Source organism: Jeongeupia sp. HS-3 (assembly GCF_015140455.1).
Taxonomy (GTDB): Bacteria; Pseudomonadota; Gammaproteobacteria; order Burkholderiales; family Chitinibacteraceae; genus Jeongeupia.
Window position 1 is genome coordinate 2045122 of record NZ_AP024094.1, and the last position, 226986, is coordinate 2272107.

The following is a 226986-nucleotide window of genomic DNA, read 5'->3' on the forward strand; positions in this document are numbered from 1 at the left end:
AAACCAGCACATTGGCGAGCACGCCCTTCATAAAGGTCATCATGAATGGATGCGAGGTTTTGCCCTGCGCGATACCGATCAGGTAAGCGGTCGCCGGATCGCCGGGCGTGATCAGATGGGTCAGGTAGACCAGGAAGTACGCCGCGCCGACCGCACCGATAAAGTTGCCGAAATATGAAATCCCCCAGAAGCGCAGCATTTCACCGACACCGAGTTCGCCCCGCAATACGGCCGAGGCGCCGAGAGCGCAATTGGAGGTAAACAGGTCGGCGCCGGTCAGCGTGACCGCGATAAAGCCGAGCGGGAACAGCGCGCCGAAGATGAACTTCACCAGGCCCGGGTTGCTGACCGCCAGACCGGTACAACCGCCGGCGACGATCACAGCCAGAATGGTACCGATGCCGATGAACATGCCGCCAAGCACAGCGATGCCGAGCAATCGCCCGGGATGCAATCGGGCCTTCTCGGCACCGGCATGGGCAATGTAGCCGACGATTTCGGCAGGGGAACGAAGTGTGGAGGACGAAGGAGAGGAAGACATGGCGCGCCTGTAGCAATAAAACATGACGTCTAGTTATACGCCGCGCACATCATGTAGTTTTGGTACAAGTTCCGAACAAAGCAGACAACAATCGGCGAAGCTGATCCAGATCAAACGGCGCACTCCCGACTACGCCTTTGGGACTAATTTACGTGTTTATTGCAATTATTTTATGTCGTATGCGCAGGCATCAGAAGCGATAGCTCAGCGAGGTCATCAGCTTGGATGTCACGCCCATCAGCGCCTTCAGCGGCAACGGCAGTTCGGCGGCGCCAAGCTCGACCGCGATATCGGCATGCCCCATCTCGTCACGGTACATCTGCTCGACAATGGCGCGGCTCTTGGCATCCTGCACCGGCAGGGTCTGCAGATGTGATTGCAGGTGCGCGCCGACCTGACGCTCGGTTTCTGCCAGGAAGCCCAGATTCCATTTGTCGCCGATCACGCCGGCGGTCACGCCGATCGCCAGGCTGCCCGCATACAAAAGCGGGTTGAGCACGCTCTTGTGGCTACCGAGTTCCTCGATCCGACGCTCGGTCCACGCCAGATGTTCGACCTCTTCCTGTGCGGCGTGACGCAGCGCCTCACGGTTGGCCGGGTCGCGCGCCGTCAGCGCCTGTCCCTGGTACAGCGCCTGGGCGCAGATCTCGCCGCTATGGTTCACGCGCATCAAGCCGGCGGCATGGCGCTTTTCGGCCTCGTCAAAATCGGTATCGTCGATATGCGCATCGGGATGTGCACGCGCACTAGTTGCCGGCGCCGCGAGCGTACGCAGCACGGTGTCGAATTCGGCAACCAGGGTATCGAGCTTGGGCAGCCCTGGCAGGGCGGGCAGTTTGAGCATGGCGTTCTCCTTGGCGTCGATTTTACTATTTATCGGCGTGCTATGATTCGGCGGATTTTCACCGCTATCGATACGGATCAGAACACGATGAAAAAATTCTTTGCCGCCGCGGCGCTGAGCGTTGCCACGATGTCCGCCTGGGCCGCCAACCCGCAGGTCGAGCTGGTGACCAACAAGGGCAAGATCGTCCTTGAGCTGTACCCGGAAAAGGCGCCGGCCACGGTTGCCAACTTTCTGCAGTACGTGAAAGACAAGCACTACGACAGCACGATTTTTCACCGTGTCGTCGCCGGCTTCGTCGTCCAGGGCGGCGGTTTCGACGCCAAGATGAACCAGAAAGCGACACGCGCGCCGGTGAAGAATGAAGCGCAGGCCGCCTTCAAGGCCGGGCTGAAGAACGATCGCGGCACCGTCGCCATGGCACGAACCAACGACCCGAACTCGGCGTCCAGCCAGTTCTACGTCAACCTGAAGAACAACGATTTTCTGAACTGGCCGGGCAGCGACGGCTTCGGCTACGCGGTATTCGGCAAGGTCGTGGCCGGGCTCGACGTGGTCGACAAGATCGCCGCGGTCAAGACCATGCCGGGCGATGCGCCGCTGGAACCGGTGGTGCTGCAATCGGCGCGTGAACTCCCCGCTGCCGCAGCGGCCAAATAAACACATTCAATTCAACAAGCAAGGATCAATCATGACCCAAGTAAAACTGAGCACCAGCGCCGGCGATATCGTTCTTGAACTCGATGAAGTCAAGGCGCCGATCACCGTCGCCAACTTCGTCCAATATGTGAAAGATGGCCACTACGACAACACCGTGTTCCACCGCGTGATCGATGGCTTCATGGTTCAGGGCGGCGGTTTCGCACCGGGCATGAAAGAGAAGAAGTCCCGCGATAACATCAAGAACGAAGCCGACAACGGCCTGAAGAACGACGCCTACACCGTGGCGATGGCGCGTACGCCCGAGCCGCACTCGGCCTCGGCACAGTTCTTTATCAACGTCGCCAACAACGACTTCCTCAACTTCCGTGCCGCAACGCCGCAAGGCTACGGCTATGCCGTGTTCGGCAAGGTTGTCGAAGGCAAGGAGGTCGTCGACGCGATCAAGGGTGTGAAGACCGGCAACAGCGGCTTCCATCAGGATGTGCCGAAGGAAGACGTGCTGATCGTCAAGGCCGAAGTCCTCGGCTGATCGATCGCTGATCGTGCCAACGCCGCCCGCCCGGGCGGCGTTGTCGTATCCGGATCGCTGAACCATGCCCTCGCCCTGGCTCTGGCACGCCCCCAGCTTCGCACTGTTTACCGGCGGAGCGCTGATGCTGCTGCTCGCGGCCTGGGTGGCCGCGCGCCCCGCTTTCGCCGGCCGCGCCGCCTTTATCGGCATGCAGTTGACGCTGGCATGGTGGTGCAGCATGGCCGGGCTCGAATATGCCAGCACCGAGGCCGCGCTCAAGGTCGATCTGGCACGCTGGACCTGGCCGGCGATCATGCTCGGGCCGACGTTCTGGCTGCTGTTCGCGCTGCGCTACCTGTACGGCTATCGCGCGCCGCTGGGGCTGCGCGGCCACGCGCTGGCGTGGAGCGGCCCCTTGCTGGTTGGCTTGCTTGCCGTCAGCGACGGCCAGCATCACGGCCTGTACCGCGCCTATCTGCCCATCCGCGCCGAGCTCGGCAGCCAGCTGCACTATTTCGCCGGCCCGGTGTTCTATTTCGCCGCGCTCTATCTGTACCTGTTGATGCTCGGCGCGATGGCGCTGATGCTGTTGAGCCTGAGCCGCTGCGCCCAGGCCTACCGCAAGCAGTACCTCGGCTTTGTACTGGCGTCGCTGCCGCCGTGGATCGCCAATGTCGGCTACATCACCCGGACATGGACGCTATTCGATTTCGATCCGACCCCGTTCGCGCTGGCGCTGACCTGCGTGATCTTTGCCTGGCTGATCCGCCACGGCCAGCTGTTCGACCTGATCCCGGTCGCGCGCACGCTGCTGCTCGACGCACTGCCCGATCCGGTGCTGCTGATCGACCGGCGTGGCCGCGTCATCGAGGCCAATCCGGCCGCGCGCTACTGGCTCGGCGATGAACCGGTCGGCCGGCCGCTGGCCGACTGGCCCTGGCTGGCGCAAGGCTTGACGCTGTCGAACCAGGAGCTGCTGAGCCACGCCGGCCACGATTTCGAAATCAACCGCCGCCTGCTCGGCACGCCGGCGCAGCCGGCCGGCGAGTTGCTGCTGCTGCGCGACATCAGCCACCGCACCCGGGTCGAGCACGAGCTGTCGAGCGCGCTCGCGGTGCTCGAAGCGCAGCTCGACGCCAACCAGACGCTGCAACGGCAATTGCGCGAAGCCTCGATCCGCGACCCGCTCACCGGCTGCTACAACCGGCGTTTTCTGGCCGAAGTCGGCCCGCGCGAGCTGCTGCACGCCGAGCGCACCCGCCGGTCGATGGCGCTGGTGCTGATCGACTTCGACCATTTCAAGGTACTGAACGATAGCGACGGTCACGCCGCCGGCGATGCCGCGCTCGTGGCGTTTGCCGGATGCTGGCAACAACACGGCCGACAGGACGACTATTGCTTCCGTTACGGCGGCGAAGAGTGGCTGTTGCTGTTGCCCGGTTGCAATGCGGCGCAGGCGACCGAGCGCGTCGATGCCTTGCGGCTGGCCTTTGCCGGTTTGTGCATCGGCCCACGCCAGCGCAGCCTCACCTTCTCGGCCGGCGTCGCCGCATTTCCAATGGATGCCGGCGACCTGGCCGCACTCACCGCCCTGGCCGACGCCGCGCTCTATCAGGCCAAGGCGGCGGGCAGAAATCGCGTCATCAGCATCACCCCGCCCGAGACTACTTTCAGCGAAACCGATGTCTAAGCCTGTTTTATTGATCTCCGACCTGCACCTGTCGCCCGCCGATCCGGCCACCGCCGAGGCCTTCGGCCGCTTTCTCGCCGGCACCGCACGCGATGCCCGGGCGCTGTATATCCTCGGCGATCTGTTCGACGTGTGGATCGGCGACGACCAGCTAAACGACCCGTTCTACGCCGAACTCGCCGCACGGTTACGCGCCCTGGCCGCCAGCGGCGTGCCGGTGTCGTTCATGGCCGGTAATCGCGATTTCCTGTGCGGGGCGCGCTTTGCCCGCGAGGCCGGGCTGACACTGATCGCCGATCCAACGCCGATTGCACCGTTCGGCACGCCGGTGCTGCTGGCGCACGGCGATGCCTATTGCACCGACGACGCCGATTATCAGCGCTTTCGGCGCATCGTCCGCTCACCGCTGGTGCAGTGGCTGTGGCGGCGCCTGCCCTATCGCTGGCGCAACCGCGAGGCAGCCAAGCTGCGCGAGAAATCGACGGCGATGAACCAGCGCAAGACCGCCGACATCATGGACGTCAATCGCAACGCCATCGAGGCCGCAATGCGCAATGCCAAGGTAGCCACGCTGATCCACGGCCATACGCACCGGCCGGCACGGCACGTTGAAGCCGCCGGCGTGCGCTGGGTGCTGGCGGACTGGCACGCCGGCAGCGGCGGCTATCTGAGCCTCGACGAGCGCGGCGTCAGCATGTACGCGCTCGACGGCACGCCGTTTCCGTTCGCCCGTTAAGCCCCGTTAAGCTTCCGGCATCAGTTCGCGTCGACGCGTACCCACACCGTGTACACCGTCGCCGCTTGCACGCGCGAACCGATGCCTGAGCCGCGGGCCTGCTGCGTCGACTCGCCGACCGGCAGCCACTCGCCCAGCGCGCCGGCAACTTCGCTATACACCGCGCGCTGATCGATGCTGCCGTTGCCGTTGAAGCGGCTGCTTTGCGGATACAGCCGCAGCTGCACCCGCTCACCGACGACTTGCGGCTCGACCCAGAAACCGCTGCCGACCGACTGCCATTGCCCGCCCTGGGTGACGATGCTGTAGCCGGGCCGGAACACCCACGACAGCGTCGGCACGAAACGCGATTCGCCGAGCGAAATCATCGCCCGGCCACCGTCGATCGTCGTCACCCTTTGCACCGCCGCCTGCCGCGTGTCCCGGGAGCGCTGCGCGTCGATCGCGACGACGGCGCCGCTGCCACGGTTGGAAATCACCACCGAACCATCGGCATCGAGCCCCGAACGCGAACCGGATTCGCGCTGCTCGACGCTCACGGTCAGGCGCCGCGTCGGCGTATCGAGTCGACTGACCAGCGCAGAGATGCGGGCAAAGGTCGCCTCGTCCGGCGCGCGCACGACGAGCTGATCGTAAAAACCCTGAATCGCCGCGTCGGGAAAGGCCTGCTGCAGCAGCGGCGCCAGCTCGGACGCCGTTTTGTGCCGCAGTTGCACCGTATCGACAACGTCGGCCAGTGCGGCACCGGCCAACAATAGGCTCCCGAACATCAGTGCGCGCATGGCGATCTCCTTGAAACTAACGCCCCCAAGGCCCGGACACGGTCGAGCGCCGTTCCAGCAGGCAGATCGCCTGCGCCTCGACCGCTTCGGACGCGCCGACCGGGCCGAGCTTCTCGTAGGTCTTGGCCTTGACGTTGACGTCGGTGGTTTCAATACCGAGATCGGCGGCGATATTGGCGACCATCTGCGGAATATGCGGCGCCATTTTCGGCCGCTGGATCAGGATGCTGGCGTCGATATTGCTCACCCGCCAGCCCGCCTCGGCCACGCGCCGTACCGCCTCGCGCAACAACACACGGCTGTCGGCACCCTTGAATTCCTCAGCGGTATCGGGGAAATGCCGGCCGATATCACCCAAGCCTGCGGCGCCAAGCACGGCGTCGGTAATCGCGTGCAACAGTGCATCGGCATCCGAATGGCCGAGCAGGCCCTTTTCGAACGGAATCGTCACGCCGCCCAGAATCAGCGGCCGACCTTCGACCAGCCGGTGTACATCCCATCCTTGGCCGATTCTCATTTGTTCTCTCCTGCCTGACTCACGACCAGCGCGGCAATCGCCTCAAGCTCGCAAGCATCCACATCATCAAAATCGCCCAGCCGTTCGCTATCGACATCAAGCACGCCGATCACCCCGCCCTGCGCATTGCGCAGCGGCACGACGACTTCCGAGCGCGATGCCGACGAGCAGGCGATATGACCGGGAAAAGCATCGACATCGGCAACCAGCTGCGTTTCGTTGCGCGCCCACGCGGTTCCGCAAACACCGCGACCGTGGCGGATACGGAAACACGCCACCGGCCCCTGGAACGGCCCGAGCACCAGCTCGTCGCCGTCAACCAGATAGAAGCCGACCCAGAGCCAGTCGAAGGACTGTTTCAGCGCCGCGGCGGTATTGGCCAGCCTGGCGGTGAGATTGGTTTCACCATCGAGCAAGGCCGCCAGTTGCGGCAGCAAGGAGGCGTAGCGGGCAGCCTTGTCGCCGCCGGCAATGATCAGGTTTTCGGCCATTCTGTTCCGTTCCTCGCTGCCAGAATCAGACTGGCAAGCTGCAAATCGTGCGGGTAGGTCACCTTGAGGTTCCACGGGCTGCCCATCAGCAGCCGTGGCGATTCGCCCTGTTTCTCCAGCGCGCTGGCCTCGTCGGTAATGTCCGGGCCCATGCCGGTTTCGAGTGCACCGGCGAGCACCGCAAGACGGAACATCTGTGGCGTTTGCGCCTGCCACAGCCCGGCGCGCGAGGTGGTTGCGGCGATCCGGTCGCCCGCGGTCGCACGCTTGAGGGTATCGGCGACCGGCAGCGCCAGAATGCCGCCGACCGGGTCATCACGTAATGCATCGATCATGCCGGCGACTTGCGCCGGATCGACGCACGGCCGCGCCGCGTCGTGCACCAGTACCCAGGTATCCGAGGCGGTAAACAACGACAAGGCCTGCAAGCCGCTGAGTACCGACTCGGCGCGGCTGTCGCCGCCGCAGCGCATGACCACCAGCCGTTCAAAGCCTTGCCAGTCGTACGCGTCCCACCACTCATCCTCGGGCGAGACCACCACAAAAATGCGTCCCAGCGCCGCCACCGCGTGCAGCGCGGTCAGCGTGTGCCAGATCAGCGGCTTGCCCAGTAGATCGAGGTATTGTTTCGGCGTTTCGCTCGCCATGCGGCTGCCGCTACCGGCGGCCGGCACCAGCGCGATGGCGCTCGTCATTGCGTTCCGGCCTGCGGCACGGTCAGTTCGCGCCACAAGCACGTGCCCTTGACCGATTTATCCAGCACATCGAGGTAGGCTTCGTGCAACGCCAGATCCTCGCTCGGCACGCTGGCGACGATCAAGGGCTTGCGCGGCCGGCCCTGGCTGAACGAGGCGGCGTCGGCCGCGGCATCGCCGGAGGCGAAGTCGATCAAGAGGCTGTCCTGACCACGGGTCAGCGCCAGATAAACTTCGGAGAGCAGTTCGCAGTCGATCAGCGCGCCGTGCAGGGTACGGCCGCTGCGGTCGATCTCGAAGCGGTCGCACAGGGCATCGAGGTTGTTGCGCTTGCCCGGGAAGGTGTCCTTGGCCATCTTCAGCGTGTCGATTACGCCCGACACGTAATCGGTGATCGGCCCGCGACCGAGCTTGCCGAGCTCCATGTTCAGGTAGCCGACGTCGAACGGCGCGTTATGGATGATCAGCTCGGCGCCGTCGACAAAACGCAGGAAGTCGTCGGCAATATCGGCGAACTTGGGCTTGTCGGCCAGGAACGCCGTCGTCAGGCCGTGCACGTTGAGCGCGCCCTCTTCCGAATCGCGGCCCGGATTGATGTAGCAATGCAGGTGACGGTCGGCCGACAGCTTGCGATCGACCATTTCGACCGCGGCGATTTCAAGGATGCGGTTGCCGTCTTCGACACGAAGGCCGGTGGTTTCGGTATCCAGAATGATTTGCCGCATCAGGCTCTCCCCAGCGCCACGTCGACGCCGCGATTGGCGAGCTCATCGGCGCGCTCGTTCAGTTCGTGCCCGGCATGGCCCTTGACCCAGTGCCAGCTGACCGCGTGGCGGGCGACTTCACCGTCCAGCCGCTGCCACAGGTCGGCATTCTTCACCGGTTTCTTGTCGGCGGTTTTCCAGCCGTTTTTTTTCCAGTTGTGAATCCAGGTTTCAATGCCGTTCTTCACGTACTGCGAGTCGGTCCACAAGGCCACCGCGCACGGCCGCTTGAGCATCGCCAGCGCCTCGATCACCGCGGTCAGCTCCATGCGGTTGTTGGTGGTATCGCGCTCGCCGCCAAACAGCTCTTTTTCCTGCTCGCCATATTGCAGCAGCGCGCCCCAGCCACCGGGGCCGGGGTTGCCTTTGCAGGCGCCATCGGTGTAAATCGTAACTGTAGTCATAATCTGCGAAGGCCCGACATGCGCGCCCTCTTGTTCCTTTTGTGCGCCACCGCGACTCAGGCGGCGACGTTTTGTCCTTACAAACTGCCCGGCAACGACAAGAGCGAGCGCTGGGTCAACCTGACCGTGGTGCAATACGTCGAACTATCCGATACCGAAGCCCACCTGATTTTCGGTGGCGGCAATCTCGGCAGCGGTCACGATGTAAAAATCCCGCTCAAAAGTCGCGATGATGGCCAGAAGCTGCTGCGCGATCTGGTCGAAACCTCGCGCCGCTGCGATCCGGCCTGAGCCGTGACTCACTTGCATTTATCTTTGGCCGCCTGCTGGCGCAAGCGCTCGATCCGCACCGCCTGATCAATCACGGTGGCCGGTTTACCCTGCGGCAACCGCGCCGCATTACGCCAAGCCGGGCCGATCAGGCGCATGCCGCGCACGCGCTTGACCACGTCGAGGCAATAAATCCCGCCCGCCGCCGGCCACCAGCGATCGCCGGCGTTTTCAAGAAAACGTCCCTTCTCGATCCAGTTTTCCCGTTGTACCGGTGGGCCGTAACATAAAAATTCACCACGCACGGTTTCCAGCCCCAGCAGCGATAGCCAGTCCTTGAGCCGCGGCAGCGCTACGAAATGGCCGGACCACGGCACATCGCCCCGATTGCGCCACTTTCTCAGCCCCCACAAACTCCACGGATTGAAGCCGGTCACCAGCATGCGCCCTTCCGGCAGCAGCACCCGTTCGGCCTCGCGCAGTACCGCATGCGGATCGGCGCAGAAATCGAGCACATGCGGCAGCACCAGCAGATCGAGTGACTGGCTGGCGAAGGGCAGTTGTTCCGGCCGGCAATGCAAAGCGCAGCCATCGCCACGCCCAACGATCGTGCGCCATGGCATCCGGTTGGTCGCCAGGGTATCGAGTTGCGGCAATCCAAGCTGTACCGCCTTGTAGCCAAACAGGTCTGCGGCGATACGCGCGTACCAGTCCGTCTCCTGCTGGGCGACGTAACGCCCTAGCGGCGTCGCCAGCCAGGCGGCAAAATGATCGAACGATGTCAAGCAGTCCACGGGACCTGTCATGCTGGAACTCACCCCGCTACCAATATTCGACGACAATTATATCTGGGTTTTGCACGACCACCGCCGCGCGCTGGCCGTCGATCCGGGTTTGGCCGCACCGCTCGAACGCTTTCTGGCCGGACGCGGCCTGCAGCTTGATGCGCTGCTCGTCACCCACCATCACCACGATCACACCGGCGGTCTGGCCGAGCTGGTCGCCGCGCACCCCGGCATACCGGTCTATGGCCCGGCGCGGATTCCCGAGGTCAACCGGGTGCTGGCCGGCGGCGAAACCATCAACGTGCTCGATCTAAGCGTCGACGTCCTCGCCGTACCTGGGCACACGCTCGATCATCTCGCCTATTACGGCGCGCCTTGGCTGTTTTGCGGCGATACCTTGTTTGGCGCCGGCTGCGGCCGGCTGTTCGAGGGCTCACCGGCGCAAATGTACGCATCGCTCTCCAAACTTGCCGCGCTTCCGCCTGAAACACTGGTGTGCTGTACACACGAATACACGCTGTCTAATCTGAAGTTTGCCAGAGCCGTCGAACCGGACAACATCGCAACGCAAGACCGTGACGACGCCGATCGCGCCAAGCGCGCACAAGGGCAGCCAACGCTGCCGAGTACCATCGCACTGGAACGAGCGACCAACCCTTTTTTGCGCTGCTCGGAAGCGACGGTGATCGCGGCGGCCAGCGCACGGCATGCCAACGGCGCCGATCCGGTCAGCGTCCTTGCCGCCATCCGTAGCTGGAAAGATCATTTTTAGCCGCCCGGCGCCAGATCGAACGCTTGCGTTGACAGCCTTGGCGGGGGTCGGCACCATCGCGCAACTGATTAAAAGATGAGCATAGCAACATGCGTTTCCCCTCACTGCTCGGGCTGCTTGCCGGTCTCAGTGTCGCCAGCGCGGTGGCCGCACCGCAGCCGCGACTGAACGCCGACGGCCAACTGAACAATCCCCAGTTTTTCATTGCCGACGATACCAACCGTACCGTCGACATTCTTTTTGGCGAGGTCGCCCGCCTGCAGTCCTACGACGATCTGTGGGCGCGGGTACGCGCCGGTTTTGCGATGCCCGAACTCGACGACCCGCTGGTCGAGAAATGGGAAAACTATTACGCCAGCCGTCCCGAATACCTGAACCGCATTATCGAGCGTGGTGGCCGCTATCTGTATTTCGTCGTCGATGACGTCGAGCGCCGCGGCATGCCGATGGAGTTGGCGCTGCTGCCGATGATCGAATCGGCCTACAACCCGAAAGCCGAGTCATCGGCCAAGGCCGCCGGCATGTGGCAATTCATGCCGGCCACCGGTAAACAATACGGACTGGAACGCACCTGGTGGTACGACGGCCGCCGTGACGTGGTCGCCGCGACCGACGCCGCACTCGATTACCTCGACAAGCTGCACGGCCAGTTCAACGACTGGCAACTGGCACTGGCTTCGTACAACTGGGGTGAAAACGCGGTCGCCCGCGCACAGACGAAAAGTGCCGCCGCAGGCCTGGGCATGACGTACAGCGATCTGCGCATGCCGAACGAGACGCGCAATTACGTACCCAAGCTGATGGCGGTGCGCAACATCATCGCCAATCCGGCCGCATTTGGCGTCACGCTTGCCAGCGTACCGAACAAACCTTATTTCGCAGCCGTCAGCACCGGCCGGCATATGGACGTACAAGTGGCGGCCGATTTGTCCGAAACCCCGGTGCAGGAGCTGCTGAAGCTCAATCCGGGCTTCATTCGCCCGGTGATTGCCTACAAGGATGATCGCAAGCTGGTGATCCCGGCCGACAAGGTCGCTGCCTTCCAGCGCAATCTCGCCAATTACGACAAGCCACTACTCAACTGGCAGCCTTACGTCACCAAGCGCGGCGAATCGTTCGCCCAGCTCGCGTCGCAGTTCGGTATCGACGTGAGCGAGCTCAAGGATATCAACGATATCGGCAGCGACGGCGCCGCGCGTGGTCAGACCATTCTGGTGCCGAACGTGCCGGGACTGGATGTTTCCAACCGGCAGACGCTGGTCGCGCTGCATGAGAACCGTACGGCCGATCCGATCGACACCGGCGCCAGCGATGCCCCGCTTGCCGTCATCAAATACCGCGTAGCCCGCGGCGACACGCTCTTCAACATTGCCAGCCGCTACGGGATGAACGTGGCCGATTTGCGCAAGCTGAACCAGCTCAAGGCCGACGATGTCCGCCTTGGCAGTACGCTCAAAGTGGCCAGCGTCACCCGCACCGCCAGCGGCAAGAAGGCCCCCATCCAGCGTGAATACGTGGTCAAGAATGGTGACACGCTGGCATCGATCGCCAGAAAACACCGGGTTGACGCCGACGATCTGAAACGCTGGAATCCGCAGAAACTCTCACCGGGCATCCGTCTGGTCATCTACCAGCCGCCGGCTTGAGCCTTTCTCCGGGAACAATCAAAAAGCCCGTCATCACGACGGGCTTTTTGATTGTCTGCCAGCAGTATCAAACCGACTTCAATCGGGCGTGTAGTCGGCCGTATAAGCCAGCAATGCCTCGACACGGCCCCGCATGCCGTCGTAACGGCAGTACAGCAACTGACGCTCGGTCGAGCCTTTTTTCAGCCCGTTGAAAAACCAGCTGACGCCGCCGCTGCTGGCCTGATACGGGCTGGGATACTTGAACTGCTTGTATCCCGCCGCACGCGCAGCGCTGGCGCAGGCGTCACGTGCAACGCCGGCGGTCGCTTTCCATGCGTCGTTATTGCCTGCCTGCACTTGGCCGGCAAGCAGCGCCAAAGCAATGCCTGCCATTGCACGCGTCAAACTCATTGCGCTGCGTCACCGATTTGTTTGCCCTCGGCCAGCCACTTGGCATGGTGTTCGCGCATCAGTTGCACCGCATCCTCGATCGTATCGACCACGACCGGAATCTGCATGTCCACGCCACTGGCCAGCCCGGCGCCGTTGTCGACCATATAGCGCTTGGCCCAGTCGACCAGCTCGTGCCACATGTCGCCGACCAGAATCAGCGGCGTGCCATAGAGCTTACGCACCTGCAGGAGCTGCCAGACCATCGCCAGCTCCAGCAGCGTACCGACGCCGCCCGGGGTCACGATAAAGGCGTTCGACCGCAGAACGAAGTGGTGCAGCCGGGAGAAAAAGGTCTTGTGTTCGAACAGGCGACCGACAAAATCATTGGCACTCTGTTCGAAATCGAGATCAATGCGGATGCCGACCGATGCCTCGGGCGAATCCGGTGCGCCTTCACGCGCGCCCTCGTTGGCCGCCTGCATCAGGCCCGGACCGCCGCCGGTGACGATGCGGCAGCCCATGGCGGCGAGTTCGGCCGCCAGCTGCTTGACCGCCTCGTAGGCCGGCGTGGCTTCTTCGATGCGTGCCGAACCGAAGATCGTCACGTGATAGTGCGGGGTATGCTGCGGCCGCAGCTTGGACAGATCGTCGACAACGTCCCACAACTTCAGGACAGCGCCGGTTACCAAACGCAGCGTCGCTTCACTATCGGCTGCCGGAAGATCGGGATTTACGCTTTGATCCATATCGCTCTGAAGTACGTCCAAAAGATGAACTTAAACGCTCACCCCTGCTGCTGCAAAGGGAACGCCCGGCCAAAATCGCAGCCCCCGGAGGAGCGCACGCTGAAACCGAAAGTGGGTCGCTATGGTAGCAGATCATGCGCTGCACCATGCACCGCCTCGCGCAGGCTATTTGGCGCAGGCATTCGCATTCGCTTGTGCGTTACCAGCGAGTCCACCGCCACAGGTCTCTGTGGCGGTGTCAGTTCCGAGGTCTTTGAATGGGCTGCGGTGCGAAGCTGGTATTTGACTACTGAAGCCGGATCAGTCCAACAGCCACAGGCCAGCATCACCACTGGCCTGGCCATCTCGCCGAAGAAATCCTCGCCGGTGCATTGCGCGACCAAGGCGGCATTACGTTCGTGCAGTACATCGTTACGCCATCGTTGGGCGAGCACTGGCCCCACGTCCGGCAGCTGGAAGCCCAGCCGTCGCGGGTCGAAACCCGCATGCCTAGGGGCAGAATGCCCCCGAGGCAGCGGTCACCGCGATCATGCGCGGCATCGAATGCAACGCGCAGGCGCGTTACATCGGCACATCACAGTGATCGCGGGTCATCCACCGGCTGCAGGGCCTCGCCGAACGCATCCTGCGCAACTGGTGAGCCGGTTCAGCGACGTGCGGTGATCTTGCCTTTGCCGGCAGCCTGCAGCGTCAGCGTGCCGTCGGCGGCGATCGCGTAGCGCTGAACCTGGTTGAGGAGCTTCAGGAAAGCGGTCTCCTGCTTCATCGCCGCCGGGGCGCATGCCATCCGCGTGGTCGCGACCTTGCCGATCGTGAGCGCGTCGCCGTTCAAGGTGTACTGGCCGGAATAGCGGTTGCAGCCTGCGCTGCCCGAGATGCGGCCATCCGCACCGAAATTCAGCCTCGCCGGGTGGCTGGCCTTGCTCACGGTTCGCCACTCGGCGCCCTGCAGCGCCGCGGCGGGCGTCGCCGTCACCGGCACGCATTCGGGATAACTCTTGCCCTTGATCTGTAACATGCCGCCCTGCCCCTTGGACCAGAACCAGGTCTGCGGGTCTTTATTGTCCACATACTTGGCGCCGGACGCGGCCGGCACCTGGGTCAACGCGAAGCTGCTCCGCCCGGCGACCAGGGTCATCGCCTCGCCACTGAAGTCCACGCTGATCTGCCGATCGCCGCATGGCAAGGTGCGGGCCTGGGACTGCGCCTGATGCTGCTGCGCCAGCAGCAAGGTACCCAATTCGGTCGTGCCGGAACTCCGCGTCAGCGCGACCGGCTTGCTCACCCATGCCAACTTGCCCTGCTGTTCGATGCTGCCACGAACCACGTATTTTCCGTCGGCCGCCAACATATTCCGGTTGACCGCCAGTTCAAAGGGCACCGGCACCTGCTTGCCCTGCAGCGCAATGCGCGTGTCCTTCACGACCTTGTCGGTCACCGTATCGCGGATTTCGACGACCGCGACGGCATCCGGCGGCAAGGCGATACGCTCACGGTAAGCCAGCTCGCCTTTCACGGTTTGCAACTGCACCAGCTCGCTGACGCTGGACGGAACACCGGCACAACCGGTCAACGCGGAACCGGCACCCAGTACCATCACCGCGGCTGCAATCGAACGAATCATCGAAGTTCTCCTGTGTTTGGACACGCTGAAGTCTAGTCCCCGTCATCCGGCAAGGCTTGGGCAATAATTGCTGGCTTTTCTTGACGCAGAGATGTCTCGAACATAATTGTTGCTTACATCAACAAAATAAAGAGCCCTCCAGCACGGTCCCGAAACAAAAACGGCGCACCCAAGGTGCGCCGTTTCGTTCGCCAATCAGCGGTTCAGAACGGCACGCCCAGCATCAGCCGCACCGCCTGGGTGTAGCCCGAACTGTTGTTGAGCGTGCTGCTGTAGTCGAGCGAGAACGTCATCTCGCCGCGCAGCGCGATTTTTCCGCCAGCCTCGATAATCCACTGGTTCCGCTGTGTCGGTGCCAGGTGGGCGACGTAGCCCAAGCCGTAGGCGGCCAGATCGGCGTAGGCCAGATAGGCATCGTCGCTCCCCTCGAACTGATGCTGGTATTCGACCCGCATCCGCGGCGTGAGCCTGCCGAAGTCCAGGTCGAAACTGGTTTCCCCGCGTACGCCGAGCTTGCCGCTGCTCATGCGGACGTCCTGACCCGCATAGGTCAGTGCACTGACGCCCGGTGCCGACTCGGTGTAGCCGTCAAGCGTGGCCGACATCATGTCGAGACGACCGTAAGGAGAAACCAGCCAGCTCCCGTTGCGATACTCGTAGCCGGCCGCGAGCAGACCGAACAGCTGCCGGCCGTTGCGCGAACCGGACGCGTTTGCGCCGGAATCGGTAATGTAACGATCCAGATCGAAGTTCAGCCAGCCATACCCCAGCACGCCATCGACGAACAGGGTTTCTGTCGGACGCAGGCTGGCATACAGCGCGACGGTGCCGGAGCGGCCTTCGCTCTTCGAGCCGTTGCTGCCGACATCGCTGACGTCGCGGCTGAAGCCGCCACCGACGCCGACCGACAGCAGGTCGTTGACCCGATAATCGCTGCCGACGCTGATCCCGTCCGTGCTGAAGCGGAACTTGTCCTGCCCGGTCACCGCGTCCCGGCGACCAAAGTCGAGCCCACCGCCGATCCAGAATGCCAGCTCGTTCCGTGCCGCATGGTTGGCTTCGCCTGATGCTTCGCTTGCGCCGGCATCGACCTTGGATTTGCTACGTCCCGATGCGTCGGCGAGCCGGTTTGAACGTCCCCGTTTCGACAGCTCCGGATCGGCGTCCCGGTCGGCATGCAAGCCGAAGTTGCTGGCGCTCAGGCCGAAGTCCGAGTCGCCCCAGCCCTTGCCGTGCAGGCTTTCCAGCCGGCGGTTGAAGTTGTCGAGCTGCGCCCGGGCAAAGCGCTTGGTCGCGTCGGTCTGCGCCGCCAGCAATCCGGTCACTTCCGGATCCTTGGACGGATCGGGCCGTGCATTGACGGTCACCGTCGCCGTGCCGCGGGTCGTTCCCCAGGCATTGCTCAGCGCGTAGCCGATCGTCACCACGCCGGCGAACGCCGGCGGCGGCGTATAGACGATGGTGAGCCCGCGCACTTCGGCCGTTCCATTGGCCGGCGGCGTAACCAGCGCCAGCCCGGTGAACGGGCCGCCGCTTGCACCGGCGGTCACGTCCAGCGTCACCGGCGCGCCGGACACCGTCGTCGCGCTCACCGGTGCCAGCACCGGCGGCGGCGGCGTCACCTGCAGCGTCACGGTTGCCGCGGCCGAGGTCCCGGCTGCGTTGCTGGCGGTGTAGCTGAAGCTGTCGGTGCCGACAAAGCCCGGGTTCGGCGTATAGCTCACCGACGGTGCACCGCTGCCAGCATCGGTGACGCTGGCAAGCACCTTTCGGTTCGCGCCCAGGCCCGTGACGTTCAGCGTGCCGTGACGCGGCGGGCTGACCACCGTCACGCTGACGACCGGGCCACCGTCGATCAGCAGCGGAATCACCGTGCTGCCGCTGTTGGACGCGATCGTGGTGGTTGCCGGCTGCGGCGCCGGCAGCGCCGGGTTGACGGTGATGTCGACCGTTGCCGGCGCAGACTGGCCGCTGGCATTGGTTGCGGTATAGCTAAAGCGGTCGGTGCCGGAATAGCCGGCAGTCGGCGTATAGCTGATCGTCGTACCGCTGACCGAAGCCGTGCCGTGGCTCGGCGCGGTTGCGACCGCAACGCTGACCGCGACGCCACCGGCGAGCTTGAGGGCGATCGGATTGTTGCTGCTGTTGAATGCCACCGTGGCGGTCACCGCGCCGGCGATCGTCGCCTGCGGATTGACGATGAGGCTGACCGTGGCGACGGATGTACCACTGACATTGGTCGCGGTGTAGCTGAAGCTGTCCGTGCCCGAGTAGCCCGCTGTCGGCGTGTAGGTGACGACCGCAGCGCTGACAGTGGTCGTGCCGTGGCCCGGCGCGGTGCTGACGGTCACGCCACTGGCCGCGCCGCCGCTGATCGACGCAGCAAGGTCGATCGGTATCGCCGTGTTGTAGGGAACCGTCAGGCTCAGGGCGCCGGCCACCGGCGCCAGCGGGTTGATGGTGACCGTATACGCCTTGCTGCCGCTGAACGGCGCGCCACCACCGGTACTGTCGGTCGCCTGGACGGTGAAGTTGAACGTGCCGACGGCGGTCGGCGTGCCGGTGATCGCGCCCGAGGACGGATCAAGGCTCAAGCCGGTCGGCAGGCTGCCGGCCGAAATGCCGAACACGTACGGCGCAGTACCACCGCTGGCGCTGGCCGTTTGACTGTAGGCACTTCCTACCTGCCCTGCTGGCAGGCTGGCCGGCGCGACGGCAATGCTCGGTGCAGCCACGGTGACGGAATAGCCCTGGCCCTTGGTAAAGCCGTTGGCGTCGGTCGCGGTCACGGTGAAGCTGAAGCTGCCTGCGGCCGTCGGTGTACCGGTGATCGCACCACTGCCAGCATTCAGGTTCATACCGCTCGGCAGGCTGCCGTTGCTCACCGCGTAGGCATACGCTGCCACGCCACCGCTGGCGGACACGGTCTGGCTGTAGGCGGTGCCGACTGCCGGATTAGGCAGCGTGCTTGGCGAGACGGTGATGGTCGGCGCGGCGATGGTCAGCGTGTAGGTGCCGGTCAGCGAATGCGGCCCGGCGCCGGTGGAGCTGTCGGTGGCTTTTACCTTGAAGGTCACGGTGCCGGCACTGGTCGGCGTGCCGGACAGCGTACCGGTGGCGGTATTGAACGACAGCCCGGTCGGCATGGCGCCGGAATCCACGGAGAGCGGGTCGAGACGGTGTGGCGCGGTGCCGCCGCTGGCGGCGAAGGACTGGCTGTAGGCCGTGCCGGCGGCGCCGTTGAGGGCGCTGCCGCTTGCCGGGCTCATGATCAGCGTCGGCGCGTTGATGGTCAGCGTATAGGCACTGCTGCCGGTGTACTGCGTGCCGCCGCTGCTGTCGGTCGCGGTGATGGTGAAGTTGGTAGGCCCGCTCTGCGTAGGCGTACCGGATAACACGCCGGAGCCACTCAAGGTCATCCCGTGCGGAACTGCGCCGGCGGTGACGGCAAAGGTGTAGGGGGCGGTACCGCCGGCGGCCGTGATCGTCTGGTTGTAGGACGAGGCAACGTTCGCGCTTGGCAGACTGGCAGGGCTGACGACAATGCTCGGCGCGCCCACGGTGACGGAATAACCCTGGCCCTTGGTAAAGCCGTTGGCATCGGTCGCGGTCACCGTGAAGCTAAAGCTGCCGGCGGCCGTCGGCATACCGGTGATCGCACCGCTGCTGCTGTTCAAGGTGAGTCCTGCCGGCAGGCTGCCGCTGGTCACTGCGTAGGTATACGGCGTGACGCCACCGCTGGCGGAGACGGTCTGGCTGTAGGCGGTGCCGACTGCCGGGTTCGGCAGCGTGCTCGGCGAGACGGTGATGGTCGGTGCGGCGATGGTCAGCGTGTAGGTGCCGGTCAGCGAATGCGGCCCGGCGCCGGTGGAGCTGTCGGTGGCTTTTACCTTGAAGGTCACGGTGCCGGCACTGGTCGGCGTGCCGGACAGCGTGCCGGTGGCGGTATTGAATGACAGCCCGGTCGGCATGGTGCCGGAATCCACGGAGAGCGGGTCGAGGCGGTGTGGCGCGGTGCCGCCGCTGGCGGTGAAGGACTGGCTGTAGGCCGTGCCGGCGGCGCCGTTGAGGGCGCTGCCGCTTGCCGGACTAATGATCAGCGTCGGCGCGCCGACCGTGATCGTCACCGTCGCCGGCGCCGAGGTGCCGCCAGCGTTGGTCGCGCGATAGGTAAAGCTGTCGGCACCGGTATATCCCGCCGCCGGGGTATAGGTGATCGTGGTGCCGCTGGCGGTTGCGGTACCGTGGGCGGCCGGCGTGCCGACGGCAACACTGGTTGCGGCCCCACCGGACAGGTTCAAGGTAATCGGGTTGCTGCTGCTGCCATAGCCAACGCTGGCGCTGACCGCGCCGGCGGTGGGCGGCGGCGCGCCGACCGTGATCGTCACCGTCGCCGGCGCCGGGGTATAGGTGAGGTGCCGCCAGCGTTGGTCGCGCGATAGGTAAAGCTGTCGGCACCGGTATATCCCGCCGCCGGGGTATAGGTGATCGTGCCGTGCCGCTGGCGGTTGCGGTACCGTGGGCGGCCGGCGTGCCGACGGCAACACTGGTTGCGGCCCCACCGGACAGGTTCAAGGTAATCGGGTTGCTGCTGCTGCCATAGCCAACGCTGGCGCTGACCGCGCCGGCGGTGGGCGGCGGCGGCGCGCCGACCGTGATCGTCACCGTCGCCGGCGCCGAGGTGCCGCCAGCGTTGGTCGCGCGATAGGTAAAGCTGTCGGCACCGGTATATCCCGCCGCCGGGGTATAGGTGATCGTGGTGCCGCTGGCGGTTGCGGTGCCGTGGGCCGCCGGCGCGGCGACGGCGACGCTGGTTGCCGTGCCACCGGACAGGCTCAAGGTAATCGGGTTGCTGCTGCTGCCATAGGCAACGCTGGCGCTGACCGCGCCGGCGGTGGGCGGCGGCGGCGCGCCGACCGTGATCGTCACCGTCGCCGGCGCCGAGGTGCCGCCAGCGTTGGTCGCGCGATAGGTAAAGCTGTCGGCACCGGTATATCCCGCCGCCGGGGTATAGGTGATCGTGGTGCCGCTGGCGGTTGCGGTACCGTGGGCGGCCGGCGTGCCGACGGCAACACTGGTTGCGGCCCCACCGGACAGGTTCAAGGTAATCGGGTTGCTGCTGCTGCCATAGCCAACGCTGGCGCTGACCGCGCCGGCGGTGGGCGGCGGCGGCGCGCCGACCGTGATCGTCACCGTCGCCGGCGCCGAGGTGCCGCCAGCGTTGGTCGCGCGATAGGTAAAGCTGTCGGCACCGGTATATCCCGCCGCCGGGGTATAGGTGATCGTGGTGCCGCTGGCGGTTGCGGTGCCGTGGGCCGCCGGCGTGCCGACGGCAACACTGGTTGCGGCCCCACCGGACAGGTTCAAGGTAATCGGGTTGCTGCTGCTGCCATAGCCAACGCTGGCGCTGACCGCGCCGGCGGTGGGCGGCGGCGGCGCGCCGACCGTGATCGTCACCGTCGCCGGCGCCGAGGTGCCGCCAGCGTTGGTCGCGCGATAGGTAAAGCTGTCGGCACCGGTATATCCCGCCGCCGGGGTATAGGTGATCGTGGTGCCGCTGGCGGTTGCGGTGCCGTGGGCCGCCGGCGCGGCGACGGCGACGCTGGTTGCCGTGCCACCGGACAGGCTCAAGGTAATCGGGTTGCTGCTGCTGCCATAGGCAACGCTGGCGCTGACCGCGCCGGCGCCGGCGTGCCGACGGCGACGCTGGTTGCCGTGCCACCGGACAGGTTCAAGGTAATCGGGTTGCTGCTGCTGCCATAGCCAACGCTGGCGCTGACCGCGCCGGCGGTGGGCGGCGGCGGCGCGCCGACCGTGATCGTCACCGTCGCCGGCGCCGAGGTGCCGCCAGCGTTGGTCGCGCGATAGGTAAAGCTGTCGGCACCGGTATATCCCGCCGCCGGGGTATAGGTGATCGTGGTGCCGCTGGCGGTTGCGGTACCGTGGGCGGCCGGCGTGCCGACGGCAACACTGGTTGCGGCCCCACCGGACAGGTTCAAGGTAATCGGGTTGCTGCTGCTGCCATAGCCAACGCTGGCGCTGACCGCGCCGGCGGTGGGCGGCGGCGGCGCGCCGACCGTGATCGTCACCGTCGCCGGCGCCGAGGTGCCGCCAGCGTTGGTCGCGCGATAGGTAAAGCTGTCGGCACCGGTATATCCCGCCGCCGGGGCCGACGGCAACACTGGTTGCGGCCCCACCGGACAGGTTCAAGGTAATCGGTGCTGCTGCCATAGCCAACGCTGGCGCTTGCGGTCGTCACCGTCGCCGGCGCCGAGGTGCCGCCAGCGTTGGTCGCGCGATAGGTAAAGCTGTCGGCACCGGTATATCCCGCCGCCGGGGTATAGGTGATCGTGGTGCCGCTGGCTGGGCGGCCGGCGTGCCGACGGCAACACTGGTTGCGGCCCCACCGGACAGGTTCAAGGTAATCGGGTTGCTGCTGCTGCCATAGCCAACGCTGGCGCTGACCGCGCCGGCGGTGGGCGGCGGCGGCGCGCCGACCGTGATCGTCACCGTCGCCGGCGCCGAGGTGCCGCCAGCGTTGGTCGCGCGATAGGTAAAGCTGTCGGCACCGGTATATCCCGCCGCCGGGGTATAGGTGATCGTGGTGCCGCTGGCGGTTGCGGTGCCGTGGGCGGCCGGCGCGGCGACGGCAACACTGGTTGCGGCCCCACCGGACAGGTTCAAGGTAATCGGATTGCTGCTGCGTGCCAACGCTGGCGCTGACCGCGCCGGCGGTTCACCGTCGCCGGCGCCGAGGTGCCGCCAGCGTTGGTCGCGCGATAGGTAAAGCTGTCGGCACCGGTATATCCCGCCGCCGGGGTATAGGTGATCGTGGTGCCGCTGGCGGTTGCGGTGCCCGCGCCGGCGCGGCGACGGCGGCTGGTTGCGGCCCCACCGGACAGGTTCAAGGTAATCGGGTTGCTGCTGCTGCCATAGCCAACGCTGGCGCTGACCGCGCCGGCGGTGGGCGGCGTGGCGGCGGCGCGCCGACCGTGATCGTCACCGTCGCCGGCGCCGAGGTGCCGCCAGCGTTGGTCGCGCGATAGGTAAAGCTGTCGGCACCGGTATATCCCGCCGCCGGGGTATAGGTGATCGTGGTGCCGCTGGCGGTTGCGGTGCCGTGGGCCGCCGGCGCGGCGACGGCGACGCTGGTTGCCGTGCCACCGGACAGGTTCAAGGTAATCGGGTTGCTGCTGCTGCCATAGCCAACGCTGGCGCTGACCGCGCCGGCGGTGGGCGTGATCGTCACCGTCGCCGGCGCCGACTGTCGGCACCGGTATATCCCGCCGCCGTCACCGTCGCCGGCGCCGAGGTGCCGCCAGCGTTGGTCGCGCGATAGGTAAAGCTGTCGGCACCGGTATATCCCGCCGCCGGGGTATAGGTGATCGTGGTGCCGCTGGCGGTTGCGGTGCCGTGGGCCGCCGGCGCGGCGACGGCGACGCTGCTTGCGGCCCCACCGGACAGGTTCAAGGTAATCGGGTTGCTGCTGCTGCCATAGCCAACGCTGGCGCTGACCGCGCCGGCGGTGGGTGGCGGCGGCGCGCCGACCGTGATCGTCACCGTCGCCGGCGCCGAGGTGCCGCCAGCGTTGGTCGCGCGATAGGTAAAGCTGTCGGCACCGGTATATCCCGCCGTCGGGGTATAGGTGATCGTGGTGCCGCTGGCAGTTGCGGTGCCATGCGCGGCCGGCGCGGCGACGGCAACACTGGTTGCGGCCCCACCGGACAGGTTCAAGGTAATCGGGTTGCTGCTGCTGCCATAGCCAACGCTGGCGCTGACCGCGCCGGCGGTGGGTGGCGGCGGCGCGCCGACCGTGATCGTCACCGTCGCCGGCGCCGAGGTGCCGCCAGCGTTGGTCGCGCGATAGGTAAAGCTGTCGGCACCGGTATATCCCGCCGCCGGGGTATAGGTGATCGTGGTGCCGCTGGCGGTTGCGGTGCCGTGGGCCGCCGGCGCGGCGACGGCGACGCTGCTTGCGGCCCCACCGGACAGGTTCAAGGTAATCGGGTTGCTGCTGCTGCCATAGCCAACGCTGGCGCTGACCGCGCCGGCGGCGGTGGGTGGCGGCGCGCCGACCGTGATCGTCACCGTCGCCGGCACCGAGGTGCCGCCAGCGTTGGTCGCGCGATAGGTAAAGCTGTCGGCACCGGTATATCCCGCCGCCGGGGTATAGGTGATCGTGGTGCCGCTGGCGGTTGCGGTGCCGTGGGCCGCCGGCGCGGCGACGGCGACGCTGCTTGCGGCCCCACCGGACAGGTTCAAGGTAATCGGGTTGCTGCTGCTGCCATAGCCAACGCTGGCGCTGACCGCGCCGGCGGTGGGTGGCGGCGGCGCGCCGACCGTGATCGTCACCGTCGCCGGCGCCGAGGTGCCGCCAGCGTTGGTCGCGCGATAGGTAAAGCTGTCGGCACCGGTATATCCCGCCGTCGGGGTATAGGTGATCGTGGTGCCGCTGGCAGTTGCGGTGCCATGCGCGGCCGGCGCGGCGACGGCAACACTGGTTGCGGCCCCACCGGACAGGTTCAAGGTAATCGGATTGCTGCTGCTGCCATAGCCAACGCTGGCGCTGACCGCGCCGGCGGTGGGCGGCGGCGGCGCGCCGACTGTGATCGTCACCGTCGCCGGCGCCGACGTGCCGCCTGCGTTGGCCGCGCTATAGGTAAAGCTGTCGGCACCGGTATATCCCGCCGTCGGGGTATAGGTGATCGTGGTGCCGCTGGCAGTTGCGGTGCCATGCGCGGCCGGCGCGGCGACGGCAACACTGGTTGCGGCCCCACCGGACAGGTTCAAGGTAATCGGATTGCTGCTGCTGCCATAGCCAACGCTGGCGCTGACCGCGCCGGCGGTGGGCGGCGGCGGCGCGCCGACTGTGATCGTCACCGTCGCCGGCGCCGACGTGCCGCCTGCGTTGGCCGCGCTATAGGTAAAGCTGTCGGCACCGGTATATCCCGCCGCCGGGGTATAGGTGATCGTGGTGCCGCTGGCGGTTGCGGTGCCGTGGGCCGCCGGCGTGCCAACGGTAACACTGCTTGCGGCCCCACCGGACAGGTTCAAGGTGACCGGGTTGCTGCTACTGCCATAGGCAACCGTCAGACTCGACGGGCCGGCTACCGGTGGCGCATTGGCATAGGTGAACTGATCCGCTGCATTGGTCGTGCTGGTACCGCCCGCAGTCGTCACCGTGACGTCGACGGTACCGGCCGAATGGGCTGGCGACATTGCGGTAATCGAGCTTGCGCTGTTGACAGTGAACGAGCTGGCATTGGTCCCGCCGAACCTGACCGACGTCGCCCCGGCAAAGCCGGTGCCGGTAATGATCACGCTGGTCCCGCCGGCGGTCGACCCCGAATTTGGCGAAACGCCGCTGACGGCCGGCACCGCAATGTAGGTGTACTGGTCCGATGCACCGGTCGCGCTGATCCCGCCCGCGGTCGTGACGGTGATGTCGACGGTACCGGCCGAACCGGCCGGAGACGTCGCGGTAATCGAACTTGCGCTGTTGACCGTGTAAGAGGCAGCGTTGGTCCCGCCGAAGCGGACAGCCGTTGCACCGGTGAAGTTGCTGCCCGAGATGGTGACGCTGGTACCGCCGGCAGTCGGGCCGGAACCGGGGGAAACACCGGAAACGGCCGGTGCGAGCACGGCGTAGGTGAACGCCCCCGTTAAAGTGGCGGTGCCACCAGATGTGGTCACGGTGATATCGACGGCGCCAGAGCCCGCAGGCGAGGTCGCGGTAATCGAGGTCGCACTGTTGACGATGACAGAGCCAGCATTGGTCGCGCCGAACTTGACCGCAGTCGCACCGTTGATAAAGCCGGTGCCGGTGATCGTCACGCTGGTACCGCCCGCACTCGGGCCGGATGTTGGCGCAACCGACGTCACGGTCGGCACAGGCGCGTTGTAGGTGAACGCCCCCGTCAACGTGGCGGTGCCACCGGGCGTGCTCACGGAGATATTAACGGTGCCTGAACCCGCCGGCGACGTTGCGGTAATCGAAGTATCACTGTTGACGATGACGGAGCCGGCATTGGTCGCGCCAAACTTGACTGCCGTCGCACCAGTGAAGTTGGTGCCGTTAATCGTCACGCTGGTGCCGCCAGCTGTCGAGCCAGAACCAGGAGCGATACCGGAAACGGTGGGCACAGGAGTGGTAGAGGTAACGTTGATCGTCAACGCCCCGGTAGAAGTCCAGGTGCCACCATTACCCGTGATATAGAACGTTGCGGTGTCGGTACCCGTGAATGAGGCACTTGGCGGCGTATAGACAAAATAGTTAGAGCCGCCCCAAAAGCCGTAGATTTTGAGCGTACCGCCGTTCGCAGTTGGCGTTACGATGTTATTAGCGCTGTAATCGTCCTCCCCCGCCGGAACATTTGAGATGCCCATGTTCAACGGATCACACTTGGCGTTGTCGCTACCTGCAGGATATGAACTACCGCTCCAGGCCCCCGACAGCGTGTAGGTCTTTGTCGTGTTTTGCGGTAAAGAAAACGAGACCGAACACGAAATCGCGAGGGCCGCCTGCGACACCAGCAGCACCGAACATGCCGCAATGGTGGCAATCGCGTAGCGACGGGCAAGGCGGCCCGCTCCTCCACGCAATCCTGAAATCCCTGCCATCAGGACAAACCAGACCCAGCTTGCAATCCACGCCTGCCGTTGCAGCGTGGATTGATTCATTTCCGTCGCATCTCGCATTGCTTCCTCACCAGGCCTGCCGCAGCGGGCTTTTTTTCTGAATGCATCGGCCAACTCGCCGATCAGGCATCGACGCAAACGTTAGCGCAGCGTCGCCAGAGCACATCTCCCGTGCATGCAGTCGGGTGTGTGCCCGCCTTACCGGCAACGGACGAAAACGCCCGCATCGATAAAGCTAACGTCCAAAAATCTTCAATACCAAACGCATAAATCAGCGCAATAATACCAACTGCCTTTCCGGATGTGCTTACAACCGGATGAATTGCATAAAAGTTGTTCACGAAAGAAAACAAATGGAAAGGACTGCATCCACTTCTCGCCATACTGGTCGGCAACGGCCTCTCCCGTCAGGCAGAGAGAAGCAGGACGGCCGAGGCGGCTGTACACCTCGCGTCGAGCGCCCCCCCATGCCCCGATACGCGGGTCGGCGATTATCCGTTTGCCTTGCCGACCCGTTCCCGTGCTTGCCGGATTGGCAGGCGTTTTACCAAGGCAAACTGGCAATAAACAGGAGGATGTTGTGGATCCCTACATCGGAGAAATAAAGCTTTGCGCCTTTCCGATCGCCCCGAGAGGCTGGGCGTTCTGTAATGGCGCATTGCTCCCGATCAATCAGAATCAAGCCTTGTTTTCACTTCTGGGCACGCAGTACGGCGGCAACGGCACCACCAACTTTGCCTTGCCTGACCTGCGCGGCCGCACGCCGGTGCATCGCAACCCGGCCGACAACAACTACCAGCTAGGCAAGAGTGCAGGCCAGGAAACGGTGACGCTAACGACGGCGAACCTGCCGCCGCACACCCATACCTTCGCGGCATCCGGGCAGCCAGCCACGGCAGCGAACGCGGGCACGAGCGGCGATAGGCTGCTCGCGACCAGCAATCTGCACAGCGACACTGACCCCTCGGTCTCCGGCGCCGGCCCCAATCTGTACGCCAGCGCGGCCAATCTGACGGCACTGCAGGATGAAGCCTGCGGTGCAACCGGAACTGGCGAAGCCCGCAACAACATGCAGCCCTCACTGGTGATGAATTACATCATCTGCCTGAGCGGTATTTACCCGACCAGATCCTGAGGAGGCACCATGGCAGAACCATTTGTGGGTGAGGTACGGCTATTCGCTGGCAACTACGCGCCGGCGGGCTGGGTCTTTTGTCAGGGCCAGACACTTACGATCAATGAAAACGAGGTGCTGTTCACACTGATCGGCACTACCTATGGTGGCGACGGCGTCACCACCTTCTGCGTACCGAACCTGACCGGACAATTGCCGATCGGCCAGGGCCAAGGGCCGCAAACCAGCAACCGCGTCATCGGCCAGAAGCCGGGCGCCGAAAACGTGACCTTGACGCTGGCGCAACTGCCGGCACACAAGCACGTGCTGCAGGCCAGCAGTGACCCGGCCACCAGCGCCGGTGCCGATAACGGCTTCGCGCTGGCGACCGGTCCTGCCGCCTTCTACAACAGCGGCCTTGCCAATTTGCCGACCAAACAGTCGCTGGCACCGCAGGCGCTGAGCAGCACTGGCGGCAGTCAGCCGATCCCGAACCTGATGCCGACGCTGTCGATCAACTACATCATCGCTACGACGGGTTACTACCCGATGCAAGGCTGAGCGCGAGGAGCCAGAGACATGTCAGATCAGTACATCGGAGAAATCCGCATTTTTGGCTGTAATTACGCGCCGGCAGGCTGGGCGTTCTGCGACGGTCAGATTCTGCCGATTTCGCAGAACACTGCGCTGTTCACGCTCCTCGGGGCCACCTATGGCGGCGACGGCAAGACGACGTTCGCCTTGCCCGACCTCCGTGGCCTGGCGGTCACCGGCACGGTCGACAACCAGTCCGGTAAGCGCCGGGGCAGTGCGAGTGTCACGCTCACCGAGGCGAACATGCCGAATCACAGCCACACCGCGTATGTGGATATCGCCAGGCCGGCGTCGACGACGGCAGCGGGGCGTATGCCCGGCCGGTACTTTACCCCGAATAACGACACCTACATCGCGTCCGACAAGGCGGCGCCACTGACCGCGCTGGCACCGCAAGTCGTACAGGCCGTCGGCGGCGGCACGCCACACGAAAACCGCCAGCCCTATCAGGTGGTCAATTTCTGCATCGCCCTGCAAGGCGACTTCCCGCCCCGGCCGTAGCCGGATCACGGCCGGCAGCAACCGCTACCGGCCGCCCCTCTCCTGAGCATGGATCGTATGAACGCCTCGCTGGCCGCTCCCGCCCTGACGCTGGTGCATCCGCACTTGCGCTTGCGTGCGGTGACCGACGACGATCAGGCCTTCCTGCAACAGCTTTACGCGTCGACGCGCGTCGACGAGCTGAATGCGCTGGACTGGCAAGGCGCGCAGCGAGATGCCTTCGTGCAGATGCAGTTCTTCGCCCAGCAACGGGCGTACTTTGCCTACCCGGACGCGGCGTTCTGGCTGGTCCTGCATGACGAAACACCCATCGGCCGGCTTTACCTCCAGCACACCGACACCGCCTTGCGCATCATCGACTTGAGCTTGCTGCCCGAATGCCGCAACCGTGGTCTGGGGAGTGCGTTGCTCACCACCTGCTTCGCACACAACAAGCCAGTGCAATTGCACGTCGACAAACTGAACCCTGCATTTCAGCTCTACACCCGGCTCGGCTTCGTAACCATCGAGGACAAGGGCATCTACTTGCAACTGGAACGGCGTCCCGCCCCGTATTAGCACGGGCGAAAACAAAAAACCCCGCGGGATGGCGGGGCTTTTTGTGTCGGCACGGCTCAGAACGGAATATCGTCCTCGAAATCGTCGAAGCTGCGCTTCGGTGCCGGCGCGGCTTGCGGGCGCGCTGCCGGCGCAGCGGCCGGAGCCGGGGCGTAGCTCTGGTTGAAGTCGTCGTAACCACCGCCACCGCCTTGATCTGCTGGCGAGCCGCCGCCGCTGCCGGGACGGCCGCTGAGCATCTGCATCTGGTCGGCGATGATTTCGGTGGTGTAACGGTCGGCACCGGTCTGCTTGTCTTGCCACTTGCGCGTCTGCAGCTTGCCTTCGATGTAGACCGAGCTGCCTTTCTTCAGGTACTGGCTGGCGATTTCAGCCAGGCGGCGGTACATGGTGATGTTGTGCCACTCGGTTTTTTCCTGCTTCTGGCCGGACTTGTCCTTCCAGTTTTCGGTGGTGGCGATGCTGAAATTGCACACCGCGTCACCGTTGGGCAGGTAACGAACTTCCGGGTCGCGCCCGAGGTTGCCGATGATCAGCACCTTGTTCAAAGAAGCCATCAATGCGTCTCCATAATCAATTGTTTAGCCGCGCCTTCATCCCAGCCGTCCTGCATCACCTTGAGCAGGGCAACCCGCTCGTCCAGCAGCACGACGGCTTCGGAAACGCCGGCAATTCGTGAAAGTTTATCAGACAGCGCGGCCGGATCACCCTGCCATGCTTCGCCAATGTGAAAGAGTTGGGTCTTGACCGGTTTGGGCGCGCGCATCCGCCACGCCACCACCAGCCAGATGCCGACCAGCAGCGCCGACAGCGCGAACACCGGCGCCGGCGAATCGAACAACTGGTACAACCAGCCCGCCAAGGCCGAGCCAAGGAACATCGCGGCAGCCTGGCAGGTGTTATAGACCCCCATCGCCGTGCCCTTGGCATCGGCCGGGGCGATCTTGGAGATCAGGCTGGGCTGAATCGCTTCGAGCACGTTGAAGGCGATGAAGTACAGCCCCAGCCAGACCACGATCATCGTCAGGCTGGGCATATAGACCGTCATGCCCAGCTGCGCGCCGAACATCAGCGCAATCGCCCACAGGAATACCCGCTTGAGCTGGCGTTTCTTCTCGCCGTAGATCACCGCCGGCACCATCAGCACGAAGCTGAGCAGCACCACCGGCAGATACACCCACCAGTGCTGCGCCAGTGTCAGCCCGCCAATCTTGGTGAGCAGCAGCGGCAGCACGGTAAACATCGCCATCTGCGCCGCGTGCAGCGCGAACACGCCGTAATTCAGCCGCAACAATTGCGGGTCGCGCAGCACCGCCGGCAGACGGCTGGCCTTGGTCTCGGCGTCCGAATGAAAGCGCGATATCGTCGGCGTTGGAATCACCTTGGCCACACCGACGATCGCGGTGATCGCCAGCGCCGCCGTCAGCAAAAAAATCCCCGGCAGGCCGATCCACGCCGCCAGCTTCGGTGCGATCACCAGCGACACGGCGAAGGTGCCGGCGATGCTGGCACCGATCATCGCCATCGCCTTGGTACGATGCTCTTCCCGCGTCAGATCGGCCAGCAGCGCGGTAATCGCCGCCGAGATCGCCCCGGCGCCCTGCACCGCGCGGCCGACGATCAGCCAGCCGATGTGATCGGCCATCGCGCACATGATGCTGCCGAGTGCGAACAGCGCCAGGCCGATATAGATCACCTTTTTGCGGCCGACGTGGTCGCTCCACATCCCGAACGGCAGTTGCAGCAACGCCTGCGTCAGGCCATAGGCGCCGAAAGCCAGCCCGACCAGGGCATGATTCTCACCACCGGGCATGTGGCCGGCATAGACGGCGAACACCGGCAGGACCAGAAACATCCCCAGCATACGCAGGGCATACAGACCGGCCAGCCCGGAGGCGGCACGAAGTTCAAGCGGGGACATGGGCAGCAAGACAAAGCGAAAGAAGCGATTCTAACAAAGCTGACGGTCTCTCCGCTGTCGATGCACGATTGATCAGTTGTCGATATCACCGTACGCGCCGCCAAATGAACTCCGGTAAACTCAATGGTTGCCCTTCCCTTTCCACGAGCACGCCATGAGCTACCGCCCCGCTGACGCAGATACGCCGATGATCCGCATTCGCGGCGCGCGAACGCACAATCTCAAGAATGTCAGCCTGGATATTCCACGCGGCAAGCTCGTGGTGATCACCGGGCTCTCGGGCTCGGGCAAATCGTCGCTTGCCTTCGATACGCTCTATGCCGAAGGCCAGCGCCGCTACGTCGAATCGCTGTCGGCGTATGCGCGGCAGTTTCTGCAGCTGATGGAAAAGCCCGATGTCGATCTGATCGAGGGCCTGAGCCCGGCGATCTCGATCGAGCAAAAAGCCACCAGTCACAACCCGCGCTCGACCGTCGGCACCGTCACCGAAATTCACGACTACCTGCGGCTGCTGTTCGCCCGCGTCGGTACGCCGTATTGCCCCGATCACCAGTTGCCGTTGCAATCGCAAACGGTCAGCCAGATGGTCGACCACGTGCTGGCGCTGCCGGAAGACACCAAGCTGATGGTGCTGGCGCCGGTGATCGTCGGCAAGAAGGGCGAGAACCTCGACCTGTTCGACGAGCTGCGCGCGCAGGGTTTCGTGCGCGTGCGCGTCGACGGCGAAGTGTTCGAGATGGATGCAATCCCCAAGCTCGACAAGAACAAGAAGCACACCATTGAAGTCGTGATCGACCGGCTCAAGGTACGTGCCGATCTGAAGCAACGGCTGGCCGAGTCATTCGAGACCGCGCTGCGTCACGCCGACGGCCGCGCGATCGCGCTGGAGATGGATAGCGGCCAGGAACACTGGTTCTCGGCCAAGTTCGCCTGCCCGGTGTGTGCCTACAGCCTGCCCGAACTCGAACCGCGCTTGTTCTCGTTCAACAACCCGATGGGCGCGTGCCCCAAGTGCGACGGTCTCGGCCAGATCACCTACTTCGACCCGAAGCGCGTCGTCGCCCATCCGGAGCTGAGCCTTGCCGCCGGCGCGATCAAGGGCTGGGACAAGCGCAACCAGTTCTACTTCCAGATGCTCCTGAGTCTGGCCACGCATTACCAGTTCGACGTCAACACCCCGTGGGACGAACTCGGCGAAGCGGTACAGCAGGTGGTGCTGCACGGCTCGGGCCGTGACGAGATCGCCTTCACCTATATGAACGAGCGCGGCAGCAAGTTCGAACGCGTGCACGCCTTCGAGGGCATCATCCCCAATCTGGAGCGCCGCTATCGCGAAACCGATTCGTCGGCGGTGCGCGAAGAATTGGCCAAGTACCAAAATAACCAGTCGTGCCCCAGTTGCGGCGGCTCGCGGCTGCGGCGCGAAGCACGCCATGTGAAGGTCGGCACCGAGAACCTGCACACCATCGCCCAGATGGCGCTGCGCGATACCGCCGCTTATTTCAACGGCCTGCAACTTGAAGGCGCCAAGGGGCAGATCGCCGAAAAAATCGTCAAGGAAATCCGCGAACGGCTGGGTTTTCTGGTCAACGTCGGCCTCGATTACCTGAGCCTGGAGCGCAGCGCCGATACGCTCTCGGGAGGTGAAGCACAGCGGATTCGCCTCGCCAGCCAGATCGGCTCCGGCCTGACCGGGGTGATGTATGTGCTCGACGAACCATCGATCGGCCTGCACCAGCGCGACAACGACCGGCTGCTTGGCACGCTGCGGCGACTGCGCGATCTCGACAACAGCGTGATCGTGGTCGAGCACGACGAAGACGCGATCCGTGCCGCCGACTTCCTTATCGACATCGGCCCCGGCGCCGGCGTGCACGGCGGCGAAGTGATCGCCGCCGGCCATCCCGACGACATCATGAACGAACCGCGCTCGATCACCGGCCAGTTCCTCTCCGGTGCGCGCAAGATTGCCATGCCGGAGAAGCGCCGTGTTCCCGAACCGGATCGCTGGCTGACGCTGAAGGGCGCGCACGGCAACAACCTCAAGTACGTGAATCTGGCCTTGCCGGTCGGCTTGTTCGTTGCCATCACCGGCGTCTCGGGATCGGGAAAATCGACGCTGATCAACGACACGCTGTACGCGCTGGCAGCCAAGGAACTGAACGGCGCTTCGAGCGAGCCGGCACCATTCCACGAAGTCAACGGCCTTGATCACTTCGACAAGGTCATCAGCGTCGACCAGAGCCCGATCGGCCGCACCCCGCGCTCGAACCCGGCGACCTATACCGGGCTGTTCACGCCGATCCGCGAGCTGTTTGCCGGCGTGCCTTCGAGCCGCGAACGCGGTTACGGCCCGGGACGGTTCTCGTTCAACGTCAAGGGCGGCCGCTGCGAGGCCTGCCAGGGCGACGGCGTGCTCAAGGTCGAAATGCACTTCCTGCCCGACGTTTACGTGCCGTGCGATGTCTGCCACGGCAAGCGCTACAACCGCGAAACGCTTGAGGTTCAGTACAAGGGCAAGAACATCACCGAAGTGCTGGAGATGACCGTCGAGCAGGCGCTGGCGTTCTTCGAGGCGGTGCCGACGGTGGCGCGCAAGCTCAAGACGCTGATGGAAGTCGGCCTCGGTTATATCCGTCTCGGCCAGTCCGCGACCACGCTGTCCGGTGGCGAGGCGCAGCGGGTGAAGCTGGCGCTGGAGCTCTCCAAGCGCGATACCGGCCGCACGCTGTACATCCTCGATGAGCCGACCACCGGTCTGCACTTCCACGACATCGACCTGCTGCTGACCGTCTTGCAGCGGCTGTCGGCACACGGCAATACCGTGGTGGTGATCGAGCACAATCTGGATGTCATCAAAACCGCCGACTGGGTGATCGACCTCGGCCCCGAAGGCGGCGCCGGCGGCGGCCAGATCCTCGCCTGCGGCACGCCCGAAACCATCGCAGCCAATCCGGACAGCCATACCGGCCACTACCTGGCGAGGATGCTCAAACCCTGAGCCCGGCCTGGAGCCGCCAGCAGCCAATAACAAAGCCGCCCAAGGGCGGCTTTGTTATTGGCGAGCACACAATCAGCGCCCGCGTACCGGTGCCAGCTTATCCAGCCATTTCATCGCCGTCAGCCGCTGCTCCATATTGTTGCCATGCAGTAGCGCCTGTTCCAGCGCGCGATAGGCCGTATCCAGATCGCCTTGCGCCAGATAGCGCGCCACTTGCTGCAACTGCGGATCGTTACTGACGAAATCAGCCGGATCGACCTGATACTGCGCGGCGCTGGATCGCACCGGCCGCGGGTTGATCGGCGGGGTCATTGGCGCTTGCAGCTCGGACAAAGGCCCCAGCTGGAAATCGAGTTCGTCGATCGACGGCAAGGTCGGCACATCGTCATCATCGACCCGCGGCAGTTCTTCAACGACAGCGACCGACGCCGGCGGCGCCAGACCTGCGCCATGATGCATCGCCGCGGCAAAATCGAATGCGTCCATTGCATCGGTCGCCTCGGTCGCAACGATCGGCGCGGCCGCCGCATCCAGATCAAGCTGGTGATCAATGCTGTCATCCAGCGAGCGGTACAGCGGATTTTCGGCATCGACACGCTGACCGATCGCCTGCACCTGCTGCCACAGTGCATCACTGGCAAATTGCAGCCGGAATGCAACCGCCCTTTCCTGAAAAGGCTGCTTCATATCGTTCTGGCGATAGACATCGAACAGCTTCATCCACAAGGCCAGCGCCGTCGGATGTTGCTCTATTTCGTGGTTAAGCAGATTGATCGCCTGCTGGATCAGCCCATGATCGATCAGCAGTTGCGCTTCTTCGGACACATTGCCCGGCAACACCACATCGACTTCGTCGTTATGAAACTCGTTGGCGATCTGGCCGATATTCTGCATCAGCGTCGTCGCCCCCAACGAGGTACGGACTCGCTCGGGCTGTGGCGCCGTTATCGGGCGCATCAAGGTCTGGCCACCGCTATCGCGCGGGTGCGCCAGTGAAAACGCATCGCCGTAGTCCTGCTGGCGATTGCGCCAGCGCCAGGCCAGGAAGCCCAGAGGAATCACCAACAACGTCAGCAACCACCACGGCGAGACACCGCCACCGCTATCGCTGCTGCGGCGCGGCGTGGCCTCGCTGGCCCGCATGGACGGGTCGCCCTGGCGTACCGCGGTCAGTTGCTTCTCCAGCTGCGCCACCTGATATTTGAGCGCCATCAGCTGCGAGGTCTGATCGTCCGACGTCAGTACCAGCAAGCGCTCACGCAGCTTCAGGCGCTCCTCCGGAGACAGCTCGGATTCGCGCCCAAGATCAAGCACCGGCGCCGAAAGCTGCAATTTGAACTCGCCCCCGGCCGGTGACTGCGGCAAGGCAGGCACTGGCGCCAGCGGTTCCGGCACCGAAACACTCAGCGTATCGGTGACCGGCGCGATCGCCGGCAACTGCGTTGCGGCAGCCAGCTGGACAGGCACAACCGGTCTGGGCGTAACGACGGCATCGCTACGTGCCGGCAAGGCCAGCCGGGCATCCTCGGGCAGAGGCGCATCGAGCCCCTGCGGTAAATCCGGGTTGAGCTGATAAAGCGCGTCGACAAATCGTGCCCGCGCGGCACGATCGGCCGGAAAATAATGCCGGGCCAGACGCGCAACGGTGTCGCCATCGACCGCACGCCAGCTGCTGCCGAGCGGCGGATAACGCCGGGCGTCGCGCGCACTCGCGGATCGCTTCGCAACGGTCGGCGCAGCAGAATAATCGCGTGGGTCGATCAGTACGTTATAGCTGCGCTGAAATTGTGGTTGCTCGTCGTCACGGCATTGCAGACGCACGACCAATTGCAATACCGGCTCCTGCAAGGGCTCGGTACCGAGGATCAGCAACTCGCCGCGGCCACCCTCGCCCTGATAACGCAGACGCGCATTCACCAACGCGCTCATTTCGCCCGATGCGGAATCCGAAATCAGCCGGAAACAGCCCGTCCCCAGGTTCTCGCCCGCGTTCAGACGAACCGGAACGACACCTTCAAACCGCTCACCCAGCGCCGAGCGCACCTGCAAATCGCCCAAAGAGGCGGCCTGCACGCCCAGCGCCGGCAAGGCCAGCAAAAACGCGATCAAGTGCAAACGACAGTTAAACAATACTGAAACCATAGGGGTGATGATACTGGCAAGGGGCGTCGCTGCCCGCCTCAAACGATATCCAGGTGGTCGAATCCGCTCAGCACGTCTTTCTGCTTCGCGTCACTCCCGTTGAGCTTGATCTGCAAGCGCAGGTCATTGACCGAATCGGCATTGCGCAGTGCATCCTCGTAACTGATTTTGCCCGCCTCATGGAGATCGAACAGGCTCTGGTCGAAGGTCTGCATGCCGAGCTCGCGCGAGCGCTTCATGATTTCCTTGATCTCGTGCACGTCGCCCTTGAACACCAGCTCGGAAATCAGCGGGCTGTTGAGCATCACCTCAACCGCAGCCACACGGCCCTTGCCCGCACGATGCGGCACCAGACGCTGCGACACGAAAGCCTTGAGATTCAGCGACAAATCCATCAGCAACTGTGCCTTACGTTCTTCCGGGAAAAAGTTGATGATCCGATCCAACGCCTGATTGGCCGAGTTGGCATGCAGCGTCGCCATGCACAGATGGCCGGTTTCGGCGAAGGCGATCGCGTAGTCCATGGTTTCACGATCGCGGATTTCGCCGATCAGGATCACGTCCGGCGCCTGGCGCAACGTATTCTTCAGCGCAGCCATCCATGAATCGGTATCCACGCCGACTTCGCGCTGGGTGATGATCGAGCGCTTGTGCTCGTGCACATACTCGATCGGGTCTTCAATCGTGATGATGTGATCGTAGGCCGTCTCGTTGCGATGCCCGATCATTGCCGCCAGCGAGGTCGACTTGCCGCTGCCGGTACCGCCGACAAAGATCACCAGCCCGCGCTTGGTCATGGCGATGTCTTTCAATACCGACGGCAGGCCCAGCTCTTCGAGTTTGGGGATTTCGGAATTGATCGTCCGCAGCACCATGCCGACACGGCCTTGCTGCATGAAGGCATTGACGCGAAAACGCCCCAGGTTGCCCGGGCTGATGGCGAAATTGCACTCCTTGCTGCCTTCGAACTCCTCGGCCTGCCGATCATTCATGATCGCGCGCGCCAGCTCCTTGGTGTGCTGGGCCGAGAGCATCTGGTTCGACACCGGCGTGACCCGGCCATCGATCTTCATCGCCGGCGGAAAATCGGCGGTAATGAAAAGATCGGACGCATCCTTGGTTCGCATGTGCCGCAGCAAGTCATGCATGAATTTCGCGGACTGTTCTTTCTCCATGATCCTGCTCTTTTACGGCGATGAATTCCGCCTTGTGATGGTAGAGAAAAGGCCACCGCAGCGGCGGTGCCTCAGCCCTTGAAGTGATCCGGGCTGGCGGCCTTGGTTCGTGCTTCGGCCATCGACACGATATTACGCTGAACCAGACCCTGCAGACATTGATCCAGCGTCTGCATACCGTACTGCTGGCCGGTCTGAATCGACGAATACATCTGCGCGATCTTGTTCTCGCGGATCAGGTTACGAATCGCCGGAATGCCGATCATGATTTCGTGCGCCGCCACCCGGCCCTGGCCGTCCTTGGTTTTCAGCAGCGTCTGCGAAATCACCGCGCGCAGCGACTCGGACAGCATCGACCGGACCATCTCCTTTTCGGCAGCCGGAAACACATCGACAATCCGGTCGATGGTCTTGGCCGCGGTACTGGTGTGCAGCGTACCGAAGACCAGGTGGCCGGTTTCAGCCGCGGTCAGCGCCAGCCGGATCGTTTCCAGATCACGCATTTCGCCGATGAGGATGACATCCGGATCTTCCCGCAATGCACTGCGCAGCGCAGCGGAAAAGCTCATCGTATGCGGGCCGACTTCACGCTGGTTGATCAGGCACTTTTTCGATTGGTGTACGAACTCGATCGGATCTTCAACGGTCAGGATATGGCCGTATTCGTTCTCGTTGACGTAATTGAGAATCGCCGCCAGCGTCGTCGACTTGCCCGAGCCGGTCGGCCCGGTCACCAGCACCAGGCCGCGCGGGTTCTGGGCGATTTCGGTAAAGATCTTCGGTGCGTTAAGCTCTTCGAGCGTCAGCACCTTGGACGGAATGGTCCGGAAGACCGCACCGGCACCGCGCTGCTGCACGAAGGCGTTGACCCGGAAACGCGCCAGATTGGGGATCTCGAACGAGAAATCGCACTCGAGCGTGTCTTCATAGACCTTGCGCTGACCGTCGTTCATGATGTCATAGATCATGTCATGAACATCTTTGTGATCCATCGGCGGCAGGTTGATGCGCCGCACGTCGCCATGCACGCGAATCATCGGCGGCAGGCCGGACGACAGGTGCAAGTCGGATGCCTTGTTCTTGACGGCAAAGGCCAAGAGTTCAGAAATTTCCATTTATAATTTTGTCCTTCTGCTCTGGCAGATCCGAACGCTAGAAAAAGGCCGCAGAAAGAGGGCCAGATCAAGGCAAATCCATTATGGCAATGATGTTTGAAGCGTGGCAAGACGTGCTCCGGCGCATCGACGAAGAGGTTGTAAGCATCCAACGCCCGCGTGGTTCGGTCACACTGCTCGCGGTGAGCAAAACCTTTCCGGCCGACGCGGTTCGCACGCTCTATAACCATGGCCAGCGCGCCTTTGGCGAGAACTACGTGCAGGAGTTCGCCGACAAACGCGCGCAACTCGTCGATCTCGCCGATCTGGAGTGGCATTTCATCGGGCCACTGCAAAGCAACAAGACACGCAGCATCGCCGAAGGCGCCGATTGGGTCCATACCATAGACCGGCTCAAAATTGCCGAGCGTCTCTCGGCACAAAGACCGGATGCGCGAGGCGAACTCCAGGTCTGCATTCAGGTCAATGTGTCGGGCGAGGCCAGCAAATCCGGCGTGGCACCGGCCGATACCATCGCGCTGGCCGATGCACTGGTGAAATTGCCGCGGCTGAAACTGCGGGGGCTGATGTGTATCCCCGAGCCGACCGAAGACCGGGCGCGCTTGGCTGCGCAGTTTGCCGAGCTCCGGAGCTTGCAACAGGCGCTGAAGGCACGCGGTCACGCGCTGGATACGCTGTCGATGGGCATGTCGGCCGATCTGGAAACCGCCATTCGCGAAGGATCAACCATGGTTCGGGTCGGCAGCGCCATTTTTGGCCGCCGCGACGCGAAGCATTGAATCAACCCCAACAATAAACAGCCATTGCCGCAGGTCGGCGATGCAGACAAGGAGGATAGCAATGCGAATTACCTTTATCGGCGGTGGCAATATGGCGACCGCAATGATAGGCGGCATGGTTGCGCGCGGCTTTGCCGGCAGCGAAGTACACGTGGTCGAACCCGACGCCGACAAGCGCGCGCAGATGGCGGCCGAGTTCGGCGTCACCACCTCGGCGCCGGATGAAGCGCTGCCGGGCAGCGACGCTGTCGTGTTCGCGATCAAGCCGCAGCAGTTCCATGCCGTTGCCACCGCACTGGCGCCGCAACTGGGCGATGCACTGGTGGTCTCGATTGCCGCTGGCATCCGCTGCGATGCGATCAGCCGCTGGCTGGGGGGGACCGAACGCATTGTCCGGGTCATGCCAAATACACCGGCGCTGGTGCAAGCCGGCATTGCCGGCGCCTATGCCGCCCAAGCCGCCGGCGAAGCCGACCGGGCATTGGCGACACGCATTCTCGAATCAACCGGCGAGATGGTCTGGGTCGACCATGAAGCCGATCTTGACGGTATCACCGCCATTTCGGGCTCCGGCCCGGCCTATGTGTTCTTCTTTATCGAATCGCTGCAAGCGGCCGCACAGGCACAGGGCTTCGATGCCGAGACCGCGCGACGCCTCGCCTATCAGACCTTCGCCGGCGCCGTAAAACTGGCGCAGCAGAGCGATGACGACGTCGCGACCCTGAGGCAGAAGGTCACCAGCAAGGGCGGCACCACCGAGCGGGCGATCAATGCGCTGGAAGACAGCCAGGTGCGCAACGCCATCATCGCCGCAGCCGCTGCCGCTGCCGCCCGTTCAAAAGCGCTCGGCGACGAGCTCGGCCACGATAGCGAATAAGGGTTCCGCATGCTGACCAATACGCTCGCCTTCCTGATCCGCAATCTGGCGGAATTCTTCATCCTCTTGCTGCTGACACGTTTTTTCCTGCAAGCCGCCCGGGTTTCGTTCTCGCATCCACTGGGCCAGTTTGTACTCGTGTTGACGAGCTGGGCCGTGCTGCCGGTGCGCCGCTGGATCAAACCGGTCCGCGGCTACGACACCGCCAGCCTGCTGCTGGCATGGTTGACCGCGCTGCTGATGCACGGCCTGCTACTGGCGATCACGCCGTGGCCTTTCGTCTTCGGCACGCTGACCACTGCGCTGGCGCTGGCGCTGGTTGCCGTGGTCGAGCTCGTCAAGCTGTCCTTGTATCTCTTGTTTGCCGCGGTCATCGGCCAGGCACTGATGTCGTGGATTGCACCGCATAACCCCTTGATGCCGATCCTGAACGGGCTGACCAGCCCGTTCCTGAAGCCGCTGCGCCGGATCATTCCGCCGATCGGCGGTGTCGACATCACCCCGCTGATCCTGATTCTGGCGATCCAGCTGCTGTTGTCGGTATTCGTCGCCCAGATGGAGCCGGCGATTCTGCAGCACGTCAGCGTCGCCGCCTGAACGGGATGAACTGGTTCGAGCTTGGCGCCGGAACCGTGCTGCTGCGGCTGCATGTACAACCCGGCGCCAAGCGCACCGAAGTCGTTGGTCTGCACGGCGAGGCGCTCAAACTGCGCCTGGCCGCCCCGCCGATCGACGGCAAGGCCAATGCCCGCCTGATTGCCTGGCTGGCCGATGAATTCGCGGTGCCGCAGCGACAGGTCACACTCAAATCCGGCGCATCATCACGACAGAAAGTGCTCGTGATCCAAGACAGTGATCGCGACCCCGCCAGCCTGCTGGATGCCACGCCCAGCCGAGGATGACGGGAACCGCGACCGGGCGATCAGCGCCCGTCGATCCGGTGGTTCGGATTGGCGCGCGGATCAACCCGGCGATATTCGCCTTCGAGGATGTCGGGGGCAGCAGACGAAGGAACCTTTGCCTCGCCACGCCGTCCCCAAGGCAGCAACATCAAAACGGCGGCAATATCGCCAATGAAACCAGGCACGATGAACAGCACCGCGGCGATATAGTAGCGGGCGACCCAAAACAGGCTTTGCGGTGACAAGCGGCCACTTTTCAGATCGCTGACCAGCGACCACGCAACGGCGATACGATGATGGCGAAACATGCCGATGCCGATGAGCGCCGAGGCAATCAGCGCAATAAACGTCCAGCCGGCGCCGATCCAGTCGGCCATCATCACCAGCGAGGCGATCTCGGCCAGCGGATAAACAATAAAGGCGAGAAACAGGTAAGGCATGAATACTCCTGATAAAACGGCCACGTCGCACAGCGCCGTGGTTGTGATCTGTAATTGCCCCGATGAGGCGGTGGCCGAGCGGCTGGCCACGGGCTTGATCGAAGCGCGGTTGGCAGCCTGCGTCAACCGGCTGGCGCCGGTACGCTCGACCTACCGCTGGGAAGGCAGAATCGAAACCACCGAAGAAGTTCCGCTGTTGGCAAAAACCACGCTCGCCGCCTATCCGGCGCTGCAAGCCTGGTTAACCGAACAGCACCCCTACGAGGTGCCGGAAATCATCGCCTTGCCGCTGGTTGCCGGCTTGCCCGCTTATATGGCATGGCTAGCCGCGGAGGTTCATCCTTGATGTTACGCCTCTTGCTATTGGCCGGCACCCTGCTGGCAATGCTCACCTCCTTCGCCCGTGCCGAGACGCCGTCGCTGCTGTCGCCGGATCAGGCGTTTCGCGCGCAGCTGGTGGTCACCGCCGACGGCAGCTATGCCGTGCACTTCAACGTCGAACCCGGTTACTACCTTTACCGCGACCGCTTCGCCTTCACGTCCGAGCCGGCCACGCCACTCCAGCCGGTCTTCCCCAAGGGCGAACTCAAGGACGATCCGAGCTTCGGCCGGGTCGAGGTATTCAAACACAACGTCACGGTGACGCTGCAGGGCAAGCCACCGGCCGGGACGGCGATCAAGGCACGCTTTCAGGGCTGCGCCGACGTCGGCGTCTGTTACCCGCCGCAAACCGTGTTGCTACGGCCCGGCGAAAATCGTGACGGCGGTGTCGATGCGCTGTTCGGCGCCAGCAGCGATAGCTCCGGAGGCGGTACATCCGGAGGGTCGGCCGGATGGGGCGACGCCGGCTACTTCAGCGGCAGCAAGATCACCACCATCGCGCTGTTTTTCATTGCCGGCGTCGGCCTGGCGCTCACCGCGTGCATGTACCCGCTACTGCCCATCCTTTCCAGCATCGTGCTCGGGCCGGGGAGTTCGGGACGCGGGCGGGCGCTGTGGCTATCGGCGGTTTATGTTCAGGGGCTGGCACTGACCTATACGCTGGTCGGCGTTGCGGCGGCGCTAACCGGTACGCTGTTGACGGTCTGGCTGCAGCAACCGTGGGTCATCGGCGCCTTTGCGTTGTTCTTCGTCGCCATGGCGACGGCGATGTTCGGCGGCTATCAGCTACAACTGCCGGGCAGCTGGCAAAGCCGGCTCAGCCATCTGGCCAGCCGCCTGCCCGGTGGCCACACTGGCCCGGTTTTTGTCATGGGCGCGCTGTCGGCGCTGATCGTCGGCCCTTGCGTTGCACCGCCACTCGCCGCCGCGCTCGCCTATCTCGGCCAGCGGGGTGATGTCGTACTGGGCGGAGGCGCGCTGTATGCGCTGGCGCTCGGCATCGGCACACCGCTGCTGATCGTCGGCGCAGCCGGTAGCGCCGTGCTGCCGCGCCTGTCCGGCAAAACCATGCAGCGGATGAAAATGGTCTTCGGCGTCGTGATGCTCGGCATGGCGATCTGGATTGCCCGCCCACTGTGGCAAAGCTGGCTGCCGGGCGAGCATGCCATTGCGTTCGAGCCGGTGCGCAGCGTTGCCGAGCTGCAGGACAAAGTGGCCGCCGCGCGTGGCAAACCGGTGATCGTCGATTTTTATGCCGACTGGTGCATCAGCTGTATCGAGTTCGAACGGGAAACCCTGTCCGATCCACGCGTCCAGACGGCGCTCGACGGCTTCGTGCGACTACGCGCCGATGTCACCCAGAACACCGCAGCAGATGCAGCATTACTGAAGCATTTCGGTCTGTACGGCCCGCCGGCGCTGCTTTTCTATAATGCGGAAGGCCAATTGTTACGCCAACGCGTGATCGGCTTCCAGAATGCTGACGCTTTCCTCGCCACGCTGAACACCGTTCAAGGAACACCATGACGCTACGCCCCGCCCTGTTCGCTCTGGCTTCGCTGACTTTCATCGCATTGACGCCGCTCGCGCACGCCGGCGGCGGTTTTTTCGACGCCGAGCTCAAAGACCTGAACGGCAAGCCGCAAAAGCTGACCACACTGCGCGGCACCCCGCTGGTGGTCAACTACTGGGCCACGTGGTGCTCGCCGTGCCGTGAAGAAATTCCGGAGTTTGTCGCCCTGTCGAAAAAATACGCCGGCAAGGTACGTTTTGTCGGCATTGCCATTGACGACGCCAAGGCGGTGAGCGATTTCGTCAAGCAATACAAGGTTGGCTATCCCACACTGGTGGGCGAAGCCGATGCGATGGCATTGATGAAGACAGAGGGCAATACCATCGGCGCGCTGCCCTACACGGTGATCTACGACAGTCAGGGCAAGCGGGTCTCGACGACGACCGGCCGTCTCAGCGGCGACAAGCTTGAGGCGATGCTGAAAAAGCTGCGCTAAAAAACGTCGGATTTATTTGGAGAAGCCGCAGAACACATCACGCAGCAGCTCGACCAGCTCGAGCGTGCGGATGTCGCCGACGCGATAAAACACGCGGTTGGCGTCCTTGCGGGTGCGCAGCACGCCCTTTTCGCGCATCAGTGCCAGATGCTGCGAAATATTCGACTGCGTTGTTCCCACCGCATCGACGATGTCTTGCACGCTGACTTCATTTTCGCCGAGCACGCAGAGAATCTTCAGGCGCAGAGGATGTGACATCGCCTTCATGGCACGCGACGCTTGCTGGATATGCTCGTCGCTCATTGATTCTGGATGATGGAGCATGGCGGTAGGCTGTGTTCTAGGCGGATCGGCGCGGCCGAAGGCAGGAATTGTGACGACGGCAAAACGAAGCCATTGCGGTAGAATAGTACCGATATTTGGAACCCAACCGCAACGTTAGCTTACAGCTTCGTCGCGGTTTTGCCTAAAGGTACTACCAAGATGACGCAAGCGAACGCTACCGCATCGGTCAAACCGGTCCTGCTGCTGATCCTCGATGGCTACGGTTACCGTGAAGAAATCCAGGACAACGCCATCGCGGCGGCCAAGAAGCCCAACCTCGATCGTCTCTTCGCGCAGTACCCGTGGACAACGATCAATGCCTCCGAGCAGTTTGTCGGCTTGCCCGACGGCCAGTTCGGCAATTCCGAAGTCGGCCATCTGAATATCGGCGCCGGACGCGTACTGCTGCAAGACATCAGCCGTATCGACGTCGATGTCGCCGCCGGCACGCTGGGCCAGACCCCGGTGTTCGCCGAGGCCATTGAAAAAGCCAAGACCACCGGCAAAACCCTGCACATCATGGGACTGGTTTCCGACGGCGGCGTACATGCGCACGAAGCGCACATCCACGCGCTGATCAAGGATGCCGCTGCCGCCGGCGTCAAACAGATTGATGTGCACGCCTTCCTTGATGGCCGTGATACCCCGCCGCGCAGCGCCGAGTCCTACCTGGAAAAGCTGCAGCGCGTCTGTGACGACGCCAAGGTCGCACGCATTGTCGGCATCGTCGGTCGTTACTGGGTGATGGATCGCGACAAGCGCTGGGAACGCGTCGAACCGGCGTATAACCTCCTCGTTGACGGCAAGGGCCTGCATCATGCCGACAGCGCGCTCGACGGCCTCAATGCCGCGTATGCACGCAACGAGAACGACGAGTTCGTCGGCGCCACCAGCATCGGCGCGCCGGCGCGAATGGAAGATGGCGATATCGTCATCTTCATGAATTTCCGTGCCGACCGCGCCCGCCAGATCGCCGTCGCCCTCACCGACGCGGCATTCGACGGCTTTGCCCGTTCCCGCGTCGTCCAGTTCGGCCTCTTCTGTACCGCGACACGCTACGCCGAAAGCTACCCCTTCCCGGCCGCGTACGAGAAAGAGAAGGTCAAGAACAGCTTTGGCGAATACGTCGGTTCGCTTGGGCTGAAACAGCTGCGTATCGCCGAAACCGAGAAATACCCGCACGTCACCTACTTTTTCTCGGGCGGTGAAGAGAACGAATTCCCGGGCGAAGATCGCATCCTGGTGCCGAGTCCCAAGGTCGCCACTTACGATCTGCAGCCGGAAATGAGCGCGCTCGAAGTGGCCGACAAGATCGTCGCCGCGATCGAATCGCAACAGTACGCAGCGATCATCTGCAACCTCGCCAATGGCGATATGGTGGGTCACACCGGCATTTTCGATGCCGCGGTCAAGGCGGTAGAAACGCTCGATGTCTGCGTCGGCAAGTGCGTTGAAGCCATGCAGAAAATCGGTGGCGAAGTGCTGATCACCGCCGACCACGGCAACTGCGAACTGATGTACGACAAGGATGCGCACCAGCCGCACACCCAGCACACCACCGACGTCGTGCCTTTCGTCTACGTCGGCCGCAAGGCCACGATGGCGCCACGCGGTAGCGGTGCCTTGCGCGATATCGCCCCGACGATGCTCGCGCTGATGGGTTTGCCGCAACCGGTGGAAATGACAGGTCATTCACTCGTCGAGCTCGCCTGATCGCATGCTGCGCCGCGCGCTTACCCTGACCCTGCTGCTTTCGACCGGCGCTTTTGCGGCGCCGGCCGAGCCTGTTTCCCGCCAGCAAAGCACCGAAAAGCAGCAGGAGCTCAAGGCACTGCGCGGCCAGATCAATACGCTCAAGAAAGAACTGGCCGGTACCGAGTCGGACCGGCGTGAAGCCAGTGATGCGCTCAAGGACTCGGAGTCGGCGATCTCGGATGCCAACCGCATTCTCAATGATCTGGGCACTCAACGCTCGCTGACCAGTAGCGAACTGGCCAAGCTCGAGAGCGATATCGCCACCATTCGCAGCCGCATCGGTCAGAGCCAGCAACGGCTGGCACGGCTGATCAAGACCCGCTACAAAAGCGGCGAACTTGAAGCCTGGCGCCTGCTGCTGAACCAGCAGGATCCCAACCAGGTTAACCGCACGCTTGGCTACTACCGCTACCTGGTCGCTGCGCAGCAAGCCCTGGCGTATCAGCTGGAAGCCCAGCTGGCCGAACTGGACCAGCTCGCCGGCGAGATTCGCGACAAACAGGCCGAGCTGGCCACGATGAGTCTGGAAAAGCAGAAACAGAAATCGCGACTGCAATCCGAGCAAAGCAACCGCAAGGCGCTGGTTGAACAGCTCTCGACCGAGATCGGCAATCAACGCGGTCAGATCCAGAAACTCAGCGCCGACGAAACACGCATCACCGGCCTGATCGATCGCCTCAATGCGCTGATCAAGAAACAGGAAGCCGAACGCGCCCGACAACAAGCGAAGAAACGCGCCGATGCCATCGCGCGCGCCAAGGCCGTTCGCGAGGCCAACGCCCGCGCGGCCACGCAAGCCAAGAACGAGGGCAAACCAGCGCCCAAGCCAACGCCGGAACCCAAGGCCGAGATCAACGACGACGTGCCGGATGCCAGCTTTTCGGGCAAGGCGTTTGCTTCGCTCAAGGGCAAGCTGAAACTGCCGGCCAAGGGTGAAATCATCGGCCGCTACGGCGCGCAGCGCTCTGAAGGCACCAACTGGAAGGGCGTGATGATCAAGGCCACGCCGGGCCAAGCGGTGCACGCCGTCGCCAGCGGCCGCGTGGTCTTTGCCGACTGGTTGCGCGGCTTTGGCAACCTTGTCATCGTCGAGCACGGCGGCGGTTATATGAGCCTCTATGCCGGCAACGAAGCCTTGCTCAAGCGCGTCGGCGACAGCGTCAATGCCGGGGACAATATCGCCACCAGTGGCAACACCGGTGGCATGGCGGATTCCGGTGTATATTTTGAACTCAGACAGAATGGCCGCCCGCTCGACCCGCTGAGCTGGGTAGGCTAACCCCTCTCTCCCGGATAAAAAAAGCCCCCTCACGATGAAGCAAAAACTGCAGAAACTGGGTCTCCTTTGCGTCGGTGCCAGCCTCGGTGTCGCCGTTTCGCTCTCGTTCAACGCCGTCGCCGACAAGGATGCCAACACCAATCCCTTGCCGATTGACGAGCTGCGGGCATTCTCGACCGTGTTCGGTCTGATCAAGCAGAACTACGTCGAACCGGTTGAAGACAAGAAACTGATTTCCGAAGCAATCAAGGGCATGGTCTCGGGGCTCGACCCGCACTCGACCTACCTTGACGCCAAAGACTTCAAGGACCTGCAGGAAACCACCCAGGGTGAGTTCGGCGGTCTCGGCCTTGAAGTGAACATGGAAGACGGCCTGGTCCGCATCGTTTCGCCGATCGAGGACTCGCCGGCCGACAAGGCGGGCATCAAGGCCGGCGATTTCATCGTCAAGATCGATGACACCCAAGTACAAGGGATCTCGCTCACCGACGCCGTTAGCAAAATGCGCGGCAAGGCCGGCAGCAGCGTGACGCTGACCATCTTGCGCAAGGGCGCAGCCAAGCCGCTGGTACTGACGCTCAAACGCGCAGTTATTCAGGTGCAGAGCGTCAAGTTCAAGCTGGCCGAACCGGACTACGGTTATATCCGTGTCACCCAGTTTCAGGAGCGCACGACCGAAACCCTCGCCAAGGCGATCGAGACGCTCTACAAGGACAACAAGACGCCGCTGAAGGGCATCGTGCTCGACCTGCGCAACGATCCGGGTGGCCTGCTGAACAGCGCCGTCGGCGTCTCTGCCGCCTTCCTGCCCAAGGGTGCGCTGGTTGTTTACACCGAAGGCCGCAGCGCCGACGCCAAGATCCGCCTGACCGCGGAACGCGAAAACTATCTGCGTCCCGGCAACAAGGGCGACTATCTGACCGGCCTGCCCAAGGACATCAAGAACGTTCCGCTGGTGGTACTGGTGAACGGTGGCTCGGCATCGGCATCGGAAATCGTCGCCGGCGCATTGCAGGATCACAAACGAGCGCTGGTCGTCGGCACGCAATCGTTCGGCAAAGGCTCGGTGCAAACCATTCTGCCGATCGACGCCAAGTCTGCGGTCAAGCTCACCACCGCGCGCTATTACACGCCGAATGGTCGCTCCATCCAGGCCAAGGGCATCACGCCGGACATCGAGATCGAAGAAGCCACGCTCAACGGCCGCGAAGACAACGGCCTGCGCATTCGCGAAAGCGATCTTGAGCACCATCTGGACAATCCAAGCGACAAGGGCGGCAAGAGTGATGCATCCAAGCCCAAGGCCGTGATCCGGCCGAAGGCGACGCTGCCGAAGCTTGAAGCCAGCGAAGCGGAAGCCGACAGCCCGCGCGAACTGGTATCCAAGAAGGATTACCAGCTGCAACAGGCATTCAACGTGCTCAAGGTGCAGCAGTTGCTGCAGCAGAAGGATCAGCCCAAAGCAGATACCGCGGCCAAACCCAAGGCTGCGAACGGCAAGTAAGCCGCTCCAGAAACCCCGCCACCGGCGGGGTTTTTTCTTGCCCCGCACGCCGCCGCGTGCAATTGCCGGCCCTCACGCCTAAAGTAGGATCGAGTGGGAGGAGATCGCCATGCCCGACAGTATCTTCAAGCATCACGACATTGTTTTCAGCGCCGAGCCTGCCGATCAGCCGGAGCATGCTGCGGTCGCGCTCTCACATCTTGCGAGCGTGAGCGCGCAGGCCAGCAATAGCGGGCACCGCGTCAAGGTCGTTTACCCGATTACCGATTACACGCTGGCCGGCTTGGAAACATATTTGCAAGCCGGCGGCTTTGTGCTTGATTCAAGCGCCCTGCAACGCCTCAGGCGAACGCTGGCTCATTACGCCGACGACGTCGAACGCGATAATCTCAGCATCCCCGAGTACAACGTCAAAACGCGCGAAATGTATGTGCGCATGTGGGCGCATCACCTGCACGGCGATCAGGACGATACGCCGGAAGAACTGCGCCATTACTTCTAACAGTCGGAGCCGACATCGCCTGCATTGCTGCGTTGGCGCAAGCGGCAGCCCAGCCGGGCGCGGTTATACTGGCCACTCCGCATTTTTTGCCCGCAACGTCATGAGCCATTGCCCAACCCGCAACGCCGAACTCGACGACAGCGCCTTGCTGCGCTACAGCCGCCACATCCTGCTTGATGAAATCGGTGTCGAAGGTCAGCAAGCGCTCTCCAGCAGCCATGCACTGGTGATCGGTGCCGGCGGGCTCGGTTCACCGGCGCTGCTTTACCTCGCCAGTGCCGGCGTCGGCAGCATCACCATCGTCGATGATGACGCAGTTGACCTGACCAATCTGCAACGGCAAATCGCCCATACCGAGTCGCGTATCGGCGTTAACAAGGCCAAGTCGGCGGCCGAAGCGATGCGCGCGCTCAATCCACAGATCGGCGTCCATGCCGTATCCGAGCGTGCCGATGCTGCCCGCTTGGCCGAACTCGTCGCGAACGCCGATGTCGTGCTCGACTGTTGCGACAATTTCGCCACCCGCCATGCCGTCAACCGCGCCTGCGTCGCCGCACGCGTGCCGCTGGTGTCGGGCGCGGCGGTTCGCTTCGACGGCCAACTGACGACCTTCGACGCGCGCGAACCGGGCAATCCCTGCTATCACTGCCTGTTTGGAGAGGAAGGCGATGCTTCGGATGGCCCGTGTGCCACTTTCGGTGTTTTCGCGCCGCTGACCGGCATCATCGGTGCGGCGCAGGCGGCCGAGGCGCTCAAGCTGCTGATCGGCCTGCCCACGCTGATCGGCCGATTGCAGTTATTCGATGCCCGCAGCATGCAATGGCGCGAGATGAAATACCGCCAAGATCCGGCCTGCCCGGTCTGCGGCGCGACGCATTGATGTACGAATACGGGTTTTCCCGCATTTCAAGCCAGCGTCATCCGCGTAGAGTGGCCCTCATGAACTCCAAGTCCCTGCCCCTTTCCCGCCAGAATTATTGGTACCGCCCGTATATCTAGCTGGCGGCATAGGACTATTGAAAGAACACATGCCGCCGACCAGGCGGCATTGTTGTTTCTAGCATCTCTAGATTCCCTCCCTGGTCGGTGGTCCACACAAAGGACGAACGCCATGACCGAACCCCGCAATCCCGTCACCATCCTGCTCGGCAATCCGGCGCAACACGCGATCACGGTCGGCAATACACTGGCCACGCTGAATCGCCGCCTGCCCTTTCTGGAACGCCACCGCCCCTTCCTGATGCTGGACGACGGTGCACCACTGGACACGGTAATCGACCATCTGGCGGTCGGTATCGACGCCGAGCAATGCACGATCTTCGTCGCCTCGCAGGTGCCCGAACTCGCCGAGATCGGCCGCTGCGTTGCGCCTTTGCTGCCGGCCAGCCAAACCGCGACGGCCATGACCGCGATCCGCCCGGCACTGGCCGCGCTGCCGCAATCGGCACATCTGGGCGAAGCCAACCGCATCGCCCGGCATTGCAACAGCCTCGCCGGGCGTGAGCTCTTTCCTGAAGCGCTGGCGCTGCCGGAAACGCGCCGGACGCTGCTGCCGCTGGGACATGAAGTCCGACTCACATCAAGCCCCGCCGAGTTACGTGCAGCGGTACTGACGATGGCGTTGCCGACGCAAAAGCTCGCTGTCGAACATCACCCGCTCTTTGCCTACCTTGATGCGTTTGAATCGGACATCTACTTTCTGGATGACCTGAAAGCCAAGTTCCGCCGTGGCGGCCTCGCTGACGACGTGCTGCAACTGCATCTGGCCCATTGCCTCGAAGCCTTTGTCGCACCGCTGCGCCAACGTCGCGCCGAACTGGCGCAGCAAAGCGACAGCATCGCCAAGCAATTGCAGCAAGGCATAGCGCACACCCGTGCGATTGCGGCGCAAACACTGCTCGACGTTCGACATGCATTGGCATGAACGCCACACGGAGCAATAAAAAAGCGAGGCCCAATGCCTCACTTTTTTATTGGCGAAACGATATTTAGAAGTAATTCAGTCCCAGTGCCGCTTTTACTTCGGCCAAGGTCTGCGCCGCCACGGCACGCGCCTTATCGGTGCCTTGCGCCAGCATCCGCATCACTTCGGCCGGATCGGCGGCAAACTCGGCCCGGCGGGCGCGAATCGGCTCCAGCAAGGCTTGCAGACGTTGTTCCAGCTGGCGCTTGATCACCATATCGCCAAGACCACCACGACGGTAGTGTGCCTTCAGGTCCTCGACCAATGCGGTGTCCGGCTCGAAGGCATCAAGGTAGGTGAACACCACATTACCTTCGACCTGACCCGGATCAGCCACGCGCAGGTGGTTCGCGTCGGTGTACATCATTTTCACGGCCTTGCTGACTTCGTCGGCACTGGCCGACAGCGCCAGCGCGTTGCCGAGCGATTTGCTCATCTTGGCCTTGCCGTCGATGCCCGGCAGACGGCCCATCACCGGAATCACCGCCGTCGCTTCAACCAGAATGTCCTGCCCGACGTTGGCATTAAAGCGGCGGACGATCTCGTTCGACTGCTCGATCATCGGCGCCTGATCGGCCCCCACCGGCACCAGCGTCGCCTTGAAGGCGGTGATGTCGGCGGTCTGGCTCACCGGGTAGGTGAGAAAACCGGCCGGGATATCACGCTGGAACTGACGCAGGCGGATTTCCTCTTTCACCGTCGGATTGCGTTCCAGCCGCGCCACGGTGACAAGGTTCAGATAGTAGAAAGTCAGCTCCGTCAGCTCGGGCAACTGCGACTGGATGAAGATGGTGCTCTTGGCCGGATCAATACCCACCGCCAGGTAGTCCAGCGCCACCTCGAGCACATTGCGCCGCACCTTGTCGCGATCGCCCATATTGTCGGTCAGCGCCTGCGCATCGGCGAGCATCAGGAACTGGGTGTGCTGATCCTGAAAAACCACGCGGTTTTGCAGCGAGCCGACGTAGTGGCCCAGATGCAGCGGCCCGGTCGGGCGGTCGCCGGTCAGAATGATCTGGTTCGGGGGGATGGCGTTGGCGGTCATTGGCGGGCGTCCTGATTCGGATAATCTAGCGCCGCTGGACCGGTACCGCAGAAATGCACATGCCGCCCGGTCCGGCGGCATGGTTCACGCAAACATCGTGGCCAGCCGCTTAAGCGCGGCGCCACCAGCGGCACGGGGCCATATGGATGAATGCGAGTGTTGAATACATGGCGTCAATTCTGTCCGTGATCACCCATCGTGTCCAGCCTCAGTTGCCCGAGCGGGCCGAGCACGGCTTGCGCATTCGCCGCCGTCGCCGCGATGACGACATCAACGCTCACGCCGCGCAGCTCGGCCAATACCGCGGCAATGCGCGGCAACTGATCGGGGGCGTTGCGCCCCGGCGGCGGCCCGGCCAGCCACGCCGGCGCCATGTCGGGCGCATCGGTTTCCAGCACGATGGCCTCAAGCGGCAGTTCGGCGGCAAGCCGGCGGATTCGCTGCGAGCCGCTATAGGTCATCGCGCCGCCAAAACCGAGCTTGAATCCAAGTTTGAGAAATTCGTCGGCCTGCTGGCGGCTGCCGTTGAAAGCGTGCGCAATGCCACCCCTCACCTTCCATTTGCGCAGATATTTGAGCACCTGATCCTGACTGCGGCGGATATGCACGATCACCGGCAGATCAACGTCGCGCGCCAGCTTCAGTTGCGCCTCGAACACCGCGTTCTGACGAGCGGTATCCAGCCCCGGCACATAAAAATCCAGGCCGATCTCGCCAACCGCGACAGCCTCTTCGTTCGCAAGAAAATCGCCAAGCTGGCGCAGGTGCTCGTCACGATGCTCGGCGGTATACAGCGGGTGCAGACCGTAGGCGACGGCGCAGCCATAACGCGTGCGCATGGCCCGCGCCATATCGAAAGTCGCCGCGCTCACCGCCGGGACGACCAGCTGCGAAACGCCGGCCCGGCATGCGGCAGCCACGACCGCATCGCGATCGGCATCAAATTCGGGCGCATCAAGATGGCAATGACTATCGATCAGCACGGAACTCTCTGCAGCATTTACTATCTGTGTCTAACTGGATGCTGCCGAGGGCAGCAGCTACATACTAATGATGCCATGACGGCTGGGGATATTATGGGCAGTGAATTGTGGATTTGGGGCGTGTTTCTCGGCGTGGTGCTCGCGCTGCTTGCCTTTGACCTTGGTTTTTTAAACAAAAAAGACAGTGAAATCAGCATCAGGAAAAGCCTGAAGCTGTCGGCGTTCTATATCAGCGCAGGCTTGTTGTTCGGGGTCTGGATCTGGTCGTTCAAGGGCCCGCAGGCCGGGATGGACTACTTCACCGGTTTTCTGGTCGAGAAATCGCTGTCGATGGACAACGTGTTCATCATCTCGCTGATATTCACCAGTCTGGCGATACCGCGTGCGTTGCAACACCGCGTGCTGTTCTGGGGCATTCTCGGCGCCATCATCATGCGGGCGGTGATGATCGGCCTCGGCGCTGCGCTGGTACACCAGTTCAGCTGGATTCTGCTGGTATTCGGCGCCTTCCTGATCATCACCGGCATCAAGATGCTGGTCGCCAATGACGAAGATCCGGACATCGAGAACAACCGGATGTTCAAGTTCTTCAAGCGCCACCTGCGCATGGTGCCGACGCTGCAGGGCAACCACTTCTTCGTTCGCGGTGAAACGCTCGGTCGCAAGGCCGGCTGGTGGGCGACGCCGCTGTTCCTGGCGCTGGTGATGGTCGAAGCGGCCGACCTGGTGTTCGCGGTCGACAGCATCCCGGCGATCTTTGCGATCACGCAGGATCCGTTCATCGTCTATACGTCGAACATCTTCGCGATCCTCGGCCTGCGCGCGCTGTACTTCGCGCTAGCGGCGATGGTGCACCGCTTCCACTACCTGAAATACGCACTGGCGGTGGTGCTGGTGTTCATCGGCTGCAAGATCGGCCTCGTCTACATGAACGTGAAGATCCCGTCGGTGCTGTCGCTGACGGTGACCTTCGGCCTGCTGCTTGCCGGCGTGCTGTACTCGCTGTACAAGACCCGCGGCGAGCCACTGCCAGAAAACTAGGCAATCCAGCCTTAGCAAAACGGCCCGATGAATCGGGCCGTTTTTTTGGGGGGTTACTTGCGGTCGACCTCACCCCGGTTCAGCCACCACGAATGCAGCGCGGCGGCGATGATCAGCAGCGCGGCAATGCCACCAACCAGCGCTTCGGGCACATGAACCAGGGGTGCGATCAACATCACCGCAGCCAGCGAGCCGATGGCCCAGAACGCACCGTGTTCAAGATAGCGCAAGGTCGACAGCGTGCCCTTTTCGACCAGCGCCAATGTAAAACTGCGGACGAACATCGCACCGACACCGAGGCCGATGGCGATCAGGAAGATGTTCTTTGTCAGCGCAAAAGCCCCGAGCACGCCGTCGAACGAGAACGAGGCGTCCAGCAACTCCAGATAGATGAAACCACCCCAACCGGTCTTGGCGGCGGCACCGTCATCGCCGAACAGCGCGCCAAGGCTTTCAACGATGGCGTAGATCACCACGCCCCACAGCCCGGCAGACAGGAAGCGGTAGGCTTCATGCTCGGGTAGCTCGCTGGCCAACGCCAGCAGCACCGCCAGCGACAGGATCGCCGCGGCCATATTGAGCCGGCCGATATGCACCAGCCCGGCTTCGAGTGGCTTGATCCAGTGGTCGTGCTTGTCGCTGTTGAGGAAGAAGGTCCAGAACACCATCATCAGAAAGGCGCCGCCAAAGGCGGTGACTTCGATATGCGCCGACGTCAGCGTCGCGGCGTAGTGTTCGGGGCGCATGATCGCCATCGTGAGCACGTCGCTGGCCGGCCAATGGCCGTTCATCGCCCATTCATACAGCGACACCGGCCCCGGCAGCGGCGACGCCTGCGCAATCACGCCGACGATCACCAGCGGAAACAACAGCCGCATGCCAAACACGGCGATCAGCATCCCCCAGACGAGGAAGCGCCGGCGCCATTTTTCGTCCCAGTGCTTCAGGATCGACGCATTGACCACCGCATTGTCGAACGACAAGCTGGTTTCCAGCAGCGCCAGGTTGAAGGTGACCCAGAGTCCGACCCAACCACCGATCAGCCACGCCAAAGCGAGGCCAATGGCGGTGACGATGAATGAGGAATAGAAATAGCGCAGCATGGCAGCCAACGGTATCGCAAACCTCCATTATGCCCGCGAATCTCACGCTTACTCGCCAGCTTGCGGCGCCGGTCACTGATCCAGCACAAACGCACGCCGCCAAGGCATGGTTCGCGTCAGGCAAACCGCTTATACTTTTGTCTTTGCACAATAAGCTGTTTCCCCCGAACGGAGCCCCGCATGAGTCACGCTTATCTCGACCTGGTTCAAGCGCACGATGCGCTGTTGCAGAAACAAGATGCCCCGCTGTACAGCTCGCTGGACGGCCTGAATCTGCCCGCCCGCCAGGCGCCGGCAGCCGACGCGCCAGTCGTGATGATCTTCGCCCCGCACCCGGATGACGAGTGCATCATCGGTGCGCTGCCGCTGCGCCTCGGCCGCGAAGCGGGTTTCCGTGTCGTCAACGTAGCGGTGACCCAGGGCTCGAACCTCAAGCGCCAGCCGGAGCGCTGGGTCGAAGTGTCGAATGCCTGCGAACTGCTCGGCTGGGAACTGCAGGAAACCATCCCGGGCGGGCTGATGGGCGTATCGCCGAAGACCCGCAGCGAAGACCCGGTGGCCTGGGCCGAGAAGGTCAACGTGCTCGCCGCGCTGATCGAGAAGTACAAGCCGGCCGTCTGTGTGTGCCCGCACGACAACGACTACCACTCGGCGCATATCGGCACCCACTATCTGGTCGTCGATGCGCTGAAGCAAGCCGGTCATGCCTGCACGGTGGCGCAGAGTGAATTCTGGCGCCAGATGGACGCGCCAAACGCGCTGATCGCCACCAATACTGCCGATACCGCCGACCTGATCGCCGCACTGGCGTGCCACGTCGAAGAAGTGCGCCGCAACCCCTACCACCTGCGCCTGCCGGGCTGGATGGCCGACAACGTCCGCCGCGGCGCCGAAGTCTGTGGCGGCCAGGGCGCGGCGGCGCCGACGTTCTCGTTCGGGACGATCTACAAGGTCAGCAAGTTCGACGGCGGCAAGCTGCTCGAGAATCCGACCAAGTACACGCTGGCCGAAGGTGACGACATCCGCGCACTGTTCGGCTGAGCCGGGCTCGTCTCGCTGCAAAACGGCTGCTTCGGCAGCCGTTGTTGTTTCGCCGTAACAGCGCGGCCGCTGTGCCTGTCAGTTCGCCGCGCAATCGGCGATGCTGGGGCGGTTCAATCACCGGGGTGCGCCATGAAAACCATCGGCCTGATCGGCGGCATGAGCTGGGAATCGACCGTCGTCTACTACCAGGAAATCAATCGCCGTATCACCCAACGCCTCGGCGGCGTGCACAGCGCGCGCATCGTCGTCGACTCGATCGACTTTGCCGAACTGGTGCCGCTGCAAGAGCGCGGCGACTGGGCCGCGGCGGGTGAGCTGCTCGCCGACTCGGCGCGGCGGCTGAAGGCGGCGGGCGCCGGCATCGTGCTGATCGGCGCCAACACCATGCACAAGGTCGCCGCCAACGTCGAGGCAGTGCTGCCGCTGCTGCATATTGCCGATGCAACCGCGGCGCAGCTTCTGGCAGGGGGTCACAACAAGGTCGGCCTGTTCGGCACCCGTTACACCATGGAGCAGGATTTCTACACCGGCCGGCTGGCCGAGCACGGCATCGCCACGCGGGTTCCCGATAGCAATGGCCGCGACCGCATCCACCGCGTGATCTACGACGAGCTGTGCAAGGGGATCTTCACCGAAGCCAGCCGCGCTGTGTATCGCGATGAAATGGCCAGGCTGGCGACGCGCGGCGTCAGCGCGATCGTGCTCGGCTGCACCGAAATCGGCCTGCTCGTGAGCGGCGACGATTGCGCACTGCCGCTGTTCGATACCGCGCTGATCCATGCCCACGCCGCAGCCGACTGGGCGCTGGCGCCCTAAGCGATCAGAAGCGTAGCACCTGGCCGGCGCGGCGCTTCAGTTCGAATTGGATCAGCTTGTACGCATCGAAATCGAAATCCGCCCCGGCCTGCAGCGTATCCAGCTCGGCGGGATCGTGGATCGTGCCGAGATAACACCAGCGGTCGATCACGTGGATCAGCGGCGACCACTCGGGCCCTTCGACCAGACCGACCGGCCCCTGATGCGGCCACGGCGCGAAGCGGTGTTTTTCCAGCAGCGACAAGAGCCGCGCGTGGTGCGTCGCCGACGACTCGCGGCCAATGCAGGCGCCGCGACACTTACCCAGCGGCTGGGCGCTGCACGCCGTGCCGGTCCGCGGCTCGAGGCCGAGCCCCTCTATGCCAAGCAGCTTCCGGCACAGACCGGTGCCGTCGGCGAGCTTCTCGAGTAGCCGCTGCGCATCGCGGCGAGCCCGGAACGGCCCGAACACCAAGTGCGGGTCGACGTCGCCCAGTTCGGCCAGAGCGACGATGTCCGGCACCAGCATATCGCCCTGCCCGATCAGCCGCAGCACACACACGCCGACGCTTTTCTTCGGCTTCGGATTGTAGGTTGGCTTGAGCGACCGGATCAGCCTTGCCTCGTTCAGCAGCGCGCCAAACTCACCTGCCTCTTGCCAGTCGATTCGCGCCAGCCGCGCCAGCATCTCCAGTTCGCGCGGTTTACGCGCGTCGGCGGCGAAATGCTGCAGCACGCGCTTGCGGATATTGGGGCTTCGCCCGACCAGCAAGGCGGCACCGTCGGCGGCGTAGAACGTATAGCAACCGCTGGTCTCGGGCAGCTCGTCGATCACTGCGGGGTCGAGACCGGCCGGAATCCGCGGCTTGCGCAGCAGCTCGGCGATCGCCTGCTGCACCGTTTCAAATGGATGCTCGCGCAAGGCGACGTCGAGGAACGCCGGCAGCAATACGGCATCGCTCAACGCCCGGTGCCGGTCGCCATCGATCACCAGCGCATGCCGGGTGACCAGCGCATCGAGGCTGTGCTTGAACTCGTGCGGATACAGCTTGCGCGACAATTTGACCGTGCACAGCACCCGCGCCGAGAAGCGGATGCCCAGACGCTTGAATTCATTTTTGAGAAAGCCGTAATCGAAGCGGGCATTGTGGGCGACAAACACACGCCCCTCCAGCATCGGCAGCAAGGTGTCGGCCAGCTCGGCGAAGGTCGGCGCAGTCGCAACCATCGCATCGTCGATGCCGGTCAACTGCTGGATGAACGGCGGAATCGCCTGCTGCGGATTAACCAGGCTGGACCAGCGCCGTGTGCCGTGCTCGTCGACCTGCACCAGGCCGACCTCGGTGATCCGGTCGCTGGCCGGAGTCGCACCGGTGGTCTCCAGATCGACGAAGACCAGCGGCTCGCTGTAATAGGGATTCATCGTTTCGCGCGAACTCATCACTTCACGAAACGGAAGCACTGATGGATTTTCTTGTTGCGGAAATCCTCGGGCACCGACTCCGCCGAGAGGTTCTCGCACATCGGGATCAAGGCTTCGTCGAGCTTGAAGCGCCGGAAATTGGTCGAGAAATACAGCACGCCACCCGGGTTGAGCAGGTCTAGCGCGGTTTCGATCAGGTAGCGATGATCACGCTGCACATCGAGAATGCCGATCATTTTTTTCGAATTCGAGAACGAGGGCGGATCGCAGACGATCAGATCGAATCTTTCGCCGGACCGATCGGCCTCGGCCAGCCATTGCAGCACGTCGGCGCGCACCTGAGTATGCGCCGGCGTATCCAGGCCGTTCTCGGCCAGGTTGCGCTTGGCCCAGGCCAGATACGTGTTCGACAAGTCAACCGACACCGTCTCGCTCGCACCGCCGGCTGCGGCATGCACCGAGAACGCCCCGGTGTAGCAAAACAGATTGAGCATGCGCTTGCCGGCCGCTTCGCCACGCACGCGCTTGCGGGTGTTGCGGTGGTCGAGAAACAGTCCGGTATCCAGATAGGCATCCAGATTGACGATGAACTTGAGCCCGTCTTCCTCGACGATGAATTCATCACCCTCGGCACCGGTTTTCTCATACTGCGCTTCGCCCTTCTGGCGCCGGCGCAGCTTGACCGAGATCTCGTCCTCGGGAATCCCCAATGCCTCACCAGTGGCGTACCAGACCTCGGCAAGCCAGGCCTCGTGGTCTTCATCGGTCTGGATCCAGCCGGTTGCCACTTCGGCCAGATGTACCTTGCCGGCATACCAGTCGATCACCACCGGGAATTCCGGTACGTCACGGTCGTAAATGCGATAACACTGAATCCCCTGACGACGGGCCCATTTGCCCCAATGCTTGGCATTTTTGGCAAGACGGTTCTTGTAGCTGGAAAGATCGCTCATCGGGACGGCAACGCGGTTAGGTAAAGCTGCATTCTACCGGATGGCTCCGGATCACCGGACGTGCAAAAGGCGACCAATGGGCCGCCTTGCCGAAGTTAGCTACCAAGATAGGCTCGACGCTTACATCCCGCCACCACCGTGCCCACCGCCGAATCCACCGCCGCTGCCGCCGGAATTGCTCCCCGGCCCGGCTTGTTTGTGCAGCCAGTTGATCTGATCCAGACCAGTACCATGATCGCTGGTCGGGACATCGTTCGGTGCAGGTATAACGGCAAACGCCACTGCAGAAAACAACATGGCCACAACAAAAGAAATAGCTTTCCAAAGGGTGCGCATTTTTACAGACCTCCGTCCTCTCGGTTGAGGTTCTGCTATGACCACGGCATCCCGCAAAGAGTGCCGTTAAATAATACAGGTTCGGATATTCGGTCGATTCTGGCGTCAAAAACAGAAATGGCGACCAAAGGTCGCCATCACGCACCGGCTTGACCAACGCTCAGCCTTGGGACTGCCAGCGCAACAGGCGCTCGAACACCGCGCCCGGCACATACTGGCGCACGATCCCCTCCCAGCCTTGCGGCCCGACCAGTCCCTTGACCATGGTCGAGCTGATTTCGGCGATTTCGCGCGGTGGCATCAGAAAGACCGTATCAATATGCGGTGCCAGATCGGCGTTCACGTAGCGCATCTTGCGTTCAAACTCGTAATCGGCCACTTCGCGGATACCGCGCAGGATGAAATGCGCACCTTCTTCGCGGGCATAGTCGACCAGAAAGCGGTTCTCGAAGGTTTCCACCCGCAGATTGGACAAGTGCGCGGTGGTTTCGCGCAACATTTCCAGCCGCTCGTCCTGCGAAAAGGTATAGCGTTTGTCCGGGTTTTCACCGATCGCGATGATCATTTCGTCGAACAACTGCACGCCGTGTTCGATCATCCACAAATGACCGTTGGTAACCGGATCAAAACTGCCTGCGTAAACGCCTCGCCGCATGGGCGTCATCCCATTCCGGGTTATCGATGGCGTCACTATAACATCGCATTTGGCCCACTATGTTGCGCCGTGTCGCTGCCCGCGTGTCCCGGTTTGTCTGCCGACACGCGCTAATTTAAGATGGCCCGATATCTAAAAAGGGGATTGCCATGTTGCGCAAGTTTCTGCTGGGAGCCGCACTGGCGCTGTCTCCCCTCGCCCACGCCGATATCGTGATCGGCCAATCGGTTCCGATCACCGGGCTTGTCGGCAGTACCGGCAAGGCGCTGGCACTGGGTGCTTCGCTGTACTTCTCCCGCGTCAATGCCAATGGCGGCATCAACGGCGAGCCCATCAACCACGTGGTTCGCGATGATGGCTACGATCCCAAACGAACCGTCGCCAATACCCGCGAGCTAATCGACAAGGAAGGTGCGCTGGCGCTGGTGTCGTACTACGGCACGGCAACGACCGTTGAACTGGAAAAATCCAAACTGCTCGACAACGCCGGCATTCCGCTTGTGGGCGTGCACTCGGGCGCCGATGCACTGCGCAGTCCGGGCAGCAGCCTCTTTGTCTTTCATACCCGCGCCAGCTATCGCCAGGAAATCGGCCATATCGTCAATCTGCTCGCCGGCAACCTTGGTGTGACCCGCATTGCCGTGATCGCCCAGCAGGATGGCTTCGGCCAAGCCGGCTATGGCGCACTGAAGGACGCGCTGGCCAAACGCAACCTCACCCTCGCCGGCGAAGCGTGGTACGACCGCAAGAGCGGCGATACCACCAAGGCCGCTGCCGAGCTCGCCAAGGCCAATCCGGAAGCCGTGGTGCTGATCACCGTATCCAAGCCCGCCGCCAGCTTCGTCAAACAGTTTCGTGCCGCTGGCGGTACCGCACAGCTGTATGGCTTGTCGCCGATCCAGTTCGAGGAAGTGATCCAGACCGTCGGCAAGAAGGAAGCCCACGGCCTGGGCATCTCCGAAGTCCTGCCGTATCCGCGCAACGAGCAGCTGCGCTTCGTGCGCGAGTTCCAGCAGGACGCCGCAGCCGTACTCAGGGATGGCACCACGCCGTCGTATGCGGTGATGGAAGGCTATCTGTCGGCAAGGCTGGTGGTAGAAGCGCTCAAGCGCGCCGGCAAGAATCCGACCCGCTCGGCGGTATACAACGCCCTGAGTTCGCTCAAGCGCTACGATCTTGGCGGCTTCATCGTCGACTTTGGCGACAAGAAGCGCACCGGCAGCAACTTTGTCGAGCTGACGATGATCTCGCCGACCGGTACACTGACGCGCTGATTTGCATAAAAACGCGTTAGACGATGCCCCGCTCGCGGGGCATCGTCATTTCAACAATCACAAGGAGACCGCCATGACCGACTTTCCCCGCCCCATCGCGCCCGCCGACAAAAACAGCCAGACCTTCGCCGTGTTGGTGTGGATCGGCACGATTTTCTTCAGTTTCATCCCGGCGCTGATTGTCTATCTGCTGAAGAAGGATGACGCCTTCTTGCAGGAGCATGCCAAGGAGGCGCTGAACTGGGCGATCACCATGCTGCTGCTGACGCTGATCGGCCAGGTACTGGCGATCGTGCTGATCGGCTTTTTGCTGATGGGCATCATGTTCATCGCCCAACTGATTTTCTGCATCATCGGCGCAGTCAAGGCCAGCAACGGTCAGCCGTGCACGCTGCCGTTCAACATCCGCCTGATCAAATAAGTCGTAGTTTCAGTGCGTAAAAAAGGCTGCCCGAAGGCAGCCTTTTTTACGTGCGCAATCACTTCCGGCAAGTATTCACCTCGCCGGCGCGAAGCCAGCGGCGACGTGTACATGGGTAAGTACACGAGCCGCGCAGCGACAATGCCAGCGAGGTGAAGACGCCGCCGGAAACCTCAGGAGAAGAAGTCCTTGACCTTATCCATGAAGGATTTGGCACGCGGATTGTGCTTGCCCGGCTCACCCTGGCTGATTTCCTCGAACTCCTTCAAGAGCTCCTTCTGCCGGCTGGTCAGGCTCACCGGTGTTTCAAGCACCACATGGCACATCAAATCGCCAGTGATCGCGCTGCGTACCCCCTTGATGCCCTTGCCGCGCAGCCGGAACACTTGCCCCGTTTGCGTACCAGCCGGAATCGAAATCCGCGCCTTGTTGTCGAGTGTCGGAATCTCGATTTCGCCACCCAGTGCGGCAGCCGTAATGCTGATCGGCATTTCACAATGCAGATCATTGCCTTCGCGCTCGAACACCGAGTGAGCTTTCAGATGCACCACGACATACAGATCACCCGCCGGGCCACCATTGACGCCAGCCTCACCTTCGCCAGAAAGACGGATGCGATCACCCTCGTCGACCCCCGCCGGAATCTTCACCGCCAGCGTCTTGGCCGTCTGTACCCGGCCGGTGCCGTGGCAATTACGGCAAGGATCGGGGATGTATTTACCGCTACCGTGGCAGGTCGGGCAGGTTTGCTGAATGCTGAAGAAACCTTGTGACACGCGCACCTGGCCAACGCCGCCGCAGGTGTGGCAGGTCTTGGCTTCGGTACCCGGCTTTGCGCCGCTGCCGTGGCACAGCTCGCACTCGTCGTGCGACGGAATCTTGATCTGCTTCTCGACGCCGCGTGCGGCCTCTTCAAGCGAGATTTCCATGTTGTAGCGCAGATCGGCGCCACGGTAGACGTTGGAACGCCCACCGCCGCCACGCTGACCGCCGCCGAAGATATCGCCAAAGATGTCGGAGAACGCATCCGCAAAACCGCCCGTACCACCGCCGCCGAAACCGCCGCCCATCCCGGCTTGTGGATCGACCCCGGCATGACCGTACTGATCGTAGGCAGCTCGCTTTTGCGGCTCGGACAAGATCTCGTAGGCCTCCTTGGCCTCCTTGAACTTCTCCTCGGCATCCTTGCTGTCCGGATTGCGGTCAGGATGAAATTTCATCGCCATCTTGCGATAGGCTTTCTTGATCTCGTCGTCGGACGCGTCGCGATTGACGCCGAGTACGTCGTAAAAATCTTTTTTGGACATGTGGATATCACCTAAACAAAAAGGCACAACGACCCGCCCAGAGCGCGCCGAAGTGCCTTTTTAAAGCTTTAGCTACGAATTACTTGTTGTCTTTGCCGTCTTTGACTTCGGTGAACTCAGCATCGACCACGTTGTCGTCGTCCTTCTTGTCGCCAGCAGCCTGCTCGCCAGCCGCGTCACCGCCTTGCTGAGCATACATCTGCTCGGCGAGCTTGTGGCTGGCCTGCATCAGCGCGTTGGTCTTGGCTTCGATGACTTCCTTGTCGTCGCCCTGAACCACCTCTTCGAGTTCCTTGATCGCGGCTTCGATCGCGGCTTTCTCGTCAGCGGCCACCTTGTCACCGAACTCGACCAGCGATTTCTTCACCGAATGGATCATCGCGTCGCCCTGATTGCGCGCACCGACGAGTTCGGCCAGTTTCTTGTCTTCTTCCGCGTTCAGTTCGGCATCCTTGACCATGCGGTTGATCTCGTCTTCCGACAGACCCGAGCTTGCCTGGATCTTGATCTTGTTCTCCTTGCCGGTCGCCTTGTCCTTGGCCGACACGTGCAGGATGCCGTTGGCGTCGATATCGAAAGTCACTTCGATCTGCGGCGTGCCACGCGGCGCCGGCGGGATATCCGACAGGTTGAACTGGCCGAGACTCTTGTTCGCCGCGGCTTTTTCACGCTCGCCTTGCAGCACGTGGATGGTCACGGCGTTCTGGTTGTCGTCGGCGGTCGAGAACACCTGCGATGCCTTGGTCGGAATCGTGGTGTTCTTCTGGATCAGCTTGGTCAGGATGCCGCCCAGCGTTTCGATACCCAGCGACAGCGGCGTCACGTCCAACAGCAGCACGTCCTTGCGATCGCCCGAGAGCACCGAGCCCTGGATCGCCGCACCGACGGCAACGGCTTCGTCCGGGTTCACGTCGCGGCGCGCTTCCTTGCCGAAGAACTCCTTCACCTTTTCCATCACCAACGGCATGCGGGTCTGGCCACCGACGAGGATAACGTCATGAATGTCCGAGACCTTCAGGCCGGCATCCTTGAGCGCAACGCGGCAAGGCTCGATCGAACGCTGGATCAAATCGTCAACCAGCGATTCGAACTTGGCGCGGGTGATCTTCAGCACCAGGTGCTTCGGACCGGTTGCATCCATCGTGATGTACGGCAGGTTGATTTCGGTTTGCACCGCCGACGACAGCTCGATCTTGGCCTTTTCGGCGGCTTCCTTCAGCCGTTGCAGCGCCATCACATCGTTCTTCAGATTGATGCCCTGCTCTTTCTGGAACTCGCCAATGATGTAATCGATGATGCGCTGGTCGAAGTCTTCGCCACCCAGGAAGGTATCGCCGTTGGTCGCGAGCACTTCAAACTGCTTGTCGCCATCAACATCGGCGATTTCGATGATCGAGATGTCGAAGGTACCGCCACCGAGGTCATACACGGCGATCTTGGAGTCGCCACCTTCGTGCTTGTCCATACCGAACGCCAGTGCTGCGGCGGTCGGCTCGTTGATGATGCGCTTCACGTCCAGACCGGCGATGCGGCCTGCATCCTTGGTGGCCTGGCGCTGGCTGTCGTTGAAATAGGCCGGTACCGTGATCACGGCTTCGGTCACTTCTTCGCCGAGGTAATCTTCGGCGGTCTTCTTCATCTTGCGCAGCACTTCAGCCGAGATTTGCGGCGGCGCCATTTGCTTGTCGCGCACCGACACCCAAGCATCGCCGTTGTCGGCCTTGGTGATGGTGAACGGCATCAGATCGATGTCTTTCTGTACTTCCTTGTCGGTGAACTTGCGGCCGATCAGACGCTTGATCGCGTACAGCGTGTTCTTTGGGTTGGTGACAGCCTGGCGCTTGGCCGGCGCACCCACAAGGATCTCGCCATCGTCCTGATACGCGATGATCGACGGCGTAGTACGTGCGCCTTCGGCGTTTTCGATGACTTTCGACTGACCGTTTTCAAACACCGCAACGCAGGAGTTCGTGGTGCCCAAGTCAATACCAATGATTTTTGCCATTTCTCTGTTTCCTTCCAATTAAGCAGGTCACGCCTTGGCGTGACCGTCGATATCAATAACCTTGTTAGCCAAGTGGGGATGCCAGACAGGTTTTCAAGAGCTGATCTTGCCGCGGGTCGCCGCAACGGCAAGCGCTACTCCTGCTGGCCGCTCGTTCGCCCGAACGTGAAAGCACGGCATAGCAAAAACGGCTCACGATGGCATGCAAGGCAAACCGCACTGCTGAAAACACCATTTCCATACACATGGGTCTGGAACAACACGAGTTCAAGCACCCGAAGCGTATCGATCCCGGCTGCCACGGCGCAGCATCTGACCGCACCACGACGACAGCCGGGATAGAGGCCTGTTACGGCGCAGCGGCGACAATCACCATGGCCGGGCGCAGCACACGGCCGGCGAGGCTGTAGCCTTTCTGCAGCACGCGCACAACGGTGTTCGGCTCTTGCTGCGCCGGCTCGGTCGAAATCGCCTGATGCAGATTCGGATCGAGCTTGTCGCCAACGGCGGGCGCGATATCGACGAGTTCAAACTTCTCGAATGCCGACACCAGCGCTTTTTGCGTTAGATCGACGCCCATCTTCAGCGCCTCGAAATTGCCGGATTGATCCAGCAGCGCCATTTCCATCGCGTCCTTCACCGGCAGCAGCTCGCGCGCGAATTTCTCGACCGCAAATTTGCGCGCCTTGTCGTTGTCCTCGGCGGCACGGCGGCGCACGTTATCCATCTCGGCCTTGGCGTACAGCACGTCCTGACGAGCGCGATCCAGATCGGCGACTGCAGCGGTGAGCTGCGCGTCCAGATCCAGACCCTGTACGACCTCGGCCGACGATGCCGCGCCGTTTTCGTCCATCAACTGTTGTTCCAAAGGCTGTTTTTCGTTTTCTTGCGACATCGGCTCTCTACTCCTGAACATCATTAAGACTGCCTCGCTATATAAGGCCAAGCGGGCATATTTCAAGCTTTTCCCCGTTCATCACACGGCCAAACGGCAAGACGATCACCTTGATACAGGCAAGCCCCAATATGTAGTGAAAATTATATGACTACACTTTATTGGTGCAGCGCAAAATCATGTTGCACTGCAGAAAATTTGTGCTTGAATTTCTTTTGTTTTAAGGCAGAAATGCCAGTCACCACGCGGGAGAGAGAGATGACCACACGGGAACAACGCATTGCACAATTAACACAAGATTGGCAGGAAAATCCGCGCTGGAAGGGTATCACGCGCACTTACAGCGCCGCAGATGTTGAAAAACTGCGCGGCTCACTACAGATTGAACACACCCTGGCCCGTCGCGGCTCGGAAACCCTCTGGAAGCTCTTGAACGAAACGCCGTACGTGCACGCCCTTGGCGCGCTGACCGGCAATCAGGCGATGCAGCAGGTCAAGGCCGGCCTCAAGGCGATCTATCTGTCGGGCTGGCAAGTCGCCGCCGATGCGAATATTTCCGGAGAAATGTATCCGGATCAGTCGCTGTATCCGGCCAACTCGGTCCCGGCGGTCGTGCGCCGCATCAACAACACCTTCCAGCGCGCCGACCAGATCAGCCACGCCGAAGGCGATGACAGCATTGATTACTACGCACCGATCGTGGCCGATGCCGAAGCCGGTTTTGGCGGCGTGCTGAACGCGTTCGAACTGATGAAGGGCATGATCGAAGCCGGCGCCGCCGGCGTGCACTTCGAAGACCAGCTTGCCTCGGTGAAGAAATGCGGCCACATGGGCGGCAAGGTGCTGGTGCCGACGCGCGAAGCCGTCGAAAAACTCGCCGCCGCGCGTCTGGCTGCCGACGTCATGGGCGTGCCGACCATTCTGGTTGCGCGTACCGACGCCGAAGCCGCCGATCTGCTGACCAGCGATGTCGACGACAACGACAAGCCGTTCTGCACCGGTGAACGCACCCCGGAAGGCTTCTACCGCACCAAGCCGGGTCTGGAACAGGCGATTTCGCGTGGCCTCGCCTACGCGCCGTACGCCGACCTGATCTGGTGCGAAACCGGCAAGCCGGATCTGGAATACGCCCGCAAGTTCGCCGCCGCGATCCATGCCAAGTTCCCGGGCAAGATGCTGGCGTACAACTGTTCGCCGAGCTTCAATTGGAAGAAAAACCTCGATGACGCGACCATCGCCAAATTCCAGCAGGAACTCGGTGCGATGGGCTACAAGTTCCAGTTCATCACGCTCGCCGGCTTCCATGCGCTGAACTACGGCATGTTCAATCTGGCGCACGGCTATGCCCGTACCGGCATGAGCGCCTTCGTCGAGCTGCAACAGGCCGAGTTCGCCGCTGCCGATCGTGGCTTCACTGCGGTCAAGCACCAGCGCGAAGTCGGTACCGGTTACTTCGACTCGGTGACCCAGGTGATCCAGCAAGGCCAGTCCAGCACCACGGCGCTGACCGGCTCGACCGAGGAAGAACAGTTCCACTGAGTGCCGAAATGCAAGGCTAGACCGTACCCGACATGATCAAGGGGCACGGTTGGCGACCGGAACGGTGCCTACTCCTCCCACACCGTCCACCGGCCTGCCGATGGCAGCCATAAAAAAACCCGCACGCTACCCGCCGTGCGGTTTTTTTATGCCTCGACAGAACTCAAGCCGGCAGCACTTGCTTGGCGTAGCAGTCGCGATCCATATCGCGCACGTCAACGGTCAGTTGCACCGGCCCATGACCGGCCGGCAGCGTCGCTTGCAGCGCGGCAATGAGCTGCGCCCCCAGCCGTTTTTTCTGCTCGTCGCTGCGGCCGCTCAGTAGCGACACTTGTACGTGCGCAAACGCGGTGTCGGTATCGGTCGTGCCGATCAGATAAGTCGCCAGGCACTGCGCCCGGCTCTTGATATCCGATTCGCCAAACAGGCCCGAATCGAACATGGCCTGCCCCAGCCCCCGCAACGCTTTGGCCGCGTCAAAACCGTTCAGGTTTTGCGTGTACTCCAGACTCAGATGCGGCATTGCTTTCCTCTTGAAGTAGTGATCGGCGTGCGCCCCCGGCTAGCCAGGCGACATCGCAACACATAGACATAAAATGACAAATGGGCCCCCGGCAGTTTTGCCAGTAAAGTGATTCGCTGGCTTGGCAAAGTTGCCCGGCAGACATCAGCCTTACCCACTCGGGATACCAAAAACATATGAATACACCCGCAAACAGCAAGATTCCAGCCCAAGCACTCATGGCGTGGCTGGCTTGCTCGATTTTTTACGCCTATCTATACGCAATGCGTACGCTGCCGGGCATGTATGTGGGCGGTATTTCCGCATCGATGGGCATCGAAATCGGCACCGCAGCCGGCCTGATCGGCAGCTACATGCTGACCTACGGGCTCGGCAATCTGGTCACCGGCGGCCTGATGGACAAGTACGGCGCCAAATGGGTGATTCCGGCCGGGCCGATCTTCGTCGGCGTCGGTGTACTGATGTTCGCCAGCGGGCATTACGGTCTGGCCTATGCTGGCCGGCTGGTGATGGGCTTCGGTTGCGCCTTCGGCTTCGTCGGTTGCGGCTACCTGGTTGGCTCGCTGATGCCGCCCACGGTGCTGGCGCTGTTCATCGGCCTGTCGCAGGCCTTCGGCATGGGCGGTGGTGCGCTGGGCGCCCAGCCGCTGGCCAGCCTGCTCGAGGCATTCGGCCTGAACTGGCAATCGGGCATGGTCGCCTGCGGCCTGTTCGGGCTGGTACTGGCGGTGCTGATGCTGGTGGCGATGCCTGCCAAGCGCAAGGACGATGCCAAGACCGCTAGCGTGCCCTTCGGCGCCGCACTGTGGGCCGTATTGAAGAACCCGCAGGCGATCCGGCTCGGCTTTATCGGCGCATTCATGTTCACCGGCACGACGGTGGCCGCATCGGTGCTTGGCATGCCCTTCCTCGTCAACCTCAGCCATCTGGATACGCCGACCGCCAAAACCGCTGTGACCCTGGTCAGCGCCGGCTGGGTGATCGGTGCCCCACTCGCCGGCTATGTATCCGACCGCATCCATGCGCGCAAACCGCTGTTGTTCATTGCCATCGCCGGCATGGCGGCGATCAGCATCTTTGTACGCATCAGCGACGTCGCCACCATGGCCACCGAGCTGCTGTTCGCCCTCGGGCTGCTGTTCGGCATCCTCTCCGGCTCGGCGATGCTGACCTACACGATGGCCAAGGAATCGGCCGACAATGCACTCAGCGGCACCGCATCCGGGGTGCAAAATGCATGGGTGTTCGGCATCGGTTTTCTGATTTCGACCGGCGTCGCCGAACTGGTCAAGGATGTCGCCACCGATCCGGCCACGCACAAGCTCATCAGCGTGCATCAGTTCCAGCAGGCCACGCTGCCCATCCTGCTCGGACTCGGCGTTGCCGCGCTGCTGCTGTCCTTCACCAAGGAGACGGCCTCGAAGTAAGGCCCGCTGCGTCGACTCATACGCCCCATCATCCGGTTCGCCGGGTCATGGGGCGTTTTACTGGGCAGCCGATTCTGCGCGGTGCCGGATCAGCATCAGCGGCCTGCCGGCGAGCAGCAGCCACGCCGGCAGAATGACGATGCACAGCACCGGCAACAAGCGCAGATCGGGCACGACCGCGGCGGCCATGAACAGGCTGAGCCAACCATCGCGCGTCACCACCAGCACCAGACCCAGAATCGCGCAGGCCACCGCCAGCGACGCCGGCACCATCGGCAGCAGCGCGTGCATCAGCAAACCGAGCGCGACGCCGATGAACACCGCCGGAAAAATGCGTCCGCCGCGAAAGCCGCAGGCGGCGGCGATCAGCAGCGCGGCGAGCTTGCACAGCAGTGCCAGCATCAGCCCCGGAACACCACGATCGGCGGCCGTGAGCGTCAGATATTTCATCTCGGCCAGGCCCTTGAACAGCGTGACCTCACCGCCAAGCACACCCAGCAGGCCGAGCAGGAATCCGCCGCATCCGAGCATCAATACCGGATGTTTGAGCGTTTGAAACCCGCGATGCAAACGCGGGAAGAGCCAGACCGCCGCGAGGCCAAGCAGCACGGCGACCACCACCACCACGCTGCCGCTAAGCAGATCGAGCAATTGCGCGCCGCGATAAGCCGGCAGTGGCACCGAGAAATCGGGCTGCACCATCAGCGCCGTCGTCATCGCCCCGGCGCCGGCGGCGACCAGCGGCGCGAACAGTCGATCCCACAGCGGCCGCTCGGCATCGCTGCCGACGGTCTGCGACAGGATCAGCGCCGCCGCCACCGGCGTGCCGAACAGCGCGCCTATGGTGCCGGCCGCGGCCAGGGTCACCCACTCGGCGACGGCAATACCAGGCAGCAGCAGCCGCCCCAAGGCGACGGCAAGGGCGATATTGATCGCGGTGATCGGGTTTTCCGGGCCCAGCGATACGCCGCCGGCCAGCCCGAGCACCAAGGCGGCCAGCAGGCCCGGCAGCACGGCCGGCGCCAGCGGCGGGCCGATCAGCCCTTCGGTCGCCGGATCGGGGCCGGCGTGGCCCGGTGCGTAGCGAACGATCGCCCCGACGGCGACACCGGTCAGCGTCAGCATCGCCATCGTCCACCACGGCGTATTGGGTGTAATGCCCAGCCCGTGCGGCAAGACCACCCACGCCAGCCGCTGCAACTGCGCCGCGAGACCGACCACGACGACCAGCACCACACTGGAGGCAATACCGATCAGCAGCGCCGGCAAGGCCAGCCTGAGCATCGAACGCGCGCGCGGATCCAAGATAAATCTCTCTTCTATATATTGATGTTGAATGCCGCCCAAGTCTGCCACAGGCGCCGGCCGCCTTCAGTCCCAGTAGCCCGGCGCCGCGTACACCGCCTTGAGATGGTCGACAAAGCGCCTTACCCGTTGCGGCAGGTGCTTGCGCTGCGGCATCACCGCGTACACCGGGTAATCGGGCGACGAGTAGGCGTCGAGCACCGTCGCCAGGCGGCCATCGGAGAGATCGTCCTTGACCTCCCACAACGAGCGCCACGCCAGCCCGTACCCCTTCAATGCCCACTCGTGCAACACCGCGCCGTCGTTGCATTCGAGCAGCCCCTGTACCCGCCAGTTGACCAAGCGGCCATCGACGCGAAACGTCCAGCCGCGGCTCTGGCTGGCGCCGAGCGACAGGCAATCGAAACGGGCCAGATCATCCGGGACTTTGGGAATGCCGCGCTCGGCCAGATAGCTTGGCGCGGCGACGACGACGCGGCGGTTCTCGGCGAGGCGCACCGCCACCAGGCTGGAATCGGCCAGCTCGCTGATGCGGATCGCGCAATCGACGCGCTCGCCGAGCAGATCGACCAGCCGGTCGGATAAATCCAGCGTCACCTTCAGCTCGGGATGGGCGCGCTGGAAGGTCGCAATATGCGGCGCCACATGCCGGCGGCCGAAGCCCGCCGGCGCGCTCACGCGCAGATGCCCGCGCACGCGGGCGCTGCCCGAACCCACCGCCGCTTCGGCTTCTTCGAGCTCGGCGACGATGCGCTGGCCATCTTCAAAAAAAATGCTGCCTTCCTGCGTCAGCGTGATCCGCCGCGTCGTGCGCACCAAGAGCTTCGCCCCCAGCCGCTCCTCCAGCGCATCCAGACGTCGGCCGATCACCGCCGGCACCACGCCCTCGTCGCGGGCCGCCGCCGACAGGCTGCCGTGATTGACGACTGCAATGAAGGTTTGTAGCTGTTTGAGTGCGTCCACTATGTACTCAAAAGTAAAAGAAGCTATCGCATTCTAGGGCTTTTTTATCGCGGGAGCGCCGACTAGACTGGGTGCACTGCAACATCCACTACAAAACCCGCAGCCAGGAGCACGCAATGAGCCAGTTTCCGCAAGGCGTCGAAATCCACGCCCCGATTTCCCCTGAATTCGCCGCCATTCTGACGCCCGAAGCGCTGGCCTTCGTCGCCAAGCTGCACCGCGCTTTTGAAGGCCGCCGCCAGGAGCTGCTGGCCCGCCGCGTGCTGCGCCAGCAGGAGCTCGATGCCGGCAAGCGCCCCGATTTTCTGGCCGAGACCGCGCACATCCGCACCGGCGACTGGCAGATCGCCCCGATCCCGGCCGACATCGCGCTGCGCCGCGTTGAAATCACCGGCCCGGTCGAGAAGAAGATGATCATCAACGCGCTCAACTCGGGCGCGGACAGTTATATGACCGACTTCGAGGACTCGAACACGCCGAACTGGGCCAACCAGATTCAGGGCCAGATCAACCTCAAGGAAGCAGTGCGCCGCAGCATCAGTTTCCGCAACGACGCCGGCAAGGAATACAAGCTCAACGCCAAGATCGCCACGCTGATCGTCCGCCCGCGCGGCTGGCACTTGGGCGAGAAGCACGTCACCGTCGATGGTCAGCGCGTTTCGGGCGGCCTGTTCGACTTCGCGCTGTTCCTGTTCCATAACGCCAAGGAGCAAATCGAGCGCGGCACTGCGCCGTATTTCTACCTGCCAAAAATGGAGTCGCACCTTGAAGCGCGGCTGTGGAACGACGCCTTCGTGCTGGCGCAGGACGAACTCGGTATCCCACAAGGCACGATCAAGGCGACCGTGCTGATCGAAACCATTCTCGCCGCGTTCGAGATGGAAGAAATCCTCTACGAGCTGCGCAATCACTCGGCCGGGCTCAACGCCGGGCGCTGGGACTACATCTTCAGCTGCATCAAGAAGTTCAAGGCCGACCGCGACTTCTGTCTCGCCAACCGCGCGCAGATCACCATGACGGTGCCGTTCATGCGCGCTTACGCACTCAATCTGGTCAAGACCTGCCACAAGCGCGGTGCCCCGGCGATCGGCGGCATGAGCGCGCTGATTCCGATCAAGAACGACCCGGAAGCCAACGACAAGGCGATGGCCGCGGTACGCGCCGACAAAACGCGCGACGCCGGCGACGGCTTCGACGGCGGCTGGGTCGCCCATCCGGGGCTGGTGCCGATCGCGATGGAAGAATGGGTCAAGGTGCTTGGCGACAAGCCCAACCAGTTCCACAAGCAGCGCCCCGATGTCGCCGTCACCGCCGCCGATCTACTCAATTTCCAGCCGGAAGCGCCGATCACCGAGGCCGGTTTGCGGATGAACATCGACGTCGGTATCCAGTATCTGGGCTCCTGGCTCGCCGGCAATGGCTGCGTGCCGATCCACAACCTGATGGAAGACGCCGCGACCGCCGAAATCAGCCGCTCACAGGTATGGCAATGGATTCGTACCCCGAAGGGCGTGCTTGAAGACGGCCGCAAGGTCACCGCCGACATGGTGCGCGGCATGATCCCGGAAGTGCTCGAGGCGATCCGCGCCGAACACGGCGACGCCACCTTCGGCACCATGCCGTACACCCAAGCGGCGCAGATCTTCGAAACCATGAGCACCAGCGACGATTTCGCCGAGTTCCTGACCCTGCCGCTGTACGAAAAGCTCTAAGAGACAGGTTCCACGCACGAGCGCTCAAAGACAAAACGGCACCCTCGGGTGCCGTTTTGCTATTCAGGAATGCGACTAATACACCGAGGCCTCGCCGGCTGGCCGATGCTTGAAGCGCTTGTGCACCCAGTAGTATTGCGCCGGCAAACGCCGCACCTGCGTTTCCAGAAAAGCATTCATCTGCCGTGCATCGGCGGCGTCGTCGCCGCTCGGATAATCGGGCAAGCGCTCGAAAATGGTCAGCTTGTAGCCACGGTAATCGGGCAGTACTTCGGTCACAAAGGGCACGACACGGGCGCCGCTGATTTTCGCCAGCCGCGACACCGAGGTCAGCGTGCACGCCTGGACGCCGAAAAACGGCACGAAGGCAGAGTTGAGCACGCCAAAATCCATATCGGCCGCGAGCATCACCGGCACGCCGCGGCGCAGGCATTCGAGCGAAGCGCGAGCGCTGTCGGCGCGGGAAATCATTTCAGCACCGAAACGACCGCGTTGCGTCTTGGCCAGCGCATTAAAGAACGGGTTCGACATCGGCGTGTACAACGATGCGACCGGCCACTGTGATGAATAACGCATCGACCCGGCTTCGATCGCGACAAAGTGAAAGCCGAGGAAAATCGTCGGTGGTGCGTTGGGGTCGTGCAGATCAATGGCGCTATCGAGCGCAATCAGTTGCTGCATTTTTTTGGCGTTGCCGAACCACTGGAAACCGCGCTCCAGATAACTGCGAACCACATGGCGGATATGTTCGCGCGCCAGCGCTTCGCGCGCTTCGGCATCCATTTCCGGAAAACACAGGCGCACATTGGTATGCACCACGCGCTTGCGCGAGAACGGCAAGCAGTACAGCAGCACACCCAGCCCGTCGCCCAAACGCGCCACAAGGCCGTAGGGCAAACAGCCCATCAGACGCAGCAAACCCAGACTCAGATAAAAACCAATTTTGCGTATCACGCAGTCCATTTCCCAAGGCGGCTACATCGGAACCGCCAAGCCAGGACGGAGCGCGGCCAGCATACGCACTATCGGCTTGCGATAGCGGACTAAATGGTCTAAACCCGCCAGCCGGTTCGCTTCACATCCCCCCGCTCGACGCCAAAATCGCCGATCATGCTCACACGCCCCCCGAGCCAGAACCGCGAAATGACCGATTCCCGCCGCATCACGCCACTTCTTGCCCTAATGCCCTTCCTGCGCCCCTACCTTGGCCGCTGGCTGCTGGCATTCGCCACGCTCACGGTCGCCGCTGCGGCGACGCTGACGCTGCCGGTGGCGTTCCGTTACCTGATCGACCTTGGCTTCTCGGCCGGGCACCGTGGTCAGATCGACCGTTATTTTCTCGCGCTGTTCGCCGTATCGCTGGTGCTGGCGGCGGCGACGTCGCTGCGTTTTTATCTGGTGTCATGGCTGGGCGAGCGCGTCACCGCCGATTTACGCCGCGCGGTGTACGAACACGTGCTCGGGATGAGTCCGCAATTTTTCGAGACCACGCAGACCGGCGAGGTGCTCTCGCGGCTGACCACCGATACCACGCTGATCCAGACCGTCGTCGGCACCAGCCTGTCGATGGGGCTGCGCAACTTCTTCCTGCTCAGCGGTGGCATGGCGATGCTGATCGTCACCAGCCCGGTGCTGTCGGGCTATATCCTCGCCACGCTGGTGGTGGTGATCGTGCCGATCATGGTGTTCGGGCGGTGCGTGCGCAAACTCTCCAAGGCCAGCCAGGATCGCGTCGCCGACGCCAGCGCGCTGGCCGGCGAGGTACTCAACGCCATGCCGACGGTGCAGTCGTTCACGCAGGAACCGTACGAGGCGCGCCGCTTTATCGGCGCAGTCGAAAACGCTTTCGGCACCGCGCTGGCCCGTATTCGCGCCCGCGCCTGGCTCACCGCGATGGTCATCGTGCTGATGTTCGCCGCCGTGGTGTTCGTGCTCTGGCTCGGCGCCCAAGCGGTGCTCGCCGGGACGATGAGCGCTGGCGAGCTGTCGCAGTTCATTCTCTACGCGGTGGTTACCGCCGGCGCGGTCGGCGCGATTGCCGAAGTCTGGGGCGATCTGCAACGCGCGGCCGGGGCGACCGAACGATTGCTGCAGCTCTTGGGTTCACGCTCGCCGGTGCACGAGGCCGCGGCGCCCGTGGCGCTGCCGGACAACGACCTCGGCATCCAGTTCGACGCGATCGACTTTGCCTACCCCTCGCGCCCCGAGACGCCGGCACTGGCCGGGCTGGCGCTGCAGATTCGCCCCGGCGAGCACATCGCGCTGGTCGGCCCGTCTGGCGCCGGCAAGACCACGCTGTTTCAGCTCTTGCTGCGCTTTTACGATCCGCAGCAGGGCCAGGTGCGACTGAACGGCGTCGATACCCGGCAACTCTCGCTGGCAACGCTGCGCGAGCACATCGGCGTGGTACTGCAGGAATCGGTGATTTTCGCCGGCAGCGTGGCCGACAATATCCGCTACGGCCGGCTGGACGCGAGCCTGGATGAGGTCAAACGTGCCGCCGAGATGGCCGCGGCGGCCGACTTTATCGCCGAACTGCCGCAGGGCTACGACACCTTCCTGGGCGAGCGCGGCGTGCGGCTCTCGGGCGGCCAGCGCCAGCGCATCGCGATTGCCCGCGCCATCCTCAAGAATCCGCCGGTGTTGCTGCTCGACGAGGCCACCAGCGCGCTCGACGCCGCCAGCGAGCGCCTGGTGCAACAGGCGCTCGACAACGCCGCGCACAACCGCACCACCCTGGTGATCGCGCACCGGCTGGCGACGGTACTGGAAGCCGACCGGATCATCGTGCTCGAACACGGCCGCATCGTCGCGCAGGGCCGGCATGCCGATCTGCTACACAGCTCGCCCTTGTATGCCCAGCTCGCCGCGCTGCAATTCGCCGACGCCGCGCGGGTGTCCGACGCCGCCGTAAGCTGACTCGAATATACGCAATACTGATGTGTTGCTTGCAAACAACCCTAATGGCCGAAGTGCTTCCGGCCGATTAGAATCAGCTCGCCTTCCTTCTTGCGTGTCTCATCCATGAAACTGATCAGCCCGCTCACCAGCCCGTTCGGCCGCAAGGTTCGCGTGGTTCTGGCCGAAAAGCACATCGACTATCAGTTGGTCGAAGACTCGCCGCTCAACCCGGACAACCAGATCGCGACGCTCAACCCGCTCGGCAAGGTGCCGGTGCTGCTGCTCGACGATGGCAGGCCGCTGTACGATTCGAGCGTCATCGTCGACTACCTCGACCAGATTTCGCCGGTCAGCAAGCTGATTCCGGCCGAGCACCGCCAAGCGATCAACGTCAAGCGCTGGGAAGCGCTCGCCGACGGCATTGCCGATGCGGCGGTGCTGATCGTGATGGAAAAACGCCGCCCGGTCGAGCAGCAGAGCGCCGACTGGATCGCCAGGCAGCAGGCCAAGATCGATCGCGGCCTCGAGTGCGTCGCCACCGACCTTGCCGACCGCAAATGGTGTGTTGGCGATGCATTCACACTGGCCGACGTCGCCGTCGGCTGCATGCTCGGCTACCTCGATTTGCGCTTCTCCGAGCTCGATTGGGCCAGCCGGCACCCGAATCTGGCCGAGTTGCGCACGCGCCTCGACGTCCGCGCGTCCTTCGGCGACACCAGGCCGCCACTACCGGTCTGATCGCAGCGGCACGTAAAAAAGGGCGCCACTGGCGCCCTTTTTTATGGTCAAGACCCCGTCACGCAGCGACGGACTTGCGCCCGCGCGTCTTGCCCGAGTTGAGGAAGCTGGCGATATAGTCTTGCGAGACTTCGCCGTTGTAGCGGCCGTCGGCATCCAGCACCGGCATCCACGTCAGGTTGTGCTCGTACAGTTTCGACAGCACCACGCGCAGGTTTTCATCGGGCGCAGAGGTGATCGTGATCGGCGTCAAGCGGTCGCCGCAGACGCCGTCCATCCCCTTGGCTTCCTTGCGCTTCACATAACCGAGCGGCTTGCCGTCGGTATCGACCACGGTCAGATAACGCAGATCGTTGTCGTCCATCACGCCGAAGGCGGTGGTCAGCGGGGTATCCAGCGTCGCGGTCTGGGTTTCCTGGCCGTCGGCGACGTCCCCAGCCTGCACCAGCAGCAGGCGCTTCAGCGTGCGGTCGTGGCCGACAAAGGACGCGACGAAATCATCGGCGGGTTTGGCGAGGATCTCGTCAGCCGTGGCGCACTGGACGATCTTGCCCTGACGGAACACGGCGATCCGGTCACCGAGCTTGATCGCCTCGTCGATATCGTGGCTGACCAGCATCACCGTCTTGCCGAGCTGGCGCTGCATCAGCAGGAATTCGTTCTGGATCTGCTCGCGGTTGATCGGGTCGACCGCGCCGAACGGTTCATCCATCAAGAGCACCGGCGCATCGGCCGCCAGCGCGCGGATCACGCCGATCCGTTGCTGCTGGCCGCCGGACATTTCCTTCGGGTAGCGGTGCAAAAAGCGGTCGGGGTCGAGCGCGACCATGCTCATCAGCTCGCGCGCACGTTCGCGACAGCGCTTTTTGTTCCAGCCGAGCATGCGCGGCACCACGGTGATGTTGTCCTCGATCGTCATGTTCGGGAACAGGCCGATCTGCTGGATCACATAGCCGATATTCCGCCGCAAGGTCACGGTATCGATGCCGGCGGTGTCTTCGCCATTGATCAGCACTTGGCCCGAGGTCGGCTCGATCAGCCGGTTGATCATCTTCATCGTCGTGGTCTTGCCGCAGCCCGACGGGCCGAGTAGCACGCAGATTTCGCCCTCAGGCACCACGAGATTGACGTTGTCGACCGCATTGAACGGCTTACCGTTCTTTTGTACGAATTGTTTGCAGAGGTTTTTCAGTTCAATCATCAGCGAATTCCTTTCGGGGTCAGTACACGCTGCAAACGAAGCAGCACCTGGTCCATCACGACGGCGAGCACGCTCACGATCACCGCGCCGGCGATCAGCTTGCGGATATCGCTCTGGCTGATGCCGTGCAAGATCAGCGTGCCCAGCCCGCCGGCGCCGACGATGGCGGCAATCGCCATCACGCCGATATTGAGGACGACGGCGGTACGGATGCCGCCGAAGATCAGCGGCACCGCCAGCGGCAGTTCGACCCAGCGCAACCGTTGCCAGAAGGTCAGGCCAAGCCCGCGACCGGCTTCGCGCACCCCGGCGTCAAGGTGGGTCAGCGCGGTATGCGTATTGCGCACGATAGGCAGCAGCGAATACAGAAAGGCCGCGGTGATCGCCGGTACCGCGCCGATGCCCTGGCCGATCAGCGAAAACACCGGAATCATCAGCCCGAACAGCGCAATCGCCGGGATCGTCAGCACGATGGTTGCCAGGCTCAGGACCACGCTGGCGAGCGACTTGAAGCGCACGATCAGCACGCCCAGCGGCACGCCAACCAAGACCGCCAGACCGACAGCGATGCCGACCAGGGTCAGATGCTGGCGGGTCAGCCCGAGGATGACGGGCAGGTTCTGCCAGATATAGGCCAGTGTTTGATTCAATATATCCATGCCGCCTCCCTTAGATCAGGCCGTGCTGGCGCAGGAATTCGGCGGCGACTTCGGCGACCGGCCGATGATCGATATCGACCGCGGCATTCAGCGCCGACATGGTGTCGTTGTCGATCAGCGCCGAGAGCGCATTCAGGTCATCGGCAAGGCCCGGATTTTTCGCCAGCACCTCGGCACGCACCACCGGCGTTGCCGCATAGCTCGGGAAGTAACCCAGATCATCGTCGAGCACCAGCAGATCGAAACCCTTGACCCGTCCATCGGTGGTGTACACCAGACCGGCATCGACAAAGCCGTCACGGATCGCGTTGTAGACGAGACCCGGATCCATCTGGCGGATCTGTGGCCGCGTCAGCTCAAGCTTGTAGAGCGCCTGCATCGGCTTGAGGCCGTCCGGACGTCCGGCAAACTCCATGTCGAAACCCAGTTGCCACGGCTTGGCGGCCTTGGCGGCATCCATCTTCGCGACCAGATCGGACACCGAGCGGATACCCTCGGCCTCGGCACGTTCGCGCTTCATCGCCAGCGCATAGGTATTGTTCAGCGGTGCCGGGTTGAGCCAGACCAGACCTTTGGCGGCGTCAATGCGTTTGACGGTCGCGTAGGCGTCGGCATCGCTCATGCGTTCGTTGATATGGTTGTAAATGATCAGCGCGGTACCGGTGTAATCCCACACCAGATCGAGCTGTTTATTCTCCAGCGCGTTGCGCATGATGATGGTCGCCAGATCACCCTTCTGCTCGACCTTGTAGCCCTTGGCACCAAGGTATTGCGCGGTCAACGAGGACAACATGTGCTGCTCGGTGAAGTTCTTGCTGCCCAGCACCAGATTGGTGGCCATGGCCGGCACGGTGATCAGCAGCAGTGTGGCGGCCAATACATGCTGTAGTCGTTTGGAAAGTGACGAAAGAATCGTCATAAAGCGTCCTCCTTGTTGTGGCCCGCTTGAAACCACAGCGGGTGACAGGGGATTACACGGGCATCAGGCGACGCCGCGCGGGCTCATGAGCTTGCCCAGGCTTGCAACCAGCAGATCGAGCACCAGCGCGATCAGCGCCGTACCCAATGCGCCCAGCAGCAGGGCAACGTGGTTATTGAGGTAGATGCCCGGGAAGATCAGCTCGCCGTAACTGCTGGCGCCGATCAGGAAGGCCAGCGGTACCGTCCCGACATTGATCGCCAGCGCGATGCGCACGCCGGACAAGATCACCGGCAAGGCATTGGGCAACTCGACCCGCCACAACCGTTGCATTGGGGTCATGCCCAGCGCATTGGCCGCTTCGATCAGCGCCGGAGACAGCCCGGACAGGCCAACAAACGTATTGCGAACAATGGGCAGCAGCGATGCGAGAAACAGCGCGACGATGGCTGGCTTGTCACCGATGCCGACGACGACCATCGCCAGTGCCAATACCGCCATCGGCGGCAGCGTGTTACCGATGTTGAACACCTGCATGCCGTGTTCGGCGTAGCGCTTGACCGATGAACGACTCAGAAAAATGCCGCTGGGCAAGCCGACCGCCAGCGCCAGCGCCATCGAGACGCCCACGAGGTAAAGATGTTGCTGCCCGAGGTAAACGAGATCTTCCCGGTATTCCGAGAGCACGGCCGGGCCGATGCCGTAGACCAGTGCGGCCAAAGCCGCCGTGGTCAATACGAGCCCGATACTGATGCGCTTGAATAACGCTCTTTTGTGCATGCGTCCTCCTTGGCGAAAAACATGCCGGCACAAGACCGACAGCGATTCGCTGTAATGATCGCGACAACTAGAGAGCTGCCTTACGAAGGTGTTCGACATGGCGTCGAACCCGGTGCGCCCAAGAGCCCGGCGGCGGCCGGGGACGCGAATAGCGGCCGCGAAACGGCCGCCAGATTGAGTGGCGCGAAGGCGCCGTCTGACTGAGGCTTATACTTATAACACTTTGTTACCGGGCATTACAAACCAAATACTTTTGCTTCTATGCCCGGTAAAAAGCCGGTTGTGACCGCCGGAATCAGCGGTCGTTCTCGTCGATACGACGGATGATCCGGGCCGGATTGCCGCCGACGATGGTATCGGGCGGCACGTCCTTGAGCACCACCGCACCGGCGCCGACGATGGAACGCGCGCCGATGGTCACCCCCTGACAAATGACGGCATTGCCGCCGATCCACACGTCATCATCGATGAAAATCGGCTTCCAGCGCGCTGTCCAGTCGCGTCGTGCAAGGTGGTCGATCGGGTGACTCGCACCATAGAACTGCACGTTCGGGCCGACCAGCACGTTGTCGCCAATGGTGATCGCCGTGCCGTCGAGGAAGGTGACGCCAGCGTTGAGGAAGGTATGGCTGCCGATACGGATCGTCTTGCCATACTCGCAGAACAACGGTGCTCGCACCCAGCTGTCCTCGCCCAGCGCACCGAAGAGTTCACGCATCAGCGGTGCCTGCTGCTCCGAATCGGTGTTGGCGATCTGCCGAAGCAGACGCTCGGTGTTCTTGCGCATCGCGACCATCTCGGGCGCAAAGAAATCGAACGGTTCCCCGGCCAGCAGTTTATCGAGTTCGGTCATCGGCACGGCTCCGCACATTGAGAAGCAGACAGCTTACCGCGCAGCCGGCCGTGCGCCAGCCGATTCTTGCTCAGCCGCCGAGCTTGGCCAGCATGCCGGCCATCCCGGCCAGCATCGCCCGGCCTTCCTGCTTACTGATCGCGCCCTCGGCCTTGTCGCCGGCGAGCCGGCCCGAGAAACGCACGTCGTCGGCGGGCAGCTCGCGCAGGAAACGGCTCGGCTGGGTGATCTGCCATTCGCCTGCGCGGCGGCGCTTGCCGCAATAGCTGATCGTCAGGCTGCGCTGGGCGCGCGTGATGCCGACATACATCAGCCGCCGCTCTTCCTCGACCATATTGGTTTCGATCGAGTTCTGGTGCGGCAGGATGTCTTCCTCGCAACCGATCAGGAACACGTGCGGGTATTCGAGACCCTTGCTCGCGTGCAAGGTCGACATCTTCACCGCGTCGACCTCGTCCTCGTCGCGCCCCTGCAGCATCGTGATCAGCGCGATCGTCTGGCTGATTTCGATCAGGTTCTTGCCGTTGTTCTCGCCCTGCTTCGCGACCCAGTCAACGAGTTCGAGCACGGTTTTCCACTTGGTTTCGGCGGGCTTGGGTTCGTCGCTGTCATAGAGCCAGGTTTCGAAGTCGATCGCATCGAGCAGCTGTTTCAGCAGCTCACCCGCCGGCGCGCGCGGCGCCTCAAACTGCATGCGGCCGATGAAATCGCAGAATTGCTTCAGCGGCTCGTACTGCGTTGCTTGAACCTGCCAGACAAAGCCTTCCTCGTACACGGCGGCAAACAGCGACACCTGCCGCTCGGCCGCGTAGGCACCGAGCTTTTCCAGCGTGACATTGCCGACACCGCGCTTCGGGGTCGTTACCGCGCGGATGAAGGCCGGGTCGTCGTTCTCGTTGGCAATCAGCCGCAGGTAGGACAGCACGTCCTTGATCTCGGCCTTGTCGAAAAACGATTGCCCGCCCGAAATCGTGTACGGAATCTTGTGCATGCGCAGCTGGGTTTCGACGATCCGCGCCTGATGGTTGCCGCGATAGAGGATGGTGTAATCCTTGAAACTGGTGCCCGCTTCGAACTTGTGCGCCAACAGCTTCATCGCCACCAGTTCGGCCTCGTGCTCGTCGTTCTTGGCCTCGATCACCTGCACCGGATCGCCGACGCCCAAGTCCGACCACAAGGTTTTTTCAAACAGCTTGGGGTTGTTGGCGATCACCGCGTTGGCGCAGCGCAGGATGCGCGCCACCGAGCGGTAGTTCTGTTCGAGCTTGATCACCTTGAGCTTGGGGAAGTCGGTGCTCAGCAGCCGCAGGTTTTCCATATTGGCGCCGCGCCAAGCGTAGATCGACTGGTCATCGTCGCCGACGGCGGTGAACTGGCCGGTGATGCCGGTCAGCTGTTTGACCATGTCGTACTGGGTGGTATTGGTGTCCTGGCATTCGTCGACCAGCAGATAGCGCAGCCGCTGCTGCCACTTCTTCACCACCTCTTCGTTCTGCTCGAACAGGTCGACCGGCAGCCGGATCAGGTCATCGAAATCGACCGCCTGATACGCTTGCAGCGTGTCCTGATAGGCGCGATAGACCTTGGCCAGATGCATTTCCCCGTCGGATGCGGCGCGCAGCAGCGCGGCATCGGGCGAAATCCGGTCATTTTTCAGCAAGGAAATCTGGCTCACGGTCGAGCGGATCAGCTGCTTGTCGGTGGTGGTGACGATGTCGGCGATGATCTTGCTGGCGTCGGCCGAATCCAGAATCGAAAACTGCGGCTTGTAGCCAAGGTGTTTGGCTTCTTCGCGCAGGATGCGCATCCCCAGGCTGTGGAAAGTCGAGACCGTCAGCCCCTTCAGCCGCGACGCCGGCATCAGTGCGCCGACACGTTCCTGCATTTCGCGTGCGGCCTTGTTGGTGAAGGTGATCGCGGCGATATTGCGCGGGTCCATCCCCGCCTTGTCGATCAGATAGGCAATCTTCTGCGTAATCACCCGCGTTTTGCCCGATCCGGCACCGGCAAGCACGAGGCACGGCCCGCCGAGGTATTTGACGGCTTCGCGTTGCGGGTCATTGAGCTTGTCGAGCATAAAGCGGTTTTCCTTCAAGGGTTTGCGATTCTAACACGCCCCCACAACCGCCTTGCCCGCGCTCGACTTGTGGTAAGCCGTGCCTCCGCTGTGGCGCTCATGACACCCGAAACTGCGCCACCGCCTCATCCAGCCGCCCGGCCATCGCCGCCAGACGTTGCGAGGCGGCGGCAATGTCACCGATTGCCCGAGTGTTCTGATGACCCGTTTGCGAAATCGCTTCGACATTGCGAGCGATATCCTGACTCGCCCGCGATTGCTCGCCCGAGGTATGCGCGATATCGCCGAGGATGTTCGAGACCTCCTGTGTGCGCTCATCCAGCCCCGCCACCGTCGCTCCCGCCTCACCGACCAGCGCGACCCCTTTCAGCGCCAGATCGCTGACGCCCTGTATCCCTTGCACCGCCTCGCCGGTGTCGTGGGCAATGGCGTCGGTCATCCTGGTGATTTGCTGCGTAGCCTCGCCGGTGCGTTCGGCCAGCTTGCGCACCTCGTCCGCCACCACCGCAAAACCCCGGCCGGATTCACCGGCACGCGCGGCTTCGATGGCGGCATTCAGCGCCAGCAGATTGGTCTGGTCGGCGATGTCGCGAATCGTCGAAACAAGGGAAGAAATCTGCTTGGAGCGCTCGCCCAGCGCCTGCACCCGTTGGGTTGATTCGTTGACCGATGCGGCGATGTGCTTCATTTCATCGGTCGCACGATCGACGGCCGAACGCCCTGCCTGGGTCAATTGATGGGCCTGTTCCGACAAGAGCGTGACGTCACTCAAATGCGTGCTGACCTGGGTGATGCTGGCGCTGATCTGCTCCACCGTTGCGGCGGTGGCCATCGCCGATTGATTCTGCGTGGCCGAACTGTTCTCGATCACCTGCATATTGCGCGCCAGATCGACGATCTCACCCGAGACCTCGCCCGTGCCCTGCCTCACCTCTTGCAAGATGTTGCGAAAGCGATCGATCAATGAAAAAAACGCGGCACCGATCTGGCCGGCCTCGCCGCCGCTTTGCGGGCGGTTGTCGGCTGTCAGATTGCCGGTGTCGGCGATGGCGCGCATATGGTCGCGCAAGCGCTCCAGCGGGCGGGTAATGCTGTGCGCGATCCACCACGACGCCAGTGCCAGCAGCAGCATACCCGCGCCGATGCCGCTCCCCAGCAACCACACTTGGCGCTGGAATTGCGCGTCGACATCATCGACATAAATACCGGTCGCGAGTACCCAGCCCCAAGGCGCATACAGCCGGCTGGTGCTCACCTTGGCCACCGGCGCGTCATGGCCGGGCTTGGCCCAGTGGTAGTCGACGAACTCGCCCTGGTTACGCTTGGCGGCATCGACCAGCTCGACCACCATGTGTACCCCCTTGGGATCCTTGAGCTGGCTTTGGTCCTTGCCGTTCAGCTCCGGCTTGATCGGGTGCCGCAGCATCGTGTAACGCGTGTCGTACAGCGCGAAGTAGTTGCCGCCTTCGTAGCGCAGCCCGGCAATCGCATCCGCCGCCGCGCTCTTGGCCGCATCGAGCGGCATCTTGCCGTCCTGGGCCAGCTGGCCGTAATGCGCCAGCACCGAATAGCCGACGGCGACCAGATCACGCGTGGTCGCGCGCCGGGCATCAAGCAGACCCTTGCGTTCGTTGAACAACACCCAGCTCGCCACCGCAGAGATCACGACGAAAACCAGCAGTGTCAGCAGCCACAATTTGTGGCGAATCGTTGCTTGCGAAAGCATTTTTTCCTCCTCCGGATTTGTTTGCATCGGGATGCTCGCCACCATTGCAAGCCACAAATAATACAAACAAGAAATAGAAGAGTCAGTTTAGATTAAGAATTCAGCAGGCGGGGACGAACAAAATGAAGCCGTTTGACGACCGGCATGTTGGCAAGCGCCTCGGTAAAAAAGCGCTTTCTCTTCAGTCACTTGCACCACACGCCTTTGCGCTGCCGCCGTATAGCCACGCCAGTTTGCGGCAAATCAAGATTGGTATCATTCACGATGGCCGTGCACTACGTCGTTTTGCTACATTCAAGACTGCAAGCTTCCCCCGTGTTCGGATGAAGGTCGCAGGAGAGTGCCCACCAAGGCAGGCCGCAAGGCGTGTCGGGCCGCCGAAGAAGTGAATCTTTCAGGCGCCGGGTCAGCCCGGCAGGGACTGCGACTGGACGAGCCTCTGGAGAGCCCCGGCGTGCGTTGATCGAACGCACCGGCCGGGCACCGAAGGCGCAAGGCGATTCGCCAGAATCGTTGAAACGCTCAGGTAAAAGGACAGAGGAAGGACGGCGGGCCGACGTGCGTCCCCGATCCGGAGGCTGCGCGGCGGCACGCCATCCCCTTCTGTCAGATCGATGTTTGATACTGACGGAGATTTTCAACGCATGCCCCCCATCCAAGATGTACTGCAAACGATAGACAACCTCGTCTGGGGTCCCCCGCTGCTGATCCTGCTGGTCGGCACCGGGCTCTATCTCACCGCCCGGCTCGGCCTGTTGCAGGTGTTCAAGCTTCCGCTAGCGCTCAAGCTCGTGTTCCGCGCCGACAAGAACCCGCACCTGCCCGGCGATGTATCGAGCTTTGCCGCACTGTGCACCGCGCTGTCGGCCACCGTCGGCACCGGCAACATCGTCGGCGTGGCCACCGCGATCAAGCTCGGCGGCCCCGGCGCGCTGTTCTGGATGTGGATGGCGGCGTTCTTCGGCATGGCGACCAAGTACGCCGAGTGCCTCTTGGCGGTGAAGTACCGCACCGTTGACGACAAGGGCCAGATGGCCGGCGGGCCGATGTATTACCTCACCCACGGCCTCGGCCTGCCGTGGCTGGGCAAGCTGTTCGCGCTGTTCGGCGTCGGCGTCGCGCTGTTCGGCATCGGCACGTTTGCGCAGGTCAACGCGATTTCCGATGCGGTGCACGCCACCTTCGACATCCCGGTGCTGTGGACCTGTTTGACGCTGGCGGTGCTGGTGGCGATGATCACGCTCGGCGGCATCAAGTCGATCTCGCGCGTGGCCGAAGCCATCGTGCCGTTCATGATGGTGTTCTACGTCACCGCCAGCGTGGCGCTGCTGGCGATGAACGCCAGCGCCGTGCCCGATGCGATCGTGCTGGTGGTGCAATCGGCGTTCACCGGCCATGCCGCCGTCGGCGGCTTCTTCGGCGCGACGATGATGCTGGCGATCCAGAGCGGCGTCGCCCGCGGGGTGTTCTCGAACGAATCGGGCCTCGGCAGCGCGCCGATCGCCGCCGCCGCCGCGCGCAGCAAATCGTGCGTCGAGCAGGGGCTGATCTCGATGACAGGCACCTTCTTCGACACCATCATCATCTGCACCATGACCGGCCTCGTGCTGATCGTCACCGGCGTCTGGTCGGGCGACGCCAGCGGCGCGCGGATGACCAACCTCGCGTTCCAGAACGGCCTGTCGCAGGACTGGGGCAATCTGGTCGTCACCGTCGGCCTGTTGTTCTTCGCCTTCACCACCATCATCGGCTGGAACTACTATGGCGAGCGCTGCATGCAGTACCTCGCCGGCCGGCGCGGCATCCTGCCGTTCAAGCTGGTGTTCATCGCCTGCATCGTCGGTAGCGCCTTCCTGCATCTGGATCTGATCTGGATCCTCGCCGACATCGTCAACGGCCTGATGGCGATCCCGAACCTGATCGGCCTGATCGGCCTGCGCCATGTGGTGGCGATGGAAACGAAACGCTATTTCGCCGGCCAGCCCGATGACGACGATGTGCTGCAGCCGGCACTGGCGCAGCGCTGAGCGCGCCTCGCAATGAAAAAAGCCCCGGCCAGGACCGGGGCTTTTCGTTCAGCCAGCGATTACTGGCCGAACACCGACAGCGGCCCTGCCTGCGGATCGGCGTCGACGCGGAACTTGCCGTTGCCAAGTGCCTTCACCGCCAGCGCAGCCGCGCCCTGCTTGACGTAGATCACCCCCGCGCTGGCGCTCAGCTCCAGCGTTAGCGGTGTCGCGTACTTCACGCAATCGGCGTTGCCGGTATTGAACAGCACCTGATTGCCGTTCGGCGTCGGCGCGCACGCTTCGCGGGCGTAGCGGTAGCGGATCACGTTCGACGGCGTCGCGACCCACAGCAGCCCGGCCTCGACCTTGGCCTTCACGTAATCCAGATGGCCAAGGTAGCGCGCCACCGGCACCGGCTCGTAACCATCGTAGGCATTGTCGCTGACGCCATGCATCGTCCGCGTCGCCCAGCCGCCCTGATTGATCGCCGCATCGACGTGCAGGTTGAGGATCTCGCTGCCCATCGGATACAGCGACCATTGGCCGGAAGCGGTGAACACATCCCACTTCACCATGTACGGATCGCTGAAATTGGCCGCGTTCACCCCTGCCGGACGACCGACGTACTCGATGTTGCCGCCACCCAGATCGCGGTTGCTGCCACGCCCGCCCAGGTAGCCCGGCTGGGTGCGCAGGTAGGCAAGCGCCGCATCGGTCGCGGTGTCGTACGGCCAGATGAAGTAGCTCATCTGATAACCGTTCAGATTCGTCTTCACGTCCTGAACCGAATCGCCGATTTCAACGCTGTTGATCCAGTTGGCATCACTGCTGCCGCCGGGCAGGTGGTTGCGCGAGTGGTTGGCGATTTCATGACCGTGTGCCACGAAGGTCTGCGCTGCGGCCCAGTGAGCGGGCTGGCATTCAGCCGTGATGGCGCCAAATGCAGCGACCAGACCACGTGTGGTCAGTGCCGGCTCGGCAATTGTTGTATGGCTCTGGCTGACGCTGCTGTTGCAGAAATCGTCGTGCACCATCGAATACGCGCCCTTGGCGCCGCCGCGCCAGATCGTCACCTCGGCCGCGCTGATCTGGACCGGGATTGGCGTTGGGGATGGCGTCGGCGTCGGGCACGGTCGCGGCATCAGCGCCGCCACCGACCAGAGGCTGGCATCGAACGACACACTGTCTTGGCCGAGCACCTTCGGCTCGTTTGCAGCCGAAGCGACGTGCGCCTGCTTGGTGACGAAAATGCCCGGCACAAAGCTGCCGTTGTAGTGAGCGCGGAACGAACCGCCGGCCGGTTTGACGACCGTGTCGGCAGCATAGCTGGCGCCGGCGCTCCAGGTCGGATGCGGTGTCTCGCCCGGGCAGCGATCGCCAACCATCCGTGATGCAAACACCGGCGTCGGTGTCGGCGTATATACATCGCCCAGATACTCCCACGGCCCCCAAGGATCGGCACCCGGCTCGCTCCCCTGAGTCCACCATTTGGCGCGGTACTTCTTGCCCTTGTAGATCACGCATTGATCGCTGGTGTAGACCGGCGTCGTCAACCAGTCGGTGCAGCTGCCCGGGGTCGGGGTCGGGGTCGGGGTCGGGGTCGGGGTCGGGGTCGGGGTCGGGGTCGGGGTCGGGGTCGGGGTCGGCGTCGGGGTCGGGGTCGGGGTCGGCGTCGGGGTCGGCGTCGGCGTCGGCGTCGGCGTCGAATTGGTACTGCACGTACCCAAGCTGGTCCAGGGCATGCCGCTGCCGATCGGGCCGGCGTTGGTCGCCGGGCTATTGCCTTGCGTCCACCAGTTGGCTTGGTAGGTGTTGCCATTGAGGCTCACCTTATCGCCGCCGTTGTAGGCGGTAGTGGCATTCCATGCGGCCACGCACAGCGGCGCCGGGGTGGCGTACACAGGCGCGGCCAGCATTGCGGCCGGAATGGCGGCCATTGCAAAGTAATTGAAGCGGTTCATCGGTCTCCGTCTCCTTCCAGTGTTGTCGGTATCACGCGGTCGCTTTGCCGCGCGAGGCACTGTGTCAGGTGCGATGAACCTCAACCAGTCGCGATGGAGGCCGGATTCATGAATGGCAGCGGGTGCAAAATAAAAACGATATAAATCATCACCTTGCATTTTCTTCACCGCATTCCGGCTTCACGAACGGCGTTGCAAACGCATCCGGCCAAGGCCGCTTCAGCCGCTTGCCCGACGCCGGATGACATACGATGCTGCCAGCATCCATCCTCCGTCCGCCCCCATGACCAATCCCCATCTCGCCGAATACAGCCGCCGGATGAACCGGGTGCTCGATCACATCGACCGGCACCTCGACGCCCCGCTCGACCTCGCCACGCTGGCCGGGGTGGCGAACTTTTCGCCTTTCCATTTCCACCGGGTGTTCCAGGCCTGGCTCGGCGAAACGCTGGGCGACTACCTGCGCCGGCGACGACTGGAGGTCGCCGCATCGACGCTCGCCATTCACCCCGACGAACCGGTGCTGAACGTTGCGCTAGGGGTCGGTTTCGGTTCGGGCGAAGCGTTCGCGCGCGCGTTCAAGAGCCGCTTCGGCGTCACGCCGAGCGAATGGCGGCGGCAAACGCCGGCGCGCTGGCAGGCCGAACTCGATGCCATCCGCGCGCGACGGATGCAGAACCGCAATCCGGATCAGCCGGATCGCAAGCACGATCAGGCCGGCGCCGGTGCGGCCGGGCACGATGAAGGCTCGTCACCCGACACGGAGATCAGCATGAACGTCACGATCCAGACCCTGCCGCCGGCGCGCGTCGCCTACCTGCGCCACATCGGCCCCTACGGCCCGGCACTCGGCCAGTTCTGGCGCGGCCACTTCGCACCGTGGGCGCGCACCCACGGCCTGTCCGGCAATACCAGCTACGGCATCGGCTACGACGACCCGAGCGTCACCCCGCCGGAAAAATGCCGCTACGACGCAGCGGTCGAAGTCCCGGCCGATTTCGTCGCCACCGGCGAAGCCGGCATCGCCGACCTGCCCGGCGGCCGCTACGCCGTCGCCCGCTTCAGCGGTGACGTGCGCACCATCGGCGACGCGTGGATGACACTGACCCGCGACTGGCTGCCGAGCAGCGGCTACCAGTTCGACAACCGGCCGTGCTTCGAGCGTTACACCGGCGCGCCGGACGAAGACACCAGCCGCGAGGATTTCAGTTGCGAGCTGTGTATTCCGGTGCGGCCGCTTTGATTGGCAAATTGGAAATAAAAAAAGGCGCGAATTCGCGCCTTTTTTCGCCCCGACAGAACTTGGAGCAATCCAAATTGTAGGTTGGGCTGAGCTTGTGAAGCCCAACGGTTTAATTGTGCTGATAATCCATAAATACCGAAACCGGCTGCATTTCATATGGATTGAATTCTAGGCAGTTGGGCTTCACTACGTTCAACCCAACCTACGAGCTGGATTATCTACGGAACACTATACGTTTTCGCTATCGAAATATCCAAGATATTGGAAAATTCTTCGATAAATTTCATGCACAACATTCTTTTTATTTTCGTGGTATTTTTCAATATCTACATTACATCCTTCAACGGCCTCCAATTTTGCATTGGCATATATCTGACAGTCCTCCTCTGACTGGCGGAGCCAGTCCCTGAAAAGCAAGTGTCGGATTGTTTCCGGACAGTCAGGGCCAAATACATGTAAATTAACTCTGGGTTTTGCAAGATGAAAAAGACGATGTTCATGAAAGCGGGGTTCACGAACAATCAGTTGAAATCCCAGATTTTCGAGTGCGGATACATAACTTTCTTCATCAGCTGGGTCGGCCACCGTCAGATCGATATCAATTACAGGCTTAGCTGCAATACCAGGTATAGCAGTAGAACCAATATGATCTATTTTCAGCACGCTCGAACCTAATTCATTCTCAATGGAAAGCGCCACTTTTGCATATATTTTTGGCCAAGATAAATTATAAGCAACAACCTCAACAGTCTCTATCGGCGGAGTGCCATGGACAAAATAGCTATCCTGAGGGTCGACAATATAATGCGCCATTATTTCTTTTTGATTGATCATGAACTAATCCTTTTTTTGAATTAATTATATTTGTTAGAGCTGAGCCAACGATTTTTCACCGCCTCCAGGCCTGTTAACACAACGAGCCCGTAGGTTGGGCTGAATGAAATGAAGCCCAACACCGCTCAAGCGCAACTCGGGTTCGCTCACCTCCTCTTCGGCGGCGTCATTTCCTTCTGCTTGTAATCGCACAAATCGGCAACCACACAGCGCCAGCATTCCGGCCGCCGCGCCTTGCACACATAGCGGCCGTGCAGGATCAGCCAGTGATGCGCGTGCAGCATGTATTCCTTGGGGATGACCTTGAGGAGCTTGAGTTCGACCGCGAGCACGTCCTTGCCCGGAGCCAGACCCGTGCGATTGCCGAGGCGGAAGATGTGCGTGTCCACCGCCATGGTCGGCTCGCCGAAGGCGACGTTGCGCACCACATTGGCGGTCTTGCGGCCGACGCCGGGCAGCGATTCGAGTGCGGCCTGGTCGTTCGGTACTTCGCCGCCGTAGCGCTCAAGCAAGATGGCACAGGTCTGCAGCAGGTGCTTGGCCTTGCTGCGATACAGGCCGATCGTCGCGATATACGACTCCAGCCCTTCCTGCCCCAGCGCGAGGATCGCTGCCGGCGTGTTCGCCACCGGAAACAGCCGCTTGGTCGCCTTGTTGACACCGACGTCGGTCGCCTGTGCCGACAGCAGCACGGCGGTCAGCAGCTCGAACGGGGTGCTGTATTCGAGTTCGGTCTTCGGCTCCGGATCAAGCTCGGCGAGGCGGCGGAAAAACTCGCGGCGGGTGTCCTTGTTCATCATCACTCCATACAGAAACGCCCCGCGCTTGGCGGGGCGTTGATTCTAACCGTTCAAACCGATTCAAGCCGAAGCGGCCTCCGGATTGCGGGCAGCAATCGCCTTGGCCCGCGCGTCGGCACGCCGGTCGAGCGCCATCTTGCCCGCGACAAGGAAGCCCAGGCCGATGAACGCCCCCGGCGGCAGCATCGCCAGCAGGAACTGGTAATTGGCCTCCGCCGGGATCACATGGATCACCCATGCCTTGGCATGCACTCCGAACAAGAGGTCGATACCGGACAGCAGCGTGCCCTGCCCGACCAGCTCGCGCATCGCGCCGAGCACCGCCAGCACGCCGGTCAGCCCCAGCCCCATGAACAAGCCGTCGACGCCCGACTGCCAGACACCGTTCTTGCTCGCAAACGCCTCGGCCCGCGCCAGCACGATGCAATTGGTAGTGATCAGCGGGATGAAAATCCCCAGCACCACGTACAGTCCGTGCACATAGGCGTTCATCGCCAGATCGACCATCGTCACCAGCGCGGCGATGATCAGGATGAAGATCGGCGTGCGCAGCTCGTTCGGCACAAAGGCGCGGATCGCCGCGACCGCCATGCCCGAAATCAGCATCACCAGACTCGTCGCCAGCCCGAGGCTGACACCGTTGATGATGTTGTTCGACATCACCAGCACCGGGCACATGCCCAGAATCTGCACCACGCCGGCGTTCTGTTTCCACAGGCCGTTGTGGGCGATGGCTTTCGCTTCCGCGATCATGCTTTGTCTCCAAAGAGCCGGGCGCGGTGCGCCGCCACATAGGCCAGCGTGTTGTGAATGGCCTTGACCACCGCGCGCGGGCTGATGGTCGCGCCGGCGTGCGTGTCGAACGCGCCGCCATCCTTCTTCACCTTCCACAGCGTATCGCCGGGATTGGCGATGCTCTTGCCGCTGAACTGGGCGATCCAGTCCGATTTGGCCGCATCGATATAGTCGCCCAGCCCCGGGGTTTCCTTGTGCGCAACCACCCGAACGCCGAGCACGGTGCCGTTGGTATCGACGCCGATCAGCAAGCGGATCTTGCCGGCATAGCCGTCGGGCGCCGTCGCTTCGGTTACCGCGCCGACGGTCTGGCCGGCTTTTCTGGCGATATAGATGCGGCTTTCGCCATCGTTGCCGAGCTGCGCGGCCTCGGTCTTGGGAACAATGATCGCGTCGTCAAGCAAGGCGTTGTCGTAGCTGCCGGCCGGGAGCACCTGCGCCAGCAGCGCAACCTTGGCATCAAGCTCGTTCTTTTTCACCGTGTCGCGGGTCAGCGCGTAAGTGCCGGCCATCAAGGCGGTGAACACCAGCGCGAACAGCGCCAGCGTCGCCGCGCCGCGCACGCCGGATTTCATCATCCGTTTCATGCGGCCTTCCCCTTGCGGCCGAAGACCTTCGGCTGTGTGTACTGGTCGATGAACGGCGCGGCCAGATTCATGATCAGCACCGCGAACGCCACGCCGTCGGGATAGCCGCCGAACACACGGATCAGATACGTCAGCAGACCGATCAGCGCGCCATAGATCAGCCGGCCGCGCTTGGTGGTCGGCCCCGAGACCGGATCGGTGATGATGAAGAATGCACCGAGCATCGCCGCGCCGGAGAACAGATGAAACAGCGGCGAGGTAAAGCGCGCCGGGTCAACAAGGTGCAACACACCGGAAATCGCCGTTAACGAAGCGATAAAGGCCACCGGCGTGTGCCATGGAATGATCTTGCTGACATACAGATACAGCCCACCAAGCAAATACGCTGCGGCAATCCAGCCCATCATGCTCGGCAGCATGCCGGCATGAAACAGCGGCGCGGCGAACAGATCGCCGATGCCGCCGTGCTGCAGGATCGTCGTCTTCACCGTGTCGAGCGGCGTCGCCGAGGCAATGGCATCAAAGCTCAGTGCGTCGGGCAAGCGCCCGGTGAAGATGTAGGAGAACTGCGCGGCGGCGTCGAGGCTGGCGCTTTGCAAAGCTTGCGGCGAAGCCCAGCGCGACATCTGCGCCGGGAACGACACCATCATCACGGCAAAACCGACCATCGCCGGATTGAAGGTGTTCTGCCCCAAGCCGCCGTACAGATGCTTGGCGAGCCCGATCGCGATGGCCGTGGCGACGACAATCATCCACCACGGCGCCAGCGGCGGCAGCGACAGCGCCAAGAGCCAGGCGGTGACGATGGCCGAACCGTCGGTGATGAACGGTTTGACCGGAAAGTTACGCAGCTTCAGGCACGCGGCCTCGGTAGCGAGCGCGGTCAGCGTGGCGAGCAGCAACTGCGCCAGTATCCCGGCGCCGAACACGTAGACGTAGACGGCGATGCCCGGCAGCAGCGCCGCGGCGACCTTGAACATCACGACCTGCAACGGCGTCGGCTTGGTGAAGAACGGCGAAGTGGTCATTTCAGTCCAGGTTCGGAACCAGCAGCAACAGATCGGTCGCGCCCACGTCGATGCCGGCTTGCGACAGCAGGGTCGTCGCCTGACCGCGGTGGTGCGTCTGGTGATTGAAGAAATGCAGCAACACGTCACCAAGATGCTTGCGCCCCGGCCCGCTCGTCATTGATGTGTAGTGAAACACCTCGGCCAGTTCACGCGAAGTCAGCACGGCCGCCCAGGCGGAGATTGCCTCGTCGAGCAGCTGCCGCCGGAGCGCGAGCGTGGCAAAGTCGGCGCAGACGATCTCGGCCAGCGAGGCAGGCTTGGGCAGAGCAAGCACCGGCGCCAGCGCGGCGGCATGGGCGCCGGGATGGCTGGCAAAGCGCTGCAGCCACAGCGTATCGCCGACGATCAGGTGATTCAGCGTCCCGAGCAGCGAGCCGAAAAATGCGCCGCGATCACGCGCCAGCTCGTCGGCCGATAACTGCGCGGCGGCTGAATAAAGTTTGGCGTTCATTTGCGCGTTGTAGCGGGCGAACAGCGCCACTTGCGCCACACCGAGCAGCCCATCCGGCCGGCCGGTTTGATTCAGCATCTGCCAACCCTCGGCCCAGTCGCCCAGGTCGCTGTCGGCATTCAGATGGCCGCGTTCGCCGGCATCGACCAGCTTCGCGCCCCAATCGGTAGCGATGCGTTCGCTGAACGGCCACGCGGCATACGGATCATCGCGGCTGGCGACGACGGTCGCGGCAAACGGCAAGCGTCCGCTCGGGGCCGGGCCGAAGCCGGCCGCGGCGGCAGGAAACTCGCTACCCGCCGGATCGGGAACGGCCACCAGCAGTGCGCCGGCGATAGCCCGTGGCGAGCGTACCGCCCAGTGCGCGACCAGCAGGCAGCCGAGGCTGTGCGCAGCGATCAGCGTATCCGGGCCGGCAGCGGCCACGGCGGCGTCGAGCCGGGCGATCCAGTCTTCCAGATCGGGCGCATCCCAATCCGCCTGCTCGACACGGATGCAGTCCGGATGCAGCGCCTGCCAGCGGCTCTGCCAATGTTCAGGACCGGAACCACCGTAACCGGGAACGATCAATACCTTCATGCTTCGCCCTCCTTCTTCGCCGCGGCACGCGCCTTGGCGGCGTCGATCCGCGCCTGTTTGTCGGAAGCTAGCGCGGCGCGCTCTTCCGGGCTCATCGCGGCCAGCCGGGCTTTTTCTTCATCGCGCTTTTGCATCGCGGCACGAATGCGCTCGGCTTTTTCCGGATCGAGCGCCGGAGCGGCCGGGGCTGCGGCTGGTGATTCGAGCACCGCCTGCGCCGCGTCACGCGCGGCCTTTCGTGCTGCAGCGGCAGCCATCGCGGCGCGGATTTTCTCGGCCTTGGCTTCGTCATCGGCCGCCGGCTCAACGCCACTGCCGGCGTGCGCAGCGTCACGCTTGGCCTTGGTGGCCGCGGCACGCGCCATCGCGGCTTCGATCCGGGCTTTTTTCTCGGCGTCCAGCGCATCCGGATCCAGCTGTGCCGCGTCGGCGGCCTTTTTCTCCGCCGCGCGCGCCATCGCCGCACGGATTTTCGCCGCCTTGTCGTCGTCGCCGGCCGGCGTCACCGCAGTATCGGCAACCGGCACCGCAGCCTTGGCCGCCGCCTGCTTGGCGGCGAGGCGTTCGGCTTTTTCGCGCTTCTCGCGCTCTTCGCGGAACTGCTTGAATTCGTGCCGCTCGCGCGCCTTGTCGGCGGACTTTTTGCTCGCTTCGGCCGCCCAGATTTCCGATTTGGCATAGCGGTAGTAATCGACGAGCCGGATGCTCGACGGGCACACATAGGCGCAAGCACCGCACTCGATGCAGTCGAACAGATTGCGTTCCTGCGCGCGGCCGAATTCGCGGCTGCGCGCAAACCAGTACAGATCCATCGGCTGCAAATCGGCCGGACACGCCTCGGCACATTCGCCGCAGCGGATGCACGGCATTTCGCGGCCTTTGTCCGGGAAGGTGGCCTTGGTCGTGGCGATGATGCAGTTGCCGGCCTTGCTCAGCCCGAGTTCGGTCGTCGGCAAGGCAAAGCCCATCATCGGCCCGCCGTAGATATGGTCGCTGGAGCCGGGCAGCTCGCCGGCAAAGGCCAGCAGATCGGCAATCGGCGTGCCGATCAGCGCCTCGACATTGCCGGGGCGCGCCACATTGCCGGTCAGTGTGACGATGCGGCTGATCACCGGTTCGGCGTGTTCGAGCGCGCGGTAGATCGTGTAAATGGTCGCGACGTTGAAACACTGCACACCTAGATCGGTCGAGCGCACGCCGCTCGGTACTTCGATCCCGGTCAGCAGTTTGATCAGCTGCTTGGCGCCGCCGGACGGATACAGCGTCGGCACCACGGCGACCGCTATGCCCGCTTCGCCGTTCGCGGCACCGGCTTGGGCAATGGCCTCCCGCATCGCGGCAATCGCTTCGGGCTTGTTGTCCTCGATGCCGATCAGCACTTCACGCGCGTTCAAGAGCTGGCGAACGATGGCGATGCCGGCGACGATCTGCCCGGCGCGCTCGCGCATCAGCCGGTCGTCGCAGGTGATGTAGGGTTCGCACTCGGCACCGTTGATGATCAGCGTTTGCAGCGCCTCGCGCCCGGCCAGCTTCAAATGCGACGGAAACACCGCGCCACCAAGGCCGACGACGCCCATGTCGCGCAAATAGTCGCGGATTTCTGCGCCGTTACCGGCGTCAAACGCGCCACGCCAGTCGAAAACGCTGCGCTCGATCCACTCGTCCAGGCCATCGCTGGCGATGCTGATGCACAGCTCGGCCAGGCCGGATGGATGCGCAACGATTTGATCGTCGATCGCGACCACGGCGCCCGAGGTCGGCGCATGCAGCGCCGCCGAGACACTGCCATCGGCGGCGGCGATCTGCTGGCCCTTGCGCACGCGTTCGCCGACCTGCACCAGCGGCAGCGCCGCGTTGCCGATGCTTTGGCGCAAAGGCAGCACCAGCCGCGCGGGCAGCGGGCCGGCGACGATGGCGCTGCCCGCCGACTCGGTCTTGTGCTCGGGCGGATGGACGCCGCCGTTGAATCTGAACAGCTTGCGTTCGCTCATGCGGCCGCCTTGACGACTTTCAGCGGAATCACCGGATAGCGCCAACGCCACGTCGCCGCGGCCTCGCCGACGTCTTGCATGCTGATGCAATCGACCGGGCACGGCGCAATGCACAGCTCGCAGCCGGTGCATTCGGATTCGATCACCGTGTGCAACTGCTTGGCCGCGCCGACGATCGCGTCGACCGGACAGGCCTGAATGCACAAGGTACAGCCGATGCAGATGTCCTCGTCGATCACCGCCAGCGATTTGGCTTTTTCGGCGCCGTTCTCGGCATTCAGCGGCTTGAATTCCTTGCCCAGCAATTCGGCCAGCTTGCGGATGCCATCCTCGCCACCGGGCGGACACTGGTTGATCTCGGCCTCGTCGTTGGCGATTGCCGTCGCGTACGGTTTGCAACCGGGAAAGCCGCACTGGCCGCATTGCGTCTGCGGCAGGATGGCGTCGATCTTGTCGACCAGCGGGTCTTCATCGACCTTGAACTTGATCGCTGCGACGCCAAGGATGGCGCCAAGTACGACCGCGAGCGCGATCATCATCGCGAGAGCCAGCCAGAAACTCATTGCCGCCCCCTTATTTCACAAGGCCGGAGAACCCCATGAACGCAAGGCTCATGAGTCCGGCGGTAATAAACGCAATCGGCGTGCCCTTGAACGGCGCCGGAATGTCGGCACCCTCCAGCCGCTCGCGGATCGCGGCGAACAGGATTAGGATCAGCGAGAACCCCAGCGCACTGCCGAAGCCGAACACCAGCGACTCAAGGAAACCGTTTTTCGCTTGCGAGTTGATCAGCGGCACACCAAGCACGGCGCAATTGGTGGTGATCAGCGGCAGATAGATGCCCAGCGTCTGGTACAGCGCCGGGCTGCTTTTGTGGATGAACATCTCGGTGAACTGCACGATCGCGGCGATGATGACGATGAACGCCAGCGTGCGCAGGTATTCAAGGTGCCAGGCGATCAGCAACTGATCGGTGAGCCACGAGGTGCCACAGGCGAGCGTCAGCACGAAGGCCGTCGCCAAGCCCATGCCGATCGACGCTTCCAGCTTGCGGGAGACGCCCATGAACGGGCACAGGCCGAGAATGCGCACCAGCACCACATTGTTGACGAGCACCGCGCCGACCAGCACCAGAAGGTAATGGCTCAGTTCCATCCGCTCAGTTCCATCCGCTCACACCGCCGTCGAAAAAATCCGGAAGAATCCGGGATCAAACCCGGGATTATCCGGTTTGCCGTTATGACAACAAGCCGGTTTGATCAACAACCATCGTAGTCCCGCGTGGCAAAAACAACGGGGCGGTCGCCTGCGCCACCGCCCCGCGTATCGATGTCGGCCGCGCTCAGTCGCGCAGCGCGGCCACCGCTTCGACGCATTCGGCAACCAGTTGCGGGCCGCGATAGATCAGCCCGCTGTACAGCTGCACCAGGCTGGCGCCGGCGCGGATTTTCTCGACCGCGTGCTCGCCGGCCAGGATGCCGCCGGCGCCGATGATCGGCAGCTTGCCGTGTAGCGCATCGGTCAGATCGCGGATCACGTGCGTCGACTTGGAGCGCACCGGTGCCCCCGACAGCCCGCCCGCTTCCTTGCCGTGCTTGAGGTGCTCGACCCCGGTACGCGCCAGCGTCGTGTTGGTGGCGATCACTGCATCGATACCGCTATTGATCAGCCGTTCGGCAATATCGTCGACCTGATGCGCATCGAGGTCCGGCGCAATCTTCAACGCCAGCGGCACATAGCGGCCATGACGGTTGGCCATGGCAATCTGCTTGGCCTTGAGCGCATCGAGCAATTGCGCCAGCTCGTCGGCCTGCTGCAACTGGCGCAGGTTCTTGGTGTTCGGCGAGCTGATATTCACCGTTACATAGCTGGCGTATTCGTAAACCTTTTCCAGCCCGATCAGGTAATCGTCGGTGGCGTTCTCGATCGGCGTATCGGCGTTCTTGCCGATATTGATGCCGAGCACGCCCTTGTACTGCGCGCGCTGGACGTTCTCGATCAGCGCATCGACGCCGCCGTTATTGAAGCCCATGCGGTTGATGATGCCCTCGGCCTCCGGCAGCCGGAACAAGCGCGGCTTCGGATTGCCCGGCTGCGGGCGCGGCGTGACCGTGCCGATTTCGAGAAAGCCGAAACCCAGCTCGGCCAGCGCATCGATATGCTCGCCATTCTTGTCGAGCCCGGCGGCCAGTCCGACCGGATTGGGAAACTCGATCCCCATCACCGTGACCGGCGACGGCTCGGGCTGCGAGGTGAAGGCGCGCAGGAAGCCGAAGCTGTGCAGGGTATCTAGCATGCTGAATGTCAGCCCGTGCGCACGTTCGGCGTCGAGCATGAACAGCAGCGGGCGTAACAATGCGTAGCTCAACTCAGGCGCCCCGTTTTTCGCACGCATCGAGCGTGTTCTGCATCAAGGTAGCCACCGTCATCAGACCGACACCACCCGGCACCGGCGTGATCCAGCTGGCTTTTTCGCGGGCGATATCAAACTCGACGTCGCCGCAAAGCTTGCCGCTTTCCAGCCGGTTGATACCGACGTCGATGACGATCGCGCCGTCCTTGATCCACTCGCCCTTGACAAAGTTGGGGATACCGACGCCGGCGACGACGATATCGGCACCACGCACCTTGTCGGCCAGATCCTTGGTTTTGCTGTGGCAGACGGTCACCGTCGCGCGCGCCAGCAACAATTCGAGCGCCTGCGGCCGGCCGACGATATTGGAGGCGCCGACAATCACCGCATCCTTGCCGACGATGTCGATGCCGGTTTTTTCCAGCAGCGTCATCACGCCGCGCGGCGTGCACGGACGCAGCAGCGGCATTTTCAGCGCCAGACGGCCGATGTTGTACGGATGGAAACCGTCGACATCCTTGGCCGGATCGATCAGCTCGATGATCTTTTCGGCGTTCAGATGTTTGGGCAGTGGCAATTGCACCAGGATGCCGTCGACCGCGTCGTCCTTGTTCAGCGTTTCGACCAAGGCCAGCAGCTCGGCCTCGCCGGTATCGGCCGGCAGGTCGTAGGCCAGCGACGTAATACCGGCGTTTTCGCACTGCCGCTTCTTGTTGCCGACATAAACCTGGCTGGCCGGATCGCTGCCGACCAGCACCACCGCCAGCGCCGGCGCGCGCTTGCCGCTAGCAACGCGCGCATCAACACGCGCACGCACGTCGCGGATGAGTTCTTGAGAAATGGTTTTCCCGTCTAGGATCTGGGCAGACATCGGCAACTCCGGAGCAAAACTGGCTATTCAATCGGCGCATTCTCTCACTGATGCACGATTGCGCTCAATCTCCGGTCAACAGGGGGTTGACGATGCGATCAATGCCGATTATATTCTCGCTTCTGTTCGGGGCGTAGCGCAGCCTGGTAGCGCACCTGGTTTGGGACCAGGTGGTCGTGAGTTCGAATCCCACCGCCCCGACCAGACTCAACACTGTGGTATATTTCGAGTGTTGGTGGTAGTTAAAAAGCAGATCAAGCTGAAACACGGCGCCCGTAGCTCAACCGGATAGAGCAACGGCCTTCTAAGCCGTAGGTTACAGGTTCGATTCCTGTCGGGTGCGCCAAATATCCCGGCAGACGCAGTATCAGTTTCAGTGGTGGTTGTAGCTCAGTTGGTAGAGTCCAGGATTGTGATTCCTGTTGTCGTGGGTTCGAGCCCCATCAGCCACCCCAAGTTAAAAAGCCCTTGAGAAATCAAGGGCTTTTTGCTTTTCTGCGTTTGAAACATTTTGAAGCCCGATTGTGGAGCACCTCATGTTTACCTGTCTGAATACGCAGTCTTGCGACGCACAATGGAAGCCGGAAGAAGTAACAATCAAAAATGAAGGGCAAGGTGAGCTGTTTCGCTGCCCGCTGTGTGGCGCCAGAAACCCGGTGATCCGCAATGTAAAGCCCGATGGCCGCGTAATTTACAAGCAGGTGCGCCCCAGTCATTGAGCTGAATCGTGTTTGATGGTTTTACGAGCGGTGACACGGGCTGAAAACGAGGGCGATTTACGCGCTTTTCAGACCTGACCGTGTCATCGTAAAAGGCGCTCTGCGGAGCGCTTTTTTTACGTTATCGCGACCGATTTAGCGCCGCCCTGCCCCGTACTCCGCTTGATGCCTTGATCGAAAAAGTGCGGCAAGCCGTGCCCTGATGGTATGAATCGTCATGATCCGGCAGATGTTCTACGAGCCAGCCTGGTGCAAGCCATTATCATGTCGGGCACATCGGGCATTTGTGAGCTGAATTCATCGTGATTGCATTGCTGGAAGCCCAACGCGCCGGTTTGCTACGGCGGCAACACTGGTTGCCGAACATCGTTTCGGGCGCCATTGTCGGGGTCGTCGCGTTGCCGCTGGCGATGGCGTTTGCGATCGCATCGGGGGCCAAGCCGGAACATGGGCTCTACACCGCCATCGTGGCAGGGCTGCTGGTGTCCGCGTTTGGCGGCAGCCGCGTGCAGGTGGCCGGGCCCACCGGTGCTTTTATCGTCATTCTGGCCGGCATTACCGCCAAGTATGGCCTTGATGGCCTGCAGATCGCCACGCTGATGGCCGGGGTGATCCTGCTGCTGCTCGGGATGGCGCGACTGGGATCGATCATCAAGTTTATTCCAGCGCCGGTGATCGTCGGCTTTACCGCAGGGATAGGGGTGATCATCTGGGTAGGTCAGTGGAAGGATTTCTTCGGGCTCCCTGCCATTGCCGATGGGCACTTCCATCAGAAGCTGTGGTCGCTTGTCCAAGCGTTACCCCAACTGCATCCGGCCACAACCGCGCTGGCGCTGCTGTCACTCCTGCTGGTGGTGTTTTCATCCCGCATCCCGAAGCTCGAACGCATTCCCGGCCCACTGGTGGCGCTATTCGTCGCTACCCTGTTGCAGGCTTTGGTGCAATTCGATGGCGTGACCACGATAGGCAGTGCGTTTGGCGGGATTCCACAGCAGTTGCCGACACCACGCCTGCCCGATGTGAGCGTAGCCCGCGTGATCGAGCTGATCGGCCCGGCGTTCACCATTGCGATGCTGGGCGCGATCGAATCACTGCTGTCCGCGGTGGTCGCCGATGGCATGGCCGGTACGCGGCATGATTCGAATCAGGAACTGATCGGCCAGGGCATTGCCAATATCGCAGCACCGCTGTTTGGCGGCTTTGCGGCGACCGGCGCGATTGCCCGCACGGCCACGAACATCCGCAACGGCGGCACCAGCCCGATTTCGGGCATCGTGCACGCCATCACGCTGATCCTCATCATCGTGCTGCTGGCCCCCCTCGCCGTGCATGTTCCGCTGGCGGCGCTGGCGGCGATCCTGTTCGTGGTGGCGTGGAACATGAGCGAGGCTCGCCACTTTGCCAGGATGGTCCGGCGCGCACCGCGTGCGGATGTCGCCATCCTGCTGGTGACGTTTTGCCTGACCGTATTTGCCGATCTGGTCGTGGCCGTGAATATCGGGGTCATCCTCGCCACTTTGCATTTCCTGCGCCGCATGGCCAGCAGTGTTGAAGTGCGTGCCAACACCGAACAAGAGCTTCGCCAGGAACTCGCCGCCCAAGGCCTGAGCCGGCTACCGCCCGGCGTGCTGGTCTACGCGGTGGAAGGACCGTTCTTTTTTGGCGCGGTGGAAAACTTCGAGCAGGTGCTGGCCAGTACCCATACCGATCCGGGCATCCTGATCATCCGGCTGCGCTGGGTGCCTTATATCGACATCACCGGCCTGCAAATGCTGGAAGAAGTGGCCGAGGACCTGCACAAACGCGGCGTGCGCGTGATGATGTCCGGTGCGAACGAGCGTGTGCACGCCATGCTGGAAAAAGCCGGACTCATCTTGCTGATTGGCCAGAGCAATTATTTCAAAACGTTTGAAGAAGCGTTAAAACGCTGCAGCGAGCTGACCGATCAAGCCGCCGAGCGCGGGCAATGAGCGCCCATCCGCACAAATGCAAACCGAATCAGGCAATACAGTGACCGATACATCCATGGATTTTTCAGCATTACTGGCCGCCGGCGACGACAAGCAAGCCGTCATCATGCGCGGCGGCGCATTTCAGAGCCTGCATTTCGATTTGACGGCGGTGCAAAGCAAAATGGCCGTCAAAGACCCCTACCATCTGGTGCTCGGCTACACCCGAACCATGCTGTCTTTCCGGCTGTTCGTGCCCAAGCCGCGACGCATTGTCATGGTCGGGCTGGGTGGCGGCTCACTGGCAAAGTACTGCTATCGCAACTTTCCGCTCGCCCAGATGGCCGTTTGCGAGATTGATCCGCAGGTGATCGCCCTGCGGGATGACTTCCTGATTCCGCCCGATGACGCCCGTTTTCAGGTGATTTGCGGCGATGGTGCGGCCTATGTCAAAAGCTGCGCGGGGAACATCAATCTGCTGCTGATCGATGGCTTTGACGACCGGGGCATTCCCACCGCGCTGTGCAGCCAGTCTTTCTATGACAATTGCGCCGCCTCGCTGGCGCCCGAGGGCATTGCCGCTTTCAATTTGCAGGCGCAGGATACCCGCAACCCGGTACATCTGGAGCGGATATGCCGCGCCTTCGGTCAGCATGTGGTCGCGATCAAGGCGGACGACGGCGCAAATTACATCGTGCTCGCCAGCCGCAACGCATCGCTGATGAACACGCCCAAGGCCGTCCTGCTTCAGCGGGCTGCCGAGCTTGAAGCCGAATCGGATTACAAACTCGTATCGTTTGCCCGGCGCGTGATCACAAGCCGCGCTTATGCCAAGCCCGGGGATGTCTTTACCGTCGATGCCTTGTCCCGCACGCCCCCAAGGCCATAGCCGGTTTGGATTCAGCCCGCAGGGGCGCGGTATCATTCGCCCCAACGAGGAGTAAACGAATGGCGAACGAAAAACCGGCACAGCGCGCAGCAGCGACCAAACGCGTTCAACTTTATCTGGCCGTGCCCTTTGCAGAAAAGGACGCGGCCAAGGCTTTGGGCGCCCGCTGGGATGCCGAACGCAAGAAATGGTATGTGCCGCATGGCGTGGACATCGCCCCGTTCAAGCAATGGCTGGCCGCAGATGAAACCGCATCACTCGATGCCCTCTCCCCTGCGCCCACCGCCGCGCCCAAACCAAAGAAAGCAGCACCCACACCCCGCGCCCCCACCATTCCCGCCGGCTTTGTCGCCTACTCGGGTGAAACGCCGCCCTGGGAATAGGCCGGAACGCACCGGCTGTCGCAGCCAGCCACGATAGCCCATCATATTGAATACGCCCCCACCGCGAGTTGCACCGCTATGAGCACGAGTTTCTTCTGGCACGACTACGAAACCTTCGGCGTCGTCCCGCGCCGCGATCGCCCGGCGCAGTTCGCCGGCATCCGCACCGATCTGGAACTGAACGAGATCGGCGAGCCGGTCGAGCTGTTTTGCCAGCCAACGCCCGACTGGCTGCCCGATCCGCAATCGTGTCTGCTGACCGGCATCACCCCGCAGCATTGCCTGGAGCGCGGCGTGGTCGAGCGTGAGTTCGCCGCCGGCATCGAGGCCGAGCTGGCGCAGCCGGGCACCATCGGCGTCGGCTACAACACCATCCGTTTCGACGACGAAGTCACCCGCTTCCTGTTCTGGCGCAACCTGTACGAGCCGTACGCACGCGAATGGCAGAACGATTGCGGCCGCTGGGATTTGCTCGATACCGTGCGCACCACCTGGGCGCTGCGGCCCGAAGGCATCCACTGGCCGAGCCACGACGACGGCAAACCCAGTTTCAAGCTTGAAGACCTGAGCCGCGCCAACGGCCTGCTGCACGAGGCCGCGCACGATGCGGTCTCCGACGTGCGCGCGACCATTGCGCTGGCGCGGCTGATCCGCGACCGCCAGCCCAAGCTGTTCGACTTCTGCCTGAGCCTGCGCAGGAAAGACGCGGTGCTGGCGCAGATCGGCTCGACGCCGAAGCCCTTCCTGCATGTGTCGGGCATGTTCGGTACCGAGCGCGGCTGTATCGCCGCTGTCTGGCCGCTCGCCTGGCATCCGAGCAACAAGAACGAGCTGATCGTCTGGGATCTGGCGTTCGATCCGCGCGAGCTGTTCGCGCTTGACGCCGAAACGATCCGCACGCGGATGTTCAGTCGCGCCGATGCGCTGCCCGAAGGCGTGAGCCGGCTGCCGATCAAGACCATCCACATCAACAAATCGCCTATCGTCATCGGCAATCTGAAAACGCTGCAGCCGGCGCAAGCGACACGCTGGGGCATCGATTTCGCCGTGGTCGAGCAACACGCCGCGCTGCTGCAGGATGCACCGGCGCTGCCGTGGAAAGCCGTGTTCCAGCGTGATCTGGCGCCGATCGGTGACGTCGATCAGGATCTGTACGGCGGCTTTTTGTCCAACAACGACCGGCAGCGGCTGGAAGAGCTGCGCTCGCTCGACGCCAACGCCCTCGCCAGCGAGCGCCCGCGCTTTGACGATCGCCGCCTCGACGAGCTGCTGTTCCGCTACCGTGCGCGCAATTTTCCGGCGTCCTTGAATGATGCCGAGGCCGCACGCTGGCAGCGGTTGCGCTGCGAGCGCCTGTTCGAAGGCCGCGATGGCTATCGCACGCTCGAGGACTACTGCGCGCAGATCGACACGCTGGCCGAAGACGCCGACGAGCGCGGTGAAGCCATCCTTGCGGCGCTGTACGACTACGCCGAAGCCATCGCGCCCGAGGATGGCGCGTGAGGTATACGCTCAGGCAACTGGAAGTCTTCGTCGCGGTCGGCCGTTTCGAGAGCGTCTCGCGCGCGACCGAGGCGCTGAACCTGTCGCAATCGGCCACCAGCACCGCGCTGGCCGAGCTGGAAAAACAATTCGACGTGCGCCTGTTCGATCGTCACGGCAAACGCTTGCAACTGAACGAATCGGGCCGCGCACTGCTGCCACGGGCGATCGAGCTGCTCGACCGCGCCGGCGAAATCGAAAGCCTGCTCGCCGGCAAGGCCGGGCTGAACGGCTTTCGCTTCGGCGCCACGCTGACCATCGGCAACTATCTGGCTACCCTGCTGGTCGGCGAATTCATGCGCCGCCATCCGGGCTGCCGGGTGCAACTGGATGTGCACAACACCTCGACCATCTTGCGGCAGGTGGCGCATTTCGAGCTCGATTTCGGCCTGATCGAGGGCGACAACCCGAATCCGGATCTGTGCGCCGAACCGTGGGTGGCCGATGAGCTGGTGGTGTTCGCCGCGCCCGATCATCCGCTCACGCGCGAAGCGCACGTCACGGTCGAGATGCTCGCCAAACAACCGTGGATCGTCCGTGAACCGGGCTCGGGCACGCGGCAGGCGTTTGAAAGCGCCTTCCACTCGGTGCGCGCACAGATGGATGTGCGGCTGGAGCTGGAACACACCGAGGCGATCAAGCGCGCGGTCGAGGCCGGCATGGGGCTGTCGTGCATTTCACGGCTGGCGCTGAAGGAGGCGTTCCGCCGCGGCAGCCTGGTGCCGATCGAGGTCGACGATCTCAACCTCGAACGGCAGTTCCACATCGTCTGGCACAAGCAGAAATTCCACACCCCGGGCATGCAGGCGTTCATCGCGCTGTGCCGCGAGGTCAGCGCCGGCGCCACGCGCGCCGACGAGATCATCATGCGCGATGCCAACGGCCGGGAAATCGAGTACCGCTAGCCCGGCCCTTCCATCGAGCACGCGATCAGTCGAACAGCTCTTCCCAGATCGACTTGCGCTTCTTGTACGGCTTTTGATCGTAATGCTGTGGCCTGTTGTCGTAGCGGACTTCCTGCGGCCGGGGCTCGCTGTGCGGAACCTCGCGGGCGGGTACGGCATCCTGGATCTGGGCGCGTTCGATGATCTTGTCGAGCTCGCCGCGGTCGAGCCAGACACCGCGGCAGCGCGGGCAATAATCGATCTCGACGCCTTGGCGTTCGGACATTACCAGACGTTCGTCAACACAAGTCGGGCATTGCATGGTCAGACTCCTTGATCACTGCATTGAATAAGAAAGGGCAGTCGGCACCAACCGGTGCCGGCTCAGCGGCGCAACAGGCGCAAGCCGTTACCGACCACCAGCAGGCTGGCACCGACATCGGCAAACACCGCCATCCACATCGTGCCGAGGCCGGCCAGCGTCAGCGCCAGAAACACCGCCTTGATGCCGAGCGCCAGCACGATGTTCTGCACCAGGATGGCATGCGTTGCCCTGGAGAGCCGGACAAAGGCCGGCAGCTTGCGCAGATCGTCGTCCATCAGCGCCACGTCGGCGGTTTCGATCGCGGTATCGGTACCCATCGCACCCATGGCAAAGCCGATATCGGCGCGCGCCAGTGCCGGTGCATCGTTGATGCCGTCGCCAACCATCCCTACGACGCCGTTGCGGCCCAATTGTTCCACCACCGCGAGCTTATCTTCGGGCAACTGATCGCCACGCGCCTCGTCGATGCCGACCTGCGCGGCGATCGCTTCGGCGGTATGCGGATTGTCGCCGGTCAGCATCACCGTTTTCACGCCAAGCGCGTGCAGCTCGGCCACCGCCAGGCGGCTGCTTTCCTTGACGGTATCGGCGACGGCGAACAGCGCGTGCACACGCTCGTCGTCGATCAGCATCACCACGGTTTTGCCCTGGCGTTCGAGCACATCGAGTCGCGCTTCAAGCTCGGGCGAGCACCGACCCAGCTCGTGCACCAGGCGGTGGTTGCCAAGCGAATACGCCTTGCCATCAATCACACCGCGCACGCCGCGTCCCAAAATCGCCTCGAATTCGTCGACGGTATCGAGGGCAAGGCCGCTCGCGGCACGGGCCACCGCTTGCGAGACAGGGTGATCCGAACGCGCAGCCAGACTCGCGGCAATCCGCGTCGCCGACGCCAGCGCGGCGTCATTCGGCGCAATATCGGCATCGCCCCAAGGCGCCGAGTCGGTCAGTTCGGGCTTGCCGTGGGTGAGCGTGCCGGTCTTGTCGAGCGCCAGCCAAGCGAGCTTGCGGCCTTCCTCCAGATACACGCCGCCCTTGATCAGGATGCCGCGCCGCGCCGCTGCGGCAAGGCCGCTGACAATGGTCACCGGCGTCGAAATCACCAGCGCGCACGGGCAAGCGATCACCAGCAGCACCAGCGCCTTGTAGATCCACGCCAGCCATGCGCCACCCAACAGCAGCGGCGGCACGACCGCGACCAGCAATGCAATCGCGAACACAATCGGCGTGTAGACGCGGGCAAACTGGTCGACGAAACGCTGCGTCGGCGCCTTGGCGCCCTGCGCCTCCTCGACCGCGTGGATGATCCGCGCCAGCGTGGTATTCGCTGCCGCGGCGGTGACGCGGTATTCGAACGAACCGGCTTCGTTGATCGTGCCGGCGAACACCGGGTCACCCTCGCCCTTCTCGACCGGCAGGCTTTCACCGGTGATCGGCGCCTGGTTGATCGTCGACGCGCCGGCGGTAATCTCGCCGTCGAGCCCAATGCGCTCGCCCGGCTTCACCCGCACCACATCGCCGACGATCACCGCCTTCGCGGCGACATCCAGCCAGCTGCCATCGGCCTGCCTTACCGTCGCCATCTCGGGCGCCAGATCCATCAGGCCGGCGATGGCGTTGCGGGCGCGGTCGAGTGATTTGGCTTCGATCAGCTCGGCCACGGTGAACAGCACCATGACCATCGCCGCCTCGGGCCACTGACCGATCGCCAGCGCGCCGGTCACGGCGATACTCATCAGCGCATTGATATTGAGGTTGCCGTTGCGAATCGCAATCCAGCCCTTCTTGTAGGTGGTCAGCCCGCACGCCAGCACCGCGGCAATCGCCAGAGCCGCGGCCATCCACGTCGGCAAGCCGGCCCATTCGATCGCCTCGGCGCCGATCGCCAGCACGCCGGCCAGCGCCAGCGGCCACCACGGTTTTTTTACCGCCGGCGCCGGTGCGACACCGGCCTCGGGCAGTTCGGGCGTGAAGCCGAGCGAGCGGATCGCGTTCAGCACCGCTGCTAGCGCATCCGGCGCGTGAACGACGGTGAGCACGCGCTGCATCAGGTTGAACTCAAGACCGTGCACCGCCTTCATGCCGCCGAGCTTCTTGCGGATCAGCGCTTCTTCGGTCGGGCAATCCATCTCGCCGATGCGGATGTACGTGGTCACGCCGTCGGCACCGGCGACGCTCGCCGGCAGCGGCTGCAGCACGGCAGCCGGCGCGCAGCACGATGCCCCGTGGTCGTGGTCGTGGTCGTGGTCGTGGTCGTGGTCGTGGCGATGCTCGGCCACCTTGCGGTAGCGGCTCGCCGGTTTCGATGCGCCGTCTGTTGCACCGGCCGTCGGCTTTTGGTCGTGATCGTGGTCGCAGCAGCTGGACATGGTGGACTCCGTTTGCGGTATAAACGTAGTACACACCCTGAAGCCACTACAAGGTCAAGCGATGAAAATCGGCGAACTGGCGCAAGCGGCGCAATGCAGCGTCGAGACCGTGCGCTACTACGAAAAGGAAGGCCTGCTGCCGGCGGCCGAACGCACCGCAAGTAACTACCGCAGCTACGGCCCAGCACACGCCGAGCGGCTGCGCTTTATCCGCAACTGCCGTGCGCTGGATATGACGCAGGACGAAATCCGCACCCTGCTCGGCTTCGTCGACGACCCGGCGGCCGGCTGCGGCGCGGTCAACGACCTGGTCGACGAACACCTCGGCCATGTGCAGGCCCGAATCGCCGAGCTGATGGAGCTGGAAAAACAACTGACCACGCTGCGGCACCGCTGCAACGGCGAGTTTCCGGTCGATGCCTGCGGGATTGTGCAGGGCTTGAGCGAGATGGAGACCGAGGCTAAGCCGGCGCATCGGCATACGCATTTGGGTTAGCCCCGACTTCAACAGCATTAGCGCCTTTGGCGCAGTGTTTTGAGATGCCGGTTCCGCCCGGCTGGCGGGTTCTTTTCTTGCTTCGCCAAGAAAAGGAACCAAAAGAAGGCGACCCCGCATCCGCGCCCGCTTCGCGGGTGCCCTGCGCTGCTCACCCGTCACGGCGGGAATCGCAAACTCGCTGCGCTCAAACAGCGATCCCCGACAGCCCCGTGCCGGGCTGTGCTGCTCGGCGCTTCTGAGGGGATCGGGGCGGTATGCAAGCGGCAGCGACCACATACGCAGCAAACCGGTTGTGGCGAAAAGCGCGCCGATTTTCACCCCGTTCGCCAGCGCCGAGGAGTGGAGCGAGACAAGCGGTTTCATTGCTTGGCTCGCGACCGATCGAGGGTAGCCCGGAGGGCCGCAGGGCGCGGGTCGCCTTTGGGGTGAAGGGGGCTTTGGCGAGACAAAGCTCCCTTCCCGTCCGCGCGGCGGAACGCGCGTGTAAAGCTTTTACTCGCGCCGCAGGCGCTAATCCCCAATCCCTTGAAACCCAACCTCCAATTCCAGCACACCATGAAAAACGGCCCCGAAGGGCCGTTTGTTTCATCGAAGCACGAATGCCACGTCGTTTACTTCTCGACGAAAGCACGCTCGATCACGTAATCGCCGGGCTGGCCGATCCGCTTGCTGACCTGGAAACCACGCTCGTCCAGCAGACGGCAGGTGTCTTCCAGCATCGCCGGGCTGCCGCACAGCATCGCACGATCGGTTTCCGGGTTGAACGGCGGCAGGCCGATATCTTCGAACAGCTTGCCCGACTCGACCAACTCGGTCAGACGGCCCTGGTTGCGGAACGGCTCGCGCGTCACGCTCGGGTAGTAAATCAGCTTGTTGCGCACTTCTTCGCCGAAGAACTCGTTGTTCGGCAACTCGTTCTGGATGAAGTCGGCGTAGGCCAACTCCGACACGGTACGCACGCCGTGGAACAGCACGATCTTGTCGAACTGCTCGTACGCTTCCGGGTCCTGGATCAGCGACATGAACGGCGCCAGGCCGGTGCCGGTGCTGAGGTAATACAGCGTCTTGCCCGGCTTGAGGTCGGACAGCACCAGCGTGCCGGTCGGCTTGCGGCTGATCAGGATATCGTCGCCGACCTTGATTTTCTGCAGCTCGGACGTCAGCGGGCCGTTTTGCACCTTGATGCTGAAGAATTCAAGATGTTCTTCATAGTTGGCGCTGGCAACCGAATAGGCGCGCATCACCTTCTTGCCGTTGATCTCAAGGCCGATCATCACGAACTGGCCGTTCTCGAACTTCAGACCCGGATCGCGCGTGGTCTTGAAGCTGAACAAGGTGTCGTTCCAGTGATGGACCGAAAGGATTTTTTCAGTGGCGTAGGTGCTCATTATTATTGTTCCAGTGCTTTGGTAAGTTGCGGGACGGCGTCGAACAGGTCGGCAACGAGGCCGAAATCGGCGACCTGGAAGATCGCGGCGTCCGGGTCATGGTTGATCGCGACGATGACCTGGCTATCCTTCATGCCGGCCAGATGCTGCTGCGCACCCGAGATACCGGCGGCAATATACAGCTCTGGCGCGACCACGGTACCGGTTTGGCCAACTTGCTGCTCGTTCGGCGCAAACCCGGCATCGACCGCGGCACGGGTGGCACCGATGGCGCCACCGAGCTTGTCGGCCAGCGGGCCGAGCAGTTCCTCGAAGCGCTCGCCAAACGAGCGGCCACCCGCAACCACCACGCGGGCCGAAGCCAGCTCGGGACGATCGGAAGCATTTCTGGATTCGGACACCCAGCGCACACGGGTATCGGCGGCCGGCGCAGCCAGCGATTCGATGGCGGCGGCGCTGGCGGCTTCGGCGGCGGCCGGGAAGCTGGTTGCGCGCACGGTAACGACTTGAATCGCATCGCTGCTTTCGACCGTCGCCAACAGGTTGCCGGCGTAAATCGGCCGCACATAGGTCGACGGTGCGGTAATTTCGACCGCGTCGGCGATCATCGCCACGTCCAGCAGGCCGGCGACGCGCGGCAGCACATCCTTGGCCAAGGTCGTATGCGGTGCCAGGATCACCTGGAAGTCGCCGGCGAGCGATTTGATGATGTTGGCAACGTCGGCCGCCAGCGGATGCGCCAGGTGCGCGGCATCGACGCGCAACACCTTCGCCACGCCGTCGAGCTTGGCGGCTTGCTCGGCCACGCTAGCGGTAGCGCTACCGACCACCAGCACATGAATCGGTGCGCTCCATGCCTTGGCTGCACCGATAGCACGGCGCGTTGCCGCCTTGAGTTGACGGCCGTCGTGATCGGCCAGAATCAGTACGCTCATGACAGCACCCCCGAGGCACGCAGTTTTTCAACGAGCTCGGCGACGCTGCCGACCTTGATACCCGCCTTGCGTTGCGCCGGCGCGGCGACCTTGAGACGCTTGATGCGCGGCGCGAAATCGGCACCGGTCTCGCTGCCAGCGAGCGTTTCGATCGGCTTTTTCTTCGCCATCATCAAGTTGGGCAGTTTGACGAAGCGCGGCGCGTTCAGGCGCAGATCGCAGGTCACCACCGCCGGCAGGGTCAGGGCAATGGTTTCAACGCCACCGTCGACTTCACGGGTCACCACGGCCTCGTTGCCTTCGACCTTCAACTCGGACGCGAAGGTCGCTTGCGGCCAGTCGAGCAGCGCGGCGAGCATCTGGCCGGCTTGGCCAGCGTCGTTGTCGATCGCCTGCTTACCGACGAGTACCAGACCCGGCTGTTCGCACTCGACCACGGCCTTGAGCAGCTTGGCGACCGCCAGCGGCTGCAGAAAGACGCCACCGGTCTCGACCACCAGCGCCCGATCGACGCCCATCGCCAGCGCATGGCGCAGCGCTTCGGGGCTGGCGGCACTGCCGAGACTGACGGCGACGATCTCGGTCACCACGCCCTTTTCCTTCAGGCGCAGCGCTTCTTCGACGGCAATTTCGTCGAAGGGGTTAATATTCATGCGTACACCGTCGAGCTCGACGTCACTGCCATCCGGCTTGGCGCGAACGGGGACGTTGTGGTCGACGACGCGTTTGACGGCGACAAGAACTTTCACTGGGCACTCCTTGTGTTTGCCCGACATTTTATTCGGCATTAAAATATCAGTTAATCGGATTATTTATATATTTTATATCCGTTACTTAGATATGCGAATGGGTAATTAATGCAACGCGACGAAATGGAATACGACGTTGTGATCGTCGGCGCCGGCCCAGCAGGCCTGGCCGCGGCGATCCGTCTCAAACAACGCTCGCCCGACGTGAGCGTCTGCGTGCTCGAAAAAGGCCCGGAAGTCGGCGCCCACCTGCTCTCCGGTGCGGTGATCGACCCGCGTGCGCTCGACGAATTGCTCCCCGAGTGGCGAAAAGCGCCGCTGAAACTGCGCACGCCGGTCACGCATGAAGAGATGCTGTGGCTGAAACAGTCCGAAGCCGAGACGCTGCCGCATGCGCTACTGCCGAAAATGCTCAAGAACGACGGCTGTGAAATCATCAGCCTCGGCGAGCTCGGCCGCTGGCTGGCAACGCAGGCAGAAACGCTCGGCGTCGAGATCTATCCGGGGTTTGCCGCCGCCGAATTGTCACTTGATGAGCATGGCGCGCTCAACGGCGTGATCACCGGTGATTTCGGCATCAAGCGCGACGGCAAGGCCGGCCCCGAGTACGCACCGGGCATGCTGATCAAGGCCAAGTACACCTTGCTGGGCGAAGGCGCACGCGGTTCGCTGACGCGCAAGGCCGAGGCGCAGTTCAAGCTGCGCGCGGACAGCGACGTACAGAAATTCGGCATCGGCCTGAAAGAGCTGTGGCGCGCCGCGCCGGCCCGGCATCAGCCCGGCGCGGTGGTGCATTCACTCGGCTGGCCGCTGGACAACAGCACCGGCGGTGGCGGCTTCCTCTATCACCAGGCCGATGGTCTGATCGCGATCGGCTTCGTCGTCCACCTCGATTACGCCAATCCCTACATCAATCCGTATGAAGAATTTCAGCGTTTCAAGACACACCCGGCGATCCGCGCGCATCTAGACGGCGGCGAGCGGCTTGAATACGGCGCCCGCGCGATCGCCGAAGGCGGGCTGCAGGCGCTGCCCAAGCTCACCTTCCCCGGTGGTGCACTGATCGGCGATACCGCCGGTTTCATCAACCTGCCACGGATCAAGGGCATCCACAACGCGATCAACTCGGGCATGCTCGCCGCCGAGGCCGTGGCCGACGCCATCACCGCCGGTCGCAGCCACGATGAGCTGCTTGCTTATCCGGCCGCGCTGAAAAAATCGTGGACATGGAAAGAGCTCGACGCGGTACGCAACGCCAAGCCGATGCTGTCGCGCTTTGGCACGCTGCTCGGCGTTGCCTGTACCGGCGCCGAACTGTGGTTGCGTCAGTTCGGGGTGCGCCTACCATGGACGCTGAAACACGCCGGCGCCGATCATGCCAAGATCAAGCCGGCCAGCGAGTTCAGCCCTATCATCTATCCGAAGGCTGACGGCGTCGTGAGTTTCGACAAGCTGACTTCGCTGACCTATTCCAGCGTGCAGCACACCGAAGATCAGCCGTGCCACCTGCGCTTGACCGATCCGGCCAAGGCGATCGACATCAACCTCGCCAAGTACGCCAGCCCGGAATCGCGCTACTGCCCGGCCGGCGTGTACGAGATCGTCGAGGACAACAACGGCCCACGGCTGCAGATCAACGCCAGCAACTGCATTCACTGCAAAACCTGCGACATCAAGGATCCGACCCAGAACATCGTCTGGGTGACGCCGGAAGGCGGTGGTGGCCCGCAGTACAGCCGTATGTGATCGCCATTCACCGTTGCAGCAATAAAAAAACCGCCGTTAACCGGCGGTTTTTTTATTGGCTGGCAGACTCAGCTGCGCAACCCTTGCCACAAGGTCGTCAGCAGGGTGTCGGTCGCATCTTCGGTGTATTCCCAGAAGAAGCCGCCAGCCAGTCCTTCGCGCCGGATGAAGGCGGTTTTGGCGGCAATGGATTCGGCATCGTCGTAGGAAATAAAGGTATCGCCATCTACGAGCAACCACGGCGCCTTGGCCACGTCGTCCCAATGACGGACGGCCCGCCCTGACTCAAGCAGCGCGGTGATCTTGGTAAACGAATCAAAGCCATTGCTTTTCGGCGTTCCCGGCGCGCCAAGACCGGCGGCACCGACGCCCTTGAGACTGCGGCCGTAGAACGCACAACCGAGCACCAGCTTCTCGCGCGGCAGGCCGTTGGCGGTAAACAGCGCGACGGATTTGGCGCAGCTGTCACCATCCGGATCAAGCGGCGTGTTGTAGAGGTTGGTGTGGTGACCGGCCTTGGTCGCCCAGCCGTTGTAGAAGTCGTAAGTCATCAGGTTGACGAAGTCGCAAGCGGCGGCAACCTTGTCCATCTCGACACCATCGAGGTAATACTGGCCAGCGCCAGCGGCAATGGTCAGCAGATAACGCTCACCGGCCTTGCGCCCTTCCCGGTCGGACAGCGCGTCCAGTTGCCGGCGCAGCTCGACCAGCATCAGCGTGAAGTTGGGCTTGTCTTCCGGGCGCGCCTTGATGTCGGCCATGTCATGGGTCGGGTATTCCCAATCCAGGTCGATGCCGTCAAAACCGTGTTTCTGCATGAAGGCGATCGACGAGACGGCAAATGCGGCACGACTCTGTTCCGTGAGCGCGGCGTCCGAGAAACCATCGGCGCTCCAGCCACCGATCGAAATCAGCAGTTTCAGATGCGGATGACGCGCACGCAGCGCAACCAGATCGGCGATGCGCGATTCGGCACGCGGCTGGCCACCGGCGTCGTCACTGTTGGTGAACAGCACCACTTCGCCATCGCGGATATTGGCAAAGGCGTAGCAGATATGGGTCAGCCGTTCGGCATCGCGCTCAAGCGGCAGACTGGAAAAATCTTGCCAGCCGGCGATATACGCCAACAGAATCGGTGCAGCAGTCATGAGTCCTCCGTTGCGGGACCGACTGCGGCGGGCTTAGAGCGCAGCGATCACCGTCATTTCAACTTTGTAGCGCGGATCGGCAAGGCGAGCCTCGACGGTCGCCCGCGCCGGCGTATGCCCTTGTGGCACCCAGGCCGACCAGGCTTCGTTCATGTCGTCGTAATCGGCCATGTCGGCGAGATAGATCGTCACCGAAAGGATTTTCTGCTTGTCCGAACCGACCTCGGCCAGCAAGCGGTCGATCCCGAGCAGCACCTCATCGGTCTGACCACGAGCATCTTTGTCTAGCGTATCGGCAATCTGGCCGGCCAGATAGACGGTATTGTTGTGAACGACAATCTCGGCCAAGCGTGGACCGATGTGATAACGCTGGATGCTGGACATGACAAGACTCCCTGTGAGGTTCACCAAGAAGCATAAAACAAAAGGCGAGCCTGCTGGCTCGCCTTTGTTCGCTTGACGCCGCTCGATCAGACCACGGCAACCGTGCGCAAGCGCATCGAGAAGTCCTGCAATGCCTTGATGCCACTGGCCTCGGCCCGCGTGCACCAGTCTTGCAAATGCTTGACCAGCTCTGGTCGCGACAGCGCCGAACGCTCCCATAGACGCGTCAGCTCCTGGCGCATCTGGTAGACCTGGTCGAGTACCTTGCTGTGCGCGAGGATGGCATCGAGCTTGGGCTTGTCAGCCTCGGCCGTATCCTTGGCATCCTGCTTCAGCCAGACTTTCATCTGCTTGAGATCGACCTGCGGCAGATGCGCGTTGTGGCGCAGCTTGTCGAATTCCTCGGCGACGGTTTCCTTGAACGTGCGTGCGTAGTGCGCGGCGATGGCATAGCGGTTGGCAACGATGGCACCAAGCGCATGCTCGTCAAGCTCAGGGCGAGCACCGATGGTCTTCATTTTCGGCGCAACACGGCGCACCTTGGCCATACGCAGCATTTCCATGATGCGGATATAAGTCCAGCCGATGTCGAACTCGAACCACTTGTACGAGAACTTGGCCGAGGTGCCGAAAGTGTGGTGATTGTTGTGCAGCTCTTCGCCGCCAACAACGATGCCCCAAGGCACGAGGTTGGTAGATGCATCTTCACATTCAAAGTTGCGATAACCGACATAGTGGCCAAGGCCGTTGATGACGCCTGCCGCCCAGAACGGAATCCACACCATCTGCAACGCCCAGATCCAGATACCGTTCGGACCAAAACACAGCAGGTTGATGATCATCATCGTGGTCGGGCCCATGCCGCTGTGCTTGCTGTAGAGGTTGCGCTCCAGCCAGTCATCCGGGGTACCGTGGCCGAACTTCTCCATGGTCTCGTCGACCTTGCAGGCTGCACGATAAAGTTCGGCGCCCTCGAAGAACACCTTCTTGATCCCGAGCACTTGCGGGCTGTGCGGATCTTCGGCGGTCTCACACTTGGCGTGGTGCTTGCGATGAATCGCCGCCCACTGCTTGGTTATCATGCCCGTGGTCAGCCACAGCCAGAAACGGAAGAAGTGGCTGGGAATCGGTCCCAGGTCGATGGCGCGGTGCGCCTGGTGGCGGTGCAGATAGATCGTCACCGATGCAATCGTGAGGTGAGTAAACACCAGCATTACAACGATATAACCCCACCAGGGCAGATCGATCAGGCCATTGAGCCAAGTCATGATCGTGTGTTCTCCAGTCATAAGAAAACGCCCGCGCAACATGAGCGCGCGGGCGAAGCGTTGATATTACTCAATTTTTAGCGACAATGCTTGACCGTTCATACCTAGCATGATCCGGCAGTTTTCACTCCGGCTGGGTCAAGCCCTGCGGGTTGCCGTCGCCGGCCAGCCGCGTCGACGGCCGGAAATGCACCACATCAAGCCGATTGAACGGAATATTGATGCCGTGCTCGCGAAAGGCCAGCCAGATTTGCTGGTTGATTTCCGAGCGCAGACTCAGTTGTCCATTCTCAGGATCCTTGAGCCAGAAGCCGACCGACAGGTCGACCGAGCTGGCGCCAAAGGTCTCAAGATAAGCGCGTGGAGTCGGCTCGGTGATGATGCGCGGGTGTGCGCTGGCAATATCGACCAAGAGCTTCATCACTAGCTCCAGATCGCTTTCGTAGGCTACCGATACCGGCACCTTGGTCCAGATCTTCCTCTCCAGGTAGGACTGATTCACCACCGTCGACGTCACCAAGGTGTCGTTCGGGATCAGCGCCTCGGTGCCGTCGGCGCTCTTGAGCACGACGTAACGCGAGGTGATGCTGGCAATCACGCCCTGGCGGTTATCGATGGTCACCAGATCACCGATCTTGATCGAACGGTCGATCAAGATAATGAAACCCGAGACATAATTCGAGGCGATCTTCTGCAAGCCGAAGCCGAGACCGACGCCCAGCGCACCGCCAAAGACCGACAGCACGGTCAGATCGATCCCGACCAGCGGCAGGGCGATGATCACCGCCAAGACCACCGAACCGGTCTGCACCAGCTTGACCAAGACGACGCGAACGTTCATGTCCATCATCGATGCGCGCATCAAGCGGCGCTCGAGCAACCTGGCGATCCACATCGCGATCAGCAGCGTTGCCGCCACCGAAACGATGCCCTGCAACACCAACAGCACCGACACCCGGCTCTTGCCCATGGTGAAGCTGACCGCATCCAGCGCCTCAGCAACCTCGGGCAATACGCCAACGACATGCAGCGCATACAGCCCCCAGACCGTCGCGGCGATATAACGCTCCCCGCGCTTCACCCATTCGGCACGCTCGAACACATGCTGCAACATGTAGACCAGCACACGAATATTGACCATCGCCAGTAGCAGCACCGAGGCAATCGCCAACAGCGGATGCTTTTCGGGATAAGCCAGGCGTAGCAAGTAAGCGCCGATGAACAACAGCACCAGCGCGTTGAGCGGAAAGAAGATCCGCAACAAGCCCTGCCCGCCGGCACGCCAGCGACTATTCTCCAGTCCCAGCTTGGGCTTGAGATAGGTATTACCGCACCATGCCAGGAACAGTACGGCCAGTAACACGCCAGCCTGCGCCAGCAGCTGCGGATGCGTCCAACCATGCCGGCTCAGATCGACCATCAGATCGACAATGAGGTTTTGCCGATCAGCGATGTTCACCGCGTATCCTTGCAAGGGTTCGCGTCGTCGAGGTCTGGTGCTGGAACGGAATCGAATGCACCGCCCCACCCCAAGCCGTCACCTCCTTGGCACCGACGATGTTCTCGACCGCCCAATCGCCGCCCTTCACCAAGACATCGGGGCGCAACGCCAGAATCACCTCATACGGGGTATCGACATCGAACCAGGTTACCAGGCTGACGCTTTCCAGAGCCGCAATCACCGCCGCCCGCTGTTCGAGCGTATTGATCGGCCGATCGTCACCCTTGCCTTGGCGCCGCACCGACGCATCGGTATTCAGCGCCACCACCATGCCGGCACCGAGCGAACGAGCCTGTGCCAGATAGGTAACGTGACCGCGATGCAGGATGTCGAAACATCCATTGGTGAACACCAGCGGCCGCGGCAGTGTGGCAACGCGTTGGGCCAGCAGCTCCGGCGGACAAAGCTTTTGCTCGAACGGGACCGCGAGCGAACTCATACCGCGTTGCCGGAAAGCAGCTGTTTGCGGTAGCGATTCAGCTCGGCCGGTGTTTCCAGCTTCTCACCGAACAGGCTCGAGAGATTGCGCAAAATGCCACCGATCACGCGCGCCTCACATTCCTTGTCGAACTGGATCTGCTCGTCGAGCCAATGCTCCAGCCACTCCGGATTCGGCAGACGGCTCTGGATCGTGTCGCGCGGATAGTGTTCCTTGCTGACATGCAAATTGGTCGGATGCATCGGTTTGCCCGAACGTGCACTCGATGCCATCAGAAAGCCGATCTTGGCAAAGGCAATGCGTGCCTCGTTACCTGATTTATCGATCGCCCGCTTCATGTACTTGAGATAGGCACCGCCGTGGCGCGCTTCGTCGGTCGAGAGCGTTTTGTAGATCTGCTTGATCACCGGTTCGGTATGCCAGTCGGACGCACGGCGGTACCACTGAGTCAGACGGACCTCGCCGCAGAAATGCAACATCAGCGTTTCCAGCGCCGGCGCCGGATCGAAGGTGAAGCGGATTTCGTGCAGCTCTTCCTCGGTCGGCACCAGTTCCGGGCGGAAGCGGCGCAGGTATTCCATCAGCACCAGCGAGTGCTTTTGTTCTTCATAAAACCAGATCGACATGAAGGCGGAAAAATCGCTGTCGTCTTGATTGTCACGCAGGAACATTTCGGTCGCCGGTAGCGCCGACCACTCGGTAATCGCGTTCATCTTGATCGTCATCGCTTGTTCGTCGGATAACAAGCTGGCGTCAAACGCATCCCATTGGATATCGTCGGCCATATCCCAACGGGCTTTTTCAAGGTCGGCGAACAATTGCGGGTAAAGCATCGAGATCGACTCCTGCGCCATAGCGCGGCAAACTGAACAAAGGGCAACTCGTAATTAGACCTGTTGCCATCGATAGCGGCAAGCCTTTGCGGGCATGTCATCGAGGCGTCACATGAGACTTGAATATTCCTCCGCGACGGCAAGATTTCTCAAGCGCTCAGGCCTCTGACTTCTACCGTTAGGGGCTCATGCAGTACAGACCCTACCTTGGTCTGAACACGGGATCTGAAGCAAAGTTCCTCCGCTAACGCGGCAGACCTTGCACCGCCCTTCTTTTCCGCGCATAAAGCCAAAAGCAAAACCCCCCTGCAGCATTCTGCAGGGGGGTTTTCTATGGGGAGTCTGGCGATGACCTACTTTCACACGGGAACCCGCACTATCATCGGCGCTGAGTCGTTTCACGGTCCTGTTCGGGATGGGAAGGCGTGGGACCAACTCGCTATGGTCGCCAGACGTAACTGGTGGAGTTACGACTGTATTAGTCATATCTCTGAATTCGATAGAAGAAGTAATGACTCGGGTTTGATATTTACGAGCCTGTCGCATCATACCCGAACCACGCGGTTCAGGTTATAGGATCAAGCCGCACGGGCAATTAGTATCGGTTAGCTTAACGCATTACTGCGCTTCCACACCCGACCTATCAACGTGGTGGTCTTCCACGACCCTTTAGAAGGCTCAAGGCCTTAGGGAAATCTCATCTCGAGGCTAGTTTCGCGCTTAGATGCTTTCAGCGCTTATCTATTCCGCATTTAGCTACCCGGCGATACCACTGGCGTGATAACCGGTACACCAGAGATGCGTCCACTCCGGTCCTCTCGTACTAGGAGCAGCCCCCCTCAAATTTCCAACGCCCACTGCAGATAGGGACCAAACTGTCTCACGACGTTTTGAACCCAGCTCACGTACCACTTTAAATGGCGAACAGCCATACCCTTGGGACCGGCTACAGCCCCAGGATGTGATGAGCCGACATCGAGGTGCCAAACTCCGCCGTCGATGTGAACTCTTGGGCGGAATCAGCCTGTTATCCCCGGAGTACCTTTTATCCGTTGAGCGATGGCCCTTCCATACAGAACCACCGGATCACTATGTCCTGCTTTCGCACCTGCTCGACGTGTCAGTCTCGCAGTCAAGCTACCTTGTGCCATTACACTATCAGTACGATGTCCGACCGTACCTAGGTAACCTTCGAGCTCCTCCGTTACACTTTGGGAGGAGACCGCCCCAGTCAAACTGCCTACCATGCACGGTCCCCGATCCGGATAACGGACCAAGGTTAGAACCTCAAAGGGGTCAGGGTGGTATTTCAAGGACGGCTCCACAGAAACTAGCGTCTCTGCTTCAAAGCCTCCCACCTATCCTACACAAACCACTTCAAAGTCCAATGCAAAGCTACAGTAAAGGTTCACGGGGTCTTTCCGTCTAGCAGCGGGGAGATTGCATCTTCACAAACACTTCAACTTCGCTGAGTCTCAGGAGGAGACAGTGTGGCCATCGTTACGCCATTCGTGCGGGTCGGAACTTACCCGACAAGGAATTTCGCTACCTTAGGACCGTTATAGTTACGGCCGCCGTTTACCGGGGCTTCGATCAAGAGCTTGCACCCCATCAATTAACCTTCCGGCACCGGGCAGGCGTCACACCCTATACGTCCACTTTCGTGTTAGCAGAGTGCTGTGTTTTTGATAAACAGTCGCAGCCACCTTTTCACTGCAACCTCTTCACGCTCCACGAGCAAGTCGCTTCACGCTACAGAGGCACACCTTCTCCCGAAGTTACGGTGTCAATTTGCCGAGTTCCTTCTCCTGAGTTCTCTCAAGCACCTTAGAATTCTCATCCTGCCCACCAGTGTCGGTTTGCGGTACGGTCAATTCTGAGCTGAAGCTTAGTGGCTTTTCCTGGAAGCATAGGATCAATCACTTCAGTGCCAATGGCACCTCGTCATCACGCCTCAGTGTTAACAGGGATCCGGATTTGCCTAAATCCCCCACCTACACGCTTAAACCACCTATTCCAACAGATGGCTGACCTACCTTTCTCCGTCCCCACATCGCACTCAGAATCGGTACAGGAATATTAACCTGTTGTCCATCGACTACGCTTTTCAGCCTCGCCTTAGGGGCCGACTCACCCTACGCCGATTAACGTTGCGTAGGAAACCTTGGGCTTTCGGTGAACGGGCTTTTCACCCGTTTTAACGCTACTCATGTCAGCATTCGCACTTCCGATACCTCCAGCAGCCTTCTCAAGCCACCTTCACAGGCTTACGGAACGCTCCCCTACCATATGTACTTACGTACATATCCGCGTCTTCGGTTATCAATTTGAGCCCCGTTACATCTTCCGCGCAGGACGACTCGACCAGTGAGCTATTACGCTTTCTTTAAATGATGGCTGCTTCTAAGCCAACATCCTGGCTGTCTATGCCTTCCCACCTCGTTTTCCACTTAATTGATCATTTGGGACCTTAGACGGCGGTCTGGGTTGTTTCCCTCTTGACACCGGACGTTAGCACCCGATGTCTGTCTCCCAAGCTCGCACTTAACGGTATTCAGAGTTTGCAATGGTTTGGTAAGTCGCGATGACCCCCTAGCCATAACAGTGCTTTACCCCCGTTAGTGATACTTGAGGCACTACCTAAATAGTTTTCGGGGAGAACCAGCTATTTCCAAGTTTGTTTAGCCTTTCACCCCTATCCACAGCTCATCCCCTAATTTTGCAACATTAGTGGGTTCGGACCTCCAGTGCGTGTTACCGCACCTTCATCCTGGCCATGGATAGATCACTTGGTTTCGGGTCTACGCCCAGCAACTAATCGCCCTATTCGGACTCGGTTTCCCTGCGCCTCCCCTATTCGGTTAAGCTTGCTACTGAACGTAAGTCGCTGACCCATTATACAAAAGGTACGCAGTCACGGAACAAGTCCGCTCCCACTGTTTGTATGCATCCGGTTTCAGGATCTATTTCACTCCCCTCCCGGGGTTCTTTTCGCCTTTCCCTCACGGTACTGGTTCACTATCGGTCGATTACGAGTATTTAGCCTTGGAGGATGGTCCCCCCATCTTCGGACAGGATTTCTCGTGTCCCGCCTTACTTGTCGTACGCTTAGTACCACGTTTATCTTTTCGCATACGGGGCTATCACCCACTATTGCCGGACTTTCCATTCCGTTCTGCTAAGACAATCGCTATCACGTACAGGCTCTTCCCATTTCGCTCGCCACTACTTTGGGAATCTCGGTTGATTTCTTTTCCTCCGGCTACTTAGATGTTTCAGTTCGCCGGGTTCGCTTCACATGACCTATGTATTCAGTCATGGATACACCAAAAGGTGTGGGTTCCCCCATTCGGATATCTGCGGATCAAAGCTCGTTTGCCAGCTCCCCGCAGCTTTTCGCAGGCTGCCGCGTCCTTCATCGCCTGTAATCGCCAAGGCATCCACCAGATGCACTTATTCGCTTGATCCTATAACCTCAAACGCGTAGTTCAAGATTACAGTTATGTTTGCGACTCGAATTCAAAGTTCTCGAATTCAAAACTCGATGCAATCAAACCCATTCATTACTGAATAAATCTGAGTCTTACTTCTTCTATCTTGTTAAAGAGCGATACAGAGAATAAATTCTCGTCCAACTGAAGCAGTCAGAACTAAAATTGCTACACCAACATCAGCAAACTTAGTTCTGAAAACTAAAATGGTGGAGGCAGACGGGATCGAACCGACGACCCTCTGCTTGCAAAGCAGATGCTCTCCCAACTGAGCTATGCCCCCATCGGATCAAACTGTCTTGTCATTCACTAAAAAAGCAAATGGTGGGTCAAGCTGGAATCGAACCAGCGACCCCCGCCTTATCAAGACGGTGCTCTAACCGACTGAGCTACTGACCCAGTTCTCCGTATCTCTAACCTACAGCCGATGAGTGTGAATGCTTAATGAGGCATTATCTTTAAAGGAGGTGATCCAGCCGCAGGTTCCCCTACGGCTACCTTGTTACGACTTCACCCCAGTCATGAATCCTACCGTGGTAACCGGCCTCCCGAGGGTTAGCCTAGCTACTTCTGGTAAAACCCACTCCCATGGTGTGACGGGCGGTGTGTACAAGGCCCGGGAACGTATTCACCGCGACATGCTGATCCGCGATTACTAGCGATTCCGACTTCACGCAGTCGAGTTGCAGACTGCGATCCGGACTACGATTGGTTTTCTGAGATTGGCTCCACCTCGCGGCTTCGCGACCCTCTGTACCAACCATTGTATGACGTGTGAAGCCCTGGTCATAAGGGCCATGAGGACTTGACGTCATCCCCACCTTCCTCCGGTTTGTCACCGGCAGTCCCATTAAAGTGCTCAACTGAATGGTAGCAACTAATGGCAAGGGTTGCGCTCGTTGCGGGACTTAACCCAACATCTCACGACACGAGCTGACGACAGCCATGCAGCACCTGTGTTCTAGCTCCTTACGGCACTCCCAAATCTCTTCGGGATTCTAGACATGTCAAGACCAGGTAAGGTTTTTCGCGTTGCATCGAATTAATCCACATCATCCACCGCTTGTGCGGGCCCCCGTCAATTCCTTTGAGTTTTAACCTTGCGGCCGTACTCCCCAGGCGGTCTACTTCCCGCGTTAGCTGCGTTACTAAGCTCCGAAAAGCCCAACAACTAGTAGACATCGTTTAGGGCGTGGACTACCAGGGTATCTAATCCTGTTTGCTCCCCACGCTTTCGTCCATGAGTGTCAGTATCAGCCCAGGGGGTTGCCTTCGCCATCGGTGTTCCTCCGCATATCTACGCATTTCACTGCTACACGCGGAATTCCACCCCCCTCTGCCGTACTCTAGCGAGCCAGTCATCAATGCAGTTCCCAGGTTGAGCCCGGGGCTTTCACATCGATCTTAACAAGCCACCTGCGGACGCTTTACGCCCAGTAATTCCGATTAACGCTTGGACCCTACGTATTACCGCGGCTGCTGGCACGTAGTTAGCCGGTCCTTATTCTTCAGGTACTGTCATCCCCGACCCGTATTAGGGGCCAGGATTTCCTCCCTGACAAAAGGGCTTTACAACCCGAAGGCCTTCTTCACCCACGCGGCATTGCTGGATCAGGCTTTCGCCCATTGTCCAAGATTCCCCACTGCTGCCTCCCGTAGGAGTCTGGGCCGTGTCTCAGTCCCAGTGTGGCGGGTCGTCCTCTCAGACCCGCTACTGATCGTTGCCTTGGTAGGCTTTTACCCTACCAACTAGCTAATCAGGCATCGGCCGCTCCAATAACGTGAGGTCTTGCGATCCCCCACTTTCCCCCTCAGGGCGTATGCGGTATTAGCTTGCCTTTCGGCAGGTTATCCCCCATTACTGGGCACGTTCCGATGTATTACTCACCCGTTCGCCACTAACTTGAGGAGCAAGCCCCTCAAATCCGTTCGACTTGCATGTGTAAAGCATGCCGCCAGCGTTCAATCTGAGCCAGGATCAAACTCTTTCGTTTAATCACTGAATAATTGCGCACTTGCGTTAACTCAAAAAAACTCACCCAACCACCGAAGCAGTCAGATTTACTTTCTATCATCTAAGTGCAAGTACTTGATGCACTCATCAAGCACTCACACTCATCGGCTGTAATTTGTTAAAGATCGCTTGCTTCTGAACACTTCGCTCGGTAAACTCGGCGGGTTTCGCTTCGTTTCTTTCGCTGCGTCATCAGCAGAGAACGCAACTTTAAGCACTTCCCTCTCCTGCGTCAACACCTCCTCGCAACAAATTCGCAACCAAGGCGTTAAGCCACTGATCGGACAGCGAATTTTTACTGCACCCAAATCCCACTCTTTCGCACCACCCGGCAAACCCCACCGCCAAAGCTGACAAAACAAGACCAATGGCATAAAAATCGTCAGCATTCGGCCGGATGGCGGGCGGTTTTCGGCGGCGGCGCCCCATCAGTGGCGCAAAAGACTAAACGGGCGGCCCTTGGGCCGCCCGTTCTCCTCTGACTGCCCCTCTTTTTTCCTGCAATCGCCTTATCAGCACCAACCAGCGTGCCTAAATCAATGCAAAGGATCTCACGCGCGCGATTATTTATATGCAAATTGTAGATCTACTAGCAGATCGATTTGCCGGGCGGGCTTGCAGTTCGGCCTGATGCCCTCATTTGGCTTGGATGTCCTCAGGAGTAGCTATTCAATGCCCAAGGTAGTGATGTACAGCACCGCCGTCTGCCCGTATTGCGTGATGGCCGAGCGCCTGTTGCATGCGCGCGGCGTCGAGACGATCGAAAAAATCCGCATCGATCTCGATCCGGCCCAACGCGATGAGATGATGCAGAAAACAGGACGACGTACCGTGCCGCAGATCTATATCGGCGATACGCATGTTGGCGGCTATGACGATCTGGCGGCGCTCGATCGCGCCGGCGGCTTGACGCCACTGCTCGAAGACAAATGACCGTTGTGCTGCGCCAAGTGGCAGCGGCACTGGAATCGTGCGATGATTTCGCGCGCTGTTAACGCAATCAAACATACACCGTGACACCCAGGGAAGAAATCATGAGCGAAGAAAACCAAGCAGCGGAAAACCAGCCCGTTTTCGCGATCCAGAAGATCTATGTAAAGGATGTCTCGGTTGAATCGCCGAACGCGCCGCAAGCCTTCCTTGAGCAACTGCAGCCTGAATTCAATATTCAGTTCCGCAACGAAGCCCGCGGCTTTGACAATGGCTTCTACGAAGTCAGCCTGACTGTCACCGCGCAAGCCCAGGTTGAAGACCGCACCGTGTTCCTGATCGAAGCCACCCAAGCGGGCCTGTTCCAGATCGAGCACGTGCCGGCCGAGGAAATGGATCCGCTGCTGGGTATTGGTGCCCCGAGCATTCTGTTCCCGTACCTGCGTGAAACCGTATCGGATCTGACCACCCGTGCAGGCTTCCCGCCGCTCTTGCTGCAGCCGATCAACTTCGAGGCGATCTATCTGCAGCAACGTGCACAGCAAGCGGCCCAGCAGCAGGCAGGTACTGAAGAAACCACGCACTAAACGTGCGCCGTGCCTGCCGCGTTTGCGGCAGGCCGAAACCGACGCGCCGTGGCTTTTCCACGGCGCGTTGTCATTTGTGCGTACGACGTACCGGTGGCCGCCAGCGCAGTCGGCTATATCGGTATCTTGGAGGAAGAACTGATGAAACTTGCCGTACTCGGCGCGGGTGCCTGGGGCACTGCACTGGCGATACGCTTTGCCGAACAATGCGACGTGACGCTATGGAGTCGCGATGTCGACCAGATCGACACCATGCGGACCGAGCGCACCAATCCGCGTTACCTGCCCGACGCGCCGTTTCCGCGCTCGCTCGCGGTCAGCGCCTCGCTGGCCGAAACCGTCGACGCTGCCGATTGCATTCTGATCGTGACTCCCATGTCCGGCCTGCGCGGCACCTTGCGCGCACTGCGGGAACTCGGCGCGACCGCGCCGGTGCTGTGGGCGTGCAAGGGGCTTGAAGCCGGGACGATGAAGTTTCCGCACGAAGTGGCCGCCGAAGAGATGGATCCGACGGTGCCGCGCGGCATGCTCTCGGGGCCAAGCTTTGCGCAGGAAGTCGCCAAGGGCCTGCCCGGCGCAGTGACAATTGCCGCGACCGATGCCGACTTTGCCCGCCGTATCGTCGAAGCGCTGAACACCACGGTGCTGCGACTTTACGCCAGCGACGATCTGATCGGCGTTGAAATCGGCGCGGCGGTAAAGAATGTGCTGGCGATCGCCGCTGGCGTCTGCGATGGCCTCGGCTACGGCCTGAACGCCCGCGCGGCGCTGCTGACGCGTGGCCTCGCCGAGATGAGCCGCTTTGGCGCTGCGCTGGGCGCACGGGCCGAAACCTTTATGGGTCTCGCCGGCATCGGCGATCTGCTGCTGACCGCAACCGGCGATTTGTCCCGCAACCGCCGGGTCGGGCTCAAGCTCGCCGAGGGGCTGACGCTGGATCAGGCGCTCGCCAGCCTCGGCCACGTCGCCGAAGGCGTGCCAACGGCGCGCGAAGTGCACCGCCAGGCACAGGCGCTGGGCGTCGACATGCCGATCACCGCAGCGGTCTGTCGTCTCTTGTTCGACGGCGCAACCGTGCCGGAGATCGTCAATACCTTGATGGAGCGTGCCCCGAAAATGGAAGCGCCACGGTGAAACTGCGCTATGCGCTGCTCTCGGACATCCACGGCAACCTCGCCGCGCTCGATGCCGTGCTCGCCGATCTGGCCGACTGGCCCGAGGCGACCATGCTCGAACTTGGCGACACGCTGTACGGGCCGCTCGATCCGCGCGGTACCTGGCTGCGTTTGCTGGAGGAATCCGAGTCGCGGCGCGTGATCGGCATCAACGGCAATCAGGATAGAGAAGTCATTGCTCGCCTGCCGTCGGCGACGATGGACTACGTTCACGAGCAGCTCGGCAGCGTCGGCGTCGAATGGTTAAGACGGCGGCCTGCGAACGTGCTGGTCGATAACCTCGTCTACATCTGCCACGGCAAGCCGGGTGACGATGGCCGCTACTGGCTGGAAGACCTTGACGCCGGGCTGCGCGCGCTCGGCGATATCAACGCCGACGCCGCCGGTATCGCCGCCGAAGTGCTGGTGTGCGGCCACAGCCATATTCCACGGGCGATTACGCTGCCGGATGGGCGCATGATCATCAATCCCGGCAGTGTCGGCCTGCCGGCGTTCCGCGATCAACACCCGACCCATGCGATGCAGACCGGTGCGCCACTGGCGCGCTATGCGCGGATCGAAGCCACCGACAGAGGCTGGCTGATCGATCACCGGGCGATTCCGTATGACCACGAATTGGCGGTCGAGCAGGCGCTGGATCGCGACCGGCTCGACTGGGCCCAATGGCTCTCCTCCGGCTGGGCGTAGCGCGACCAACAAAATCCTGCTGGCTGCGTTGTGCTCGCTTGCCGTACTCGTTTGTACTGTCTGCGCTTCGCACGCCTTGCCAGCACCGCTGCGCTGGATTTTGTTAGTCGCGCACGCCTTCATCAGACGCCGACGATGTTCGTCCCATCGGGCGAAAACGAACTGGCTCGCTCGCCCACTACGATGGATTCGAACGCTCAGCCAACCGCGTCTCCGCGCAACGATCACATTTAAATCGAAGCCAGAAACCGCCGCTGCGCCGAAACGAATGCGTCGCGATGCGAGATGAAGGGCACATGCGCCGCGCTGCGATGGACGATCAGTTCGGCCTGCGGCAGCGCTTGCGCCAGCCAGGCGCCGGCCGGTAGCGGCGTCAGCGTATCGCGGTCGCCGAATTGCAGCAGCACCGGTAGCGTCAGGCGGCCGATGTCGGCGCGCAGATCGGTGTCGCGCAGGATCGCCAAGCCCTCGCTCAGTGCCGCCAGACCCGGTTCGCCATGCTCGAACAGCTCGTCCCCCAGACGCCGGGCAACCGCGCGCGCCGCGTCGTCGCCCATCGCCTGCAGGCTGATAAAGCGCTTGAGCGTCCCGCGCCAGTCGTCCTGCAGGCTGGCGGCAAACTGCGCCAGCGTCTTTTCCGGCATCGCACTGCGCCAGTCGGGGCGCTGCATGAAGCAGGGGCTGGATGCGACCAAGGTCAGCGAGCGCAGCTTGTCGGGCGACCTTGCCGCCCATGCCGCCGCGACCGCGCCGCCCAGACTCCAGCCGACCACGTGCACCGGATACGGAAATGCCGCGTCGAGCGCATCGACCATCATCGCCAGCGACAATGCCTCGTCGGTCCCGCTGCGGCCATGGCCGGGCAGGTCGACCAGATGGTGGCAAGCCTCATCGACCAGCCCGCTGACGCTATCGCGCCAGACGGCGCCGTTCATTGCCCAGCCGTGCAGCCAGACGACGTCGTCGCCGCGTCCGAGCGTATCGAAGTACAGATTCATTTCACGTGCCCATTGAGTAAACCGGCCAGATCGGCGCCTAGCTTGGCAACGTCGGCGGCCATGTGTGCAGCGGAAAGGCAGATGCGCAGCCGTGGCGTCGGCACCGTCGGCGGCCGGATCGCCGCGACCCAGTGGCCGGCGTCGCGCAGTCCGTCGGCCAGCGCCAGGGCCACGGCGCTGTCGGCGACGAGCAGCGGCTGGATCGGCGTGTGTGATGGCAATAGTTGTGCCGGCGTCGACACCAGCGCAGCACGCAGGGTTGCGATATGTTCGTTCAGCCGCTCGCGGCGCCAGCCCTCGCGTTCGATCAGATCGACACTGACCAGCACCGCTTCGGCCAGCAGCGCCGGCGCGGCGGTGGTGTAGATGTAGGGCCGGGCCGTGTTGACCAGGTAGTCGATCACCACCGGCTCGGCCGCAATGAAGGCACCGGCCACGCCGGCGGCCTTGCCGAGCGTCGCCATATAAATCAGCCGTGGCGAATCGATGCCGACCGCGCTGCCGCGGCCCTCGCCGAGTACGCCGAAACCGTGCGCATCGTCGGCATAGACCCAAGCATCGTAGCGCTCGGCCAGCCGGATGATCTCGGCCAGCGGCGCGCAATCGCCGTCCATGCTGAAGACCGCGTCGACGACGATCAGCCGGCGTCGGGCGTCGGTGGTCGCCAGCAGACGTTCGAGCTGTTCGAGATCGTTATGGGCAAAGCGCTTGAATGCGGCATTCGACAATTGGCACGCGTCGTTCAGCGAAGCGTGGTTGAGCTTGTCGGCAAAGATCGCGTCGCCACGGCCAACGAGCGCGGTGACGGCGGCGAGATTGGCCATATAGCCGGTCGCCAGCGACAGCGCCGCCGGCTTGCCGACGAAGGCCGCCAGCCGCGTTTCCATCGCCTCGTGCGCGGCGGTATGACCGCAGACCAGATGCGATGCACCGCTGCCGACGCCCCAGCGCGCCGCTCCCGCTTGTGCCGCGGCGACGATGTCGGGATGGTTGGCAAGGCCGAGGTAGTCGTTGCTGCAGAAGTTGGCCAGCCGCCGACCATCGACGTCGATCTGCGCACCTTGCGGCCCCTGCACGATGCGGCGCTGCCGGTACAGGTGCGTGGCGCGACGGGCGTCGAGATCGGCGGCGAGAGCGGTGAAAGGCATGGCGGCTACGGCGAAGAGTGAGCCGGCGATTGTAACGCGCTACTCGCTGTCGCGACCCAGGCCATAGCGCTTGATCTTGTCATACAGCGTCTTGCGCGGCATGCCGAGCGAGACGCTGGCGGCGCTGACCTGGCCGCCGGCGCGCTGCATCGCGTCGTCGATCAGATTGCGCTCGAAACGTTCGACCAGCGCCGGCAGATCGAGCGGCACTTCGCTCGCCGGCGCATCGTCGAGCAGGCCGAGCACGAAGCGGTCGGCGACGTTGCGCAGCTCGCGCACATTGCCATCCCAGCCGTGCAGCATCAGCTCGCGCACCCGGCCCTGCGAGACGATCGGCGCCGGCCGGTGATAGCGCAGCGCCGCCTGCAGCACGAAATGCTCGAACAGCAGCGGAATATCCTCGCAGCGCTCGCGCAGCGGCGACAGGTTCAAGGTCACCACATTGAGCCGGTAATACAGATCGAGGCGGAACTTGCCCTGCTCGCTCAGCTGCTTGAGATCGCACTTGGTCGCGGTGACGATGCGGCAATCGACCGGAATCACCTCGTTGCCGCCAACGCGCTCCAGCTCGCGTTCCTGCAGCACCCGCAGCAGCTTCACTTGCAGCGCCAGCGGCATGCTCTCGATTTCGTCGAGAAACAGCGTGCCGCCGCTGGCGTATTCGATCTTGCCGATGCGCCGTTTGGCCGCGCCGGTGAACGCGCCGGCCTCATGGCCGAAGATTTCGCTCTCGAACAGCTGTTCGGGCAAGGCGCCGCAATTGAGCGCGACAAAGGGCTTGTCGGCGCGATCGCTGTAACGGTGCAGGCAGCGCGCGACCAGCTCCTTGCCGGTGCCGGTTTCGCCGAACACCAGCACGTCGGCATCGGTCGAAGCGAGGTCGGTGATCCGTCGCCGCAGTTGTTCGATGCTCGGCCCCTTGCCGAGCAGCGTCGCCTCGATACCGCTGCGGCGTTGCAGCTCGCGGCGCAGCTGGCGGTTTTCCAGCACCAGCGTGCGTTTTTCGATCGCCCGCCGCACCACTTCGATCAATTGCTCGGACGAGAACGGCTTTTCGATGAAGTCGTACGCACCGGCGCGCATCGCCTGCACCGCCATCGCCACATCGCCGTGCCCAGTGACCAGCACCACCGGCAGTTCCGGATCCTGCGCCACGCTGCGCGCCAAAAATTGCAGGCCGTCGATGCCGGGCAGGCGCACATCGCACACGATCACGCCGGGGAAGTTGGCCTGCAGCAGCGGCAGCGCCGATTCGGCGTCGGCCAGTCCTTCCACATTGAACCCCGCCAGGTTCAGCGTCTGGCAGCTGGCGTGGCGGATCATTTCCTCGTCGTCGATAAACAGCACTTTCATGGCCAATCCTCAGAAGCTGTGATGATTTTGCTGCGCACCGCTGATCGGCGCTCATGCGCTGCTCGGCGTCCTCATTGACCCAATGTCAACTCCGGCGCCTGTGCTGCTCGTCACCCCGCTGAGCGCCGCTCGCGACAAATCCTCAACAACTTCTCAAGGCTTCCAGGCGACGGCCGACAGCTCGACCTCGAAATATGCGCCGCCTTCGGGCCGGTTACCGGCGGTGAGGCGGCCGCCGAAATCGCGGACGATGGACAGCGAAATCGCCAAGCCGAGGCCCAGGCCTTCGCTGTCGGACTTGGTGGTAAAGAACGGGTCGAAGATCACCGGCAGCTGCGCCTCGGCTATGCCCGGGCCGTTGTCGGCGATGGTGATCCTGACCAGATCGCCCAACTGGCACACATCGACGCTTATCGCCGGTTGCCGCGACGTTTGCACCGCGTCGAGCGCGTTGCGCAACAAATTGATCAGCACCTGTTCCAGCCGCACCAGATTGCCCGAGACGCGCAAGTCCTGATCGCCCTGATGGATCTCCAGCCGCACCTGCTGCTGGCGCACACGCTGTTCGAGCAGCAGCAGGGCATGGGTGATCGCCGCATGCACCAGCACCGGTTCGACCTTGCCGTCGCTCTTGCGCGCGAACGAGCGCAACTGGCCGGTGATCTTGCCCATCCGTTCGGTCAGTTGGGCGATAAAGCCGAGGTTGCGGCGCACTTCGTCGTCATTGCCGCGATCGAGGAGCTGGCGTGCGTTCTCGGCCAGCGAACGCATCGCCGTCAACGGCTGGTTCAGCTCGTGCGTCACCCCGGCGGCCATTTGTCCGAGCACCGCCAGCTTGCCGGCCTGGATCAGCTCGTTCTGTGCGGCGCGCAGATTGGTTTCCGAGCGGGTGCGCTCGGCGATCTCGCGTTGCAGTTTGACATTGGTATCGACCAGATCGCGGGTGCGCTCGGCCACCTTGTGTTCGAGTTCGTCGTGCGCCTGCTTCAGCGCGGCGCTGGCGAGCAGATTGTCGCGGATGCGCCGCCGGCGCTGGCGCCAGAACAGCAGCCACGACAACAGCGCCAGCAGACCGAGCCCGCTGCCGATCACGCTGTTGCGCACCACACGCTGCACCGGTGCCAGATCGCTCAGCAGGATGATCTGCCAATCGAGATCGGGCAGCGCCTTGGTTTGCAACAGCACCTCGCTGCTGCGCTGCGCGGTACGCAGGCTGGCGCGCTCGGTGTCGGCGTCGATGCGCGAGCGCTGCGTCAGCCCCAGCGGCGGAAAGCTGGTGCGCCCGTACTGGTGCGTATCGGCGATGTAACGCAGCGTTTCGTCCGGCAGCGGCGTCAGGCTGTGCCATTTCCAGCCGGCGTCGGTCGAGAGGAAGGTCACGCCGTGGCGGTCGGCCACCAGCATGTGTTCGCCCCCGTCGCGCCAGTTACGCTCGAGCGCGTCGAGGCTGACCTTGGCGACGACGACGCCGATCACCTTGTTGCCATCCTGCACCGGATAGGAAAGAAAGTAACCCGGCAGGCGCGTGGTAAAACCGACACCGTAAAAACGCCCGGCATGGCCTTCGCGCGCCTGCAGGTAATACGGCCGGAACGCGTAGTTGTTGCCGACATAGCTCTGCGGCGTATCCCAGTTGCTGGCGGCGATCGCCTTGCCCTGCGCATCCAGCAGGTACAGCACCGACGCTTGCGCGCTGCGGTTGTTCACCACCAGATAGCGATTGACCTTGTCGATCAGCGCCGCATCGCCCGGCGCGCGCAGCAAGGCGGCCAGATCGGGATGGGTCGACAGCAGGAAGGGCAGATAGGCGTAACGATCGACCGCGTTGCGCAAGCTGCCGGCGTAGACATCGAGCCGATGCCGGCCGGCATCGCGTACGCGCTCGGTCTCGCTACGCTCGCTCCACGCCGCGACCAGCCACAGCAGGCCGAGCGCGGCGCACAGCACCGCCAGCGAAACCAGAACGCGCGCCGGCCGCAACATCAATCGGCGGTCAGGCCGAGCAATTCGGCGCTTTGATGTCGTTGCTGTTCTTCCATCACCAGTTCCGCCAGTTCGCGCTTGAGCGCGTTGAACGCTGCCGCGCTTGGATCGCGCGGGCGCGGAATATCGACCAGCACGTCGCGTTTGACGGTGCCGGGGCGGTAGGTAAGCACGATGATGCGGTCGGCGAGATAAATCGACTCCTCGATGCTGTGGGTGACGAACAGGATGGTCTTTTTATATGCAGCCCAGATTTTCAGCAACTCGTCCTGCAGGCTGCGTCGCGTCAGCGCATCAAGCGCGCCGAACGGTTCGTCCATCAGCATGATGGGCGAGTCGAGCGCCAGAATACGCGCAATCGCCACGCGCTGGCGCATGCCGCCGGAGAGATCCTTCGGATAACGATCGCGGAACTCGGTGAGCTTGAGCATCGCCAGCAGCTCGGCCACCTTGGCGTCGATCACCGCCGGCTCGCTGCGTTTGATCTTGAGGCCGAAGGCAATGTTCTGCGCCACGGTCATCCACGGGAACAATGCGTACTCCTGAAACACCATGCCGCGTTCCGGCCCGGTGTCGGTGACGATCTGGCCGTCAACGCTGATCGTGCCGCTGCTCGGGTGCGAAAACCCGGCCACGGCGTTGAGCAGCGTCGACTTGCCGCAGCCCGACGGCCCGAGCAGGCAGACGAACTGGCCCTCCGGGATCTCGAGATTGATGTCGCGCAGCGCGACCACATCGTCGCCCGACGTCTTGAACACCTTGTTGACGTGCTCGATCTTGATTTGTGTCGTCATGATTCAAACCTTTGTTATTCCCGCGCGAATCCGGCCGAAGGCGCGAAGACGGGGTGCAGACAGTACAAGTGGTACGGCAAGCGCCGACGACAACGCCATCGGCCGAATGCACACGGGAATCAATGTTCCAGACCGCGGTGCCAGCGCAGCAGATGGTTGTTCAGCGCATTCATCGCCGTATCGATCGCCAGCCCCAAGAGGCCGATGGAGAACATGCCGGCGATGATCTTGTCGGACCAGAAGTACTCGCGCGCCTCCAGAATCCGGAAGCCGAGGCCGTTGTTGACCGCGATCATTTCCGAAACGATGACGACGATGAAGGCCGTGCCGACGCCGATCCGCGCGCCCGAAAGAATGTACGGCGTCGCCGCCGGCAGGATCACCTTGGTGAACATCGTCCATTGCCCGGCGCCAAGGTTGCGCGCCGCACGCAGGTAGATCGAATCGACGTGACGGACGCCGGCGATGGTGTTCATCAGCACCGGGAAGAAGGCGCCGATGGCGATCAGGAAGATCGCCGGGGCGTTGCCGAGGCCGAACCACAGGATCGAGAGCGGGATATAGGCGATCGGCGGAATCGGCCGCAGTACCTGCATCAGCGGATTGAACCAGCCGTAGACGCGCTGGCTCGCCCCCATCAAGAGGCCCAGCGGCAAGGCCAGCACCGCGCCAATCACGAAGCCGACCACCACCCGGTACAGGCTGCCGAGCGCGTCGTGAATCAGCTCGCCCGAAAACAGCCACGCCAGCTTGGACATCTGCGCCGGATCGTGCGCCTCCAGCGGCATCAGATAGGCATACCAGCGCACCAGCACCTGCCACGGCGAGGGCAGGATCTGCGGGTTGAGCCAGCCGGCCATCGCCGCGCCCTGCCACAGCGCGACCACCAGGAGCGGCACCCAGATACCGCGCGCCGTTTTATGCAATGTATTCATGCCGTCCCCTTACTTCACTTTCAGCGCGACTTTGGCCTGATCGAGCAGATCGAGCTTGACCCACTCCTTGGCAACCGGTGGCTTGACCATCTTGCCGACGCCATACTTGGCCATGAAATCGGTGGTGATCTGCATGTGCTCGGTGCTGAGGTTGTAATAGAACGGCGAATTGGCGATCGCGTCCTGGTAGTCGTCGGCGGTGATCTGGCCCTTGAACATATTGTTGCGCACGTAGTTTTCGGCCAGCTTCGGATCATCCATAAAGGCCTTGGTGGCCTGGACGAAACAGCGCATGAACTTCTCCGCCAGCGGCCGGTTGCTGCTGTACAGCTTCTCGGTCATCACCAGCGTGCGGATCGGCTCGCCCATCGGCGTGTCGTAGGGCTTGAGCAGCTCGACGCCGAAACCCTTGTTGATCGCCTGCGACGCCTGCGGCTCGGATTGCCCCATCGCGTCGATCTGCTTTTGCATCAGCGCCTGGTTCAGGTCGGCGAATGGCAGGTAAACGATCAAGACATCCTTGCCCGGCTTCTCCGACCACGTCAGGTTGACCTTGGCGAGCTCGGCCAGCAACAGCAGCTCCTGCGCGCCACCACGGGCGACGCCGACCTTCTTGCCCTTGAAATCGGCCATGCTCTTGATCGGCGAGCCCGGCTGCACCACGATGCGCGCGCCGCCCTTGGCGAAGCCGGCCACCGCGTACACCGGGACGCCGCCGGCACGACCGGCAATCGCCGCGTCGGCGGCGCTAGCGGCAACGTCGATTTCACCGGCGATGATCGCCGGCATGATGTCGAGCCCCTTGGCGAACATCCGTTCCTGCACCTTGATGCCGCACTTGGGCGCGATTTCCTTGATGTACGAGACCGCGCCGTAATGGGCGAACTTGAGGTTGCCGAGGCGGATCACGTCGTCATCGGCGGCGTAGGCGGATGCGGCAAACGGCAGGCACAGCAGCAGGGGAAGCAGTTTCATGGGCTCGACTCCGTAATTGGATATGGGTAACTACGTAAATCCGGCCGTGGCGGCCGGTGATCGCAGACCTTTATATGCAATTTGCTTGCCAGGCGCCCGGCACTGCATTCACTACATCGCAATGCCTTGAAGCCAAAAAGAAAACCGGCCGGGACTTGCATCCGGGCCGGTAGTGGTATTGGCGAAACTACGGAATATCCGGCCTCAGGGCGTGCCGAAAACCGCCACGCTGAACAGCCGCCACAGCACGAACACCAGCAAGCCGCCGCCGATGCCGGCGAGCAGATGATTGAAACGCCAGACGATTAGCCCGGTCGCCAGCGAACCCGCCAGCTGGGCGTTATGGATGTCGATATGGAAAGCGCCGTCCCTGAGCAGCACCGTCGGCACGATGATCGCCGTCAGCACCGCCACCGGCACGTAATGCAGCGCCCGCTTGAGCCAGGCCGGCAGGCCGTCGCCGGCACCGAACCAGAAACAGGCGCGCAGCGCGTAGGTGACCACGGCCATGCCGACCAGCAAGATCACCGCGCTCATGCCTTGGCTCCCTTGCCTTCGAGCGCGACGCCGACGGCCACCGCGACCAGCGCCGCGACCATCAGTCCGAGCTGGTAAGGCAGGCCGTGCGCCAGCAGCGCGACCACGCCGGCGGTCAGCGCCACGCCGATCTGTGCGCTGTTTTTCAGCTGCGGCACGACGATGCCGACAAAGCTGGCGACCATCGCGAATTCCAGTCCCCAGTGCTGGATGCCCGGAATCACATTGCCAAGCACCACGCCGATACCGGTCGACCCGACCCATGCCGCATACAGCGTCAACGCGGCGCCAAGATAATAGCGGCGGCGATCGACCCCGCCCTTGGCGCTGCTGAAGCGGTTGTAGAGCACGGCAAAGGCTTCGTCGGTGAGCAGGAAGGCCAGCAGCGCACGCCAGCGCCTGGGCATGTCGCTCACATACGGCAGCAGGGTCGCGCTGTAGAGGGCGTGGCGCAGATTGACGATCAGCGTCGTCGCGACAATCACCGGCAGGCTGGCGCCGGCGGCGAGCAGGGTCACGGCGATGAACTGCGCCGAGCCGGCGTAAACAAATAGCGACATCGCCAGCGTCGCCCACGGCGATAAGCCGGCCGGGCCGGCGAGCGTGCCGAAAATCAAGCCGAAGGGGACGATGCCGACGACCATGGCCAGGGTGTCGCGGCTACCGGCCAGGAAACCGTCGACGCGGCTGGCTGCATGAGGAACTGAATTCATCGTTCGATGATATTCGAGCCCTGCAGCCGGCGCCGTCACAGTCGGCGGATGAAACGACCATAACAGCTGACGGCCCGGAATCGGCGCCGAAGTGGCGTGGCATAATGCGCGCATGCCCCGCTCCGCCTCCTGGCATACGCCGCTCTGCTCATCGCCCCGCGCCCTGCGCCCGTGGCTGACCGAGCGCGGCTCGCTCACCGCCCGACTGATCGCCCACTTCCCGGACTTCTCGGTTCGGGTCTGCGTGCAGACCTCGAGCCGCGCCCACGCCGACGAACAACGCCCGATCGCGCTGGCGCGCCGAACCACGCGGGCCGAAGCGCGCGAGGTGCTGTTGCTGAGCGGCGAAACGCCCTTGGTGTTTGCGCACAGCGTGCTGCAGCCCGCGGCGTTGCGCGGCGGCTTCCGGCCCATTGGCCGGCTCGGCAATGCTTCGCTCGGCTCGTTTCTGTTCGCAACGCCGACGATACGTCGTTCGCCGCTGGCATGGCGGCAGATTGACGCCCGCCATCCGCTCTGGCGCAAGGCGGCGCAGCACGTCGCCGACTTGCCCGCGCGGCTGTGGGCACGGCGCTCGCTGTTCTTCGCCGGTCATGATCGTCTGCTCGTGACCGAAGTTTTCCTGCCGCCGGCGTTTTCAGCGCCCGCCGCCCCAACCGCCCGGCAATACCCAGACCGATGAATCCAGACAGCAAACTCTCGCTCTACCTGCGCCTCTCCCGGCTCGATAAACCGATCGGTATCCTGCTGCTGATGTGGCCCACCTTGTGGGGGCTGTGGTTCGCCGGCGCCGGTCGGCCCGACTGGACCATCGTGGCGATTTTCGTCGTCGGCACGGTGCTGATGCGATCAAGCGGTTGCGTGATCAATGACTACGCCGACCGCGATTTCGACAAGCACGTCACCCGCACCAAAAACCGGCCGCTCACCAGCGGCAAGGTCAGCGGCAAGGAGGCCTTGCTGCTCGCCGCCGGAATGACGCTGGCAGCGCTGCTGATCGCGCTGCCACTGAACCGGCTGGCGCTGCTGCTGGCGATACCGGCTGCGTTTCTGGCCGGCAGTTATCCGTACACCAAGCGTTTCTTCGCCGTACCGCAAGCCTATCTGGGCGTGGCCTTCGGCTTCGGCATCCCGATGGCGTACGCAGCGCTGACCGGTGCGGTGCCGGCCGCGGCATGGTGGCTGTTGCTCGCCAATGTGTTCTGGGCCGTGGCCTACGATACCGCCTACGCGATGTGCGATCGGCCCGACGACCTGAAGATCGGCATCAAGACCTCGGCGATCACCTTCGGCCGCTTCGACGTCGCCATCGTCATGGCCTGCCACTTCGCGTTTCTGGCGATCATGCTCGCCGTCGGGCTCGATGCCGGTCGTGGCCGCTGGTACTTCGCCGGGCTGTTGGCCGCAACGCTGCTGGTCCTGTTCGACCAGTACCCGCGCATCCGCCAGCGCGAACCGCAAGCGTGCTTTGTCGCCTTTCTCGCCAATAACCGCATCGGCGCGGCAATCTTCGCCGGGCTGGTGCTCGACTACGCGCTCGCTTGAGTCACGGCCGGTGCCGCGGCCAGACAGATCCGGTTGCGCCCGCCCTGCTTGGCCGCGTACAAGGCCTCGTCGGCGCGCTTGAGCAGCGACTCGACGTCATCGCTCCCACTCGCCATCGTGTAGCCAATGCTGACTGTGAAGCGGACTTCCTTGCCGTCGGCGGTGAAGTGGCCCTGCTCGAACATCGCCCGCAGCCGCTCGAGCAACTGTTCGGCACCGGCCACCGCCGTTTGCGGCAGCATCAGCGCGAACTCCTCGCCGCCGGTCCGCCCGAGCAGATCGACATCGCGGATCGTCGCCGAGATGGTCTCGACCAGATGTACGAGCCCGGCATCGCCGACCGGATGGCCATAGCTGTCGTTGATGCGCTTGAAGAAGTCGATGTCGATGATCGCGACGGTCAGCGGGTTGCCGTAGCGGTGGCTGCGAGCCAGCTCGACGCCGAGCACCCGCTCGAACTTGCGCCGGTTGGCGCAGCCGGTGAGAAAGTCGCTATCGGCCTGACGCTGCAGCTCGCGGTTGGCGCTTGCGATCTGCCGCCCCAGCCGCTTCACGTGGCGCAAATAGGTCGACAGCACGACGGCGAGCGCCAGCAGCAGTGCACCACTGCCGCCGATCAGCCCGAAATAGAGCCGCTGCTGTGCGGGCAAGCGGTTCAGCTCGGGCAAGGGCACCAGCATGTGCATGGTGAGCCGATCAAGACTGGCATCAGACTGGCTCAGGAACAGGTAAGACCGATCGTCTTTCCCTTTGCGATACAGGCCTGCAGGCAGCAGCGGCGAATTGGCCGGCGACAGCTCGGCGGGCCGCAGCGGCGTCGACCCGTAGCGTACCGCCCGGGCGGACGGGCTCACCTTGTCGATGCCTGCCCCGGGCAGCGTGTGCCAGAGCAACTCGCGCGCCTTGCTCACGACGATCACGCCGAGATGATCCGAGATCAGCAGGAACGGATCGCCAAAGCGCGCATCCAGCGCATCGAGACGCGCCTTGACGGTGGCGACGCCGACGATGAAGTCGCCGACCCGGATCGGCGCCGAAAAATAGAATCCGGGCTGGTCGGTGTACATGCCATAACCGAAGGTGAGACCGCCGCGATCGTCAAGCGTCTTCAGGAAGAAATCATGATCCTTCAGCGTTCTCCCGAACAAGCTACCCGGTGCTGACGCATCGCTGGCCAGCACAACCCGGCCTTGGGGGTCGGTCACCCAGATCGCGTCGCCCGCGGCCCGTTCGGCCAGCATGCCGAGGTATTGGTTGGCCTCGTTGACGTGAGTCTGAGCCGGCATCGCCAGCGCCCGGAGGACGACCGGCGTGTTAGCGACGATCTCCGGCGCGTTCCTCAGCGAACGCCAGTGCTCGGCAAAGCTCGCCGTCTGCAGCCTCAGCATCTCCATCCGGCGAGCCCGGATGTCGTCGACGCTGTTTCTGGCTTCGGTACGCACCGCCACGGTGCTCAGCCACCACGCCACCGGCAGCCACGCCAGCAGCAGCAGGATCAGGATGGCCGCAGCCACAGCGAAAGGGCGCTGCGGATGACCGCGCTTCAACATCTCCCACCCCTGCATCATTCGTGCTCCATACATACCCGGTTTCGACCGCCCTGCTTGGCGACATACAGCGCCGCATCGGCGCGCGCACGCAGACTGTCAGCGTCGTCCCCGGCTCTCGCAACAGCGTAGCCGATGCTGATCGTGAACGCGACGGCGCCGCCGTCGGTTTGCAGCGCGCGCTGTTCGATGTGCTGACGCAAGCGGTCGAGCAGCAGTGCTGCACCGCTGGCGGGCGTCTGCGGCAACAGCAGCCCGAACTCCTCACCGCCGACCCGGCCGAACAGGTCGGCCTCGCGGATGCCGGCCTTCACCGTGTCGACCAGATGTACCAGCGCCGCATCCCCGGCCGGGTGGCCGTGATCGTCGTTGATGCGCTTGAAATGGTCGATATCGATCAACGCCAGCGTCAGCGGATTGCCATAGCGCTGGCTGCGCGCCAGCTCGCCAACCAGCACCCGATCGAATTTGCGCCGGTTGGCGCAACCAGTGAGGAAATCGGTCTCGGCCTGCTGGCGCAATTCGCGATTGGCCAAGGCCAGCTGCCGGCTCAGCAAGCGGGTTCGCAGCAGATAAAGCGCCACCATCAGCGCCAGCGCCGCCAGCGCCAGACCGCAGCCGCCGATCAACCAGAAGTAAAAAAGCAGTCGCTCGGGCAGATTTTCAAACGAACGGATCGCCATCAGGATATGCACGCGCAGGCCGTTCATCTGCGGATCGTCGCGAGTCAGCAATAAATATGGTGTTGCGCTGCCATCGAGATGAAACAGCCCCGGGGGGATCGGTTTTTCGGTCGGCGTCAGCGACATCGGCGCCAGCACCGGGCGGTCGTACAGGTACTTCAGCTGCTGCGGCGTAAAGGTGGCGGCTTTCGCCTTCGGCAAGGTGCGCAAGCGTTGCTCGGGATCACGTGCCAGGACGATCACGCCATCGGCGTCGGACAACAGCAGGTCCGGGGTATCAATGACCTTGTCCAGCGTGCCGACTTCCACCTTGAGCACCACAACGCCGATCACTTTTTTACCGGAGAGAACCGGCGCGGAGAAATAAAACCCGGGAATGCCTGTGCGCATGCCGTAACTGAACTGCATGGCGCGCCGGCCGTTGATCGCTTCGGAAAAATAAAACCGTGCCGGCAGTTGTGCCCCCAGCAAGGAACCACGCTCGCCGGCATCGTTCGCCATCAGGATGCGCCCGCCGGTATCCAGCACCCAGAGTTTGTCGGCGAGCGAGTTGCTGGCAAAAATATTCAGATAACGGTTTGCGTCGCCGATCAAACCGGCATCGGGAGCTGCCAGCGCGCGGCGTATCTCCAGCGTATTGGCGACGATCTCCGGCGAGCCCTTGAGGTACTCAAGACGGCTCCCGAGGTTGCGGCTCACCCGATCCAGTTCGGCCACGCGCCGGGCCTGCAGCAATACCAGAAAGCGTTCGGCCTCGGCATTCACCACCAGCCCGCTCATCCACCAGGCGGTGGGCAGCCAGAACAGCGAAAGCAGCGCGAACAACAAACAGCCCACCTTCAGCGGCTGGGTGCGGATGCGCTGTTTCAACTGGTTCAGCATGCGTCGTCAACCTTGTCATTTGCCGCACAGACCCGGTTACGCCCACCCTGCTTGGCCGCATACAAGGCCTCATCGGCGCGCCCCAGCAACGCCTCGGCGCTCTCGTGCGGATCGGCGCCGGCGTAACCGATGCTGACCGTCAGCGCGATCGTCGCGGCATCGTAAACAAACGAGCCGGCTGCAATCGTTGCTCGCAAGCGCTCCAGCAGCAGCAAGGCAGCCGATGCATCGGTCTGCGGCAGCAAGAGGCCGAATTCTTCGCCACCGAGCCGGCCAAACAGATCGGTTTCGCGGATCGCCAGTGTCACCGTATCCGCCAGATAAATCAGTGCGGCATCACCGGCCTGATGGCCGTGGACATCGTTGACGCGCTTGAAGAAGTCGATGTCGATCATCGCCACGGTCAGGTTTTGATCGTAACGCCGCGCGCGCACCAACTCATTGGCCAGCCGACGCTCGAACTTGCGACGATTGGCCACGCCGGTGAGGAAGTCGGTGTCGGCCTGGCGGCGCAGTTCGCGGTTGGCCTGCGCGATCTGCTTATTGAGCAAGCGGGTACGCACCAGATAGATCAGCAGCAGCAGCCCCAGCGTCAGCGCCAGCAAGCCGGCGCTGAGCATGGGCCAGAACACCACGCCCCTGCGCTCGTCCAGGTGCGTCAGTTGCGGCAGCGGCAACAGCATGTGGATCTGCAGTTTGTTATCCGTCGGCGCTGGCCCCGGCAGATAAAGGTAAGGGATCGGGTTCCCCTGCACCGTGACCACATTGTCGGGCAGGCCATCGGCGACCGGCTGGAAAATCAGCGGTTTGAATGATTGCTGCCGATAGATCCGCTCACGCAGCGCCGGCGCCATCCGTTCGACCTCGCCGCCCGGGAACGCGGTCAGGCGGAAATCCGGGTTGCTGGCCATCACCACGACACCATAGGAATCGACCAGGATCAGATCGCGATCGACGATTTCCCGGTTCAGCGTATCGACATTCACCTTGGCCATGGCCACGCCGAGCACCATGTCGCCGTAGCGGATTGGTGCAGAAAAAAACACCCCGGCCACGCCGGTCAGCGAGCCGAAGCTGTAATGGACGCCGTTGCCACCCAGCAAGGCCGCGTCGAAAGCCGGACCCTGCGGAATCATCCTGCCAAGCAGATGGTCCCGGTCATTCATATCGTTCGAGAGCAGCACCTCGCCATCGCGGTCGTAGATCAGAATCCGGTCGACCGGAACATTCTGCGCCAGCGTCGCCAGCAGCCGGTCGGTGTTGCTGTAGGCCTGCGACGATGACGCAGGGTCGATCAGCATGCTGCGCACATCGCCCAATTCGGCAACAATACGCGGCACCGCCTTGAGCATTGCCAGGCGGCGGTCGTAGCGGTTCGCCACGTGCCGCAGCTCGATCGTTTTGCTCTTGGCCAGCTGCCGCACCATCACCACGACTTCGTCGGCCACGATGGCGCGACTCCACCGCTCGGCGAGCGCGAGCCAGATAACACCCAGAATCAAAAACAAGACCAAGCCGGTTTCTAGCGGCTTAGCCAGAATTTTGCCTTTGATGCCCTTCAAATCAGCTCCCATCTGACGCCCGTATCTTGCCTGTAGCGTGATCGCCGGCCCGTCCTCATTTCCGTTATTGTCGGACACTTTGCCAGCCGCCGCGTCGGCCGATTTCCTCGCCCAAACCGTAAAATAACCGCATGCCCGCCTTCCCGCCTTCCTTCGCCCTGCATATCGACAATTTCAACGCTCTGGCCAACACCTTGTCCGACCTCGAGGCCGGCACGCCCAGGCAATGGTACTGGCTGGAAATCGCCGCAACGCAAGCAAATTCACCGGGCAACCGGGCAAGCCGCATCCTCGACAAGCTCGGTCCGGCATGGACCTGGCCCTGGCTCAAGCGTAGCGCGCTTCCCGGCGTGGGTCTGTACGCCAGCACACTGGATCCGGCATGGGCGGCGGTCAGGGACAAGGCCGCAGGTGGCGCACTCTACGTCGCGGTCACGCCGGCGCTGCTCGCCGGCCTGGGGCTGCTGCCGGCCAGCCAGAGCTTTGCCGCCTGGCTGATCCTGCTGTTGGGCCTCCTGGTCGCGCCATGGCGGATTCCGGCAATACCGGCCCCGACCGCCCCCGATCTGCCCGGCCCGGAAGAATGCACCGGGCTGACCGGGCTGCTGCTGGCCAGCGGCAGTTCGCCGCAACACGCACTCGGCCTGGTTGCCGGACTGCGCACCGATCCCGACCTCGCTTGGCCGGCGCTGTTGCAGGCGCTGCCTGCGCTTGCGCCACCACCGCCCTCCCGCTGGCAGCTGGGACGCTTGTGCGCCGCCGGCTGGCTGGCGGGCACCTTGCCGGCCGCGCTGCTGATCAGCCTGTTGCCCGCGCCGTGGGGCCTGCTTGCCGCCGCGCTGGCCAGTTGCGGCCTGATCGCCAGGCTGGATGGCCGTCGCGCCGCGCTGGTCGCGGCAGGCTGCACGCTGCTGCTGTACGCACTCGGCGCGCTCGCACATCGCTTCTAGGCGCACGAAACTGCTTGCGCGCAATGCGGCGCCGAAAAACGCTGTGATAAAATCGCGCCCATTCAAATCAATACTGCAGGAAGACAGATCATGGCCGGCCATAGCAAGTGGGCGAATATTCAGCACCGTAAAGGCCGTCAGGACGCCAAGCGCGGCCAGGTCTTCACCCGGTTGATCAAGGAAATCACCGTCGCGGCCAAAATGGGCGGCGGCGACCCGGCCATGAACCCGCGCCTGCGTCTGGCGATGGACAAGGCCAAGGGCGAATCGATGCCCAAGGACAATATCGAGAGCGCGATCAAGCGCGGCACCGGCACGCTCGAAGGCGTCGACTATGTTGAAACGCGTTACGAAGGCTACGGCATCGCCGGCGCCGCGGTGATGGTCGACTGCCTCACCGACAACAAGACCCGTACCGTCGCCGACGTGCGCCACGCCTTCAGCAAATACGGCGGCAATATGGGCACCGACGGCTGCGTGAGCTTTCAGTTCAAGCACTGCGGCTATCTGATCTACGCCCCGGGCACCGATGAAGACGCGCTGATGGAAGCCGCACTCGAAGCCGGCGCCGAAGACGTCATCACCAACGACGACGGCTCGATCGAAGTGATCACCCCGCCGTACGAATTCATCGGCATCAAGGAAACGCTGGAAGCCGCCGGCTTCAAGGCCGAAGTCAGCGATGTATCGATGAAGCCGCTGTCGGATACCGAACTGACCAGCGAAGAAATCATCAAGATGCAAAAACTGATCGACGCGCTGGAAAGCCTTGACGACGTGCAGGAGGTGTACACCACCGCACTGATGGACGAAGAAGAATAGGTCCGCAGCAAGCACGACAGAAAAGGGCCTCATTGGCCCTTTTTTGTTGTGCCCCCTAACTATCCCGCCAGCAGGCGGATCGTCGGCACCAGCAGCTTTCTCGACTTCAAGCCGGCACAAGTGGCGTCGAAATCGGCGGCACCTTTCTGCACCCGTCGGTACGTTCGACGCGGGTCAACGCCGAATCGAAACTGCTAATGCTCGAACACGCCATTGCCAAGCTCGGCGCGGTACGTAAAGGCCTGCTGCAGCGCGACCGGGAAATCTGGACCGGCCATATCCGCGACAGCGTGCTGTTTGCGATCACCTATCTAGACTGGCCCGGCGTCCGGCACAGCCTGATGCAGCGGCTAGCGCCGACGGGCGGTGGCGCGTAAAGCGCTTGTCTCTCCTCCCGCCGACCGCCATGCTGTGAACGAGCCATCCGGTCCTGCCCATGAAACAGATCAGCCGTTACGCCTACCTCATCCTGCTTGTCGCCGTCGCGCTGCTGATCGGTGCCGATTATCGCTGGGCGCTATTCGAGCGTATCGATGCGGTGGCCGGCGATGCGCTGACGCGGGCGAGCGTCACCCAACGCACGCCATCGCCCGACATCGTGCTGGTTAATATCGATCAGAAAAGCCTCGAATTGCTGAACGCCGAAGCCGGCAGCTGGCCATGGCCACGGGCGATTCACGCCGAGCTGATCACCGCGATCGCGGCACAACAGCCGAAAGCGATTATTTTCGATCTGCTGTTCAACGAGATGGATACCTTCCGCGCCGACAGCGATGCGCTGTTGCGCGACACCATTGCCTCCACGCCGAACGTGTATGTGCCGACGGTGCTGCTTGGCGATGGCAGCGGCGCCAGGCTGGCCGACTTGCCGGCATCGCTCGGCCTGATCAAAACCTCGGCCGCCCAGGCCGACGCGCGTGCCCCGCTGCTGCTGCCGCTGATCCTTGATCCGGCAAGCTGGCGTGGCGGGCTGATCAATTTCAATCACGATGGCGACGGCATCGGCCGTCACTACCTGCGCTACGCCGAGCGCGATGGCTGGCGCGTTCCGTCGCTGCCGGCGGCGCTGGCACGCGACTTCCACTGGCCCGCCCCGCCCGAGGCACGCATGCGGCTGAACTGGACCCCGCGCCATGCGACGGTCAGCTACGCCGATGTGTATCTGGATGCCGGGCGCGAAAAGCCCCAGCGCCCCGCAAACGAATTCACCGGCAAGATCGTACTGATCGGCACCGCCGCACCGGGCTTGATGGATCTGCGGCCGACGCCGCTGTCGAAAACCTGGCCCGGCGTCGAGATCCTCGCCACCGCGATCGATAACCTGCAGCACGGCGACTGGCTGCGCGAACCGCCGCGCCCGTGGTTCGCCGCACTGGCCATCGCGATTGCCGCGCTGCTGGCAATCGGCTTTGCACTCGGCGTCAACAGCCTGTGGCTGGGCGCGGCGATGGCGCTGGTTTCGCTTGGCGGCATCGCCGCGATGTGGGCTGGGTTGTTGCGGCTGTATTTCCTGCCGCTGGCGATGCCGCTGATCTGGGGCTGGGTCTACTACTGGCTGGCGGCGCTGACGGCCTATATGAAGGAACGCGCCCGCCGCGAGGCCACGGTCAGACTGTTCGGCCGCTTTCTTGATCCGCGCGTCGTCGGCCAGCTGGTCGCCGGCGGCGCCCTCAACAGCGCGCCGGCCGCGCGCGAGGTGACGGTGCTGTTTTCGGATATTCGCGGCTTTACCGCACTCTCGGAAACGCGGCCGCCCGAAGAGATAGTTGCCTTGATAAACCGTTATTTTTCACGCCAGGTCGCCGTTATCTTCCGTCACGGCGGAACGCTTGATAAATTCATCGGCGACGCGATCATGGCGTTCTGGGGCGCGCCGGTCGACGACGCCGATCATGCCCGCCACGCGGTTGCCGCGGCACTGGAAATGTCGCGTGAACTTGAGCTGTTCCGCGCCGAGCTGGCCCTGGCGCATATCGACTTCGATATCGGCATCGGCATCCACACCGGCCGCGCCGTGGTCGGCTTTATCGGTGCCGACGATCGGCTCGATTACACGGTGATCGGCGATATGGTGAACCTTGCCAGCCGGATCGAGGGTCAAACCAAGGGCATCGCTCGCATTCTGGTCTCGCAGGCCACGGTTGAGGCCTGCGGCAATGTATTTCAATTTATCGATCGCGGCCTGCACAACGTCAAAGGGCGGGCCGAGGCGGTGCAGTTATACGAACCCAAGGAGGAACGATGAAATCGTTTCTGATCATACTGCTCCTGGGCCTGGCGAATCTCGCCTGGGCCGAAAGCGGCACGCTGGTTCGCGCCAGCGAACTGAAGCAAAAACCGTTCACCGACGCCGCCAGCAGCGGCAAGCTCGCCACCGGCGCCCGCGTCGATATCGTCGCGCGTCAGGGAGCGTGGATGCAGGTGAAATCCAATGGCCAGAGCGGCTGGATCAAGCTCCTGAACGTGCGCACCGGCAGCGGCAAGGGCGGCGGCGGAGGCATCGGCTCGATCGGCAGCGTGCTCGCGACCGGTTCGTCCGGCACCACGGTGACCACCGGCGTCAAGGGGCTGTCGAGCGAGCAGATCCGCAACGCCAAGCCGAACTACGGCGAACTGAAGAAGCTCGACGGCTACGACGCCACCCGCCAGAGCGCGACCAATAGCGCCACGGCCAACGGCCTGAAGCCACGCAGCGTGCCCTATGTGGTGTCGCGCGCGACAACGTCCGACAACGGCAACGGCAACGATCCGCAAAACCGCCGGAGGGGCCCGTGATGAAAACCAGTCTGATTGCCGCCTTGCTCGCCGCCGCGCTTGCCCAACCGGCGCTGGCATCGAGCCTGTCCGACCTTCTCGGCAAGGCGATCGAAAATCCCGACCTCGTCAATTCGGTTGTCGGCGCGGTGCAGAACACCATCGACGCCAATCGCACCATCGGGCCGAAGGAAGAAAAAACCCTTGGTGACGGCATGGCCGCCAACCTGCTTGGCGCCGCGCCACTGGTCAACAACGCCGGGCTGCAGAGCTATGTGAACCAGGTCGGCCGCTGGGTCGCCAGCCAGAGCGAGGCACCGAATCTCGACTGGCGCTTCGGCGTCATCGACAGCCCCAACGTCAACAGCTTCGCCACCCCCGGCGGCGTGGTGCTGATCACCCGCGGGCTGATGGATCGCTTGCGCAACGAATCCGAGCTGGCCGGTGTGCTCGGCCACGAAATCACCCACGTACTGCGCCACCATGTGACGCGAGCGGCGCAATCGGGCAAGGGCCGCGAGGCCGTCGCCAATGCGCTGCAAGGCGTGGCGCAATACAAGACCGACGACGCGCGCCGCCAGCTCGGCGCCAATGTGCTCTCGGGTGTGTCCGAGGTCTACGTGCGCGGGCTGGACAAGGACGACGAGTTCGAAGCCGACGTCACCGGCATGGTGCTGGCCGCCCGCGCCGGCTACAACCCGTATGCGCTGGTATCGGTATTGCAGACACTGGGCGAGATCAACCCGGCCGACGGCAGCGTGCAACTGATGTTCAGCACCCACCCCAGCCCGCAGGCACGGCTCGACTACATCGACCGCAATGTCGGCAGCAAGCTGGAGAAGTACGCCGGCGGGGTCGAGAATACGCCGAGGTTCCGCGCCGCGATCGGCCGCTGATGCCACGCGCGCGCTCCAGCCTCAGCACCGCGCCAACGCTAACGCAAAAAAACCGGCAAGGCCGGTTTTTTTGCGTGCGCTGCCAAGAGATCAGAACTGGTAACGCGCGCCGATCGAGTACTCGTTGTACTTGATGTCGTCCCCGCCTTCCATCCAGACGCGGGTGGCGCCGGGATCGCCGAATATCATCGCTGCCGCCATCGGTGTCAGGTCAGCCTCGATACGGTCGTAGCTGGTGCGGTAGAAACCCGCCGCGGCGGTAATGGTCCAGTTGGTCGTGAGATCGTATTCGAGCCGGAACGACAGCCCGGTGGTCTTGGTATCGCCGTCCGGATCATCGCTGAAGAGGAAATCCGCACTCGGACCGGCGATCAAGCTCTTGTCATAGGTCGCCTTGCTCCTGCCCCAGCTGACCAGCGCCTGCAATCGCAGCGACGGATTCAGATCGAACTGCGCGCCACCAAACAGCGTATAGCCGCTGGTGCTGATATCGCCCGCAAAACTGCTGTCCAGCCCGACGCCATCAAAGCTGCTGCCCGCATATTCGTCCTTGCCGGTTTGCCACTTGGCCCCGGCCAGCACGCGAATGGCCTTCGCAAGCAGCGGCGATTTGTACAAACCTTCCACTGCAAAAGCGGAGCCGTGATCGTAGTCATCGCTGTTGTCGCCATAACCCTTCTGGTACAGGCCGCTGCCACGGACATCAAAAACGCCGTTTTCGTCGACGAACTTGTAGCCGACGCCCAATTGCGTGTTGTATGCCTCGCTATCCCTGGTCTGGATGTTTTCAGTGAGATCGATGTAAACGCCTTCGCGTTCGACTGCCTGCGCCGCCATGGCCGCGCCGAAAAAAGCGATGGAGAGTGCGGAGATTTGTTTTTTCATTGTTCTGTCTATGTTTATATATTTACTTACAAAAACATGACTAATTTTGCATGAAACTGGCGCCGTCAGCGAATCCAGTGGCGCTTGCTTTGGTGTATTTGTCGCATTTCTGAATCTTATTCGGTCGTCATGCTTACGAAATAATGCCAAAACCATTGGCCTCCTGCTCCGGCGGAGTCGGTGGCATCCGGCCAATTGAAATGCCCGCGTGACGCAGCGCGTTCTACCGGCCGGCCACGCACTGGCCGGTCCGGCCTTATAATTGACGGATAACACCAACAGGACGCGCCCCATGCAGCCCTACGCTCAACGCCGCGCCGCGCTGGCCAGCCAGCTGGCCCCCGGCCTCGTGATCCTGCCGACGTCGCCGGAACTGAACCGCAACGCCGACACCGCCTTCCCCTACCGTTTCGATTCGAGCTTTTACTACCTCAGCGGCTTTGCCGAACCCGAGGCGGTACTGGTCATCGTCACCGGCGATGCACCGCAATCCATCCTGTTCTGCCGCGAAAAAAACCTCGAACGTGAAATCTGGGATGGCTATCGCTACGGCCCACCAGCCGCACGCGAGGCCTTCGGCTTCGACGCCGCCTACCCGATCGAAGAGCTCGACGAGCGCATCGTCGAATTGATGAAGAACCAGCCGCGCGTGTACTTCCCGCTCGGCCAGCAGGCTGGCTGGGATGGCAAACTCAGTGCCTGGCTGGCCAGCGTGCGCGCACTGGCCCGCACCGGCGTTACCGCGCCGGGCGAGATTGTTGAAGTGCGCGATGCGATCAACGAGATGCGTTTGCACAAGGACGCCCACGAGCTGGACATCATGCGCCGTGCCGGGCGGATCAACGTCGAAGCGCACAAGCGCGCGATGCGTTTCGCCAGGCCGGGCATCTTTGAATACGAACTCGAGGCCGAAATCCTCCACGATTACTACCGCCAGGGCAGCCGCTTCCCGGCGTACACCAGCATCGTCGCCGGCGGCGCCAACGCCTGTGTGCTGCACTACATCGAGAACAACGCCCGCATCGACGACGGCGCGCTGGTACTGATCGACGCCGGTTGCGAAATCGGCGGCTACGCATCCGACATCACCCGCACCTTCCCGGTCAACGGCCGGTTCAGCCCGGCGCAGAAGGCCGTCTACGAGATCACGCTGGCCGCGCACGAAGCCGCGCAGGTCGAATCCCGCCCGGGCAACAGCTGGGGCGCGGTGCACGATGCCGCCACGCGCGTGCTGGCGCAGGGCATGCTCGATCTGAAGCTGCTGAAGGGCTCGATCGACGAAGTGCTCGAGACCGGCAGCTACCGCCAGTTCTACATGCACCGCACCGGCCACTGGCTCGGGCTCGATGTGCACGACGCCGGCGCCTACATGCAAAAGGGCCAATGGCGCACGCTCGAACCGGGCATGGCATACACGATCGAACCGGGCTTTTACATCCGACCGGCCGAGAACGTGCCGGCCGAGTTCGAGAACATCGGCGTCCGCATCGAGGACAATATCGTCATCAACGACAGCGGCTTTGAATTGCTCACCGACCACTGCCCGCGCAGCGTGGCCGAAATCGAAGACTGGATGGCCGCGCGATGATGACCGAACGCCTGCCCGAACACGTCGACGTCGCCATCGTCGGCGGCGGCCCGGTCGGCGCGCTGCTGGCCTTGCGGCTGGCCGAAACCGGCATCAATGCGCTGGCGATCGAAGCGCGCGTGACCACGCCGGCCGACCCGCGCGCGCTGGCGCTGTCGCACGCAAGCACCGAGGCGCTGGGCCGCGTCGGGCTGTGGGACGACAGCCTCGGCGCGACCGCGATCACCCGCGTGCATATCTCGCAAGCCGGCACGCTCGGCCGCACCGAACTATCCAGCGCCGAGATCGGCCTGCCAGCGCTCGGTTACGTCGTCCCCTATGCCGCACTGGCAGCGCTGGCGCTCGATAAGCTCAAGACCGGCAAGGCTGCCGTGGCGCTCGGCACCACGGTCACCGGCGTCGACCGGCTGGCGCGCTACGCGCGCTTGAGCCTGGCAACGCCGACCGGCACCCGCTATCTAACCGCCAATCTGGTCGTGCTCGCCGACGGCGGCAAGCTGCTGGCCGAGCTCGACGATGTGAACCAGCACGTCAAATCATATGAGCAGCACGCGATCCTGGCGCGGATCACGCCAAACCAGCCGCATCTGGGCGTCGCCTTCGAGCGCTTTGCCGACGACGGCCCGCTGGCGCTACTGCCGACCGGCGACGATTACACGCTGGTGTGGACACAAACGCCGGCAGGCGCCGAGGAAAAACTGGCGCTATCCGATGCCGACTTTCTGGCGCAGGTCAGCGCACGCTTCGCCGGCCGGATCGCCGGTTTTACGCGCGTCGGCCACCGCGCCAGCTGGCCGCTGGCACTGAAAACGCTCGATCGCGTTGTCGGCCGCCGTATCGCCATGATCGGCAATGCCGCGCAAACGCTGCATCCGGTTGCCGGCCAGGGGCTTAACCTCGGGCTGCGCGACGCGGCCACGCTGGCCGACTTGCTGGCGATCACACCGGCAGCGCAAGCGGGTGATCCGGCGACGCTGGCGCGCTACGCCGACCTCAGAAAGAAGGATGCCGGCCGGGTCACGCTGTTTACCGATGGGCTGATCAGCTGGTTCGACTCGCCCAATCCGCTGCTCAAGCATGTGCGCAGCGCCGGACTGTTGGCGCTCGACCAGATCGGGCCGCTGCGGCGCGGTTTTGCCCGCAAGATGGTGTACGGCGCGCGCTGAAACACGGCTTGCAAGCACACAGCCTGTGTGTCCGTTATTGCAGCACCGGCTGTCGCTGCAGCTCGACCGCCACGAGCCGTGCCATATCGAGCAGCATCTCGCGCTCGAAGGGTTCGAGCTTGCGCGGTTCGCGATCGATCAGGCAGAGCGTGCCCAGATTCATACCGTTGCCAACCTTCAGCGGCGCGCCGGCATAAAAACGGATGTACGGCGCATCGGTTACCAGCGGGTTGTCGCTGAAGCGCGGATCGAGCAGTGCGTCCTCGACCACCAGCAGCTCATCCTGCAGGATCGTGTGCCCGCAGAACGACACATCGCGCGACGTTTCGGTCGCATCCAGCCCGCAAACGGATTTGAACCACTGCCTGTCCCCATCGATCAGGCTCACCACGGCGATCGCCACCCGGAAAAACCCCGCCGCAGCGCGCGTCAGATTATCAAAACGCTCTTCGGGCGCGGTGTCGAGAATCAGCAGGCTGCGTAGCGTGGCTAATCGCAGTTCCTCGTCAGCAGGGAAACATGGCGCTTGCATAAGGGGGATTTTTTGTTCAGGTATTGAAAAGCTTAGCCGAGGCCGGGAGATTACTCCAACAGACTCGGGAACGCCTGATCCCGCCTTTGAAGCGGCGCATTGACACGCTGACTTGATCATTACAAGATTACAAAAGGCCCGTGCAGCCTGCCGCTTGCGCCCTTCGGGTATGGTGAATGCACGCTCCCCTCTTTCCTATCCCTTGCATCCGCGAGCGTTTCGGCAATGCAAGCACCGACCGCGTGACGCTCGCCCCATGCAAAGGATGTCCCCATGCGTACCTATCGCGACGCCAAATTGATGGCGAAATCGCTGCGCCACGCGCTGGCCGAGAAAAATGTCGAACTCGGTCACGGCGAATGCCTCGACGCGATCGCCCGGCTGTTTGAATGCAACAACTGGAATGTGCTGGCTGCGCGGCTCGAAGTCGAGCAATCGCAACCTGTAGCGGAAAATCTTCCCCTGCCCGCGGGCTGGAGCAAGGCCGGTTCACGACCCGATCTCTATACGATGGGAATCGACGAAACCATCCGCCATCACGGCCAGCACCCGGCGGTGATCCGCTGCACGCTGAGCGGCGAAGCTGGCAAGTTTTACAAAAACAATCCGGGCTTCGGCACGCTGATGCAGATGGTCAAGGCCGATGCCTACCGCGGCATGCGCTTGCGCTTACGAGCCCAGCTGCGCAGCGATGAAGCGGACTCGGCGCAGATGTGGCTAAGAATCGACAGCCAGACTACCCGTGCCATCCGTTTCGACAACATGGACGACAGGGCGCTGCGCGGTACGCGTGACTGGATGTCAGCAGAGATCGTTCTGCACGTTCCGGATGAGGCTGCGCACATCAGCTTCGGCTTCTTCGTCAATGGCACCGGTACAGCGTGGGCCAGCGGCTTTACGCTGGATATCGTCAGCACTGACGTCATGGAGACCGGCATGTGGGCAAAACAGCTGCATGAAGCCCCGGCCAACCTCGATTTCAGCGCGATCGCCGCAACCAGCAAATAGCCCCAGCCATAGAAAAAGCCGCCCGAGGGCGGCTTTTTTCAGCGCAAAGTGCAATCAACCATTGCAACCGCAATCGCCGCTATGCGCGTGCGCCTTGTACGCCGAGCCGGCTGCAACCACCAGCTTGCGCCCTTCGGCGATCGCCGCACGGGCTTCACGCGTCGCGGCCAGCATGTTCGCCAGCGCGGCTTCGGTTTCCGGCCAGCCGCGGGTCTTCAGGCCGCAATCGGGGTTGATCCACAGCCGCTCGGCCGGGACGACGTCGAGCGCCTTGGCGATCAGCCGCAGCATCTCGTCCACCGGCGGCACGCGCGGGCTGTGGATGTCGTACACACCCGGGCCGATCTCGTTCGGGTAGGCGAATTCGCCAAACGCTTCCAAAAGCTCCATGTCCGAGCGGCTGGTTTCGATCGTGATCACGTCGGCGTCCATTGCGGCAATCGCCGGCAGGATGTCGTTGAACTCCGAGTAGCACATGTGGGTGTGGATCTGCGTGCTGTCGACCACGCCCGACGCCGAAACGCGGAACGCGCGGCCGGCCCATTCCAGATACGCATCCCAGTCGCTGCGCTTGAGCGGCAGGCCTTCGCGGAACGCCGGTTCGTCGATCTGGATCACCTTGATGCCGGCGGCTTCGAGGTCGACGACCTCGTCACGGATCGCCAAGGCGATCTGCAGCGCGGTATCGCGGCGCGGCTGGTCGTCACGGACGAACGACCATTGCAGGATCGTCACCGGGCCGGTCAGCATGCCCTTCATCGGCTTGGCGGTCAGCGATTGCGCATAGCGGCTCCACTCGACGGTCATCGGCGTCGGGCGCGACACGTCGCCGAAAATCACCGGCGGCTTCACGCAGCGGCTGCCGTAGCTCTGCACCCAGCCGAAGCGGGTGAAGGCAAAGCCGGCCAGCTGCTCGCCGAAGTACTCGACCATGTCGTTGCGCTCGGCTTCGCCGTGCACCGGCACATCCAGACCCAGCGCTTCCTGCTTTTCGACCGCAAGGCGGATTTCGGCCTGCATCGCCGCCACGTAGTTGGCTTCGGCCAATTCGCCGCGCTTGAAGGCGGCGCGGGCGGCGCGGATATCCTTGGTTTGCGGGAACGAGCCGATCGTCGTCGTCGGCAGCAGCGGCAGCTTGAGCCATGCGCGCTGCGCGGCGGCGCGCTGCTCGTACGCATTGCTGCGGGCCGAGTCGGCATCGCTCAGGCCGGCCAGACGGGTGCCGACTGCGGCATTGTGGATGCGCCTGGACGTAGCGCGGCTGCGCGCCGCGGCGTCGCTGGCGGCCAGTTCGGCGGCAACGGCGTCGCGGCCCGATTCCAGTGCGCGCTTCAGCACGGCAATTTCGCCGAGCTTCTGCTTGGCGAAGGCCAGCCATGACTTCAGTTCGGCATCGAGCTGGTCTTCCGAATCCAGATCGACCGGGCTGTGCAGCAGCGAGCAGCTCGACGCTACCCACAGCTTGTCGCCCAATCTGGCCTTGGCGGCTTCGAGCTGGCCCAGCTTGGCCGACAGATCGGCCGCCCAGATGTTGCGGCCGTCGATCACGCCGGCGCTGAGGATCTTGTCAGCCGGCCAGCCCGGCAGCAGTGCATCGAGCTGAGCCGGTGCGCGTACGAGATCGATATGCACGCCGGCGACCGGCAGCGCGTTGATCAGCGCCGAATGCTCGACCACGCTGTCGAAGTAGGTCGCCAGCAGCAGCTTGACGCCGGCGGCACCGAGCTCGCGGTAGACCGGCGCGAACGCGGCCTGCCAGTCGGCGGACAGTTCCAGCGCCAGAATCGGCTCGTCGATTTGCACCCATTCGATGCCACGCGCGGCGAGCTTCTCGAGGATGCGGCGGTAGGCCGGCACGATCTTGTTCACGAGGTCGAGCTTGTCGAAGCCGGCCGATTTGGTCTTCGACAGGTAAAGGAAGGTCAGCGGGCCGACCAGCACCGGCTTGACGGCATGGCCTTGCGAGCGCGCTTCGTCGATTTCATAGAACAGCCAGTCGACACCGCCATCGAACGCCGTCGCGGCATCGAGTTCGGGGACGATGTAGTGGTAGTTGGTATCGAACCACTTGGTCATTTCCATCGCCGGCTGGCCGGCGTTGCCGCGACCCAGCTCGAAGTACTGCTTCAGCGACAGCGCCTTGGCGTCGAAGCCGAAACGGCCCGGCAAGGCACCGAGCAGCGCGGCGGTATTGAGCATCTGGTCGTACCAGGCGAAATCGCCGACGGCGACGACATCGAGGCCGGCTTCCTTCTGCCATGCCCAGTGACGGCGGCGCAGGGTGCTGCCGACGGCGGACAGCTCGGCCTCGGAGGCTTCGCCACGCCAGAAGGCCTCGACGGCAAATTTCAGTTCGCGCTGTGCGCCGATACGGGGGAAGCCCAGAGCATGAGCAATAGTCATTGAATCAGTCCTTTTCCATGAATTTGACTTGCATGATGCAAGCCACGTCCATATGATTCAAACTCATTATTTTCAGACAAACTGTGAAAATCGCTCATGCAATCGATTCTGGAGCTGCGCCACTTGCGAACGCTGGTCGCCATCCGCGACGCCGGCAGCCTGACCCGCGCGGCCGAACGGCTGCATCTGACCCAGTCGGCGCTGTCGCACCAGTTGCGCCAGCTGGAGGAGCACTATGCGATGCCGCTGTTCGCGCGCAAATCGGCGCCGCTGAAACTCACCCCGGCCGGCGACAAGCTGGTGGCGCTGGCCGACAGCGTGCTGCCGCACATCGCCGGCACCGAACGCGATATCGCCAAGCTGCGCGAAGGCGAAGCCGGCAGCCTGCGCATCGCGGTCGAATGCCACACCTGTTTCGACTGGCTGATGCCGGCGATGGATACCTTCCGCGGCCGCTGGCCCGAGGTCGAGCTCGATATCGTTTCGGGCTTTCATGCCGATCCGGTCGGGCTGTTGCACGACGACCGCGCCGATCTGGCGATCGTGTCGGATACCGACGCCGAGGCCCGCATCAGCTATGCGCCGCTGTTCTCGTACGACATGGTCGCGCTGCTGGCGCACGAGCACCCGCTCGCCGCCAAGCCGTGGCTCGATGCCGCCGATTTTGCCGATGAAACGCTGATCACCTACCCGGTGCCCGACGAAATGCTCGATCTGGTGCGGCAGGTGCTCAAACCGGCCGGCGTGAATCCGAAGCGCCGTACCACCGAACTGACGGTGGCGATGCTGCAACTCGTCGCCAGCCGCCGCGGCATCGCCGCACTGCCGCGCTGGAGCGTCCAGCATTACCTCGATCGCGGCTATATCGCCGCCAAGCCGATCACCGCGCAGGGGCTGACCGCCAGGCTGTTCGCGGCAATGCCGCAGGATCGCGCCGACGCGGCCTATCTGCGCGATTTCGTCGACATCGTCCGCGAGGTCAGCGCTGCGGAGTTGCCGGGGATTCAGCTGACACTGTAGTCAGCGCGCGGATCGCCTCGACGCTCTTCACCAGCAGCCGCTGGTGCTCCATCAGCGCGCCCTGCAGCACCATGTTGTACGGGTTGGCGCTGTCGGCCGGCGTGTACGGCGCATCGAGGTAGGCGTGCGCCGGCGGTTCGGCGCGGCGGTGCTCGAAGTAGGCCGCCAGTTGCTGGTGCACCTCGTTGATCTGCGCCAGGTGCGCAAACACGTGCGCCTGAAACGTCGGTTCGAGCAGGTCGAACAGCGCGCGGCTATCGCCGAGTTTGCGCAATAGCGCGGTACCGCTGTCGATCAGTGCCAGCCGGTGTTCGAACAGCGCCACCTCGCCGCCATAACGGCGCAAATGGCGCCGGCCACGCGGGCCGTAGTCGGCGCGAAAGTTGGCCAGCTGCGCACGGGTTTCGAGCTGCGATTGCGTCAACGGCTCGAGGCAGGCCGGCGTCAGGCTGGCGAGCGAACGCGTTGCAACCACGGCCTCGAACAGCGCCGCCAGCTGCGCGCTGCCGCGATGCGCCAGCTGGTGAAAGCGGTAGCCCTGATCGGGCGGCAGCACCAGCAGCTCGACGACGAATCCGATCGCCATGCCGACGGCAACCGCGAACATCCGCCCCTCCGCCGCCGCCAGATCGCGGCCGAAACCGGCGACGAGGCAGATGGCGATGCCCATGCTGGTCAGCCGGAACGCATCCGGGAAGCGCTTCACCAGCATGAACATGACGATGGCGACCAGCACGATGATCGCCATCGGCTCGGGTACCAGCGGGTACAGCGCAAAGCCGATCGGGATCGGCACCAGATTGGCCATCGACCGCTGCAGAAAGTACTTCTTCGACGTCTCGATCGACGGCCCCAGCCCGAGCGACAGCCAGGCCGACGACGCCATCGTTTCGGCGATATACGGTTTGGCGCCGAACAGCGTCGGCAGGCCGTAGCCCAGCAACAGCGCGATCAGCAGTTTGACGAAGCGCCCGTCCTGCGAGATCGACAGGACGGAGAGCCGGTCGCGTAGCGTCATGGCCGGACTCCGTATTGAAAACCGCTACCCTGCCACGAAACGCCGCATTGCGCACCGGCCCGGATCAAGCGCCGGACCCGGCACTATTGCAGTTTGAATTGCGCCCGCGTGCTCGGCCCCTTGTCTTTCTCGCCATCGCGGGCCGAAGCATCGAGCTTGGTGCGGGTCAGGAACAGCCGGTCTTCGGGCACCCCGGCCGCCAGCAGCGCATCCTTGACGCCGCGCGCGCGCCGGTCGCCCAACTGGGCGAGGTCGATATCGGACACCGGCAACTCGGCCAGCAGGATTTTCTCCATTTCCTCGGTCGGCAGCGATTTGGACAGGCCGATCGCATTGGTCGGCTTCTTGATGTCGGCCGACTTGTACACCCGTTTGAGCAGATCGGGGCGTTCGGCGGCGCTGATCTTGATCTCCTCGGTCGATTCAACGCCTTGCGACGCATCCTTGGCCTTGAGCGCGCGCATTTTCTGCCGGATCGCGCGTTCGCGCAGGCCGGGCACATCGGCGTCACGATCGACCCAACCGGTGATTTCCAGCTTCAGCGCCGGTCTATCCTGCAGCGCCTGCGACAACTTGGCGATGCCCTCTTGGGCCGCCGGCTCCAGCCGCGCCGAACCTGGCGCAAAGCCGACGTAAGACAGGCTGGGCCCGCCGCCGAAGGCCGAGGCGATCAGATCGAACGGCGCGGTGACGGCCTTTTCCAGCAGGTTGACGATCACCTGGACGACCAGCCCGCCGACGCTGAAATCCGGATCGTCGAGCGAGCCGGCAATCGGCAGGTTGACGTTGATCTGGCCGCGCCGGTCGGTGAGCAGCGAGAGTGCGAACTTCACCGGCAGCTTGGTCGCCTGCGGGCTGTCGACCTTGTCGCCGAGTGTGAGCTGGTCGAGCAGCAACTTGTTTTCGGCCTTGAGCTTGTTGTCGTCGATCTTGTAATGCACGTCCATCGACAGCTTGCCCTTCTCGATCCCGTAGCCGGCGTACTTGGCCGAGTAGGTCGATGCCGCCGACAATTCGTAGCCCTTCACGCCGGCCTTGATGTCGATATAGCGTTTCTTCGCCAGCGGGTTCAGTTCGCCTGCAATCGTTACCGGCGCGATCTTGTCGACATTGCCCTTGATGTCGAGCTTGGCGCGGGTATCGTCGACCGACGACAGCCCGGTGATCGTGCCGCCCATGTCGGTCAGGTTGGCGGTGTAGTTCGGCTTGATGAAGAGGTCGGTGTAGTTGATCCGCCCGCGCGCCAGCGTCACCTTGTCGATTCGCAGCGGCGTCACCGGCTTGGCCGCAGCAGCCGGCAACGAGGCCTCGCGTACGCGGGTGCCGGCGACGGTTTTTGTGTCGCTGGCCCTGGCGTTGGCGACGGCTTGATCGGGCACTGCGCCGGTTGCATCACCGGCGGCGATGTCCTTGAGGTTGAGCTGGCCTTTCTCGGTCAGCACCAGCCGAGCGTAGTAATCGCTGAGGTTGACGTCACGCACCGCGATGTTCAGCGGATCAAAGCGCGTATCGACGCCGGACAGCGCCAGATTGTTCCAGCGCAGCAGATCCTCGCCGGTTCCGCGATCGATTGCATGCAGCTTGGCCAGACCGGCGTTGCCACGGTAGCGGCCCTTGAAACCCGAACCGGTGTCGAACTCGAGATCGCCCTTCGCCGAGACCCGGCCGCTGACGAGGTTGATGTTCAGGTAATACGCGAAGTACGGCTGCGCCGGTGCGGCATCCAGGCTGCGCGCGTCGACCTTGAGCTTGCCCGACAAGGGCAGCAGCTTGAGCGAACCCTGGGTCGCCAGACTGCCCTGACCGTTGCGCGCCGCCAGTTTCAGATTCGTCGTCACCACATCGGGCCAGGCAAACGGCCCCGCATCCAGATTGATGCGATCGAACACCAGCGGCACCGGTTTTTCCAGCGTCTGGTCTTCAAAGCTGAGTTTGAGGTTCTTCAGCGCAATGCTGTCGAGGACGACCCGGAACGGTTTGTCCGCCTTGGCGGCGCGACGCGACGCGCCCTTGTCGGTCGCCACTTCGGCGGTCTTGGCCAGATTCTGCAGGTTGAGCTTGCCGTCGGCCTGGCGCACCAGCCGGGTCGTGCCGCCATCGACGCTGAACGCGGCCAGCTTGAGCGTATTGTCACGGCTGTCGTAAGCGGCACCGCTGGCGTCGAGCGTGCCGATCTCGATCACCCGCTGTTTGTTAAGCGCCGAGCGAAAGCCTTCGATATGCAGCGCGCCGTCGTCGATCCCGAATGCCGGGGCACCGTCTTCGGTGGCGAAGCGGTAGTTGCCCGATACCCCCAGCGTGCCGGCTTCGGGTTGCGCATGCGTGTAGGCACGGTAGTAAGGCAGGTAATCGACGAACGGCAGGGCTTCGAGCTTGAACGTCCCGTTCGCCGCCAGCGGTGCCAGCGTCAGCGCCGAGGTCGCGCTCAGCAGTTCGCCGTGGCTGCCATTGGCGGCGAAGGTCAGCTTCGCGGGCTGTTTGGCGTCACTGCCAAGCTGGTCGGCGTGCAGGGTCATCCCGGTCAGCGATAGCGACGTTGCCGGACTGACCGCTGCGTCGTGCCAGTCGATGCGGCCGTCGTTCAGCTCGAAGCGGGCGATGTTGTAATTCGGCGCCTCCTTGGCGGCCGGCTTGCCTGCGGGCGCCGAGGCAATCGCCGAAGCCGTGAGCTTTGATGCAGGCGCGGTTGCCGGCAGCAGTTGCTGCCAGCTGAAGACACCGGCGGCATTGCGGCTCAGCGCCAGCGTCGGCGACGCCACGGTCAGCGTCTTGAGCTTGTAGATGCCCGCCAGCGGTTCGACCTGCGCCGCCTCGGCCTTGATCGACGCCACCGACAGCAGTGGCTGCCCGCCCTGCTCGACCAGCTTCAGGCCATTGAGGCCGAGCTTGCCATCCAGCCGCAGCGTTTGGGTCTTGCCCTGGCTGAACACCAGTTGCAGATCGCTGGCCAGCGTGCCCGCAGTCAGCGCGAAATTCAGCTTGGCCGGCACGTAATCCCAGTAACGCGCCAGCTCCAGCGCCTTCCACTTCAGATCGAAACGCGTTTCGCGCCGATCCTCAAACGGCTTGGTTTCGCCGGAGAGCTTGAACGGCGCACCATCGAGCTTGAGCGACAGCGCCGGCAGCACTTCGGTATCAATAAACACCGGCAGATTGGAGATGAACGGCACGGCGACATCGATCGCATCGACGCGATGTTGCTGTTTCAGCAACTGGTCATCGAAATCGATGCGCCCGCCGTTGACGCGGATGTTGTACACCGCAAACCGCTGCGGCTCGCCCTCGGACGGCGGCGCGGCGCGGGCCTTGTCGATCAGGTCGGTGATGTTGTAGCGGTTTTCGCCGAGGCGAACGAGCCGGAAATACGGCTGATCCAGCTCGAGCGATTCAAGCACCGGTGCCAGCCGCCAGATCGACTTGAGCGTGGCATTGGCGCGCACCTGCTTGAACGCCAGCACCGGCTTGCCAGCTTCGAGCACGCGAAAATCATCGATACGCGCGGTCAGCGTGAACGGATTGATCGCCAGCGCGCCGATCTGCACCTGCCTGCCGCCCAAAGCCTGCGACAAGGCCGATTCGAGCTTGGGTCGCGCCAGCCACGGCAGCAGGCCGGCGCCCAGCCCGGCGATCAGAATCACGGCAATCAGCAGGCCCAGCGCGATCTTGCGCAAGCGTCCGCCACCCAGCGCTGCCGAAAGCCGCTGCCGTATTGCTACCGAGTTCATGACCTTGCCCCGCCGTTTGTCTACTCCCCGTATTCTAGCTTGCCAAACGCATCAAACCGATTCGGCTTCCTCCGCTTGATCCCGTGCTTTGATTCGGGCAAGCAAGCGCTTAAAATCGAGACTCCAGCCAGCCGTCAAAAGAATTCGAGCCGTGGTGTTCTCCTTATTCCGCAAGAAAGACGTCATCCCGGACAACGCCGGGCCTGCCACGCAGCAAGGCAAGGCGCCAAACACGATAGCCCGGCCACTTGAGCCGGCCGCCGCGCCCATTCCCGCGCGCAGCGATGCACCAGCGCCCGAGGCATACAACCTCAGCGAATTGTCGATCGAAGTCGAAGAAACCGCCTCGCACCTGAGCCCGGCCGAAGAAGAGGCCGTGGTGCTGCACGCCAATGGCCAGATCGCCCTGGCCATCAGGGCTTTGGCCGCGCATATTCCGGCGATCGGCGGCCAGCGCCGGACCGAAAGCTGGCTGATGCTGTTCGAGCTCTATCAGCAGGCGGGCGACCGCAAGGCCTTCGATGATCTGGCGCTCGCCTATGTGCTCGAGTTCGAGATCTCGCCCCCGTTGTGGCGCGGCAATACCACCGCACCGGACGCCGCTCCGGCGCAAGCTGGCAGCTATATCGCACTGCCGGCGCAACTGAATGCCAACAGCTTCGAGCGCGAACTCGATCGACTGATCGACGTCTGTAAATCCGGCAATACCGTGCGACTGGATTTCTCCAAGGTCAGCGAAATCGACCCGTTCGCGGCAGCCGAACTGTTGTCGCTGTGGCCACGCACGCGCAAACAGGGCGCGACGCTGCAGCCCTTGGGCGTCGCCAGTTTTGCCGCACTGCTGCAATCGCGGATCGAAACCGGCCGGCGCCTGCCCGCCGAAGCACCGTTCTGGCTGCTGTTGATCGAACTGATGCAGGCAACCGGCGAAGCCGAGCGCTTTGAAAATATCGCCATCGACTACGCGATTACCTTTGAAGTTTCGCCACCGTCGTGGGACGACAGGCTGGTGCCCCGGCAAGCACCGCCCAAAAGCGCACCGCAAGCCGCCGCGCAAGCCCCAACCCCGTCGCCAACGATGCCGGACCGGCTGATCATCAGCGGCATACTGATCGATGGCGCGCCGCTGGTACTGAACCAGATGCGCGAGTTCGTTCGCCAGCACGGCAAGCCGACGCTCGATTTCGCCGCGGTGTCGCGGGTCGACTTTGAAACCGGTGGCCAGTTGCTGAATCTGACGATGGAGCTGCTCTCCAGCGGCCATGCGCCGGCATTCACGCGCGTCAACGAGCTGGTACTCGGACTGATGCGGCTGATGGGGATCGCCGATCTGGTCAGCATCAGCCGGCAATAGTCGCAATGCAGCGCATCTTGAACTGGGGCCCGTCGGGCCCCATGTTCGTTTGATCAATCCATTTAGCGGGCGGGACACAGCATGCAGCAATTTGACGGCACCACGATCGTATCGGTAAGGCGCGGCGAAAACGTCGCGGTTGGCGGCGATGGTCAGGTCACGCTCGGCAATATCGTCATCAAGGGCACAGCCCGCAAGGTGCGCAAGCTTTACAACGACCGCGTCATCGTCGGCTTCGCCGGCGGCACCGCCGATGCCTTCACGCTGATGGAACGCTTCGAGGCCAAGCTGGAAAAACATCAGGGCCAGCTGACCCGCGCCGCGGTCGAACTGGCCAAGGACTGGCGTACCGACCGGATGTTGCGCCGGCTCGAGGCGATGCTGATCGTCGCCGACAAGACCCAGACCCTGGTGATCACCGGCAACGGTGACGTGCTCGAGCCCGAGGAAGGCATCGCCGCGATCGGTTCGGGCGGCGCCTACGCCGAATCGGCCGCGCGCGCGCTGTTCCTCAATACCGATCTGCCGGCCGATGTGGTGGTGAAGAAGTCGCTCGAAATCGCCGGTGAGCTGTGCATTTACACCAACCAGAACCACACCATCGAAACGCTCTGATTCAGCGCGGAATCCAGCGTAGCCGGTGGCTGCTAGAATGGCCGCCATGGCCGATACCCTTACCTGTCTGCAGTTCCTCAGCGCCGATCGCTTCACCTCGGGCGCCGATATCGCCGGCGCGCTCGGCGTCTCGCGCGCCAGCGTCTCGACCGCGCTCGGCGCCGCCGAGGATTATGGCGTCAAGCTGACGCGACGCACCGGCGCCGGCTACCGGCTGGAAACGCCGATCGAATGGCTCGATGCCAAGGCCATTCAGGCCGGCATGGCACACCGCAGCCATGTAGCCCTGCAGGTGATCACCCGTACCGATTCAACCAACCGCCAGTTGCTGGCCGCGCCCGCGCACGGCAAGGCACTGGTGGCCGAGTGGCAGGATGGCGGTCGCGGCCGGCTCGGCCGGCGCTGGCTGGGTCAGCTTGGGGGCAGCCTGCTGTTTTCGCTGGCGTGGCGCTTCGAGCGCGGCACCGCCGGTTTGTCCGGGCTGTCGCTCGCCGTCGGCGCCATCGTTGCCGAAACGCTTGCCGCGGCCGGGGTCGCCGGCATCGGGCTGAAGTGGCCCAACGATCTGCTGCTCGACGGCGCCAAGGTCGGCGGCATTCTGATTGAAATCTCCGGGGATGCGATGGGCCCGACCGATGCGGTGATCGGCATCGGCCTGAACCTGCACGCCCCGGACAATATCGCCGACCAGGCCAGCACCGGTCTGGCCAGCCACGGCTTGGCGCTGGGGCGAAATGCCTTGCTGGCGCAACTGCTGACCGCGCTGGAAGCCGGCCTCGAACACTTCACCCGCGCCGGCTTTGCGCCGTTCAAGCCGCGCTGGGAAGCACTGAGCGCATGGAGCGATATGGCGGTCGAGCTGGTATCGCCCGACGGCAGCCGCCGCGGCGGCCGTCTGGCCGGGCTGACCGACGATGGCGCGCTACGGCTGGCCACCGAGCGCGGCGAAGCCATCATCCACACCGGCGATTTGAGCCTGCGCCGGGCGCGGAGCTGATCGCGATGGCCATCAAACTGTTTATCGACCTAGGCAATACCCGGCTCAAATGGGCGACGGCCGATGCACCCGGCGACTGGCTGGCGCACAACAACGCCGCGCACGACCGGCTCGACACCGCCTTCGCCGCCTGGCGCGATCTCCCCACCCCGGCCTCGGTTCACGGCGCTTGCGTGGCCGCCCCGGCACTGCGCGAGCAGATCGACGCCTTCGCCCTGGCGCACTGGGGTCAAACGATTGACTGGCTGTCGCCATCACGCCAGGCACTGGGCGTGGAAAACCGCTACCGCCGGCTTGAACAGCAAGGCCCGGATCGCTGGGCCGCCGTGCTCGGGGCGCGCGCGCTGTTTCCCGCCGAAGCACTGGTCATCGCCAGCGCCGGCACCGCGCTGACCATAGACGCACTCACCGCCGACGGCCTCTTTCTCGGCGGCATGATCATCCCCGGCTACCGGCTGATGAAGCGCGCACTTGCCACCGGCACCGCCCGCTTGCCCGATGCGGCCGGCAGCATCCACGATTACCCCACATCGACCGAAGACGCGATCGAAACCGGCATCCGCACCGCGCTGGCGGCCAGCATCGACGCGATGGTGACCCGGCTGGCCGCGCGCGGCGAAACCCCCATACTGTTGCTTGCAGGCGGCGATGCTGCACAACTGACATCGCTGCTTAACACGCCGGCAACGCTTGTAGATAATCTCGTGCTTCACGGTTTGGCAGCACTGGCTTTCGCCTGAGCGCCACCGCACACGGACACTCGTACGATGAAATGGTTTTTGGCAACGCTGCTGGCACTCAACCTGCTGTTCTTCGGCTATACCCGGCTGATGCCCGAGCGCGGTAGCGGCGAGGCACGCTTGCCCGAAATCGCCGCCAGCCAGGTGCAAACGATCAATCTTGCCGGCGTCGCCAATACCCCGACCCCCACCCCGATACCGCTGGCTGCATCCGGGCCCGAGGCAACACCCGCGCCCCAGCCCAGCCCCACACCGCGCCCGACACCGACACCCACGCCAAAGCCGCAGGCGCAGGCCGAGACCGCCGGCGTTTGCCTGCGCTGGGCCGGGCTTAGTGGTGCCGATATCGATAGCGCCAGAGCCAGGCTCAAGCTACTGGGTCTGTCCGCGCAAGAGCACAGCAGCGGCGAAAATTCGCGCGTCTGGGTGTATATCCCGCCGCTGGCCGATCTGGATACGGCCAAGAAAAAAGCCGAACAACTGGCCGAACTGGGGGTTGATGATTACCTGGTCGTCAACGACGGCAAACGCTGGCAGAACGCCATCTCGCTCGGCGTGTTCTCGACCAAAGAAGCCGGCGAGCGCCGGCTGGCGCAACTGCAGGCCAAGGGCGTGCGCTCGGCCGTGGTGCGCGAGCGTGACGACGGGTTGAAGCCGACCAGCTTCACCATCGCCAGAACCACACCGGAGCAGTTGCAGAAGCTGCAGAAGGCCAGCGCTCAGCTACGCGGTGCGCAGTTGCAGGAAATCGCCTGCAAGTAAGCGACCGGTGCGCAGTCGCGATGACTTTCGGCACCGCTCAGTGTTCTGCGCCGTCCCAACGCGCATAGTCGCCGACTTCCGGCTGTTGACCGTGCATCGTGGCCAGCGAGATCAACGGCTGGATTTGCGCCACCGTCAGCACGCCATCGCGGTCTTCGATCATGCCCAGGCGCTGGGCCGGATCGAGGTTGAGGCTATCGACCGGCAGCACGCCGTTGCGCAGCCGGTAAAGCTGCAGAGTGTCACCCGGACGCAGGCCACTGGCGGTGCCGGCGTCGAGTACGACCTGACCGCGTGACAGACCGACCACGCGGGCCGAGAACGGCTGGCAGCGGATTTTTTCCGCCAGCACGTCGGCCACCGCGCCAAGCTGGCTCGCGACGACCGCACCGTAATCGCCACCGGTAAAGCCGGCACCGGCCACCGCCTGACGCGGGTCGCCGAGCACGTCACCGCTGGCCATGCTCTGCAGCGGATAGCGGCCGATCAGCGCGCCCGATACGCCGTCGAACAAATACAGCGTCGCGTCGAAATGCCGGGCCGCCGGTCTGGCCTTGAGGCCGAGGCCGAAGAAATCGACGATGGGCAATTCAACCGACACTTTGCGTTCGCCCGGCTTCAGGCTGCGACCGGCGGTCGGCATGTAGCGCTCGCCTTCGGTCGAAGCGTCGTCAACCACGCCGCCAACGACGAACTGGGTGCCGAAACGCCGCGCCAGTTCGCGCACCCGCTCCGGTCGCCATTGCACATCAATGCTGCCCGGCTGCAGGGCAAAAGCGCCTTCACCCGGCGCGGTTCGTGCGATCAGCCGGCCGCCGATATCGAGGCGCCGCCGCAGGATATCCTGCGTGCCTTCGAGAAACTGCGGCATGTCGGCAATCTGCCCCGGCATGCGCACCACAAAAGGCGTAACCAAGACGGTACGCTTGAACGCGCGCACCGCAGCCGGTTTGGGCTTGGGCTCCGCCGGCGCGGCCGAGGCCACCGGCGATGTCGGGACGAGCTCGGCATCGGCCGCCTGCCCGGTCGTCTGGCCTGCCAGCTGGGCACCATCAAGCGGCGTGACCACCACCACCTCATCGGCGGCCTGCGCCGCGCCATGCAGCAGAACCAGCACGGCAGCACATCGGGCAAGAGACATGGCGATTTCCTTAACGGGATGCTGCGAGTCTAGCCGCTTAGCCGGCCTTGCGGCGGAACAGCAGATCCCAGACGCCGTGGCCGAGCTTGATGCCACGGTTCTCGAACTTGGTCAGCGGCCGGTAATCCGGGCGTGGCGCATAGCCGTCGGCGGTGTTTTCGATCTGCGGCTCGGCGGACAGCACCTCGAGCATCTGGATCGCATAGTCTTCCCAGTCGGTCGCCAGATGCAGATAACCACCCGGCTTGATCCGCGACACCAGCAGTTTGAGGAAATCCTGCTGCACCAGGCGGCGCTTGTTGTGGCGCTTTTTGTGCCACGGATCGGGGAAGTAGATATGCACGCCGTCGAGGCAATCGGGCGTGAGCATGTTCTCCAGCACCTCGACCGCGTCATGCTGCACGATGCGGATGTTGCCGATGCCCTGCTCGCCGATCAGCTTCAGCAGACTGCCGACGCCGGGTGTATGCACTTCGACGCCGAGGAAATCGGTGTCGCTGCGGCCGGCGGCAATCTCGGCGGTTGCCTGGCCCATGCCGAAACCGATTTCCAGTACACGCGGCGCGGCGCGGCCGAAGGCGGCATCCAGATCGAGCGGTTCGGCGGCGTAGGGGAGGCAGAACTGCGGGCCGAACTCGGCCAGTGCGCGCTCCTGCCCGACCGAGAGGTGGCCCTGACGCAGCACGAAGCTGCGGATACGCCGCATATAGTGTTGGTTATCCATGATCCATTCCAAGCAAAAGCGCCGCAGAGCGGCGCTTTTTTTCAACGATGGCGCGATTATAGCCGGCGATGCCGGATCACCGCAGCACGTCAGAGCGACAGGCTGTAGTAGCGGTAGACGGTGTCGAGTTCGTAACCGAGCGATTCGTACAGCGCCTGCGCCGTGCGGTTGCCATGCGCGGTCGATAACTCGATCCGCGCCGCGCCGCTCGCCCTGGCGTGATCGCACGCCTTGGTCATCAACGCCCGGGCGACGCCACGACCGCGCGCAGCGTCGGCGACATACAGATCGTTCAGCACCCAGATCGGCTCGGCGACGATAGAGCAGAACATCGGGTAAAGCTGGATCAGTCCCGCGGGTTTGCCATCGAGCTCGGCGAGCAGAAGCACCGATTCGTGCCGCATCAGCCTTTGCCGCAGATAATCGCGTGCCAGTGCGAGGTCGCTCTGCTGACGGTAAAACACCCGATATGCATCGAACAGCGGCGCCAGTGCATCCAGATCGTCGAGGCCGGCATGGCGGACACCACATGAAGCGACCGTGCGGTCATGATCAGCGGCAATCGTTTCAGGGGTCACTTTGCCCTCCTTATTCCAAAGTCATCATCGTAAAAAAACAAGACCGCTTATGGCGATCACAGCGGCGAACCGCGCACCGCTACCTGCCGGGGCATACCCGGTGCGCGCGGCAGGTGGCGTCATGGCAGTTCATCGGCTAGGCATTGGGTCACGACGCCCCGCCCGCCCATACTGGATGGGCGGCTGTCACCCGGGCTGTGGCAGCGACGAACACCGGCTCTCAGCCCAAACCTTGCATGGAGGAAAATTCAATGCGTTCACTCTACGAGCGATTGGGCGAGTCCGAGGGAATCGCCGGGCTGATCGATGACGTCGTCGCCGCCCACCTGGCCAATCCCATCGTCAGGACGCGGTTCGAGAATGCCAAAGACCTGATGCACCTGAAAAAGATGGCACACGAGTTCTTCTGTGCCGGCTCGGGCGGCCCCGAGGCCTATACCGGCAAGGACATGCTCAGTGCCCACCGGGGCATGAATATCTCGGAGCAGGAATATCTGGCGGTCATGGACGATATCGTCGGCGTGCTCGAGCGACACAAGCTGGACGACGACACCCGGAAGGACGTCATCGCCATTCTCTACGCGCTGAAAGGCGAGATCATCAGGGTGTAGCGCGACCGGCCCTTACACCGCCAGGCTGTACCCGCGGTACTCGGTATCGAGCACGTAGCCAAGCGATTCATACAAGGCCTGTGCGGCGCCATTGGTATGCGCGGTCGACAGTCTCAGCCGCGCCGCGCCGCTCGCCCGGGCATGATCGCGTGCCTTGTGCATCAGCGCCCGCGCCACGCCCCGGCCGCGGGCGGCTTCGGCAACAAAGAGGTCGTTGAGCAGCCAGGTGCGCCGCATGCCGACCGAGCTGAATAGCGGGTAAAGCTGGCCGAAACCGACGGCAACGCCATCGTCCTCGGCCAGCAGCAACACCGATTCGGCCAGCGCCAGCCGTTCGGCGAGAAAGACACGGGCCGCGGCCACATCGCTTTGCGCGCCGTAAAACACCCGGTACGCATCGAACAGCGGTGCCAGAACGTCGAGGTCATCGAGGCTGGCGTAACGGACGGTGGTCATCAGGGCTCCCAAGATGTGAAAAAGGCGGTCATCGACCGCCTTTTTGAATAACTGCTTACTTACTGCTTATCATACCGAAAAGCGGGCTCGACGGATCGCCGCTATAGAGCTTCTTCGGCATCCGGCCGGCCAGATAAGCCTCGCGCCCCGATTCGACCGCCAGTTTCATCGCATACGCCATGCGCACCGGATCGCGAGCGGCGGCGATAGCGGTGTTCATCAACACGCCGTCGCAACCGAGTTCCATGCCGATGGTGGCATCGGACGCGGTACCGACGCCGGCGTCGACCAGCACCGGCACGCTGCTTTGCTCGATGATCAGCCGCAGATTCCACGGATTCAGAATCCCCATGCCCGAACCGATCAGGCTCGCCAGCGGCATGATGGCGCAGCAGCCGATTTGCTCCAGTTCCTTGGCCACGATCGGATCATCCGAGGTGTACACCATCACGTCGAAACCTTCCTTCACCAGTACTTCGGCGGCCTTCAGCGTTTCGCGCACATTCGGGTACAGCGTATTGGCGTCGCCAAGGACTTCAAGCTTCACCAGCTTGTGGTCATCCAGCAGTTCGCGCGCCAGCCGCAGGGTACGGATCGCGTCGTCGGCGCTGTAGCAACCGGCGGTGTTGGGCAGATAGGTGAATTCGGACGGCGGCAGGTAATCCAGCAAGCTCGGCTCGCCGGCGGTCTGGCCGATGTTCACGCGGCGAATCGCCACGGTGACGATCTCAGCCCCCGAGGCATCAACGGCGCGGCGGGTTTCGTCGAAATCCTTGTACTTGCCGGTGCCGACCAGCAGGCGCGAGTTGTAGGTCTTGCCAGCAATCTGGAACAGGTCTTGAGCTTGGGTCATACGGGCCTCTCAGAGAACGTCATAAGCGCAGCCCCGGCAAGCGTCGCGAGCGGACGCAGGGCAAGGAATAGCACTGGAGCAACCGGAATGGGCAGATGGCCCATGAGGATTGCGAAGCGCGCATGACGCAGCGATGCGTCCGCGCAGTAGTTTGACGGGGAAAAAATCAGCCGCCGCCGACGGCGACGACCATCTCCAGCACATCGCCATCGGCGAGCAGCGCCTGCGCATGGGTGCTGCGCGGCACGATTTCACCGTTGCGCTCGATGGCGACCCGCTTGCCGGCAAGGTCGAGTGCGAGAATGAGTTCGGAAACGGTCAGCGGCGCGGCGAAGGTTTTGGCTTCGCCATTGATGGACAGCTGGATCACGACAGCGGCCTTGGCAGGATTGCGGATGGCGCCGATTTTAGCACGCGCGAGGCGTCAGACTTTGACCCGGCTCAGGCCCGCACCCGCTGCAGGCGGTAGATCACCGGCAACTGCCGCAGCCGGCGCATCACCCGCGCCAGATGCACGCGATCGTGTACCTGCAGGGTGAATTGAACCTGGATATAGCGTTCGCCCTCGGCTTCCTGCGTCGTCACCGCGCCGATATTGGCCTCGGCCTCGCCGATCGCCGTGGCGATCTGGCCGAGTACGCCACGTTCATTGTCGGCCAGCACCCGTACCGGCACATCGAAGAAGCGCTCGACCAGCGGATCCCATTCAACGTCGATCAGCTTCTCGGCATCGACGTGGCCCTTGGCGAGTAGCGGACAGTCGTGGGTATGGATGACCAGGCCCTGGTCCTTTTTGACGATACCCAGAATCGGATCGCCCGGGATCGGATTACAGCAGCGGCCAAACTGCACCGCCATGCCTTCGGTGCCGCGTATCGTCATCGCCGCAGTGCGGCGCACGCCACCGGCCTCTTCGCGCCACAGCCCGGCAAGCTGCAGCAGCCGCTTGACCACGACCACGGCCAGCCGCTTGCCTAGGCCGATATCGGCGAGGACTTCATCCTTGTCCCTGGCGCCATTTTCCTTGACGTAACGATCCCACACCTCGTCATTCAGCTCGACCTGCGCCTGCTGCAGACTCGAAAAGCCCTGCCCCAGCAAACGTTCGCCCAGATTCACCGATTCCTCGAAACGCATGCTCTTGAGGAAATGGCGGATGTGGCTGCGCGCCTTACCGGTGGTGACGAAGGTCAGCCAGCTCGGATTCGGCTTGGCATGTGCGGCGGTGACGATCTCGACCTGATCGCCGTTCTTGAGCTTGGCGCGCAGCGGCACCAGCTCGTGGTTGACCTTGGCCGCGATGCAGCGGTCACCGATGTCCGAGTGCACCGCGTAGGCGAAATCGACGCAGCTTGCGCCGGCAGGCATCGACAGAATCTTGCCCTTGGGCGTGAACACGTAGACCTCGTCGGGAAACAGATCGACCTTGATGTGTTCAAGAAATTCGACCGCATCGCCCGACTCGGACTGCAGCTCCAGCAGGCTTTGCAACCACTGGTGGGTTTTCTGCTGCACGTCCGAGAAGGTCTCGTCACCGCTTTTGTACATCCAGTGACTGGCAACGCCGGCGTCGGCAACGCGATGCATTTCGGCGGTGCGGATCTGGATTTCGATCGGGGTGCCGTAAGGGCCGAACAAGGTCGTATGCAGGCTCTGGTAGCCGTTCGACTTCGGGATGGCGATGTAATCCTTGACCTTGCCGGCGATCGGCTTGAACAAGGCATGCAGCGCACCCAGCGCCAGGTAACAGGTCGGCACATCCTTGACGATGACACGGAAGGCGTAGATATCCAGCACTTCCGAGAACGACAGCGATTTCTCCTGCATCTTGCGGTAGATACTGAAGAGGTTCTTCTCGCGCCCGGACACCATCGCCTCCAGCCCCGCGCCCATCAGCTGCGCACGCACGGCGTCGAGAATCCGTCCGACCACTTCACGACGATTGCCGCGCGCAGCCTTGAGCGCCTTCGAGAGCACCGCATAACGCCGTGGATGCAGGTATTTGAACGACAGGTCGTCCAGCTCCTGATACACCGCGTTCAGGCCGATACGGTTGGCGATCGGTGCGTAGATTTCCAGCGTTTCGCGAGCGATGCGCTTTTGCTTGTCCGGCCGCATCGCATCCATCGTGCGCATATTGTGCAAACGGTCGGCCAGCTTGATCAGGATCACGCGCAGATCGCGCGCCATCGCCAGCAGCATCTTGCGGAAGTTTTCCGCCTGCGCCATTTCCTTGCTCTGGAATTCAAGCTTTTCCAGCTTGCTCATGCCGTCGACCAGATCGGCGACATGACGACCGAATTTCTCGGTAATTTCCAGCTTGGAAACGCCGGTATCCTCGACCACATCGTGCATCAGCGCGGCGGCCAGCGCCTGCGCATCCAGATGCCAGGCCGTGAGGATGGTCGCGACGGCGAGCGGGTGCGAGATGTACGGTTCACCCGACTGGCGTGTCTGGCCACGGTGGGCGATTTCGGAAAACTTGAAGGCACGGGCGAGGAACTCGCGATCGTCCGGCTTCAGATAGGCGGTATCGTCGGAGAGAAAACTGTTGACCGCATCAAGAACGTGCGGTGCTTGGGCTGCGAGCTCGGGCAGCTCGTGCGGATTTATCGCGGGCATGCCCCCACCTTTGCCGTCCTGCAGGGACAGACAGAGTCGTCAGTAGAGCGACAGATCCGCATCGGCAAACAACGCGGCCCGGACAATGCCGGGCCGACGTTTCGCAACTCAGATACGGTTGCGGTTGAGGATTTCGCGGCCAATGATGCCAGACGCGACTTCACGCAGTGCCAGTACGGTCGGCTTGTCCTTGCCCGGATTGTCGACTTGCGGGGTCGAGCCATTGGCGATCTGGCGAGCGCGGTAAGCGGCGGCCAGAGTCAGATCGAAGCGGTTTTCGATGGTATGCATGCAGTCTTCAACGGTTACACGGGCCATGTGGGTCTACTCCAAATCAAGCAAGATCGCCCAAACAGGCGACAGATACGACCATTCTACCAGAGAGCGGCCTCGCCTCGATCAGCCCTTGAGGCTGGCGATCAATGCACCATGCCGTTCGACCTGTCGTGTCAAACGCAGACGTTCGGCACGAACGATGCCGATGATGTCGCGCACCGCTTCATCGATATGCTCATTGACGATCAAATAATCGAACTCTTCGGCATGACCGATTTCGGCACGCGCCTCGGCCATGCGCCGGGCGATCACCTCGTCGGCATCCTTGCCGCGGTTCTTCAACCGCTGCTCCAGCACCTCGAGCGACGGCGGCAGCACGAAGAGGCCGATCGCATCAGGGAACAGCCGGCGAACCTGCTCGGCACCCTGGGTATCGATTTCCAGCAGGATGTCGCGCCCCGAAGCACGCGCCTCGGTGATCCACGTCTGCGAGGTGCCGTAGTAATTGCCGTAGACCTCGGCGCACTCAAGCAACTCACCGCGCGCGATCATGGCCTCGAAGGTGGCGCGATCGACAAAATGGTAATCCTTGCCATCGACTTCGCCGACGCGCGGCGCGCGCGAGGTGAACGAGATCGACAGCTGCACATTGGCATCGCCGGCGAGCAGCGCTGCGACCAGCGTGGTCTTGCCGGCGCCCGACGGCGCGGTGACAACGAAAATATTGCCTTGGGTCATCGCGGATCAATTCCGTAACAAAATTACACCGAGCCTAGCATAGCCCGCCGGTATGGAAAACGGCGCATCGGCCGTCGCCAGCAAAAATCGCCACAATGCCGCAGCGCAAGGCCGTGCAGCGCCGCCGTACCGCCAGCGCTTACACCATCAGCCGCGCTTACTCGATGTTCTGGATCTGCTCGCGCATCTGCTCGATCAGCACCTTGAGTTCGATCGATGCACGGCTGGTTTCAGCCGATACCGATTTGGAGCCGAGGGTATTGGCTTCGCGGTTGAGTTCCTGCATCAGGAAATCCAGCCGCTTGCCGACTGCACCGCCCTTTTGCAGGATGCGGCGGATTTCGCTCAAGTGTGCGGTGAGGCGTGACAGCTCTTCATCGACGTCGATCTTCTGCGCGAACATGACGATTTCCTGGCGGATACGGTCATCGTCGGCGGCGCCGATCGCTTCGACGAAACGCGCGGTCAGCCGGGCTTCGTATTCGGCCACCAGCACCGGCAGGCGCGGTTTCACTTCGGCGACAATGGCTTCCATGCCGACGATGCGTTCAAGCAGATGGTCCTTGAGCTTTTCGCCTTCACGCGCACGGCTGGCCTTGAAATCGGTCAGCGCGATGTCCAGCAACGCGACCAGCGTTTCACCGAGCGCTTCGTCCTGCGGCGCTTCCTGTACCAGCACACCGGGCCAGCGCATCAGCTCACCGAGCTTGAGTTCGCCACCATCCGGCACCAGTTCGCGCGCTTCGGCGGTGACTTTGAGCAGCTCTTCGAGCAAGGCGCGGTTCAGTTGCAGCTTGGCCGACGTGGCGGCCTGGGCATTGAAATAGGCGCGGCATTCGACCTTGCCGCGTGACAGCGAGGCACCGATGCGCTCGCGAATGGTGCCCTCGAACGCGCGCAGGTCTTCACCGAGGCGCAGCGACAGATCGAGAAAGCGATGGTTGACCGCGCGTACTTCGACGCTGAGCGTGCCAAGCGCCAGCTCGCGCTGCGCGTTGGCATAACCGGTCATGCTGAAAATCATTGGAACTCCTTGTGGTCTGGCAGATGCAGCAGGGAAACAGCGTGTGCTGCGCAACTTTACTTTCGCCGGGGGGGCACTCAGAATCGGCGCGACACCGACAGGCAAAGCCAAGCATAAAAATCACGGATGGCGACACCGAGTAATCAACCCCTATCACGGGGCTACCAGCTACAGAATTATACGATCGCCAAGCTCCTGTCGGCTGGCGGCTTCAGTATCGTCTACCTCGCGCACGACGAAAACGATTATCCCGTCGCAATCAAGGAATACCTGCCAAATTCACTCGCGCTGCGCCGCGAGGGCGAACGGGTCGAGGCGACCAGCGATGACAATGTCGCCATGTTCCGCCACGGCCTCAAGTGTTTCTTCGAGGAAGGCAAGACCCTGGCGCGCATCCTGCATCCGAATATCGTCCGGGTGCTGAATTTCTTCCGCGCCAACGATACCGTTTACATGGTGATGGAGTACGAGCGCGGCCGCACCTTGCAAAAGGAAATCCAGCTCAAGCACGAGCGCGAAGGCGTCGACGAAAAGCTGATCCGCCACGTGTTCTTCCACCTGCTCAACGGCCTGCGCGAAGTACACCTGAACAAGCTGCTGCACCTGGACATCAAGCCAGCGAACATCTACATCCGCAAGGACGGCTCGCCGGTGCTGCTGGACTTCGGCTCGGCGCGACAAACGCTGACGCAGGAGCACGCCAAGCTCACGCCGATGTACACCCCGGGCTTCGCCGCCCCGGAGCAGTACAACAAGAAGAACGAGCTCGGCCCGTGGACCGATATCTACGGCATAGGCGCATCGATGTTCGCCTGCCTCGCCGGCACCGCGCCGCAGCCGGCCGATGCCCGCCAGAAAGCCGACAAACTGATCGACCTGCGCATCGAGCACGGCGATCGTTATTCGCCCGAGCTGCTCGACCTGATCCACCAGTGCCTGTTGCTGGAGCCGACGGCCCGGCCACAAAGCGTGCCGCAGCTGCAAAAATCCCTGATCGAAGCCGGCTCACCGCCAGCCAGAAGACCGGGGCTGGTTCGTACCGTCCAACTGGCCTGGCGCAAACTCACCGTTAAACCCGACCGGGGGTTCGAATGAAATTCACCGTTTATCAAGACACCCGGCGCGGCGCACGCAAGAACAATCAGGACCGGCTCGGCTACTCGTACAGCCGGGATGCCCTACTGTTGGTCGTTGCCGACGGCATGGGCGGCCATCTGCATGGCGAAGTCGCCGCGCAAATCGCGGTGGAACTCCTGACCGACCAGTTCGAGCAAAAAGCACAGCCGGCGCTGGCCAATCCGCTGCAGTTTCTGGCCGACAGCTTCCAGCGCTGCCACGAGGCGATCTACGACTACGCCGCAAGCAAGCAGATGCTGGAAATCCCGCGCACCACCTGTGTCGCCTGTATCGTCCAGGACGACATCGCCTACTGGGCGCACGTTGGTGATTCGCGCTTGTACTTGCTGTGCGGCAGCAAGGTGCTGACGCAGACGCGCGATCATTCCAAAGTGCGCCGGCTGGTGGATGAAGGCAAGATCACCGAAGAAGAAGCCAAAACGCACCCGGAAAAGAACAAGATCTACTCGTGTCTGGGCGGCGTCTACCCGCCCGAGATCGACCTGGGCGGCAAGATCGCGCTGTCTGACGGCGACACGCTGCTGCTGTGCTCGGACGGGCTGTGGGGCTCGCTCGAAGACGAAGAACTCGGCCAGTTCCTTGGCGCCTTCCCGGTGCTGTTCGCCGTGCCGCAATTGATGGACAGGGCCGAGCTGCGCGGTGGCAAATTCGGCGACAACCTCTCGGCGCTGGCGATCAACTGGCACGACTCGGACGAGAAAGAACTCTCCGGCAACGCCTTCGTGTCGACCCAGAAGCTCGATTTCCACACGATTTCAACGCATGTCGACCCGCTCAGCGCCAAACAGGGCGGTGATTTCACCGACGATGACATCGAAAACGCCATCGCCGAAATCCAGGCGGCGATCGCCAAGTATTCCAAATAGGCCCGAGGCGCGCGCGGCCCGCCCCCGGCGGTATAATCCCTTGATTCGATTGATCTCAAGGATAGACATGCGCCCGTCCGGCCGTACTCCCGCGCAACTTCGCACCGTCCGCCTCACCCGCAATTACACCCGCCACGCCGAAGGCAGCGTACTGGTCGAGTTCGGCGACACCAAGGTGCTGTGCACCGCCAGCGTCGACGAAAACGTGCCGCCCTTCCTGCGCGGCAAGGGCCAGGGCTGGGTCACCGCCGAATACGGCATGCTGCCGCGTTCGACCAATAGCCGCATGCGCCGCGAAGCCGCCGCCGGCAAGCAATCCGGCCGTACCCAGGAAATCCAGCGTCTGATCGGCCGGTCCTTGCGCGCGGTGGTCGACATGGCCGCACTGGGCGAGCGCCAGATCGTCATCGATTGCGACGTGATCCAGGCCGACGGTGGCACCCGCACCGCGGCGATCACCGGCGCCTTTGTCGCGCTGACCGACGCCATCAACGGCCTGATCGCCGCCGGCAAGCTCGAAGCGAGCCCGATCCGCGAACACGTCGCCGCGGTGTCGGTCGGCGTGTATCAGGACACGCCGGTGCTCGATCTCGACTATCCGGAAGACTCGGACTGCGAAACAGACATGAACGTGGTGATGACCGGTAGCGGCACCTTTATCGAGGTGCAGGGCACCGCCGAGGGCGTGCCGTTTTCGCGCGCCGAAATGAACGCGCTGCTCGATCTGGCCGACGCCGGCATCCGCGAGCTGATCGCGGCGCAGAAGGCGGCTTTGGCAGCATGAGTACCGTAGTGAAACCGTCGCGCCGCTTCTGCATCGCGCCGATGCTCGACTGGACCGACCGCTTTTACCGCCGCTTCGCCCGCGAACTGAGCCGCGATGCCTGGCTGTACACCGAGATGGTCAACACCGGGGCGATTTTGCACGGCGACAAGATGCGCCACCTGCGCTTTGACGACGTCGAAAATCCGCTGGCGCTGCAACTCGGTGGTTCCGACCCGGCCGATCTGGCCAAGTGCGCCAAGATCGCCGAGGACTGGGGCTACGACGAGGTCAACCTCAACGTCGGTTGCCCGTCCGAGCGCGTGCAGTCCGGGTCATTCGGCGCCTGCCTGATGCTCGAACCGCGGCTGGTGTCCGACGGCCTCAAGGCAATGCGCGATGCGAGTTCGATCGACGTCACCGTCAAGCACCGGATCGGCATCGACGCGGTCGAGGATTACGATTTCGTGCGTGATTTCATCGGCCACGTCCAAGATGCCGCCGGGGTGACGACCTTTATCGTCCACGCCCGCAATGCCATCCTCAAGGGCTTGTCGCCGAAAGAGAACCGCGATATCCCGCCGCTGAAGTACGACTACGTGTACCGGCTGAAGCGCGATTTCCCGCAACTGGAAATCATCATCAACGGCGGCATTGCCACGCACGACGACATCGCCGCGCATCTCGAACACGTCGACGGCGTAATGGTCGGCCGCGAGGCATATCAGAACCCGTGGATGCTCGCCGACGTCGATGCGCGCTATTACGGCAGCGACTGGCGGCCGGACAATCGTGAAGCGGCGATGCGCGCGCTACGCCCCTTTGTCGAAGCCGAACTCAAGGCCGGCACGCCGTTGCGCTTTTTTGCCCGTCACGTGCTCGGCCTGTATCAGGGCGAACGCGGTGCACGCGGCTGGCGCAGAACGCTTTCGGATGCCAAATTGCTCAAGGATGCCGGCTGGCCGCTGATCGAAGCGGCGATGGCGCAGATGCACACTTCGGAGTCGTCCCCCGCATGAATGTCCCGCTCGCCGCCGCCCTTGTCGTAGCCCTGACCGCGCCTGCCGTCCTCGCCACCAACATCACCTTGATGGCGGTGCTCGGCAACAAGGCCATCCTGAATGTCGATGGCGTGCAGCGCACCGTGGTGGTCGGCCAGAGCGCCGGCAACATCAAGCTGCTGGCCTTGAACAGCGAGGCAGCGACGATAGCGGCGGGCGGCGCGCAAAAGCGGCTTCTGCTCGGCGAGGGCTATACCGTCAGCGGCGGTCGCGATGACGGCGGCGGCAGCCTGACACTCATGGCGGATGGTGGCGGTCATTTTTATACCGACATCCGTATCAACGGCGTGGCACAGAAAGCCGTCGTCGATACCGGCGCCAGCTTCATCTCGCTCAGCAACAGCGTCGCCGAGAAGATGAAGATCGACTACCGCAAGGGCCGCGAAGGCACGGCCAGCACCGCCAACGGCAAGATCAGCGTCTGGGTGACCAAGGTGCCGAAAGTGCAGATCGGCAACCTCATGCTCTATGACGTCGACGTGTCGGTACAAAACGGCAATACCCTCGATATCGTTCTGCTCGGCAACTCCGCGCTCAACCGCTTTCAGATGAAGCGTGACAACGACCTGCTCACGCTGACCAAGAAGACTTACTGATTCCCGCCATGACCATGCAAAAAATCGTCCTCGCCAGCAACAACAAGGGCAAGATCCGCGAATTCCGCCACCTGCTCGAACCGCTCGGCCTTGAGATCATTCCGCAGGGCGAGCTGAACGTGCCCGAATGTGATGAACCGTTCTTCACCTTCGTCGAGAACGCGCTGGCCAAGGCCCGCCACGCCAGCCGCATCACCGGCCTGCCCGCGCTGGCCGACGATTCGGGCATCTGCGTGCACGCGCTCGGCGGCGCGCCGGGCGTGTACTCGGCGCGCTTCGCCGGCGAGCCGAAATCGGACGCGCGCAACAACGAAAAACTGCTGGCCGAGCTGGCCGAAAAAACCGACCGCAGCGCCTATTACTACGCCGCACTGGTGCTGGTGCGCTCTGAGGCCGACCCGCAGCCACTGATCGCCGACGGCGTCTGCGCCGGAGTTATCATCGAAGCCCCGCGCGGCGACGGCGGCTTCGGCTACGACCCGCTGTTCCTGCTGCCGCAATACGGCCGCACCGTGGCCGAAATCAGCGCCGACGAGAAGGCCGCGATCTCGCACCGTGGCCGCGCGCTGCGCATCCTGGTCGACAAGCTCAAGGACACCCAGCTATGAGCGCCTGCAGCAACGAAGCCCGCTACGCCATCTGGCAACGCGACGACGCCTCGGTGGTGTCGTGCACCGAGAAGGTCAAGGTCATGAACGAGAACCTCGACGAAATCGCCCAGCTGATGCAGGATGCGCTGGAAGACGGCATCCTGATGGAAGTGTCCGAAGCGCAAATGAAGGACGTGCTGCACAAGCTCGTCGACGCGCTGCACAATCCCTACGGCCAGCGCTAAGCCATTGTATTGATTCAACTGTCGGGGTCGTGTCGGGGGATGTCGCGCCGCTGTCGTGGCCAAGGACGATGCACAGAGCCACCATTCCCGTGTCGATTCGGAGAACGCAATGCTGATCAAGGAACTGCGCATCACCCGGGGCTGGTCACAGGAGCAGCTGGCCGAACTAAGTGGCCTGAACGTGCGCACGATCCAGCGCCTCGAACAAGGTGCAACGCCCGGGCTGGAAACGCTCAAGTCGCTGGCGGCAACCTTCGGAATCGACATCGACCAACTTCGCAAGGATGTTCCGATGTCGACCTTAGCCTTACCCAAAACACCTGATGCCCAACGGCTCGCTCAAATCACCGCCGAAGTGAAGTGCCGCAACGGGTTTTACCTTCATCTGGCGCAATACGTACTGATCATGAGCGTGCTGCTGGTGATCAACCTTTACAGCTCGCCGCATTACTTCTGGGTGATCTATCCAGCGCTCGGTTGGGGCGTCGGTCTTGCTGCGCATGGCTTGTGCGTTTCCTCCGTTACGCGCGGCTGGTTCGAACGGTGGCAGCGGCGCGAAATCGAACGCCGCCTTGCGGCAGGCGATACGCAGCAGCGCTGACAGGCGCGGCACGGCAAGCGCGCTGCCGGGGGTAGAATAGCAGTCACTCTCTCCCTTGCCGCGCCATGCATACCGTTTCGCTTTCCGCCATCAGCCGCCCGTCCACCGGCCCGCAACTCACCGCACTGCCGCCGCTGGCGCTGTATATCCACTTTCCCTGGTGCGTGAAGAAGTGCCCGTATTGCGACTTCAATTCGCATGCGCTGAAGTTTGGCGGTGCTGGCGGTGGCGATGACGGCCGGCTCGATAGCACACTGGAGGCGGCGTATATCGATGCGCTGATCGCCGATCTGGAATCCTGTCTGCCGCTGATCTGGGGCCGGCCGGTCACGTCGATCTTCATGGGCGGCGGCACGCCTAGCCTGTTTTCCGCCGAGGCAATGGACAGATTGATCGCGGCAATCCGCGCGCGGGTGAAACTGCTGCCCGACGCCGAAATCACCATGGAAGCCAATCCCGGCACCTTCGAGGCCGACAAGTTCGCCGGCTTTGCGCATGCAGGGATCAACCGGCTGTCGATCGGCATCCAGAGCTTTGACGACGCCAAGCTCAAGGCACTCGGGCGCATCCATGACCGCGATGCCGCGCGTCGCGCCATCGAGATCGCCCACGCCAACTTCGACAATTTCAATCTCGACCTGATGTACGCGCTGCCACAGCAGACGCTGGCCGAGGCGCTGGCCGATATCGATACCGCGATCGCCGCCAAGCCGACGCACATCAGCGCCTATCACCTGACGCTGGAACCGAACACGCTGTTCCACCGCTATCCACCGCCGGTGCCCGACGATGATCTCGCCGCCGATATGCAGGATGCGATCGAAGCGCGGCTCGCCACCGCCGGATTCGAGCATTACGAAACCAGCGCCTTTGGCCTGCCCAAGCGCCGTGCGAAGCACAATCTCAATTACTGGACCTTCGGCGACTACCTCGGCATCGGCGCCGGCGCACACGCCAAGATCAGCTTCCCCGACCGCATCATCCGGCAGATGCGCTACAAGCAGCCGACCGAATACCTGGCGAAGATGCGCGAAGGCAGCGCGGTGCAAACCGAAGAGGCGATCACGCTCGAACAGCTGCCGTTCGAGTTCATGCTCAACGCGCTGCGGCTGACCGATGGCTTTGCCATCACCCTGTTCGCCGAGCGCACCGGCCTGCCGATCACCCGCGTGATCAACGAAATCGAACGTGCCTGTGCCGAAGGCCTGCTTGAGCGCACGCTTGATCACGTTCGCCCGACCGCGCAGGGCCGGCGCTTCCTCAATACCTTGCTTGAGCGTTTTTTACCCGATTGAGCGCAGTAAAAACGGCACGCCTTGGCGTGCCGTTTTTCATCAGGCGGCCATCGCCGCTTCGTGCTGCCGCGCTTGCTGCCGGTACCAGACAAGGTCGGCGATCGTCAGCACCGGCAGGCCGTGCTGTTCGGCGTAGGCGATGACCGTATCGCCGCGCATCATCGTGCCGTCCGGGTTCATCAGTTCGCACAGCACCGACGCATCGCTCAGGCCGGCCAGCGTGGCCAGTTCAATCGAGCCTTCGGTATGCCCGCGCCGTTCGAGCACGCCACCGGGGCGGCCCCGCAAAGGGAAGACGTGGCCGGGGCTGACGAGCTGCGCCGGATCAAGGCTCAGCGCCGCACGGATCGTCGTCACCCGGTCGGCCGCGGAGACGCCGGTCGAGACGCCGTCGCGCGCCTCGATCGACACGGTGAACGCCGTGCTGTTGCGGCTGCCGTTGCGCGCGACCATCTGCGGCAATTGCAGCCGGTTCAGCGCGGCGTCGCTCAAACACAGGCAGACGATGCCGCTGCCGTCGCGGATCATCTGCGCCATGCTGGCGGCGTCGATGCGCGCGGCGGCGACGATCAGGTCGGCCTCGTTCTCACGATCTTCATCGTCGAGCAGCACCACCGGCCGGCCGATGCCGGTGGCGATCACCGCGGCTTCGAGCCGCTGCTGCGCAGTGGTAGTGGAAAAGTACTGGTCAAACTTGGACATGAATTAACGCTCCGCAGTTGGCGAAAGCGTTCAGGGCCAACCCGGAACCGGGTCGGAGACAGCCGTTCGCCTCCCTGACGGGCGTGGCGGCAAGCCTGGTCTTCTCTCATCCGGACTTTAACCGTCGGCTCCGGATTCTGACCGGATCTGCTGACCCTGCTTTCGCAGGCGCTCGCGGGCTCGGCGCCCTTCTTTCCAGATGGACACCCTACCGCCGGTGGGGAATTTCGCCCCGCCCTGAAGACGCATAGTGCCGCGACGGATGTCGCGACGATTCAGATGTTAACAAAATCGATGCGCTACGGGCAGCTGCGGCTATCCCGCACCCGGTGCTATCCTGCCAAGCTCATAAAAAGAAAGCATGGAGGAAGCAATGAGAAAGCTATGGGGTTTACTGGCGGGTTTACTGATGGCGCTGCCGATGGCCACAGCATTGGCTATCGTCCCGCCGGGCGATCGCGACACCCAGCTCGATCGCTGGGCTGAACGGCCGGAAGCGCGCGTCGACTACGTGACCACCGATGCACCACTGAACTGGTCGAAGCTACGCGTCCGCAGTTGGCGCCAGCCCAAGCCGGCACCGCATGTGCTATTGCTGCACGGTGCCACGCTGCAACAACTGCTCAAGGCCGGCCACGTCGCCCCCTGGGGCATCAACGACGACCCGCACGCACTGTTCTACAGCATGGGATTCAACGTATTCGAGCTGTCCCGGCGTGGCTACGAAGGCTCGGAAGGCACGCCCAGCGAAGTCGCATGGCAAGGCCGGCAGTTTCCGGACGACGACAGCGCCATGCGCGCACTGCTTACCGACGCGGCCAAGGATGTCAAACCCGTGCTTGCGTGGCTGCGCACGCAGCCGGACGTATTGCCGCAAGGCGTCATCCTCGGCCATTCGTTCGGCGGGCTGCTGGCGCTCCACGTCAGCGCCGCCGCGCCCGAGATCAGGGCGGTCGTCGACGTCGCCGGCGGCTATTCGAGCGTCGGCCTTGCCGAGCCCAGCAAGTCCGCCACGTATGCCGAATCGGCCATCCTCGACCTGACAGCGACGCGCACGCCCGCGCTGCTGGTCTACTCGCCCGGCGATACGCTGGTGCCGGTCGCGCTGGGGCATGCGCTTGCGGCAAGATCGCCAGCGACGCGCCAGCTCGTCACCCCGAAAACGCTTGAAGGCCGCGATCCGCATTCGGCGCTGATCTTCGGCTACAACCTCGGTTTCTGGCAGGACGACCTTTATGCCTTTCTCGCCAAACAACTCCCTTGAGCCCAAACAGGGAACCACGGCGCGCAAAGTGGTCTAATGGGCTTCATGCAACCCGATGAGGCTTTTCCATGTCCGCATTGCCCCCGATTACGGTGTCGTCGCTCGATGCCGATCGCCTGTACGAATTGATCGATACGCTGCCGGCGGCCGCCTTTCCCGGCGCGGCAACGCTGCGCGCGGAACTGGATCGCGCCACGCTGCTGGAACCGGAAGACATGCCGGCCGACGTGGTGACGATGCGTTCGCGCGTCCGTTTCGAGATCGCCGGTTCGGGCCAGACCTTCGAGCTGACGCTGTGCTACCCCAAGGATCTGAACGGCTCGGCCGAGCAGATTTCGATCACCGCGCCGGTCGGCAGCGCGCTGCTGGGGCTGGGCATCGGCCAGCAAATCACTTGGCCCGCCCCCGGTGGCGGCACGACCAGTGTCAAAATCCTCGACGTGGTGTACCAGCCGGAACGCGCCGGCGATCTGGGCCGCTGAACGCCAACGCTCAAGGGTTGGCCGCGGCCTCATCGGCCGGCGGCTGCTTGGGCGCCGGCAATGAGGCATCGTTGGCGCCGGCACCATACGGCGGCAAATCGTAAGCTTCGGCCGGCATCGCCGAGAGCACGGCCCCCGGATCGACACTGCTGTCGTTCAGCGCGACCGGCAAGGCGGTCGGGGCATCCAGCAAGCGCTGCTTGCGCTCGGGGTCGAACGGCTGGCCGGCCAGCGCCGCATCCAGCGTGCGCTGATCAAGCAGCCGTTCAGCCCATTCCGCCGGGGTCGGCTCACCCGGATATTCGGCGACCGGATCAAAGCTGCTCATCCACGTTTTCCCCTCTGCATCACCCACCAGCACCGGCTGATTGATCACCCGGAACGGCGTGCCGATCTTGAGTTGCGCGAAGAGTTCGGCCGCATCCTCGGGGTAAAGATGCATGCAGCCGTGGCTGACACGCATGCCGACGCCCCAAGGCCGGTTGGTCGCATGCAGGAAAATGCCGGGCCAAGCAGTACGCATCGCCAGCATGCCCATCGGGTTATCTGGCCCCGGAGGGAAATACGCGGGCATCTCGACGCCCTCTTCCGCGCGATGTTCGTCACGGATGGTCTTAGGCACGAACCATCCCGGATCGCGGAATTTACCGGTGACACGGCTCAGGCCCAGCGGCGTCGACCACCCTTCGCGGGCGATACCGATCGGATAGGTGATCACCTCTGCCGCCTTGCCTTTTTTCGCCGGCGGAAAATAAAACATCCGCCGCTGCGGGATGTTGACGACTATGCCTTCCCAGGGTTTGGGCGGCAGGATGAAGCGGGTCGGAATCACCACCCGGGCCCCCGGCCCCGGTGTCCAGACCGACATACCGGGATTGGCGCTGGTGATCTCGGTATAACCAAGATCAAAATGACGCATCAGGTCGAGCAAGGTGTTGTCCGGCGTTGGCGTCACGACCCGAACCTCACCGACCAACGTACTGTCATCCGTTGGCAGGGTGAACGTCGCCGCCGTTCCCATGGTCGAAACCAGCATGGCCAGCAGGCCGAATACGCATGAGTGCATACGATGCCGCTGCACCGCTACTTTGCCCTTTTCACCCTGATCGGCGCGCTCTGTGCACATGCCGAACCTTGGGCCCGCGTTGATACCGCCGCACAAACGCTGACGGTGTATTCGCAATCGGGCGTGGCACTGTTGGTCATCAAGCGGATTGCCCTGGGCAGCGGTGGCGTTGCCGATATGCACTACCGCGGCGACAACACCACGCCCCGAGGCGACTACCGCATTCGTGCGATTCGTTCCTCGCATCGCTTCATCACCTTTTACGAGCTGGACTACCCTAAGACCAGCCAGGCCGAACAAGCGTTCCGCGATGGCCGTTTGTCCAGAGAGACGCGCGATCTGATCGTGGCGCAAAACGATATCGGCGAGCGGCCGCCGCAGCATACGATTCTGGGGGGATGGATAGGCATTCACGGCATCGGCGACGGCAATCCGCAGATACACCGCTTTTACGACTGGACCGACGGCTGCATTGCGATGGATAACGAGGCCTTGGCGCGTTTCGGCGAGTGGGCCGACATCGGCATGCGGGTGGAGATTCGCTAAAGACTTGTTCATTGTCTTGCCACGCACTCCTGACCGCGATTCATCGCACTGCGCCGGGCACGCCGCAGCCCTGCCACGCCTTTCAATGCGTGCCAGCAGCGTACCTCCCCCGCGGCGGGGAGCGTGCAACAGGCGCACCCAACCAGGGGTAATCGTGCGGAGCGCACCGTAGCGCGCCCCGCGCGACACATCATTTCATCATCGATTTTTTGAAGGCCCGATCTACCTTCTCATTGGCCGCTGCCGCTTCGGCCAGCGCCCTGTCGGCCTTCTCGTTGGCTTGTTGCGCCATCGTGGCCGCGTTGTTTGCCGTCGTGGTATTGGCGTTGGCTTTGGCCAGTGCCTGATCCGCGGTTTGCTGCGCCTTGTCGATCGCGCTCTTCAGCGACATCGAATCACTGGCACAACCACTCAACAAAACCAGCGCACCTGCCGCAACGGCAAGGAAGGCTTTACGACAAAGATCCGTCTGCATGACATGCTCCTTGAAAAGGAAGGCAAATTTAAAGGGAAGCCCAATGCCGGGGCACCGGCAAACCGGCGCACCTTCCCTCTTTAGAGTCCTGCAAACCGCCATGCGCAAGCCGATACGCCATTTAGCCTGACACCGGGCCGATAGCCGGCAGCAAACAGGCCTTCGCCACACAAACGCCGCTACAATAGCCGCCACTTTCAATTGTCAGCGGGGCAAGCAGCCATGAGCAAAACCATCATTCACAGCGACCACGCGCCTGCCGCCGTCGGCACCTATTCGCAAGCGGTCAAGGTTGGCGATACCGTGTACCTGTCTGGCCAGATCGGCCTTGATCCGCAAAGCGCCGTGCTGGTGGATGGCTTTGAAGCGCAATGCCATCAGGTCTTCAAAAATCTGCGTGCGGTTTGCCTGGCTTCGGGCGGCGACTTGGCCGACATCGTCAAGCTCGGCGTCTTCGTCACCGATCTGGCCAACTTCGCCAAGCTCAACGAAATCATGGCTGACTATTTCAGCGCGCCGTTCCCGGCCCGCGCCGCCATTCAGGCTGCCGCCTTACCCAAGGGCGCACTGGTCGAGGCTGACGGCGTACTGGTGCTCAGTAAGTAAGCATCATCGCCATCGATCATGGGCAGCCTTGAGCTGCCCATTTTTCTTGGTGACGCCGGCAGCTGTATCGGGATTGCGCAGCGGCGATTGTGACTATCGCGATCGATAGCGCTCGCCCAAACTCTGAATCACCCAGCCTGCATCCACGGACAGAACGCCTCATGCACCTTGAGCTCTGGTTGGCTTTCGTCGCCACCACTTTTTTCATTTCCGGCACGCCCGGGCCGAACATGTTGTTGATGCTCAGCCACGGCACCCGCTATGGCTGGCAAGCGACGCTCTCGACCATGGCCGGCGCGCTGACCGGGCTGGCACTGCTGTTCACGCTATCGGCCTTTGGCCTTGCGGCGGTACTGGCTACCTCGGCCAGCCTGTTTCTGCTGCTCAAACTGCTTGGTGCCGCCTATCTGGTCTATCTCGGCGTGCAATGCTGGCGAGCCGGCGATGAACTGGACGAACCCAATGTTCGCGGGGATTCGACTTGGGCACGCTACCGGCTTGGTTTGACGGTGGCACTGTCGAACCCCAAGGCCATCCTGTTCGCCGCCGCCTTTCTGCCGCAGTTCGTCGACGCCCGTTTGCCGCAGGGGCCGCAATGGGCACTGCTGCTAGTGACTTTCTTCTTGATCGAAGCCGGCTGGCAAATCGCTTACGCCGCTGGCGGGACACGGCTCGCAAGCTGGATGCATCGGCCCGGCCGGATCCGTTACTTCAACCGCTTTTGCGGCTCGGCCTTCTTTGCGGTTGGTGGCGTTCTGGCGCTGGCTCGACGATAATTTGTAAGAATTATGCGGACAGCACGCTGAAAAACTTTCACAGAAAAACTTTATACTGACGCCATTCTAGATGGTGTCGTCACGAGTGATTGGCGAGTGTGTATGCTGCCGCCATGACAAGCACACCGCCGACCAAGCGCCTGGTACACCGCCGCCACGACCTTCCTGATCAAACGTGGCTTTTGCTCGAACCGCTCCTGCCCGGTCGCCACGGCGCCTGGGGCGGCCGGGCCAGAGATAACCGCCTGTTCCTCAACGCCGTGTTCTGGATTTTGCGTACCGGCGCCCCATGGCGCGATTTGCCGCCCGATTATGGCGACTGGAAGAACACCCACCGCCGCTTTTGTCGCTGGCGTGACAAGGGCGTCTGGGCACACCTGCTTGAAGCGCTGATCACCAATCCGGATTTCGAATGGCTGATGATCGACGCCACGCATGCCAAGGTGCATCCGCATGCCGCCGGCGCACGCGGCGGCAATCAGGCAATGGGGGTGACCAAAGGGGGCTAAACAGTAAGCTGCACTTGGCGGTGGACGCGCACGGCATGCCGGTGCGGGTCTTGGTGACCTCGGGCACGACGGCGGACTGCACCCAGGGCGGCGCGTTGATTGACGGCTTGAGCGCGGAATACCTGCTGGCTGATCGTGGCTATGACAGCGACGCCATCGTTGCTCAGGCCTCGGCGCAAGGCATGAGAACGGTGATTCCGTCGCACCGCAACCGTAAGGCGCCGCGTGAACACGATGCGGCGCTGTATCGCCACCGGCATCTGGTTGAAAATGCGTTTTTGCAGCTCAAACGCTGGCGAGGCATCGCCACGCGCTATGCCAAGAATGCGGCGTCATTCCTGGCGGCAGTCCAGATTCGCTGCATTGCGATCTGGGCGCGCATCTTGTGACGACACCACCTAGCCATTCACAACCTTTTATGCTGGAAACCCGTTGGCAACTGGGCTGGCAAGACGGCAACCGGGCGGTGATCGTGGCACTGATCCTCATCCACCTGCTGCTGCTGGCCGCGCTGCTGGCGCTGGTGCAGCGACACCAGATCCGCCTGCGCGCCAGACACAAGGAAACACGGCGACTCAACCACCTTGCCCGCCACGACCCGCTGACGCGGCTGCTTAACCGGCACGCCTTCGATCTGCACCTGCACGCACTGATCGAGACTCAGCAGCCATGCACACTGCTTTTTTTCGACCTAAACGGTTTCAAGGCGGTCAACGACCGCTTTGGGCACGATGCCGGCGATCACGTCCTGCGTACCCTTGCCTACCGGCTGCAAACGCATATCCGCAGTGACGATTTGATCGCACGCTGGGGCGGCGACGAATTCGCACAACTTATCGCCGAGCCGCTGAGCGCATCCCGCGAAGCCGAGCTGATCGCCACGCTGCGCACACTGCTGAGCAGGCCGGTGCCATGGCACGAACAAAAGCTCACCATCGGCGCCAGCATCGGCGTCGCGCGTTTTCCGCACGATGGCGACACCGCCGAAGCACTGCTGAAAGCGGCCGACCGGCGCATGTATAAAAACAAACAGGCACGGAATCTACCCGCGCCTGTTGCCAGCTGAACGGCTAACGGCTTCTAAGCAGCGGCCGCGGCCTCAAGCAGGATCAGCACTGGATTTCGATATTGTCGATCAGCCGGGTCGCGCCGATCCGCGCCGCCAGCAGGATCACCAGCGCGTGGTCGGTATGCACCGCCGGCTTCAGCGTCTTGGCGTTGCGGGTTTCAACGTAATCGACGATCCAGCCGTGACGCACCAGATCCTCGATGGTGTCCTCGGCCAGACGGGCGAAATCGCGCTCGCCCTTGACGATCGCATCGTGCATCCGGGTCAGGTGCTGATGCAGCCTTGGCGCCTCGGCGCGCTCGGCTTCCGACAGATAACTGTTGCGCGACGACAGCGCCAGGCCGTCACCGGCACGGCCGGTATCGACCGACACCACCTCGATCGGCATGTTCAGCTCTTCGACCATTTGCTGCAGGATGAAGAGCTGCTGGTAATCCTTCTTGCCAAAGCAGGCGACGTCGGGCTGGACGATGTTGAACAGCTTGCTCACCACGGTGGCGACGCCGCGGAAGTGCCCCGGACGGAAAGCGCCACAGAGTTCATCCTGCAACGCCGGCGGCTCGACCTTGTATTGCTGGATCACGTGCGGATACAGCTCTTTTTCATCCGGCGCGAACACCACCGCGTGGGCGCATTCGTGCTCGATCAGCGCCGCATCGTGGTTGAGCGTGCGCGGATAGCGGTCGAAATCCTCGCCCTGGCCGAACTGCAGCCGGTTGACGAACAGACTGACCACGACGGACTGCGCCCTTGCCTTGGCTTCGCGCACTAGCGCCATATGGCCGGCGTGCAGATTGCCCATCGTCGGCACAAAGGCAACGGTGCCGGCGGTTTTGCGCCATTCGCGCAGCTCTTTGATCGTATGGATGATTTTCATGGTGCGGGCTCGAAGACAGGAGGGTTCAGGTCGATCGGTTCGGCGCGGTAGTGCGAAACGCTCTCGCACGCTTGCAACCGGGCGATCAGTTCGGGCCACGGTTCGGCCCAGACTTCTTGATAGGTGCACTCGCCCGGATGCTGGATCGGATAGGCGAGATTTTCATGACCGGGGGTGAACTGGCAAGCGATCCCCGGCTTGCTGTTGCCGCGCGCGTCGCAGCGGTACCAGCCGTGGCCGTCGAGCCAAACCGCGGCGAAGCCGTGCAGACAGTAAGGCGGCTTCGGGCCGTCGAGCGTCAATCGCTGGTAGCTGAAGCCGCCGGGCAGACCGTTGGCACGCCATAGCGCCACCAGCAGATGGCTCTTGGCGTGGCAGAAGCCGGTGCCGGTCGCCAGCGTCCCGGACGCCGACACCGGCACTTCCTCGCGCTGGAAATCCATGCAGTGCTCGATCCGGTCGCGCACCCAGTCGAAACAGCGTCGGGCCGTCTCGATCTGCGTTGGCGCAGTCAGCGAAGCCGCCAGCGCGGCGACATCGGGATGATCGAAATCGACAACGTCGCTCGCCGTCAGGTAAGGCGCCAGATCTGCATCGTGCATACCGGTCTCCGTTTCAGGGTTTGAGGTCGCCGCGGGCAATGGCTTCATCGAGCCCGGCGCGCAGCCGTGCCCACACGCCCGGCAGCACCGGCGCGACCTTGGCCTCGTTCATCGCGATCACCTGCGATACGCCGATGCCGTGCTCGCGCCAGCTCTGGCCGCCATTGTTGAGGTTCTGCAGCATCGGCATCACCCGGTCGATGGCGCGGGCAAAACGCGCGTCGGCATCCGTGCCGTGCGAGAAATCGTGCCACAGCGTGAACAGCGCCTTGCCGGTATCGGCAGGCAAGAGGCCGAACAGGCGCTCGGCGCCGGCCAGCTCCAGTGCCTCGGCCTTCTGGCGCTGCGCGATGTCGTAGACCATCACGTCACCGGCGTCGATTTCGGGAATATCGTGCACCAGCAGCATTTTCAGCACACGGTTGATATCGACGGGGGCAATGCACTCGGCTTCGAGTGTCAGCGCCAGCATGCAGATCTGCCAGCTGTGCTCGGCGGTATTTTCGCGCCGGTCCAGTCCGATCGGCTTGTTCCGGCGCAGCACGCCCTTGAGCTTTTCCAGCTCAAGGGCAAAGGCAAAAATCGCGTCGAGCGCCATCGCGCGCCCTCAGTAGCTGTGTTCTTCGGCGGGGAAAGTACCGGCTTGCACCGCATGCACATAGGCCTCGAACGCGCCCTGGATGCTGGTCACGCCGTGCATGAAGTTCTTCACGAAGCGCGCCTTCTTGCCCGGATAGACACCGAGCATGTCGTACACCACCAGCACCTGACCGTCGACGTCGATACCGGCACCGATGCCGATGGTCGGCACGCTGAGCGATTCGGTCACGACCTTGGCGAGTTCGGCCGGGATCATTTCCATCAGCACCATGGACGCGCCGGCCTGTTGCAAGGCGAGCGCATCGCGCTTGAGCACTTCGGCCTCGTGCTGGGTCTTGCCCTGGATCTTGAAGCCGCCGTAAACATTGATCGATTGCGGTTGCAGGCCGATATGCGCGCAGACCGGAATCCCGCGTGCGGCCAGAAACGCCACCGTCTCGATCATCACCATGCCGCCTTCGATTTTGACCATTTCGGCACCGGCGGCCATCAGCCTGGCGGCGTTTTCGTACGCCTGCTGCGGGCTTTGCTGATAGGCAGCAAACGGCAGGTCGGCCAGTACCAGCGCTTCGCGATTGCCGCGGGCGGTGCAGGCGGTGTGATAGATCATCTGCTCCATCGTCACCGGCAGCGTGCTGCTCAGCCCCTGGATCACGTTGCCGAGCGAATCGCCGACCAGCAGGACATCGACGCCGGCCTCATCCATCAGCGTGGCAAAGCTGGCGTCGTAACACGTGAGCATGACGATCTTCTGGCCGTCCTGCTTCATTTTCTGGAGCGTGGAAATCGTGGTCTTCATTGCGTGATCCCGGTGGGTTGTTGGGCAGGCGATGCGGCGACGGGGTAACGCCGCCGCGTCCGGCATTATTCCACCGGCAACGCCAATCCGCCCATACGTATTGTTGCCGATCACACCGGTTGACTAAGCCGACGCGCCTTCGGCCAACGGCCGCCAACCGCTAGCGGGCACGCGGGCGATCTGCTGATCGGCCACCGCGGCGAGTCCGTCACGCGCCGGGCCGAAGCCGGGGATGACGATGTCCGGCGAGATCTCCAGCAGCGGCAGCAACACGAAGGCGCGGGTATGCATGCGCGGATGCGGCAGGCTCAAATGCGGCAGGCTCAGCGTAGCGTCGCCGTAGAGCAACAGGTCAAGATCGAGCGTGCGCGGGGCATTGCGAAAGCTGCGATGCCGCCCCTGCTCGACTTCGATCGCCAGCAAGGCGTCGAGCAAGGCCGGCGCACTCAAGGTCGTATCGACGCGGGCAACGGCATTGTGGAAATCGGGCTGGTCGGCGTAACCGACCGGCGCGCTGCGGTAGTAATCAGACACCGCGACCAGACGCGATTGCGGCAAGGCCGCCAGCGCCTCGACGGCGGCGTCGAGCTGCCGCGCCGGATCGCCCAGATTGGCGCCGAGCGCGATAAAAGCCGTGACCATTACGCCGCGCCGCTGGCCGGCGCCGCGGCCGGCTTCTTGCGCCGTGGCTTGCGCTTGCGCTGCGCGCCACCCTTGTCGCTGCCGGCAACATTGGCGATCAGCGACGAGCGCATCGCTTCGTCGGCGTACTGGAACTTGCCCCACCACTCGGCGAGGGCCTTGTCGGCCATGCCGCATTCGCTGCGCAGGACGAGGAAATCGTAGGCGGCGCGGAAACGCGGCTGCTCGACCAGCCGGAACGGCCGCTGGCCGACGCGCTGCTCGAAGCGCGGTTGCATCATCCACACTTCCTTCATTGCCGCGCCGTAGCGGTTCGGAATCGCCAGACGCTTGCCGACCCGCGCTTCGACTTCGCTCATCGCCGCCACCAGCGCCGGCATGGTGTGCTCGCCGGCGGCTTCCTTTTTCTTCCACAGCGCTTCGACGTCGTGCCACAGCAGCGTGGCGAACAGGAAACCCGCCGACACCGGCTTGTCTTCGGCCAGACGCGAGTCGGTGTTTTCCAGCGCGCGCTGCACGAAGGCCGCGGCGGCCGGGTCTTCAAGCTGGCGCTCCAGAATCGGCAGCAAGGCGTGATGCAGCCCTTCGGCACGCAGCGTCGACACACAGGCCCAGGCCTTACCCGACAGCAAGAGCTTCATGGTTTCGTCGAACAGCCGCGAGCTGGGGATGTTCTCCAGCAACGACGCCAGCGCGGCGATCGGCTTCTTGGTCGCCGGCGCGATCGTCAGCTCCAGCTTGGAAGCCAGACGCACCGCCCGCAGCATCCGCACCGGATCTTCGCGGTAACGCTGCACCGGATCGCCGATCATCACCAGCTGGCGGCGTTCGAGATCATCGACACCGTGGTGGAAATCGAGGATTTCTTCGCGGTTCGGGTCGTAATACAAGGCGTTGACGGTGAAATCGCGCCGCGACGCGTCTTCTTCGATATTGCCGTAGACGTTGTCGCGCAGGATGCGCCCGGCGTCGTCGGTCGGCGCATCCGAGGCGCTGCGGAAGGTCGTCACTTCGACGATTTCTTCGCCGTCGCGGTCGTAGAACGGCACGTGGACGATCTTGAAGCGCCGGCCGATGATGCGCGAGCGGTGGAAAACGTGACGCACCTGCTCCGGCGTTGCGCTGGTGGCAACGTCGAAATCCTTGGGGCTTTTGCCAAGCATCAGGTCGCGCACCGCGCCACCGACGACATAGGCTTCGTAGCCGGCGGCTTGCAGCCGGTCACAGACTTTCAGGGCGCCCGAATGCAGTTGGTCGCGGCGGATGCCGTAATGTTTGGCGTGCAGGACGCGCTTGCCGGGACGGCGAAGCACTCTTCCGATCAGTTTGCGGATCATTCGCGAGGCTGGGTTTGATTGATGATTTAACCCCGCATTATACAACCGAGTCGGCCGCTGGCCTGTTGCAATACGTAGCATGTGGTTCCCGCACGGCTGTCGCGGCCACTTGGGCGGCGGATTGTCACTGTCAGCCCCGTCGGCAGCATGGTTGAATCAAGGCACCGAACCGCTCACGGAGCCCGCCATGCCCAGCCTGCACTACCAGGTCGTCAATGTGTTCACCGCGCCCGATGGCAATCCCTTCAGCGGCAATCCGCTGGCGGTGTTTCCGCACGCCGACGGCCTCTCGGATGCGCGCATGCAGGCGATCGCGCGACAGCTCAACCTGTCCGAAACCACCTTCGTGCGCCACAGCGCCGATGATCGAACAGGGGCCGACGCCGACATGCGCATCTTCACCCCGAGTTATGAGCTGCCCTTCGCCGGCCACCCGACGCTGGGCACGGCGGCGGTACTCGATACCGAGCGCGGCCTCGGCGGCGAAGTCACGCTGCATTGCCCCGCCGGGGTCATCCCGGTCTCGATCCGCGACGGCCTCGCCACGCTGACGGCGCAAGCACCGCGCTTTCACGATGCGCCGGACAATGAAACGCTGGCCACCGCGCTCGGCATCGATGCCGCCCGCTTGGCCGGGCGCGCGCGTTTCGTCGACACCGGCACCGAGCAGCTGATCATCCCGGTGCGGGATGTCGACGACGTTCTCGCCTGCAAGCCCGATGCGACGCTGTTCAGCGCCGCGGCGGCCAACAGGCGCGGCATCGCCCAGGCGCTGGTGTGGGCGCGCTCGGATGAAGGCATCGTCGCGCGCTTCTTCTGGGTGCCCGCCGGGTCGATCGGCGAGGACTTCGGCACCGGCTCGGCGTGCGCCAATCTCGGCGGCTGGCTGCTCGGCGAGAAACAGGCGCTGCCGTTCAGCTCGGCCATGCTGCAAGGCTACGGCACCGGGCGGCTGGCGCACCTGCAACTGGATCTGGACGAGACCGGTACGATCCGCGTCAGCGGCCGGGTCAAGCACATCGGCCACGGTACGTTTGAACTGCCGGAGGAATAAGCCCTCCAATGCTCTGCCGCTGTGCTGCACGGGATGGCGGCGCGCCGCCATCCGTCAGTGCAAGGTAATTCGCACAGAAACACGGGCAGACCCACAAGGCATGACGGTTTTATAATCGCGGTCTTGTTCCGCCCCCCACACCAAGAGCGTTGCCCTACCGATGAATATCCGCCGTACCTTTGCCCTCGCCGCCCTCGTCACGCCGCTGATTTCGATGACCGCCCAGGCGTTCACGCCGCCGCCGCCGGACATCGCCGCCAAGGCCTATTTCCTCTCCGACTTCCAGAGCGGTGCCACGCTGGCCGCGCGCGATGCCGACACCCGGATCGAACCGGCGTCGCTGACCAAGCTGATGACCGCCTATGTCGTCTTCAAGGCGATCAAGGAAGGCAAGCTCAAGCTCGACCAGCAGCTGACCGTCTCGGCCGCCGGGATGAAGGCCGGTGGCGGCAGCGGCGGCTCGACGATGTTCCTCGATCCGCGCACCCCGGCCACGGTCGACCAGCTGATCAAGGGCATGATCGTCCAGTCCGGCAACGACGCCTGCGTAACGCTGGCCGAAGCCATCGCCGGCAACGAGGAAGTCTTCGCCCAGCTGATGAACCGCGAGGCGCAGCGCCTTGGCATGAAGAACAGCCACTTCTCCAATTCGACCGGCCTGACCGATCCGAACCTGTACACGACCACGGCCGATCTGGGCAAGATTGCGGCGGCGATCATTCACGACTTCCCGCAGTTCTACCCGATCTACTCGATGAAGGACTTCACCTTCAACAACATCAAGCAGGGCAACCGCAACCTGCTGCTGTACCGCGACCCCTACGTCGACGGCATGAAGACCGGCCACACCTCGTCCGCCGGCTACAACCTGGTCGCATCGAGCAAGCGTGACGGCCGCCGGGTGATCTCGGTTGTCGTCGGCACCAGCAGCGACCAGATCCGCGCGGCCGAATCGTCCAAGCTCCTGAACTGGGGCGTGCAGTTCTTTGATACGCCGAAGATCTACTCGGCCGGCCAGAGCATCGCCACCGTGCCGGTATGGAAAGGCAAGGCTGACAGCGTCAAGGCCGGTTTCCTCCAAGACCGCTACCTGACGGTACCGAAGGGCGACGCCGCCAAGATCAAGCTCGAATTCATCAGCCAGCAACCACTGATCGCACCGATTGCCAAGGGCCAGCAGATCGGCGCAGTCAAGGTCAACCTTGATGGCAAGACCATCGGCAATTATCCGGTAGTGGCGATCGAAGCGGTGCAAGAGGCCGGCGTCTTCGGCCGCGCCTGGGATGCACTCCGGTTGTGGTTCAAACAGCTTTTTGCCTGATGCAGCTACCGCCGCCGGCATGACCAGTGCATGCCGGCGGCGTAAACTGAGGCCATGAACATTCCCGACCTGACCGCCTACCTGAACGGCAACTTCGCGCCACTGGCGACGCTGAGCGTGCCGGTGCTCGACCGTGGCTTTCTGTTCGGCGACGGCGTCTACGAAATGATCCCGGTCTACAACCGCAAGCCGTTCCGGCTGGATCAGCATCTGGAACGCCTCGCCGCCAGCCTGGCCGCGGTACGGATTGCCAACCCGCATACGCCGGGCGAATGGCGGAACATCGTCGAAACACTGGTGTTGCGCCAGCCTTTTGACGATCAGTCGGTTTATCTCCAGGTCACGCGCGGCGCCGCGTATCCGCGCAACCACGCCTTCCCGGCCGGCACAACGCCAACGGTGTTCATGCTCGCCGACCCGTTGACGCCGCCGCCGGCCTCGCTGGTTGCCAGCGGTATCGCAGCGATCAGTCAGGCCGATGTGCGCTGGCTGCGCTGCAATATCAAAGCGATTTCGCTGCTCGCCAACGTGCTCGCCAAACAGGCGGCTGTTGACGCCGATGTCGCCGAGACCATCCTGTTCCGCGATGGCCTGCTCATTGAAGGTTCGGCCAGCAATGTGTTCGTCGTTAAAAACGGCGTCATCCTCGCGCCGCCGCCGTCGCATCTGATGCTCACCGGCATCACCTACGATCTGGTGCTCGAACTGGCCGCCCGGCATGGCATGGCCTGCGAAGTGCGCGAAGTCAGCGAGGCCGAAACCCGCAACGCCGATGAGTTGTGGCTGACCTCCAGCGGCAAGGAAGTGCTGGCCATCGTCGCGCTCGATGGCGCCCCGGTTGGAAATGGCGCGCCCGGCCCCATCTATAAAACCATGTATCAGCATTATCAGGCGTTCAAAGCCGGGGTAATGCGCACAGGCAAGGACACAGCATGAACCAGAACAACCCACCGCCACCGCTCGAAGAACTCGTCGAGTTCCCGGCCAAACTGCCGATCAAGGCCATCAGCCACAAGCAAGTCAGTCAGGACGAGTTCCACGCGGCACTGTTCGCGCTCTCGCAAGCGCATGTGCCCGGCGTCACCGCCGAGGTACTGACGATCCGCGCCAGCGCCGCCGGCAACTATTTTGCCGCAACGCTGATGATTACCTTTGAGAGCGCCGATCAAGTGCGCGCGCTCGACGCCGCGCTACGCGCGCATCCGCTGGTGCGGATGGTGATGTGAGCGAAGTCATCGCAACAACGGCGCGGGTCGTGCAGCTCGGGCTCGCCGATTACCAGATCACCTGGCACGCGATGCAGGCGTTTACCGACGCCCGCACGCCCGAAACGAGCGACGAAATCTGGCTGCTCGAACACCCGCCAGTATTCACGCTCGGCCAGGCCGGCAAACCCGAACATATCCTGCAGCGCGGCGAGATTCCGATCGTCAAGATCGATCGCGGCGGCCAGGTCACCTATCACGGCCCCGGCCAGCTGATCGCCTATACGCTGCTGGATCTGCGCCGGCTCGGCTTTGGCGTGCGCGAACTGGTGCGGCGGCTGGAGAACAGCGTCATCGCCCTGCTCGCCGATTACGATATCGACGCCTACGGCAAGGTCGATGCACCGGGTGTCTACGTGCGTGACGAACTCGGTGAAGCCAAGATCGCCGCGCTCGGCCTGCGCATCCGCAACGGCTGCTGCTTTCACGGCCTGTCGTTCAATGTGAACATGGATCTCGCACCGTTCGCGATGATCAATCCCTGCGGTTATGAGGGCCTGCGCGTCGCGCAGCTGAGCGATTTCGGCATCGCTGAGACACCGGCGACGTTAGCCGGTAAAATGGCCGACAAAATCCTGCAACAAATCAATTGATTAACCACGTTCATCGCAAGGTTGATCGACCCGGATCATGACCCAAGACACCAAGAACGCCCCCGTTTCCGCCGGCACCAAACTGAAGGGCGAAGCCAAAACCGCCCGGATTCCGATCAAGGTGGTCCAGCTTGAAAGCAAGCTGAAAAAGCCCGACTGGATACGCGTGCAGGCGCCGAGCCTCAATGGCCGCTTTGGCGAGATCAAACAGATCTTGCGCGAGCAAAAGCTGCACACGGTATGCGAAGAAGCGTCCTGTCCCAATATCGGCGAGTGCTTCGGCAAGGGCACGGCGACGTTCATGATCATGGGCGACATCTGCACCCGGCGTTGCCCGTTCTGCGACGTCGGCCACGGCCGGCCGAACCCGCTCGACGTCAACGAACCGGTGCATCTGGCCGAGACCATTGCCGCACTCAAGCTCAAGTACGTGGTGATCACCTCGGTCGACCGCGACGACCTGCGCGACGGTGGCGCCCAGCATTTCGTCGACTGCATCAGCCTGACGCGCGAAAAGAGCCCGGGCACGCAGATCGAAGTGCTGGTACCCGACTTCCGCGGCCGCCTCGACGTGGCGCTGGAGCTGTTCGGCAAGGCGCTGCCCGACGTGATGAACCACAATCTCGAAACCGCGCCGCGCCTGTACAAGCAGGCTCGGCCGGGTTCGGACTATCTGCATTCGCTCAAGCTCTTGAAAGACTGCAAGGCGATGTACCCGGATGTGAAAACCAAATCCGGCATCATGGTCGGCCTCGGCGAAACCGACGAAGAAGTCGTCCAGGTGATGCACGACATGCGCGCGCACGACATCGACATGATCACCATCGGCCAGTATCTGCAGCCGTCGAACGGCCACCTGCCGGTGCTGCGCTATGTGCACCCGGATCAGTTCAAGGCATGGGAAACGCTGGCCTACGAGCTCGGTTTCAAGCACGCCGCGGTCGGCGCCATGGTGCGGTCGAGCTATCATGCAGATCAGCAGGCGCACGGCGCCGGACTCTGATCCGGCAGCACGTACCGACAACGCCGGGCTTGCCCGGCGTTTTGCATTCCGAAGAAAGGATGATCCGATGACCGACCTGCCGCGCCACCAACTCACCATGACCGTCTTGATGACACCGGACATGGCCAACTTCTCCGGCAACGTCCACGGCGGCGCATTGCTCAAGCTGATGGACGAAGCCGCCTACGCCTGCGCCAGCCGCTTTGCCGGCGCCTATTGCGTGACACTGTCGGTCGATCAGGTCACTTTCAAGCAGCCGGTGCACGTCGGCGAACTGGTGACCTTTCTGGCCAGCGTCAATTACACCGGCCGTACCTCGATGGAGATCGGTATCAGCGTCATCGCCGAGGATATCCGCGCGCAGACGGTACGCCATACCAATAGCTGCTATTTCACCATGGTCGCGCTCGGCGACGACAAGCGCCCGGTCGATATTCCCGCACACGCGCCCAGCGGCGAGATCGAAACCCGCCGCTGGCAGGAAGCCGACCAGCGGCGCGCGCAGCGGCTCGCCGCAGCCAAACGCTGACGCCCGGCCAGATAAAAAAAACGCCACCCGAAGGTGGCGTTTTTCATAGCGCAGGAGAAGCGGGACTTAGAAGTCCATGCCACCCATGCCGCCCATGCCGCCGCCCGGCATTGCCGGTGCATCATCCTTCGGCAGTTCGGCAACCATCGCATCGGTGGTCAGCAGCAGGCCGGCAATCGATGCGGCGTGTTGCAGTGCCGAGCGGGTGACCTTGGCCGGATCGAGCACGCCCAGTTCGACCAGATCGCCGTACTCGCCGGTAGCGGCGTTGTAACCAAAGTTACCCGTACCTTCAACGACGCGGTTCACCACGACCGACGGCTCATCGCCTGCGTTGGCAACGATCTGGCGCAGCGGCGCTTCGATCGCCTTCAGCACGATCTTGATACCAGCGTCCTGATCGGCGTTGAGGCCCTTCAGTTCGCCGAGGTTGGAACGGGCACGCAGCAGCGCCACACCGCCGCCGGCCACGATGCCTTCTTCCACGGCAGCGCGGGTTGCGTGCAGAGCATCTTCAACGCGCGCCTTCTTTTCCTTCATTTCGACTTCGGTGGCTGCGCCAACCTTGATCACCGCAACGCCGCCGGCCAGCTTGGCCACGCGTTCTTGCAGTTTTTCACGGTCGTAATCGCTGCTCGATTCTTCGATCTGGGCACGAACGGTGGCCACGCGTGCCTTGATCGCTTCTTCCGAACCGGCGCCATCGATGATGGTGGTGTTTTCTTTGGCCACTTCGATGCGCTTGGCCTGGCCGAGTTGCTCGAGCGTTGCCTTTTCCAGCGACAGGCCCACTTCTTCGGCGATCACGGTCGCGCCGGTGAGGATGGCGATGTCTTCGAGCATGGCCTTGCGACGGTCGCCAAAGCCCGGTGCCTTGACGGCCACGGTCTTGAGGATGCCACGGATGTTGTTGACCACCAGGGTAGCCAGCGCTTCGCCATCGACATCTTCGGCGATGATCAAGAGCGGACGGCCCGACTTGGCCACTTGCTCCAGCACCGGCAGCAGATCACGGATGTTGCTGATCTTCTTGTCGAACAGCAGCACGTACGGATTTTCCAGCAGCGCGATTTGCTTTTCCGGATTGTTGATGAAGTACGGCGACAGATAACCGCGGTCGAACTGCATGCCTTCAACAACGTCGAGTTCATCTTCGAGGCCGGTGCCGTCCTCGATGGTGATCACGCCTTCCTTGCCAACCTTGTCCATCGCTTCGGCGATCTTCTGGCCAATGACTTCGTCGCTGTTGGCCGAGATCGACCCGACTTGAGCGATTTCCTTGCTGGTCGTCGTCGGCTTGGCGATTTTCTTCAGTTCGGCGACGAGGGCGATCACCGCCTTGTCGATGCCGCGCTTCAGATCGGTCGGGTTGAAACCGGCAGCCACGTACTTCAGGCCTTCGTTGACGATGCCCTGCGCCAGCACGGTCGCCGTGGTGGTGCCGTCACCGGCGACATCGCTGGTCTTGGAAGCCACTTCCTTAACCAACTGAGCGCCCATGTTTTCGAACTTGTCCTTCAGTTCGATTTCCTTGGCGACCGACACGCCGTCCTTGGTGATGGTCGGCGCGCCGAACGAGCGCTCCAGCACCACGTTACGACCCTTAGGGCCCAAGGTCACCTTGACCGCATCGGCCAGGATATTGACGCCATTGACCATCTTGGCACGGGCGGAATCACCAAACTTGACTTCTTTTGCAGCCATTTCTCAGATACTCCTGAATTCTGTAAAGGATTGAAACCGTATGGGGTCGGAGCTTAGTGCTCGACAACGCCCATGACGTCTTCTTCGCGCATCACCAGTAGCTCTTCACCGTCTACCTTGACGGTTTGGCCGCTGTATTTGCCGAAGATCACCTTGTTGCCGACGGCGAGGTCGAGCGGACGAACGGAGCCGTTCTCCAGAATCTTGCCGTTACCGACGGCGACCACTTCGCCCATGTCCGGCTTTTCGGCGGCATTGCCCGGCAGAACGATGCCGGAAGCAGTTTTTTCTTCGGCCTCAACGCGCTTGATGACTACACGGTCATGCAAAGGACGGATTTTCATCGTTAACTTCTCCTGAAGATGAATGACGCGAAACGTGCAGAACGATTCGGTTTGCGTTCGCAAAAAGTTCGTTGTTAGCACTCATCGCTAACGACTGCCAATAATAGGGACGGGACTAGGGGTTTTCAAGGGTGCGGCGGCGAAAAAGCCGGCAAACCCGGTGTGTGCCTATGCACGTTGACGTTCCACGCCAGATTTCTTACATTTTCCTACCGCCTGGCATATATTTAGGCTAGCTTGTAAGAAATGTAACGCACAAATCGCTCAGGCCGAATAAGATAGGAGCCTATGAATTTCAAAATGCCCGATGGCATCAAGGATGGTGATCATCCTTCCTTGCTGTTTGCCACAACACGCACGACGATCAGCCCGGAAGATCGTGCAGAACAACTCGCCCAAGCCCGCCGGCTGGCGCTGGTTCAACTCAAAAGTGCGGTCAAGCTGCGCATCCTCGCCAAGGCACGCGAGCTCGGTTACAAGCCCGAAGACTTGCTGGCCGAATTGTCAGAGATCTACCTGAACCAAACCGGCCAACCTTGATGGGTTACGTCTGTTTCAGACTTCGCAGTTGATCATCCAGTTAATCCCGAAACGATCGGTGAGCATGCCAAAACCTTTAGCCCAGAACGTCGGCTGATACGGCATCTGCACTTGGCCGCCAGCGGCCAGCGCATCAAAGAGCCGTTGGCCTTCGGCCATATCCTTGGTGCCAATCGACATGGCACAACCACTCATCGTCGTCGGCGCATTCTGCCCCATGCCATCGGACGCCATCAATTGCGTTTCGCCGATGCTGAAATTGGCGTGCATGACCTTGTCTCCCCAACCGGCGGTATCGCAATCCATATGCGCATCCGGAGGGGCATCCTTGAAGTGCATGAGCATGGAAACATTCGCACCAAGCGCGCTCTGATAAAAGGCCAGCGCTTCACCGCAACGACCGTTGAAGAACAAATACGGTTGAACCTGCATGGTTGATCACTCCGTGTTTAACCGGCCGCAATGCGGCACGCGTGTTGGGGTTCTAGTCTGCATAGACTGCGCCGGCAAGCTCGAGAAGGGCAAAAGGTGCGCGACCGTCACCGCGCTTAGACCTATAGCCGGCGCGATCGACGTGTGACCACGCCGGTTCGCAGACGGATTCAAACTCTAGCTTCTATCCAAACGGTTTGCGCCCGCAGTGGCCTTGCCAGAGCCGGTCAAACGACCATGCACCGCAGCCGTGAATCAGCAGATAAGCCAGCAACACACCCCACAACAGATGATCCTTGAGCTGGATCGGTGCCAGCCCCGGATAGGAGATCACCGCGACGGCGTTAAGGATGAACAGACCGGCGGCGGCAAAGCGGCCAAACAGGCCCAGTACCAGCAGCACCGGCAAGGCCAGCTCGCCGCCGGTGGCCAAGACAGCGGCGATGGGCGGCGTGAGAAACGGCACCTGGTATTCCTCGGTAAACAGCAGCAAGGTGGTATCCCAATCGCGGATCTTGGTTAGTCCCGACAGGAAAAATGCCTTGGCGACATACAACCTGGCAGCGAGCGCAAACAGCGGCGCCAGTTTCGCGATCAGCGCTTCACCGCGGCAGTAGCAGCGGCACAGACTGGAGAGCAACGTCATACCGGAACCTCCTCAAGCGTACACACCAGGGCCCGAGCAAACAGGAGCGCCAGCAGTGGCTCAGGGTCGGTTGCGGCCAAACCCAGCGCAGTGCCGAGCGTTTCGCCGGCCATCAGCGCCGCCAGCCAGCCGGCTTCATCGGGACTGAGCGCATGCCAGCCATCCCGCCACACCAGCACCGCCTGCCCTCCCGTGGCCAGATCAGCCACCGCCCCCCCTTCATGCATCGCGGCGATATCGGCAATCGGCCAGTCACGGGAGATGCACAGCGAGACGGCCGGATGAAACCGCAGCCGCGCGGCGGCAAATGCACCGGGGTCAAGCTGCGCCAGCCTGTCAGGCGCGACCGACTCGGCATCGATGGCGTGCCAGCCGCAATGGCGTGTCCAGTCAAGCCGGGCGACATCGGCAAGGTAAGGCAATCCGGCCGCCGGGACGAAGCCGGCAAGAAAATCGCCCAGCGTTTCGCCATCGTCGTGCAAATTGGCCGATGGCGCCGGCACGGCCAGTACATAGGCATGCGCCATTGCGCGGAACCAAACGCTGCCGACCAGCGCGGCAACGGTTGGAAAGGCGTTTTCCAGCGCATTGATGCGGTTCAGCCGGGTGTTGCTGCGGTACACGCCGATATGGGCGCGCGTCGCTACGCTGAGGCAGGCCGGCTCATGATCATCGTCGACGAGTGCGGCGGCAAAATCAGCGAGTATGTCGGCATAGCTCAGCATGGCTGCGGCTCGCAATGCGCGACCCGGTCGACAAGCCGGCGGTATTCGGCGAGCAGCTCGGCCAGCGGCGGCAGGTTCGTATCGCGCTCCAGCAGCACCGGCAGCGGCCCGAAGCGCGTCAGCGCGGCGTCGAGCAAGCGCCACACGGGCTCGGCCACTGCCGCGCCGTGGGTATCGATCGCGATGCCGTCGCAGACTTCAAAACCGGCGACGTGGATTTCGCCAACGCAGCCCAGCGGAATCCGGGCGATTTCCGCCAGCGGATCGACGCCAAGGTTCAGGGCGTTGACGTGGAGATTATTGACGTCGAGCAGCACGCCGCATCCACTGCGGGCCACCAGCGCCGCAAGCAGTTCGGCCTCGCTGAACGCCTCGTTATCGAAAGCGATGTAACTCGATACGTTTTCGATCAGGATGCGCCGCCCCAGCGTGGTCTGGATCTGGTCGATGCGCTCGGTCAGCAGCCCAAGTGCCCCGGCGATACGCGGTACCGGTAGCAAATCGTTGAAAAAGCGACCCGGCACCCGGTTCCAGCACAGGTGTTCGGACACCAGCGCGGGCTCGACACGTTCGATCAGCGCCTTGAGTCGCGCCAGATGGCCGATATCCAGCGCTGCGGCACTGCCAAGACCCAGCCCGACGCCGTGCAGGCTGAGCGGGTAATCGGCACGTACCGCCTCGAGCATCGCAATCGGCTGGCCGCCGCCGAAGTAGTTTTCGCTGTGCACCTCCCACCAGGCGACATCGGGGCGCGTGGCCAGCACCTCGGCCAGATGCGGCGAACGCAGGCCGAGCCCGGCAGCGGGCGGAAGGAGTGAAGTGCTCATGTTTATCCTGGAGGGCCGATCCGCTTGAACCGGCCCGCGCCGATGCTGTCGTCACATGGGCTTCATCGCACCGCCCATCTTGGCGCAGGTGCCAGCGGGGACGAACTTCCACTCGCCTTTATCCATGTCCTTGCTGGCCTGCCCGGCGCAGGAATGATCATTGCCCTTGCAGTCGTTCTGGCCAGCCTTGGCGACGCCATAACACTTTTCCTTCTCCGCGGCGGTGGCCGGTGCCGACATCGTCGCCCCCAGCACCGCGGCAAGTGCCGAAGCGGCCAGCAGTTGTTTCCTTTCCATGATCGGTATCTCCAGAGTGTCAATGACGGGAAGGCGCGAGCGCCCCTTCCCACCAGAGTCGGACACTGACAGCGCATATGACAGTCAATGACGGAAAAAACGTCACATCTCCTGCCTGAACGGTATAAACAGCCCTGACATGTAAGAAACATGCAAACAAACGTCGTTTATCGCCTTAAAGCAAGAAGACCACAAGGGCCGTCACAGCCCGCCGTTACGCGTCTGGATACGGCTACAATGGCAAACCAAACTTGCGCTTTTTCCCATGCCAAACTCCGACCTGCTCGCCCGCAGCCTTGCCGCCGTTTGGCATCCGTGCACCCAGATGAAACGCCACGAAGCACTGCCGCTGATCCCGATCGCACGCGGCGATGGCGTCTGGCTGATCGATGCCGACGGCAGGCGCTATCTCGATGCGGTATCGAGCTGGTGGGTCAATCTGTTCGGCCACGGCGAGCCACGCATCAAGGCGGCGATCAAGGCCCAGCTCGATACGCTTGAACATGTGATGCTGGCCGGTTTCACCCACGAACCGGTCGTGCGCCTGTCCGAACGGCTCGGCCAGCTCTCCGGGCTTGGCCATGCCTTCTATGGTTCCGACGGCGCCTCGGCGGTCGAGATCGCGCTGAAAATGGCCGCGCATTATTGGCGTAACCTCGGCCACCCGGCCAAGCATCGATTCGTTTATCTCGAGGGCAGTTATCACGGCGAAACCGCCGGTGCACTGGCGGTGACCGATGTCGCGGTGTTTCGCGAAGCCTATGCGCCGCTGATCGGCCAGCACTTCGTCACCCCGAGCCCCGATGCGCGTCATGCCCAGCCCGGCGAAAGCGCCGACGAGGTCGCCGAACGTGCGGCAGCGCGGCTGGAACACCTGCTGGCGCGGCATCACGGCGAAATCGCCGCGCTGATTATCGAACCGCTGATTCAGGGCGCCGCCGGCATGGCGATGTATTCGCCGCGCTACCTGCAACTGGCGCGCGCCGCCTGCGATCGCCATCAGGTACTGATGATCGCCGACGAAATCGCCGTCGGTTTTGGCCGCAGCGGCGAGATGTTCGCCTGTCAGGGCGCCGGCGTTCAGCCCGACCTGATCTGCCTGTCCAAGGGCATTACCGGCGGCTTCCTGCCGCTCGCCTGCGTGCTGTGCAGCGATACCGTCTACACGGCCTTCTATCACGATGATGTCGCGCGCGGCTTTCTGCACTCGCACTCGTACACCGGCAACCCGCTCGCCTGCGCCGCCGCCAACGCGGTGCTGGATATTTTCGAGGCCGACGACGTCATCGCCAGCAACCGCGCCAAGGCCGAGCGCTGGGACGCGCTGTTCGCGCCGCTGCAGGCACACCCGAATGTCGTCCACTTCCGCCGCACCGGCATGGTCTGGGCCTTCGACGTGATCGATGCCGGCGCGGGTTTCGCGCAGCGCTACTTTGCCGCCGCGCTGGCGCAAGACCTGCTGGTTCGGCCCATCGGCAATACCGTTTACTTCATGCCGCCCTATGTGCTGAACGACGATGAAGCGGCCTTGCTCGCAGATGGCGCGTTGCAGGCGCTGGATGCCGCGCTCGCCACCGGCGACACCGATCACGATCTGTCACTGGCCTGAATATGCTGACGCTTTTCCTCCCCGACTTCGATCCGCGCCTTGACGATATCGTCGAGCGACGCCCGGCCGCACTGCGCGACTGGCTGATCCAGCTACCGATGTCGCAAGTGCTCGACGCCGGTCGCCAGGTGCTCGACGCCCTCTCCAGCTGCAACCGCGTACGCATCGCCCCGGATGAACGTTACGCGCTGCTGGAGCAATACCGCACCGCACTCGACCTGCTCGCCGGCGGCCTCGAGAGCCTGTACCGGCTGCCCGGCCTGCCTATGGGCGAGCGCGCCCGTCAGGCATCGCAGCTGATGCGCGCGCTGTGGCAGGAGCTGGTGATCGGCTACAAGCGCACGCTGGTCGACCGGCTGGAAAAACGCAGCCTGTTCGGCAACAACAACCGCATTGCCGCGCAAGCGATCCAGCAGGCGATGTACGCGCACTACCGGCTGCTGCTGCTGTCCTGCCGCGTATACATGAGCGTGCCTGCCGGCTTCTGGCGCGAAACGCATCAACTGTTCCGCCACGCCGCCGAACACAAACTGCTCGACGACACACTCGACAAACTCACGCCGGGCAGCGGCCTGCTTTATAAACGGATGCTGCTGCTGGCGCTGGCCGACCCGTTGCGCTACGCCCAGGACGAGCTCGACAAGGTGATCGAGCTGGTCGAAAACTATGCGCCGCTGATCCACTTTCAATCCTTGACCAAGCTGGCGGCCTCCGCGGGGTTCTTTCTGGTTCGGCTCGATCAGGATGCACCGCCGCGCTACGTTGGCGCCCGCAATACCGATGGCGTCGACGGTGCCGCGCTGCTGGTCGACACCATCGAGCTGGGCAAAAAGCTGCACCGGGCGCTGCACGCACTCGAAACCAAGGCCCCGCTGGCGCACGATCGCGGCAAGGTGCTGATGTGGATGGAAATCCTGCGTCGGGTCAACCGGCAGTGGAGCATCGCGCCCAAGCGGCTGTTCCAGCGCATTCAGGCCGATACGCGCATCGAACTTTGCCTCGGCCTGGCCGCCAGCGTACATACCACCAGTGCCGGCAAGGTCGGCGCCTGCGCGGTAACACCACACATCAGCCACTGGCAAATCATCAATGAAAGCCCCGGCGGCTATGCCGTGCACGGCGAAGCGATGCAGCCCGAACTGGCCCGTGCCGGTGAAATTGTCGCGCTGCGGGCCAATCCGGACGAGCCGTGGATGGTCGCCTCGGTGCGCTGGCTGCAACAACGCGACGACAGCAGCATCGATATGGGTTTGCAGGTCATGAGCGCCCAGCCGACAGCGGCAATGGTTCGCACCGCCGGCCCGTACGAAACCGCGCCGTCGCAACCGGCGCTGCTGATCCCGGAAATCGCGGTGCTCAAGCAGGCCGCGCAGCTGGCCGCATCCAAGGGCACCTATGCACCGCTGCGCGAGCTGGCCGTCGATACTGCCGCGGGGACCCTGCGGCTACGGGCGACCAAGCTGGTCGAGCAGCAAATGGGCTACGATCTGTTCGAATACCAGCCGGGCTAGGCGCGGCACTCAGCGCTCTTTGTCATCGGCCTCGATATCGTGCTCATCGTTGGCCGGCGGTGCGGTTTCGACGTCGGGCGCCACCTCAGCGCGATGCGCGCGCGGGTGTGCCAGCTTGTAGCTTTCCTGCAGATGAACGAAATCGAGGTGGGTATAGACCTGCGTCGTCGTCAGATTGGCATGGCCGAGAAACTCCTGCACCGCGCGCAGATCGTGGCTGCGCTGCAAAAGGTGACTGGCGACACTGTGGCGCAACTTGTGCGGGTACAAGCGCTCGGTCAGAGCAAGTTTTTGCTGCCAGTGCCGTAGCCGGTACTCGACTGCCCGGGTCGTCATCGGCGCGCCACGCGCGCTGACGAACAGCGTCGACGCACCAGTGGCCGCCCATTGCGGCCGCAGCAGCAGCCAGCGCCGGATCGCCTCGATCGCACTGGCGCCCACCGGCACCTCGCGGATCTTGTCACCCTTGCCGAGCACGCGAACGAAACCGGTGGAAAAATCGATCGCCGCCAGCGGCAATGACGCCAGCTCGGCCACGCGCAAGCCCGACGAATACAACAATTCCAGAATTGCCCGGTCGCGGCAATCGATCACCGCATCGTCTTCGACATCATCGATCAGCTGGTTCACCGTCTCAACGTCGAACGCCGCCGGCAAAGGCTTGGCCAGTTTCGGAGCGCGTACCGTCGCGACCGGATTGGCCGGCCAGGCGCGGTCGCGCATCATCACCCGATAGAAGGTGCGCCATGCCGACAACATCCGCGCGATGCTGCGCGCAGATAGCTGCCGGCTGACAAGCATGCGCACGAAACCGCGCGCGGTTTTGGTTTCCAGCGTGGCCAGATCGGCATCGCCAGCCAGATCGGCCAACACCAGCAGATCGCGCCGGTAGGCCGAACGCGTCAATGCGCTGGTGGCCTCGGCGGTGAGGACGGTATCGAAATGATCGAAATCGCCGAGGTGGCGCAAGGGCTCAGACGCTTTCCGGGGTTTCGTCGCGCGCATATTCAAGCACCGGCGCCAGACGCGTGATCGCGGCGGCGACCAGTTCGGCCAGACGGCTCAGATAAAGCGTGCCCATCTCGGGGTAGAAACGATCGGCATCGGTACTCGCCAGCGCCATCACCCCGATGGGGCGACCATGGGCGCGCAGCGCAAACAAGCCGAACGAGGTCAGCGAGCCGGCATTGTCGCCGAACCAGGCACGAACATCGTCGGCCAGATAAGGGCCGCAATACGGTGAGACCAGCTGTTCGGCCAGCCGCGTCACCGTTTCACCCGCCGGCGCCAGCTCGGGCAGATCCACATCGGCATCAAGATCCCACAGCCGCAACACCACGCCGGACAGGCCGAAATCATCGATCAGCGATGCATTCGCCGCCGTAATTGCCTCATCCAGCCGGTTGGCGCGCAGCAGCGACAGCGTCAGCCGATGCAGGCGCTCGCTGGTGATGTCGTTCTCTTCACCAAACTGCAAGAGCGCCCCCATGCGCGATTCCAGCACGCGGGTGCGATCACGCAGCGTCACCAGCTGGCGTTCGGCCAAAGACACAGCCTGGCCGTGATGATGGTGTGGCACGTAGATCTGTGCGATCTCGTCGGCAAATTCGTCGAAAAACGCCGGATTATCCTGCAGCCAGGCTACGATCTCGTGCGGTTGCATCGCGGTTCCTTGAATGAAATGGCTGAAACGGTTTAGAGCGTGATCACGCCTTCGAATACCGACACGGCGGGGCCGGTCATCAGCACCGGCTGGCCCATGCCCGCCCAGCTGATGCTCAGCTCACCGCCGCGCGTATGCACGCGCACGCGCTCGTCCAGCAGGCCGCGACGAATGCCGGCGACGACCGCCGCACAGGCGCCAGTGCCGCAAGCCAGCGTTTCGCCGGCACCGCGTTCGTGTACGCGCAGCAGGATTTCGTCGCGCGCGACGATCTGCATGAAGCCGGCGTTGACCCGCGCCGGGAAGCGCGGATGGTTTTCAATCGCGGCGCCCAAGCGTTCGACCATGCCGTTGTCCACATCGGCCACCACCTGCACCGCATGCGGATTGCCCATCGACACCACGCTGATATCGACGGTTTCACCGGCGACGTCGAGCGCCTGAATCACCGCATCGGTATCGGCGATGAACGGGACTTCGGCCGGCGAAAGACGCGGCGCGCCCATATTGACGGTGACCTCGCCGTCGGCTTCAAGACGCGGGTAGATCACGCCACGGGCGGTTTCGACGGCAATCTCGATCTTGTCGGTCAGCCGCTGGTCGACGACGAAACGGGCAAAGCAGCGGGCGCCATTGCCGCACTGCTCCACTTCGCTGCCATCGGCATTGAAAATCCGGTAGCGGAAATCGATACCGGGCTGCGTCGGTGCCTCAACCAGCAACAACTGGTCGAAGCCGATGCCGAAATGGCGATCGCCAAGACGCTTGATCGTCGCGGTATCGAGCAGCACGGGCTGGCGCACGCCGTCGACGACGACGAAATCGTTGCCGAGACCTTGCATTTTGGTAAAACGGAGTTGTGTCATCGGGATGTCTGCAGTTGGGGTTCAGCCGAGCAGCCGGGCGTGTTCGACCATCAGGCAGCGATCCATCACCACGAAAAGGCCGGCGTCACGCGCCTTGGTCGCGGCGTCATCATTGATGATACCCGACTGGATCCACACACCGCGCGCACCGGTGGCGATCGCCGCATCGACCACGGCACCTACTTCTTCGGCGCGGCGGAACACGTCGACCAGGTCGATGTCACCGGGGACGTCGGCCAGCGCCGGATACGCGGTTTCGCCGAGCACCTCGCTGATGCCGGGACGCACCGGCACGATGGTGAAACCGGCGGCCTGCATATAGCGCGATACGCGGTAGCTGGGGCGGTCCGGCTTCGGCGACAGCCCAAGCACGGCGATGCGCTTCACACCAGCCAGAAAGGCGCGGACCTCGGTATCACTCGGATTGCGGAACATGATCATTCTCCTTCTCGGGCTCGACGTCGCGCGTCAATCCGCGCAGCAGCCCCGGATGGTCGTGGCAAGGCCGGTCCAGATAATAGCCCTGGACCAGATCGACGCCCATTTCCAGCAGCATCCGGTAAATCGTTTCGTTTTCGACGAATTCGGCGATCGTCGTCTTGCCCATATCGTGCGCCATCGCCACCATGCCGCGGACGAAAATCTGGCTATCCGCATCGTTGGGCAGGTCGCGGATGAAGAGTCCGTCGATCTTCAGGATATCGGCCTTGAGCTGCTTCAGGTATGCAAATGAGGCGAAGCCGTTGCCAAAATCATCAAGGCAGACGGTGCAACCGGTCACGCGCAGTGCATCGATAAAGCGCTGAGCCTCGCCGATATCGGAGACCGCGGCGGTTTCGGTCAGCTCGACCAGCAAGCGGGTCGGGTCGACACAATGCAAGCGCAGCAGGCGGCCGATGAATTCAGGCAGCTCGGGCTCGTCAAACGAGCGGCCCGAGATATTGATCGCGATCGACGGCATGTGCGGCCGGGCCGCGAGCAATTCGATCGTGCGCTTGATGACCCAGCGATCGATGTCGACGATCTTGCCGGTTTTTTCGGCATGGCCGATGAAATAGCCCGGCATGATCAGCGTGCCGCCAGCGTCCTTCATTCGCAGCAGCGCTTCGAGATGCATCAATTCGCGACTATGAGTACGGTAGATACCCTGAAAATGCAGCTCGAAGCCGTCGGTTTCCAGCGCATCGACAATCCGCTCCTTCCACGACAGCCGGCTGGATGCGATGCGCGCCGGGTCGGATTCGGCCCGGTACATGCGCCAGGTCGATTTTCCGGCGGCCTTGGCCTGATACATGGCCGCATCGGCGTGGGCGACCAGTTCGGCGGCGTTGCAGGCATGCTGCGGATACAGTGCCACGCCGATCGACGTCGATGGCCGCAGCACCTGGCCATCGGTGGAGAACTGCATGCGGGCAATCCGGCTCACCAGCCGGTCGGCCAGCTTGCCGACTTCGAACACGGTACAGTCGGGCAGCAGCACGGCAAATTCGTCGCCGCCCAGACGCGCCAGTACCTCGTGCCGGCGCACCTGGGTGGCCACCTCACGAGCGATGGCCTTCAGCAACTCGTCGCCTGCGGCATGACCCAAGGTATCGTTGACGTACTTGAACTCGTCCAGATCAAAGAACAGCAGCGCCGTGGTGCCCTGGCGGCGCTCGGCATCGAGCACCATGCGCGCGAGTTCTTCCTGGAAACGGTGGCGGTTGTACAGCCCGGTCAACGAATCACGCTCGGCCAGATTCACCATGCGTTCGGCCAGTTGCCGCGCCTGGGTGACATCCTCATACAACCACATGCGGCCGCTGGCGGAACCGTCGCGCTCGGCGACGCGATAGCACTGCTGGGTGATGACACGGCCATCGCTCATGGCCAGTTCGCCGAAGTCGATCCGCTTCTGGTCCGCGGTGGCGGCGTCACTGTAATGGCCGGGCAGATCGATCTGCAACGGTCTGTTGAAGCTCTGTTGCAGCACCTCGGCCACCGCACGTCCGGCCAGACCGCCATCGGCAATCCCCCATAGCGCGCAAAATGCCGGGTTGTGGAACACGATGCGGTTATCGTTATCGACGAAAAGTACGCCAAAACGCATGGCCGACAACAAGGCGGTCAGGCGGGCGCGTTCGGTTTCGGCCCGGGCAAGGTGAATCTCGCCACGTTGGCGCGCCTCGCCAAGCTCCTTGATCCGTTCGCGAACGGCCACGCCCATGTCATTGAAACGGCGTGTCAGCTGGGCGATTTCGTCATTGCCCGTCGGCGTGGGCAAGGGTGAAAAATAGCGCAGCCCACCGGAGCCACCGGCGTCGATCAGCCGGTTCAGCGTTCGCGTCAGCCACATGCCGAATAGCGCCATCAGCAACAGCGTCGCGATCAGGCCGCTAATGAGGATGGCGGCGTTCTGCGCGCTAAGTCTATCGATCGCGGCATGCCAGGACTGCGCCGACACGCCGAAATGCAGCTCGCCCAGATGCACGCCTGCGGCGCTGATCGGGGCAACGGCGTGTACGTTTGCGCCGATGTTCTGGCTGCCATCGAAGCGGTCGGGCGGCGGCAAGGCTTGGCCAAGCGGCCATCCCTTGGTCGCCACGACCTCGCCCCGTGCGTTCGTGAGCACCAGATAGTCGATGCTCTCGACCGACAGCAAGGTATCGAGCAAGAGGCCGGTGCCGGCCGGATTGGTTTGCAGCGGTACGGCCAGCGTCGCGGCGAACAATTGCGACAAGGCGGCCACCCGCGTGCCGAGCGCCTGCCTTGCCGCGTCGTGCCAGACCCGCGAGGTGTTGACCAGCACCAGCGCCAGCACCAGCAGTTGTACGAGCACGCACGCGGTCAGCAGGCGGCCGCGCAAGGTTCGCAGAAAAGGCAGGACGGACAGCCGCATTCGATACCCGTGAAATGGATGACGCTTACAGGCTGGGCCGGATGATGCGCGCCGGCGCTAACCTTTCAGCGACTTGATGAAAACCTTGGAACGCCGTTGGTAATTGTAAAGGCGCATCTTCTCGATCGGTAAATCGTCGATCGATGCCTGTGCAAATCCGCGCTCGACAAACCAGTGGCTGGTACGCGTGGTCAGCGCAAACAGCTGCTGCATGCCGAGCGAGCGCGCACGCTGTTCGACGTGGTGCAAGAGCTGCTCGCCCCGGTCTTCGTCACGGTATTCCGGATGAATCACCAGACAGGCCATCTCGGCCATGCGGCTGTCGGCAAACGGATGGATCGCCACACAGCCGACGATCTTGCCGTCGTGCTCCAGCACCGAGTAACGGTGGATCTCGCGTTCGATCAGCTCGCGGCCACGGAATACCAGCACGCCGGCGTCCTCAAGCGGTTCGATCAGTTGCAGCATGCCGCCGACGTCATCGATGGTGGCCTCGCGCAAGGTTTCCAGCGATTCGCGCGACACCATGGTGCCGACGCCGTCGTGGGTGAACAGCTCCATCAGCAGCGCGCCGTCGAGGTAGTGATTGATCAGATGTGCCCGTTTCACCCCGCGCCGCACCGCGCGCACCGCGCAAGGCAGGTAGAGGCGGATGTCCTCGTTGGCTTCCGGGTGGGTGGCGAGGAACTGCTCGGCCTCGACCGCCGTCAGCTCGTGCAGCAGTTCGCCGGTCAGATCAACCACGCCGTCGTGGCCGAACATGAACAAGAGCTTGTCGGCCTTCAGCGCCACCGCGGCGCTGGTGGCGACGTCTTCAAGCGTCAGGTTGAAGATCTCGCCGGTCGGCGAATAACCGAGCGTCGACAACAGCACCAGCTCGCCGTCGTCGAGGCGGTAGTTCAGCGCCGTGGTATCGACCTTGCGCACCTCGCCGGTGTATTGCAGATCAATGCCGTCGCGCACACCCATCGGCTGCGCGGTGATGAAATTGCCGGCCGAGACGCGGATATCGGCATTGGCCATCGGCGAGTTGGCCATCGCCATCGACAGCATCGATTCGATCTCGACCCGCACCTGGCCGATCGCCTGCATCGCGCACTCCAGCGTGACGCTGTCGGTGACGCGCACGCCCTTGTGGTAATCGAGCGGCAAGCCTTTTTCCTGCACCCGCGCATCGATCTGCGGTCGGGCGCCGTGCACCACGACCAGCCGCACACCCAGACTGGCGAGCAGGTTGATATCGTAGGTCAGCGTTGAAAACCGGCCATCGCGGACCACCTCGCCGCCCAGGGCGATCACGAAGGTCCGGCCGCGGAAAGCGTGGATATACGGCGCCGCCTGACGGCACCATTGCACAAAGGCGGGAGTATCCATGCGCTCGAAAGTCTCCTTGACTAAGGGTTCAGCCATTTTTTGCACCGCCAACGCGGCAACCGTCAGTAGGCACCGCGACCGGTTGCGACGGTTTTGATCGTCTTGCAGACAATTGCAATGTCATACCACAGGTTCCAGTTTTTCACATACCAGGCGTCGAGTGAAACGCGCTCGGCATAGGTCGTATCGTTGCGCCCGGACACCTGCCACAGGCCGGTGAGGCCGGGGCGTGCCTCGAGGTAGAAATCGACCTTGTCGCCATAGCGTTCGAGCTCGGCTTCGATCACCGGGCGCGGGCCGACCAGGCTCATCTCGCCCTTGAGCACGTTCCACAGCTGCGGAATCTCGTCGAGGCTGGTCTTGCGCAGGAACTCGCCGATCGGCGTGATGCGCGGATCGTTCTTGAGCTTGAAATCCAGATCCCATTCGGCACGGGCCTCGGCACTGGTCGCCAGCAGGTGATCCAGCACTTCCTGGCTGTTGTGCACCATGGTGCGGAATTTCCAGCACTTGAACGGCTTGCCGTTCATGCCGACGCGCACGTGGCCGAAGAAGGTCGCCCCCGGCCCGCCCTGACGCTTGATCTGGATCGCTGCGATCAGGAACAACGGCGACAACAGCAAGAGCCCGAGCGATGCGCCGACGAGGTCGAACACGCGCTTGATCAAGGTCAGCTGCCACACCATCAGGTTGTTGTTGACCCGCAGCAGCAACACTTCGTGACTGAAAAAGTGATGTGGCACCACGCCGTACAGCGGCAAGCCGGCGACCGACGGAATGATGTGCAGATGTTTGTAACGCAGGCTCAGTTGCTCGATCGGCGCTTCGAGCGCGCGCAGCTCGTCGGTATCGACGGCGATCGCCACATGCGGCCGGCCCTCGGCCTCCAGCCAGGGGATCAGTTCATCGGCCGACAGCTTGACCACCCGCAGCACGTGCTTGTCGTCGATGGCGATTTCGTCGGGCGCATCCTGATTCACCGACACCAGTGCCTTGACGCGGAAACCGAGCTGCTTCTCGCTCATCATCGCCCGGAACGCCTCGATGGCGTTGCTGCCGGCGCCGATGATCACCGTCGGCAACTGCCACAGCCCGCGCTTGAGCAGCCAGCCGCGCATCAGCGCGCGGAACCACGGCAGCAGCACCAGCGCCAGACTCCACGACACCGGCCACAGGAAACGCGACACGGTGAACTTGCCCAGCAGCACGACCATGCCGTTCAGCAGCGCCGCCAGCAGCAACCAGCGGCTGGTTTCCAGCAGTTCGTCCCAGAACGGCAAGCGCACGCTGTAATGGCCGCGCCACCAGAAGTTGGCGACCGACAGGCAGGCGAGCAACAGGAAGGCCTGACCTTGCTGCTTGCCTTCCCATGTCCACCACAGCGCCAGACCGCTGCCGATCCGGTGATAGCGGAACACGTAGAGCAAGCCGATCGCGACGGCGAAGCCGGCCGCGAGCGCGGCAAAATCGGCAAGGGCGAGCCAAGGTTTGGCGCGTTCGGCCTGGCGATGCTTATCCATGCGAGGGGATTCCGTAAACGTTGTAAAGCGTGCTCATCATGGTATCGAGCGAATAATTGGCCGCGACAAAGCCGTGCGCACGCGCACCGATGGCGCGGCGCGCAGCGGCATCGGCAAGCAGCGGTTCAAGCGCGGCGACAAAGCCGGCAGCATCGCGCACCAGATAGCCATTGTCGCCGTTGCGCACCAGATCGCGGTTGCCGACGACATCGGTCGCCACCACCGGCAGGCCGGCGGCCATCGCCTCGATCACCGCGACCGGCAAGCCTTCCCAGCGGCTGGTCTGGATATAGATGTCCAGCGTCGCCAGCGCCTTGAGCGCCTCGGCGCGTGGCAGCCAGCCAAGCACCGTGACCCCGGCGGCCTTGAGCGCAGCCTCGCCGGACTCGTCGCCGCCGCCGATCCAGACGAATTCGACGCCGGGGCGCGTCAGTCTGGCGGCGATTTCGGCGAACAGCTCCGGATTGCGCGCCAGCGCAACGCGGCCAACGGTACCGATACGCACCACGCCGGTATTGCCCGGCGCTTTCGGGATCGCGGCAACATCGACGGCGTTTTCGACCACAGCAACGCGCGGTGTCAGGTGCTGACGGATTTCACCGGCTTCCGAATGCGAACAGGCAATCGCCGTCACCGAGGTATGCGCGAGCAGCTTTTCCAGCGTCAGGAACACGGTGTTCTTCAGCTGTCCTTCGGCGCGCTGCAAAAACGACAAACCATGCGGCGAAAAGAAGTAGCGCGGCCCGCGCACGAACAGGCTGGCAATGCGGCCGAGCGCGCCGGCCTTGCTCGAATGCAGGTGCACGACATCGGGTGCGATCTCGCGCAGCCAGCGCGTCAGCGCCACGCCGGCGCGCCAGTCGTTAAGCGGATGAATCGATCGTTGCATCGGCAACTGGATGAAACGGATGCGCGCATCGAACAACGACGGCCAGTTCTCCGGCGTTTCCTCGCGCACGCTGTGGATCACCGTGACCGCATGACCATCCTGCGCCTGACGGTTGGCGAAGGCGCACACCATAGCCAGCGTGCCGCCGCCGAACGACTCGACCACATGCACGATCGCGCTCATGCCCGCCCCTTGCGCAAGCGGGTTTTGACCCTGGCGATCAGCCCGGCCGGCATCGCCAGCAAGGCGATGGTACGGGCAATGCCGGCCAGTGCGGCCGCGCTGCCGTCCGAATGGGCGCGTTGCAGTTTCAGCCGGCTTTTCAGCTGCTTGTCGCGTTTGGCGTGCGAAATGCTGCCCGGATCGAGCTCGTAGCGGATCAGCACCTCGGGCAGATTGGCGGTCTGGAAATGGGTCACGAATTGCCAGAACAGCGCGTAATCCTCGGCCGCCGGCGCATCGAGCGGATACAGCCCGGTTTTCGCCAGCGCGCTAACGCGGTACATCACCGCCGGATGGATGAAGGCCGAATTGCGGCGCATGGTGCGGACGATCTCACGGTGCGACGCCGGATGGCGCAGCACGTACTGCATCACGCCCCCGGTATTGACGAACTCGGCTGCGCCACCGACGAGCGCGACATCGGGATGCGCATCCAGAAATGCCACCTGCCGGGCAAACCGGTCGGCGACGTTTTCATCGCCGCAATCGAGCCGCGCAACGAGTTCGTAGCCGCGAGCGCGTATCCATTCGAGCCCGGCGTTCAGCGCGTGCTCGATGCCGCGGTTTTGCGGCAGGTTCAGGAAACGCAAAGTGCCCTGCGCGGCAAACGCGGCACGGCACGCGGATTCGTCAATGCGCGCACGCGTGCTGCCGTCGTCGACGACGAGCACGTCGCATGCTTCGGCAGTGCCGATCGACGCCAGCGACTTCACCAGCGCGTCGGGGTTGTTGTAGTGCGGGATCAGGCAGATCAGCCGGTTATCGTTCATAGCACTTCCGCGTGTAGCGAGAAGTCCGGGCACAAGGCGCGCCGGAGTGAGTGACGAGATAGTACATAAAGTACAGCGAGGAACGAGCGAGGACACGACGCAGTGATCGGGCTTCGCAGTAGCGCGGATTCATGACCAGTTCTTGCGCCCAATAATGCGTTTGATTGTACGGGCTGCGGCTAAAGGCAGAATGAGCGAAGTCATGGCCTTGGCCATTTTCAGCGCAGATCGCGGCGTCCAGTCGAAATGGCGCCACAGCAGCCTGAGCCTTGCCGCCTGCTGCACCCGGCGCTTGCTCATCGAGATGCCGGCGTCGTTGTACTCGCTGCGGGTCAGCACTTCGGCCAGATTGGCGGTGCGATAACGGGCGACGAAGCGCCAGAAATAGGCGAAATCCTCGGCCGCGTGGCAATCGGTCGGATAGAGGCCGATTTCGCGCACTGCACTGATGCGGAACATCACCGCCGGATGGGTGAAAGCATTGTCGTCGTGCATCTGCCGGACGATCTCGTCGTGACCTTGCGGCTGCCGGATGGTGAAGCGATCACCACTGGCATCGAAAAACGTCACCGCGCTGCCGAGCAACATCACATCTGGATGGTCATCGAGATAGGCGATCTGTTTGGCGAAGCGCTCGGGCATTGCCAGATCGTCGCAATCGAGCCGGGCGGCGAATTCGTAGCCGGCGTCGACGATATGCTGCAAACCGGTGTTGAGTGCGTGCTCGATGCCGACGTTTTGCGGCAAATATAAAAAGCGCAGTTCACCTTGGGCCCGGAGTGCGGCACGGCAAGCGGCCTCGTCAATGCGGGCGCGGGTGCTGCCATCGTCAACGACGACGACGTCGATCGTTTCGCTTGCGCCGATCGACGCCAGCGAGGCGATCAGCCCGCCCGGGTTGTTGAAATGCGGTATCAGCAGCGCGGCGCGGTTCATGGTGTCGTCGGAAGGTTAAGTAAGCTCTGCCAGCGAGCGCCGAGTTCATCGGGGCTGTACGCCGCGGCGCGCGCGGCGAGCCATGCGGCCAGTTCGGCGTGATGCGGCGCTTGCGCGACGATCAGCGCGGCAATCGCCTCGCCGCTCGCCGCTTTGGTGACGAATTCGGCTTCGCGCTCGGCAAATAGTTCGTATACGCCGCCAGCGCGCGTCGACACCACCGGCAAGCCGGCCTGCATCGCTTCGAGCACGACCAGCGGGCAGCCTTCGAACAAGGAGGTCAGCAGCAGCCAGTCGGCGTGCGCCAGGTAGGGGCCAACGTCGTCCTGCCGGCCGGCGATGATCAACCGATCGCTCAGGCCACGCCGGGCCGCCTCGTCTTCAAGCCACGGCAGAAGCGGGCCATCGCCAACCACGGTCAGCGTCACCGGCTGGCCGGCGTGCTCGAGCGCCACCAGCGTATCCAGCCACAGCGCCGGTTGTTTTTCCTCGGCCACCCGGCCGATGAACAGCAGTCTTGCCGGCGCATGCGGCGGGCCAGCCGGGCGCGGCGGTTGCGCTTCGACGAAATTGGCAATCACCTGCCAGCCTTGCGGGATGCCCTGCCCCATGTCGGGCCCGTATCCAAGCCATCTCGCCATCGAGTCACGCGCGTGCGCGGAGACGAACACCAGTTCGGGCAAGCGGCGATAAATGAATTGGCAGACGCGCCGATGCACCGGGTTCATGTGCGCGCGCTCGTCGACCTCGAACAGCGGCCCGTGCACCCAACCGAGCACGCGCTTGCCAAGGCCACGCGTCGCCATCCAGGTGATATAGAGCGGCATCAGGAACGTTGCCGCGACCACCACATCGTGCTGCTTTGCCAGCGCACGCAGCGACAAGCAGCCGGACAGCCACGTCCACGGCTTCTTCGGCTGCCACGCGGCCGAAAGATCGACGACCTTGAGCCTGGCGGTACGAGCCCCCCAGAGGTTGCGGTTGCCGCCCATCATCACCACGGTGACATCGACACCACGCGCCGCCAGCCAGCTGCCAACCAGCACCACGCAGCGCTCGACGCCGCCAAGGCCAAGATCGCGCACGACCAAAAGTAGTTTCATAACAACCCCTGCAGCCTCATGCCCGCACTCGCAGCCGCTTGATCAGGCCGTAAACGGCATCGCCGGCGAGCACGCGCACACGCTGGCGCTGCCATTTGCCGCGCTCTTCGGCCGGCGGCGGCAAGGCGCGCGACAAGGCGGAAAAGCGCTTTTTGCAGCGCCAGTCCACGCCCCTGGTGCGGATCAGCGCATCGAGCCAGACCGTGGTGAACGCATCGCGCGTGGCCGGATCGGCCTGCGCCAAGGTCACCAGCCAGGCGGTAAAGGTGAACCAGTCGCTGCGATCGAGCGCGCGATCGGAAGCGGCGAGCTCGGCAAAGCGGACCTTATCCGCATCGGCCCAGTCGGCCGGCAAGGCGTGGCGCGCGTAATCGAGCCGCACTGCGGCGGCGGTCTGCGCCATCGCGGCGGTCTTGGTCTGGGTGATCTGGCCGGGATGAATCCGGTAGTCGAGCAGCGGCGCGGCGATACCAACGAAACGGGCGCCGCCCTTGGCCAGCGCGCACCACAGCGCGTAGTCCTCGGCATGGCTCGCCGCACTATCGTAGCCATGCTGCTTGAACACGCTCGCCCTGACCATGGCACCGGGATGGGCGAACGGCGGGTTGAACAGCAACGCAGCCTTGATGGCCGCATCGCTGGTTGGCGGTAGCCAGAGTCCGTCACGCTCGCCGAAGAAGCGCACGCCCACGCCGCAGACGTCGGCGCCCGACGCCTGCAGTGCGGCTAGCTGCCGGCCAAGGCGCTCGGGGTGGGCAATATCGTCGGCGTCCATGCGCGCGATCCATTCGCCACGCGACAAGGCAATCGCCTCGTTCAAGGTCGCAATCAGCCCACGGTTTTCGCGGCTGACGATGCTGAAGCGCGGGTCGATCGCCGCGTGCGCATCCAGCAGCGCACGCGTCGCATCCGACGAGCCATCGTCGATGGCGATGCACTCGAAATCGGCAAACGTCTGCGTGGAAAGCGACGCCAGCGTATCGGGCAGCAAGGCGGCGGCGTTGTAGCAAGGCAGGATGATAGTGACGAGCGGACTCATGCCCTGCTCCGCAAATGCACCCGCGCACGCCACCAGAACGCAGCCAGAATCAGCACTTCGACCGCCACGACAATCTGCGCCGCGGCCACCGCGCCACGACCGGGCAGCAGCCAGAGCAAGAGCGCGACGTTGATCACGCCGGCGGCCACCAGCACCTTGCTGTAATAACGCTCATCGCCGAAAGGCAGCAGGCTTTGCAGGCCGTACACGTAGGACAACGCGCCGAGCAGCACCACCGGCGCCAGCCAGATCAGCGTTTCAACGCTGCCGAGCATGCCCTTGCCGAGCAGCAGCGGCACGATCCACGGCGCGCCGACCATCAACACCAGGGTCAAACCAAGCCCGGCGAGGCCCTGCATCTTGAACGCCTTGCCGATCAGTGCCACTGCCGCCGGTTTATCGTGACTGGCGAGCTGGGCGATGCGCGGATACGTCGCCTGCACCAGCGGGCCGATCAAGCCCTGCACCGTGTAGGTGAGCTTGTTGGCGGCGGCAAAATAGCCGACCTGTGCCGGACTGGCGAACCAGCCGAGCAACACCGCGGTGCTGGTCGTATAGAGATTGGTCGACAGCGCCGACAGGAACAGCGGCCAGCCGGCCCTGAGCGAAGCGAAGATGTCCGAACGCGTCGGCGCCACCCATGCCGGCCGGGGCGCACCGTGACCGGTGATCCACCAGTAGGCACCGGCGACAAAGGCCGGCAAGGCCTGCAGCACCACAGCGGTCGACACGTCATCGGGCCCGCGCACCATCAGTAGCAGCGCCCCGAGCACGACGACGCGACCGGCGACGGTGAGCAAGGATGCCGCGCGCATCAGTTCAAGACCTTGGAAATACCAGATCGGGAAGAACACGCTGGAAACCACGTACAAGAGCGAGAGCCAGAACACCGGCGCGTGCTGCTGCCAATCCGGCACGGTGCCGATCGCTACCGCCAGCGAGGTACACGACACCAGCATCAGCATCGCCTTGGCGACGTTGGTGCGCCAGAACACCCGTGCGATCGCGGCGGTATCGCCACGGGCGATCGCCACTTCGCGGGTGGCCGACAGATTGAAGCCGAAGTCGGTCAGCAGCACGCCGTACTGAACGACGGCGAACGCGTACGACTGGACGCCGAAGCCGTCGGCGCCCAGCGTGCGCGCCAGAAACGGAAACGTAACCAGCGAGACCAGATAGTTGAGGCCCTGAACCAGGTACAGGGCGAAGATATTGCCTTTCAGGCGAGCGTCGAGGGCCATGCAAGCGAAAAGCCCGCGCAAAGCGCGGGCGAAGTCATTGTTGTGGTCATTCTAGCCGCGCAGTCCGCCAGCCGGCAGGAAATAACACCGCACCACCAGCGTCAACCTGCTCGAATGGGCGAGCGAGCCAAAGCAGTTTGGCGCCGCCCGGAGCGCAGACGCCCCGCAGGAAGCACCCTTGGGGTGAACCGGAATGGACATGGAGTCCATGAGGATTTCGAGCACCGGACGACGTCAAAATGCGCAGGCGCAGCCGGCCAGTCGGCCAGTCGGCCAGTCGGGCAGTCGGGCAGTCGGGCAGTCGGGCAGTCGGGCAGGTTTCAGTCGCCGTAGCCGTTCGGGTTCTGACTTTGCCAGCGCCAGCCGTCTTCGCACATTTCTTTCAAGCCCTTCTCGGCCACCCAGCCGAGCTGCTCGCGCGCCGATGCCGGGTCGGCATAGCAGGCGGCGATATCGCCGGGACGACGCGCGACCAGCTGATATGGCACCGGTTTGCCCGAAGCGGCCTCAAACGCCTTGACCATGTCGAGCACCGAATAACCCTGACCGGTACCCAGATTGACGGTCACGAGACCCGGATTCTTTGCCAGCTTTTGCAGCGCCTTGACATGGCCGCACGCCAGATCGACGACGTGGATATAGTCGCGCACGCCGGTGCCGTCGGGCGTCGGGTAGTCATTGCCAAACACCGACAGTTGTTCACGCTTGCCAACGGCCACCTGAGCCACAAAAGGCATCAGGTTGTTTGGAATGCCCTGCGGATCTTCGCCGATCAGCCCGGACTCGTGCGCACCGACCGGGTTGAAATAACGCAGCAGCGCCAGATCCCAGCTTGAGTCGGCTTTGTACAGATCGCGCAGCATCTCCTCGACCATCAGTTTGGAGCGCCCGTACGGATTGGTCGCCGACAGCGGGAAATCCTCGCGAATCGGCACCGTCTGCGGATCGCCGTACACGGTGGCCGAGCTGGAGAACACCAGCTTTTTCACCCCGGCGGCGCGCATCGCTTCCAGCAGGCACAAGGTGCCAACGACGTTGTTGTCGTAGTACTCAAGCGGCTTTTCTACCGATTCGCCCACGGCCTTGAGCCCGGCGAAGTGGATCACCGCCGAAACGTCAAAGCGCTTGAATACCTCGTCGAGCGCAGCGCGATCGCGCACATCGGCCTTGATCCATTCGATCTGCGTACCGGTGATCGTTTCCAGCCGCTCCAGCACCGCCGGCTTGGCGTTGTAGAAGTTATCGAGAATCACCGGCTTGAAGCCGGCGGCAATCAACTCGACATAGGTATGCGAGCCGATATAGCCGGCACCACCGGTCAAAAGCACATGCATGTGAATCTCCGAAGCGAAAAG

Annotated in this window: 221 protein-coding genes, 5 tRNA genes, 3 rRNA genes, 2 pseudogenes and 2 riboswitches (1 of these 233 only partly in view); of the genes and pseudogenes, 97 read left to right on the forward strand and 134 right to left on the reverse strand. The window is 62.9% G+C overall.

The genetic code is table 11. The annotated features are described in order from the left end of the window. Positions 1-541: the 5' portion of a formate/nitrite transporter family protein gene (locus JLC71_RS09740; protein WP_200915237.1), read on the reverse strand. 344 nt of this gene lie to the left of the window's left edge; only the first 541 of its 885 coding nucleotides appear in the window; it begins with the start codon at positions 539-541; its stop codon lies beyond the left edge, outside the window. A gap of 190 nt (positions 542-731) precedes the next feature. Next, a complete protein-coding gene (gene coq7 / locus JLC71_RS09745; RefSeq protein ID WP_200915238.1) occupies positions 732-1385 on the reverse strand; it encodes a 2-polyprenyl-3-methyl-6-methoxy-1,4-benzoquinone monooxygenase in 654 nt (217 codons plus the stop codon). Between the two features lie 129 nt (positions 1386-1514). Here coq7 and JLC71_RS09750 point away from each other — a divergent pair, with 129 nt between their 5' ends. From JLC71_RS09750 to JLC71_RS09765, 4 genes are all read left to right on the forward strand, one after another. Then, complete coding sequence (locus JLC71_RS09750) at positions 1515-2045, forward strand: peptidylprolyl isomerase (RefSeq protein ID WP_236251038.1); 531 nt, start codon at positions 1515-1517, stop codon at positions 2043-2045. A 31-nt stretch (positions 2046-2076) separates the two neighbouring features. Then, positions 2077-2577, forward strand: coding sequence for a peptidylprolyl isomerase (locus tag JLC71_RS09755; protein ID WP_200915240.1), 501 nt, complete (start codon positions 2077-2079; stop codon positions 2575-2577). A 64-nt stretch (positions 2578-2641) separates the two neighbouring features. Then, positions 2642-4249, forward strand: coding sequence for a histidine kinase N-terminal 7TM domain-containing diguanylate cyclase (locus tag JLC71_RS09760; RefSeq protein ID WP_200915241.1), 1608 nt, complete (start codon positions 2642-2644; stop codon positions 4247-4249). Beyond that, a complete protein-coding gene (locus tag JLC71_RS09765; RefSeq protein ID WP_200915242.1) occupies positions 4242-4985 on the forward strand; it encodes a UDP-2,3-diacylglucosamine diphosphatase in 744 nt (247 codons plus the stop codon). The genes JLC71_RS09760 and JLC71_RS09765 overlap by 8 nt, the downstream gene beginning before the upstream one ends. A gap of 20 nt (positions 4986-5005) precedes the next feature. Here the strand turns inward: JLC71_RS09765 and JLC71_RS09770 are convergent, their stop codons facing one another. From JLC71_RS09770 to rnhA, 6 genes are read right to left on the reverse strand one after another with little or no spacing between them, the layout of a single operon-like run. Further along, on the reverse strand, positions 5006-5767 hold the full coding sequence (locus JLC71_RS09770; RefSeq protein ID WP_200915243.1) for a hypothetical protein: 762 nt from the start codon (positions 5765-5767) through the stop codon (positions 5006-5008). 16 nt (positions 5768-5783) lie between these two features. Continuing rightward, on the reverse strand, positions 5784-6284 hold the full coding sequence (gene ispF / locus JLC71_RS09775; protein WP_200915244.1) for a 2-C-methyl-D-erythritol 2,4-cyclodiphosphate synthase: 501 nt from the start codon (positions 6282-6284) through the stop codon (positions 5784-5786). Continuing rightward, on the reverse strand, positions 6281-6775 hold the full coding sequence (locus JLC71_RS09780) for a GAF domain-containing protein (protein WP_200915245.1): 495 nt from the start codon (positions 6773-6775) through the stop codon (positions 6281-6283). Before JLC71_RS09780 ends, ispF begins: the two co-directional genes overlap by 4 nt. Next, positions 6760-7470 carry a 2-C-methyl-D-erythritol 4-phosphate cytidylyltransferase gene (ispD, locus tag JLC71_RS09785; protein WP_200915246.1) on the reverse strand — a complete coding sequence of 237 codons (711 nt, stop codon included), beginning with the start codon at positions 7468-7470 and terminating at the stop codon, positions 6760-6762. The genes JLC71_RS09780 and ispD overlap by 16 nt, the downstream gene beginning before the upstream one ends. Next, positions 7467-8195 carry a DNA polymerase III subunit epsilon gene (dnaQ, locus tag JLC71_RS09790; protein WP_200915247.1) on the reverse strand — a complete coding sequence of 243 codons (729 nt, stop codon included), beginning with the start codon at positions 8193-8195 and terminating at the stop codon, positions 7467-7469. The genes ispD and dnaQ overlap by 4 nt, the downstream gene beginning before the upstream one ends. Then, positions 8195-8638, reverse strand: coding sequence for a ribonuclease HI (gene rnhA / locus JLC71_RS09795; RefSeq protein WP_374757595.1), 444 nt, complete (start codon positions 8636-8638; stop codon positions 8195-8197). Before rnhA ends, dnaQ begins: the two co-directional genes overlap by 1 nt. A gap of 18 nt (positions 8639-8656) precedes the next feature. Here rnhA and JLC71_RS09800 point away from each other — a divergent pair, with 18 nt between their 5' ends. After that, positions 8657-8929 (forward strand): hypothetical protein, encoded by a 273-nt coding sequence (locus tag JLC71_RS09800; RefSeq protein ID WP_200918397.1) that lies wholly within the window; start codon positions 8657-8659, stop codon positions 8927-8929. A gap of 8 nt (positions 8930-8937) precedes the next feature. Here the strand turns inward: JLC71_RS09800 and JLC71_RS09805 are convergent, their stop codons facing one another. Beyond that, positions 8938-9702, reverse strand: coding sequence for a class I SAM-dependent methyltransferase (locus JLC71_RS09805; RefSeq protein WP_236250853.1), 765 nt, complete (start codon positions 9700-9702; stop codon positions 8938-8940). A 10-nt stretch (positions 9703-9712) separates the two neighbouring features. On the opposite strand from JLC71_RS09805, the gene gloB reads away from it, so the two are divergent. Both gloB and JLC71_RS09815 read left to right on the forward strand, forming a co-directional pair. Then, positions 9713-10465 (forward strand): hydroxyacylglutathione hydrolase, encoded by a 753-nt coding sequence (gene gloB, locus JLC71_RS09810; RefSeq protein ID WP_200915249.1) that lies wholly within the window; start codon positions 9713-9715, stop codon positions 10463-10465. 89 nt (positions 10466-10554) lie between these two features. Further along, the gene (locus JLC71_RS09815) at positions 10555-12111 is read left to right on the forward strand and encodes a lytic transglycosylase (RefSeq protein ID WP_200915250.1); all 1557 of its coding nucleotides are present in this window, start codon (positions 10555-10557) and stop codon (positions 12109-12111) included. Positions 12112-12189: 78 nt separating this feature from the next. Here JLC71_RS09815 and JLC71_RS09820 read toward each other — a convergent pair whose 3' ends face one another. The 12 genes and pseudogenes from JLC71_RS09820 to JLC71_RS09870 form a co-directional block, all read right to left on the reverse strand. Further along, positions 12190-12486 carry a hypothetical protein gene (locus JLC71_RS09820; protein WP_200915251.1) on the reverse strand — a complete coding sequence of 99 codons (297 nt, stop codon included), beginning with the start codon at positions 12484-12486 and terminating at the stop codon, positions 12190-12192. Positions 12487-12500: 14 nt separating this feature from the next. Next, complete coding sequence (locus JLC71_RS09825) at positions 12501-13232, reverse strand: LOG family protein (protein WP_200915252.1); 732 nt, start codon at positions 13230-13232, stop codon at positions 12501-12503. Positions 13233-13878: 646 nt separating this feature from the next. Beyond that, the gene (locus JLC71_RS09830) at positions 13879-14856 is read right to left on the reverse strand and encodes an META domain-containing protein (protein WP_200915253.1); all 978 of its coding nucleotides are present in this window, start codon (positions 14854-14856) and stop codon (positions 13879-13881) included. A gap of 203 nt (positions 14857-15059) precedes the next feature. Further along, positions 15060-19244, reverse strand: coding sequence for a putative Ig domain-containing protein (locus tag JLC71_RS09835; RefSeq protein WP_236250854.1), 4185 nt, complete (start codon positions 19242-19244; stop codon positions 15060-15062). After that, complete coding sequence (locus JLC71_RS16720; RefSeq protein WP_374757629.1) at positions 19241-19588, reverse strand: Ig-like domain-containing protein; 348 nt, start codon at positions 19586-19588, stop codon at positions 19241-19243. Before JLC71_RS16720 ends, JLC71_RS09835 begins: the two co-directional genes overlap by 4 nt. Next, a pseudogene (locus JLC71_RS16455) lies at positions 19522-20487 on the reverse strand (Ig-like domain-containing protein); the annotation flags it as partial. The pseudogene JLC71_RS16455 and the gene JLC71_RS16720, both read right to left, overlap by 67 nt. After that, the gene (locus tag JLC71_RS09850; RefSeq protein ID WP_200915255.1) at positions 20484-21035 is read right to left on the reverse strand and encodes an Ig-like domain-containing protein; all 552 of its coding nucleotides are present in this window, start codon (positions 21033-21035) and stop codon (positions 20484-20486) included. The pseudogene JLC71_RS16455 and the gene JLC71_RS09850, both read right to left, overlap by 4 nt. Further along, the gene (locus tag JLC71_RS16725) at positions 20942-21205 is read right to left on the reverse strand and encodes an Ig-like domain-containing protein (RefSeq protein WP_374757630.1); all 264 of its coding nucleotides are present in this window, start codon (positions 21203-21205) and stop codon (positions 20942-20944) included. Before JLC71_RS16725 ends, JLC71_RS09850 begins: the two co-directional genes overlap by 94 nt. Beyond that, positions 21112-21540: an Ig-like domain-containing protein gene (locus JLC71_RS09855; protein WP_236251039.1), complete on the reverse strand. Its 429-nt coding sequence runs from the start codon at positions 21538-21540 to the stop codon at positions 21112-21114. The genes JLC71_RS16725 and JLC71_RS09855 overlap by 94 nt, the downstream gene beginning before the upstream one ends. Continuing rightward, positions 21537-21764: an Ig-like domain-containing protein gene (locus tag JLC71_RS09860; protein ID WP_200918398.1), complete on the reverse strand. Its 228-nt coding sequence runs from the start codon at positions 21762-21764 to the stop codon at positions 21537-21539. The genes JLC71_RS09855 and JLC71_RS09860 overlap by 4 nt, the downstream gene beginning before the upstream one ends. Next, positions 21761-22105 (reverse strand): Ig-like domain-containing protein, encoded by a 345-nt coding sequence (locus tag JLC71_RS09865; RefSeq protein WP_236250855.1) that lies wholly within the window; start codon positions 22103-22105, stop codon positions 21761-21763. The genes JLC71_RS09860 and JLC71_RS09865 overlap by 4 nt, the downstream gene beginning before the upstream one ends. After that, the gene (locus JLC71_RS09870) at positions 22102-25554 is read right to left on the reverse strand and encodes a beta strand repeat-containing protein (RefSeq protein WP_374757596.1); all 3453 of its coding nucleotides are present in this window, start codon (positions 25552-25554) and stop codon (positions 22102-22104) included. Before JLC71_RS09870 ends, JLC71_RS09865 begins: the two co-directional genes overlap by 4 nt. 520 nt (positions 25555-26074) lie before the next feature. Here JLC71_RS09870 and JLC71_RS09875 point away from each other — a divergent pair. From JLC71_RS09875 to JLC71_RS09890, 4 genes are read left to right on the forward strand one after another with little or no spacing between them, the layout of a single operon-like run. Next, on the forward strand, positions 26075-26629 hold the full coding sequence (locus JLC71_RS09875; protein WP_200915257.1) for a phage tail protein: 555 nt from the start codon (positions 26075-26077) through the stop codon (positions 26627-26629). Between the two features lie 9 nt (positions 26630-26638). Beyond that, positions 26639-27169 carry a phage tail protein gene (locus tag JLC71_RS09880; protein WP_200915258.1) on the forward strand — a complete coding sequence of 177 codons (531 nt, stop codon included), beginning with the start codon at positions 26639-26641 and terminating at the stop codon, positions 27167-27169. A gap of 18 nt (positions 27170-27187) precedes the next feature. Next, positions 27188-27703 carry a phage tail protein gene (locus JLC71_RS09885; protein ID WP_200915259.1) on the forward strand — a complete coding sequence of 172 codons (516 nt, stop codon included), beginning with the start codon at positions 27188-27190 and terminating at the stop codon, positions 27701-27703. Positions 27704-27760: 57 nt separating this feature from the next. Beyond that, the gene (locus tag JLC71_RS09890; RefSeq protein ID WP_200915260.1) at positions 27761-28261 is read left to right on the forward strand and encodes a GNAT family N-acetyltransferase; all 501 of its coding nucleotides are present in this window, start codon (positions 27761-27763) and stop codon (positions 28259-28261) included. Positions 28262-28317: 56 nt separating this feature from the next. On the opposite strand, the gene JLC71_RS09895 is transcribed toward JLC71_RS09890, so the two are convergent. Further along, positions 28318-28818 (reverse strand): single-stranded DNA-binding protein, encoded by a 501-nt coding sequence (locus JLC71_RS09895; protein ID WP_200915261.1) that lies wholly within the window; start codon positions 28816-28818, stop codon positions 28318-28320. After that, positions 28818-30182 carry an MFS transporter gene (locus JLC71_RS09900; RefSeq protein WP_200915262.1) on the reverse strand — a complete coding sequence of 455 codons (1365 nt, stop codon included), beginning with the start codon at positions 30180-30182 and terminating at the stop codon, positions 28818-28820. Before JLC71_RS09900 ends, JLC71_RS09895 begins: the two co-directional genes overlap by 1 nt. A 154-nt stretch (positions 30183-30336) precedes the next feature. On the opposite strand from JLC71_RS09900, the gene uvrA reads away from it, so the two are divergent. Beyond that, positions 30337-33183, forward strand: a complete 2847-nt coding sequence (gene uvrA, locus JLC71_RS09905) for an excinuclease ABC subunit UvrA (RefSeq protein WP_200915263.1) — start codon at positions 30337-30339, stop codon at positions 33181-33183. Positions 33184-33255: 72 nt separating this feature from the next. Here the strand turns inward: uvrA and JLC71_RS09910 are convergent, their stop codons facing one another. The 3 genes from JLC71_RS09910 to JLC71_RS09920 all read right to left on the reverse strand — a co-directional run bounded on the left by JLC71_RS09910 (position 33256) and on the right by JLC71_RS09920 (position 37615). Then, positions 33256-35292, reverse strand: a complete 2037-nt coding sequence (locus JLC71_RS09910) for a type IV pilus assembly protein FimV (RefSeq protein WP_200915264.1) — start codon at positions 35290-35292, stop codon at positions 33256-33258. Positions 35293-35363: 71 nt separating this feature from the next. After that, the gene (locus tag JLC71_RS09915; RefSeq protein WP_305066867.1) at positions 35364-36500 is read right to left on the reverse strand and encodes a PilT/PilU family type 4a pilus ATPase; all 1137 of its coding nucleotides are present in this window, start codon (positions 36498-36500) and stop codon (positions 35364-35366) included. A 71-nt stretch (positions 36501-36571) separates the two neighbouring features. Beyond that, a complete protein-coding gene (locus JLC71_RS09920) occupies positions 36572-37615 on the reverse strand; it encodes a type IV pilus twitching motility protein PilT (protein WP_200915265.1) in 1044 nt (347 codons plus the stop codon). A 92-nt stretch (positions 37616-37707) separates the two neighbouring features. On the opposite strand from JLC71_RS09920, the gene JLC71_RS09925 reads away from it, so the two are divergent. From JLC71_RS09925 to JLC71_RS09940, 4 genes are all read left to right on the forward strand, one after another. Then, a complete protein-coding gene (locus tag JLC71_RS09925; protein ID WP_236251041.1) occupies positions 37708-38394 on the forward strand; it encodes a YggS family pyridoxal phosphate-dependent enzyme in 687 nt (228 codons plus the stop codon). Positions 38395-38455: 61 nt separating this feature from the next. Further along, a complete protein-coding gene (proC, locus tag JLC71_RS09930) occupies positions 38456-39271 on the forward strand; it encodes a pyrroline-5-carboxylate reductase (protein ID WP_200915267.1) in 816 nt (271 codons plus the stop codon). 9 nt (positions 39272-39280) lie between these two features. After that, positions 39281-39868, forward strand: coding sequence for a YggT family protein (locus JLC71_RS09935; protein WP_200915268.1), 588 nt, complete (start codon positions 39281-39283; stop codon positions 39866-39868). 5 nt (positions 39869-39873) lie between these two features. Further along, positions 39874-40173, forward strand: a complete 300-nt coding sequence (locus JLC71_RS09940; protein WP_200915269.1) for a DUF167 domain-containing protein — start codon at positions 39874-39876, stop codon at positions 40171-40173. 20 nt (positions 40174-40193) lie between these two features. On the opposite strand, the gene JLC71_RS09945 is transcribed toward JLC71_RS09940, so the two are convergent. Beyond that, complete coding sequence (locus tag JLC71_RS09945; RefSeq protein WP_200915270.1) at positions 40194-40613, reverse strand: FxsA family protein; 420 nt, start codon at positions 40611-40613, stop codon at positions 40194-40196. Here JLC71_RS09945 and cutA point away from each other — a divergent pair. From cutA to JLC71_RS09960, 3 genes are read left to right on the forward strand one after another with little or no spacing between them, the layout of a single operon-like run. After that, entirely contained in the window at positions 40612-40959 is a 348-nt protein-coding gene (cutA, locus tag JLC71_RS09950; RefSeq protein ID WP_200915271.1) for a divalent-cation tolerance protein CutA, read from the forward strand. The genes JLC71_RS09945 and cutA overlap by 2 nt on opposite strands. Beyond that, complete coding sequence (gene dsbD, locus JLC71_RS09955; RefSeq protein ID WP_236251042.1) at positions 40959-42521, forward strand: protein-disulfide reductase DsbD; 1563 nt, start codon at positions 40959-40961, stop codon at positions 42519-42521. Before cutA ends, dsbD begins: the two co-directional genes overlap by 1 nt. Then, positions 42518-43003 (forward strand): TlpA family protein disulfide reductase, encoded by a 486-nt coding sequence (locus JLC71_RS09960; RefSeq protein ID WP_200915273.1) that lies wholly within the window; start codon positions 42518-42520, stop codon positions 43001-43003. Before dsbD ends, JLC71_RS09960 begins: the two co-directional genes overlap by 4 nt. 12 nt (positions 43004-43015) lie before the next feature. Here JLC71_RS09960 and JLC71_RS09965 read toward each other — a convergent pair whose 3' ends face one another. Next, positions 43016-43306, reverse strand: a complete 291-nt coding sequence (locus tag JLC71_RS09965) for an ArsR/SmtB family transcription factor (protein WP_189461551.1) — start codon at positions 43304-43306, stop codon at positions 43016-43018. 180 nt (positions 43307-43486) lie between these two features. Here JLC71_RS09965 and gpmI point away from each other — a divergent pair, with 180 nt between their 5' ends. The 6 genes from gpmI to JLC71_RS09995 all read left to right on the forward strand — a co-directional run bounded on the left by gpmI (position 43487) and on the right by JLC71_RS09995 (position 50291). Beyond that, positions 43487-45040 (forward strand): 2,3-bisphosphoglycerate-independent phosphoglycerate mutase, encoded by a 1554-nt coding sequence (gpmI, locus tag JLC71_RS09970; RefSeq protein WP_200915274.1) that lies wholly within the window; start codon positions 43487-43489, stop codon positions 45038-45040. Between the two features lie 4 nt (positions 45041-45044). Then, complete coding sequence (locus JLC71_RS09975) at positions 45045-46361, forward strand: peptidoglycan DD-metalloendopeptidase family protein (protein ID WP_200915275.1); 1317 nt, start codon at positions 45045-45047, stop codon at positions 46359-46361. Positions 46362-46395: 34 nt separating this feature from the next. After that, positions 46396-47865 (forward strand): S41 family peptidase, encoded by a 1470-nt coding sequence (locus JLC71_RS09980; protein WP_200915276.1) that lies wholly within the window; start codon positions 46396-46398, stop codon positions 47863-47865. Positions 47866-47974: 109 nt separating this feature from the next. Next, entirely contained in the window at positions 47975-48367 is a 393-nt protein-coding gene (locus tag JLC71_RS09985; protein WP_200915277.1) for a hypothetical protein, read from the forward strand. A gap of 100 nt (positions 48368-48467) precedes the next feature. Further along, complete coding sequence (locus JLC71_RS09990) at positions 48468-49247, forward strand: HesA/MoeB/ThiF family protein (protein WP_200915278.1); 780 nt, start codon at positions 48468-48470, stop codon at positions 49245-49247. A gap of 231 nt (positions 49248-49478) precedes the next feature. Then, complete coding sequence (locus JLC71_RS09995; protein WP_200915279.1) at positions 49479-50291, forward strand: hypothetical protein; 813 nt, start codon at positions 49479-49481, stop codon at positions 50289-50291. A gap of 64 nt (positions 50292-50355) precedes the next feature. Here JLC71_RS09995 and trpS read toward each other — a convergent pair whose 3' ends face one another. Both trpS and JLC71_RS10005 read right to left on the reverse strand, forming a co-directional pair. Beyond that, a complete protein-coding gene (gene trpS, locus JLC71_RS10000) occupies positions 50356-51375 on the reverse strand; it encodes a tryptophan--tRNA ligase (RefSeq protein WP_200915280.1) in 1020 nt (339 codons plus the stop codon). Positions 51376-51548: 173 nt separating this feature from the next. After that, positions 51549-52358, reverse strand: a complete 810-nt coding sequence (locus JLC71_RS10005) for a TatD family hydrolase (protein WP_200915281.1) — start codon at positions 52356-52358, stop codon at positions 51549-51551. Between the two features lie 93 nt (positions 52359-52451). Between JLC71_RS10005 and JLC71_RS10010 the strand changes: the two genes are divergently transcribed. Continuing rightward, on the forward strand, positions 52452-53399 hold the full coding sequence (locus JLC71_RS10010; protein WP_236250857.1) for a TerC family protein: 948 nt from the start codon (positions 52452-52454) through the stop codon (positions 53397-53399). 53 nt (positions 53400-53452) lie between these two features. Here the strand turns inward: JLC71_RS10010 and JLC71_RS10015 are convergent, their stop codons facing one another. After that, complete coding sequence (locus JLC71_RS10015; RefSeq protein ID WP_200915283.1) at positions 53453-54502, reverse strand: DUF475 domain-containing protein; 1050 nt, start codon at positions 54500-54502, stop codon at positions 53453-53455. 180 nt (positions 54503-54682) lie between these two features. Between JLC71_RS10015 and JLC71_RS10020 the strand changes: the two genes are divergently transcribed. Then, positions 54683-55543, forward strand: coding sequence for a PIG-L deacetylase family protein (locus JLC71_RS10020; RefSeq protein WP_200915284.1), 861 nt, complete (start codon positions 54683-54685; stop codon positions 55541-55543). A 132-nt stretch (positions 55544-55675) separates the two neighbouring features. Next, positions 55676-56362, forward strand: coding sequence for an aspartate/glutamate racemase family protein (locus tag JLC71_RS10025; RefSeq protein WP_200915285.1), 687 nt, complete (start codon positions 55676-55678; stop codon positions 56360-56362). A gap of 4 nt (positions 56363-56366) precedes the next feature. Here the strand turns inward: JLC71_RS10025 and JLC71_RS10030 are convergent, their stop codons facing one another. From JLC71_RS10030 to coaD, 4 genes are all read right to left on the reverse strand, one after another. Then, positions 56367-57782 carry an exonuclease domain-containing protein gene (locus tag JLC71_RS10030; protein WP_200915286.1) on the reverse strand — a complete coding sequence of 472 codons (1416 nt, stop codon included), beginning with the start codon at positions 57780-57782 and terminating at the stop codon, positions 56367-56369. Beyond that, positions 57782-58717: a class I SAM-dependent methyltransferase gene (locus JLC71_RS10035; RefSeq protein WP_200915287.1), complete on the reverse strand. Its 936-nt coding sequence runs from the start codon at positions 58715-58717 to the stop codon at positions 57782-57784. The genes JLC71_RS10030 and JLC71_RS10035 overlap by 1 nt, the downstream gene beginning before the upstream one ends. 120 nt (positions 58718-58837) lie before the next feature. Beyond that, positions 58838-59053, reverse strand: coding sequence for a hypothetical protein (locus JLC71_RS10040; RefSeq protein ID WP_200915288.1), 216 nt, complete (start codon positions 59051-59053; stop codon positions 58838-58840). 160 nt (positions 59054-59213) lie between these two features. Beyond that, complete coding sequence (gene coaD, locus JLC71_RS10045) at positions 59214-59708, reverse strand: pantetheine-phosphate adenylyltransferase (RefSeq protein WP_200915289.1); 495 nt, start codon at positions 59706-59708, stop codon at positions 59214-59216. A gap of 149 nt (positions 59709-59857) precedes the next feature. Here coaD and JLC71_RS10050 point away from each other — a divergent pair, with 149 nt between their 5' ends. Both JLC71_RS10050 and JLC71_RS10055 read left to right on the forward strand, forming a co-directional pair. Next, on the forward strand, positions 59858-60982 hold the full coding sequence (locus JLC71_RS10050) for an ABC transporter substrate-binding protein (RefSeq protein WP_200915290.1): 1125 nt from the start codon (positions 59858-59860) through the stop codon (positions 60980-60982). Positions 60983-61055: 73 nt separating this feature from the next. Beyond that, positions 61056-61403 (forward strand): DUF4870 domain-containing protein, encoded by a 348-nt coding sequence (locus JLC71_RS10055; RefSeq protein WP_200915291.1) that lies wholly within the window; start codon positions 61056-61058, stop codon positions 61401-61403. Between the two features lie 173 nt (positions 61404-61576). On the opposite strand, the gene dnaJ is transcribed toward JLC71_RS10055, so the two are convergent. The 3 genes from dnaJ to grpE form a co-directional block, all read right to left on the reverse strand. Next, positions 61577-62710: a molecular chaperone DnaJ gene (gene dnaJ / locus JLC71_RS10060; RefSeq protein WP_200915292.1), complete on the reverse strand. Its 1134-nt coding sequence runs from the start codon at positions 62708-62710 to the stop codon at positions 61577-61579. Positions 62711-62789: 79 nt separating this feature from the next. Beyond that, positions 62790-64715 carry a molecular chaperone DnaK gene (gene dnaK / locus JLC71_RS10065; RefSeq protein WP_200915293.1) on the reverse strand — a complete coding sequence of 642 codons (1926 nt, stop codon included), beginning with the start codon at positions 64713-64715 and terminating at the stop codon, positions 62790-62792. Between the two features lie 349 nt (positions 64716-65064). After that, complete coding sequence (gene grpE, locus JLC71_RS10070; protein WP_200915294.1) at positions 65065-65610, reverse strand: nucleotide exchange factor GrpE; 546 nt, start codon at positions 65608-65610, stop codon at positions 65065-65067. A 258-nt stretch (positions 65611-65868) separates the two neighbouring features. On the opposite strand from grpE, the gene aceA reads away from it, so the two are divergent. Next, the gene (aceA, locus tag JLC71_RS10075) at positions 65869-67149 is read left to right on the forward strand and encodes an isocitrate lyase (RefSeq protein ID WP_200915295.1); all 1281 of its coding nucleotides are present in this window, start codon (positions 65869-65871) and stop codon (positions 67147-67149) included. A gap of 163 nt (positions 67150-67312) precedes the next feature. Here aceA and JLC71_RS10080 read toward each other — a convergent pair whose 3' ends face one another. Then, positions 67313-67672, reverse strand: a complete 360-nt coding sequence (locus tag JLC71_RS10080; protein ID WP_200915296.1) for a 5-carboxymethyl-2-hydroxymuconate Delta-isomerase — start codon at positions 67670-67672, stop codon at positions 67313-67315. A 176-nt stretch (positions 67673-67848) separates the two neighbouring features. Here JLC71_RS10080 and JLC71_RS10085 point away from each other — a divergent pair, with 176 nt between their 5' ends. Then, positions 67849-69099: an MFS transporter gene (locus tag JLC71_RS10085; protein ID WP_200915297.1), complete on the forward strand. Its 1251-nt coding sequence runs from the start codon at positions 67849-67851 to the stop codon at positions 69097-69099. Between the two features lie 57 nt (positions 69100-69156). On the opposite strand, the gene JLC71_RS10090 is transcribed toward JLC71_RS10085, so the two are convergent. Then, positions 69157-70404: an ion channel protein gene (locus JLC71_RS10090; protein ID WP_236250858.1), complete on the reverse strand. Its 1248-nt coding sequence runs from the start codon at positions 70402-70404 to the stop codon at positions 69157-69159. A 66-nt stretch (positions 70405-70470) separates the two neighbouring features. Continuing rightward, a complete protein-coding gene (locus JLC71_RS10095; protein WP_200915298.1) occupies positions 70471-71367 on the reverse strand; it encodes a LysR family transcriptional regulator in 897 nt (298 codons plus the stop codon). A 116-nt stretch (positions 71368-71483) separates the two neighbouring features. On the opposite strand from JLC71_RS10095, the gene aceB reads away from it, so the two are divergent. Beyond that, positions 71484-73079: a malate synthase A gene (gene aceB / locus JLC71_RS10100; protein WP_200915299.1), complete on the forward strand. Its 1596-nt coding sequence runs from the start codon at positions 71484-71486 to the stop codon at positions 73077-73079. A 75-nt stretch (positions 73080-73154) separates the two neighbouring features. Here aceB and JLC71_RS10105 read toward each other — a convergent pair whose 3' ends face one another. Continuing rightward, positions 73155-74033, reverse strand: coding sequence for a lipid A biosynthesis lauroyl acyltransferase (locus tag JLC71_RS10105; protein ID WP_200915300.1), 879 nt, complete (start codon positions 74031-74033; stop codon positions 73155-73157). Positions 74034-74222: 189 nt separating this feature from the next. On the opposite strand from JLC71_RS10105, the gene JLC71_RS10110 reads away from it, so the two are divergent. Both JLC71_RS10110 and JLC71_RS10115 read left to right on the forward strand, forming a co-directional pair. Next, entirely contained in the window at positions 74223-75998 is a 1776-nt protein-coding gene (locus JLC71_RS10110) for an ABC transporter transmembrane domain-containing protein (protein ID WP_236250859.1), read from the forward strand. A 105-nt stretch (positions 75999-76103) separates the two neighbouring features. Continuing rightward, entirely contained in the window at positions 76104-76718 is a 615-nt protein-coding gene (locus JLC71_RS10115) for a glutathione S-transferase (protein WP_200915302.1), read from the forward strand. Between the two features lie 58 nt (positions 76719-76776). Here the strand turns inward: JLC71_RS10115 and JLC71_RS10120 are convergent, their stop codons facing one another. From JLC71_RS10120 to JLC71_RS10150, 7 genes are all read right to left on the reverse strand, one after another. Further along, entirely contained in the window at positions 76777-77919 is a 1143-nt protein-coding gene (locus JLC71_RS10120) for an osmoprotectant ABC transporter ATP-binding protein OsmV (protein WP_200915303.1), read from the reverse strand. Further along, the gene (locus JLC71_RS10125) at positions 77919-78578 is read right to left on the reverse strand and encodes an ABC transporter permease (protein WP_200915304.1); all 660 of its coding nucleotides are present in this window, start codon (positions 78576-78578) and stop codon (positions 77919-77921) included. The genes JLC71_RS10120 and JLC71_RS10125 overlap by 1 nt, the downstream gene beginning before the upstream one ends. Positions 78579-78588: 10 nt before the next feature. Further along, a complete protein-coding gene (locus tag JLC71_RS10130; protein ID WP_200915305.1) occupies positions 78589-79497 on the reverse strand; it encodes a glycine betaine ABC transporter substrate-binding protein in 909 nt (302 codons plus the stop codon). 63 nt (positions 79498-79560) lie between these two features. Then, the gene (locus JLC71_RS10135; protein ID WP_200915306.1) at positions 79561-80277 is read right to left on the reverse strand and encodes an ABC transporter permease; all 717 of its coding nucleotides are present in this window, start codon (positions 80275-80277) and stop codon (positions 79561-79563) included. A 295-nt stretch (positions 80278-80572) separates the two neighbouring features. Then, complete coding sequence (locus JLC71_RS10140) at positions 80573-81130, reverse strand: sugar O-acetyltransferase (RefSeq protein WP_200915307.1); 558 nt, start codon at positions 81128-81130, stop codon at positions 80573-80575. A gap of 70 nt (positions 81131-81200) precedes the next feature. Then, on the reverse strand, positions 81201-83207 hold the full coding sequence (locus JLC71_RS10145; RefSeq protein ID WP_200915308.1) for a UvrD-helicase domain-containing protein: 2007 nt from the start codon (positions 83205-83207) through the stop codon (positions 81201-81203). A 97-nt stretch (positions 83208-83304) separates the two neighbouring features. Then, positions 83305-84933: a methyl-accepting chemotaxis protein gene (locus JLC71_RS10150; protein ID WP_200915309.1), complete on the reverse strand. Its 1629-nt coding sequence runs from the start codon at positions 84931-84933 to the stop codon at positions 83305-83307. 122 nt (positions 84934-85055) lie between these two features. On the opposite strand from JLC71_RS10150, the gene JLC71_RS10155 reads away from it, so the two are divergent. After that, the gene (locus tag JLC71_RS10155; protein WP_200915310.1) at positions 85056-85322 is read left to right on the forward strand and encodes a hypothetical protein; all 267 of its coding nucleotides are present in this window, start codon (positions 85056-85058) and stop codon (positions 85320-85322) included. 40 nt (positions 85323-85362) lie between these two features. Continuing rightward, a riboswitch (glycine riboswitch) is annotated at positions 85363-85481 on the forward strand. Between the two features lie 96 nt (positions 85482-85577). Continuing rightward, positions 85578-86960, forward strand: coding sequence for an alanine/glycine:cation symporter family protein (locus tag JLC71_RS10160; RefSeq protein ID WP_200915311.1), 1383 nt, complete (start codon positions 85578-85580; stop codon positions 86958-86960). Between the two features lie 59 nt (positions 86961-87019). Here JLC71_RS10160 and JLC71_RS16640 read toward each other — a convergent pair whose 3' ends face one another. Beyond that, positions 87020-88903, reverse strand: a complete 1884-nt coding sequence (locus JLC71_RS16640) for a carbohydrate-binding protein (protein ID WP_305066868.1) — start codon at positions 88901-88903, stop codon at positions 87020-87022. A gap of 283 nt (positions 88904-89186) precedes the next feature. Here JLC71_RS16640 and JLC71_RS10170 point away from each other — a divergent pair, with 283 nt between their 5' ends. Further along, positions 89187-90146, forward strand: coding sequence for an AraC family transcriptional regulator (locus JLC71_RS10170; RefSeq protein WP_200915313.1), 960 nt, complete (start codon positions 89187-89189; stop codon positions 90144-90146). Positions 90147-90374: 228 nt separating this feature from the next. Here JLC71_RS10170 and JLC71_RS10175 read toward each other — a convergent pair whose 3' ends face one another. The 11 genes from JLC71_RS10175 to folD form a co-directional block, all read right to left on the reverse strand. Then, positions 90375-90980: a GrpB family protein gene (locus tag JLC71_RS10175; protein ID WP_200915314.1), complete on the reverse strand. Its 606-nt coding sequence runs from the start codon at positions 90978-90980 to the stop codon at positions 90375-90377. A gap of 146 nt (positions 90981-91126) precedes the next feature. Then, positions 91127-91777, reverse strand: coding sequence for an endonuclease III (nth, locus tag JLC71_RS10180; RefSeq protein WP_200915315.1), 651 nt, complete (start codon positions 91775-91777; stop codon positions 91127-91129). Positions 91778-91840: 63 nt separating this feature from the next. Beyond that, entirely contained in the window at positions 91841-92533 is a 693-nt protein-coding gene (locus JLC71_RS10185) for an electron transport complex subunit E (protein ID WP_200915316.1), read from the reverse strand. Next, the gene (gene rsxG / locus JLC71_RS10190; RefSeq protein WP_200915317.1) at positions 92530-93162 is read right to left on the reverse strand and encodes an electron transport complex subunit RsxG; all 633 of its coding nucleotides are present in this window, start codon (positions 93160-93162) and stop codon (positions 92530-92532) included. The genes JLC71_RS10185 and rsxG overlap by 4 nt, the downstream gene beginning before the upstream one ends. Then, entirely contained in the window at positions 93159-94190 is a 1032-nt protein-coding gene (locus JLC71_RS10195; RefSeq protein ID WP_200915318.1) for an RnfABCDGE type electron transport complex subunit D, read from the reverse strand. The genes rsxG and JLC71_RS10195 overlap by 4 nt, the downstream gene beginning before the upstream one ends. Position 94191: 1 nt before the next feature. Further along, positions 94192-95262, reverse strand: coding sequence for a DinB family protein (locus JLC71_RS16470; RefSeq protein ID WP_236250860.1), 1071 nt, complete (start codon positions 95260-95262; stop codon positions 94192-94194). Further along, positions 95259-97253, reverse strand: coding sequence for an electron transport complex subunit RsxC (gene rsxC / locus JLC71_RS10210; protein WP_200915319.1), 1995 nt, complete (start codon positions 97251-97253; stop codon positions 95259-95261). Before rsxC ends, JLC71_RS16470 begins: the two co-directional genes overlap by 4 nt. Then, complete coding sequence (gene rsxB, locus JLC71_RS10215; protein WP_200915320.1) at positions 97250-97816, reverse strand: electron transport complex subunit RsxB; 567 nt, start codon at positions 97814-97816, stop codon at positions 97250-97252. Before rsxB ends, rsxC begins: the two co-directional genes overlap by 4 nt. Before the next feature lie 10 nt (positions 97817-97826). After that, on the reverse strand, positions 97827-98408 hold the full coding sequence (rsxA, locus tag JLC71_RS10220; RefSeq protein ID WP_200915321.1) for an electron transport complex subunit RsxA: 582 nt from the start codon (positions 98406-98408) through the stop codon (positions 97827-97829). 187 nt (positions 98409-98595) lie between these two features. Then, entirely contained in the window at positions 98596-99621 is a 1026-nt protein-coding gene (locus tag JLC71_RS10225) for a quinone-dependent dihydroorotate dehydrogenase (protein WP_200915322.1), read from the reverse strand. 1 nt (position 99622) lies between these two features. After that, a complete protein-coding gene (gene folD, locus JLC71_RS10230; protein ID WP_200915323.1) occupies positions 99623-100477 on the reverse strand; it encodes a bifunctional methylenetetrahydrofolate dehydrogenase/methenyltetrahydrofolate cyclohydrolase FolD in 855 nt (284 codons plus the stop codon). A gap of 127 nt (positions 100478-100604) precedes the next feature. Between folD and JLC71_RS10235 the strand changes: the two genes are divergently transcribed. The 9 genes from JLC71_RS10235 (at position 100605) to JLC71_RS10275 (ending at position 106864) form a co-directional block, all read left to right on the forward strand. Continuing rightward, a tRNA-Pro gene (locus tag JLC71_RS10235) sits at positions 100605-100681 on the forward strand. A gap of 65 nt (positions 100682-100746) precedes the next feature. Continuing rightward, positions 100747-100823, forward strand: a tRNA-Arg gene (locus tag JLC71_RS10240). A gap of 33 nt (positions 100824-100856) precedes the next feature. After that, positions 100857-100932: transfer RNA gene (locus tag JLC71_RS10245), tRNA-His, on the forward strand. Between the two features lie 81 nt (positions 100933-101013). After that, positions 101014-101196, forward strand: a complete 183-nt coding sequence (locus tag JLC71_RS10250; RefSeq protein WP_200915324.1) for a hypothetical protein — start codon at positions 101014-101016, stop codon at positions 101194-101196. A 302-nt stretch (positions 101197-101498) separates the two neighbouring features. Next, a complete protein-coding gene (locus JLC71_RS10255; RefSeq protein ID WP_200915325.1) occupies positions 101499-103166 on the forward strand; it encodes a SulP family inorganic anion transporter in 1668 nt (555 codons plus the stop codon). A gap of 55 nt (positions 103167-103221) precedes the next feature. Beyond that, complete coding sequence (locus JLC71_RS10260) at positions 103222-104034, forward strand: spermine/spermidine synthase domain-containing protein (RefSeq protein WP_200915326.1); 813 nt, start codon at positions 103222-103224, stop codon at positions 104032-104034. Positions 104035-104093: 59 nt separating this feature from the next. After that, positions 104094-104417: a DUF5710 domain-containing protein gene (locus JLC71_RS10265; RefSeq protein WP_200915327.1), complete on the forward strand. Its 324-nt coding sequence runs from the start codon at positions 104094-104096 to the stop codon at positions 104415-104417. A gap of 78 nt (positions 104418-104495) precedes the next feature. Further along, positions 104496-105920: an exodeoxyribonuclease I gene (gene sbcB / locus JLC71_RS10270; RefSeq protein WP_200915328.1), complete on the forward strand. Its 1425-nt coding sequence runs from the start codon at positions 104496-104498 to the stop codon at positions 105918-105920. Continuing rightward, positions 105917-106864, forward strand: a complete 948-nt coding sequence (locus JLC71_RS10275; protein ID WP_200915329.1) for a LysR family transcriptional regulator — start codon at positions 105917-105919, stop codon at positions 106862-106864. The genes sbcB and JLC71_RS10275 overlap by 4 nt, the downstream gene beginning before the upstream one ends. A gap of 25 nt (positions 106865-106889) precedes the next feature. On the opposite strand, the gene JLC71_RS10280 is transcribed toward JLC71_RS10275, so the two are convergent. Together JLC71_RS10280 and JLC71_RS10285 are read right to left on the reverse strand one after the other, a co-directional pair. Further along, positions 106890-107165 (reverse strand): TFIIB-type zinc ribbon-containing protein, encoded by a 276-nt coding sequence (locus tag JLC71_RS10280; protein ID WP_200915330.1) that lies wholly within the window; start codon positions 107163-107165, stop codon positions 106890-106892. Between the two features lie 62 nt (positions 107166-107227). Then, positions 107228-109537, reverse strand: coding sequence for a heavy metal translocating P-type ATPase (locus JLC71_RS10285; protein WP_200915331.1), 2310 nt, complete (start codon positions 109535-109537; stop codon positions 107228-107230). A 61-nt stretch (positions 109538-109598) separates the two neighbouring features. Here JLC71_RS10285 and cadR point away from each other — a divergent pair, with 61 nt between their 5' ends. After that, positions 109599-110033 (forward strand): Cd(II)/Pb(II)-responsive transcriptional regulator, encoded by a 435-nt coding sequence (cadR, locus tag JLC71_RS10290; protein WP_200915332.1) that lies wholly within the window; start codon positions 109599-109601, stop codon positions 110031-110033. Between the two features lie 614 nt (positions 110034-110647). On the opposite strand, the gene JLC71_RS10295 is transcribed toward cadR, so the two are convergent. The 3 genes from JLC71_RS10295 to JLC71_RS10305 are packed head-to-tail and all read right to left on the reverse strand — an operon-like array spanning position 110648 to position 113108. Continuing rightward, positions 110648-111424 carry a ferredoxin--NADP reductase gene (locus tag JLC71_RS10295; protein WP_200915333.1) on the reverse strand — a complete coding sequence of 259 codons (777 nt, stop codon included), beginning with the start codon at positions 111422-111424 and terminating at the stop codon, positions 110648-110650. A 2-nt stretch (positions 111425-111426) separates the two neighbouring features. Further along, a complete protein-coding gene (locus JLC71_RS10300) occupies positions 111427-112359 on the reverse strand; it encodes an electron transfer flavoprotein subunit alpha/FixB family protein (RefSeq protein WP_200915334.1) in 933 nt (310 codons plus the stop codon). Further along, positions 112356-113108 (reverse strand): electron transfer flavoprotein subunit beta/FixA family protein, encoded by a 753-nt coding sequence (locus JLC71_RS10305; protein WP_200915335.1) that lies wholly within the window; start codon positions 113106-113108, stop codon positions 112356-112358. The genes JLC71_RS10300 and JLC71_RS10305 overlap by 4 nt, the downstream gene beginning before the upstream one ends. 108 nt (positions 113109-113216) lie before the next feature. Between JLC71_RS10305 and JLC71_RS10310 the strand changes: the two genes are divergently transcribed. After that, positions 113217-114854: an electron transfer flavoprotein-ubiquinone oxidoreductase gene (locus tag JLC71_RS10310; protein WP_200915336.1), complete on the forward strand. Its 1638-nt coding sequence runs from the start codon at positions 113217-113219 to the stop codon at positions 114852-114854. A 68-nt stretch (positions 114855-114922) separates the two neighbouring features. On the opposite strand, the gene JLC71_RS10315 is transcribed toward JLC71_RS10310, so the two are convergent. The 11 genes from JLC71_RS10315 to JLC71_RS10365 all read right to left on the reverse strand — a co-directional run bounded on the left by JLC71_RS10315 (position 114923) and on the right by JLC71_RS10365 (position 125912). Continuing rightward, a complete protein-coding gene (locus JLC71_RS10315) occupies positions 114923-116002 on the reverse strand; it encodes a glycoside hydrolase family 18 protein (protein ID WP_200915337.1) in 1080 nt (359 codons plus the stop codon). 33 nt (positions 116003-116035) lie between these two features. Next, positions 116036-116386, reverse strand: coding sequence for a RidA family protein (locus JLC71_RS10320; RefSeq protein ID WP_200915338.1), 351 nt, complete (start codon positions 116384-116386; stop codon positions 116036-116038). A gap of 86 nt (positions 116387-116472) precedes the next feature. Beyond that, on the reverse strand, positions 116473-117654 hold the full coding sequence (locus JLC71_RS10325; protein WP_200915339.1) for a DesA family fatty acid desaturase: 1182 nt from the start codon (positions 117652-117654) through the stop codon (positions 116473-116475). Positions 117655-117778: 124 nt separating this feature from the next. Next, positions 117779-119113, reverse strand: coding sequence for a mechanosensitive ion channel family protein (locus JLC71_RS10330; RefSeq protein ID WP_200915340.1), 1335 nt, complete (start codon positions 119111-119113; stop codon positions 117779-117781). Then, entirely contained in the window at positions 119100-119594 is a 495-nt protein-coding gene (rfaE2, locus tag JLC71_RS10335) for a D-glycero-beta-D-manno-heptose 1-phosphate adenylyltransferase (RefSeq protein ID WP_200915341.1), read from the reverse strand. Before rfaE2 ends, JLC71_RS10330 begins: the two co-directional genes overlap by 14 nt. Continuing rightward, the gene (locus tag JLC71_RS10340; RefSeq protein ID WP_200915342.1) at positions 119591-120427 is read right to left on the reverse strand and encodes a ferritin family protein; all 837 of its coding nucleotides are present in this window, start codon (positions 120425-120427) and stop codon (positions 119591-119593) included. Before JLC71_RS10340 ends, rfaE2 begins: the two co-directional genes overlap by 4 nt. A gap of 340 nt (positions 120428-120767) precedes the next feature. Continuing rightward, positions 120768-120880: ribosomal RNA gene (rrf, locus tag JLC71_RS10345) — 5S ribosomal RNA — on the reverse strand. Between the two features lie 121 nt (positions 120881-121001). After that, positions 121002-123894, reverse strand: a 23S ribosomal RNA gene (locus JLC71_RS10350). A 231-nt stretch (positions 123895-124125) separates the two neighbouring features. Beyond that, positions 124126-124201: transfer RNA gene (locus JLC71_RS10355), tRNA-Ala, on the reverse strand. A 39-nt stretch (positions 124202-124240) separates the two neighbouring features. Beyond that, positions 124241-124317: transfer RNA gene (locus JLC71_RS10360), tRNA-Ile, on the reverse strand. 61 nt (positions 124318-124378) lie between these two features. Beyond that, a 16S ribosomal RNA gene (locus JLC71_RS10365) occupies positions 124379-125912 on the reverse strand. Together the 16S, 23S and 5S rRNA genes with 2 tRNA genes alongside form the textbook arrangement of a ribosomal RNA operon. 692 nt (positions 125913-126604) lie before the next feature. Here JLC71_RS10365 and grxC point away from each other — a divergent pair. The 4 genes from grxC to JLC71_RS10385 all read left to right on the forward strand — a co-directional run bounded on the left by grxC (position 126605) and on the right by JLC71_RS10385 (position 129311). Further along, positions 126605-126865, forward strand: coding sequence for a glutaredoxin 3 (gene grxC / locus JLC71_RS10370; protein WP_200915343.1), 261 nt, complete (start codon positions 126605-126607; stop codon positions 126863-126865). Positions 126866-126966: 101 nt separating this feature from the next. Beyond that, positions 126967-127449, forward strand: coding sequence for a protein-export chaperone SecB (gene secB, locus JLC71_RS10375; protein WP_200915344.1), 483 nt, complete (start codon positions 126967-126969; stop codon positions 127447-127449). Positions 127450-127590: 141 nt separating this feature from the next. Continuing rightward, positions 127591-128583, forward strand: a complete 993-nt coding sequence (locus tag JLC71_RS10380) for an NAD(P)H-dependent glycerol-3-phosphate dehydrogenase (RefSeq protein ID WP_200915345.1) — start codon at positions 127591-127593, stop codon at positions 128581-128583. Next, positions 128580-129311, forward strand: coding sequence for a metallophosphoesterase family protein (locus tag JLC71_RS10385; RefSeq protein WP_200915346.1), 732 nt, complete (start codon positions 128580-128582; stop codon positions 129309-129311). Before JLC71_RS10380 ends, JLC71_RS10385 begins: the two co-directional genes overlap by 4 nt. Before the next feature lie 230 nt (positions 129312-129541). Here JLC71_RS10385 and bioH read toward each other — a convergent pair whose 3' ends face one another. The 9 genes from bioH to JLC71_RS10430 all read right to left on the reverse strand — a co-directional run bounded on the left by bioH (position 129542) and on the right by JLC71_RS10430 (position 138747). Further along, positions 129542-130309, reverse strand: coding sequence for a pimeloyl-ACP methyl ester esterase BioH (gene bioH, locus JLC71_RS10390; protein WP_200915347.1), 768 nt, complete (start codon positions 130307-130309; stop codon positions 129542-129544). Beyond that, positions 130306-131457 carry an 8-amino-7-oxononanoate synthase gene (bioF, locus tag JLC71_RS10395; RefSeq protein WP_200915348.1) on the reverse strand — a complete coding sequence of 384 codons (1152 nt, stop codon included), beginning with the start codon at positions 131455-131457 and terminating at the stop codon, positions 130306-130308. Before bioF ends, bioH begins: the two co-directional genes overlap by 4 nt. A 39-nt stretch (positions 131458-131496) precedes the next feature. Then, complete coding sequence (locus JLC71_RS10400) at positions 131497-132810, reverse strand: sigma-54-dependent transcriptional regulator (protein ID WP_200915349.1); 1314 nt, start codon at positions 132808-132810, stop codon at positions 131497-131499. Positions 132811-132963: 153 nt separating this feature from the next. After that, on the reverse strand, positions 132964-134793 hold the full coding sequence (locus JLC71_RS10405) for a sensor histidine kinase (RefSeq protein ID WP_236251044.1): 1830 nt from the start codon (positions 134791-134793) through the stop codon (positions 132964-132966). Next, positions 134793-135587, reverse strand: a complete 795-nt coding sequence (locus tag JLC71_RS10410; protein ID WP_200915351.1) for an ABC transporter ATP-binding protein — start codon at positions 135585-135587, stop codon at positions 134793-134795. The genes JLC71_RS10405 and JLC71_RS10410 overlap by 1 nt, the downstream gene beginning before the upstream one ends. Before the next feature lie 119 nt (positions 135588-135706). Then, positions 135707-136522, reverse strand: a complete 816-nt coding sequence (locus JLC71_RS10415) for an ABC transporter permease (RefSeq protein WP_200915352.1) — start codon at positions 136520-136522, stop codon at positions 135707-135709. Positions 136523-136531: 9 nt separating this feature from the next. After that, the gene (locus tag JLC71_RS10420) at positions 136532-137497 is read right to left on the reverse strand and encodes an ABC transporter substrate-binding protein (protein WP_200915353.1); all 966 of its coding nucleotides are present in this window, start codon (positions 137495-137497) and stop codon (positions 136532-136534) included. Positions 137498-137701: 204 nt separating this feature from the next. Next, positions 137702-138034: an AzlD domain-containing protein gene (locus JLC71_RS10425; RefSeq protein ID WP_200915354.1), complete on the reverse strand. Its 333-nt coding sequence runs from the start codon at positions 138032-138034 to the stop codon at positions 137702-137704. Beyond that, positions 138031-138747, reverse strand: coding sequence for an AzlC family ABC transporter permease (locus JLC71_RS10430; RefSeq protein WP_236250861.1), 717 nt, complete (start codon positions 138745-138747; stop codon positions 138031-138033). Before JLC71_RS10430 ends, JLC71_RS10425 begins: the two co-directional genes overlap by 4 nt. 112 nt (positions 138748-138859) lie before the next feature. Here JLC71_RS10430 and JLC71_RS10435 point away from each other — a divergent pair, with 112 nt between their 5' ends. Next, on the forward strand, positions 138860-139429 hold the full coding sequence (locus JLC71_RS10435) for a chorismate--pyruvate lyase family protein (RefSeq protein WP_200915355.1): 570 nt from the start codon (positions 138860-138862) through the stop codon (positions 139427-139429). Further along, a complete protein-coding gene (ubiA, locus tag JLC71_RS10440; protein WP_200915356.1) occupies positions 139426-140292 on the forward strand; it encodes a 4-hydroxybenzoate octaprenyltransferase in 867 nt (288 codons plus the stop codon). The genes JLC71_RS10435 and ubiA overlap by 4 nt, the downstream gene beginning before the upstream one ends. Here ubiA and JLC71_RS10445 read toward each other — a convergent pair. Genes JLC71_RS10445 through JLC71_RS10455 form a run of 3 tightly spaced genes read right to left on the reverse strand, consistent with a single transcriptional unit; the run spans position 140277 to position 144912 of the window. Next, the gene (locus JLC71_RS10445) at positions 140277-141842 is read right to left on the reverse strand and encodes a sensor domain-containing diguanylate cyclase (protein ID WP_200915357.1); all 1566 of its coding nucleotides are present in this window, start codon (positions 141840-141842) and stop codon (positions 140277-140279) included. The genes ubiA and JLC71_RS10445 overlap by 16 nt on opposite strands. Before the next feature lie 14 nt (positions 141843-141856). Further along, positions 141857-143404 carry a sensor domain-containing diguanylate cyclase gene (locus JLC71_RS10450; RefSeq protein WP_200915358.1) on the reverse strand — a complete coding sequence of 516 codons (1548 nt, stop codon included), beginning with the start codon at positions 143402-143404 and terminating at the stop codon, positions 141857-141859. Continuing rightward, positions 143398-144912: a sensor domain-containing diguanylate cyclase gene (locus JLC71_RS10455; protein ID WP_200915359.1), complete on the reverse strand. Its 1515-nt coding sequence runs from the start codon at positions 144910-144912 to the stop codon at positions 143398-143400. The genes JLC71_RS10450 and JLC71_RS10455 overlap by 7 nt, the downstream gene beginning before the upstream one ends. Before the next feature lie 185 nt (positions 144913-145097). On the opposite strand from JLC71_RS10455, the gene JLC71_RS10460 reads away from it, so the two are divergent. The 6 genes from JLC71_RS10460 to JLC71_RS10485 all read left to right on the forward strand — a co-directional run bounded on the left by JLC71_RS10460 (position 145098) and on the right by JLC71_RS10485 (position 150388). Then, entirely contained in the window at positions 145098-145916 is an 819-nt protein-coding gene (locus JLC71_RS10460; RefSeq protein WP_200915360.1) for a hypothetical protein, read from the forward strand. A gap of 90 nt (positions 145917-146006) precedes the next feature. Then, positions 146007-146738: a YebC/PmpR family DNA-binding transcriptional regulator gene (locus JLC71_RS10465; RefSeq protein WP_200915361.1), complete on the forward strand. Its 732-nt coding sequence runs from the start codon at positions 146007-146009 to the stop codon at positions 146736-146738. Positions 146739-146935: 197 nt separating this feature from the next. Then, positions 146936-147115 carry a hypothetical protein gene (locus tag JLC71_RS10470; protein WP_200915362.1) on the forward strand — a complete coding sequence of 60 codons (180 nt, stop codon included), beginning with the start codon at positions 146936-146938 and terminating at the stop codon, positions 147113-147115. Between the two features lie 59 nt (positions 147116-147174). Then, positions 147175-148983 carry a CHASE2 domain-containing protein gene (locus JLC71_RS10475; RefSeq protein WP_200915363.1) on the forward strand — a complete coding sequence of 603 codons (1809 nt, stop codon included), beginning with the start codon at positions 147175-147177 and terminating at the stop codon, positions 148981-148983. Next, the gene (locus JLC71_RS10480) at positions 148980-149513 is read left to right on the forward strand and encodes an SH3 domain-containing protein (protein ID WP_200915364.1); all 534 of its coding nucleotides are present in this window, start codon (positions 148980-148982) and stop codon (positions 149511-149513) included. Before JLC71_RS10475 ends, JLC71_RS10480 begins: the two co-directional genes overlap by 4 nt. Continuing rightward, positions 149513-150388, forward strand: a complete 876-nt coding sequence (locus JLC71_RS10485) for a M48 family metalloprotease (RefSeq protein ID WP_200915365.1) — start codon at positions 149513-149515, stop codon at positions 150386-150388. Before JLC71_RS10480 ends, JLC71_RS10485 begins: the two co-directional genes overlap by 1 nt. A 90-nt stretch (positions 150389-150478) precedes the next feature. On the opposite strand, the gene JLC71_RS10490 is transcribed toward JLC71_RS10485, so the two are convergent. Then, positions 150479-151429 (reverse strand): hypothetical protein, encoded by a 951-nt coding sequence (locus JLC71_RS10490; protein WP_200915366.1) that lies wholly within the window; start codon positions 151427-151429, stop codon positions 150479-150481. A 136-nt stretch (positions 151430-151565) separates the two neighbouring features. Between JLC71_RS10490 and pepP the strand changes: the two genes are divergently transcribed. After that, complete coding sequence (gene pepP, locus JLC71_RS10495; RefSeq protein ID WP_200915367.1) at positions 151566-152861, forward strand: Xaa-Pro aminopeptidase; 1296 nt, start codon at positions 151566-151568, stop codon at positions 152859-152861. Beyond that, on the forward strand, positions 152858-154027 hold the full coding sequence (locus JLC71_RS10500; RefSeq protein WP_236250862.1) for an FAD-dependent monooxygenase: 1170 nt from the start codon (positions 152858-152860) through the stop codon (positions 154025-154027). Before pepP ends, JLC71_RS10500 begins: the two co-directional genes overlap by 4 nt. Positions 154028-154061: 34 nt before the next feature. On the opposite strand, the gene JLC71_RS16645 is transcribed toward JLC71_RS10500, so the two are convergent. Continuing rightward, positions 154062-154559 carry a GAF domain-containing protein gene (locus JLC71_RS16645; protein WP_200915368.1) on the reverse strand — a complete coding sequence of 166 codons (498 nt, stop codon included), beginning with the start codon at positions 154557-154559 and terminating at the stop codon, positions 154062-154064. A 273-nt stretch (positions 154560-154832) separates the two neighbouring features. Between JLC71_RS16645 and JLC71_RS10510 the strand changes: the two genes are divergently transcribed. Beyond that, entirely contained in the window at positions 154833-155567 is a 735-nt protein-coding gene (locus JLC71_RS10510) for a glyoxalase superfamily protein (protein ID WP_200915369.1), read from the forward strand. A gap of 54 nt (positions 155568-155621) precedes the next feature. Here JLC71_RS10510 and metE read toward each other — a convergent pair whose 3' ends face one another. Next, entirely contained in the window at positions 155622-157970 is a 2349-nt protein-coding gene (metE, locus tag JLC71_RS10515; protein WP_200915370.1) for a 5-methyltetrahydropteroyltriglutamate--homocysteine S-methyltransferase, read from the reverse strand. Positions 157971-158066: 96 nt separating this feature from the next. Here metE and JLC71_RS10520 point away from each other — a divergent pair, with 96 nt between their 5' ends. Continuing rightward, on the forward strand, positions 158067-158990 hold the full coding sequence (locus JLC71_RS10520) for a LysR family transcriptional regulator (RefSeq protein WP_200915371.1): 924 nt from the start codon (positions 158067-158069) through the stop codon (positions 158988-158990). Here JLC71_RS10520 and JLC71_RS10525 read toward each other — a convergent pair. Continuing rightward, positions 158950-160008, reverse strand: a complete 1059-nt coding sequence (locus JLC71_RS10525; RefSeq protein WP_200915372.1) for an FUSC family protein — start codon at positions 160006-160008, stop codon at positions 158950-158952. The two genes, JLC71_RS10520 and JLC71_RS10525, sit on opposite strands and share 41 nt — an antisense overlap. 83 nt (positions 160009-160091) lie before the next feature. After that, entirely contained in the window at positions 160092-163733 is a 3642-nt protein-coding gene (locus tag JLC71_RS10530; RefSeq protein WP_200915373.1) for a DUF748 domain-containing protein, read from the reverse strand. A gap of 154 nt (positions 163734-163887) precedes the next feature. Here JLC71_RS10530 and JLC71_RS10535 point away from each other — a divergent pair, with 154 nt between their 5' ends. The 5 genes from JLC71_RS10535 to JLC71_RS16650 all read left to right on the forward strand — a co-directional run bounded on the left by JLC71_RS10535 (position 163888) and on the right by JLC71_RS16650 (position 168201). Beyond that, positions 163888-165087 (forward strand): STAS domain-containing protein, encoded by a 1200-nt coding sequence (locus JLC71_RS10535; protein ID WP_200915374.1) that lies wholly within the window; start codon positions 163888-163890, stop codon positions 165085-165087. 81 nt (positions 165088-165168) lie between these two features. Beyond that, positions 165169-165702, forward strand: coding sequence for an ATP-dependent protease subunit HslV (gene hslV, locus JLC71_RS10540; protein WP_200915375.1), 534 nt, complete (start codon positions 165169-165171; stop codon positions 165700-165702). Positions 165703-165748: 46 nt separating this feature from the next. After that, a complete protein-coding gene (locus JLC71_RS10545) occupies positions 165749-166699 on the forward strand; it encodes a biotin--[acetyl-CoA-carboxylase] ligase (RefSeq protein WP_200915376.1) in 951 nt (316 codons plus the stop codon). A gap of 5 nt (positions 166700-166704) precedes the next feature. After that, on the forward strand, positions 166705-167439 hold the full coding sequence (locus tag JLC71_RS10550) for a type III pantothenate kinase (RefSeq protein WP_200915377.1): 735 nt from the start codon (positions 166705-166707) through the stop codon (positions 167437-167439). 27 nt (positions 167440-167466) lie between these two features. Beyond that, on the forward strand, positions 167467-168201 hold the full coding sequence (locus JLC71_RS16650; protein WP_200915378.1) for an SPOR domain-containing protein: 735 nt from the start codon (positions 167467-167469) through the stop codon (positions 168199-168201). A 37-nt stretch (positions 168202-168238) separates the two neighbouring features. Here the strand turns inward: JLC71_RS16650 and JLC71_RS10560 are convergent, their stop codons facing one another. The 3 genes from JLC71_RS10560 to JLC71_RS10570 form a co-directional block, all read right to left on the reverse strand. After that, positions 168239-169342: a flagella assembly protein FlgT middle domain-containing protein gene (locus tag JLC71_RS10560; protein ID WP_200915379.1), complete on the reverse strand. Its 1104-nt coding sequence runs from the start codon at positions 169340-169342 to the stop codon at positions 168239-168241. A gap of 37 nt (positions 169343-169379) precedes the next feature. Continuing rightward, positions 169380-170066 carry a tRNA (guanosine(46)-N7)-methyltransferase TrmB gene (trmB, locus tag JLC71_RS10565; protein WP_200915380.1) on the reverse strand — a complete coding sequence of 229 codons (687 nt, stop codon included), beginning with the start codon at positions 170064-170066 and terminating at the stop codon, positions 169380-169382. Positions 170067-170155: 89 nt separating this feature from the next. Beyond that, the gene (locus JLC71_RS10570) at positions 170156-170644 is read right to left on the reverse strand and encodes a GNAT family N-acetyltransferase (RefSeq protein WP_236250863.1); all 489 of its coding nucleotides are present in this window, start codon (positions 170642-170644) and stop codon (positions 170156-170158) included. Positions 170645-170895: 251 nt separating this feature from the next. Between JLC71_RS10570 and JLC71_RS10575 the strand changes: the two genes are divergently transcribed. Further along, on the forward strand, positions 170896-171255 hold the full coding sequence (locus JLC71_RS10575) for a group I truncated hemoglobin (protein ID WP_200915381.1): 360 nt from the start codon (positions 170896-170898) through the stop codon (positions 171253-171255). Between the two features lie 12 nt (positions 171256-171267). Here the strand turns inward: JLC71_RS10575 and JLC71_RS10580 are convergent, their stop codons facing one another. The 7 genes from JLC71_RS10580 to JLC71_RS10610 all read right to left on the reverse strand — a co-directional run bounded on the left by JLC71_RS10580 (position 171268) and on the right by JLC71_RS10610 (position 177224). Then, on the reverse strand, positions 171268-171711 hold the full coding sequence (locus JLC71_RS10580) for a GNAT family N-acetyltransferase (protein ID WP_236250864.1): 444 nt from the start codon (positions 171709-171711) through the stop codon (positions 171268-171270). A 55-nt stretch (positions 171712-171766) separates the two neighbouring features. Next, positions 171767-172564 (reverse strand): thiazole synthase, encoded by a 798-nt coding sequence (locus JLC71_RS10585; protein ID WP_200915382.1) that lies wholly within the window; start codon positions 172562-172564, stop codon positions 171767-171769. 166 nt (positions 172565-172730) lie between these two features. Continuing rightward, positions 172731-172934, reverse strand: coding sequence for a sulfur carrier protein ThiS (thiS, locus tag JLC71_RS10590; protein WP_236250865.1), 204 nt, complete (start codon positions 172932-172934; stop codon positions 172731-172733). 71 nt (positions 172935-173005) lie between these two features. Then, positions 173006-175186, reverse strand: a complete 2181-nt coding sequence (locus JLC71_RS10595) for a RelA/SpoT family protein (protein WP_200915383.1) — start codon at positions 175184-175186, stop codon at positions 173006-173008. 108 nt (positions 175187-175294) lie between these two features. Next, a complete protein-coding gene (gene rpoZ, locus JLC71_RS10600) occupies positions 175295-175504 on the reverse strand; it encodes a DNA-directed RNA polymerase subunit omega (RefSeq protein WP_200915384.1) in 210 nt (69 codons plus the stop codon). 81 nt (positions 175505-175585) lie between these two features. Then, positions 175586-176200 carry a guanylate kinase gene (gmk, locus tag JLC71_RS10605; RefSeq protein ID WP_200915385.1) on the reverse strand — a complete coding sequence of 205 codons (615 nt, stop codon included), beginning with the start codon at positions 176198-176200 and terminating at the stop codon, positions 175586-175588. 157 nt (positions 176201-176357) lie between these two features. Further along, positions 176358-177224, reverse strand: coding sequence for a YicC/YloC family endoribonuclease (locus JLC71_RS10610; RefSeq protein ID WP_200915386.1), 867 nt, complete (start codon positions 177222-177224; stop codon positions 176358-176360). 126 nt (positions 177225-177350) lie between these two features. Here JLC71_RS10610 and JLC71_RS10615 point away from each other — a divergent pair, with 126 nt between their 5' ends. The 9 genes from JLC71_RS10615 to hemW all read left to right on the forward strand — a co-directional run bounded on the left by JLC71_RS10615 (position 177351) and on the right by hemW (position 184378). Next, entirely contained in the window at positions 177351-178319 is a 969-nt protein-coding gene (locus JLC71_RS10615) for a serine/threonine protein kinase (protein ID WP_200915387.1), read from the forward strand. After that, on the forward strand, positions 178316-179227 hold the full coding sequence (locus JLC71_RS10620; RefSeq protein WP_200915388.1) for a PP2C family protein-serine/threonine phosphatase: 912 nt from the start codon (positions 178316-178318) through the stop codon (positions 179225-179227). Before JLC71_RS10615 ends, JLC71_RS10620 begins: the two co-directional genes overlap by 4 nt. A gap of 67 nt (positions 179228-179294) precedes the next feature. Further along, positions 179295-180011: a ribonuclease PH gene (gene rph, locus JLC71_RS10625; protein ID WP_200915389.1), complete on the forward strand. Its 717-nt coding sequence runs from the start codon at positions 179295-179297 to the stop codon at positions 180009-180011. Next, the gene (dusA, locus tag JLC71_RS10630; protein WP_200915390.1) at positions 180008-181009 is read left to right on the forward strand and encodes a tRNA dihydrouridine(20/20a) synthase DusA; all 1002 of its coding nucleotides are present in this window, start codon (positions 180008-180010) and stop codon (positions 181007-181009) included. Before rph ends, dusA begins: the two co-directional genes overlap by 4 nt. Continuing rightward, on the forward strand, positions 181006-181647 hold the full coding sequence (locus JLC71_RS10635; RefSeq protein WP_200915391.1) for a retropepsin-like aspartic protease family protein: 642 nt from the start codon (positions 181006-181008) through the stop codon (positions 181645-181647). Before dusA ends, JLC71_RS10635 begins: the two co-directional genes overlap by 4 nt. Before the next feature lie 8 nt (positions 181648-181655). Continuing rightward, entirely contained in the window at positions 181656-182255 is a 600-nt protein-coding gene (gene rdgB, locus JLC71_RS10640; protein WP_200915392.1) for an RdgB/HAM1 family non-canonical purine NTP pyrophosphatase, read from the forward strand. Next, entirely contained in the window at positions 182252-182482 is a 231-nt protein-coding gene (locus JLC71_RS10645) for a hypothetical protein (RefSeq protein WP_200915393.1), read from the forward strand. The genes rdgB and JLC71_RS10645 overlap by 4 nt, the downstream gene beginning before the upstream one ends. A gap of 109 nt (positions 182483-182591) precedes the next feature. Next, a complete protein-coding gene (locus JLC71_RS10650) occupies positions 182592-183083 on the forward strand; it encodes a helix-turn-helix domain-containing protein (protein WP_200915394.1) in 492 nt (163 codons plus the stop codon). A gap of 65 nt (positions 183084-183148) precedes the next feature. Beyond that, on the forward strand, positions 183149-184378 hold the full coding sequence (gene hemW / locus JLC71_RS10655; RefSeq protein ID WP_200915395.1) for a radical SAM family heme chaperone HemW: 1230 nt from the start codon (positions 183149-183151) through the stop codon (positions 184376-184378). Positions 184379-184417: 39 nt separating this feature from the next. Here hemW and ribB read toward each other — a convergent pair whose 3' ends face one another. Further along, on the reverse strand, positions 184418-185080 hold the full coding sequence (gene ribB, locus JLC71_RS10660; protein WP_200915396.1) for a 3,4-dihydroxy-2-butanone-4-phosphate synthase: 663 nt from the start codon (positions 185078-185080) through the stop codon (positions 184418-184420). A gap of 94 nt (positions 185081-185174) precedes the next feature. After that, a riboswitch (FMN riboswitch) is annotated at positions 185175-185329 on the reverse strand. A gap of 124 nt (positions 185330-185453) precedes the next feature. On the opposite strand from ribB, the gene JLC71_RS10665 reads away from it, so the two are divergent. Next, positions 185454-186344, forward strand: coding sequence for an alpha/beta hydrolase (locus JLC71_RS10665; RefSeq protein ID WP_200915397.1), 891 nt, complete (start codon positions 185454-185456; stop codon positions 186342-186344). A gap of 68 nt (positions 186345-186412) precedes the next feature. After that, the gene (gene rnk / locus JLC71_RS10670; protein WP_200915398.1) at positions 186413-186826 is read left to right on the forward strand and encodes a nucleoside diphosphate kinase regulator; all 414 of its coding nucleotides are present in this window, start codon (positions 186413-186415) and stop codon (positions 186824-186826) included. A 10-nt stretch (positions 186827-186836) separates the two neighbouring features. Here the strand turns inward: rnk and JLC71_RS10675 are convergent, their stop codons facing one another. Further along, a complete protein-coding gene (locus JLC71_RS10675; RefSeq protein WP_236250866.1) occupies positions 186837-187892 on the reverse strand; it encodes a L,D-transpeptidase family protein in 1056 nt (351 codons plus the stop codon). Between the two features lie 3 nt (positions 187893-187895). Here JLC71_RS10675 and JLC71_RS10680 point away from each other — a divergent pair, with 3 nt between their 5' ends. After that, positions 187896-188438: a L,D-transpeptidase gene (locus JLC71_RS10680; protein ID WP_200915399.1), complete on the forward strand. Its 543-nt coding sequence runs from the start codon at positions 187896-187898 to the stop codon at positions 188436-188438. A gap of 190 nt (positions 188439-188628) precedes the next feature. On the opposite strand, the gene JLC71_RS10685 is transcribed toward JLC71_RS10680, so the two are convergent. Continuing rightward, complete coding sequence (locus JLC71_RS10685; RefSeq protein WP_236251046.1) at positions 188629-189015, reverse strand: Lpp/OprI family alanine-zipper lipoprotein; 387 nt, start codon at positions 189013-189015, stop codon at positions 188629-188631. A gap of 120 nt (positions 189016-189135) precedes the next feature. Here JLC71_RS10685 and JLC71_RS10690 point away from each other — a divergent pair, with 120 nt between their 5' ends. The 4 genes and pseudogenes from JLC71_RS10690 (at position 189136) to JLC71_RS10705 (ending at position 191870) form a co-directional block, all read left to right on the forward strand. Beyond that, complete coding sequence (locus JLC71_RS10690; protein ID WP_200915401.1) at positions 189136-189519, forward strand: Rid family detoxifying hydrolase; 384 nt, start codon at positions 189136-189138, stop codon at positions 189517-189519. 161 nt (positions 189520-189680) lie between these two features. Further along, positions 189681-190295 carry a LysE family translocator gene (locus JLC71_RS10695; RefSeq protein ID WP_200915402.1) on the forward strand — a complete coding sequence of 205 codons (615 nt, stop codon included), beginning with the start codon at positions 189681-189683 and terminating at the stop codon, positions 190293-190295. Between the two features lie 113 nt (positions 190296-190408). Next, positions 190409-191193, forward strand: a pseudogene (locus JLC71_RS10700) (IS5 family transposase). 29 nt (positions 191194-191222) lie between these two features. Next, positions 191223-191870, forward strand: a complete 648-nt coding sequence (locus tag JLC71_RS10705) for a GGDEF domain-containing protein (protein ID WP_200915404.1) — start codon at positions 191223-191225, stop codon at positions 191868-191870. 43 nt (positions 191871-191913) lie between these two features. On the opposite strand, the gene panC is transcribed toward JLC71_RS10705, so the two are convergent. From panC to pcnB, 6 genes are all read right to left on the reverse strand, one after another. Further along, on the reverse strand, positions 191914-192750 hold the full coding sequence (gene panC / locus JLC71_RS10710) for a pantoate--beta-alanine ligase (protein ID WP_200915405.1): 837 nt from the start codon (positions 192748-192750) through the stop codon (positions 191914-191916). After that, a complete protein-coding gene (locus tag JLC71_RS10715; protein WP_236250867.1) occupies positions 192747-193352 on the reverse strand; it encodes a transglutaminase-like domain-containing protein in 606 nt (201 codons plus the stop codon). Before JLC71_RS10715 ends, panC begins: the two co-directional genes overlap by 4 nt. Positions 193353-193365: 13 nt before the next feature. Continuing rightward, positions 193366-193950 (reverse strand): HD domain-containing protein, encoded by a 585-nt coding sequence (locus tag JLC71_RS10720; protein WP_200915407.1) that lies wholly within the window; start codon positions 193948-193950, stop codon positions 193366-193368. A 9-nt stretch (positions 193951-193959) separates the two neighbouring features. Beyond that, a complete protein-coding gene (gene panB / locus JLC71_RS10725; RefSeq protein WP_200915408.1) occupies positions 193960-194751 on the reverse strand; it encodes a 3-methyl-2-oxobutanoate hydroxymethyltransferase in 792 nt (263 codons plus the stop codon). 123 nt (positions 194752-194874) lie between these two features. Further along, on the reverse strand, positions 194875-195393 hold the full coding sequence (folK, locus tag JLC71_RS10730; RefSeq protein WP_200915409.1) for a 2-amino-4-hydroxy-6-hydroxymethyldihydropteridine diphosphokinase: 519 nt from the start codon (positions 195391-195393) through the stop codon (positions 194875-194877). After that, entirely contained in the window at positions 195393-196706 is a 1314-nt protein-coding gene (pcnB, locus tag JLC71_RS10735) for a polynucleotide adenylyltransferase PcnB (RefSeq protein ID WP_236250868.1), read from the reverse strand. The genes folK and pcnB overlap by 1 nt, the downstream gene beginning before the upstream one ends. A 211-nt stretch (positions 196707-196917) precedes the next feature. Here pcnB and JLC71_RS10740 point away from each other — a divergent pair, with 211 nt between their 5' ends. The 7 genes from JLC71_RS10740 to JLC71_RS10770 all read left to right on the forward strand — a co-directional run bounded on the left by JLC71_RS10740 (position 196918) and on the right by JLC71_RS10770 (position 202495). Then, a complete protein-coding gene (locus tag JLC71_RS10740; protein WP_200915411.1) occupies positions 196918-197784 on the forward strand; it encodes a PhzF family phenazine biosynthesis protein in 867 nt (288 codons plus the stop codon). A 160-nt stretch (positions 197785-197944) separates the two neighbouring features. After that, positions 197945-199105 (forward strand): D-alanyl-D-alanine carboxypeptidase family protein, encoded by a 1161-nt coding sequence (locus JLC71_RS10745; RefSeq protein ID WP_200915412.1) that lies wholly within the window; start codon positions 197945-197947, stop codon positions 199103-199105. Between the two features lie 54 nt (positions 199106-199159). Further along, positions 199160-200041 (forward strand): D-amino acid aminotransferase, encoded by an 882-nt coding sequence (locus JLC71_RS10750; RefSeq protein ID WP_200915413.1) that lies wholly within the window; start codon positions 199160-199162, stop codon positions 200039-200041. Then, entirely contained in the window at positions 200038-200331 is a 294-nt protein-coding gene (locus tag JLC71_RS10755) for a YbeD family protein (protein WP_200915414.1), read from the forward strand. Before JLC71_RS10750 ends, JLC71_RS10755 begins: the two co-directional genes overlap by 4 nt. A gap of 71 nt (positions 200332-200402) precedes the next feature. Beyond that, a complete protein-coding gene (gene lipB / locus JLC71_RS10760; RefSeq protein ID WP_236251047.1) occupies positions 200403-200963 on the forward strand; it encodes a lipoyl(octanoyl) transferase LipB in 561 nt (186 codons plus the stop codon). Positions 200964-201000: 37 nt separating this feature from the next. Next, the gene (lipA, locus tag JLC71_RS10765; protein WP_200915415.1) at positions 201001-201966 is read left to right on the forward strand and encodes a lipoyl synthase; all 966 of its coding nucleotides are present in this window, start codon (positions 201001-201003) and stop codon (positions 201964-201966) included. Between the two features lie 67 nt (positions 201967-202033). Then, entirely contained in the window at positions 202034-202495 is a 462-nt protein-coding gene (locus JLC71_RS10770; protein WP_200915416.1) for an acyl-CoA thioesterase, read from the forward strand. Between the two features lie 66 nt (positions 202496-202561). Here JLC71_RS10770 and groL read toward each other — a convergent pair whose 3' ends face one another. Together groL and groES are read right to left on the reverse strand one after the other, a co-directional pair. Then, entirely contained in the window at positions 202562-204199 is a 1638-nt protein-coding gene (gene groL / locus JLC71_RS10775) for a chaperonin GroEL (RefSeq protein ID WP_200915417.1), read from the reverse strand. Positions 204200-204252: 53 nt separating this feature from the next. Continuing rightward, positions 204253-204543, reverse strand: coding sequence for a co-chaperone GroES (gene groES, locus JLC71_RS10780; protein ID WP_200915418.1), 291 nt, complete (start codon positions 204541-204543; stop codon positions 204253-204255). 288 nt (positions 204544-204831) lie between these two features. On the opposite strand from groES, the gene JLC71_RS10785 reads away from it, so the two are divergent. Next, positions 204832-205083, forward strand: coding sequence for a hypothetical protein (locus JLC71_RS10785; RefSeq protein ID WP_200915419.1), 252 nt, complete (start codon positions 204832-204834; stop codon positions 205081-205083). A 15-nt stretch (positions 205084-205098) separates the two neighbouring features. On the opposite strand, the gene JLC71_RS10790 is transcribed toward JLC71_RS10785, so the two are convergent. From JLC71_RS10790 to JLC71_RS10810, 5 genes are all read right to left on the reverse strand, one after another. Further along, a complete protein-coding gene (locus tag JLC71_RS10790) occupies positions 205099-205515 on the reverse strand; it encodes a VOC family protein (RefSeq protein WP_200915420.1) in 417 nt (138 codons plus the stop codon). A gap of 184 nt (positions 205516-205699) precedes the next feature. After that, positions 205700-206161 (reverse strand): DoxX family protein, encoded by a 462-nt coding sequence (locus JLC71_RS10795; protein WP_200915421.1) that lies wholly within the window; start codon positions 206159-206161, stop codon positions 205700-205702. After that, positions 206158-206886 carry an HvfC/BufC N-terminal domain-containing protein gene (locus JLC71_RS10800; protein ID WP_200915422.1) on the reverse strand — a complete coding sequence of 243 codons (729 nt, stop codon included), beginning with the start codon at positions 206884-206886 and terminating at the stop codon, positions 206158-206160. The genes JLC71_RS10795 and JLC71_RS10800 overlap by 4 nt, the downstream gene beginning before the upstream one ends. Further along, complete coding sequence (bufB, locus tag JLC71_RS10805; RefSeq protein WP_200915423.1) at positions 206880-207713, reverse strand: MNIO family bufferin maturase; 834 nt, start codon at positions 207711-207713, stop codon at positions 206880-206882. Before bufB ends, JLC71_RS10800 begins: the two co-directional genes overlap by 7 nt. Before the next feature lie 51 nt (positions 207714-207764). Next, positions 207765-208010 (reverse strand): BufA1 family periplasmic bufferin-type metallophore, encoded by a 246-nt coding sequence (locus JLC71_RS10810; RefSeq protein WP_200915424.1) that lies wholly within the window; start codon positions 208008-208010, stop codon positions 207765-207767. Between the two features lie 265 nt (positions 208011-208275). Between JLC71_RS10810 and JLC71_RS10815 the strand changes: the two genes are divergently transcribed. Both JLC71_RS10815 and JLC71_RS10820 read left to right on the forward strand, forming a co-directional pair. Next, entirely contained in the window at positions 208276-209619 is a 1344-nt protein-coding gene (locus JLC71_RS10815) for an adenosylmethionine--8-amino-7-oxononanoate transaminase (RefSeq protein ID WP_200915425.1), read from the forward strand. A 2-nt stretch (positions 209620-209621) separates the two neighbouring features. Continuing rightward, the gene (locus JLC71_RS10820; RefSeq protein ID WP_200915426.1) at positions 209622-211130 is read left to right on the forward strand and encodes a cyclic-di-GMP receptor FimW-related protein; all 1509 of its coding nucleotides are present in this window, start codon (positions 209622-209624) and stop codon (positions 211128-211130) included. A gap of 9 nt (positions 211131-211139) precedes the next feature. On the opposite strand, the gene JLC71_RS10825 is transcribed toward JLC71_RS10820, so the two are convergent. The 14 genes from JLC71_RS10825 to galE form a co-directional block, all read right to left on the reverse strand. Continuing rightward, complete coding sequence (locus JLC71_RS10825) at positions 211140-212099, reverse strand: tyrosine recombinase XerC (protein WP_200915427.1); 960 nt, start codon at positions 212097-212099, stop codon at positions 211140-211142. Positions 212100-212103: 4 nt separating this feature from the next. Next, the gene (locus tag JLC71_RS10830) at positions 212104-212793 is read right to left on the reverse strand and encodes a DUF484 family protein (protein ID WP_200915428.1); all 690 of its coding nucleotides are present in this window, start codon (positions 212791-212793) and stop codon (positions 212104-212106) included. A gap of 32 nt (positions 212794-212825) precedes the next feature. After that, positions 212826-213659 carry a diaminopimelate epimerase gene (dapF, locus tag JLC71_RS10835; RefSeq protein WP_200915429.1) on the reverse strand — a complete coding sequence of 278 codons (834 nt, stop codon included), beginning with the start codon at positions 213657-213659 and terminating at the stop codon, positions 212826-212828. A gap of 21 nt (positions 213660-213680) precedes the next feature. Next, positions 213681-214094, reverse strand: coding sequence for a CoA-binding protein (locus JLC71_RS10840; protein ID WP_200915430.1), 414 nt, complete (start codon positions 214092-214094; stop codon positions 213681-213683). Next, positions 214075-216537 (reverse strand): putative bifunctional diguanylate cyclase/phosphodiesterase, encoded by a 2463-nt coding sequence (locus JLC71_RS10845; RefSeq protein WP_200915431.1) that lies wholly within the window; start codon positions 216535-216537, stop codon positions 214075-214077. The genes JLC71_RS10840 and JLC71_RS10845 overlap by 20 nt, the downstream gene beginning before the upstream one ends. A 57-nt stretch (positions 216538-216594) precedes the next feature. Next, entirely contained in the window at positions 216595-217947 is a 1353-nt protein-coding gene (gene argA, locus JLC71_RS10850) for an amino-acid N-acetyltransferase (protein WP_236250869.1), read from the reverse strand. A 26-nt stretch (positions 217948-217973) separates the two neighbouring features. Continuing rightward, positions 217974-219431, reverse strand: coding sequence for an undecaprenyl-phosphate galactose phosphotransferase WbaP (wbaP, locus tag JLC71_RS10855; RefSeq protein ID WP_200915432.1), 1458 nt, complete (start codon positions 219429-219431; stop codon positions 217974-217976). Next, positions 219424-220503: a glycosyltransferase gene (locus JLC71_RS10860; protein WP_200915433.1), complete on the reverse strand. Its 1080-nt coding sequence runs from the start codon at positions 220501-220503 to the stop codon at positions 219424-219426. The genes wbaP and JLC71_RS10860 overlap by 8 nt, the downstream gene beginning before the upstream one ends. Continuing rightward, positions 220500-221312 (reverse strand): glycosyltransferase, encoded by an 813-nt coding sequence (locus JLC71_RS10865; RefSeq protein ID WP_200915434.1) that lies wholly within the window; start codon positions 221310-221312, stop codon positions 220500-220502. Before JLC71_RS10865 ends, JLC71_RS10860 begins: the two co-directional genes overlap by 4 nt. 129 nt (positions 221313-221441) lie before the next feature. Further along, complete coding sequence (locus JLC71_RS10870) at positions 221442-222248, reverse strand: glycosyltransferase (RefSeq protein WP_200915435.1); 807 nt, start codon at positions 222246-222248, stop codon at positions 221442-221444. Beyond that, a complete protein-coding gene (locus JLC71_RS10875; protein ID WP_200915436.1) occupies positions 222245-223351 on the reverse strand; it encodes a glycosyltransferase in 1107 nt (368 codons plus the stop codon). The genes JLC71_RS10870 and JLC71_RS10875 overlap by 4 nt, the downstream gene beginning before the upstream one ends. A 16-nt stretch (positions 223352-223367) precedes the next feature. After that, positions 223368-224390, reverse strand: a complete 1023-nt coding sequence (locus JLC71_RS10880) for a glycosyltransferase family 2 protein (protein ID WP_200915437.1) — start codon at positions 224388-224390, stop codon at positions 223368-223370. Continuing rightward, complete coding sequence (locus JLC71_RS10885) at positions 224387-225631, reverse strand: flippase (protein ID WP_200915438.1); 1245 nt, start codon at positions 225629-225631, stop codon at positions 224387-224389. Before JLC71_RS10885 ends, JLC71_RS10880 begins: the two co-directional genes overlap by 4 nt. A gap of 320 nt (positions 225632-225951) precedes the next feature. Next, positions 225952-226965 carry a UDP-glucose 4-epimerase GalE gene (gene galE / locus JLC71_RS10890; protein WP_200915439.1) on the reverse strand — a complete coding sequence of 338 codons (1014 nt, stop codon included), beginning with the start codon at positions 226963-226965 and terminating at the stop codon, positions 225952-225954. Between the last annotated feature and the right edge of the window lie 21 nt (positions 226966-226986).

Bases quoted from the DNA above. Each gene is read 5' to 3' on its own strand.
- coq7 (WP_200915238.1), bottom strand. From the start codon at position 1,385: ATGCTCAAACTGCCCGCCCTGCCAGGGCTGCCCAAGCTCGATACCCTG.
- JLC71_RS09750 (WP_236251038.1), top strand. From the start codon at position 1,515: ATGTCCGCCTGGGCCGCCAACCCGCAGGTCGAGCTGGTGACCAACAAG.
- JLC71_RS09755 (WP_200915240.1), top strand. From the start codon at position 2,077: ATGACCCAAGTAAAACTGAGCACCAGCGCCGGCGATATCGTTCTTGAA.
- JLC71_RS09760 (WP_200915241.1), top strand. From the start codon at position 2,642: ATGCCCTCGCCCTGGCTCTGGCACGCCCCCAGCTTCGCACTGTTTACC.
- JLC71_RS09765 (WP_200915242.1), top strand. From the start codon at position 4,242: ATGTCTAAGCCTGTTTTATTGATCTCCGACCTGCACCTGTCGCCCGCC.
- JLC71_RS09770 (WP_200915243.1), bottom strand. From the start codon at position 5,767: ATGCGCGCACTGATGTTCGGGAGCCTATTGTTGGCCGGTGCCGCACTG.
- ispF (WP_200915244.1), bottom strand. From the start codon at position 6,284: ATGAGAATCGGCCAAGGATGGGATGTACACCGGCTGGTCGAAGGTCGG.
- JLC71_RS09780 (WP_200915245.1), bottom strand. From the start codon at position 6,775: ATGGCCGAAAACCTGATCATTGCCGGCGGCGACAAGGCTGCCCGCTAC.
- ispD (WP_200915246.1), bottom strand. From the start codon at position 7,470: ATGACGAGCGCCATCGCGCTGGTGCCGGCCGCCGGTAGCGGCAGCCGC.
- dnaQ (WP_200915247.1), bottom strand. From the start codon at position 8,195: ATGCGGCAAATCATTCTGGATACCGAAACCACCGGCCTTCGTGTCGAA.
- rnhA (WP_374757595.1), bottom strand. From the start codon at position 8,638: ATGACTACAGTTACGATTTACACCGATGGCGCCTGCAAAGGCAACCCC.
- JLC71_RS09800 (WP_200918397.1), top strand. From the start codon at position 8,657: ATGCGCGCCCTCTTGTTCCTTTTGTGCGCCACCGCGACTCAGGCGGCG.
- gloB (WP_200915249.1), top strand. From the start codon at position 9,713: ATGCTGGAACTCACCCCGCTACCAATATTCGACGACAATTATATCTGG.
- JLC71_RS09815 (WP_200915250.1), top strand. From the start codon at position 10,555: ATGCGTTTCCCCTCACTGCTCGGGCTGCTTGCCGGTCTCAGTGTCGCC.
- JLC71_RS09820 (WP_200915251.1), bottom strand. From the start codon at position 12,486: ATGGCAGGCATTGCTTTGGCGCTGCTTGCCGGCCAAGTGCAGGCAGGC.
- JLC71_RS09825 (WP_200915252.1), bottom strand. From the start codon at position 13,232: ATGGATCAAAGCGTAAATCCCGATCTTCCGGCAGCCGATAGTGAAGCG.
- JLC71_RS09830 (WP_200915253.1), bottom strand. From the start codon at position 14,856: ATGATTCGTTCGATTGCAGCCGCGGTGATGGTACTGGGTGCCGGTTCC.
- JLC71_RS09870 (WP_374757596.1), bottom strand. From the start codon at position 25,554: ATGCGAGATGCGACGGAAATGAATCAATCCACGCTGCAACGGCAGGCG.
- JLC71_RS09880 (WP_200915258.1), top strand. From the start codon at position 26,639: ATGGCAGAACCATTTGTGGGTGAGGTACGGCTATTCGCTGGCAACTAC.
- JLC71_RS09885 (WP_200915259.1), top strand. From the start codon at position 27,188: ATGTCAGATCAGTACATCGGAGAAATCCGCATTTTTGGCTGTAATTAC.
- JLC71_RS09890 (WP_200915260.1), top strand. From the start codon at position 27,761: ATGAACGCCTCGCTGGCCGCTCCCGCCCTGACGCTGGTGCATCCGCAC.
- JLC71_RS09895 (WP_200915261.1), bottom strand. From the start codon at position 28,818: ATGGCTTCTTTGAACAAGGTGCTGATCATCGGCAACCTCGGGCGCGAC.
- JLC71_RS09900 (WP_200915262.1), bottom strand. From the start codon at position 30,182: ATGTCCCCGCTTGAACTTCGTGCCGCCTCCGGGCTGGCCGGTCTGTAT.
- uvrA (WP_200915263.1), top strand. From the start codon at position 30,337: ATGAGCTACCGCCCCGCTGACGCAGATACGCCGATGATCCGCATTCGC.
- JLC71_RS09915 (WP_305066867.1), bottom strand. From the start codon at position 36,500: ATGGAGAAAGAACAGTCCGCGAAATTCATGCATGACTTGCTGCGGCAC.
- JLC71_RS09920 (WP_200915265.1), bottom strand. From the start codon at position 37,615: ATGGAAATTTCTGAACTCTTGGCCTTTGCCGTCAAGAACAAGGCATCC.
- JLC71_RS09925 (WP_236251041.1), top strand. From the start codon at position 37,708: ATGTTTGAAGCGTGGCAAGACGTGCTCCGGCGCATCGACGAAGAGGTT.
- proC (WP_200915267.1), top strand. From the start codon at position 38,456: ATGCGAATTACCTTTATCGGCGGTGGCAATATGGCGACCGCAATGATA.
- JLC71_RS09935 (WP_200915268.1), top strand. From the start codon at position 39,281: ATGCTGACCAATACGCTCGCCTTCCTGATCCGCAATCTGGCGGAATTC.
- JLC71_RS09940 (WP_200915269.1), top strand. From the start codon at position 39,874: ATGAACTGGTTCGAGCTTGGCGCCGGAACCGTGCTGCTGCGGCTGCAT.
- cutA (WP_200915271.1), top strand. From the start codon at position 40,612: ATGAATACTCCTGATAAAACGGCCACGTCGCACAGCGCCGTGGTTGTG.
- JLC71_RS09945 (WP_200915270.1), bottom strand. From the start codon at position 40,613: ATGCCTTACCTGTTTCTCGCCTTTATTGTTTATCCGCTGGCCGAGATC.
- dsbD (WP_236251042.1), top strand. From the start codon at position 40,959: ATGTTACGCCTCTTGCTATTGGCCGGCACCCTGCTGGCAATGCTCACC.
- JLC71_RS09960 (WP_200915273.1), top strand. From the start codon at position 42,518: ATGACGCTACGCCCCGCCCTGTTCGCTCTGGCTTCGCTGACTTTCATC.
- JLC71_RS09965 (WP_189461551.1), bottom strand. From the start codon at position 43,306: ATGAGCGACGAGCATATCCAGCAAGCGTCGCGTGCCATGAAGGCGATG.
- gpmI (WP_200915274.1), top strand. From the start codon at position 43,487: ATGACGCAAGCGAACGCTACCGCATCGGTCAAACCGGTCCTGCTGCTG.
- JLC71_RS09975 (WP_200915275.1), top strand. From the start codon at position 45,045: ATGCTGCGCCGCGCGCTTACCCTGACCCTGCTGCTTTCGACCGGCGCT.
- JLC71_RS09980 (WP_200915276.1), top strand. From the start codon at position 46,396: ATGAAGCAAAAACTGCAGAAACTGGGTCTCCTTTGCGTCGGTGCCAGC.
- JLC71_RS09985 (WP_200915277.1), top strand. From the start codon at position 47,975: ATGCCCGACAGTATCTTCAAGCATCACGACATTGTTTTCAGCGCCGAG.
- JLC71_RS09990 (WP_200915278.1), top strand. From the start codon at position 48,468: ATGAGCCATTGCCCAACCCGCAACGCCGAACTCGACGACAGCGCCTTG.
- JLC71_RS09995 (WP_200915279.1), top strand. From the start codon at position 49,479: ATGACCGAACCCCGCAATCCCGTCACCATCCTGCTCGGCAATCCGGCG.
- trpS (WP_200915280.1), bottom strand. From the start codon at position 51,375: ATGACCGCCAACGCCATCCCCCCGAACCAGATCATTCTGACCGGCGAC.
- JLC71_RS10010 (WP_236250857.1), top strand. From the start codon at position 52,452: ATGGGCAGTGAATTGTGGATTTGGGGCGTGTTTCTCGGCGTGGTGCTC.
- JLC71_RS10015 (WP_200915283.1), bottom strand. From the start codon at position 54,502: ATGCTGCGCTATTTCTATTCCTCATTCATCGTCACCGCCATTGGCCTC.
- JLC71_RS10020 (WP_200915284.1), top strand. From the start codon at position 54,683: ATGAGTCACGCTTATCTCGACCTGGTTCAAGCGCACGATGCGCTGTTG.
- JLC71_RS10025 (WP_200915285.1), top strand. From the start codon at position 55,676: ATGAAAACCATCGGCCTGATCGGCGGCATGAGCTGGGAATCGACCGTC.
- JLC71_RS10030 (WP_200915286.1), bottom strand. From the start codon at position 57,782: ATGAGTTCGCGCGAAACGATGAATCCCTATTACAGCGAGCCGCTGGTC.
- JLC71_RS10035 (WP_200915287.1), bottom strand. From the start codon at position 58,717: ATGAGCGATCTTTCCAGCTACAAGAACCGTCTTGCCAAAAATGCCAAG.
- JLC71_RS10040 (WP_200915288.1), bottom strand. From the start codon at position 59,053: ATGCGCACCCTTTGGAAAGCTATTTCTTTTGTTGTGGCCATGTTGTTT.
- coaD (WP_200915289.1), bottom strand. From the start codon at position 59,708: ATGCGGCGAGGCGTTTACGCAGGCAGTTTTGATCCGGTTACCAACGGT.
- JLC71_RS10050 (WP_200915290.1), top strand. From the start codon at position 59,858: ATGTTGCGCAAGTTTCTGCTGGGAGCCGCACTGGCGCTGTCTCCCCTC.
- JLC71_RS10055 (WP_200915291.1), top strand. From the start codon at position 61,056: ATGACCGACTTTCCCCGCCCCATCGCGCCCGCCGACAAAAACAGCCAG.
- dnaJ (WP_200915292.1), bottom strand. From the start codon at position 62,710: ATGTCCAAAAAAGATTTTTACGACGTACTCGGCGTCAATCGCGACGCG.
- dnaK (WP_200915293.1), bottom strand. From the start codon at position 64,715: ATGGCAAAAATCATTGGTATTGACTTGGGCACCACGAACTCCTGCGTT.
- grpE (WP_200915294.1), bottom strand. From the start codon at position 65,610: ATGTCGCAAGAAAACGAAAAACAGCCTTTGGAACAACAGTTGATGGAC.
- aceA (WP_200915295.1), top strand. From the start codon at position 65,869: ATGACCACACGGGAACAACGCATTGCACAATTAACACAAGATTGGCAG.
- JLC71_RS10080 (WP_200915296.1), bottom strand. From the start codon at position 67,672: ATGCCGCATCTGAGTCTGGAGTACACGCAAAACCTGAACGGTTTTGAC.
- JLC71_RS10085 (WP_200915297.1), top strand. From the start codon at position 67,849: ATGAATACACCCGCAAACAGCAAGATTCCAGCCCAAGCACTCATGGCG.
- aceB (WP_200915299.1), top strand. From the start codon at position 71,484: ATGAGCCAGTTTCCGCAAGGCGTCGAAATCCACGCCCCGATTTCCCCT.
- JLC71_RS10110 (WP_236250859.1), top strand. From the start codon at position 74,223: ATGACCGATTCCCGCCGCATCACGCCACTTCTTGCCCTAATGCCCTTC.
- JLC71_RS10115 (WP_200915302.1), top strand. From the start codon at position 76,104: ATGAAACTGATCAGCCCGCTCACCAGCCCGTTCGGCCGCAAGGTTCGC.
- JLC71_RS10120 (WP_200915303.1), bottom strand. From the start codon at position 77,919: ATGATTGAACTGAAAAACCTCTGCAAACAATTCGTACAAAAGAACGGT.
- JLC71_RS10125 (WP_200915304.1), bottom strand. From the start codon at position 78,578: ATGGATATATTGAATCAAACACTGGCCTATATCTGGCAGAACCTGCCC.
- JLC71_RS10130 (WP_200915305.1), bottom strand. From the start codon at position 79,497: ATGACGATTCTTTCGTCACTTTCCAAACGACTACAGCATGTATTGGCC.
- JLC71_RS10135 (WP_200915306.1), bottom strand. From the start codon at position 80,277: ATGCACAAAAGAGCGTTATTCAAGCGCATCAGTATCGGGCTCGTATTG.
- JLC71_RS10140 (WP_200915307.1), bottom strand. From the start codon at position 81,130: ATGACCGAACTCGATAAACTGCTGGCCGGGGAACCGTTCGATTTCTTT.
- JLC71_RS10145 (WP_200915308.1), bottom strand. From the start codon at position 83,207: ATGCTCGACAAGCTCAATGACCCGCAACGCGAAGCCGTCAAATACCTC.
- JLC71_RS10150 (WP_200915309.1), bottom strand. From the start codon at position 84,933: ATGCTTTCGCAAGCAACGATTCGCCACAAATTGTGGCTGCTGACACTG.
- JLC71_RS10155 (WP_200915310.1), top strand. From the start codon at position 85,056: ATGAAGCCGTTTGACGACCGGCATGTTGGCAAGCGCCTCGGTAAAAAA.
- JLC71_RS10160 (WP_200915311.1), top strand. From the start codon at position 85,578: ATGCCCCCCATCCAAGATGTACTGCAAACGATAGACAACCTCGTCTGG.
- JLC71_RS16640 (WP_305066868.1), bottom strand. From the start codon at position 88,903: ATGAACCGCTTCAATTACTTTGCAATGGCCGCCATTCCGGCCGCAATG.
- JLC71_RS10170 (WP_200915313.1), top strand. From the start codon at position 89,187: ATGACCAATCCCCATCTCGCCGAATACAGCCGCCGGATGAACCGGGTG.
- JLC71_RS10175 (WP_200915314.1), bottom strand. From the start codon at position 90,980: ATGATCAATCAAAAAGAAATAATGGCGCATTATATTGTCGACCCTCAG.
- nth (WP_200915315.1), bottom strand. From the start codon at position 91,777: ATGAACAAGGACACCCGCCGCGAGTTTTTCCGCCGCCTCGCCGAGCTT.
- JLC71_RS10185 (WP_200915316.1), bottom strand. From the start codon at position 92,533: ATGATCGCGGAAGCGAAAGCCATCGCCCACAACGGCCTGTGGAAACAG.
- rsxG (WP_200915317.1), bottom strand. From the start codon at position 93,162: ATGAAACGGATGATGAAATCCGGCGTGCGCGGCGCGGCGACGCTGGCG.
- JLC71_RS10195 (WP_200915318.1), bottom strand. From the start codon at position 94,190: ATGACCACTTCGCCGTTCTTCACCAAGCCGACGCCGTTGCAGGTCGTG.
- JLC71_RS16470 (WP_236250860.1), bottom strand. From the start codon at position 95,262: ATGAAGGTATTGATCGTTCCCGGTTACGGTGGTTCCGGTCCTGAACAT.
- rsxC (WP_200915319.1), bottom strand. From the start codon at position 97,253: ATGAGCGAACGCAAGCTGTTCAGATTCAACGGCGGCGTCCATCCGCCC.
- rsxB (WP_200915320.1), bottom strand. From the start codon at position 97,816: ATGAGTTTCTGGCTGGCTCTCGCGATGATGATCGCGCTCGCGGTCGTA.
- rsxA (WP_200915321.1), bottom strand. From the start codon at position 98,408: ATGGAACTGAGCCATTACCTTCTGGTGCTGGTCGGCGCGGTGCTCGTC.
- folD (WP_200915323.1), bottom strand. From the start codon at position 100,477: ATGTCTGCCCAGATCCTAGACGGGAAAACCATTTCTCAAGAACTCATC.
- JLC71_RS10250 (WP_200915324.1), top strand. From the start codon at position 101,014: ATGTTTACCTGTCTGAATACGCAGTCTTGCGACGCACAATGGAAGCCG.
- JLC71_RS10260 (WP_200915326.1), top strand. From the start codon at position 103,222: ATGGATTTTTCAGCATTACTGGCCGCCGGCGACGACAAGCAAGCCGTC.
- JLC71_RS10265 (WP_200915327.1), top strand. From the start codon at position 104,094: ATGGCGAACGAAAAACCGGCACAGCGCGCAGCAGCGACCAAACGCGTT.
- sbcB (WP_200915328.1), top strand. From the start codon at position 104,496: ATGAGCACGAGTTTCTTCTGGCACGACTACGAAACCTTCGGCGTCGTC.
- JLC71_RS10280 (WP_200915330.1), bottom strand. From the start codon at position 107,165: ATGCAATGCCCGACTTGTGTTGACGAACGTCTGGTAATGTCCGAACGC.
- JLC71_RS10285 (WP_200915331.1), bottom strand. From the start codon at position 109,537: ATGTCCAGCTGCTGCGACCACGATCACGACCAAAAGCCGACGGCCGGT.
- cadR (WP_200915332.1), top strand. From the start codon at position 109,599: ATGAAAATCGGCGAACTGGCGCAAGCGGCGCAATGCAGCGTCGAGACC.
- JLC71_RS10295 (WP_200915333.1), bottom strand. From the start codon at position 111,424: ATGAGCACCTACGCCACTGAAAAAATCCTTTCGGTCCATCACTGGAAC.
- JLC71_RS10300 (WP_200915334.1), bottom strand. From the start codon at position 112,359: ATGAGCGTACTGATTCTGGCCGATCACGACGGCCGTCAACTCAAGGCG.
- JLC71_RS10310 (WP_200915336.1), top strand. From the start codon at position 113,217: ATGCAACGCGACGAAATGGAATACGACGTTGTGATCGTCGGCGCCGGC.
- JLC71_RS10315 (WP_200915337.1), bottom strand. From the start codon at position 116,002: ATGACTGCTGCACCGATTCTGTTGGCGTATATCGCCGGCTGGCAAGAT.
- JLC71_RS10320 (WP_200915338.1), bottom strand. From the start codon at position 116,386: ATGTCCAGCATCCAGCGTTATCACATCGGTCCACGCTTGGCCGAGATT.
- JLC71_RS10325 (WP_200915339.1), bottom strand. From the start codon at position 117,654: ATGACTTGGCTCAATGGCCTGATCGATCTGCCCTGGTGGGGTTATATC.
- rfaE2 (WP_200915341.1), bottom strand. From the start codon at position 119,594: ATGAGTTCGCTCGCGGTCCCGTTCGAGCAAAAGCTTTGTCCGCCGGAG.
- JLC71_RS10340 (WP_200915342.1), bottom strand. From the start codon at position 120,427: ATGCTTTACCCGCAATTGTTCGCCGACCTTGAAAAAGCCCGTTGGGAT.
- grxC (WP_200915343.1), top strand. From the start codon at position 126,605: ATGCCCAAGGTAGTGATGTACAGCACCGCCGTCTGCCCGTATTGCGTG.
- secB (WP_200915344.1), top strand. From the start codon at position 126,967: ATGAGCGAAGAAAACCAAGCAGCGGAAAACCAGCCCGTTTTCGCGATC.
- JLC71_RS10380 (WP_200915345.1), top strand. From the start codon at position 127,591: ATGAAACTTGCCGTACTCGGCGCGGGTGCCTGGGGCACTGCACTGGCG.
- bioH (WP_200915347.1), bottom strand. From the start codon at position 130,309: ATGAATCTGTACTTCGATACGCTCGGACGCGGCGACGACGTCGTCTGG.
- bioF (WP_200915348.1), bottom strand. From the start codon at position 131,457: ATGCCTTTCACCGCTCTCGCCGCCGATCTCGACGCCCGTCGCGCCACG.
- JLC71_RS10400 (WP_200915349.1), bottom strand. From the start codon at position 132,810: ATGAAAGTGCTGTTTATCGACGACGAGGAAATGATCCGCCACGCCAGC.
- JLC71_RS10405 (WP_236251044.1), bottom strand. From the start codon at position 134,793: ATGTTGCGGCCGGCGCGCGTTCTGGTTTCGCTGGCGGTGCTGTGCGCC.
- JLC71_RS10410 (WP_200915351.1), bottom strand. From the start codon at position 135,587: ATGACGACACAAATCAAGATCGAGCACGTCAACAAGGTGTTCAAGACG.
- JLC71_RS10415 (WP_200915352.1), bottom strand. From the start codon at position 136,522: ATGAATACATTGCATAAAACGGCGCGCGGTATCTGGGTGCCGCTCCTG.
- JLC71_RS10420 (WP_200915353.1), bottom strand. From the start codon at position 137,497: ATGAAACTGCTTCCCCTGCTGCTGTGCCTGCCGTTTGCCGCATCCGCC.
- JLC71_RS10425 (WP_200915354.1), bottom strand. From the start codon at position 138,034: ATGAGCGCGGTGATCTTGCTGGTCGGCATGGCCGTGGTCACCTACGCG.
- JLC71_RS10430 (WP_236250861.1), bottom strand. From the start codon at position 138,747: ATGAATTCAGTTCCTCATGCAGCCAGCCGCGTCGACGGTTTCCTGGCC.
- JLC71_RS10435 (WP_200915355.1), top strand. From the start codon at position 138,860: ATGCCCCGCTCCGCCTCCTGGCATACGCCGCTCTGCTCATCGCCCCGC.
- ubiA (WP_200915356.1), top strand. From the start codon at position 139,426: ATGAATCCAGACAGCAAACTCTCGCTCTACCTGCGCCTCTCCCGGCTC.
- JLC71_RS10445 (WP_200915357.1), bottom strand. From the start codon at position 141,842: ATGTTGAAGCGCGGTCATCCGCAGCGCCCTTTCGCTGTGGCTGCGGCC.
- JLC71_RS10450 (WP_200915358.1), bottom strand. From the start codon at position 143,404: ATGCTGAACCAGTTGAAACAGCGCATCCGCACCCAGCCGCTGAAGGTG.
- JLC71_RS10460 (WP_200915360.1), top strand. From the start codon at position 145,098: ATGCCCGCCTTCCCGCCTTCCTTCGCCCTGCATATCGACAATTTCAAC.
- JLC71_RS10465 (WP_200915361.1), top strand. From the start codon at position 146,007: ATGGCCGGCCATAGCAAGTGGGCGAATATTCAGCACCGTAAAGGCCGT.
- JLC71_RS10470 (WP_200915362.1), top strand. From the start codon at position 146,936: ATGCTCGAACACGCCATTGCCAAGCTCGGCGCGGTACGTAAAGGCCTG.
- JLC71_RS10475 (WP_200915363.1), top strand. From the start codon at position 147,175: ATGAAACAGATCAGCCGTTACGCCTACCTCATCCTGCTTGTCGCCGTC.
- JLC71_RS10480 (WP_200915364.1), top strand. From the start codon at position 148,980: ATGAAATCGTTTCTGATCATACTGCTCCTGGGCCTGGCGAATCTCGCC.
- JLC71_RS10485 (WP_200915365.1), top strand. From the start codon at position 149,513: ATGAAAACCAGTCTGATTGCCGCCTTGCTCGCCGCCGCGCTTGCCCAA.
- JLC71_RS10490 (WP_200915366.1), bottom strand. From the start codon at position 151,429: ATGGTTTTGGCATTATTTCGTAAGCATGACGACCGAATAAGATTCAGA.
- pepP (WP_200915367.1), top strand. From the start codon at position 151,566: ATGCAGCCCTACGCTCAACGCCGCGCCGCGCTGGCCAGCCAGCTGGCC.
- JLC71_RS10500 (WP_236250862.1), top strand. From the start codon at position 152,858: ATGATGACCGAACGCCTGCCCGAACACGTCGACGTCGCCATCGTCGGC.
- JLC71_RS16645 (WP_200915368.1), bottom strand. From the start codon at position 154,559: ATGCAAGCGCCATGTTTCCCTGCTGACGAGGAACTGCGATTAGCCACG.
- JLC71_RS10510 (WP_200915369.1), top strand. From the start codon at position 154,833: ATGCGTACCTATCGCGACGCCAAATTGATGGCGAAATCGCTGCGCCAC.
- metE (WP_200915370.1), bottom strand. From the start codon at position 157,970: ATGACTATTGCTCATGCTCTGGGCTTCCCCCGTATCGGCGCACAGCGC.
- JLC71_RS10520 (WP_200915371.1), top strand. From the start codon at position 158,067: ATGCAATCGATTCTGGAGCTGCGCCACTTGCGAACGCTGGTCGCCATC.
- JLC71_RS10525 (WP_200915372.1), bottom strand. From the start codon at position 160,008: ATGACGCTACGCGACCGGCTCTCCGTCCTGTCGATCTCGCAGGACGGG.
- JLC71_RS10530 (WP_200915373.1), bottom strand. From the start codon at position 163,733: ATGAACTCGGTAGCAATACGGCAGCGGCTTTCGGCAGCGCTGGGTGGC.
- hslV (WP_200915375.1), top strand. From the start codon at position 165,169: ATGCAGCAATTTGACGGCACCACGATCGTATCGGTAAGGCGCGGCGAA.
- JLC71_RS10545 (WP_200915376.1), top strand. From the start codon at position 165,749: ATGGCCGATACCCTTACCTGTCTGCAGTTCCTCAGCGCCGATCGCTTC.
- JLC71_RS10550 (WP_200915377.1), top strand. From the start codon at position 166,705: ATGGCCATCAAACTGTTTATCGACCTAGGCAATACCCGGCTCAAATGG.
- JLC71_RS16650 (WP_200915378.1), top strand. From the start codon at position 167,467: ATGAAATGGTTTTTGGCAACGCTGCTGGCACTCAACCTGCTGTTCTTC.
- JLC71_RS10560 (WP_200915379.1), bottom strand. From the start codon at position 169,342: ATGTCTCTTGCCCGATGTGCTGCCGTGCTGGTTCTGCTGCATGGCGCG.
- trmB (WP_200915380.1), bottom strand. From the start codon at position 170,066: ATGGATAACCAACACTATATGCGGCGTATCCGCAGCTTCGTGCTGCGT.
- JLC71_RS10575 (WP_200915381.1), top strand. From the start codon at position 170,896: ATGCGTTCACTCTACGAGCGATTGGGCGAGTCCGAGGGAATCGCCGGG.
- JLC71_RS10580 (WP_236250864.1), bottom strand. From the start codon at position 171,711: ATGACCACCGTCCGTTACGCCAGCCTCGATGACCTCGACGTTCTGGCA.
- JLC71_RS10585 (WP_200915382.1), bottom strand. From the start codon at position 172,564: ATGACCCAAGCTCAAGACCTGTTCCAGATTGCTGGCAAGACCTACAAC.
- JLC71_RS10595 (WP_200915383.1), bottom strand. From the start codon at position 175,186: ATGCCCGCGATAAATCCGCACGAGCTGCCCGAGCTCGCAGCCCAAGCA.
- rpoZ (WP_200915384.1), bottom strand. From the start codon at position 175,504: ATGGCCCGTGTAACCGTTGAAGACTGCATGCATACCATCGAAAACCGC.
- gmk (WP_200915385.1), bottom strand. From the start codon at position 176,200: ATGACCCAAGGCAATATTTTCGTTGTCACCGCGCCGTCGGGCGCCGGC.
- JLC71_RS10610 (WP_200915386.1), bottom strand. From the start codon at position 177,224: ATGATTTTCAGCATGACCGGTTATGCCAACGCGCAGCGCGAGCTGGCG.
- JLC71_RS10615 (WP_200915387.1), top strand. From the start codon at position 177,351: ATGGCGACACCGAGTAATCAACCCCTATCACGGGGCTACCAGCTACAG.
- JLC71_RS10620 (WP_200915388.1), top strand. From the start codon at position 178,316: ATGAAATTCACCGTTTATCAAGACACCCGGCGCGGCGCACGCAAGAAC.
- rph (WP_200915389.1), top strand. From the start codon at position 179,295: ATGCGCCCGTCCGGCCGTACTCCCGCGCAACTTCGCACCGTCCGCCTC.
- dusA (WP_200915390.1), top strand. From the start codon at position 180,008: ATGAGTACCGTAGTGAAACCGTCGCGCCGCTTCTGCATCGCGCCGATG.
- JLC71_RS10635 (WP_200915391.1), top strand. From the start codon at position 181,006: ATGAATGTCCCGCTCGCCGCCGCCCTTGTCGTAGCCCTGACCGCGCCT.
- rdgB (WP_200915392.1), top strand. From the start codon at position 181,656: ATGACCATGCAAAAAATCGTCCTCGCCAGCAACAACAAGGGCAAGATC.
- JLC71_RS10645 (WP_200915393.1), top strand. From the start codon at position 182,252: ATGAGCGCCTGCAGCAACGAAGCCCGCTACGCCATCTGGCAACGCGAC.
- JLC71_RS10650 (WP_200915394.1), top strand. From the start codon at position 182,592: ATGCTGATCAAGGAACTGCGCATCACCCGGGGCTGGTCACAGGAGCAG.
- hemW (WP_200915395.1), top strand. From the start codon at position 183,149: ATGCATACCGTTTCGCTTTCCGCCATCAGCCGCCCGTCCACCGGCCCG.
- ribB (WP_200915396.1), bottom strand. From the start codon at position 185,080: ATGTCCAAGTTTGACCAGTACTTTTCCACTACCACTGCGCAGCAGCGG.
- JLC71_RS10665 (WP_200915397.1), top strand. From the start codon at position 185,454: ATGAGAAAGCTATGGGGTTTACTGGCGGGTTTACTGATGGCGCTGCCG.
- rnk (WP_200915398.1), top strand. From the start codon at position 186,413: ATGTCCGCATTGCCCCCGATTACGGTGTCGTCGCTCGATGCCGATCGC.
- JLC71_RS10675 (WP_236250866.1), bottom strand. From the start codon at position 187,892: ATGCACTCATGCGTATTCGGCCTGCTGGCCATGCTGGTTTCGACCATG.
- JLC71_RS10680 (WP_200915399.1), top strand. From the start codon at position 187,896: ATGCCGCTGCACCGCTACTTTGCCCTTTTCACCCTGATCGGCGCGCTC.
- JLC71_RS10685 (WP_236251046.1), bottom strand. From the start codon at position 189,015: ATGGCGGTTTGCAGGACTCTAAAGAGGGAAGGTGCGCCGGTTTGCCGG.
- JLC71_RS10690 (WP_200915401.1), top strand. From the start codon at position 189,136: ATGAGCAAAACCATCATTCACAGCGACCACGCGCCTGCCGCCGTCGGC.
- JLC71_RS10695 (WP_200915402.1), top strand. From the start codon at position 189,681: ATGCACCTTGAGCTCTGGTTGGCTTTCGTCGCCACCACTTTTTTCATT.
- JLC71_RS10705 (WP_200915404.1), top strand. From the start codon at position 191,223: ATGCTGGAAACCCGTTGGCAACTGGGCTGGCAAGACGGCAACCGGGCG.
- panC (WP_200915405.1), bottom strand. From the start codon at position 192,750: ATGAAAATCATCCATACGATCAAAGAGCTGCGCGAATGGCGCAAAACC.
- JLC71_RS10715 (WP_236250867.1), bottom strand. From the start codon at position 193,352: ATGCACGATGCAGATCTGGCGCCTTACCTGACGGCGAGCGACGTTGTC.
- JLC71_RS10720 (WP_200915407.1), bottom strand. From the start codon at position 193,950: ATGGCGCTCGACGCGATTTTTGCCTTTGCCCTTGAGCTGGAAAAGCTC.
- panB (WP_200915408.1), bottom strand. From the start codon at position 194,751: ATGAAGACCACGATTTCCACGCTCCAGAAAATGAAGCAGGACGGCCAG.
- folK (WP_200915409.1), bottom strand. From the start codon at position 195,393: ATGGTCACGGCTTTTATCGCGCTCGGCGCCAATCTGGGCGATCCGGCG.
- JLC71_RS10740 (WP_200915411.1), top strand. From the start codon at position 196,918: ATGCCCAGCCTGCACTACCAGGTCGTCAATGTGTTCACCGCGCCCGAT.
- JLC71_RS10745 (WP_200915412.1), top strand. From the start codon at position 197,945: ATGAATATCCGCCGTACCTTTGCCCTCGCCGCCCTCGTCACGCCGCTG.
- JLC71_RS10750 (WP_200915413.1), top strand. From the start codon at position 199,160: ATGAACATTCCCGACCTGACCGCCTACCTGAACGGCAACTTCGCGCCA.
- JLC71_RS10755 (WP_200915414.1), top strand. From the start codon at position 200,038: ATGAACCAGAACAACCCACCGCCACCGCTCGAAGAACTCGTCGAGTTC.
- lipB (WP_236251047.1), top strand. From the start codon at position 200,403: ATGCAGGCGTTTACCGACGCCCGCACGCCCGAAACGAGCGACGAAATC.
- lipA (WP_200915415.1), top strand. From the start codon at position 201,001: ATGACCCAAGACACCAAGAACGCCCCCGTTTCCGCCGGCACCAAACTG.
- JLC71_RS10770 (WP_200915416.1), top strand. From the start codon at position 202,034: ATGACCGACCTGCCGCGCCACCAACTCACCATGACCGTCTTGATGACA.
- groL (WP_200915417.1), bottom strand. From the start codon at position 204,199: ATGGCTGCAAAAGAAGTCAAGTTTGGTGATTCCGCCCGTGCCAAGATG.
- groES (WP_200915418.1), bottom strand. From the start codon at position 204,543: ATGAAAATCCGTCCTTTGCATGACCGTGTAGTCATCAAGCGCGTTGAG.
- JLC71_RS10785 (WP_200915419.1), top strand. From the start codon at position 204,832: ATGAATTTCAAAATGCCCGATGGCATCAAGGATGGTGATCATCCTTCC.
- JLC71_RS10790 (WP_200915420.1), bottom strand. From the start codon at position 205,515: ATGCAGGTTCAACCGTATTTGTTCTTCAACGGTCGTTGCGGTGAAGCG.
- JLC71_RS10795 (WP_200915421.1), bottom strand. From the start codon at position 206,161: ATGACGTTGCTCTCCAGTCTGTGCCGCTGCTACTGCCGCGGTGAAGCG.
- JLC71_RS10800 (WP_200915422.1), bottom strand. From the start codon at position 206,886: ATGCTGAGCTATGCCGACATACTCGCTGATTTTGCCGCCGCACTCGTC.
- bufB (WP_200915423.1), bottom strand. From the start codon at position 207,713: ATGAGCACTTCACTCCTTCCGCCCGCTGCCGGGCTCGGCCTGCGTTCG.
- JLC71_RS10810 (WP_200915424.1), bottom strand. From the start codon at position 208,010: ATGGAAAGGAAACAACTGCTGGCCGCTTCGGCACTTGCCGCGGTGCTG.
- JLC71_RS10815 (WP_200915425.1), top strand. From the start codon at position 208,276: ATGCCAAACTCCGACCTGCTCGCCCGCAGCCTTGCCGCCGTTTGGCAT.
- JLC71_RS10820 (WP_200915426.1), top strand. From the start codon at position 209,622: ATGCTGACGCTTTTCCTCCCCGACTTCGATCCGCGCCTTGACGATATC.
- JLC71_RS10830 (WP_200915428.1), bottom strand. From the start codon at position 212,793: ATGCAACCGCACGAGATCGTAGCCTGGCTGCAGGATAATCCGGCGTTT.
- dapF (WP_200915429.1), bottom strand. From the start codon at position 213,659: ATGACACAACTCCGTTTTACCAAAATGCAAGGTCTCGGCAACGATTTC.
- JLC71_RS10840 (WP_200915430.1), bottom strand. From the start codon at position 214,094: ATGTTCCGCAATCCGAGTGATACCGAGGTCCGCGCCTTTCTGGCTGGT.
- JLC71_RS10845 (WP_200915431.1), bottom strand. From the start codon at position 216,537: ATGCGGCTGTCCGTCCTGCCTTTTCTGCGAACCTTGCGCGGCCGCCTG.
- argA (WP_236250869.1), bottom strand. From the start codon at position 217,947: ATGGCTGAACCCTTAGTCAAGGAGACTTTCGAGCGCATGGATACTCCC.
- wbaP (WP_200915432.1), bottom strand. From the start codon at position 219,431: ATGGATAAGCATCGCCAGGCCGAACGCGCCAAACCTTGGCTCGCCCTT.
- JLC71_RS10860 (WP_200915433.1), bottom strand. From the start codon at position 220,503: ATGAGCGCGATCGTGCATGTGGTCGAGTCGTTCGGCGGCGGCACGCTG.
- JLC71_RS10865 (WP_200915434.1), bottom strand. From the start codon at position 221,312: ATGAACGATAACCGGCTGATCTGCCTGATCCCGCACTACAACAACCCC.
- JLC71_RS10870 (WP_200915435.1), bottom strand. From the start codon at position 222,248: ATGAACCGCGCCGCGCTGCTGATACCGCATTTCAACAACCCGGGCGGG.
- JLC71_RS10875 (WP_200915436.1), bottom strand. From the start codon at position 223,351: ATGAAACTACTTTTGGTCGTGCGCGATCTTGGCCTTGGCGGCGTCGAG.
- JLC71_RS10880 (WP_200915437.1), bottom strand. From the start codon at position 224,390: ATGAGTCCGCTCGTCACTATCATCCTGCCTTGCTACAACGCCGCCGCC.
- JLC71_RS10885 (WP_200915438.1), bottom strand. From the start codon at position 225,631: ATGGCCCTCGACGCTCGCCTGAAAGGCAATATCTTCGCCCTGTACCTG.
- galE (WP_200915439.1), bottom strand. From the start codon at position 226,965: ATGCATGTGCTTTTGACCGGTGGTGCCGGCTATATCGGCTCGCATACC.